Consider the following 225,198-nt stretch of genomic DNA (forward strand, 5'->3'; position numbering starts at 1 on the left):
GCCCCGTCACCGACCTCGGCTACGCAACCGACTGGCCCTCCCACGGCGTTGCAGCGGTCAACGGCGACAGCGGAGGACCGGTGTTCGTCGGTGCCAACAACTGGACCACCGATGAGGCACGCGGCACGATCACCGCACTCGACAGAACAGTCGCCTGCCCCTCGGAGCTGAACCCTGACACCGTCCTCGACGGGCACCAGCGGAAACCATGGTGCCTGGCCGGCGTGTACTACGTGCCCATCTACCAGACCCTGCACGACCTGAAGTGGACACTCAACACCGCAGGGTGACCAAGACCGGACACTGGGCCGACACACTCAACAGGGCGTCGGCCCACCGGCTTTGCCCAGCACTCACCCTGATGTCAGGCTCGGGCTCGACCGTCACCGTAAATCGTGGAGCATCACCGTGGACCCACGACAGCTGAAACGAAGGACCGGCGCCATGTGGCTAACCGGCGCCATAGCCATCCTCGTTACCGTCGCAGCAGCATGGCAGTTCGGGGAGCGGCACAACAGGAATCACCGCGACGATGCGGCGGTGCTCGGTAATGTGCTGGCGAGCCGGGACGGCCGCACCCTCACCACAACTGCCAGATGGACGCCGTGTCAAGCACCGCGCCCTCAACTTCAGGCGCATGAAACCCCTGGTGCGATAACGCTCGTTCTCAGGGAGGGCACCGCCGACCTCCGGCACCAGTGCGACAGCAAGGACCAACAGGTCACAGCAACTATCGAATCGTCTTTGGGCTCACGGCGGCTGATCGACGGCGAAACCGGCACAACGATCGTCCCCGTAGACGGCGCGAAGCTGGCAACTCCCCACTACCTCCCGGCCGGTTACGAGGAAACCGAAGACCTCTACGACGAACCCCCAGGGGAACGTTGCCTCCCGGCACCCTTCGAGAGGGCAGCAAGCGCCTCGTGGTCACGGTTCTACCGCAAAGGCTCCGCACGTCCCTCACTCGCCATAGCGCAGACCATGAAGGAGACGCCGGATGATCCTCGCGGCGCTATAGCCGCTGTGGATGGACACCCCGTCCACCTGCAAGAACACCCCAAGTCCCGCTGCCTGACCTGGTCCAGCAACAAGAACACCTATGCCATAGCCGCTCAGAGCGCACAACTCACCACCGACGAACTGCTGCGAATCGCCAAGCGGCTCAGTCGATAACTATGGGCAGCATCGTTCCGCTGCAGCGGAGGCAAGGCGCTTCACGCATAGAAGGAGAGACACAGCCAGATGAAGCGGCGGAGAAGGGCACGGAGGATCGGGTACCTCCTGGTGCACGGCATTGGCAATCAGCACACGCAGGCCGGCACGCGCAAGTCCGTACTGAGGCATATGGGGCAGGGGATACTCAGCCCGATCATACGGGCCTACGGTGCGTCGGCCGTGGACTGGCGTGAGACGCCGGAGGACCGGACGTCAAGCGATGAGGCGGCCTATGGGCGTCCCGCACACGCGGTGGCCAGGATCCGTATTCCTGGCAAGCCGACGGGTGAGGTGCTGATGGTGGAAGCGGTCTGGTCCGACCAGTTCCGCCGACCTCGATGGTGGCTGCGCTGGCTGGTGTCCTTGGGCTACCTTGCCCGGTCTCTGCCGATGGTGTTGCTGCTGATCGGGCCCGACCGACGGGACCGCAGCATCCTTCTCGGCGACACCCACAACGGCCGTGGCTTCGGGGCATACTCACGCAACTCTGCGGGCTCCGGCTTCTTCCTGCCCTCGGAGTACCGACACATAGCCCGCGTCGGCTGGCGCCTACTCACACTCCTGGTCTGTTTGTTCGGTCTCAGGGCGCTGACCGCCGCACACCCGTGGGTCGCACTTGGCGCAGGCATCTGCATCCTTGCCCTGTTGTGCAGCCGACTCAATCTTGGCGACCACGTGATCACGGCTGCTGCGCGCGATCACGAGCGCGAGGAACTACTCGACTACCTCGAAGAGCGCCTTCGCTGGCTGGAGGCACGGTGCGACGACATTGTGATCGTTGCCCACTCCCAGGGCGGATATCTGACCCATCAGCTTCTATCCCGGGACGGCGGCCGTAACCAGGAGAAGGTCATCCGCTTCGTCGGTGTCGGATCCGGCCTCAAGCCGATCTGGCTTCTGCGGCAGACCAGGCATCCGGTCGTACGGCTGGTCGCTTGGCTGCTTCCAATCGCATCGGTCCTCATGGCCTGGGGTACCGCTCCGTTCGTGGATCCGGGACTGTCCGCGAGCGCCTTGGCACTGACGAGATCGGCCACGGCCGGAATGGCGTTGCTTACGCTGCCCCTCTCCGCCATCACACCCGAAAGCGTCTCCTCTGCCATGGCGTCCATGTCCGCCTCATGGCAGCAATTGCTGAGCAGCGCATTCCCGATGGGTGGTATGACGATGGTGCGTTGGGCGGCCGTCGCCGCCAGCGCAGGTGTCAGCATTCTGTGCGGGTTCCTCCTAAAGCGCTATGCCCGTCCGTACCATCGTGATCCCCTCGAGCTGTCTCGCCCCGTCCAGCGAAGCCAGCGGAGGCAGCCTCTGGTCTGGCAGGAGTTCAGCAGTCAGCACGACATGGTGGGACGTATGCTCCTGCCCACTCTTCCCAAGGGGGTTGAGCAGGAGGCCACTTGTGTTCTCGGTCATCCGCTGCGTGACCACACTCGGTATTTCGACCGGGAGGGAATGCTGACTCGGCGCCTTGCAGGATCGCTGCTGGGCGATCTGGAACAAACCACGTGCAGGCGTTTCGGTGCTGATGCATGGAACGCGCGTGTCGGCCGCTACGAGATCGCCCTGCGCAAACAGCACGACCGTCGTCGACTCTTCCATGCTCTGATCATGCTCTGGGTGACACTCTTCTTCCTCGTACCCAAAGTGGCCAGGGGATCCGACTGGTTCCAGGCCGCCATGGACCAGTGGAAGTACCTTGCCGTCGCCATGGTCACCCTCAGCTGTCTGTTCACCTGGCACAGCCGCAGGAACCACCAAGCGGTGGTCCGTGCGCTCGACGCCGAACTTCGGAGCATGCCAGAGGACAAACCCTTGGCCCGGATCCTTCCTCCCGCCCAGAGGATGACCCCGTTCGTGTGCTTGGTGTTCGCCGCGATGCTCTCGTTCTACGGAGCACTGGGGTTGTTCATCCTCGGACGGCATCATCCCACCTGGGCGGTTCCTGCCCCCGGGGCGATGCTGCTCGCGGCCATGGTCTTGGCTGTCCTGGCGGCAGCCGTTGCCTCCGGCTACAAGATCAAGCGTCGCTGGCTCGCTGCAACGACCGTCCTGGCCAGCGTGCCAGTCGTCACTGCGAACACACCGTCTGCCCCCGGCTTGCCGGCCTGGGCCACCACACCTGGCGTCTTCGTCCTTGCCACTGTGGTGACTGCTGTCGTCATAGCGATCGCCGCTCTGACACGATCTACGCCGATTCCCCTCCCAGCACAGAATTGAGGTTTCCCCCCTCCTGGGAGCCAACCCGGCGGACGCAGCAAAGTCGCCTTCAGCGGCGGGTTCTGGTCAACGCCCCGCATTGCCCGACCCGTGCCGTGCCATGGCCGGTACGGTCGATCAGTTCTAGCGTGCGAAACGGCCCGAAGGGGGAACCGTCCCATGTACGAAGAAGCAGTCATGGCCGTGAGCACAGGAGCTGCCAGCGGTGTCCTCTCCTATCTGCTCCAGGACCAGGCCGACGCTTTGCGCGCCCGGATCTCGGCCATTTTCCGTCGTGCCGGCAGCCCGCAGGAGGAGGCCACCGCCCTGCAGGTACTGGACGAGCAGGCGACAGCCCTGGCCCGCCACAAAATCACTCAGCGCACCGTCATCGACACCTGGACCGAGCTGCTCTCAGCCTTCCTCGACACTCACCCCAGCGCCCGATCCGACATCGAGGAGCTCAAGACGACGGCCCCGACAAAGACAGTCAACATCGGCTCCCAGCACAACCACGGCTCCGGGGCCTTTATCGGCAACGACCACTACGGCGACATCAACATCAACACCCGGGACGACCGGTGACCACCGACGACCCGGCGCCTACGGAGCAGCACACTGTCCAGAACAACTACGGTGGCGCCTTTGTCGGCCGTGACCAGTACGGCGACATCAACATCCATCATGAGATCGACCCGCAAACCAAGGCCACACTCGCGAAGCTGGGGAAGTCCGCGCCCGCTCTGTCGCAGATGCTCGAAGGTGCTCTGCGAGACGGTGTTATCTCGCCTGACACGGTCAGCCAGCTCTCCTTGGCCACCCGGAGCATCAACGAGGACGTTGCCGACCAGATCTCGCGCGCCTCCCACCGGATCAACGAGGACGTCGCCGGCCTTCTCACGCACGCAAGCCACAGCATCAACGAGCACGTCGCTGAGCAGCTGACCTACGCCGCTGACCGACTGTCCACAGTCTCCTCGAAGCTGGACTTTGACGCGCTTGACCTTCTCGTCAGACGCTTGGAGGAAGTTCTCGGCCATCACGACGGCAGCGATCTCAACGGGCTCGCCACCCGGCTGCAGAACAGCCTGAAAGATCTGAGTGCGGCGACACACCGGGTAGGCGATCTGCAGGGTGACAGCACTCAGACGGTCAGGCTCGAGCAGGTGACGAGGTCGCTCATGGACATCGCGAAGCGAGTCGAGGCAAGGGTGACCCCGCCCCCGCCGGTGATACTCCCTGACTGGGAGGGACGATTGCGATGGTTCGGCGCCGGCGTTCTACTCGGCATCCTTATATCTGTCTTGTACGCGGCCTACTCGTAGCCGTAGACGACGGGCTCCGTGCGTGCGCGATGCGTGAGCGGACGGTCCGGCACGAGGTGTCATGAGCGGGATGGGGTGCGCTGCCGCAGGGCCCTGATCAGGCAAAACAGCACCCTGCGGCAGCGCCGAGCACCACCCGGCAAGGATTCGATCCCACTCCTAAAGCGGGTGTCGGCAGTTCGAATCTGCCCGGGGGCACATGACGAAGGGCCAGTTCGGAGGCTTGATCCTCTCGTACTGGCCCTCTCGCGTGATCACGGCCGTGCCACATGCGTGCCACAAGGCCCGCTACGAGTCCGCATCACCCCGTTCCTTGCGAATCATCGAACCGAGCCGATCAGCGATCTCGCGGTCACGGCCGTTGACCATGTGCTGATAGATCAACGCGGCGCGCGGTGTGCTGTGCCCCATCCTGGTCATGAGCTCACGCAAGCTCGCGCCGGCGAGGGTGTTCCCTGTGTGCCGAAGATCGTGGAAATGCACGTCTGCCGTGATGCCCGCCTCTTTCCGCGCCCGGACGGCGACGCCTCGGCGGGAATATGCCGCCGCCCGTCGGCGTGCTCTACAACGGCAGCAGGACCATGACCGTCCGCTGGAGCTGTGGTTGGTCGTCGAGGAGGCCGCCCTGCGGCGGCCGGTCGGCGGGAATGAATTGATGGCGGCCCAGATCAAGTACCTGATCCATGCCGCCGCCCTGCCGAACGTCACCATCCAAGTCATGCCGACCGCCAAGGGCCCTCACGCGGCCATGGCCGGGACGTTCGCCCTGATGGAGTTCGGCACCAAGGCGCCCACCGTGGTCTACGTCGATTCGATCGCCGGAAACGTGTACTTGGAGAAGGAACGCGATGTCCGCAAGTTCATCCAGACCTTCGACCTCGTACGAGCCGCGGGGCCCGATCCGCAGGAGACCCCCGCCGTCCTGGAGAACATCGCAAGGGAGATGCACCAGACATGAACACCCACCACAGTCGGTCTGTCCATGTGGCCGGCCTGAGCGGCGTCCGCTGGCGCAAGAGCAGTTACAGCTCCGGAAACGGAGCGTGCGTCGAAGTCGCCGAAACCGGCGGCATCGTCGCCGTCCGGGACTCCAAAGATCCCGGCGGGCCTATTCTGCGGGTCCGCCCAGCCCAATGGGCCTGTTTCGTCAGCAGCGCGGCCGAGGAAGCAGCCGCTGGCAGTTGATCTGGGAACACGTTGCCAGTGAGGACAAAGCCGGTCCGAACGCAGCGCAGTGGCTCGGGCCGGCCGCAACCCACGTATCTGGCCCTCGTGGCTGAGCTTGACTCCGGGTCGGCCTTTGGCCCTTCCGCCCTCGTTCGGATGAACCCTGCTCGCCAGTGGTCTGCATGCGAAGACGCCGGGCACCTTGGGGTGAAGGGGACGACGAACCCCTTCAGGACAGCTAAGGGGAGGAAGCTGTGCATCCGTTTGGGAAGATCGGCAGAGCGGCCCTCGCGGTAGGCGGGGCCCTTGCGCTGACAACAGGACTGGCCACCAGCGCTCAAGCCGCCACAGGAACCTTCAGCTATGTCCGAGCAGACACCCACGGGGTTGTCAGGTTCGACAACCCGTCCGACGGGTTCTGCTTCGCCCTCAGCGGGCAGGCACTGAGCGTAACCAACAACACGAACTCCACGGCCCTCCTCTTCGCGGACGCGGGCTGCGACCCGAACGCCTTCATCGACGCCGCGCAACCAGGGCAGACGCGCGACTCTGGAGCTAATCTGCCGACGAGCGTGCGGTTCGGGGGCTAAGGCCGCGCCGGGGCAGCTCGCACGGTCTGCTGATATGACCTATTTCCTTCAGGGATAGCCCATTTGGCGATGGGCAGCCTGAACGACATGCTGATCCTTCGTAGAGCCGTAGCAGCTCTCTTCGCCGCAGGCATCGCCCTCGGAGTGCCCGCCACGGCAACCGCCGACGCCAGCGCCGCCCCGGCCCCAGCACGGGTGGTGGCCGCGCGGCACTGCTTCACCAAGGAGCAGGCCCCACTCGAGCTCGCCCGCCAGGCCGCGGCCGTCAAGCCCGGTCACAAGACCCACCTGATGGTGCCGGTCTGCCAGTCCACCGGCACCTCCCGCTGCGATGCTCCGAGCCACACCCTGATGTGCGGGCAGTTCTGTCAGGACTGTGACGGCATGGTCTGCTCGCAGCCGTGGTTCTCCGAGTTCCCGTGCGGAAGCTGCTAACCCAACACCAGAAAAGGGAAGAGGGGGGATCGTTGAGAGCGCAACGAGTACTGCGCCGCATCACCAGAACCGTCGTTGCCGTCACCGCACTCGCGATGGCCGCGCTGCCGACCGGGGCGCAGGCCGCATCCGGTACCTACACCTACGTCACACCGTCCGGGCAGAGCATCCAGGGCCAGGACCCGCCCAGCGACACCTGCATCCCGCTCACCGGGGGCGCGGTGCACTTCTCCAATGACACCACCGATACCGCCTTCCTCTACGGCAGCGCATCCTGCAGCGGACAATGGGGCGAGCTCGTCGGTACCGGCGCCACATGGGACGCACCCACGGGCGCCCAGGCGCTGGGCGTCCGGTTCGGCTCCGCCCCCGGCGCCGCTGCTCCGCCGCAGCAGGGAGCCCAGCCGCCGACGCAGGGGACCCAGCCACCGCCATCGCAGGGAACCCAGCCGCCGGTCGGCAACCAGCCACCACAGGCAAGCAAGAACCCCGTCGCCAGCAACGCCATGCACTCCGGCGCCGCCCGCGAAATCCGGCCCGGAGCCACCACCGCGACTGCCTACAAGTGGTGGACCTGGCCCGACCTGAAGGTCGGCGACTGCCACCAAACCGGCGGCTACCTGCGCCTCTACGCCGACGGCAAGCTCACCTTCAGCGCACGCACCTGGACCGACCACACCTTCAGCGGCGACATCTGGCACGCACGCTTCCAGCTGAAGAACTCCGGCGGCCAGACCCTGTTCACCACCGGCACCTTCGACAGCCCCACGATGTGGGCGAGCAAACAAGTCGACTGGACAGCCAACGGCACCTTCGAACCCAGCGTCTACGCCGCCACCGCGACAGTGACGCAATGGGCTTCATGCTGAGCTGGACCATACGATGCGGCCGCCCTCCAAGCATGCGGTAGAGGCCCAGCAAATGGCCCCTACTGGCACGCGAGAGAAGCTGCCATTCAGACGGCATGCAGTGCGTGAGCCTTGCGTGAGCGGACGGCTCAACACCCGCCATCACAAGCACGATCAAGAACCATGCCGGGTGCCGCTGACCTGCACGGACAGCAGCACCCGGCACGAACGAACACCCGCCGGCAAGGATTCGATCCCACTCCTGAAGCGCGTGTCGGCAGTTCGAATCCGCCCGGGGTACCTCGCGAAAGTGCTGGCCACAGCACATGCAGGCACTGCCCGCCCCACTTCCTTCGGGGCGGGCAGTGCCCATTGGCACACATGGCTCAGGCGGCCTGTGCCGCTTCCATGGCCTCGATCCGCGCCGGCTCCGGAGTGAACCCCCGTACTTCCGGCACCTTCGATCAGCGCCTGGAGGTCGTTCCCGATGTCCGCGACGCCCGGCTCCACACTGCGCCGAAGCTCAGGGGGGCAGGGGGCACCCCCTGGCCGTGAACCAAGCGGGGGGTGCATGACGAACATCGATGGAATGCCCATTCGAAACCGGACCGAGAGGCGTCCACCAAGGCGTACGTTCAGTGCATGGCGAACGAGCACCTGGGTGACCGCCTGTTCAGGCTTCGCAGGTTGGCTGACCTGACACAGGAGGGGCTGGCGGAGCGGTCGGGCGTATCGGCTGATGTGGTACGGAAGTTGGAGCAGAAGCGGAAGCACTCCGCTCGGCTGCCGACGCTCCATGCGTTGGCCAAAGGGTTGGGCGTGGAGGTCACCACATTGCTGGGGGACCCGCCTGGGGTGCCCTCGACCGGGGAGGCCGACCCGCCCGCCTTGGTCGCCGTGCGCCGGGCCATCATGCCGCCGCTGTTCGCACCACCGCCGGAGCCATCGGGGGTGGAAAAGCTGTCCCTGCCCTTGCTGCGTTCCGAGATCTCAGAGGCATGGACCCTCTATCACGCTGCTGAATTCGGCCGTGTCATGGAGGCGCTGCCCGGCATCATCGCTGACGCGCGTCTGTCGGCCGCTGTCGGCACGGGAGATCAACGCGCCGCCGGCCAGGGCGCCTTGGCCAAGGCTCTGCAACTGGGCGGGCATCTGGCCATCCGGCTGGGCAAGACCGACCTCGCACTCTCCGCGCTGGAGCGGGCTCTCGCGGCGGCCGAGGCAGCGGGCGATCCTCTGCTCCCCGCGATGGTCTGCAACTCCGCGGCATGGGCCTATCAGCGACAAAACCGCCTCGACGACGCCGCACATCTCGCTGTCCATGCCGCCGACGGCATCGAACGGGACCATGTACACAACGCGGAGGGCGTACGCGTCTGGGGCGGGCTGCTGATGTCGGCCGCTACCAGCTCGGCCCGTTCCGGCGACTACGACATGGCCAACGAGATGATGCGCACCGCCGAGCGGGCCGCCGGCCGTCTGGCCACGATGCCCCCGCCTGCCAACGGCAAGCTGGTGAGCATCTTCAGCAAGTCCTCCGTGCGCATTGAGCGAGTCCGCCTGGCCGTGCAGCACGCTCGCCCTGAGGAAGCGCTCCAACTTGCCCGTGGGATGCGGTTGAGCGCCGACACCCCGCCGTCGTGGCGAACGTGGCTCCTGCTGGACGTCGCCCGCGCCTACACCGACGTCGGTGACGCCGAGGGCGCCGTGCTGACCCTGGAGAAACTGCACCGTCTGGCGCCCGCCTGGATACGCCATCACACCCTGGCCGTCGCCATCGTCAGCGACCTGTGGGCCGGGCCCGCTCGGCCCCCCGGTCTCCGCAAGCTGGCCGAGTTTCTGGGCGTTGCCAACTAGCGCTGAAAACTGGGACGTTGCGTCCCTGGGGCCGCAGAGCCAGTGACGGCAGTCTTCCGGCATGGCAGACGGCAACCGGTGGACGGCACCGGAAACACCACTCATGACCCTGCGCGTCAGCAGGGACGGGGGACGGACCTTTGAGCCCGCGCGAGCGGTGTATGTGAGCGACCCGGTAAGTGTCCCGGTGAACCCGGGCGCATTCCCTCCATGCGAGTGCCCGCGCTGTGCGCCGTCGAGGAAGAGGGAGCAGGAGAGGTTCGCCCGGTCCCTGTCCGGCCAGTAACCGCTCGCTTCGGCCGTCGTCCCACCCATTCCCGGGTCGGCGGCCGGAGTGGGCTACGTCCGAGCATCATCCGGCAGAGGAGGCAAGGCATGACAAACGTCGGCGAACGACCGCCAGTTGCTCGGCCGGCCGGACCTCAACCCGGACGCCCCCGGCCCCTCCCCTGGAATGACACGCACCCGCCCACCCGGGCGCGCAAGACTGACCAGATGTCCTCCTACATCCCACACGAGCTGTTCGCCTCCACCGCCCCCTACTACGCCCGTTACCGGCCCGGTTACGAACCGGCCCTCTACGACTTACTGGCTGCCCGCTTCTCCCTCGACGGCACCCAGCGCCTCCTGGACCTCGGCACCGGCACCGGCGTGCTGGCCCTGCCGCTGGCCAAGCTCGTCGGCCACGTCACTGCCGTCGATCCAGAACCCGGCATGCTCGACCAGGCTCGTAGGCTCGCCGCCGAGCAGGGCATAACCAACATCGACTGGCGACTCGGTGACTCAACCACCCTGTCCCGCATGGGTTTGGAGCCGGTGCTGCTGACCGTTATGGGCTCAGCCTTCCACTGGATGGACCGCGACCAGACCCTGCGCGACCTCGGCCAGCTCATCACACCCGAGGGGGCCGTCATCATCGCCTCCGGAGGCGCCCCCGATGACCTGGAGCCCGCACCCTGGCTGGACCTGATCGCCGAAGTCCGCACCCGCTACCTCGGCCCCGAACGCCGGGCTGGGTCGGGCACCTACACCCACCCCAAGGAACACCACCAAGAAGTACTGGCCCGCTCCCCATTCGCGAACGTCGAGACCATCCGCTGGGACCGCACTCTCACCCGCACCCTGGACGAGGTCATCGGCCTGCAGTTCTCCTACAGCTACTCCAGCCCCGCCCAACTCGGCGCCCACAAAGACGCCTTCGAACGCGACCTACGGCAGGCACTCACCGAGTTCAACCCCACCGGCACCTTTGACGAAGTCGTCCGCACCGAAGCCATCATCGCCACCCGCCCCTGACGGCTTTTCGACCGGAATGGCCGGATCCCCCCGTTCCACGCTGGCCCCACCAATAGCAAGCTGCCCCACGTCCATCCAGTAATCCCAGTGGGGGGAGCTCCTGTGAGGACCAGAACCAAGAAACGGGGGGCGGCGGCCTTACCGGCCGCAGTCATCGTCGCTGTCCTGCCGTTGGTCGTTGCCGCGCCATCGGCTGGTGCGGCGGCACACGACCGGAGCGGTGCGGTGAAGAAGGCACCGTCTGCCAGCCATCAGGCCATGGACCCGCGCCTGATCGCAATCCAGAAGAAGCAGCAAGTACTCGACAAGATCGCCGGAGACATCACCGAAGGTCTCTCCGAGCACGACCGCGCCAAGGTCCCCGGCTTCACCGAGATCGAACTCGACCTGAACCACAACCACCTGCGCCTCCATTGGAAGGGCACGCCCCCGCAGCGGGTACGGCGCATCCTCGCCCACCTGCCCAATGGGGTGACGGCCGAGGTCCGGCCGGCCCGCTACTCCAAGGCTGATCTCCACAAGGCCCGCAACAAACTGCTTCGTGCCGGGAGGCCGATCGCCCTGCGTCCCTCGTCCACAACGGACCCGATCCGGATCACCAGCCTCGCGGGCGCCAATGACGGAAGCGGCCTGGAGATCACCTACGACGAAGACCGGGGCGCAGGCTACCGGGACCGGAAGGACCCGCTGGCACGCGACGAACGCAACACCCGGTCCAGCAAGGTCAAGGCGCTCACCGACCGGCTGACAGGCATCAACACTACCGCGACTTATAAGCCGTTGAGTGACGATGCCATATCCAGCGGTGGCAGCGCTCAGCCTCACCTGACGAACGGAGCAGCCGCAAGTGGGGCGATGCGGAAGCATGACGCACCCCCGTGGTACGGCGGTGCTGCCCTGAGGAACCCCTCCGGTGGCATCTGCTCCAGCGGCTTCGCCGTCACGGACAGCCACGGCAACAACATGCTCACGACCGCCAAGCATTGCGACGGCAAGGACGGCTACTGGCACACCTGGGAGGGCGGTGACGACGTCGGTGTGAGCGACCACCTGCAGAGCAACGCCCTCGTGGACACCGTGGGCATAGCCCTGCACGACCCGGCCGACGGGTACCTGTACGACGGGGAGGCGAACAGGACCGACGGCTACGCCAAGCCCGTCACCGGATACGGGCACAACAACGTCGGGGACTACGTGTGTACCGACGGCGCCAACGGCGGCGTGCACTGCAACGTCGTCCTGAGCAAGGTGGACGTCGGCGTCACCGGGGCGGACGGCGGATACCGCCCCGTCACCGACCTCGGCTACGCAACCGACTGGCCCTCCCACGGCGTTGCAGCGGTCAACGGCGACAGCGGAGGACCGGTGTTCGTCGGCGCCAACAACTGGACCACCGATGAGGCACGCGGCACGATCACCGCACTCGACAAGACAGTCACCTGCCCGTCAGAGCTCAATGCGGACACCGTCCTCGACGGGCACCAGAGAAAGCCCTGGTGCCTGGCCGGCGTGTATTACGTCCCCATCTATGAGACCCTGCACGACCTGAAGTGGACACTCAACACCGCCGGGTGACCCAGCCGATGTGGTGGGCCGACGTCATCAGCGTGGTGCCGGCCCGCCCTCTTCCGCCCAACCCCAGTCGATATCAGGATGGGGCCGCCTTCGTCGTCAACGTGGAGCATGTCCATGGACCCGCGACAGCTGAAGCGATGGATACGCGCCCTGTGGCTCACCGGCGCCGCAGCGGTCCTGGCCACCGCCGCAGCAGCCTGGTGGCTCGGGGATCAGCACACGCGAAACCACCGTGACAATGGGCCTGTATTCGGCGACGTATTGGTGAGCGGGGACGGCCGCACCATCACTACCACCGCCATGTGGACACCATGCCATGCCCAGCGTCCCCAGCTTCGGGCACACGAATCCCCGGAGATGGTCACGCTGGTGATCAGGGAAAGTACCGCCAATCTTCAGCAACAGTGCGACAGCGCAGACCAACAGATCACGACCACTATCGCGTCACCTTTGGGCTCACGGCCCTTGATAGACGCAAGCACCGGCAGAACCATCACACCCTTCGATGGCTCGGAGCTCGCAACACCCCGCTATCTTCCAGTGGGTTACGAGCCGAGCGAAGAAATCTATGACGAACCTCCGGATGAGCGCTGTCTTCCGTCACCGTTCGAAAGAGCAGAGAGCGCCTCCTGGTCACGGTTTTACCGCAAAGGCTTCGGACATCCCTCGCTGGCCGTAGCGCAGATCGCGAAGGAAACACCGGATGATCCTCGCGGCGCCATTGCCTCCGTGGATGGGCATACCGCGCACCTGCAAGAGCACTCCGCTTCCCGCTGCTTGACCTGGTCCAGCGACACGTACACCTATGTCGTGGCCACTCGGAGCGCACAACTCACCACCGATGAACTACTGCGAATCGCCAAGCGGCTCAGCCGATAGCTGCAGGCAGCATCGTTCCGCTGCGCGGAGGCGGGGTGCCTCACGCGCAAAAGGAGAGATACACGGCATCAGCAATCACGTAGGCGATGGGAGATGATCAGGCGCACCCCTGCCGCAGGTGGCGGGAGGCGGCGAGACAGGAGGACAACCATGTCGCCTCTTCGCGGTTGATGATCAGGCCGGCGACAGTGATCATCCCGTCGATCGGGCCGTCGAGCCGAATCGAGTGGTCACCGACAAGGAACATCTCCCAGTCGGCGTCGCTGTGCCAGAGCCGGGCGGTCTTCTCACCCCGGCGCTGGGCGAACACGAGTTCCTCTCCACACTCATTCACGAAGTATCCGGCGTAATCCTTGTCGGTGATCTCACCGCCGCACAGGCGGGCCAGGAGCGGTTCGATCGCCGTCGGCGCGTCAGTCATGCGACAGGCTCCTCGTCCGGGTCAGCGTCCTGTCGTGCCGATGACAGGGCCAGCATGCGGGAGGCTGAGCTCAGCAGGGTCTCGTAAGTGATCACTTCTATGCGTGTCTGGTGCGCGTTGTAGGTGCGCAGCGTCTCCGCGATCTCCTGGGAGGTCACGCCCCCGGTCACGTACTGCGGGTGTCCGATCACGACCGTCGCCGAGGCTCGGCGAGTGTCGACTCCATGGTCAGTCAGGATGTCCGGACGGTTCTCGTCCATGGCCCGGAGGTAGTTCTGCGCCTGGGAGACCGCGCGGTGCGCCGCAGCACCCAGCATGAGGTGGCCGGAGCGCCGTATGACCAGGTCTTTGATGTTGGCGCGCTTGAGCTCCACCACGTGCAGAGAGCCGTCACCGCGCAGGAGCGGGATGTCGAGGATGGCTTCCGGGGTGTACTGCCGACGTGCCAATTCGGCCACGTAAGCCCCGCCGAAGATCCATTCCTGGTTCTTCAGGCAGGCGTGGAGGGCGCTCTCGGGACTGTCCGGGTCCTCCACCACGGTACGCAGGGCCGCCAGGCCGGCCTGTCTGGCCCTCAGTTCGAGCAACTGTGCCAGCACGCCTGCATCGACATCGGCCAGGACGTCGTTCATCATCCGTGCGGCTTCAGCGGAGGCGGGCCGAGGCAGGTTGCGGAGAACTATCTCCATGTGCCCGTACTGTTGAAGTCGCCTCAGCTCCCGGGTTGAAAGCCGAACCCCGCCATCGCCATCCCCAATGCTCAGGTACTCGGCGGACCGGGCAATGCCGCGGAAGAGGTCACGAGCGTCTGCTGCGGTCGCGTCGGGTCGCTCGCTGCACAGAACCTCCAGGGCAGCGACCGCCATGTCAGCACCCATGGCAGTCATCCTCCGCATGTGTTCCTCGCTGCGCTGCCGGGCTTCGTCGTCGTAGTAGTTCTCCAGGATTTCAAGGAACAGGTCGCCTCCGGCATAGGCGGCGAAGCGCTGAAAGCGCTGAGCGAACGCGAAGTCCCCGTGGAGGATCGCCTCTTGGGCCACATCCTCCAAGGCATCCACCAGGGGCCTGCCCTTGCCGTACGTCCCACCGGGACCGCCCATGATGTGCAACACCTTGTCGACGCGCTCGCGGACGCGCTCATCCGCGGTGAGTTCGCGTGCCGTCCGTACCATCTGCCAGAGTGTGAAGCCGGATCGAAATGTCGTCACGTGGGCACTCTAGGGCCGGGCACTGACAACGACGCTTGGCGGGAGTTTCGGCTGGTCCCTGGCGACGGGGACCAGCGGATGGTGCCACATTCTTGCGCCGTCGCGGACGTTGCCGCGGCCTTTGGCACACTGACGTGCGCCGTCGATCTGGACCTCTTCGAGGGCACAGGGGTCCAAGCAGAATTGCCGCAATCACACCTTCGCCAACCGGTCGATCGCTGTGGATGTGTGCCGGTCGGCGTGTCGGTGACGCCCGGCGCGTAGGTCCACTTGTCGCTCGTACACAACCAGTTGGCGTAGAAAGACGTCGTGCAGGTGATACTTGAGGTCACACCGGCCACGCTGTTCCGAGTGTGAGCGCATCACTCGAGGTGGCCGTGCCACCGGGGCCGTCGGAGTGCACACGAAGTCACTGAACGCTCAGGCGCACGTTCTCGCTTGGCTCGATAACCTTCCTTTCAGGCTGGCCAGTTGCACCCATGTCCAGAGTGGCATCGTTGACAGCGCGGAACTGCACATGGAGTTCTGGTCGTAGGTACGCGAACTCTGCCGGCAGGCCCACCGGGCTTGGTGGAAACCCTGGCGCCAGCCTGGACGGCCGGCCGAAGAATCGCCGGGAACGTTCCAGTCGGTAGTGCTCCCCGAAAGCCGGCCCCTGGCCGAGCAACAAGACCGCAGCAGCGGGGCCGCCGCACACCCGCGGAAGGCGAGCGCCCGCCAAGACGACCACCCCCCGCCCTCACCACCGAATCAGAACGAGCTCGATGGCAAACCCCGGCCCCATGGCGGCGATGAGGCCGGGGGCGCCTGTGGGGGCGGGGGAGTTCATGGTGGTGGACAGTACGTGCAGGACGGAGGCGGAGGAGAGGTTGCCCTTGTCGGCCAGGGACTTTCGGGTCTGTGCCAGGGCGTGCGGGGGAAGGGAACACGCCTGCTCGAAGGCGGACATGACCTTTGGGCCGCCGCCGTGGACGATCCAGGTGGCGATCTCGCCGGGCGTGAGCGCGTGTCGGCCGAGCAGGTCGTAGACGGCTTTGGGGAGGTGTTCCGCGGTGAGCGCGGGCACCTCGGGCGCCAGGAGGATCCGCAGGCCGTGGGAGCCGATGTCCCAGCCGAGGACCTCTTCGGTGTCGGGTACCAAGTAGCTGTGGGAGTCGAGCAGTTCGGGGCCGCTGGCGTCATGGGACCGCTCGGCGCCGACGGCCACCACGGCCGCCGCGCCGTCCCCGAAGAGGCTTCCGGCGACGATGTTCGCCATCGAGGTGTCCTGCAACTGATAGGCGAGCGAGCACAGTTCGACCGACAGCAGCACCGCGGTGTGGTCTGGGTGGCCCAGCAGGTACTCGCGCAGCCGGGCCAGCCCGGCCGCGCCGCCGGCGCAGCCATTGCCGAAGAGCGGGATCCGCCGTACATCGGGCCGCAGGCCGACCCGGTGCGCCAGCCGGGCCTCGATCGACGGTACGGCCAGGCCGGTGACCGTGGTACTGATCACCGCGTCGATGTCCTCGGGGCGCGCCCCGGCCTGCGCCAGCGCCTCGGTGAGGGTTTGTTCACCGAGCTCCAGGGCGGTGTCCAGCCAGGCCCGGTTGGCGTCGGTGAAGTCGGTGAGCGCGCGCAGTTCCTCCAGGGGACGGGCGAAGTGACGTGCGTCCACCCCCGCGTTCGACTGGATCTTGCGGAGCATCACCGCGCCGGTCGCGGACCGCCCCAGCGTCGTGCCCGCCAGGAAGTTCATGATCTCTTCCTGGGCGAACCGATGGGGCGGGACGGCGGTCGCGATGGCCGTCACCCGTGGCCCGGGTGTGCCGGGTCCCCAGCCTCCTTGCCCCGGCGTCGCCTGCGGCGCCGTCGTCCGGTTTGTTGACACCGGCCTGTTGCCCCTTCCGAGTTGTGCTGTCTGATGTGGTGTGCGGTGCGGCGGTTCGGGGAGTGGTTATCCGGGGGTGAGCAGCAGGACCGCGTTCTGTCCGCCGAAGCCGAAGGAACAGCTGATGGCCGCCTTTCCGGCCGCCGGACGGGGCCGCCCGGTGACGATGTCCAGCTTGTGATCACCGTCCTGGCCGCCGAAGTTGGCGACCGGCGGGACGGCGCCATGGCGCAGGGCGAGGACCGTGTACGCCGCCTGGATCGCCCCGGCCGCCCCCAGCGCATGACCGATGACGCCCTTGGACGCGGTGACCGGCGGAACCTCGTCGCCGAAGACCCGTACCAGAGCCGCCGCCTCCGCCGCGTCGCCCAGCGGAGTGGAGGTGCCATGCGCATTGACCTGCCCGATGTCCCCGGGCCGGCAATCCGCGTCCGCCAGGGCGGCCGCGATGGCCCGGGCGGCGCCCTCGCCCCGCGGGTGCGGGGCCACGGGGTGGTGGGCATCGGAGCCGGCGCCGTAGCCGCGCAGCATGGCCAGCACCGGAGCCCGGCGGGCGCGGGCGTCTTCCGCCCGTTCCAGGACGAGGACGGCGGCGCCCTCGCCGAGGACCAGCCCATCGCGTCGGGCGTCGAACGGCCTGCTGGCCAGGGCGGGTTGGTCGCGGCGCCGGGACAGCGCCCGCATCCTGGTGAAGCAGGTGACCGCCATCCGGGACCGGCCCGATTCGCTGCCGCCCGCCAGCACAAGGTCACAGGTGCCGGACCGCAGCAGATCACGTGCCACACCGAGCGCGGTCGCGCCCGAGGCGCAGGCGCTGGCGGTGGTGAAGTTGGGTCCCTGCGCACCGAGGTCGATGGCGACCTCGCCGGCGGCCATGCTGGGCACACTCCGTGGCAGCGCCAGCGGCGAGACCCGCTCCGGCCGGCCCGCGCCGAGATGCCCGAACTCGGTGACATAGCTGCTCAGGCAGTTGGATCCGACGCCGAGGACGACCCCGGCCCGCTCGCCCAGCGGGCCGCCGGTGGCCAGGCCGGCGTCGGCGACGGCCCGCCGGGCGGCGACGACGGCGAACTGGATGAACGGGTCCACCCGCCGGGCCAGCGGCCCGCCGAGTTCGGCGGCGGCGTCGAAGCCGTTCACCCGGCAGCAGAAATCGACCGGCAGCCCGGCGAGTTCGGGATCAGGAGCGGCGAGCGAGCGTGCCTCGCACAGGGCCGTCCAGTTGTCCTCGGGCGTGTGCCCGGCCGGAGTGACCAGGCCCAGCCCGGTGATGGCGACCTCAGCGGGCATCGGCGAAGGCAAGGGCCGCGTCGGCGAGGGTGGCGGACGGGGCGAGGTCCAGCGCCTCCTCGGGCAGCACGATCCCAAACCTCTCCTCGGCCGCCACCACCAGCTCCATCAGGGCCAGCGAGTCCATGCCGAGACTCTCGAAGGTGGCCGACGGAGTGAGGCTTCCGGGGGCCGCCTCGGCCGGCAGGCGCTCGGTGAGCAGGGCCAGGAGCGGCTCGGGCAACGCGTCCGGTTCCGTCTGGGGCATACGAGTGTCTCCTGGGTGTCTCGGTATGTGGGGGGTGGGTGGGTGAGTGGCTGGGTCCGGGGGTGAGTGCGGCGTCCACGGGCGTTGGCAAGCGCGGTGTCCACGGGCGTTGGTGGGCGCGGTGTCCACGGGCGTTGGTGGGCGCGGCGTCCAGGGGTGTTGGTGGGCGCGGCGTCCAGGGCCGTTCACGCGGTCGCCAGGGTCCCGGCCTTCATCCGCTCGAACAGCTCCCGGGCCCTGGCCGCCCGGGAGGTGAGCCGTTCAAGGTGGGCACCCAGCCGTTCCTGGGCCCGTTGGCCGGCCGGCCCCAGCCCGGACGCCGACAGCACCTTCAGCGTGCGCAGCAGCGGAGCCACTACATGCTCCAGGTGGACATCCAGGTTGTAGATGCCGGAGGCGGCGATGCGCGCGGCCCGGGCCCGGAAGCCGGGGATCGCGGCGCCGGGCATCGCAAAGCCGTCCAGCACATCCGCCAGGGCGGTCAGCGCCGCGTCGGGGAAAAGGGCGAGCGCATCGTCGAACAGCCCCCGGTAGAAGAGCATATGGAGGTTCTCGTCCGCGGCGATCCGCGCCATCAGCCGCTCGCCGGCCGGGTCCCCGCAGGCGGCCCCTACGTTGCGGTGCGCCTGCCGGGTGGCCAGCTCCTGGACGGTGACATAGGCCAGCGTGTGCAGGGGAGTCGGCAGACCCGTGTGGTAGCCGGTGGCGACATGTCCCATCCGCAGCTCTTCCAGCGCCACGGGGTCCACGGCCCGACGGGCGTGGACATAGGCCCGCAGGGCGGAGGCGTGGCGGTCCTCCTCGGCGGTCCACCGGTGCACCCAGGTGCCCCAGGCCCCGTCCCGGCCGAACCGGGTGGCGATCTCGAAGTGGTAGCTGGGCAGGTTGTCCTCGGTCAGCAGGTTGACGACCAGGGCGTCCTGGACGGCGCGGGGCAGCCGCGACTGGTCCGGGGTCCAGGCCGTGCCCTCCAGCGGACCGTCGAAGTCCTGGCCCGCGCTCCATGGCACGTACTGGTGGGGGAGCCAGTCCCGGGCGGCGGCCAGATGCCGTTCCAGCAGCCGGGCCACCGATGGCTCCAGCTCTCGCAGAACACGCTCCGCTTCGGCGGCGGCCTCAGCCATGCACCCGTTCCCCCCATCACCTGTTCGCGGCATATCGGTGCGACGTTCTGCAAACGCGGGCCAGGGGAGGCCGGGAACGGTATTTCACTCGTTTCAGCGCGTGATGCGTATCAAACTCCTGGCCGGGTCGCCCAGTTGAAGGACATCGACACCCCGGCGCCGGTCACGGGTCCGGCCCGGCCGGGAGCGTCCGAGCCGGAGGAACGATCCGGTGGCGTCAATTCATGGACCCCGACATGCGGCGTTCGCGGGATGGTGCCCGCTGGGCCGCGCGCCTGCCGGTAGTTCTTGTCGGGTGATCACCTCAGCCGCTTGCGGACCCCGGGCAGCCCGCCGCCCCAAGTCTCATGCCCCCGACCCAAATCTCACGCCCCCCGGCTCAGACCTCACGCCCCCCGCCCCAGCTCTCGCGCCCGCCGACCGGAAACTTATGGCCGATGACCGCTACTGACGATTCCCGGGCCGTCAGGGACGAGCGCGGTGGCATGGGCGGTACGACGACGCCTCAAGGCGTGCTGTTCTCCATGTGCCTGGCGGTGGCCCTGGTCACCGCCTCCATGGCCGCCCTCAACCTGGCCCTGCCCGATCTGGCCGCCGGCCTGTCCGCCTCCGTCACCTCGCTCACCTGGATCGTTGACGCCTACGTACTGGCGCTGGCCGGACTCGTCCTTCCGCTGGGTGCCCTCGGTGACCGCATCGGCCGCCGAGCCGTTCTGCTCGCCGGTACGGTCGTGTTCGGGGCCGCGTCCCTGGCGGCCTCGTATGCGTCCGGCACCACCGCTCTGATCGCCTGGCGGGCGGTGATCGGGGTCGGCGCGGCCATGATCATGCCGGGCACGCTGTCCACCATCACGGCCGTACTCCCAACCGCGCAGCGGGCCAAGGGCGTTGCCCTCTGGGCCGCCTGCTCGGCGGCCGGCGTCATTCTGGGGATGCTGGTCACAGGTGTGCTGCTGCGGTGGTTCAGCTGGCGGTCGGTCTTTGTGGCCGGCGCGGTGGGTGCGCTGGGTGCCGCGCTGGCGGCCGTCCTCCTGGCCCCCGAGACCAGGGACCTCCACCGGCGCCGGTTCGACGCCCGGGGCGCGGTGTGTGCCGCACTCGCGCCCGGGGCGCTGGTGTACGCGCTGATCGAGGGCAATGAGGACGGCTGGGCGCGGCCACGGGTCCTGGCGGCGCTGGCCGCCACGGTGCTGGCCGCCGTCGCCTACGCGGTCCTCGGGCTGCGCACCGAGCAACCGCTCCTCGATCCGCGGCTCTTCCGGCGCCAGGGCTTTCGCGCCGGAGCGGTGACCATTGTTGTGCAGTTCATGGCGGTGTTCGGCTTCTACTTCGTCGGGCTGCAGTATCTGCAACTCATCCTGGGTTACAGCGCGTTGAAGTCGGCACTGGCCCTGGTGCCGGTGGCCCTGGTCATCGTCCTGGTCTCGGAGGCGACTCCCCGGCTGGCCGTCCGCCTCGGCGAGCGCGCGGTGATGATCTGCGGGCTGCTGCTGCTCGGTTGCGGGCTGGCCGTCCTGGCCCTGCTCGACGCCGGTTCCGGCTATCCGCCCTTCCTCGGCGGCCTGGTCCTGGCCGGATTGGGGATCGGCATGACGGGCGTGGTCGGCACCTCGGCGATCACCAACTCCCTCACCCACGACCAGCAAGGTGTCGCCTCGGCGATGAACGACGTCACCCGCGAGGTGGGCGCGGCCATCGGCATCGCCCTGATGGGCTCGGTGTTCGGCAGTCGCTACCGCCTCGCGCTGCCCGACGTCTCCCGGCTCCCGCCGGCCGCCGCCGATGCGGTACGGCACTCACCGGTCGGCGGCCTCTATGTCGCCGACCGCCTGGGGCCCGGGGGCGCGGCCCTCGCCGCGGCGGTCAAGGACGCGTTTATGAACGGTATGTCCGCGGCACTGGGCACGGTCGCGGTCGTCATCGCCCTCGCGGTCTGCTGCCTCGTACGCGTCAGGAGTCCATGGCGGCCACGCGTTGCGAGGAAGCGGAAGCAGGTCCGGCCGGCGGAGTCCGCGCCATCCGAATGAGGCGCACCACGAGGCGTACCCATGGGCCGCGCTCCGCCGTTTGCCCAGTGCTTCTTGCCTCTTGCCCTTTGCCGCACCTGAGGCACGCCGGACATCCCCGGCAGCACATCGGAAAGCAGGAAGGAAGAACCCACCGTGGCCCATCCCAGCACCGTCGGCCTGCCCCTCGGGCTGACTCTTCTCATGGCGGCCATCACCGCCGAGCGGCTGTTTGAACTCGTGGTGGCCAGGCGGCACGCACGCTGGGCCGCCGCCCGTGGCGGCGTGGAGTACGGGCGCGGCCATTACCCGGTGATGGTCGCGCTCCACATCGGGCTCATCGTCGGCACCCTCGCCGAAGTCGCCCTCGGACACCGCGCGTTCGTACCCATGGTGGGCTGGCCCGCCCTGGCCGGGGTGGTGCTGGCCAATGCCGCCCGCTGGTGGTGCATCCGCTCGCTCGGCCCCCAGTGGAACACCCGCGTCATCATCGTTCCCGGCCTGCCCCTGGTGAGCAGTGGCCCCTACCGCTGGGTGCGCCACCCCAACTATGTCGTGGTGATCGCGGAAGGGCTGGCGCTGCCGCTGGTTTACGGTGCCTGGCTGACAGCGCTCCTCTTCACCCTCGCCAACGCGGCCCTGCTCATGGTGCGCACCCGGGTGGAGAACAAGGCGCTGGAACTGGTCGCTTGAGGAGGACGTCGGGTGGTCCCTCTCCCGCCGGGGACACTCACCCCGCCAGCCCCTCAAGCACCTCCACTCCTGGCAGTCGGCTCAACTCACGTCCGGGGACGATCAGTTTGCCCCGGCGTGCCCCGCTGCCGATCAGGACATGCGGCAGATCGGCCACCGCGCGGTCGATCAGCAGGGGCCAGCCGGCCGGGAGGCCGATGGGGGTGATGCCGCCGTATTCCATGCCGGTCTCGGCGACGGCGGTGGCCATGGGGGCAAAGGACGCCTTCCGGGCGCCCAGATGTTTGCGGACCGTGGCGTTGACATCGATGCGCATATCGGCACGGGCCAGGCAGGCGGCCAGGGTGACCGCGCCGCCCCGCTTGGCGGCGATGACCACACAGTTCGCGGACGCTTCCAGCGGAACACCATAGGTCTCGGCGAAGACGGCGGTGTCGGCGTGGGCGGGGTCGCTGTCGGCGTAGAGGACGGAATCCGCCGCGTCCCAGCCCTTGAGTGCCCCGGCCACCGGGGCGGGCAGGCGGTCGAGCACCGCCAGGGCGGGGTGGACGTCGGTGAAGTGGCCGAAGGGGGGCCGCACTTGATCGCTCATGGGAGCGAGGGTAGCCGTGGGCGGCCCATGGGGCAGGGCGCCGCCATTGGTCCGGACTTGACCGGACTGGTGGCGGATGTCACCGCCCCTGTGATCGGCCCACGTTGACGGTGTGTGCACTCGTCCCCTTAGGCTGACGGCCGTCCTCCAGTTCGACCCACGCCTCCCGGGGGCCTGTTGATGATGCCGACCACGGAGGCCGTGCTCACGGGACTGCTCGTGGGCGCGGTCTTCGCCGCCGCGATCAGCGTGCCGCTGCGCTCGCGTAACCGGCGGCAGCTGGACCATATGCGCTCCCAGCGGGACGCCGCCGTCGCCGAGCGGGAGAAGGCGACGGCCCGTCAGCGGGCGCTGGAAGAGGAAGTGGAGCGGGTCGCGGCAGCGCTGCGGGCCCAGCAGGATCGTTCCGACGCCGCCGAGGCCGCGTTCCTGGTCATGGCGGACCGTATCCAGGTGATGGCGCTCGCCCAGCAGCAGGGCCTGGACGTGCTGGAACAGAGCGTGGAGGACCCGGTGCTGATGACCGGGCTGATGCGCGCCGACCATGCCGCCGCCCAGCTCGCCCGACAGGCCCAGACCATGAAGGTGATCTGCGGCGCCTGGCCGGGACGGCAGTGGCCGCAGGCGGTGTCGCTGCTGGATGTGGTGCGCGGGGCGCAGTCCCGGATCCTGGAGTACCAGCGCGTCCAGGTGCGGGGCTCCCGGGAGGCGATGGTGGAGCCGCGGGCGGTGGAGGCGCTGATCCATGCCGTCGCCGAACTGCTGGACAACGCCACCCGTTACTCGCCGCCCACGGTCACCGTGCTGGTGGCCATCCGGCCGGTGCACAGCGGCGCGGTCATCGAGATCGACGACGGCGGCCTGGGCATGACCGAGGGCGCGCTGGCCGAGGCCGAGCAGCGGCTGGGTGGTGACGAGGCCGCCGAGGGACGGGGCCTGGGCGCCAACCCCCAGCTGGGCCTGGCCGCGGTGGGCCGGCTGGCCCGGCGGTACGGGTTCTCGGTGAAGCTGGACTCGCCCTCGGCCTATGGCGGGGTACGGGCGGTGGTGCTGGTGCCGTCCGCGCTGCTGTCCACGGCCGCGTACGCCCCCGCCACCCCGGCCCCGCCGCGCGCCCCCGAACTGCCGGTACGCAAACCCGCGCAGCGGCAGGACCCGGAGCGCCGGGATTCGCAGCGCAGGGATCCGGAGCGCCAGGGTCTGGAGCGCCGGGATCCGGAACGCCCGTCCGGGCGCGAAGCGGCCGCCCCGCAAACGGCCGCCCCGGCAGAGGCCGCCCCCGCGGTCACCGCCGGCGGCCTGCCCAAGCGGCGCAGCCGCCGCGCCACCGCGACCCCGCCGCCGGCCGCGCCCGCGCCCGGCGCCGAGTCGCCCAACGCCCGCTCCGCGCAGCGCGCCGCGGCCTTTATGAGCAGCCTGCAGGCCGGTACCCGGGTGGGCCGGGCCGAGGCCACGGGGGCACCGGCGGCCCGGGAGGTCCGGCCGACCACGGACCGGGGCCGCGACCACAGTGAAGGGGAAACACCTTGAGTACGCACGGCAATCTGGAGTGGCTGCTGGCGGACGTCCTGCGGGTACCCGCGGTACGGCACGCGCTGGTGGTGTCCCGGGACGGACTCCGGCTGGCCTGCTCACCGGACCTGGCCATCGATGACGCCGACCGGCTGGCGGCGATCTGCTCCGGTCTGTTCTCCCTGGGCCATGAGGTCGCGGCCCAGCTCGCGGACGGGCCCAGCGTCACCCGGCAGGTGATGGTGGAGTACGACGGCGGCTTCCTGTTCCTGGTGGCCGCCGGACCCGGCGCCGCGCTGGCCGTCTCCAGCACCGCCGAGGTGGACGCCGGGCTGGTGGCCCGGGAGATGCAGCACCTGGTGGTGCGGATCGGCGAGCACCTGAGCAGCCCGCCGCGCGCCGTCACCCCGTGACCGGCTCCTCGGGGGCGGGCCCGGTACGCCCGTATGTGATCACCGGCGGCCGGGCCGCGCCCACCCGGGACAGCCTGGCGCTGGAGACCCTGGTGGTGGCCGAGGGCGGCGCCGAGGACGAGATCTCGCTCTCCCCGGAGTGCGGTGAAATCCTGGCGCTGTGCGGGCAGTTGCTCTCGGTGGCCGAGGTGGCCGCGCATCTGAGCCAGCCGGTCGCGGTGATCAAGGTGCTGCTGGGCGACCTGATCGACGCCGGTCTGGTCACCGCCCGTCCCCCCGTCACCGCGGAAGCCGCCCAGCACGACCCGGCCCTGCTGAAAGAGGTACTCGATGGCCTCCGCCAACTCTGAACACCATGGCGGCCGTTATCTGCCGTCCACCGTGCGCACCTCGGTGAAGATAGTGATCGCCGGGCCGCTGGGCGTGGGCAAGACCACGCTGATCGGTTCGCTCAGCGAGATCCCGCCACTGCGCACCGAGGAGACCATGACCCAGGCCGGCCAGGGCGTGGACGAGGTGCTGCCCGGCAAGGCCACCACCACGGTGGCCATGGACTTCGGCCGGATCACCCTCAACAGCCGCCGGGTGCTGTATCTGTTCGGGACCCCGGGGCAGCCCCGGTTCTTCCCGCTGTGGCGCCATCTGACCCATGGCGCGCTGGGAGCGCTGGCCCTGGTGGACACCCGCCGGCTGGAGGCCGGTTTCGATGTCCTGGGGCATCTGGAGGACCTGGGGGTGCCGTTCGCGGTGGCCGCCAACGCCTTTCCGGACGCGCCCCTTTATCCCCCCGAGGAGCTGCGGGAGGCGCTGGACCTGCTGCCGGACACCCCGGTGGTGGTCTGTGACGCCCGGGACCGGTCCTCCAGCGCCCAGGCTCTGGTGACCCTGGTGGACCACCTCTACACCGCCGCCGCACCGCACTCCGCATCACTCACCGCCCCGCTCCCCCAGGAGACCTCCGCGTGACCGACACCGCCTCCGGCTGCCCTGCCCACGCCGGGTCCCGTCCGGCCGCCGCCGCGCTGTACGGACAGGTGCTGACCGGCGACACCCGGGAGCTGTACGAGCAACTGCGCGCCGAGCACGGCCCGGTGGCGCCGGTGGAACTGGAACCGGGCGTACCGGCCTGGCTGGTGCTCGGCTACCGCGAGCTGCTGGAGGTCACCCGCAACGAGGAGTGCTTCTCCCATGACTCGCGCCGCTGGCGGGCGCTGAACGAGGGCCTGGTGCGCCCCGATTCACCGCTGCTGCCGATGATGGGCTACCGGCCGACCCTGCTGTTCGCCGACGGCGCCGCGCACCGGCGGCTGTCCCGGGCGGTGGGCGATGGCTTCGCCCGGCTCGACCAGCACCAACTGCGCCGCAGTGTGGCACAGTTGGCGGACATGCTGCTGGACGCGGTGGCCGGCACCGGGCGGGCGGAGCTGGTGCAGGACTACGCCATGCGGCTGCCGCTGTGGGTCGCCTCCCGGATGGTGGGCCTCTCCGACCAGCTCGCGCCGCGGCTGATCGCCGCCGTCAACGGCCTGGTGGACAGCGGCGATCAGGCCCGCGCCGCCAACCAGACGCTGCAACAAATCCTCACCGAGCTGGTACGGCAGAAGACGGCCACCCCGGGCGAGGACCTCACCTCCTGGCTGCTGGCCCATCCCGCCGGGCTGTCGGCCGAGGAGGTGCTGCACCATCTGGTGGTGATCATTGTGGCGGGCAATGGTCCGGCCGCCAACTGGATCACCAATACGGTGCGGTTGCTGCTGACCGACACCCGGTTCCGCTCCCATGTCACCGGCGGGCGGCTGACCGTGGACGCGGCGCTGGACGAGGTGCTGTGGCGGGACCCGCCCACCCAGAACTTCCCCGGCCGCTACGCCACCCGCGATGTCCGCCTGGGCAATCAGGACATCCGGGCGGGCGACGCCCTGATCCTGGGCCTGGCCGCCGCCAACCGCGATCCCGCGGTCCAGCCGCCGGACGGTCGGATCGTCCCCGGCAACCGCTCCCACCTGGCCTTCAGTGCGGGGCCGCACACCTGCCCGGCCCGGGACCCGGCCCGGCTGATCGCCCACACCGCGGTGGACACCCTGATCCACCGCCTGCCCGGACTCCGCCTGGCCGTCCCCCCGGAAGACCTCACCTACCGCCCGTCCCCCTGGGCCCGAGCCCTCACCGCCCTCCCGGTCCACTTCACCCCGACCCGGACGGGGGGCGCGCCGTAGGGGGCGCCCCGTCAGGGGGCGCCCCCGTAGGGGCGCGGGGAACTGCGCGAGCAACCACCCACAACCCGCACCCGAGCGGCAACGGTCCTCGGCAGACGCCGTTTCGTCGCCGGGCACGATGCGCCCCCTCAGGGGCGCGGGGCGTTGCTCGATATGCGGCTCCGCCGCGTGGGCGCGACCGGCCCAGACGAACCCGCACCCGAACGGCAACCGGAGAACGACGCTCCCACCCCAACCCATTGGAGGGCCACCCCATGGACACCCCCGAAACCCCCGCACCCCCACCCGTCCCCCTGGACGTCACCGCAACCGACCTGCACGGAGAGATCCGACGACTGCGCGCCCAAGGTGCCATCGTCCGGGTCGCCCTCCCCGGCGACCTCCCCGCCTGGGTGGTCACCCGGCACTCACTGCTCCAGGACCTGCTCGCCGACGAGCGCATCGCCAAGGACCCCCGCCACTGGTCAGCACTGACCGAACGCACCGTGCCCGACGGCTGGCCGCTGATCGACTTCGTCCGTAACCCGGGTATGACCACCGCCGACGGCGAGGACCACCGCCGCCTGCGCACCCTGGTCACCCAGTCCTTCACCCCCCGCCGGGTGGCCGCCATGCGCCCCCGCGTGGAAGCCGACGTCCACACCCTCCTGGACGAACTGGACGGACTCGGCACCCCACGGTCCCGACCAGTCGATCTGCGCCGCCACTTCGCCTACCCCCTGGCCATGCGCTCCATCGGCGGCCTGCTGGGCGTCCCCGCCGAGCGCTACGACACCTTCCGTACCCTCTCCGCCAGCCTGGTCAGCAGCACCACCGGCCCCGAGGAGGTGCTGGCCACCCGCCGCGCCATGCAGACCCTCCTCGGCGAGCTGGTGAACGCCAAGCGCGAGCGGCCCGGCGAGGACATCATCAGCGATCTGATAGCGGCCGGGGACCGCCTCTCCCCGGCCGAACTCATCGGCACCCTGGTGCTGATGCTGGTCGCCGGGCATGGCACCACCATGAACCTGATCACCAACGCGGTACGCGCCCTGCTGACCCACCCCGACCAACTGGCCGCGGTCCGGGCCGGATCGGTGCCCTGGACCGCCGTGGTGGAGGAGACCCTGCGCTGGGACTCCCCCGTGGCCCATTTCCCGCTGCGCTATGCCACCGAGGACATTCCGCTGGCCGGTACGGTGATCCGCCGGGGCGAGGCGATTCTCGCCTCGTACGCCGCCGCGGGCCGGGACCCGGACCAACACGGTCCGGGCGCCGATGAGTTCGACGCCAACCGGGCCCCCACCCGGCACCTCGCCTTCGGGCATGGCCCGCACTACTGCCTGGGCGCCGCCATGGCCCGCCAGGAGGCGGAGGTGGCCCTGCCCGCACTCTTCCAGCGTTTCCCGGGGCTGGAGTTGGCCGTGACGCCGGAGGAACTGGTGCCACTGCCCTCCTTCATCAGCAACAGCGTCCTGGAACTCCCCGTGCGCCTGGGCCAGGGGGCACCGGCCGCCCCTTGAGGATCCGGCGAACCCTGAACCCCCGTCAGCCGACTAAAGTTGTCACCGCTGGTCAGTGAGCGTCAGCGAGCCAGCAGCAAGCGGTTCCGGGACGGCAGGGTCTCGGGGGGAGGGCAGGAATCCGCCATGACTCGTCGCTCCGGTGGACTGATAGGCATCTGGGCGGAGGCCCAGCGGCAGCAGCAGCGCCAGCAGGAGCTGCGCGAGCGGGAGCGCGTCCGGCAGGAGCGGGAGTTCCAGCGGCAGCAGCGGGCCCTGGACCGGGAGCAGAAGGCGGCCTACCGGCAGGCACGCGAGGCCGAGGCGCGGCGGCGTACCGAGGAGATCGAGCAGCGGGTCGCCGCGCTCCAGGGACTGCTGCGCACCGGCTGCCGGGCCGAGCCGTTCAGCAGCCGGCGGCTGGGCCGTCCGGAGGTGGTGGAGCCCTTCGAGCCGGGTCACCTGGGGCTGCCGGTGCCGATGCCGGACCGGGGCAGATATGGCTTCGGCAGCCGCTCGCAGTACGAGCTCGACCTGCGCACCGCCCAGGAGGCCGAGGACCGCCGGCTGCGTCAACTCGACGCCTACCGGCGGCAGTACGAGCAGTGGGCGGCCGCCCGGCTCCAGGAGATCCGGCAGCACAACGCGGGCATGGCGGAGCTCACCGCCGCCCTGCGCGAGGGCGATCCGGACGCGGTGGTGGAGTACTTCTCGGCGGCGCTGTACGCCTCCGCCGCCTGGCCGGAGGAGTTCCCGCACCAGGTGAGCGCGGCCTATGACCCGGGGGCCAGGCAGCTGGTCATGGACTGGGAGCTGCCGGGGGCCGAGGTGGTGCCCGAGGTGAAGTCGGTGCGCTATCTGCCGTCCCTGGACGAGGAGAAGGAGACGGCCCGGCCGGTCACCCAGCGGCGGGCGCTGTACCGGGAGGTGCTGGCGCAGTGCATGCTGCTGGCGCTGCGGGAGCTGTTCGCGGCCGATGAGTTCGGGGCGCTGGAGTCGGTGGCGCTCAATGGGTTCACCGATGACCGGGACCCGGCCACCGGGCAGCGGGCCCGGCTGTTCCTGGCGACGGTCACGGCGGACCGCACCACCTTCGGGCGGCTGCACCTGGAGCAGGTGAGCGCACCGGAGTGCCTGGTGGACGGGCTGGGCGGCACCCTGTCGGCCCGTCCCGACCAGCGATCCGTGGTGCGGCCGGGGCGGACGCCGGACGAGGTCGGCCGCGGCGTGGTCTCGCACGGCGGCGCGGCGGACGACGACGATCCGGATCTCTTCACCATGGACCCGGTGGCCTTTGAGGCGCTGGTGGCCGAGTTGTTCCGGGCGCGCGGCATGCGGGCGGTGATGACCAGCCGGTCCAATGACGGCGGGGTGGACGTAGAGGCGCTGGACCCGGACCCGATCAGCGGCGGCCGGATCATTGTGCAGGTCAAGCGGTATCGCAAAACGGTGCCCCCGACGGCGGTCCGGGATCTGTTCGGAACGGTGCAGGGGGCCGGGGCCAATAAGGGCGTACTGGTGACGACCTCGGGGTTCGGGCCGGGTTCCTATGCCTTCGCCAATGGCAAGCCGCTGACCCTGGTCTCCGGCGAGGAGCTGCTGGGGCTGCTGAGGCAGCACGGGCTGCGCGGACGCCTGGGGCCGGGGCCGGCCGCCGCCCGTACCGCGGCCCCCGAGCCGGGGCACCCCGAGCACCCCGGGTACAACGTGCTGGGCATGAGCTGGTCCGGCGGCGTGGCCCTGGATGTATGCGCCCTGGTGTGTGCCGGGTCACGGGTGCTGAGCGACGACCACTTCGTCTTCTATAACAATCCGGGCACTCCGGATGGGACGGTACGGGCCCAGGAACCGTCCGCCGGGGACCGGGCCGCGCTGCGGGTGGCCTTTGACGCCCTGCCCGCGGCCGCCGACCGCCTGGTGCTGGCCGCCGCGATCGACCCCGAGGTCAACCCGGAGGCGGACCTGTCCCGGTTCACCGAGGCCCGGATCCGGCTGTCCGACGCCTCGGGGGCCGAGCTGGGGCAGTTGGAGGTTTCCGACGGCCGGCCGGGCGAGACCGCGCTGGTGCTGGGCTCCTTCCGGCGCCGGGCCAATGGCGACTGGGACTTTGTGGTGGGCGGCAAGGGCTACCCCGGCGGCCTGGAAGCACTGGTGCGGGAGTATGGCATCGAGGTGGCGTAGACACCCGTGGGTGACCGGGTTGTCCACAGCCCCCGGCTTGTCCACATCGCCCAATCGCCCCCGCCCGGTCCTCGTACACTGCCCAGATGGCCGACCCCACGAACGACCCCACCAGCAACAGCGAGGCCCTGGGCGTCCTGAAGCGCGTCTTCGGTTATGACGCCTTCCGCGGCGAGCAGGCGGCGATCATCGAGCATGTGGTCGCGGGCGGCGACGCCCTGGTCCTGATGCCCACCGGCGGCGGCAAGTCGCTGTGCTACCAGATCCCGGCGCTGGTCAGACCCGGGGTCGGGGTGGTGGTCTCACCCCTGATCGCGCTGATGCAGGACCAGGTGGACGCGCTGCGCGCGCTGGGTGTGCGGGCCGGCTTCCTCAACTCCACCCAGGATCTGGACGAGCGCCGGATGGTGGAGGCCGAGTTCCTGGCCGGCGAGCTGGACCTGCTCTATCTGGCCCCGGAGCGGCTGCGGCTGGAGTCCACCATGTCCCTGCTGGACCGGGGCAAGGTCTCGGTCTTCGCCATCGACGAGGCGCACTGTGTGGCCCAGTGGGGCCACGACTTCCGGCCGGACTATCTGGCGCTGTCCGCGCTGCACGAGCGCTGGCCGGACGTGCCGCGGATCGCGCTGACCGCCACCGCCACCGAGGCCACCCGCCGGGAGATCGCCCACCGGCTGCGGCTGGACGGGGCCCGGCACTTTGTGGCCGGCTTCGACCGGCCCAATATCCAGTACCGGATCGTGCCCAAGAACGATCCCCGCAAGCAGCTGCTGGAGCTGATCAACGGCGAGCACCGGGGCGAGGCGGGCGTGGTCTACTGCCTGTCCCGCAAGAGCGTGGAGGACACCGCCGCCTTCCTGGCGGGCCATGGCATCGAGGCCCTGCCGTACCACGCGGGCCTGGACGCCGCGGTGCGCGCCGCCAACCAGTCGCGCTTTCTGCGCGAGGACGGGGTGGTGATGGTGGCCACCATCGCCTTCGGCATGGGCATCGACAAGCCGGACGTCCGCTTTGTGGCCCACCTGGACCTGCCCAAGTCGGTGGAGGGCTACTACCAGGAGACCGGCCGCGCGGGCCGGGACGGCCTGCCGTCCACCGCCTGGCTGGCCTACGGTCTGCAAGACGTGGTCCAGCAGCGGAAGCTGATCGACGGCTCGGAGGGCGACGAGGCCCACCGCCGCCGGCTGGCCACCCACCTGGAGGCCATGCTGGCGCTGTGCGAGACGGTGGAGTGCCGCCGCCGGCGGCTGCTGGAGTATTTCGGCCAGCGCGCGGAGGGCCCCTGCGGCAACTGCGACACCTGTCTGACCCCGCCCGTCACCTGGGACGGCACCATCGCCGCGCAGAAGTTCCTCTCCGCGGTCTTCCGGCTGGCCCGGGAGCGGCGCCAGAAGTTCGGCGCGGGCCAGATCATCGACATCCTGCTGGGCAAGAAGACCGCCAAGGTCATCCAGCACGACCATGACGCACTCTCCGTCTTCGGCATCGGCACCGAGCTGAGCGCCGCCGAATGGCGCGGTGTGGTAAGGCAGTTGCTGGCCGAGGGCCTGCTGGCGGTGGAGGGCGAGTACGGCACCCTGGTGCTCACCGACGCCAGCGCCGAGGTGCTGGGCCAACGGCGCCAGGTGCTGCTGCGCCGGGAGCCGGAGAAGCCCAAGTCCAAGAGGAGCGGCGGCACCGCCAAGGCCAAGGGCGCCACCGCCGTGGCCGAGCTGCCCGAGGCAGCGGTGCCGGTCTTCGAGGAGCTGCGCGCCTGGCGCGCGGCCGCCGCCAGGGAACAGGGCGTGCCCGCCTATGTGATCTTCCATGACGCCACCCTGCGGGAGATCGCCACCGCCCGGCCCGACTCCCTCCAGGAACTGGGCACCATCGGCGGCGTCGGCGAGAACAAGCTGGCCAAGTACGGTCAGCCCATCCTGGATCTGCTCAACTCACTGCCGTTGGAGGCTGCTTGACGCTCGGTCAGCGCGGGGCCGAGCGGGGTTCCGCGCCGGCCTGACGGCATGGGTACGGGAAGTTCGGGCACGCTGACCCAGTCCTGGCGGTGCCCGGTGAGATGGGCATAGGCCACCACATTGCCCAGATAGGCGTTGATCTCCTGGGAGAAGCCCCCGCCACAGGTGATCAGCCGCAACTCCGGCCGTCCGGAGGCCCCGTAGACCTTGCGGGAGGGGAAGTCCTTGCGGTCGTAGACCTCTATGGCGTCAATGGTGAACAGGGCGGTACGGCCGTCCGCCCGCTGTATCTCCACCGCGTGCCCGCGTTTGAGGGCGCCCAGGTTGTAGAAGACGGCGGGGCCGCCTGCGGTGTCCACATGCCCGGCCATCACGGCGGTGCCCATCTCGCCCGGGGCGGTGCCGTCCTGGTACCAGCCGGCCAGGTTGTTGTCGTCCTCCGGCGGGGTGGCCAGCGAGCCGTCCGGCATCAGTCCCAGCCCCTTCACCGGGGCGTCCACCCTTATCTCGGGTATGCGGATCCGGGTGGGCACCGACCGGGGCAGTGCGGGGACGCGCGGCTGGGGGCGGCGCGGCCCCATGGTTGGCCGGGCCGGAAAGGCCTCGGCCTTGGAGGGCTGCGGGGGCGGGCCGGGCGTCCTGGCGCCGTCGTCGATCAGCCAGGTCCCGGTGAACAGCGCGGCCGCGAGCAGCGTGGCCGTCAGGGTGCGGCGGGTGAGGGGCGTTGACGGCATCGGGTCCTCTCCACGGGCGTACTGGGCTGCACGCCGCGAGCCGGCCCGGTGCCCGGCCCACCCGTCCAGGGAAGGGCCGGGCGGGCCGGGGAACCGGGGCATGCGACCAGCCGGCGACTTCGGCGCCGGTCAGAGCCGCCCGCTGCCCATCCGGCGGCGCAGGACGAAGGTGCCGCCGACCGCCGCGGTGGCCAGCACCGCCGCTCCCGCCACGATCTCCGCGGTGCCGGAGTCGTCGCTGGTACCACCCACACCGGTCTTCATCCCGCCCTTGGGCGGCATGGCCTTGCCGGGACCGGCCGGCATCTCCTTGGCGGGCGAACCGGACGGCGCCGGCGAGGAGCCGTTGTTGACCATCAGGTCGCCGGTGGCCTCCTTGCCGTTCTTGCACCGCACCCCGATGCCATAGGTGCCGTTCTTGGCGGTGTCGGGCACCTTGAACTGGCCGGTCACCAGCTCCTCATGGGTGCTCGCCTTGAGGTCGAAGGAGGCGGGCCCGCCGACGGCGCTGGCATCACCGTTGCCCATGCCCTTCTTGCCGCAGGCGAGGGTACTCACCGTGACCGTCGCACCGGGCTGGACACCGGACGGTGAGATCTCCAGCTTGTCGAAGTCCCCGGCGAACGCGGGGCCACCGGCGAGCCCAAAGGCAGCTATGGCCAGGCCGGCCCCGGTCAGCACTCGTGCAGTACGCATGCTCGTTCCTCCGCTGCGCGGACGCGGCACACCGATGTACCGCAGCAGGTGGGGGTTCCGCGCACCTTAGAGCCAAGCCGCGTTTGCCCCGCCCCGCACTCCGCGCGAGGACGAACGGGTGAGCGCCCGGCTACCGGGCGAGATCGTCCGGGCAGCCGGTGCCGCGCGGCAGCTTGTACGGGGCGCCGATGCGGTAGGTGCCCGGATGCGGCGCGTGCAGCACCGTCCAGTCGTCCTCCGGCTGGTCGTCCGCCGGCTCCTGCACCTGCTTGGTCAGACAGCCGTTGACATTGACCGGCGGCTCACCGCCCGGCCCGGTCTTCGGCGGCGCCACCGGCTTGCCGGAGTCGTCCAGCAGGCCCAGCCAGGGCGAGTAGGGCAGCCGGATCAGCACCTGGCCCGCCGACGGCACGCTGATGGTCAGCTCGTCCGCGTCCGCGCGCAGCACCGTGGCCGGCGGCGCGGCCAGCGGGGTGGGGTCCTTGACCTCGTACAGCCGCCAGTTGGCGTCCGACCAGATCTCCCGCAGATAGGGCTGGCCCTGATCGACCAGCTTGGCCTCCTTGACCGCCGCGTGGTCCGGCTCGCCCTTGGGCAGCACCACATAGTGCACCGCCCAGCGGTGCAGCCAGATGTGATAGCTGTCCGGGGTGAGCTCGCTGTCCTGGTAGAAGACCGGGTTCCGCTTGAGGTCGGCCTGCCGGTTCCAGCCGCGCGCCAGATTGACGTACGGGGCCAGCGCGGACGCCTCCCGGTGGCTGCGCGCCGGGACCACCTCAACCCGGCCCCGGCCGGCGTCCACCCGCTGCAACTGGTGGACCAGCGGCGCCAGTTGCCGGGCCCAGGAAGCGGTGGGCGTGGTGTGCAGGATGTCGGCGACCGAGTTGGTGGTCTGCCATATGGTCACCGTCAGCGTGGCCAGCATCGCCGCGGTCCACCCGCGGCCCGCCTTCAGCAGCTGGTCCCTGGCCGGAACCTTCATCTCCAGCAGGGCGGCCAGCAGCACCACACCTCCGAAGACCATGCCGAGCCGGGCGATGTTCGTCCCGATCTGCGAGGGGATCAGCCAGACCAGCAGCACCCCCAGCACATAGAGCGCGGAGACCATCCGCACCGTGCGCCAGGACTTGGGGGTGAACACCATCCCGAAGATCCCGCTGAGCAGCGGCAGGATGGTGGAGAGAAACTCCATCGGCTGCTGCCCGGAGAAGGGGAACAGCCAGGCCGACAGGCCCACCACCGCCACCGGCGTCAGCCCCAGGGCATAGGCGGCCATCCGCCGCCTGTTCAGCCATAGCGCGGCCGCCACAATGCCCACATACAGGCCCGCCACCGGGCTGGAGGCGGTGGCCAGCGCGGCCATCAGCGCGGCCAGCGCCGCCCGGGGCCAGCGATAGCGGCCACCGGCCCGCCAGCGGGCCGGCCAGGCGAAGATCACGGCCAGCGCCGCCAGGCCGAACATGGACCCCAGCCCAAAGGTCACCCGGCCCGAGGTGGCATTGCAGGTCAGCGCGAAGGCCCCGTACAGCGCGGGCCACAGCGGACGCTTGACCGCCCGGCTGCGCACCAGCAGCAGCGCGATCAGCCCGGCGGAGACGGTGCCCGCCACCATCATGGTGGTGCGCACCCCCAGCACGGCCATCAGATACGGCGAGATGGCGCTGTAGGACACCGGGTGCATCCCGCCGTACCAGGCGAGGTTGTAGGCCGAGGCCGGGTGCTGGAGCGCGAACTCCGCCCAGGCGTCCTGGGCGGCCAGATCGCCGCCGCTGTTGGCGAAGCAGAAGAACCACAGCACATGCAGCACCGCGGCCACCAGCAAGGTGAACGGCACCGGCTGCCGGAGCGTCCGGCTCAGCCAGGGCCGCCATTCGCCCCGCCCCGGCAGACTGCCGGCTCTGGCGGCCCGGGCCCATGAAGGGACTCGTCGGCCGCCGGACGTGCCCGGCTGCTCCTCCGGTTTCCCGGTCCGTGTCGGCCCCACGGTGGTCACTGCTGCTCTCCCCGTCTTCCCCCGAGGTCTCCCCCATCTTCACGCATCGGTGCGCAAAACTCTCGCGACGCTAGCACGAGCCTGCGATAAGGCTCCGGACGTCATACGGCTCCCGGCCCGTGCCGGGCACGGGCCGGGAGCCGTATCGCTCAGCCCAGCCGGGTCAGCTTGGCGCCGAAACCGGGCTCGGTCGCCGCCTTCTGCAGCGCGACGGGGACCTTCACCGCGTCCTCACCGGTGCCGATCTCCAGCTCGCCGACGACCGTACCGGCCTTGGCCGAGTGCGGCAGCGCCTTGCCCTTGATCGCGTGCAGGCTAAACCTGGCCTTCATGCCGCCCCAGCCGACCGCCTTGACCTCCTTGGTGGCCACCACCGGGACCTTGCCGCCGAGCTGGTCGTCGAGGTAGCCGACGACCTGGCCCTGCTTGACGACGGTGGCCTGCTCCAAGGCGTTCTGGACGGCAGTCATCTGCGGGTAGCTGACGTCCTTGACCTTCTTCAGGCTGTTGAGGGCGTCCGGGTCCAGACCCTTGAAGTGCTGGGCCATGGTGGCACCGACGATCAGCACCTCCTGGTCACCGAACCGCTTACGGGCCACCCACATCAGGGTGCCGCCTGCCGCGGACGAGGAGCCGGTCTTGATGCCCAGCACGCCCGTGTGCTTCAGCAGCAGGTCGGAGATGCTGTTCTCCAGCCTGATGTCACCGATCTGAGCGTTGGGCTTGGTGGTGATGGTGCGGATGACCGGGTTCTTGATCAGGGGCTCGGCCAGCCGTACCTGGTCGGCGGCGGTGCTGACGGTGGTCTTGTTCAGACCGCTGGGGTCGGTGTAGTTGGTGTTCTTCATCCCCAGTTCCTTGGCGGCGGCGTTCATCTTCTGGGCGAACGCGTCCTCGGACTGGGCGTCCCAACGGGCCAGCAGCCGGGCGATGTTGTTGCCGGAGGGGATCAGCAGCATCTGGAGCATGTCGTACTCCGAGTACTTCTGCCCCGCTTTGACGTGCACCGTGGACTCGCCCTCGGCCTTGCCCTCCTGCTCCGCCTTCGCGTCAACGGAAATCATCTCGCCCGGCTCGGGGGCATCCTGGCCGTTGGCCTTCTTCATCTTCAGCGGATGGTCCCGGAGGATCACATAGGCCGTCATTGCCTTGGCCATGCTGGCCGTGGGCGTCGGCGTCTGGTCGCCGAAGGTGCCGAGGCTGCCGACACCCACCACCTTGGCGGCGGACTGGCCCTCCTCCGGCCACTTCATCTGGAACTTCTCGCCGCCAAAGGTGAATTCAGCCGCCTTGTCCAGCTTCAGCCGCGCATCCGGCAGCGGGCGGAACGCCTGCACCACACAGAAGACGATCGCCAGCAGCGCCGCTATCGGCGTCCAGATCTTCACCCGGCGCACCACCGTGCGCACCGGAGTCTCCGGCGGCGGCGGGGTGTTGGTCAGCTGCGCCAGCAGGTCCAGGGGGGCCGGCCGCTCACCGTTCGGACCGGCCGCGGGCGGGGCGGCGGGGGCGGGCGGCGCGACCGACACCGGCACGGCCGGCTTGGCGGCGGACCCGGCGTCCGTCCCGCCGGCGGGCTTCGGCGCGGCCGGCTTGGCGAGCGAGGGCTTGGCCGGAGCTGCGGGCTTCGCCGGGGCGTCATCGGTCTTCAGCGGTACGAACTGGCTCTTGCGCTCCGGCTCCACCACCGGCGCCTTGATCAGCTCGGTGGGCTGGTCGGCGGAGGCGGTGCCCTTGCCGGCAGCCTGGCCGGCACCCTTGCCCGCCGCGTCCTTGGCGGCGTCCACCTCGGCCTTGCCGATCACCGCGGTCGGCTGGTCGGCACCGGCGGCAGCCGGCTTCTCCGCGGACGCCGCCCAGCGCGGCTTGCCCGCCTCCGGCTCGTCCGCACCCGGCTTGTCAGCCACGGACTTCGCCGTGCCGAAACCGGCCTTGCCGGAACCATTCGCCGCCACCGCGCCGAAGACGGCCGTCGGCCGGTCCGCCGCCTTGGGGGCGGCCGCGTTCCCGGAACTCCCGGCATCGGCGCCGTCCTTCGCCGCCGGCTTCACCGGCGCCGCGAACACCGCGGTCGGCTGGTCACCGGACCCGGCGGCACCATCGTCCGCGGCCCGCTGCGGCTTGGCCGCCGGGCGGTCACCGGACGCCGCACGGTCACCGGACTCCCCGGCACCGGAAGACGAACGCGCACCGGAGGACGAACCCTCATCCCCCGCCGGAGCCTCCTCCTCCGCGCTGGCGACCCACGCCGCCACCGCGGCCTTCAGCCGCGCATCCCCGCCGGCGGGCACCCCGGCCTTGCCGGACGGCGCGCCACCGGAACCCCGCTCATCCTTCGCGGAGTTTGCACCCGCATCGGCATCCGCAGCCGCGCCCGCGTCCTTGCCGGAGACATCAGCAGCGGCACCGGCGCCGGAGGCGTCACCCGCGCCATCGACATCATCCGCACCGCTTGCGCCGTCCGTGTCCGCACCGCGCGTGGCGACCGCAGTACGCGCCTCGCCTGCCGAACCGGCGGAACCGGCCGAACCGGCCTTCCCGGCCGCCGTCGTGCCCTGATCGTTACGCGGGCCGTCCACCCCGGTCTCCCGGAAGACCCCCAGCCTGGGGTCGCGCTCGCCGCCAGCCGCCTCCCCCGACGACTTACGCTGCTCCGACTTGTCGGGGGACTCGCCCGCCACCGATGCCTCCTCGATACCCGCGTCATACGACGGGACGGGGCGCATATCGCGCCCCGGCGTCCCGAACGTTCTCATCGTCTACCAGTGTCCTCTGCCGCCGGCTCACCCGCGCGCCCCCGTGCGTAAGAGGCTTTGCCTGGCTTCACCCATGTGCAAGACGATGCGACATACCTACCGGTTCCCACCCGAAGCCCCCACGCACCCTCGACAGACCAATGTGAGAGGGGTCACCCTGTCACTCATCCACGCGGGGAGGCATGGATGGGCAGGAGCCGCAGAACAATTCCGGAGGAGCTTCTGCTGCTCGCCCTGGACCCGGCCACGGGTACCACGGCGCAGCCGCAGTCGCTTGACCTCGGTCTTGCCGGAGCACAGCTAGTGGAGCTGGCGCTGGCCGGACGGATAGCCCCAGACGGGGATCGTATCGCCGTGGTGATGCCACGGCCGACAGGAGATCCGACCCTGGACACCGCACTGGAGTTGCTGCGCCGCCGCGGCAGCCCGGTACGGGCCGTGCACTGGATCGGCGGACCCCGGCTGGGGCTGCGCCAGACCTACCTGACACACCTGGAGCGCTGCGGCATGGTGCATGCCGTGGCGGGCCAGATGTGCGGGGTGCTGCCGACCACCCGGTACCAGGCGACGGACACGGCCATCAGCCGGGAGATCAGGGCCCGGCTGGACAGCGCGATCCGCACCGGAGTGCCACCGGACCCGCGGACCGCCGCTCTGGCCGCGCTGGCCCACGCGGTGGGACTCGGCAAGCACCTCTATCCCGGCAATGAGGGGCGGTCCTCACGGTCCCGGCTGCGGGATCTGATCCGGCATGACCCGATGGGCGGTCTGGTCGCCCACGCGGTACTGGATGTGCAGAACGGCGTGGCTGCCCAGCCCCGGCGGACCCCCGCCGTGGCCTCCGGCGCCCCCGGCCGCCGGACGGCGGGCGTCCGTGGCGCCGTGGCACCTGCCGAAACCGTTCCGCACCGCACCGGAGGTGTAATGGCCCGCGCCGGCGCCTCGTGAGCCGGTACGGCCCGAGGACGGCACCCGGGTCTCCGTAAGACGCAAGACCGGTAAAGGCGCGAGATCCGTAAGCCGCAGGATCCGCAGTAAGGCGCAGGACACGCGGGGCGGTGGTCCCGGACCGCCAGGGATGGCGGTACGGACCGCCGCCCCGTACGCGTGTGCGCACCCCGCTGGGGGAACGGGCCCGGTGTGACCATTTCCCAGCGCCGCCCCGGCCGGTGGTGGCAGGCTGCGGGAGCAGGAGAAGCAGCATGACGGAGCCGGAGGTGCGTCCCGTGGCGTCCAGTGTCAACCCCACCGTTAGGCGGCGCCGATTGGGGCAGGAGCTGCGCAAGCTCCGTGAGCTCAAAGGCATGACGGCCGAAGAGGTCGCGGAACGGCTACTGGTGTCCCAGTCGAAGATCAGCAGGCTGGAGAACGGCCGCCGCAGCATCAGCCAGCGCGATGTCCGCGATCTGTGCGGGGTATACGGAGTCGAGGATCATCGGATCGTGGATTCGCTGATGCAGATGGCGAAGGAGTCGCGCCAGCAAGGCTGGTGGCACGCCTTCGGCGACATTCCCTACAGCGTCTATATCGGCCTGGAGACCGACGCCTCCTCGCTGCGCATCTATGAAGCCTCCCTGGTGCCGGGGCTGTTGCAGACCCAGGGCTATGCCGGCGCGGTCACCGAGGGCTCCTGGCCGGAGGCCACCGCGGCGGAGGTGGAGCGGCGGGTTCAGGTGCGGATGCGCCGCCAGGAGCGGATCACCGACCCGGACAACCCGCTGCGGCTGTGGGCCGTGATCGACGAGTCGGCGCTGCGCCGGATCGTGGGAAACCGTTCCATCATGTGCGAACAGCTGGAGCACCTGGTGGAGTTCAGCCTGCGGCCGCACATCACGGTGCAGGTGCTGCCCTATGACGTGGGCGCGCATCCGGGGATGTACGGCAAGTTCTGCATCCTGGAGTTCCAGGATCCGCAGGACGCCAGCACGGTCTATCTGGAGGGGATCACCAGCGACCTCTACCTGGAGAAACCCAATGACGTCCAGGCGTACAGCGTGATGTACGAGCATCTGCGAATGCAGGCCCTCAACGCCGAGCACTCACGGCAGTTCATGCTCCGGATCGCCGACGAGTACCGCCGGTCCGATCCCAACGCCAGCGCCCGCTAGGCAAGTTGTCCCGACTGTCACGGTTGTCCCGGTCCGCTGATCGCGGAGGCGGAACGGTACACCTCATGCCCCGCCCGGGGAAGAGAGTGACCGGTCAAGCCATCCGGTCGGGTGAACGGCCGCTTCATGCCGCGATGTTGGCGCGTAACGTCAATCGCACTTCGGGAAACCGGCGTTGTGAATCTGACAGACAGCACTACAGGCATCGGAGCGATCATGGCCATTCAGCAGGGCAACACCTCCTGGCGGAAGTCCTCTTACTCCCTCGCGCACGGCGACTGCGTGGAGGTGGCCTCCCCCCTTCCGCGGGCCATCGCCGTCCGCGACTCCAAGGCCCCGCAGGGGAACGCCCTTGCCTTCTCCCCCGCGGCCTGGACTTCCTTCGTGACCACCGTGGCGGGCGAGGACCGCACCCGCTGACCATCCCCTGACGACTGGCACCACGGGAACCACCCCTTTGGTTTTGCCGGACGATTCCCTACCGAGCCGCCCCCCACCGCAAGCCCCCTCGCCCCGGGCGAGGGGGCTTGCGCTTCGGGAACCCTCGGACGACAGGGTTCAGCCTCTCGGATAGCGCGCCAGCCAGGCCGCCGAGGTGTCCAAGGGGCCATGCAGATACGGCCCCTGGGACAGCTCCATCGCGAAGTCGTCGGCCAGCTCCAGAATGGTGGCCCGTCCCTCCAGCTCCGCCAGCCAGCCCGCCGGCAGCGCCGTCTCCCCGTGCAGCGCGCCCAGCAGATTGCCGCAGAGCGAACCGGTGGAGTCGGAGTCCCCGCCGTGGTTGACCGCCAGCAGCAGCCCATGCCGGACGTCTTCGGCCACCAGCGCGCAGTAGACGGCCATCGCCAGGGCCTCCTCGGCCACCCAGCCCTGGCCCAGCGACTCCACCCGTTCCGGGGTGGGCAGGCCCTGCCGTACGGTGGCCAGCGCCTGGCGCAGCGCCTCGGTGGTCTCCTCGTGCCCGGCCCGGGTGGCCAGCAGGGCCATCGCCTCACGCACCGCGGACTGCGGGTCCTGGCCGTGCACCAGATGGTGCACCACGGCGGCGAAGGCCCCGGCCGACAGGGCGCCGGTGGGGTGGCCATGGGTCAGCACCGCGCATTCCACGGCGAGTTGGAAGACCTGCTCGGTGTCCCAGCCGGCCAGCAGGCCGAAGGGGGCGGAGCGCATCACCGCCCCACAGCCCTTGGAGTGCGGGTTCTTGGGCTCCCGGAGGGTGCCCATCCGCTCGTCCGCCAGCCCGGACAGACATGCCTGGCCGGGTGCCCGCTGGGAGTACAGCCACTCCTCACGGGCCAGCCAGCCGCTGTCCGGCTCCCGCTCGTCCGGGCCCCAGTCCCGCTGGGTGGCGGCCCAGCGCAGATAGGCCCGGTGCACCTCGGCCACCGGATGCCCGGCAGCGGACGGATCCCGGCCCTCCGGCCCCCGGCACACCTGGGCCCGTATCAGTCCCTCGGCGGTGAACAGGGTGAGCTGGGTGTCATCGGTGACCGCGCCACGCCGGCCATAGGCGCGTACATAGTCGTGTACGCCCTCCGGTCCGTGCTGGGAGCGGATCGCGGACAGGGACTCGAACTCGATGCCCGCGCCCAGCGCGTCACCGATCGCCCCGCCGAGCAGACAGCCGCGCACCCGGGCGCGGAATTCCTGTTGTTCGGCGCGGCCCCGGAGATGGGACCCCGTACCGGCGGTGGTGGTCACGTTCCAGCCTCCCGGCTTCCGACTTCATTCGGCTATCGGTCGGCTCAGCACTGTAATCGACCGCACTTGAGCGGTAATCAGTTCTTGGCCGGGCGCACCGTGTTCATGATCTCATCGATCTTCGCCTCGGGGAGGGCGTTGGGCACCCCCTGGTCGGCATAGAGCACCCAGCCATGGAAGGTGCCGTCGGGCAGCTTCTGCGCGATGGTCTTCACAATGGCGGTGGGCGGTACGCACTGGCTGGCCCGGTGGGTGACGGTGACCTTGGCGGTGGCGGTGTAGCCGTCGATGCCATTGTGCTTCCAGGGAGTTGCCTGGCTGACCTCGATCTTGGGCTTGGTGGCGCCGAGACCGCCGTAGGCCATGACGCCCCAGTTGCCCGCCCAGTTACGGGCGTTGCTCTGCAGGGTGCCGTCCCGGCCGCCGCCGGTGAGCCCCACGGTGGCCAGCTGGCCCTTGCCCGCCTCGCCGAAGGCCTGCGGGTTGGGCGAGGAAGAGCAGCCGCCCTCGCGGTAGTTGGCGGTACCGCGCATGGCGACCACGGGCTTGCCGTTCTCGGTGTACGAGATCATCGTGTCGGCCGGAAAGACCTGCCACTTCTCGGCCTTGCCGGGCACGGCGTAGCCGAACCCGTGGTCGGCGTTGCTCTGCGGCTGCCAGCCGGCGGGTATCGCGACGCGCGGCTTCTCCTGGGTGTTGTCCTGCGACTGCTTGTCCTGCTGCTTGTCCTGTCGCGGCTGGGCGCCGGCCGAGGCGCTGCTCTTGGCGTCGGCCTTCTTGTCGTCCCCGCCGCCCTTGAGCGCGTAGGCCACTCCGCCGCCGATCACGGCCAGCGCCACGACGCCGCCGACGGCGGCCAGCCAGGTCCGGCTCTTGGGCCGCGCCGACCCGCCGCCGTCCCCGCCGGACGGCATCCCGGGCGCGGGCGCCATCCCGGGCCCGGGCGGCGGTACGGCCCCCTGCGGCATCCCGGGCCCCGGCGGCGGTACGGCCGCCCCCTGCGGCATCCCGCCCACCATGGTCGGAGCCGCCGCCATACCGGCAGCACCCTGCGGCCCGGGCGGGGGCGGCGGCACCGGTGCACCGGCGGGCGCACCCGGCGCCCCCGGCGGCGGCACCGGCGCACCCGGACCGCCGACGGATCCCGCAGCCGGCACGGACGGCGCGAATACGGTCGGCTGGGAGTGACCCGAGCCGTCCGGCCCCCACGTCGGCGGGGGCCCGAAACCGCCCTGCGGCTGCTGGTTCGGCTGCTGGGGCTGCGAGGGGTTCTGCGGCGAAGACATGCGGGACACCTTATGCAGTGTCTGTCGCTGTCCCATCGGCGGTCCGCGACAGCTCCGCAACAGAGCCCGCCCCTCCAGGGGCGCGGGGAACTGCGCGAGCAACCCACGACGGCCCGCACCCGCCCACCAAGCGGGGGGCTCCCTGGGGGCGACAGCCCCCGGAGAAACGGTGAAAGGGCGGGTCCGGGGCCCCCTCCGCTACAGCCACCCCCACCGGGCGGCACCCGACGACGAAACGGCGTCTACCGTTGCCGCTCAGCCGCAGACCGTGCGTGGCTGGTCGCGCAGTTCCCCGCGCCCCTAGAAGCCGCACCCGGCGAAGACAGGGCGGCTGCCGACGACCGTTGCCGCTCGGCCGCAGACCGTGCGTGGCTGGTCGCGCCCGCGCGGCGGAGCCGCAAATCGGATAGCGCCCCGCGCCCCTGAGGGGGCGCCCCTCCACCGCCCCTACGGGGCCTCGACAACCGGCAGCAACTTCGGCAACCGCCCATCCGAGGCGAGCGCCGCCTCAAGACGCTCAGCCGGCACCGGACCGTACCCCGTGGTCCGGGGACGCGCCGGACGGCCCGCCGCCTCCGCGATGGCCTCCAGGTCCCGGATGGACCGATAGGAGCCATAGGAGGAGCCCGCCATCCGCGAGATGGTCTCCTCCATCAGGGTCCCGCCCAGATCGTTGGCCCCGGAGCGCAGCATCTCCGCCGCCCCCTCCGCACCCAACTTCACCCAGCTTGTCTGGATATTGGTGATATGCGGATGCAGCAACAGCCGGGCCATCGCCGTCACCGCCCGGTTGTCCCGCATGGTCGGCCCGGGCCGGGCGATCCCCGCCAGATAGACCGGGGCATTGGTGTGCACAAACGGCAAGGTGACGAACTCCGTGAAACCGCCCGTCTCCCGCTGGATCTCCGCCAGCGTCCGCAAATGCCCCAGCCAGTGCCGGGGCTGGTCCACATGCCCGTACATCATCGTGGACGAGGACCGGATCCCCAGCCGGTGCGCGGTCTTGATGACCTCCACCCAAGTGGCGGCCGGCAGCTTCCCCTTGGTCAGCACCCACCGCACCTCGTCGTCCAGGATCTCCGCCGCCGTGCCCGGAATGGAGTCAAGCCCCGCCTCCTTGGCGGCGGCCAGCCACTCCTCCAGGGAAAGCCCGGTCCTGGTGGCCCCATTGACCACCTCCATCGGCGAGAAGGCGTGCACATGCATCCCCGGCACCCGCTCCTTCACCGCCCGCGCGATATCGAAGTAGGCCGTACCCGGCAGATCCGGATGAATGCCACCCTGCATACACACCTCCACCGCGCCCACCTCCCAGGCCTGTTGAGCCCGGTCGGCGACCTGCGACAAGGACAGGGTGTACGCATCCGCATCGGTGCGCCGCTGGGCGAACGCACAGAAACGGCAGCCGGTGTAGCAGACATTGGTGAAGTTGATGTTCCGGGTGACGATATAGGTGACGTCCTCCCCCACCACCGCCCGCCGCAGCTCATCCGCGATCCCGCACAGCGCGTCCAGCGCCGGACCGTCCGCGTGCAGCAGCGCCAGCGCCTGCGCGTCCGTCAGCCTGGTGGGGTCATCCGCCGCCTGCGACAGGGCACTTCGCACATCGCCGTCGATCCGCTCCGGCGCCATCCCCGGCGCCGCCGCCTCCCGCAGGGCCTCCCAGTCCCCGTAGACCTCGTCGAAGTCCGCGCGCCGGTCGGCCGTGCGGCCCTCGCTGTCAATGGTGCGGTGCAGCTCGGTACGGCCCGAGGCGGTGAACACCTCCTCCGGCTCCTGCCAGGGCAGCCCCCGTACCTCGGCGTCCTCCCGGGCCAGCCCGGTGGCCGGATCGGCCAGCGCCGTGACATGCGGCAGCAGCCTCGGGTCCAGCCAGGGCTCACCACGCCGGACGAACTCCGGGTAGACCGCCAGCCGTTCACGCAGTACGAACCCGGCCGCCGCCGAGTGCTCGGCCAGCTTCTCGATCTGCGGCCAGGGCCGCTCGGGGTTGACATGGTCCGGGGTGACCGGTGAGACCCCGCCCCAGTCGTCGATCCCGGCGCCGATCAGCCGCCCGTACTCCCCGTCCACCAGGTTGGGCGGCGCCTGGATACAGGCCGAGGGACCCAGGATGTGCCGGGCCACCGCCACCGTGGCCACCAGCTCGTCCAGCTCCGCGTCCGGCATCCCGCGCATCGCGGTATCCGGCTTGGCACGGAAGTTCTGCATGATGACTTCCTGGATGCCGTGGTACGCCCGGGACACCCGGCGCAGCGCGAACAGCGACTCGGCGCGCTCCTCCGCCGTCTCCCCGATGCCGATCAACAGCCCGCTGGTGAACGGCACCGAGCTGCGCCCGGCATCCTCCAGCACCCGCAGCCGGACGGCCGGTTCCTTGTCGGGCGAGCCGTAGTGCGGGCCGCCCGGCTCGCTCCACAGCCGCTCGGCGGTGGTCTCCAGCATCATCCCCATCGACGGGGCCACCGGCTTCAGCCGCTGGAAGTCCGTCCAGGACATCGCCCCCGGGTTGAGGTGGGGCAGCAGCCCGGTCTCCTCCAGGATGCGGATGGCCATCGCCCTCACATAGGCGATGGTGTCGTCATAACCGGCCGCCTCCAGCCACTCCCGTGCCTCGGGCCACCGGTCCTCCGGCCGGTCCCCGAGCGTGATCAGGGCTTCCTTGCAGCCCAGTTCGGCCCCGCGCCGGGCAATGGCCAGCACCTCGTCGGGGGACATAAACATCCCGTGCCCGGCCCGGCGCAGCTTGCCGGGCACGGTGGCGAAGGTGCAGTAGTGACACTTGTCGCGGCAGAGCCGGGTGAGCGGGATAAAGACGCTGCGCGAGTAGGTGATGACCCCGGGCCGCCCGGCCGCCTCCAGCCCCGCGTCCCGCACCCGGGCCGCCGAGGCGCAGAGGTCCGTCAGATCGTCACCGCGCGCCTGGAGCAGGACGGCCGCCTCGGCGACGTCCAACGCGACGCCGTCCCGGGCCCGTTTGAGGGCCCGGCGCATGGCGTTCGCAGTGGGTGCGGTCGCTTCGGGTCGTTGCGAGCTCCAAGTCATTCCCCGAGCATACGAGCGAGTAGCTTCCGCTCAGGAGGCGCGCCCCCGTGGCCACCCTCACAGATTCAGCGGCCCCCTCACCGGGCTCAATGCCTCACAGGAATTCCGCGTGGGCGTCCAGCGCCCGCAGCACCTCGTCCTCCGGCCCGGTCGGCAGCCCGACCACGACCTCCTCGATGCCCAGCTCCGCGAAGTGCGCCAGCTTCCCCGCCGAGGGGTGCACCGCATACGGCACCACCTCCGGCTCACCGGGCCGCCCCGCCGCCGCCCAGACCTCCCGCAGCCGGGGCAGCTGCTCGGTCAGCCCGCTGCCGCCGATCGGCAGCCAGCCATCCGCGTACTCGGCGATCTGCGCAAACAGCCCGGGCCCGGCCGAACCGCCGATCAGGGTGCGCGGGCCGGTGAGCGGCTCAACACCCTTGCGCTCCCTGGGCCGCTGCACCGGCTTGGGGTGTGCCCAGCTCGCCGCCACCGACCCGAACTCCCCGGTATACGCCGTGGGTTCGTCATTCCAGAGCGCCCGCATCAACGCCATCCGGTCCCGTACCAGGCGCCGTCTGACGGGCCAGTCCACCCCATGGTCGGCGGCCTCCTCCACATTCCACCCATAGCCGATGCCAAAGGTGAACCGTCCACCGCTCAGCAAGTCCAGCGAGGCCACCTGCTTGGCGAGCACGATCGGATCGTGCTGGGCCACCAGCGCCACCCCCGTCCCCAGGGTGATCCGGTGGGTGACCGCCGCCGCCTGGGCCAGGGCCACAAAGGGGTCCAGCGCCCGCCCGTACTCCCGGGGCAGCGGCTCGCCCATCGGCGCCGGGGTGTCCCGGCTGACCGGAATATGCGTGTGCTGCGGCAGATAGAGCCCGGCATAGCCGCGCTGTTCGAGTTCGCGCGCCAGCCGTACCGGGGAGATGGTCTCGTCGGTGAGGAAGGTCGTGGTGGCGATGCGCATATGCGAGGGCACCTCCGTGGTCGCGGGTGACCCACGGTAAGCCCTGTCGCGCGGCCGTGGGCAGGATGTGGAACGGCCGACACACAACTGTCAACCTCCGTACCGTTCCGCTGCCCGCCACCCGGGCGTACAACGGTCCCGACGCCGAGACCTTCGACGCGGTAGGAGGGCGCCATGAACCGGCGCGATGTCCTGAAACTGACGGCCGCCGGCGGGGCGGCCGGTGCACTGACCCTGGCCCCGGTGACCTTCGCCAGTGCGGAAGGAACCGCTTCGGAACTCACCAGGGCGGTCACCGGCCACCTGCCCGTGGGCGCCCCCGACTACGTCTATCTCCCGGTCGAAGTCCCGCCCGGAATCCAGGAGATCGCCGTCTCCTACACCTATGACAGACCCCAAGTGCCCACCGGGACCCAGGGCAACGCCTGTGACATCGGCATCTTCGACGAGCGCGGCACCGAACTGGGCGGCGCGGGGTTCCGCGGCTGGTCGGGCGGCGCCCGCTCGGAGTTCGCCATCAGCGCGGAACGGGCCACGCCAGGCTATCTGCCCGGCCCGGTACGGCCCGGACGCTGGCATATCGTCCTGGGCCCGTACACCGTCGCCCCCCAGGGCCTGGCCTACCGGATCACCATCACCCTCCGCCCCGGCCCCACCGGCCACACCCCGCGCCCCGTCTATCCCCCGCAGCGGGCCCGCGGCCGGGGACGGGCCTGGTACCGGGGCGACAGTCATCTGCACAGCGTCTACTCCGACGGCCTGCGCACCCCCGCCGAGATCGCCGCGGCCGCCCGCGCCGCCGGACTCGACTGGATCGTCACCACCGAGCACAACACCACCTCCTCCCACGCCGCCTGGCAGGGCCTGTGGGGCTCCCCTCCCGGCGACCCCCATCGCGAACTGCTGATCCTCACCGGCGAAGAGATCACCACCCGCAATGGCCATGTCCTCGCCCTGGCCACCGACCCCGGCGTCTTCATCGACTGGCGCTACCGCGCCCACGAGCACTCCTTCGACCGCTTCGCCCGAGCCATCCACCGCGCCGGCGGCCTGGTGGTCCCCGCCCACCCGCATGCCACCTGCGTCGGCTGCAACTGGAAGTTCGGCTTCCAGGGCGCCGACGCCGTGGAGGTCTGGAACGGCCCCTTCACCCCCGATGACGAAATCGCCATCTCCGACTGGGACAACACCTTGGTCAGCGGCGACCGTTGGCTGCCCGCCATGGGCAATAGCGACGCCCACCGCGAACCCCAGGTGGTCGGCCTCCCCCAGACCGTCGTCCTGGCCGAGGACCTCTCCCGCCCCGCCCTGCTCAACGCCCTCCGCACGGGCCGCAGTTACCTGGCCGAGTCCTCCGCCGTCTCCCTCTCCTTCCAGCTGACCGACGGCCATGGCGCCCACGCCGACATCGGCGGCCGGCTGCCCTCCGCTCCCGGTACCCCGGTGACGGCCCGCCTCAAGGTGACCGGGGCCACCGGCTGCACCGCCTCCTTCATCACCGACCAGGGCACCCTGTTCACCGCCCCGGTCCCATCCGACGGCAAGCTGGAATGGCACACCACACCCGCCAACGCGGCCTATGTACGGGCCGAGGTACGGCACCCCGCCACGATCCCCGGACTCCCGGGCCCCATGGCCGCCATGACCAACCCCATTTTCCTGGGACGGAGTTGAGACATTTGGCGCCCCACCCTCACACCACCTGATACCGGGTGATCATCCCATTCATCATGTGCCGGTCCACATGGCAGTGGAAGAGCCAGATCCCCGGATCGTCCGCCCGCATATCGGCCGTCACCACCGTCGCCGGAAGCACGCTCACCACATCTGCCCGATGCCCGCGTACGGCAACGGTATTGCCGTGCCAGTGCGGGCTGTGCACGTCCCGCTCGCCCAGGGTGAGCGAATACCAGCGGGTCAGCTCTCCCTTGCGGATGGTCAGCGCGGGATGCGTATCGGTTGTCCCCTCCGGCCCGTTGGCGAACATATAGCCATTCACGCTCGGCTTGCGAAGCGCGGACCAGAACGCCTCCGAGGACGCATCCAGATCCTCGTCCCCAAAGCGCTCGATATTGCGCTCCCGATAAGAGCTCAGCCCTTCGTCGAACTCATTGAAAAGCGCGAACACTTCACGGTCCACACCGGCCGGAGAACCATCGGCACGCGCCTGCCCCCGACGGCTGATCACAATCGGGCCCACCATTCCGGCGTGCATCCCGGGTACGCCCATGTCCATGCTGTGGTCGTGGTACAGCCACCCCACCGAGGAGGGGTCGTCCGGCCCCGGCCCGGCCCGTTCGGGCACCGGCCAGGTGTAGACATAGGTCTCACCGGGCTCCACCGGCCGGTCCAGCCGGTCGTTCCCCCAGGAACCGTTGTTGCCCGGCGCTCCCTCGTTCTCCTTGGTGTAGAAGACGCCGTGCGGATGGATCGACGCCGGGAAGGGGGTGTTGTTCCGGAACACCACCTGGATGGTGTCACCCACCTCGGCCCGGATGACCGGCCCCAGCAACCCCATGTACTCCTCATGCTTGGGGCGGCAGACCAGCTTGCGGAACGTCTTGTCGGTGTACTGCCGGTAGATGGCCTTCTCAAAGACCGACCCCAGCAGATTGCCCCCCTGACTGACCAGCCTCTCCTCCATCGCCGTAAAGGGCTTACCGGTGACCAGGTTGCGGCACTGACGGGCATAATCCCAGGTCACGGTATCCGCGGCGATGTAATAGACCCGGGTGACCGGCCGGTGGCCCGGCTTCGGCCCCGGACTCGGACCGGCCTCCCCCCGGAAGGCGACGGGCGACGCGGCAGCGACCGCACCGACACCGAGGGCGGCCGCCCAGCCTATGACGCGGCGGCGAGGATGGACACTCTTGGCTATCACGCACTCACCGTAAGTCGCCCCTCGCTCACCCCGCACGCCCGATTACGCCACTCTCGCCACTCCCACTCCATCGCCTTCTCCATCGCCCTCTCCCCGGCAGTCCCGGCACAACCCGGGCCGTGCCGCCCGGAAGGCCCGCTCACACCCATCACACGTCTGGAACGGCAAGGGCGCCTTGACCGGCTCCCGCTCGGTACTGGGCGGCTCCCCCCTCACCCCCGCGGGTAGCGCCGGAGGCAGCCAGTTGACCAGCCGGTACGCCAACAGTCGCGCGGGCCAGGGGATCGGCTCCAGCGGAAGATCACCGGTCAGCGTACGGACGATCTGCCTGGGCCCCACCTCCCGGTCCAGCCACTCCCGCACCCGGGGCGCCAGCCGCCGCACATCCTTCTCCGACAGCACCAGCCGGGGATCCCGCCGCCGCAGCCCCGCCAGCAGCTCCGCCGCCTCCTCATCCACCGGCGGCAGCGGCTCCTGCTCCACGGACCGCTCCCGCCGAACCGCGGCCCGCCGCTTCACCAGGTCAACCGGCTTAGCGGGCACGGACCCCGGCCGCTCGTACCACCGCGTCAAGGTCACCACCCGCCCGGTCTCCGTCCGCACCCGCTTCCGCTCCAGATACCCGGCCCTCTCCAACTCCCGCAGCCCCCGCGCGATCGAGACCTCCCCCTCCCGGAACCGCCGCGCCAGATCCTTGATCCCGATCAGCGCCCCATCGGGCAGCGACTGCACATACACGGCGATGCCGATCGCGACCAGCGACAACTCCGCATGCTGCGCCAGATGGTTGCCGACCACGGTGAAGTTCTCACTGTGCCGGTGCCGGATGTGCACAACTCCGGCTGGTGAACCGCCGGTGCGGGCGCGCGCATGCGCGCTAAACTGCTCAGCAGTCATGGGGAAGGTCCTGACTTCCTTGATGATCAGGCCCTCGATCGGGATCGCAGTCCCTTTCGGGGGCCGTCGTCATATCTAGGGATGGATCGCTGCCGCGACCGTACCGCGCGGCCCGCCACGCTTGCCACGTCCTGTCACCTGATGGGGTGACGCGAACCGGTTGGGTGGGTATTGGTTTCTTTCCCCAGTCCTTAACGGGACGTCGGGCCCGCCCAGTTCGCTGCCCACCGCGTCGCCGGGAGCTCGATGCGGACAGAAGGGCACCCAATGCCCACGGCTTTCCAGAGGTACGTCAACCTCCCACGCGTCACCAGCACTTCAGAGGCTGACGTCTGGACCGGGCCGGGATACCGCGACGCTTGAGCGACGCTGCACTCTCCAGTCAGAGAGCAAGCGGTAGTTCGGCCAGCATGACCGCGTACAACGGAGAGTCGGGGAACGGCTGCCGCTCGCCGACCTTCCGGTACCCCCACGCTTCGTACAGCGCCTGCACTTTGGGGTGCTCGACATCCACCAGGAGCGCGGCCAGATCATCCCGCCGGACAGCCAGAAGCGCCCGGTGCAGCCGCTCCGAGTGCCCGCGCTTCCGCCACTTCGGCCGCACCATCAGCTCGGACACATGGAAGGTCCGCGCCTTCTCCGGTGCCGGGTTCAGATGCTCCCGCCACCATTCGCGACCCGGCTTGGCGGAGGCTCCATACGCGTATCCGATCGGCTCCGAGCCGTCATAGCCGATCACGCAGGAGAATCCGGGATGACTGGACCAGTGGTCCACAAACCATGGGAAGCGCTGGACGAACGGGTCGTCGGCCCGGTCGGCGTAGGCATCGGCGTGCACATCCAGAAGCGTCTGCCGGATCTCGGCTGCGTCGTCGTGAGTGAAGTTCCGGACGTCAATGCTGGTCAAGGTCGGCTCCAATGGCTGCGGAAGCGGTAGCCCCACTCTCCCGCCAGAGCGGTGTCGGGGGACAGAGTGATGAGATCACGGTAGAAGTCGCCGATGAGCGACCGCAGTCGGCCTGGAATCGGATATCCGGCCATCAGGTCGAAGACGCCCGAGGCTGTCCCGCACGCCTGGTCCACTTCGCCCTGGTGCAGTTGGGCGAGTGCAAGCCGCGCAGTGGCCAGCGCGCGATTTCGGTGAAATTTACGGGGGATGGAGGCCAGCGCCCGGTGTGAGGCGGCTTCGGCTTCCGCGGAATCCCCCAGTCGGTCCCGGACGATGGCCGTGATGGCCGTCAGCTCCGACAGACCATAGAAGGCCACCCACGATGGCCGGGGCACCTCACGCCCCGCTTTGGACAGGGCTTCTTCGGCGTACCCGATGGACCGCAGGGCGGCTTGGCGGTTGCCCAGCGTGGCGTGGCCGAGCGCCGTACGGGCGTGTGCGAGCGAGGCATACAGCGGATCACGGCGAGTGATGCCGATCGCCTGGGCCGCATATGCCGCATCCACAGCCTTGGTGTGTTCTTGACGCTGATGGGTCAGCATCGCATACGAGTTCCACACACGCAGCTGAGCCACCATGTCCCTTGCCATACCCGCCAGTTGCAGGGCGCGCTCCAAGTGCCGTTCGGCGCGGTCGGACTGACGCGCGTCAATGGCGGACCAGGCAGCAGTGGCGGTGTAGTCGGCGGCTACGGAGAACAGGCGCTGACGGACGCGCTGGGTGGCCGCCTTTTGCTGCAGACTGACGGCATGGCGGGCGCCTGAGAGAGCCGCGCTTTCCAGCGCTTCATGACCGCCCCGGCAGGCATCCAGGGCCATCAGGCCGTCGAGGCCCTTGCGCAGCTCAATGACGTCTGAGACGCCGACCCGGTTGGGGCGCGTGGACGGCACGGGGGTGACGGCCGCGGCTGCCGTCCCGGCGGTTGCTGAGAGAAATTCGCGACGGAGCACAGGACTCTCCGGGGTGCTGGTGGGGCAGCGCCTTCCTGAGGGAGGTACGAACCCCAGCTCTTCGGCGGTACATCCGAACAGTGCCTCCAACGCCCGGCGTTGCCGAGCGTGGGGCCAGCGGGACTGCCCGTTCAGCCACTGCCGTACGGTCCGGTCCGAGATAGTGCCTGGAGTCCCGGAGGCGACAAGCAGCACATTGACCTTGTCAGCAAGCTCGTTCTGTGTGAACCCCGCCTCGCGCATACGTGCTTGAAGGCGGACATTGGGCTTTCGGGGTGTGGTCCCTTCCACAACGCTCACGGTATCGAGGGAGCAGGCGAACCACACAGTCGCGGGCGTCGCCGGTTACGAAATTTCCGGTGCGGTGCGACCAGAGTCCTCGGAACTCTTCCTCCCAATCCGTTGCGGCCGCCGTTGTACTGGCAACGACATGCCGTAGTGCCCAAGCGGCACATGGCCCCTTGATCCGCTGCGACGCAGAGGCAACCAAATGATCAGGACCGCTCGGCCGGCAGACACAGGCGCCCCCTCCTACTCCGAGTCGCTTCCCTGCAGACCCGAGTCGGCCGGCCACGCTCGTCTTCTGGTGACTACGGCGTGCCTTGCCTGGGGTATGCCGGATCTGGTCGAGCCAGGGGCACTGGTGATCTCGGAACTGGTCGGGAACGCGGTTGAACACACCGGGTCCCAACGGATCGACATCATGGTGGCCCGTCCGGACCCGCAGCGCCTTCGTGTCGCCGTGGGTGACAACTCCCGTACCGAGCCCAAGCGCAGAGCGGCGACCCTCAGCGACGAGAACGGCCGTGGTCTCACCGTCGTCGCCGCCCTCGCCACGCATTGGGGTAGCGACCCGCTGCCATGTGGCAAGCGGGTATGGGCCGATCTGCTCGCAGACACCACTCGTGACCACCCCAGCAACGAACACCGTCGATCAAGCGACGGAGAACAGGACGCACTCATGAACCAGACCATGAGGCCGTGGGGCCTGTCCCGCATGGAACCCTATGGATCGCTGACCGTCCTTCCCGGACGGGCAGTTGCTCTCGATCCCGCGACGCAGACAGCCGTCTACCAGGATCCGCAGGGCAACCGGGTGGAGATGGGCAAACACGGCACGGGCACCGGCAAGGAAACCAAGACCCGTACCAGCCAGGGTGATGGAAGCGGCCCGTCAAACGCGGACGAGGGTCACGACCAGGAATCGGACCAGGACTGATATGGCCGTTCAGGGTGCCGTCGTCGTCCTCACCGAACTGGACGACCTGACGGCTGACCACGTCATCGCGGAGCTGCACGGCCGTGGTATCCCGGTCGTGCGGTTCGACCCCGGGCAGCCGGATGAGGTGACATTCACAGCTGCTGCGGGCGACGGCCGTCCCTGGCACGGCCCACTGGCGACGCGGACCCGCTTCATGGACCTCCAAGACGTCCGGTCCGTCTACTACCGGCGCCCGACCCGATACACCGCGCCCGAGGGCCTGAATGCGCAGGAGCGCGAGTTCGCCGCGGCCCAGGTCCGCCACGGCATGGGCGGCATCCTGGCTGCCCTGCCAAACTGCCTGTATGTCAACCACCCGCACCTCAACTGGGGTGCGGAGTACAAGCCGCGCCAGATCACCGAGGCACTGCGAGCAGGGTTCAGGGTCCCGCCCACCCTGATCACCAACGAACCCACGGCCGCTCGTATGTTCGCCGAGAAGCACGAGGCGGTGGTCTACAAGCCGCTACGCTCCACCGAGTACCGCGAGAACGGGGAGTTGCGCACGATCTGGGTTCGTCCGGTGAAAGCCGATGAGATCGACTACGGCATCGCGGCCTGCCCTCACCTGTTCCAACAGGTTGTCCGGAAGGTCGCCGACATCCGGGTCGCCGCCGTAGGCGACCGGCTCTTTGCCACCCGCATCACCATCGATGGTGACCATCTCGACTGGCGCCTGGACTACGACCGCCTCACTTGCGCCCCGATCTCTGTCCCCGGCACAGTCCGGCTGGGCATCCGCGCCTACTTGGCCGCATTCGGCCTGGCCTTTGGCGCCTTCGACTTCGCGCTCGACGGTGAGGGCAATTGGCACTTCTACGAGTGCAACCCCAACGGCCAGTGGGCGTTCGTCGATCACCACACAACACGTGCCATCACATATGCCTTGGCCGACCTGCTGGAGAAGGGACTTTCCGCATGACCGAACGCGTCCCCGTCATCGTCAACGAAGAGCACGCCGCAGCACTGCGCAGGGAATTGGCCGATGGAATAGAAAACAACGGAGACCTGCGGTCCACGGTCTGGCGGGCGGCTGTCGAAACGGTGCCCCGGCACGAGTTCGTACGCGAGTACTTCCGCCGCGTCGAAACACCACAGGGCACCCAGTGGACGCCGGTCGTCCCCGGCCCCGGTGACGCCGACGCATGGCTGCGCGAGGTGTACACCGACCAGACACTGGTGACTCAGCTCAATGGCCACGTACGCCCCCGTGACGTTGCCGGTCCCATCCACGGCGATCCGACCTCATCGTCCACCCTCCCGAGTCTGCTTGTGCGTATGCTCCAGGACCTGGATCCGCACAACGAGGACCGTGTGCTGCTGGTCGGAGCAGGCTCCGGCTACTCGACATGCCTGATGTGCGAGCGGCTGAGCAGCAAACAGGTCACGGCGATCGAGGCGGACCAAGGTGCTGCCGACCGTGCCCGCAAGGCGATCAAAGCCGCCGGGTACACGCCCGCCGTCATCACCGGAGACGGTCTGCTTGGGCATCCTGACAACGGCCCCTATGACAAGCTGGTCGCCTTCTGCTCGGTCCGCTCGATCCCGCCCGCCTGGCTGTCCCAAGTCCGGCCGGGCGGCACCATCGTGACAACGGTATCGGGCTGGCTCTACGGTTCTGGACTCGTCCGCCTCGTTGTTGGTGAGGACGGAACAGCGGAGGGCCGGTTCCTGCCCGGCACGGTCTCCTTTATGATCGCCCGCTCCCATGCGGCACCAGCCCTCAGTGGCGTTTCCCAGATCCTCGGCCAAGACGCCGACGAACGGCCGGCACGATACGGCCCGGCGGTGCTCAGCGACTGGACTCCCCAGTTCGTCACTCAACTGGCGGTTCCCGGCGCCCAATACGTCGGCATGAGCCTGGAAGGCGGCCCCATGCTGGATCACCTTGTCGATGCGCCCGGCGAATCCTTTGCAACGCTTGTCCCCGCGACCGACTGCGGCCACCCGACGGACCGGTTCACAGTTCGTCAGGGCGGCCGTCTGCGTCTATGGGACATGGCCGAAGATGCCCTCGATACTTGGAAGGCCGTCGGTGCACCGCCTCAGACGGAATTCGGCCTGCACATCACCTCCGACCAGCAGCGGGTCTGGCTCGGCAGCCCCGATGGCCCGAGTTGGCGCCTCCCGGTTTCCTGACCAGCCATCTCCGCTGTCGGGGCAGGATGGACCGGTAGCGCGACCGTACCGCGCGGCCCGCCGCGCTTGCCACATCCTGTCACCTGTTGGGTGACGCAAGCCGGTTGGGTGGGTATCGGTTTCTTTCCCCAGTCCTTAACGGGGCGTCGGGCGCGGCCAGTTCGCGGACCGCCGCGTCGCGTAAAGCTCGATACGAACACCGAGAAGGGCGCCCCCATGCACCAGCCCGGCACCCCGAGCTTCCGTGCCGTGATCGCCAACTGCCATGCGTCCGCCGTCCACTTGGAGATGCGAGACGCCTACGCGATCGCCGCCGAGGCGGCAGACTTCGCCGCCTGGAAGTCCGGCGACACCGGCAGCCGGTACGGCCCCTCCGGACGTCGGCGCCCCTGGCTGCACACCGTCCGCGAAGCCGTCGCCCGTGGCGTGACCATCCGCCGCGCCCGCATCGTCTCCGAGCCTGTATCCGACTACATCCGCTTCGAGTACGAGGGAACGGAGTTGAACATCGCGGCGGGGAATCCGTGCGCTGGCTGCCACGCCGTCTGGCCTCCGACATCGCCCTGCCCGGCAACGACTTCTGGCTCTTCGACGAACAAGTGGTGCGCTTCAACCACTTCACGGGCGAGGGCACTTCAGCCGGTCCGGAGATCCGGAGCGACCCGAAAACGGTGGAGCTCTGCACAGCCGCCTTCGAAGCGGTATGGCAACGTGCCATTCCACACGAGCACTTCTATCCGAGGTATGGAGACTCCCGTCGCTCCAAGTAGTGCCGAACCCTCAGCCGTTGAGTGTGATGCATGGGCAGAGAACTCAGCTCCGCCTCCGCCACGAATCGCAGTTCCATGGACTCGTCCGAAACCGCGAGCGTCCCTCCCACGATCCGCGCGGTGAAACAGACATTGAACTGCCGACGCACCTCTCCATCGTCGTACGCGATGATGTGCCGGGGATCCGTGTACGTACCGACCAGCCCCGTGATCTCCACGTCCAGCCCGGTCTCCTCCTTGACCTCCCGCACGGCGGCCTCCGGCAGGGACTCGCCCATCTCCATCGCCCCGCCCGGAAGAGCCCACAATCCGTTGTCCTGACGCCGCTGAAGCAAGATGCGCCCCTCATCGTCAACAACCACCGCAGAAGCGGCTACGACAAGGCTGTTGGGCTCCGGCGCCTCAGGGTCGTCATAGAACTCGGTGCGTGCCACGGCTGGGCCCTTCCACGGGATGCGCCGCCTCCCAGACGGCGAAAAGTTGCCCTGTGTGAGGCTGCGCATCGGCACTCCATCAACCGGCGGGCGGATTCATCTGCCACCGGCGGCAACGACTCAGACGAGGCCGACTCCGGCTTGAGCCTTGATCGTGTTCACGGCCTCCTCCGTAAGCCAACGCAGCGGAACGACAGTCCACTTGTCGCCCTTGCGCATGACCACGGCGTTACCGTCCCTGGTGCGCCCGACGTGCACGAACCCATGGTCACGCCGCAGGTCCTTCGCCAGGTTCTCGCCGTGGATCACGGGCACTACTTCCCTTCGCGGTCCTCGTCGTCGGCCATGCTGCTGTAGACATCCCCATTCTGAGAGACGCGGGTATCCGGATCAGTCGCCTGGTCCTGATTGGCGTACGGGTCCCAGTCGTCTTCGCTCTTCTTACCCATTTGCTGCTCCTCCCTGCCGAACGCTGAGGTGACGGGGGAAGTCGCCCCTGGGCCACGACGCTAGGTCCGCAGGGAGCGCAAGCTCCATGACTTTGCGCCTGATTGCACGCCCATCACCCCAGGGCGCTCAGAGCTGCTGAGATCAACGCACGGGCCCTGGGCCCATACACAGCCATCTCCGCCAGTTCCGCATACCGCCTGGCGTATTCAGCTACCTCACGCGGCTGGGTGATGGTCAGATACCCGGAGACCAGCTCAACGTTGACTGGGGCGTTGTCGTAGATCCAAAACCCTTCCACAGGCATGCACAAGCGATCCGGCCGCATGGGAACGACGCCGAAGCTCACATTGGGGAGGGAGCCCACATCGCGGAGCCTGTCAAGCTGGCCGGCCATGACTTCCCGTCCTCCCATGCCTGTCCGTAGAACCGACTCCTCTACAAGGAAGGCGAATGTGCGACCCTGTTCGTACAGAATATGCTGCCGCTCCATGCGGACCTGTACGGCCTCTTCCACATCATCGACAGGGACTCTCCGGCGCTGGACCGCCCGGAGGACTTGGCTGGTGTAGGCCCGCGTTTGGATCAGCCCCGGGACGAGCCAAGACGAATACGAGCGGAAGCGACGAGTGCGCTCGAACAGCGGCAATACCGCTTCCTGGGCGCGGCGTAGGCCCGTCCTTTCCATCCGGCGCCACTCAATGAACATGCCTTCCACGGCACGCAGCGATTCGACAAGGTCGTCCACCTGGTCTTCGGCACCGGTGGCCGCACACCAAGCCCTGATGTCATCGGCTGAGGGTGAAGTTTTCGCATTCTCGATGCGGGATGATTTGGAAGGGTGCCAGCCGCAGGCACGGGCGAGCTGTTGCCCGGTGAGCCCAGCATCGCGGCGGATTTCGCCGAGACGGTCAGCGAGAATCTGCCGGGCGGCCTGGGCGCTGGACGATGCGGAAACGGCCATAGTCTACGGGCTAGTTCAGCTTGCACTCTCCGGTCAAGATGCACGGCTGACCGCTGCGCCTTGGTGAGAGGTTCACGGACCGGGCACTTCACCGTTGTTGCCCTCAGGGCGGGGAACGTACTGGAGCATAACCGTGCACAGTCTGACTGATCACCTTGTGATCGGGCAGGGTGCAACCACGCTACCGTCAGGGCATGCACTCGCCGCGAGAACAAGTTCCCGCTGCCCTCGACGGCCCAGGAGTTCAGATCTCCGACCCCCGTGATCTTCTTCTGGGCTACCTGGACTGGTATCGCCAGGCTCTGATGCGGAAGATCGAGGGACTCTCGGACGAGCAACTTCGCACTCCAGTCGCACCGCTGGCCTGGTCGCCGCTGGGCCTGGTCCAACACCTCGGATGGGTCGAGCGACGATGGATGCGCTGGGGATTCGCCGCCGAGGACGTCCTCGCTTACCCACCAGGCGGCGACGAGGCCGAATGGAGCATGCCTGCCCAGCAGCCGACGGCCGACGTCATGGCCTTCTACCACGACGAGGCGGGCCGATCGCAGGCCCTCGCGGTCGGAGCCCCTCTGACCGCGTTGGCCCGCACCGGAGGCCGCTTCCAGACGCCGGAACAAGCGCCAGCCCTTGGAAGGATTCTCTTTCACCTACTCCAGGAGTATGCGCGGCACCTTGGTCAGCTCGACATCGCCCGGGAACTCATCGACGGTAAGACCGGCGAGTGACAAACACAGCCCGTCAGAGGCCAGTTGGCCCAGAGGGCCGGAAACGTACACCCACTCCACCCCCTCACCGCCGCACCGCATACGCCCCCGGCGTCTGTCCGAACGCCCCCCGGAAGGCGTCGATGAAGGCGCTGCTGGATGCCCAGCCACAGCGATGGGCTACCGCCGTGACCGGCGTTCCCTCGGCCAGTAGCCGCAAGGCGTGGTGCAGGCGGAGCTGGGTGCGCCATTGGGGGAAGCTCATGCCGAGTTCGGCGCGGCAGAGCCGGGTGAGGGTGCGGTCGCTGACGCCGATATGTGCGCCGAGTTGGGCCAGGGTGCGCCCGTCGGCCGGGTTTGCGTGGAGGGCGGCGCACACGGCCGCCAGTCGTGGGTCCCGCGGAGCAGGAATGTGCAGGGGCTGGACGGCGGATTCCTGGAGTTGGTCCAGCAGCACCGCGCGCAGCCGGTCCCGCTCGGGAGTGGGATCGGCCGGTGGCCGGGTGTAGGCGAGGATCAGCTCGCGCAGCAGGGGGCCGACGCCGAGGACGGCGGGGCGGTCCAGCCGCAAGGGGTTGGCCTCCACCGGCAGCCCGATCAGATGCAACTCCGCGGCGCCATAGGCCCAGTGCTGATGGACGCACCCGACCGGGATCCAGATGGCCCGGTTGGCCGGGGCCACCCAAATGCCGCCGTCGGTGGTCACCGAGACCACCCCGCGGCCCGGGTAGGCGATCTGGTGCTCGTCATGCCGGTGGGCATCGATGCCCGTACCGGGCGAAAGCGGACGCCGACCGGTGATCGCCCGGGGCTCATGGCGGACCGGCGTCAAGGGCTGCGCTGGCATGGGAGGTTACTTCATGAAGTTGGGGAGGTCGGGCAACTCGTCATCGTCCGGCTCGTGGCCGGGACGCCGGCCGGTGAGCCCCATCAGGTAGGGGCAGGGGAGATAGGGTGTCTCTCCGGCGGGGAATATCAACCTTGGGCCGATGAAGCCGCTTTGGATGCGTGGCGGCGCTTCCTTGTCGCTCTCCATGCGGTCAGCGTACGCCGGGCCGGCGGCTCAGCCGTCCTCGCCCGTCAGGGCCTCGCCCCGGAAGAATCCCGGACTGCGCCGGCGCATGACTTCCATCAGGACCGCGCCCAGCGACAACAGCCCCACACCGATCACAAATACAGACCCGATCCCGAAGACCGAACTGCCCGTTCCATAGCCGGGGTTCCACATGTCGTAGAGGGTCTTGCCGAAGACGGCGGCCAGCAGCAGCCCGCCCAGCGCCGGCAGCACCCCCTTGAAGAGGGCATCGCGTACCGAGCACCGCAGCCGGTGCCGGAAGAAGCGTACACAGGCGAAGGCGGTGATCGAGTAGTAGAAGCAAATCATCAGGCCCAGCGCATAGATGGTGTCGATGAGGACGTTCTCGCTCAGAAAGCTCATCACCGTGTAGAAGACGCCGGTGGCCACCCCGGCCGCCACCGTCGCCCGGCCCGGTGAGCGGAATCGGGGGTGGATAAGGGCGAAGGACGGCGGCAGTGCCCGGTAGGCGCTCATCGCCAGTACGGTCCGGGCCACCGGCAGGAAGGTGGTCTGGAGGCTGGCCGCAGCGGAGGCCAGGACGGCGATGAACAGCAGGGTGCCCAGCGCCCGCCCAAGGACGGGGTCCGCCAGTGCGGCGAAGACATTGCCGGCGGTGTCCGGGTTGCCCAGCCCCATGCCCCGGGTGCCGACGCCCGCGTACCTCTGCGCGGCCACGGCCGTCAGCAGATACGAGCCGATCAGCACCACCATGGCCAGCAACGCCGCCCGTCCGGGCGTCCGTTCGCTGCCCGCCGTCTCCTCATTGACGGTGAGGCAGGCGTCCCAGCCCCAGAACATAAAGATGGAGAGGGAGAGTCCGGCGGTGAAGGAGGCGAAGGAGGGGACGGCGAAGGGATTGAGCCAGTTCCAGGAGAAGTGCGGGGACGATGCGCCGGATTTGCCGAGGGCCATGGTCACAAAGAGGGCCAGGACGAGGAGTTGCAGGGCGACCAGCGCGTACTGCACACCCTTGGTGGCGGTCATTCCGCGGTAACTGACGGCCGTGGCAAGCGCGATAAAGGCCAGGCAGGTCAGTACATGGACGGTCCGGTCATGGCCCAGTGCCGCGATGGAGTCACTGTTGAAGAGGTGGCCCAGGAGCAGGTAGCAGAAGGAGGTGGCCACTCCGGCCAGATTGGACAGCACAATGATGGTCGCGATCACCAGCCCCCAGCCGCACATCCAGCCGATGCGGGGGCCAAAGGCCCGTACGCTCCAGGTGAAGGAGGTGCCACAGTCCGGCAGTTCCCGGTTCAACTCACGGTAGGCGAAGGCGACCAGCAGCATCGGCAGGAATCCGGCCAGGAACACGGCGGGCATCTGCACCCCTACCTGGCCGGCGGTCGGGCCCAGGGTGGAGGTCAGGCAGTAGACCGGGGCCACGGTGGAGATCCCGATGACCGCGCTGCCCAGCAGGCCGACGGAGTTGTCGCGCAGGCCCTTGCCCGCGACGCCCGTTGCCCCTGCCACCGTGTCCCCGGCCCCTGGCCGCGTTGCCGCCTCAACCATGCACGGAACGCTAGGTGCTGCTGTTTTCGCAAGCGGGGGTTGGCGTTCCGAGGCGCCTCCCTTGAAGTTGTCGGCTCAGCGGGGAGTTGACCTTGGCTTGTTAGGCGAAGGTTGGGTTACGGCAGGTAGCGGGAAGAGAAGGGCCCGGTTGGGCACGGCTACGAGAACCGCAGCGGCGCCCCTTTTGCCCCGGTTCAAAAATTTCCCGCACTGATCGCGGATCGTGATCTCTGCATCCATGAAGTGCGTCTTGGTCCGCCATCCGCCCGGCGGTTGACTGTGATCACCGAAGAACGGAACGAGCAGGACGGAGAAGACCATGAACAGCACCGAGCCCAAGGCCGTGGTCAAGCGCTACTTCGAGGCACTGGCCGCCGGTGAGCAGGATGTGGTCCATGACTCCTGGGCCGAGGACGGCAGCGTCTGGTACCCGGGGAAGCTGCCGATCTCCGGCACCTGGCAGGGCCGGGACCAGGTGATCAACGGCTTTCTGGCCACCGCCTGGGCCCACCTGGACCCGGAGAAGGAGGTCCGCATCAAGCTCACCAACCTCTTCGGCGAGGGCGAGCAGGTCTTCGCCGAGTGGGACTCCCACGCCACCGGCAAGGCCACCGGGCGGCTCTACGACCAGAAGAACAGCGCGGTGTTCACCGTCCGGGACGGCAAGATCGTCGGGATGCGGGAGTACGCGGACACTCAGAACTGGGCCTGGGCGCTGATCGGCGACTGACCGTCGTCCCGGGCAGGCACCGTCTCGGTGTCCCGTCCCGAACGCAGCACCATCCCCGGCACCTTCCCGGTCAGCACATCGTGGCGCACCGTCTCCACCCCGTTGACCCGCACGCTGACCACGCCCACCGCCCGGGAGTCCAGCCGGGCGGCGGCGCCCGGGAGGTCGTGCACCAGGGTGGCCGGGGCGGCGTCGATCCGGCGCGGGTCGAAAAGCACCAGGTCGGCCCACCAGCCCTTGGCGATCCTGCCGCGCTCCCGCAGACCGAACAGCCTCGCCGGTTCATCGGTGAGCATCCGTACCGCCTCTTCCAGCGGGACCAGTCGCCGCCCGCGCAGACAGTCGCCCAGGAAGCGGGTGGGGTAGGGGGCGCCGCACATCCGGTCCAGATGGGCGCCGGCGTCGGAGCCGCCCAGCAGGACGTCCGGGTGCTGCCAGGTGCGGCGGCGCAGTTCCCAGCTGGCGGGGTCGTTGTCGGTGGGCATCGGCCAGAGTACGGTGCGCAGTTCATCGGCGGCGCAGATCTCCACCAGGCAGGCGAAGGGGTCCAGTCCGCGCTCGGCGGCGATGTCGGCGACCACCCGGCCGGTCAGGCCCTCGTTCTCCTTGGCGTAGGTGTCACCGATGACATAGCGCCCGAAGTCGGCCAGTCGGCGGAAGACGCCCGCCGATTCGCTGTGCGCGGCGGTCAACAGCTGTCGCTGCAGCTGTGGTTGGCGCAGGCGGTCGATGCGCTCGGGGATGGGCAGGGCGAGGGTCTCGCCCCAGCCGGGGATGAGGTTGAGGGCGCAGAAGCTGCCCAGGGACATATTCATGGGGGTGAGGATGGGCATGGTCAGCGCCACCACCCGGCCACCGGCGGCACGGGCGCGCGCACTGGTGGCGAGCTGGTGCGGCACCGCCTCCGGCCGGGCGGCGTCGATGGTCAGGACGTTCCAGTTGAGCGGCCGCCCGGCGGCCGTGGACATGGCGGTGAGCAGGGCGGTTTCCTCGTCGGTGAAGCGGTCCAGACAGCCGGGGACGATGGCTTCCAGCTGGGTGCCCGGGTGCCGGCCCACCGCCTCGCACAGGGCCAGCAGTTCGCCGGGGTCGGCGTGCCGCGAGGCCACCGGGTTGCCGTCACCGTCGGTGTGGGTGGTGGAGCGGGTGGTGGACAGGCCCCAGGCGCCGGCCTCCAGCGCCTCGTGCAACGAGTGGACCATGCGCCGCAGTTGCTCCCTGTCCGGGGTGCCGCCGATGGCGGCCGGCCCCATGGCATGGCGGCGCAGGGCGCAATGCCCGGCCATAAAGCCCGCGTTGACGGCGGTCCGGCCGTCCAGTGCGGCCAGATAGTCGCCGAAGGAGGACCAGTCCCAGGGCGCGCCCTGTTCCAGTGCGGCCAGTGACATGCCCTCCACCTTGCTCATCATCCGCCGGGTGTAGTCGGCGTCGGCGGGCCGCAAGGGGGCCAGTGAGAAGCCGCAGTTGCCGCCGAGGACGGTGGTGACGCCATGCGTCATGGAAGGGGTCGCATAGGGATCCCAGAAGAGCTGGGCGTCGTAGTGGGTGTGCGGATCGACAAAGCCCGGGACGAGGACCAGGCCATGGGCGTCCTCCTCGCTGCGGGCCCGTTCGCCGATCCGTCCGGGGGCCTTGACGGTGCCGGTGTCGATCACGGCTATGCGGCCGTCGCGGATGCCGATGTCGGCGGTGTACGCGGGCGATCCGGTGCCGTCTACGACGGTGGCGCGGCGGATGAGGTGGTCGAGCATGGAGTGTCGTCCGTCCTCTCGTCGGGCGCCCCGTCAGGGGCGCGGGGAACTGCGCGACCAGCCCGATACGGCCCGCAGCCGAGAACTGACCGCGCCGCGGCGCCGATTGCAATCTTTTGCGTGCGGACCGTCCGTGGCCGTTCGCGCAGTTCCCCGCGCCCCTGATGGGGCTGATGCAGCACCTCATGCGCGGACCGTGCTTGGCGGAGCGCGCAGTTCCCCGCGCCCCCTACGGGGCGCCCCGCATCCGCGAAGTCCGATGCACCGGATCCGTATCCAGCTCCGGGATCACCCGCTCCCCGATCAGCCGGATAGTGGTCATCGTGTCCTCGTACGGGATGCCCACCGGCAGCCCGAACACCAGTTGATCCGCCCCCGCCTGCTCCCACCGCTTGCACTGGGCCAGCACCTCGTCCGGGTCGCCGCAGACCAGCAGTTCCTCGGCCACCAGCAGATCGATGATCTCCTCGGTGTACTCGGGCAGCAGCTCCGGCCAGCGGGGTATCCCCTCCGGGCGCGGGAAGGTGTCGTGGTAGCGGAAGAGCAGTGACTGCAGATAGTGCAACTGGCCATTGGCGGCGACCTGGCGGGCCTTGCGGGAGGTCTCCGCGCAGATGGCCGTGGTCGTCACCATCACATTGTCGTTGACAAAGGCCCCCACCGGCTCGGCGTCCCTGATCGCCGTCTTATAGGAGTCCACCACCCACTCCATGTCGGAGACCTTCTGCACGCTGAAGCCCAGCACCCCCAGCCCCTTGCGGGCGGCCATGGCGTACGAGGAGGGCGAACCGGCCGCGTACCACATGGCGGGGTGCCCGGGACCGTACGGCTTGGGCAGCACCTTGCGGGCGGGCAGTGACCAGTGCTTGCCGGTGAAGCCCGGGTACTCATCCGACAGCCACATCCGGGGGAACTCGGCGATGGTCTCCTCCCAGATCTCCCTCGTGTGGCCCATGTCGGTGATGCCGGGCAGGAAGGCGAGGATCTCATGGCTGCCCGCGCCCCGCCCGGTGCCGAACTCAAAGCGCCCGCCGGTCAGATGGTCGAGCATGGCCGCCTTCTCGGCCACCTTGGCCGGGTGGTTGAGCTGGGGCAGCGGGTTGAAGATGCCCGAGCCCAGGTGGATGCGCTCGGTGGCGTGGGCGAGATAGCCGAGGAAGACATCGTTCGCCGAGAGGTGGGAGTACTCGTCCAGGAAGTGGTGTTCGGTGGCCCAGGCGTATTTGAAGCCGGACTTGTCGGCCTGGATCACATACCGGGCCTCCTCCATCAGCGCATGGTGCTCGGCCTGGGGGTCGGCCGCCGAGCGGCCGGCCGGCACATAGCCCTGCACAAAGATCCCGAACTCCATGGCGGCTCACCAACTTTCTGACGCATAGTCAGGTGCAGTGGACTGTGACACCGCCGTCCAGCGCCGTCAAGAAGTCCGCCCGGTCAAGAAGTCCGCCCGCGACAAGAAACCTCAACGTGCCGCCGCCGGCGCCCACCGCCCGTCCGCCGAAAGCCCCAGCAGTTCAATGGCGTTGCCCCGGACAATCCGCTCCACCGTGGCCGGGTCCAGGTGCGCCATCTGCCGCTGGGCCACCTCCCGCGAGCGCGGCCAGGTGGAGTCGGAGTGCGGATAGTCCGTCTCGTACAGCACATTGGCGGCGCCGATGGCGTCCAGATTGCGCAGCCCGAAGGCATCGTCGAAGAAGCAGCCGTAAACGTGCCCGGCGAACAGCTCGGACGGCGGGCGCCGCACCTTGTCCGCCACCCCGCCCCAGCCCCGGTTCTCCGCCCAGACGGTGTCCGCCCGTTCCAGGAGGTAGGGGATCCACCCGATCTGCCCTTCGGCGTACATCACCCGCAGCCCGGGGAAGCGGTCGAAGGCTCCCGACATCAGCCAGTCGGCCAGCGAGAAGCAGCAGTTGGCGAAGGTGATCGCGGAGCCGACCGCGGGGGGCGCGTCCTCGGAGGTGGAGGGCATCCGGGAGGAGGAGCCGATATGCATGGCCAGCACGGTGCCGGTCTCGGCACAGGCGCACAGGAAGGGGTCCCAGTGGTCGGTGTGGATCGAGGGGAGCCCCAGATGCGGCGGGATCTCGGAGAAGCAGACCGCCGGAACTCCTCGTTCCGCATTGCGTCTTACTTCCCGGGCCGCCAGTTCCGGGTCCCATAGCGGGACAATGGTCAGCGGGATCAGGCGGCCATGGGCGGTGCCGCACCACTCCTCGACCATCCAGTCGTTGTAGGCGCGTACACAGAGCAGGGCCAGTTCGCGGTCGGCGGCTTCGGTAAAGATTTGTCCGCAGAAGCGGGGAAATGTCGGGAAGCAGAGCGCGGATTCCACATGGTTGAGATCCATATCGGCCAGCCGGTCCGCGACCCGGTAGGAGCCCGGCCGCATCTGCTCATAGGTGATTCCCTCCAGCCGGACCTCCTCCCTGGAGAAACCGACGGCGGTATCCAGCCGAGTGAGCGGACGGTGCAAATCCTCATAGATCCACCAATCCGCCTGGGGACCCTCGCCGCCCGGGGCGCCCATCTCCGGTGTGAACCGGCCGCCGGTGAAGGTCATTTGCTTCACCGGCGCCCGCACCACCCGGGGCCCGGCATCGCGGAATCGTGCCGGTAAGCGGTTCCGCCAGACGTCGGGGGGCTCGACCGTGTGGTCGTCCACCGAGATTATCTTGGGGAAGCTACGCATGACGGACACCGTAGCGCTGAACTGACGGAGCGTCAGCAAGGGTGCTGGACGACCCCGTGCAGGCCCTGTGGAGAGGGCCGGACCGGTGCTGACGCACAGGCCCATAACAAGGCAGACTGACCGATGCCACCGAGCAGGAGAGCAGGGGGTCGTCACCATGGCGGGAGACACAGGGCAGCGGCTGCGGTTCACCGTGCTCGGGCCCGTCCGCGCCTGGCGCGGCGATGAACCGCTGAACACCGGCTCCCCCCAGCAGCGCGCCCTGCTGGCCGCCCTGCTGCTGCGCGGCGGACGCACCGCCACCGCACCGGAACTGGTGGACGCCCTCTGGGGCGAGGAACCGCCGCATGCCGCCCTGGCCGCCCTGCGCACCTATGCCTCCCGGCTCCGCAAGGCACTGGGCCCGGACGCGGACGCCCTGGTCAGCGAGGCGGGCGGCTATGCGATCCGGGTGGGCGTGGACTGCCTGGACACCGACATGGTGGAACGGCTGGCCGCCGAGGCGGACAAGGCCCGCGCCGCCGGCCAGCGCCACCAGGCCCGCGACCTGATGAACCAGGCCCTGGCCATCTGGGACGGCGAACCGCTGGCCGGGGTCACCGGCCCATTCGCCGACACCCAGCGCGCCCGGCTGGAGGAGTGGCGGCTGACCCTGCTGGAGACCCGCCTCGACCTGGACCTGGAGGTCGGCAGCCATGCCGAGGCGGTCTCCGAACTGACCGCCCTGACCGCCGCCCACCCGCTGCGCGAGCGGCTGCGCGAACTGCTGATGCTGGCCCTCTATCGGGGCGGCCGGCAGGCCGAGGCGCTGGCCGTCTACACCGACACCCGGCGGCTGCTCGCCGACGAACTCGGCGTGGACCCCTGCCCCGAGCTCTCCGAGCTCCAGCAGCGGATCCTGCGCGGGGACGCCGACCTCAACGCGCACCCCGCCGGGGAGCGCCCGTCCGCCGGACCGTCCTTCGTCCGGCCCGCCCAGCTGCCGGCCACCGTCTCCGACTTCACCGGGCGCAGCGCCTTTGTGGACGAGCTCAGCCACCAACTGGCCACCGCCGAGGGCCGGATCATGGCCGTCTCCGCGGTGGCCGGCATCGGCGGCGTCGGCAAGACCACCCTCGCGGTACATGTCGCCCACGCCGCCCGCGAGCACTTCCCGGACGGCCAGCTGTATGTGGACCTCCAGGGCACCGGCCCGGTGGTCGCCGAGCCGGAGGCGGTGCTGGGCGCCTTTCTGCGCGCCCTGGGCGTCGCCGACTCGGCCATCCCCGAGGGCCTGGAGGAACGCGCCGCGCTCTACCGCTCCACCCTGGACGGCCGCCGGGTGCTCACCCTGCTGGACAACGCCCGCGACGCCGCCCAGGTACGTCCGCTGCTGCCCGGCAACGAGGGCTGTGCCGCCCTGGTCACCAGCCGCACCAGGATGGTGGACCTGGCCGGGGCGCACCTGGTGGACCTGGATGTGATGAGCCCCGACGAGGCGCTGGCCTTCTTCACCCGCATCGTGGGCGACGAGCGGGTGGGCGCGGAGCGGGACGCCGCGATGGATGTGGTGGCCGCCTGCGGCTTCCTGCCGCTGGCCATCCGCATCGCCGCCTCCCGGCTGGCCGCCCGCCGCACCTGGACCGTCTCGGTGCTGGCCCGCAAACTCGGCGACGAGCGGCGCCGCCTGGACGAACTCCGGGCCGGCGACCTCGCGGTCAAGGCCTCCTTCGAGCTCGGCTACGGCCAGCTGGAACCGGCCCAGGCCCGCGCCTTCCGGCTGCTCGGCCTGCCCGACGGGCCGGACATATCGCTGGCCGCGGCGGCGGCGGTGCTCGACCTGGACCTGGAGGACACCGAGGAACTCCTGGAGTCCCTGGTGGACACCTCCCTCCTGGAATCCGCCGCCCCCGGCCGCTACCGCTACCACGACCTGCTGCGGCTGTACGCCCGCGCTTGCGCGGAGCGGGATGAGCGGTCGGTGGAGCGGGAGGCTGCGATGTCGCGGCTGCTGGACTTCTACCTGGCCACGGCGGCCGGTGTCTACGTCCTGGAACGCCCTGGCGAGCAGCTCCTCAAACACCTGACCCCGACCTCCCACCCCGGCCTGGCCTTCACCGACCGCGCCAAGGCGGCGGACTGGCTTTACGCGGAGGCGGGGTGCCTGCTGACCTGTGCGGCCCAGCACGCCCTGGGCCCGGCCGACGCGGTGCGGCGCGCCGTTGACCTCCTGTTCGCGGCCAAAGATCTCACCGAGTCGGGCGCGTACTCGCGGCTGTACGCCCAAGCCGCCGCGCCTTTGCTGGCAGCCACCCAAACTCTGGGCGACATACGGGCCGAGGGCCGGGCGCGGACCGTCCTGGCCCATGTGCACAACCTGTCGGGCCGCTTCGCCCAGGCCAATGAAGAGGCCGTGCGGGCTGTAGAACTCGGCCGGCGATGCGACGACGCCATTCCCTGCTGCTACGCCATGAACATCCGTGGCATCGTGGCCGGTTACCAGAGCCTCGGCGAAGACGCCGAAACCTACTTCGAACTCGCGCTGGCCGCCTTCCGGGCCGATGGCAACCGCCCCGGCGAGGCGAGCGCACTCAGCAACCTCTCGCGCATACACCGCGACACCGGCCGTACCCATTCCGCGGTTGATCTCGCGGAACAGAGCATCGCCACATACCGTGCGACCAACGCCGCTTGGCGACTGGCCAACGCACTGTACGCCTATGGCATTGCGCTGGCCGGCGCCGAGCGGCCGCAGGAAGCACTCCGGCAGCTCAGCGAGGCACTACAGATTTTCCGCGACAACCGTCAGCAGATGTGGGAGGGTTGGACGCTCTTCAGGATGGCCGAGGTGCACCAGACCACCGGTCATCACGCGCTGGGTGCGGCACATGCCGAGCAGGCACTGGCGCGGTTGCGCGGTATCGCGGGTGAGTGGCGCCGAGGCAATATCCTTACTGTGCTCGGCCACTGTCTCCACGCGCTGGGGCAGATCGGACGCGCCCGCGCCTGCTGGACAGAGGCACTGACCGCCTTCGAGCAACTGGCCCGGGAGAAGGAAGCGGCAGAGGTCCGCGAACTGCTGGCGATGGCTGCCGTCTAGCCCGGCACGGCCATGCAGCTCCCTTAACGAGGTCGTTCATCGAACGTTTATCGGCACCCGCCATTCTGTAGTACATCGATCCGTCGCGTCGGGGGGCAGGCGGGTCGCGGTGAGGCCTCACCTTAGGGTAAGCAGCCCTGATACAACCCGTCCGGCGGTCCTCGGGGGAGTCGCCGGGCGGGTTGCGTAATCCCCGCCGTACCGATCGGCTCGCATAAGCACGGAGTTGAAAACCATGAGCGACGAGAACAAGCTCAAGCCGAATCTGCCCAAGCCCAATGACGACCACATGGGCGGCACCACCGGCCTCGCGGCCACGCCGCTCCAACCGACGGCCGAAACCAACGCGCCGGCCGTCGTGCAGGACGACCACATGGGTTCCGAGCCCGTCTGACCGGGCCGACACTGACGCCGGACGGGGGAACTCCCTCTGTCAGGCCAGAACGGAGAAGTCCCGGGGGGCACGGGGGAACGGGGGCGTCTCCAACAGCAACACGGTGGGGCCGACATCGGCGACACGGAGGGGGAGCCGTCGATGCCGGCCCCACAGTCATGCGATGCGGATGGAACCGACCAACTGCCGTACGCCTCACCTGTTTTAACGCACCCGCTTACACCCCCGAGCATGAGGAGTGGACATGATCCGCATCACCACCGGCGCCCAGAGGACCGTGGCAGCACTGGCGATTGCCGTAAGCGTCGGCGTCCTGGGAACGGTCTCGGCATTCGCCGACGACCACATGACAGGACAGACGCTCTCCAACCAGGTAGAGCCGCAGGACGACCATCTCTCGGGCACCGTTGACGGGTTCGCCATTGACCTGCTCGGCAACCGGCTCTGAACCAAGCCGCTTGACACGACTCCCCGGCGAACCGGCCGGGGAGTCACGGGATGGCCGGCCGTCAGGCCCCGGGCTCTCGCTTCATCGCCCCCAACCGCGCACTCACCAGCTCCGCCTCCGCCCGGCAAACCTGCGCGCGATCTCTCTGTCCCATCATGGTCAGCGCATCGCTCAAGGCCACCAGGACATCCCGGTGCCGGAATGGTTCATTCAGCTCTCGCGAAATCGATAGCGCGCGTTCCGCATGACTAACCGCATCCGATGGGCGCCGGGAACCGATATACGCCAGGGCAAGCCGCCAGTGCGTCCACCCTTCCCAACGGCGTTGCCGGAAGGCGCGAAAGATCTCCAGCGCTTCGCTCAAGTCCCTTATGGACTCCTCGAAGCGCTCGGACCCGGTCAGTACCAGACCTCGTGTGTACAGAGCATTGGCCCGCCGCCAGGCCGCCGTGCCACTCTTGAGGTAGAGGGCCACAGCCTGGTCCACCAGATCCAGCGCGAGGTCATGGCGGCCGGATTCCGTGGCCGCACGCGCCAGATTGCTCAAGGCGCTTGCCTCACCGGGTAAATTGCCGTCCGCCCGAAAGGCGCCCAGCGCGGAGCGACAGCACTCTTCGGCCTTGGCCCAGTCCTTTTCACACGTCGCGATGATCCCGCGCACATTCGGCGCGTTGGAATTCACCACGGGATCGGCCGTCATCTTGCCAAGCTGTATGGCATGGTGCGCATACTCATCCGCACGGCCGGTATCGCCGAACAGACTCCAGGTGTAGGCCAGTTGAGTGCGCAGTCGGCCCTCTGCCCAGACGTCATGGGCTGCCTGGGCCACCGCGAGCGCCACCTCGCCCACCTCGCTGTAGAGCTGATGACTCTTCCCGGACTCGGAGAGGTCCTTCGCCACATAGAAGAGGTCAACCGCCTTCCGCAACCGAGCCCCCACCGCCTGCTGCCGGACGCAGGCCAGCAGACAGGCCGCCTCGGTGAACAGCCAGTCCACCGCGGACCGGTTGTCGGCGAAGGAAAGACCCCGCACCGATGTCGGCTCCAGATGCTTCACCAGCGTGTCCCCGGGCCGTTCGGCCGCGTAAACGCCTGCCGCCGTGGCCAGATAGAAGTCCAGCAACCGGGACAACGCATCCTCCCGCCCCCGGATGTCCTCCTCCCCTTCCGCCCGCGCCCGCGCATACAGCCGCACCAGGTCGTGGAAGCGGTAACGGCCGGGAGCGGCCGACTCCAGGAGGGAGATGTCCACCAGAGACTCCAGCAGATCCTCGGCCGCGTCCACGGGCAGATCCAGCAGCGCGGCCGCCGCCGGCAGTGAGATGTCGGGCCCCTCGGGCAGGCCCAGCAGCCGGAAGGCCCGGGACTGGGCGGGCTCCAGATGGGCGTGGCTCAGGTCGAAGGACGCCTCAACGGCCAGGCTTCCGGCGTGCAGTTCGGCCAGGCGGCGGCGCTCGTCCGCCAGCCGGTGCGCCAGGAAGGCAATGCTCCAGGCGGGCCGGGAGACCAGCCGGGAGGCGGCGATGCGCAGGGCCAGCGGAAGGTAGCCGCAGGCGGCGGCGACCTCCAGCGCGGCCGCCGGCTCCGCCCCGGCCCGCCGCTCGCCGACGATGCCGGTGAACAGTTGCAGCGCCTCCGCGGGACTCATCACCGCCAGATCCACCAGCTGGGCGTTCTCCAGGTCGATCAGCCTTGTCCGGCTGGTGATCAGAGCCGCGCAACCGCGCGTACCGGGCAGCAGCGGACGGACCTGGGCGGCATCCCGCGCATTGTCCAGCAGCACCAGCACCCGGCGCTCGGAGAGCAACGAACGGTAGAGCGCGGACCGTTCCTCGGTACTCTCCGGAATCATGGAATCCGCCACACCCAGGGCGCGCAGAAACGAGCCCAGTACCGCGTGCGGTGACAGATCACCCGGCCCCGCCCCCCGCAGATCGACATACAACTGCCCATCGGGGAACCGCTCCCGGGCCTCCTGTGCGGACTGGACGGCCAGCGTGGTCTTGCCGACTCCACCGGTGCCGGAAATGGCGGAAACCATGGTGCCGCCGTCGTCCGCACCGGCCAGCCCGGCGCGCAGCAACGCCAGTGCCGCCTCGCGTCCGGTGAAATGCGCGGCGGCCGCGGGAAGTTGGGCCGGACGCACCCAGGACCGGTCGGCGGCAGCCTCGGAATCTCCCATTCCGGCCAGTTCGGAATCCGCCTGGAGAATACGCTGGTGCATCTCGGTCAATTGGGGGCCGGGATCCACTCCCAGTTCCTCGGCGAACAGCCGCCGTGCGTCGGCGAACGCCGCCAGCGCCTCCGCCTGCCGGCCGCTTCGGTAGAGGGCGAGCATCAGCAGCACCCGGAACCGCTCACGCAGCGGATGGGCGGCGATCAACACGGTGAGTTCGGCGATGGCTTCGATATGGCGCCCCAAAGCCAGGTCAAGGTCGAGCCGGGTCTCCAGCAGACTCAGCCGTTGTTCCGCCAGCCGCACCCGCTGGGCCTCGGCGAACGGTCCGGGAACGCCCGCCAGGGGCTCGCCGTACCACAAGGACAGCGCCTCGCCGATCAGTTGACGGGCACGGGCCCGGTCGCCCGCGTGGCACAGCCGCTCTGCCTGTGCCGCCAGGCCCTCGGCCCGGTCCAGGTCGAGCCGGTCAGCGCCGTCCTCCGCCGGCCGTATCGCATAGCCGCCGCACTCGCTGAGCAGCAGCAGCTCACTGCCCAGCGCCTTGCGCAGCCGGGAGGCATAAGTGCGCAGGGCGGCCAGCGCAGCCCGGGGCGGGCGGGTGCCCCAGAGATCGTCGGTCAACTCGGCCGTGGTGGCGACGCGTCCGCCGCGCAGCAGCAGGGCGGCCAGCAGGGCGCGCTGCTGGGGCGAGCCCAGGGAAATCCGCTCATCGCCCCGCCAGGCACGCACCGGGCCGAGCACGGTGAATCTCAGGGCTTCCATCGCGGATTCGTCCTTCGGGGCCGGTCCGGACGCGGTGGACCGGTAATTGACCGGTAAAGCACCGGAGGACGGTAAAGCACCGGGGGAAGCGAGGGCCTTCGCATGCAGGGTCCTGGCCCGTTCCCACAGCACCGCCCGGCCCCGGGAATCCCGCACCAGATCGGCCACCAGCCGGCGCAGCAAATGCAGCGGAACCGTCTTCGCCCCGGACCGGTAGTCGCTCCAGCTGGTCTTGCTCATCTGATACCGCTCGGCCAGCTCTCTGACCGTGAAGTCACGGGTCAGTTCACATAACAACGAGGCCAGTTCATTGGCCTCGGCGGTCTGCCCTTTCGCCCTGCCCTGAGGACGCCCTGGCCTGCCCACCCTCGACTCCCCCACCTCATTGCCGCGGACAACGGTTTATTGTCCGCCACTTCCTCCGTTGTCACCTGCGATTTGGCAATTCCGCGTTGCCGGACAACCACCCGGGGTCACAGGGTGGACAGGCCACCGCAGGCACACCATCCGGAAAGGAGGGCGTCGAACCGGACTTCTGAACCGACCTTGCATGTCACCTTGGAACACCGGCCGGAGCGACTCAAAGCACTTCCCCTGCCCGCTCCGGCCGGCCCGGCAGCCAACATGACCGTGGAGTCCCCTTGACCGGCAAGCCGATCCGCCTGATCGAGTCCGAAGAAGCCGTCCACCGGCTGTCCGTGGTGGACTCCCCCGCCTGGTATCCCGGGCTGACCTCGACCAGCGTGGTGATCCTCCAGCCCGGTGAGGAGCTGGACGAGCACTCGCTCGCCTCCGAGGAGGAACTGCTCTATGTGATCAGCGGCGAGCTGACCGTGGAGTCCGCCGCCGGCCGGCACACCGCCCGCGCCCACCAGGGGCTGCTGGTACCGACGAACACCCGCCACCGGGCCCGCAACAACGGCCCCGCGCCCTCGCTGGTCATCCTCCACCAACTGACCGGCGCCGCCCCTTGAGCGGCACGGGGCACTCATACACTGCGGCTCCGCCGCGTGGCCGGCGGCCCGCTGCCATCCGCGGCCGGAGACACGCCCCCGCCCGGCGGCGCTACTCCGCGGCCACCTCCCGCAGTACCCCCTTGCGCACCTTCCCCGCCGCGTTCCGCGGCAGCGCGGCCACAAACCGGATCTCCCTCGGCACCTTGTAGTTGGCCATCTCCCGCCGCGACCAGGCGATCAGCTGCTCCTCGGTCAGGCCGGCCCCCTCGGCGGAGCGGACCACAAAGGCCCGGCCCACCTCGCCCAGCCGGGCGTCCGGCACCCCCACCACCGCTGCCTCGGCGACGCCGGGGTGGCCGCACAACAGGCGCTCTATTTCGGCCGGATAGGCGTTGAAGCCCCCCACCACCAGCATGTCCTTGATGCGGTCGGTGACCGTGAGGTTGCCGTGAACGTCCAGCACCCCGACATCACCGGTGTGCAACCACCCCTCGTCGTCCAGGACTTCGGCCGTGGCGGCCGGGTCTTCGAAGTAGCCGGACATCACCTGGTAGCCGCGTACCAGGATCTCCCCGGGCTCGCCCGGCGGCAGCCAGCGGCCGTCCGCGTCCACCACCGTCACCTCGGTGTCCTCAAGGGCCCGCCCCGAGGTGGTGGCCGCCACCTCCGGTGGGTCGTCCCGGCGGCACATGGTGATCACCCCCGTGGCCTCGCTCATCCCATAGGCGGTCAGCACCTCGGGGACGCCGAGTTCGCCCCGCAGCCGGTCGATCAGGGTGCGCGGCACCGCGGCGGCACCGGTCACCACCAGCCGGAGGGAGGACAGGTCATGGCCGGGCCGGGCGGGATGGTCCAGCAGCGACTGGAAGAGCGTGGGCGGGCCGGGAAGCACCGAGATCCGCTCCGCCGTGATGTGCGCCAGCACCGTGGCCGCGTCGAAGACCGGCTGGGGCACCATGGTGGCGCCGCGCATCAGACAGGCCAGAATCCCGGCCTTGTAACCGAAGGTGTGGAAGAACGGGTTGACGATCAGATAGCGGTCTCCTTCCCGCAGTCCGGCCAGCTCGCTCCAGGCCCCGAAGGCCCTGAGCGTCTGGGCATGGCTGACCACGGCGCCCTTGGGCTCTCCGGTGGTACCGGAGGTGAAGAGGATGTCGGAGGGATCGGACGGCCTGATGCTCCCGGCCCGTTCCCGGACGGCGGCGGGCGGTATCCCGGCCCCGTCCGCCAGGAACTCCTTCCAGGTACGGAAGCCCTCGGGCGCGGCCTCCTCGCCGAGCACCACCACCCGGCGCAGCCGGGGCAGCAGCCGCAGGTCCTCCCCCGCGGCCCGGCGGAGCGCGGCCACATAGGAGGTGCCCAGAAAGGTGCCGGTGACGAACAGCGTCCTGGCCCCGGTGCGGGCCAGCACCTGGACCGCCTCCGCCCCCTTGAAGCGGGTGTTCAGCGGGACCAGCACCGCTCCGGCGGTGACGGCGCCCAGCGCGGCCGTGATCCAGTCCAGGGTATTCGGGGCCCAGACGGCCACCCGGTCGCCGGGGCGTACACCATCGGCCAGGCAGGCCGCGGCGGCATCTGCCACCCGGGCGCCCAGCCCGGCGAAGGACAGCCTGGTGCGCCCCTCCACCACGGCCTCGCGCTCCGCATGGCGCTCGGCGGACGCCCGTACCAGCTGGGATATCGAACCGAATTCCAGGTCCGCACGCATCGCCCGGCCTCCCTCCGGCCAGCCGGCCGCAGCCATAGCTGACGCTTCGTCAGGTTAGCGATAGCCTTCAGCGCTGTCAGCACCGTCGGCCACGTCAGCCCGGAGGTGACCATGGCCGCAGCGCTCAAGGACGCCACGGCGATCGTCGGCATCGGACAGACCCCCTTCGCCCGGCAACTGCCGGATTCCGAGAAGACCTTGGCGTGCCGCGCGGTACTCGCGGCACTGGATGACGCGGGCATCGCCCCGTCCGAGGTGGACGCCCTCGCCTCGTACACCATGGAGGAGACCGATGAGGTCGAGCTCGCCAAGGCGATCGGGGCGGGCGATATCACCCACTTCTCCCGGGTGGGCTTCGGCGGCGGCGGCTCCTGCGCCACCCTCGCCCACCTCGCCATGGCGATTACCACCGGTCAGGCACGGGTGGGCGTCGCCTGGCGGTCACGCAAACGCGGCTCGGGCCCCCGGCCCTGGCGTGGCAGCGTTCAGCTGCCCACCCCGGCGCAGTGGACCCGCCCCTATGGACTGCTGCGGCCGGTGGATGAGATCGCCATGCTGGCCCGCCGCTATCTGCACCGGTACGGCGGCACCCGGGAGCACCTGTGCAATGTCGCCCTGGCCTGCCGCCGGCACGCCAACCGTAATCCGGCGGCGGTGATGTACCACCGGCCGCTGACCCGGGAGGCGTATCTGGCGGCGCGCTGGATCAGTGAACCGCTCTGCCTCTATGACAACTGCCTGGAGACCGACGGGGCGTTGGCCTGTGTGCTGGTCTCCGCGGAACGCGCCCGGGACTGCCGGCACACCCCCGTCCACCTCCACTCCGCCGCCCAGGCGCTGCCCGCCCAGCACCATGGCATGGTCAACTACTGGAACGACGACCCGCTCACCGGCCCCTCCTGGACCGCCGCCCGACAGCTGTGGAAAACCGCGGACTTCGGCCCGGCGGACGTCGATGTGGCCCAGATCTATGACGCCTTCACCCCGCTGATCCCGCTCTCCCTGGAGGGCTATGGCTTCTGCGCCCGGGGTGAGGGAGCCGCCTTCACCGAGGACCGCGCCCTGGAACTGGGCGGCCGGCTGCCGGTCAACACCAGCGGCGGCGGGCTGAGCGAGGCCTACGTCCATGGCTTCAACCTGATCAACGAGGGCGTCCGGCAGCTGCGCGGCACCTCCACCGCACAGGTGCCGGGAGCCCGGACCTGTCTGGTGACGGCGGGCGAGGGAGTCCCCACCTCCGCCGTGCTGCTGAGGAGTTGATGTCTCATGCCGTCCATCATGAGGGGCACCACTGACAATGGGCTGCTGCCACCGGTCACCGACCAGGACGGCGCCCCGTTCTGGGACTACGCGGCCCGTGGCGAGCTGCGCATACAGACCTGCGCCGGCTGCCGGACCCCGCGCTTCCCGCCGCGTCCCTGCTGCCCGTACTGCCAGAGCTTCGCCCACCGCTGGCAGAAGGTGTCCGGCCGTGGGCACATCTGGTCGTTTGTGATCGCACACCCTCCGCTGCTCGAGGGATACGCCCAACTGGCGCCCTACAACGTGGCCTTGATCGAGCTCCTTGACGCCCCCGGGATCCGGCTGGTGGGCAATGTGCTGGCCGCGCCGGACGCCCCGCCCGGCTCCCTGGACCCGGCCCGGCTGGCCATCGGTGCGGCGGTCCGGGTGACCTTCACCCGGGTCTCCGCCCGACTCGCCCTGCCGCAGTGGCTGCTGGGGACCTCATGAGCGTACGGACCACCGTTACCGGCGCCGTGGCCCTGGTGACCCTCGACCGGCCGGAGCGCCACAACGCCATCGACCTGGCCACCGCCGCCGAACTCGGCGCCCTCTGGCGCCGGTTGCGCCAGGACGACTCGGTACGGGTGATTGTCCTGACCGGCGCGGGCGAGCAGGCATTCTGCACCGGAATTGACCGCTCCGCCGAGGTGCCCCAGCCCTCCGGGCCCTGTGCGCTGGACGATCCGCTGCTGACCGTGGGGCCCAAAGCCGCCGACCTGTGGAAGCCGGTGATCGCGGCGGTCAATGGGATGGCCTGCGGCGGGGCCTTCTATCTGCTGGGCGAGGCCGAGTTCGTCATCGCGGCGGAGAACGCCGTCTTCTTCGACCCGCACACCTCCTATGGCATGGTCAGCGCCTATGAGGCCATGGAACTGGTCCAGCTGCTGCCCTGGGGCGAGGCCGCCCGCACCGCCCTGCTGGGCACGGCGGAACGTATCTCCGCCCAACGCGCCTACCAGCTGGGCCTGGTGACCGAGCTGGCCGCCACCCCCGCCGGGGCGCGCCAGGCAGCGCTGCGCACCGCCGCCGACCTGGCCCGCCACCCGCCCGGCGCGGTCCAGGGCACCGTACGGGCGCTCTGGGCGGCCCGGGAGACGGCCAGGGCGCACGCCAGGGCGCTGGCCCCGCAGTTGATCCGGCTGGGCAGCGCGCCGCCCGAAGAGCAGGCGGCGCTGTTCGCCGCCCGCCGCCGGGAGCACCGGCTGCGGTGAGGGTCAGCGGCGGCTCTGTCCGGTGCCCTTGGCCGCGTCCAGGGCGTAGACACAGCGGTCCTTGCTGCAGGCATAGACCACGCCGCCGGTGACCACCGGCGAGCCGGTGATCTCCCCGCCGGTGGCCAGCTTCCAGCGCAGCTGACCGCCCATGGCGTCGAGGGTGTAGAGGCAGTGGTCGGCGGAGCCGAAGTGCACCCGGCCGTCGGCGACCACCGGGGAGCCCACCACATCGCCGCCCGCGGCGAACCGCCAGCGGGGCGTACCGCTGACCGCGTCCAGGGTGTAGAGCGCCCCGCCACTGCCCAGATGCACCAACTGCCCGTTGACCAGCACCGGTTCGGTGGACTGGCGTCCCTCGGTGGCGATCCGCCAGCGCTCCCGCCCGGAGGCGGTGTCCAGCGCGTACACCGTGCCCAGATAGTCGGCGGCATAGACGCCACCGCCGGACACCGCCGCGCCGGGGGCGTACGCGGGCGGGCAGAGGAAGACGGCGGGCGCCTCGAACCGCCAGCGCACATCGCCCCGGGCGGCGTCGATGGCCAGCACCCTGGTCCCGGCGGTCACATAGACCACACCGTCGGGGGCGGCCAGCAGCCGCACCGGCACCCCACCGCAGGCCGCGGTGTCGCCCACCGGGTAGGACCAGCGCTCGGCACCGGTGCGGGCCTCCAGGGCGCGCAGCCGGGCGTCGGCCCAGACATAGACGGTGTCCTCGTGCACCACCGGACCGCAGTCGGGGGTCTCGAAGTCGGTCTGCAGACCGCCGCGTTCCCACAGCAGCTCGCCGGTGGCCGCCTCCCAGGCCTGGGCGCCGCCGCCACGGGTGCCGGTGACCACGGTGCCCCGGTCGGCCTTGAGCGAGTACACCCAGCCGTCGGTGGCCAGCCGCCAGCGTTCCCCGCCGTCGGCGGCGTCCAGCGCATAGAGCGTGGGGCCGTCGGAGGCGTGTATCCGGCCGTCCGCCACCGCCATCGCCCAGGCCACATCGCGGGTCTTGAACTGCCGTCGTCCGCTGGCCACATCGAGGGCGTGCACCTCGAAGGAGGTGACATACAGCAGCTCACCGGAGACGGTGGGGGTGCCCCAGACATCATTGGACATCCGGAACCGCCAGGGCCGCCAACGGCCCGGATCGGCCGTGAGGTTGGCCGGTTCGGCGGGCGGCGCGGTGGTGCCGCCGGCGGGCGGCCGTACCCAGCCGGTGCCCGGCGGCGCCTGCGGCTCACGGGTATCGGCGACCCGGGGGCCGGGGCCGATGGCGACCCGGGAGCCGGGCAGCCGTACCGGACCGTCCTCGGTGAGGGAGGGGGCGCCCGCGTGCCGCCCCTGGGCGGGGGCGACGACCTGGGGGCTGCTCAGCCCGCCGCGCGGGTCGGCCACCGCGCCGCGCCCGGTGCGGGCGGCGGCGCCCTGGCCCCAGCCGGTGCCCGGCCGCGGCGGCGGCGAGGCGGGTACCGGCTCGGCGGCCGGGGGCCGGGCGGGCGGCGGCACGGTGGCGCGGCCGGTGCCACGGGAGGCGGCGGCCGCCGGACGGTGCCCGGCCCGGCGCTGTTCGATCATGGAGACGGCGTTGTCCGGCAGCCAGGCGGAGGCGGTGCCGCTGTCGTCGCCGGAGGAGAACAGGTGCGGCGCCAGCTGGGACTGGAGGTCGGCCGGGGTGGGCCGGTGCTCGGCCGCCATCTGCATACAGGAGTCGATCAGCGGCCGCAGCTCGTCGGGCAGACCGCTGAGGTCCGGCCCCTCGCGCAGCAGCATAAAGACCGTCTCCACCGGGTTGACGCCGTGGTAGGGCGCATGGCCGGTGGCCGCGAAGACCAGGGTGGAGCCCAGCGAGAAGACATCGCTGGCGCCGGTGACGCTGCGGGAGTCGCGGGCCTGCTCGGGGGACATATAGGCGGGGGTGCCCACGGCGACATTGGTCATGGTCAGCCGGGTGTTGGACACCCCGGAGGCGATACCGAAGTCGATCACCCGCGGGCCGTCCTCCACCACCAGCACATTGGAGGGCTTCAGATCGCGGTGCACCAGGCCGGCGCCATGGATGGACTGCAACGCCTCCGCCACTCCGGCGGCCAGCCAGCGCACCGCCTGGGCGGGCAGCGGGCCGCACTCGTTGACGATCTCCTCCAGCGAGGGGGCGGGCACATAGGCGGTGGCCAGCCAGGGCACGGCCGCCCGGGGATCGGCGTCCACCACGGCGGCGGTGTAGAAGCCGCTGACCGCGCGGGCCGCTTCCACCTCACGGGTGAACCGCACTCGGAACAACTGGTCCTCGGCCAGCTCCGTGCGCACCGTCTTGATCGCCACCCGCCGGCCGGACGCCGAGCGGGCGAGATAGACCAGCCCCATGCCGCCGGCGCCGAGCCGGCCGAGCACCTCAAAGGGGCCGATCCGTCTCGGGTCGTGCTGCGTAAGCTGCTCCAACTGGCCTGCCACCTCCCCGTGGGGGCTTGAAGGGTTCCAGCCCCGTGCAGCGTCCCTCCACGAATTGTCCCGGGATACGCTCCCCCGATTCTCCCTGGCGGAGGCCGTGGTTGCGAACTCGGGTCACGCTTGGCGTGTCCCCGCCACAAACGGAAGCCGGGCCACCGCTAACCGGTCTGGTCGCCGCCGTCGCGCGGCCGGGCCCGGGAGGGGTCGATGATGGCGAAGTCCGCCCCCTGGTCGTCCGTCAGCACCGCGAAGCGGCCGTGCGGGGTGTCCTCGGGCTGGCGCCGTACCCGGCCGTGCAGCTGGAGCGCGGTGTAGGCGGCGGCGTCACAGTCGTCCACCACGAAATACAGCAGATAGTGCGCGGGCATCTCGGCGGGGAACCGCTCGTCCATCACCGCCCGGCCGCCGATGGCGTGGTCATGGGTGGCGGGTTCGCCGGCCGGCGTCCAGGCCGCGTAGTCCATGCCCGCGGTCCGGCTGAGGTCCATGCTCCGGAAGCCGAAGACCTGTGAGTAGAAGGCGTCCACCGCGCCGGGTTCCCGGGTGTAGACCTCGGTCCAGCCGAAGGAGCCCACCTCGCCGCGCTTGCCGAAGCCCCGGTGGCTGCCGGCCTGCCAGACGCCGAACACGGCGCCGGACGGGTCCGCGGCCAGCAGCATGGTGCCGTACTCGCCGAGCGCCGTCGGGGCGGTGATCACCTGCCCGCCCGCCGCCCGGATCCGCCCGGCGGTGGCCACCGCGTCGGGGGAGGCGAAGTAGACGCACCAGGCGGTGGGCATCCTGCCGTCCGGCTTCGGGGACAGCGCGGCCACCTCGGCCCCCTGATGGAAGGCGTGGGTGTACTGCCCGAAGCGGTCGTCACCCTCCTGGAAGGTCCAGCCGAAGAGTTCACCGTAGAAGCGCTTGCCCGCATTCAGATCGGGCAGTGTGACGTCCGCCCAGCACGGTCCGGCCCCCTGATTTCCGCCCGTGGCAGCGCTCATGGCGACCGCCTCCTTCCGACGCCCTCAGCAGCCACGGTATAGGCGGTCGGGCGATCCCGCCCGGGCTGCGGACAACCGGGGTACGGGGGGTGCGGCGGGCCCTGGGCCACGGCCCGCCGGTGCGACGATTCACCGGTACGGGCCAATGTCCGCACACTCCCTTTTCGACTCCCCGAAACCCCTCTGAGCTGCACTAACACCCCTTTTCCCACCCCCGCCCCCATTTGCATGCGGCCGAATCGCGCTCCGATCACCCCTCGGTAAGCTGACGGCATGACAGGACAAGTACGCACCGTCGACGGCCGGGTGGCCGGCCGGCGAGGTCAGGCGACGCGGCAGAAGCTGCTCGACTGCCTCGGCGAAATGCTCAGCTCGTCGCCGTACCGCGACGTCAAGGTCATCGATGTGGCCCGTAAGGCCGGCACCTCGCCCGCCACCTTCTACCAGTACTTCCCGGACGTCGAGGGCGCGGTCCTGGAGATCGCCGAGGAGATGGCCAAGGAAGGCGCCGGGCTCACCGAGCTGGTGGCCGGGCGGAGTTGGGTCGGCAAGGCCGGCTGGCAGGCGGCCGAGGAACTGGTGGACGGCTTCCTCGACTTCTGGCGGCGCAATGACGCCATCCTGCGCGTGGTGGACCTGGGAGCCGCCGAGGGCGACAAGCGGTTCTACAAGATCCGCATGAAGATCCTCAACGCGGTCACCAACTCCCTTACCGATTCGGTCAAGGAGCTCCAGGCCAAGCGCAAGGTGGACCAGGACGTCAATCCCGCCGCGGTGGCGGGCTCGCTGGTCGCCATGCTGGCGGCGGTCGCCTCGCACCAGAAGGGCTTCCAGAGCTGGGGCGTCAAGCAGGCCGAACTCAAGCCCAATCTGGCCCTGCTGGTGCATCTGGGCATCACCGGCAAGAAGCCGACCAGGTAACGGTGCGGCGCGCGTCCTGTCATCGCAAGGGCGGGCCACCGGGCCCGCCACAGCGCGCACCCTTAGCTGAACTCTCCAGCCGGAACAGCCGGATCTCCCGTTCCACCCGCGCCTGGTAACGGGCGTACGGCGGCCAGAAGGCCACCACCCGTCGCCATACCGCCTCCCGTTCCGCACCGCGCAACAGGCGTGCGGTCACCGGGACTTGTCTGCCCCGCCTGCTGATCTCCGCCCTTGGCCGAGCCAGCAGATTGGCCGTCCAGGCCGGATGCGCGGGGCGGCCGAAGTTGCTGCCGATCACGATCCATCCGCACTCGGCGCCATCCGCGTCCCGCTCCGGCAGACAGGCCAGCGGCGTCCTCCTGGGCAGCCCGCTCCTTGCTCCGGTGCTGGTGAGGACCAGACTCGGCAGCAGCCGGGCGCTGAGCATCGCCCGGCCACCGGTCAGCCGGTGCACCGCGGAGTCCAGAGCCGGAACGAAATACGGCCCCACCCGGGCGAACGCCCTGCTGGACGAGACTCGTTGGACGATGCGTTCGACGACGCCCCTCACAACACCACCGCCTCCTGGTACCGGCCCGCCTCGAACAGCCCCACGGCCTCGGCCGCCCGGGCCCGCAGCCGGTGCACCGGACCGAACAGCAAGGCATCGGAGGCCGCCCGCTTGAAGTACAACTGCACGTCGTGTTCCCAGGTCACCCCGAGGCCGCCGTGCAACTGCACGGCCTCCCCGGCGACCAGGGACTGGGCGTGCAGCGCCTGGGCCAGTGCCAGCGCCGCGGCCGGTGAGGGGTGAACGGCCCCGGACTCCGGGGTGACCGCCCAGGCCGCGTAGTACGCCGCCGAACGCGCGGCCCGCACCGCCACATAGAGCTCGGCCAGCCGGTGCTTGACCGCCTGGAAGGAACCTATGGGACGGCCGAACTGCTCGCGGACCTTCACATGTTCCAGGGTCAGCTCCAGGGCCCGGCCGGCGGCGCCGGTGGCCTCGGCGGCCAGCACGGCGGCGAAGGAGCCGCCCAGCCGGGCCAAGTCGGGGCGGGGGTCGGCCGGTTGGCGGCCGAGCGGCTCGGCCGGTGTGTCCCGGAACTCCAGCCTGGCCTGGGGCCGGGTCTCATCCAGGGCGGTCAGCCGGATGCGCCGGACGCTGGGGTGTGCTGCTGCGACGAAGAGGGCGGGGTGCCCGTGGACATAGCCCCCGGTGTGCGCCGCCACCAGCAACAGGTCGGCGCCATGGCCGTCCAGCACCTGGGCGGCGTCCCCGAACAACCGCCAGCCACTGGCGGTTTGCCGGGCTTGCACCCCGCCTGTACGGCCACCACCGGACCAGTCGTCGGACCAGTCACCGGCGGGTCGGGAGGCGGCGGGACGGGCTGTTTCGGGCCCGTCGGCGGACCGGGCCGCGCCGGGTCGGGCAGCGTCGGGGCCGATCGCGTCGGCGGGCCGGGCCGCGCCGGGTCGGGCAGCATCGGGCCCGATCGCATCGGCGGGGCGGGCCGCGCCGGGGCCGTCACCGGGGGGCCGAGTGGCGTCATTCGCACCGGTGAGCGCGAGGGCCGTGGGCAGGGGAGCCCGGGGTACCACGAGGGTGGCGGTCAGCCGGCCGGAGGCAAGCGCCGGAAGCAGTTCGGCGCGCTGCCCGGACGTGCCAAGTGCGGCGATCAGCGGGGCGGCCAGCGCCGAGGTGGCCAGCAGGGGCGAGGGCAGCAGGAACCGTCCGGTCTCCTCGGCGGCCAGGGCGAGTTCGGCCCAGCCGCAACCCACTCCCCCATAGCGTTTGGGCACCGCCAGTCCTGGCAGTCCCAGCCCCGCAAGCTCCCGCCAAAGCTCAAGGTCCCATCCGGCGGGGGTGGCGACCGCCGCCCGCACCTCGCCGGAGCCACAGCGCTTGAGCAGCAATTCACGCAGCGTACGGCGTATCTCCCGCTGCTCCGCGCTCAGTTCGACGTCCATAGGGCGACCTCCATCGCTCCCGAGGAGCCGGATACTAGGCAGCCGGGCCATAACTTCCCAGCCTTGAACTGATGTACCGTCAGTTTTTATGAGCCCGGGCACCCGAAAGGTCGCCATACTCGGCGCGGCCCTGTCCGACTGCGGCCGGCTGGACACCGCATCGCCCTACGCCCTGCACGCCCAGGCGGCCCGGCGCGCACTCGCCGACTGCGGCCTGGACCGGTCATTGATCGACGGCTTCGCCTCCGCCGGGCTGGGCACCCTGGCCCCGGCCGAGGTGGCCGGATATCTGGGGCTGCGCCCCGCCTGGGTGGACTCCACCTCGGTCGGCGGCGCCACCTGGGAGGTGATGGCGGCACACGCCGCCGACGCCATCGCCGCCGGCCACGCCGAGGCCGTACTGCTGGTCTATGGCTCCACGGCCCGCGCCGACCTGCGCGCCGGGCGCCGTACCGCCAATCTCTCCTTCGGCGCCCATGGCCCCTTGCAGTTCGAAGTCCCCTACGGGCACACACTGATCGCCAAATACGCCATGGCCGCCCGGCGCCATATGCACCAATACGGCACCACCATCGAACAATTGGCGAACATTGCCGTACAGGCCCGGTCCAACGCCGCGCACAATCCCTATGCGCTGCACCGCTCCCCGATCACCATCGATGATGTCCTGGCCGGTCCACCGGTGGCCGAACCCTTCACCAGACTGCACTGCTGCATCCGCTCCGACGGCGGCTGCGCGGTGCTGCTCGCGGCCGAGGAGTACGCGGCGGACGCGGCCAGGCCACCGGTCTGGGTACTGGGCACCGGCACCGCAGTGTCCCATGCCGCACTCTCGGAGTGGCCCGACTTCACCGTCTCCCCGGCGGCCGTCTCCGGCACGCTCGCCTTCCGCCGCGCGGGCCTCACCCCCGAGGACATCCAAGTCGCCCAGATCTATGACGCGTTCACCTATATGACCCTGGTGACCCTGGAAGACCTCGGCTTCTGCCCCAAGGGCGAGGGCGGACCCTTCACGGCGGACGACCGGCTGACCATCGGCGGAGCCCTGCCCGTCAACACCGACGGAGGCGGCCTCTCCGCCTGCCACCCCGGTATGCGCGGGCTGTTCCTCCTGGTGGAGGCGGTACGCCAGCTACGCGGCGAGGCGGAGCCGGCCCGCCAGGTCCGCCTCCCCGACGGCAGCCCACCCCGGCTGGCGCTCGCCTCCGGCACGGGCGGCTGGTTCTGCTCCTCCGGCACGGTCATCCTGGGCCGGGACTGAGAGCCCGGGCGCGGCCCGGGATACCTTCGCGCGCCTCGGACCCCGGCCCGGCGGCGGCACCCCCCCGGCCTCCCGGAGCCCTCCCGGCCGCCTTGGTTGGATGGCCCGCATGACCACCACGCCTCAGCCGGACGAGCAGACCCAGCACACCTTCCGCCGACTTCTGCGCACCCTGCGGGTCTGGGACACCGAGCTGCCCGCCTTCGACCCCGGCACCGCCCCGCCCACCCCGCTGCCGCTGTTCCAGCAGTGGCTCACCGAGGCGGCCGCGGCAGGCAGCCCGGAACCGCACACCATGGCCCTGGCCACCGCCGACGCCGAGGGGCGCCCTTCCGTGCGGACGGTGATGCTGCACGACGCCGACCAGCGCGGCTGGCACTTCGCCACCCACCGCACCAGCCGCAAGGGCCGGGAACTCCAGGCGCGCCCCCAGGCCGCCCTGGGCTTCTACTGGCCCGCGGTGGGCCGCCAGGTCCGGGTGGAGGGCCGGGTGACCCAGGCCGGCCCCGCCGAGAGCCGGGCCGACCTGGCCAAACGCTCGACCGGCGCCCTGGCCGCCGCCCTGGTCGGCCACCAGAGCGAGGAGCTCTCGTCCCTGGCGGAACTGGAGCGCGCCTCGAGGGACGCCTGGGAACGGGCCGCCCGGGAACCCCAGACCCCGGTGGACAGCTGGCAGCTGTACACCCTGGACGCCGAGGAGGTGGAGTTCTTCCAGGGTGACGCCGGACGCCGGCACATCCGCCTGCGCTACCGGCGCTCCCAGGACGGCGCCTGGACCACCGGGCTGCTCTGGCCCTGATCCCCGGGCGCCGGATCCGTAGCCAGCCGGGCGTGCAGGTGCGCGTCCCACATCCGGCCGTCGCTGCCCGGCATCTCCCCGCGCATGGTGCCCTCCGCCAGGTACCCGCAGCGACCGGCCACCCGGCAGGACGCCTGGTTGGGCAGCACATGGCTCAGCTCGATCCGGTGCAGCCCCAGCGCCGGACCGAACCCCCACCGGGTGACCGCCTCCACGGCACCGGAGGCCCGGCCCCGTCCCCGGTACTCCGGCAACACCCAGTAGGAGATCCGGGCACTGCGGTTGATCCAGCCGAAGTTGGCCAGCCGGACATCACCGACCACGACCTCCCGCCCCGCCTCGGTGACCACCACCGCGAAGGAGGCGACCCGGCCCTCCCGCCACCCCGCCATGCTCCGCAGCAGGTAGTCCCGGGCCCCCTCCTCGGTGGGCGGCGGAATGGTCACCGCGTTCCAGCGCCGGAAGTCCGGGTCGGATATGCCCCGGAGCACCACCGCCAGGTCCGCCTCCTCCCAGGGGCGCAGCCGGAGATCGCCGTGTGCCGGCCGAAGCGGTCCGTCCCATGCCGTGGGTTGTGTCATAACCCCATTCAACAGGGCGCCGGCCACATCAACAGGACGGCATCCACAGGGCATCCACACGGCATTCCGCCGCGGCATCAACCCCGCACCACCGCGCCATCAACGCGGCCGGAAGCACGGCACGATGGGCATCCCGGCCGCGTCCCCCGGGCCGTCGCTCCCAGGGACCGGCGCGAGCGGGGCGGGGCGGCCGTCCGGGCCTCCGGAGGCGTCCGGCAGTGCCCGGAACACCACCTCCAGCGGCATCCCCATGCGCAGGGCGTCCGGCTCGCAGTCCACCAACTCGGTGGCCAGCCGCGGCCCCTCGGCCAGATCCGCCATGGCGGCCACATAGGGCAGCCGGCCCCGGAACGGCGGCAGATCGTTCATATGCACCACGGACCAGGTGTAGAGCACCGCATGGCCACTCGCCTCCTCCCAGATGACATCCTCGCTCCAGCAGTGCGGGCAGAACTCCCGCGGATAGTGGTGCGCCCTGCCGCAACCAGCCGCCCGGCAGCGCCGGATCAGCAGCCGGCCCCCGGCGGCCGCCTCCCAATAGGGCCGGGTGAACTCGTCGATCTCCGGCACATCGAACCGTCCGGTGGACGGGGAGAGCCCCAAGGCGCGCCTCCCTTCTCCCACTTCGCCGCCGCGCGGCTTATCCGCTTCTCCTTGCTTTCTCCGGTACGACGCGTTCCTGACGATGAGTCAGCTCAGTACGCTGACTGTACGTCAGCTCATCGGTCCTCGAGCAGGAGTGGGCGAGAACGATGCTTGGATCGACTCATGGCACCCTCACCACCACCTCCCGACCGGCCCGTGTGGTGGCCTGCGGCGAACGACCGGGCCTCACCGTGCACGGTGACGCCGCCACCACCGCCGACCTGGACGCCGGCGGCCGCCCCCTGACCTCCGCCGTCCCCGACCTCGACCGGTTCTTCCGCCCCCGAACCCTGGCCGTGATCGGCGCCTGTGACACCGAGGGCCGCCCCGGCACCGGCATCACCCGCCAACTCATCGGCTGGGCCGCCCGCGTCGGCGCCCGCGTCCACCCCGTCACCCCCTCTCGTGACTCCGTCTTCGGCCTGCCCTGCCTCCCTTCCGTCCATGACCTCCCCCCGGGCATCGACGTGGCCGCCCTGCTCATCGCCGACCCCCTGCCGGTGATCGAGGAACTCGGCGCGCGCAAGGCCCGGTTCGCTGTGATCTTCGCCTCCGGCTTCGCCGAGACCGGCCCCCAGGGTGCCCAGGCCCAGGAGCGGCTGGCCGCCGCCGCCCGGCGCACCGGGGTCCGTCTGCTCGGCCCCAACACCAACCTCAACGCCTTCGAGACCTTCCGCGAAGACCTCGACGGACCGGCCATCGCACTGATCACCCAGTCAGGCCACCAGGGCCGCCCGCTGTTCGCCCTCCAGGAGCTGGGCATCCGGCTGTCCCACTGGGCGCCCACCGGCAATGAGGCGGACCTGGAGTGCGCCGACTTCCTCTCCTACTTCGCCACCCGCCCCGAAGTCGGCGCCATCGCCGCCTATTTGGAGGGCCTCAAGGACGGACGAGCCTTTCTGCTCGCCGCCGACCGCGCCGCCCGCCACCGAGTACCGGTGGTGGCGGTCAAGGTCGGCCGCACCCAGGCCGGCTCCCGCACCGCCGCCACCCACACCGGCAAACTCACCGGTGCCGACGCGGTGGTGGACGCGGCCATGCGCCAGTTCGGCGTGATCCGGGTGACCGGGCTGGACGAGCTTCAGGACACCGCCACCCTGCTCGCCCGTGCCCGGCCACCGCTGGCCACCGGCGTGGCCGCGTATTCGATCTCCGGGGGCTCCGGGGCCCACTTCGCGGACCTGGCCACGGCGGCCGGTCTCCAACTGCCCACCCTCTGCCCCGAGAAGCAGCGGGAGCTGCACCAGTGGATCCCGGAACACCTCGGCGTCGCCAACCCGGTGGACAACGGCGGACATCCAGTGGGCGACTGGCGCGGCCGCCGGATCATCGACGCCCTGCTCGCCGATCCCGCCGTCGGCGTGCTGGTCTGCCCCATCAGCGGCCCGTTCCCCCCACTGAGCGACAAGCTGGCCCAGGACCTGGTGGACGCGGCGGAGCAGACCGACAAACCGGTGTGTGTGGTGTGGGGCTCGCCGGTCGGCACCGAGGACGCCTACCGCCGCACCCTGCTGGGCTCCTCGCGTGTGATCACCTTCCGCAGCGTCGGCAACTGTGTGACCGCCCTGCGTGCTTACTTCCGCCACCACCGCTTTGTCGCCGACTACCGCTCGCCCTTCGAGAACGCCCCCCGCACTCCCTCCCCCGCGGCCGGCAAGGCACGCGCACTGCTGCGCCCGGGTGAGCAGCTCAGCGAGCACTCGGCCAAGCAACTGCTGCGCGCCTATGGCATACGCGTGCCAAGAGAACAGCTGGTGACCAGCGCGGCCGCGGCCGTACGGGCGGCCGGGCAGGTGGGCTACCCGGTGGTCATGAAGGCCTCCGCGCCACAACTGGCCCACAAGACGGAACTCGGGCTGGTGCGCATCGGACTGACCTCGGCCAGCCAGGTGCGTGACACCTACCGCGACCTCACCGAGATCGCTCGCGCCCAGGGCATCCCGCTGGATGGAGTGCTGGTCTGCCAACTCATCGAGCGAGGAGTCGAGATGACCGTGGGCCTCTCCCAGGACAGCCTGTTCGGGCCCACCGTGACCGTCGGCCTGGGCGGGGTGTTCGTCGAGGTGCTGCGGGACACCACCGTATGCGTCCCGCCGTTCGGCGAGCGCCAGGTCAGGGACGCCCTGGGCGAGTTGCGCGGGAAGGCGCTGCTGGACGGGGCGCGGGGGGCTCCCCCGGCCGATGTGGACGCCCTGGTCGAGACGGTGCTGCGCATCCAGCGGATGGCTCTGGATCTGGATGACGCGCTGGCCGAACTGGACGTCAACCCCCTGGTCCTGCTGGAGCGCGGGCAGGGCGCGGTGGCTCTGGACGCCCTGGCCTACTGCCGCTGAACCACCCCGCCGGGGCGGCGGCGCACCATCCGCAACTGCTCGCCGGGGCAGCGCACCGCCCGCAGCCGCCCGCCACGGCGGAGGTCCGCCGTTCCGGATCCCCCGCCAGGGCGGAGGCCCGCCGTTCCCGATCGCCAGCCATGCCCGTACCGCCCGGCCGGCCAAGGCCCGGGCCCATGACCCATGGAGCTCCGTCATGACCCTCTCCCCCCAGAACACATCCCCCGGTTACGGTGACTCCGCCGAACCCGGTGGAGCCGATGGGACATTGATAGAGCACACCACTGACAACGGGGTCTCCTGGATCACGCTCAACCGTCCCCAAACGATCAACGCCATCACCCCTGACCAGCGTGAATGGCTGATCTCAAAATTTTTTCTGGCCTCTTCGGACCCGGCTGTCCGAGCCCTGGTGATCACCGGTTCCGGCAAGGGCTTCTGCTCGGGAGCCGACCTCCGTGCGGCGGCCGGGCCGACGGCCGCCGAGCGGATTCCGGGCGATGTGGCCCGTACCCTCCGCCAAGGCGCCCAGCGGCTGATCGGTGCCGTACTGGACTGCGAGAAGCCGGTGATCGCCGCGGTCAACGGGATCGCCGCCGGCCTGGGTGCACACCTGGCACTGGCCTGCGACCTGGTGCTGGCCTCGGAACGGGCCACATTCCTGGAGGTGTTCGTACGGCGCGCACTGGTCCCCGACGCGGGCGGCGCCTATCTGCTGACCCGCCTGGTGGGTCCGCAACGGGCCAAGGAGCTGATGTTCTTCGGCGATCCGCTGACCGCCCCCGAGGCACACCATCTTGGCCTGGTGAACCGGGTTGTCCCGGAAGCGGAGTTGACGGCAACGGCGGAGCGATGGGCCGGACGACTGGCCGCCGGCCCCACCCGGGCGCTGGCGCTGACCAAGCAACTGGTGAATTCCGCCGGGGAGTCGGACCGGGCCGCCGCCTTCGCCGCCGAGGCCTCCGCTCAGGAGATCAATATGAACACCGCCGACGCGGCCGAAGGCATCGCCGCCTTCCTGGAACACCGCGCTCCGCGCTACCGGGGCCGATGATGCGACCCCTATTGAACCCGGAGATCTCCCGGACCGCCTTCCCCACCCTTTGCCCGTCGGCTTCAATGGAGGAGTGATGGGACACGCGGGCATGGCCACCGCCGCCCTGCGCCACCTGCGCGCTCAGGGGCCCTTGCCAAGCCCCCCGGAGGCGCCGCCTCGGATGCTGCGGGCGGTGCGCGCCGGTGAGCCGTTGCCGCCGCCACCGGAGGAATTCCGGCATGCGCTGGGCCACTTCGCCAGCGGCGTGACGGTGATCACCGCACCGGGCGGTGACGACGGCGAGCCGCCGGCCGGCTTCGCCTGTCAGTCCTTCGCCTCACTGTCTCTGGAACCGCCGCTGGTGGTCTTTATGGTGGGCCGGACGTCCACCACCTGGCCACGCATCGCCCGCGCCGGGGTGTTCTGCGTCAATATCCTGAGCGCTCAACAGGCTGAAATATGCCGCAACTTCGCGGTCAGCGGCTCCCGGGTGCGCGACAAGTTCTCCGGGGTGCCCTATGAACCGTCTCCGCTGACCGGCTCACCCCGCATTGGCGGTGTAGCCGCATGGGTCGATTGCACCATCCATGCGGTTCACACCGGCGGTGACCACCTGATCGTGGTGGGCGGCGTGCTGGCGCTGGGGACGGACGAGACCGCCGCCGAAGCCGGGCCACTGCTGTTCCACCGGGGCGCCTTCGGCACCTTCGAGGGCTGAGGGATGCCGCCCAAAGGGCTCACTCGTTCTCGGGGTTGGCCTTGGTGCCGACCCTGGCCTTGCCAGCGCTCCTGCCCTTGACGAGCTTCTTCAGTTCATAACGCTTTCCGGAGCCAGGCTTGCCGACACCGTAGAAGATCCGGGGTTCCTTGGCGGTGCCGGCCACGCTCCAGTTGCGGTTGAAACCGCACTTGGCTATCTCCAGGTGCACTCCCTGGACCTGGCCGTTGTCCTTCATGGGCGACCAAGTGCCGGAGCCATTGCAGTCCTTGGCCTTGTCCTGGCCCGTTCCGTCCCACAGGTAGTTGTCGAGCCCATTGGCCACCGCGGTGCCGTTGTCGCTGAGTTCGACCCGGCCGCCGCGCCCGTCGTCCCAGACGCCGGCCAGATCCGACTTATGCAGTTTCGGCGGCTTGTACACGTCCACCAGACCGGTGCCGTACAGCACCGCGCCCAGCGCACCGATGGCGACCCAGGCGATGGCGCCGTCCCGGGTCACTCTCCGGGCCATGCTGCCGGCCCGTCCGGTCCTGGCCCGGCGGTCGGCAAGGCGGGCCACGAAGGCCGCCGGCAGCAGCCCCACGGTCAGCGACGCCCACCAGACGAGGTAGGCCAGCGGGTGGGCGAGTGAGAGGCTGCCGAGCGCCGCCACCGCGCCGAAGGTGACCACTCCGGCCGCCGACACCGCAGCCACGGCGCCCAACGTCCATGGCCAGCGCGCGGGGCGTCCCGCGCGCCGTGCCGCACGGCGCGCGAGAGCCAGGGCGGGCATCACGGCGGCGGCGGTGACGAAACCGCTGAGCAGTACGGTCAGCAGCAGCGCGGCCAGCGATACGGCGGCGAGCAGGAGGATGCCGTGCGGCAGCCCGTCGTGCTCCCGGGAGAGCAGCACCAGCAGGCCGGTGGTCGCCGCGATGACGACCTCGGCGCTCAGCGTGGCCATCGAGGCGCAGAACGCGGCGCCGAAACCATCCGGCCCGGTCTCCTGCCGGGACGGGGTGCCGGTCTCCCCTGCCTGGTCGCCGGCCGGCTTGGCAGCCGGCTCCGCGTCCGCGTCTGGTCCCGCGGCCGCGGCCTTCGCCGTCGTCGCCTCGTCCGGTATCGCGTCCGGCTCGGCTTGCTGTGTCATATCGGCCCCTCTCTCCCTGAAAGATTCCCCCAGAGGCCGAGAGGTTGCGTGGCGAAGGGTTTCGAGACCCCGCTCACCCCACTGAATCCGCCGGCAGGGAGGTCCGGGCGCACCACCGCGTCATCACCGCGGCCCCTCGGAGGCCCCATTGTTACCGATTGATCCCTGATGGGCGTAGGCGGTGAGCGGAGCCGAACGGCTCCACAGCCGGGCCCGCCTCAGAAAGCGAGCACACAGCGGGCCACCCGGCCGCGCCGTAGGTCCTCCGCCGCTCGCGGGAAGTCCTCCAGGGGGTGGACGGCCGTCACCAGCTCATCCAGCAGCAGCCGCCCCTCCTGGTACAGCCGTGCGTAGAGGGCGGCGTCGTGCTGCGGACGGGAGGAGCCATAGCGGCACCCCAGCACCGCTTTGTCCAGATAGAGGGCGGAAATCGGAAGGGATACCTCCGCCCCATGGGGCGGGACACCGAGCAGCACCGCCTGACCGTGCCGGTCCAGCAGTTCCACGGCCTGCCGGACGAGCCGGGCCTCGCCCACGCACTCAAAGGCGTGATCCACACCGCTGGGCGCGATCTGCCGCACCGCCTGCGCCACTTCGGTTGTAGCGGCATCGATGAAGTGGGTGGCGCCGAACCGCCGGGCCGTCTCCTCCTTCGCCGCCCTGGCATCCACCGCGATCACCGGAGACGCTCCGGCGAGCCTGGCCCCCTGCAGCACATTGAGTCCGACACCACCGGCGCCGATCACCAGCACGGATTCGCCCTGACCGACCCGGGCCCGGTTGAGGACGGCCCCCACCCCGGTCAGGACGCCGCAGCCGATGAGGGACGCCGAGGTCAGCGGCACCTCGGCGGGTATCCGGACCGCCTGTACGGCCTTGACGACCGTGCGCTCCGCGAAGGCCGAGGTGGCCGCGAACTGGAACAACGGCTCTCCCTGCCGGGAGAAGGGCTGCCCGGGCCGGCCAATGGAGCGCCGGCACATGGTGGGCCGCCCCCGGTCACAGTCGGCACAGGCGCCACAGGCGGCCAGGGTGGAGAGCACCACATGATCACCGGGCACCAGACCGGCGACACCCGCACCGACTTCGGTGACCAGCCCCGCGCCCTCATGCCCCAGGACGACCGGAGCAGGGTGAGGAATGGTGCGGTCGATGACGGAGAGGTCGCTGTGACAGAGGCCGGCCGCCGCCAGGGAGACCTGGACCTCGTCCGGCCCGGGCGCACGGACCTGGAGATCGTCCACGACCAGGGGCCGCTCACCGTCGAAGATCACGCCTCTCATGACCACTTCTTCCTCTGGTATCCGGTTGGCATCCGGCACTCCGGTATCCAGCCGTCCGGCGTCCGGCGGTGCGCCTTCCGGCGGCCCGGTATCCGGCCGTCCGGCATCCGGCCCGGCTTGCGCTCCGCCCTCAGGACGGCCAGACCACCGACTGGAGTTCGCTGTAGGCATGCAGCCCGAAGGAGCCACCGTCGCGCCCGACTCCGCTCCCCTTGCAGCCGCCGAACGGCGTTTCCGGGTGCCGCTGGAGGGTGTTGATGCCGACATTGCCGCTGTGCAGGCGGCCGGCGAGGGCCCAGGCCCGCGCGGTGTCGGAGCTGAAGATGTAGTCGTAGAGGCCATAGGAGGTGCCGTTGGCGATGTGGACCGCCTGGTCCTCGTCCTCGAAGGGCAGTGCCACCACCACCGGCCCGAAGATCTCCTCACGGGCCACGGCCATCTCGGGAGTGACCTCGGTGATCAGGGTGGGCGCCACATAGAAGCCGGGTTCCAGCGGCGGGCGGACACCGCCTGTGACGATCCGGGCTCCCTGCACCCGGGCACCCTCGATATAGGCCTCCACCCGTTTCCGCTGGTCAGCAGAGATCAACGGCCCTATGTCGGTGGAGTTTTCCACAGGGCTTCCCATTGTCAGTGACTCAGCGTAGTCTTTGAGACCGGTGACGACCCTTTCGTACAACGGCCGTTGGACGAGCACCCGGGTCGGTGCCGTACAGATCTGCCCGCTGTGGAAGGACCAGACCGACCCGACCGCCTTGATCGCCGACCTGAGCACCTTCTCGTCGGCATCGCCCAGGACGATGGCCGCGCCCTTGCCGCCCAGCTCCAACAGGGTGCGTTTCATCGACCGTCCGGCGGTCTGAGCGATCTTCCTTCCCACTGAGGTGGATCCGGTGAAACTCACCATATCGACGCCGCTTTGGGACACCAGCAGTTCGCCCGCCCCTGTCCCGGAGCCGGTGACGACGTTGAACACACCGTCCGGGCAGCCGGCTTCCCGGAACAGCGGGCCCAACTCCAGGCAGCAGAGCGGGTCCTGGGGCGCCGGTTTGGCGACGACGGTATTGCCCATGGCCAGCGCGGGTGCGACCTTGCCCGCCAGATTCGCCAGCGGAAAGTTGTAGGAGGTGATGCAGGCGACGACGCCCACCGGGCGCCGGACCGCGGCGGCGCCGATCAGGCCGCCGGGGGCAAGGGGACTGGCCCGTACGGGCCATGGCGGAAGCGGCAGGACATCGGGCTCCAGCGCGCCGCGCGCAGCGCGCCGGAACCGGTCTACGGCCGAGGGGAGTTGCACGGCGGAGGCGACGCGCAGGGTGGCGCCGGTCTCGGCCTGGATCAACGGAACCAGTTCCGCCGCATGTTGGACAAGGAGATCGGCCACCCGGTCCAGTACGGCGGCACGCTGTCGTGGACCGGTGAGCGACCAGCCGCCCTGCGCGGCCCGCGCGGCGGTCACGGCTTCGGCGACCTCGGCTTCGGTCGCCTCCGGGGCCTCCCCGACGACTTGCTCGGTCGCCGGATTGACAACTGCATAGTGCCCTTTGTCAGGCGTGCGCCACGCCCCGTCGATCCAGTGTCCATAGGCCCTCACGGCCGGACCTCCTTCGGCAGGCCGAGGACGCGCTCGGCGATCAGGGTGCGCTGGATCTCGTCCGATCCGCCGTAGATGGTGTCGGCTCTGGAGAGGAGGAACTGACGCTGCCAGGCGTCGAGTTGGTACGGGCGGTCGGCACTCCAGCCGTCCGGTCCGACTGCGGCGGCGGCTCCACGCACCAGCATCGCCAGTTGGCCGAGCCGCTTGTGCCAGCCGGCCCACAGCAGCTTGGCGGCGCTCGGCGCCCCGGGGTCATCGGCCGCCCCAAGGGTGCACAGGGCGTTCCAGCGCACGGTCTGCAACTCCGCCCAGTGCCGTATGAGCCGGTCACGCACCACCGGCTCCGCTGCGGCACCGCTGTCCACCGCCGCTTTGATCACCTGGCCCAGCTCCGCCGCGAAGCCGATCTGCTGGGCGAGAGTGGACACGCCGCGTTCCCGGGCGAGGAGGCCCACGGCGACCCGCCAGCCGTTGCCCTCCCCGCCCACCAGGTGCTCCGCTCGGGCCGTCGCGCCGTCGAAGAGCACCTCATTGAACTCGGCGTCCCCGTGCAGTTGGCGGATGGGCCGGACCTCGATCCGGCCGGGCTGGTCCATGGGCACCAGCAGCAGCGACAGGCCCTGGTGGCGGCGCGATCCCCTGGTGGTACGGGCCAGCACAAAACACCAGTCCGCCTGGTGGGCGAGCGAGGTCCAGATCTTGTGGCCCTCGATCCGGTAGCTGCGACCGCCGTCGTCCGGGGTGGCGGCGGTGCGTACGGCGGCCAGATCGGACCCGGCGCCGGGTTCGCTGTACCCCTGGCACCAGATCTCCTCGCCCCGTGCGATGGCGGGGAGGAAGCGGGCACACTGCGCGTCGTCGCCATCGGCGAGCAGGGTGGGGGCCAGCAGCCGCTCACCGATATGCCCCAGCCGGGCCGGTGCGCCGGCCCGGGCGTACTCCTCGGCCCAGACGACCTGCTGGCTGAGGCTCGCCGACCGGTTGCCATAGCTGCCACGGCTCCGGTCCCAGGCGAGGCCGATCCAGCCGCCCTCCCCCAGCAGCCGCTCCCAGCGACGGCCGGCCGGCGGAGCCGGGCCGCCGGTCAAGTGCCCGGCCAGCCAGGACCGGGCCGCCGTGCGGAACTCCTGGTCTTCCGGGCCGAACGCGAAGTCCACGCCCGCTCCTTCCGCCGGTGCCGCCCGCCCGCGGCGGCTGTGTCAGAGGTTGGGACGTGCCTTGGCCGCGGCGGCCTCGGCCATGGCGTCCACCAGGGCGAGCATGGGCATGGGGTCGGTGCCCACCGTGCCGGGGAGAAGATCGGCTATCCGCTGGGGCGTCCAGGCGCCATCCGCGTAGGCGGCGCGCAGTTCACGGGGCTGCGCCCAGACCGCGATCTTGGGTCCGGCCACCGTGTAGACCTGACCGGTGATGGCCTGTTCCCGGGCCCGCTCGCTGAGCAGGTAGACCACCAGGGGGGCCACATCCTCGGGCTCGCCCATCTCGGCCAGTTTCATGGGCACTTCGGCGGACATCCGGGTACGGGCCACCGGCGCCACGCAGTTGGCGGTGACCCCGTACTTCCGCAGGCCCAGGGCCGCGCTGCGCACCAAGGAGATCACCCCGCCCTTGGCGGCGGCGTAGTTGGCCTGGGAGACACTGCCCTGATGGTTGCCGCTGGTGAACCCGATGAAGGTCCCGCCGCGTTGGCGGCGCATCACGGCGGAGGCGGCGCGCAGCACGGTGAAGGTGCCCTTGAGGTGGGTGGCGATGACCGGGTCCCATTCCTGCTCGGTCATGTTGAAGATCATCCGCTCCCGGAGAATGCCGGCCGCGCACACGGCTCCGTCCAGCCGGCCGTAGCGGTCCACGGCGGTGTCCACGACCCGTTGGCCGCCGGACATGGTGGACACATCATCGGCCACCGCGATCGCCTCACCACCGGCGGTTTCGATCTCCTTGGCGACGGCGGCCGCCACCTCGCTGGTGGGTTCTGCACCGGAGACCGAGACGCCGTAGTCGTTGACGACGACCTTGGCGCCCTCGGCGGCGCAGGCCAGCGCTACCGCCCGGCCGATGCCACGCCCCGCACCGGTGACGGCGACCACCTTGCCTGCCAAGAAGTTCCCCACGGTGGACACCCCTTCCCGCGCTTCTGACGGCCCGTTAGATTTTTGGGCAGCTCGGGCCGGAGCACAAGCCCCGCGGTAGCGGAAGGGAAGGCAACGATGTCACTGCCGGACGAGTTCCATGAGATCGCCAAACGGGTCAGCAACTGGGGGCGTTGGGGCGCGGCCGATGAGACCGGCACCCTCAATCTGATCACCGGTGCCGTTGTCCGCTCCGCCGCCGCCTGTGTGACCAGCGGGAGAAGGGTCCCCCTGGCGCTGCCGCTGCGCCTGGACGGGGTGCAGACCGGGCTGATCCCCGGCAGGGTCAATCCCCTGCACACCATGGTCGCGGTGAACCTGGAGATGTTCGGCCCCGGCACGGTGGCCACCAGTGACGACATGGTGGTCATGGGCCTGCAGGCGGCCACCCACTGGGACGGGCTCGGCCATGTCTCCCACGCCGGCAGGATCTACAACGGCCGTCCGGCTTCGTCGGTCACCGCGCATGGCAGGGCCGCGTTCAGCGGGCTGGAGAAGGCCGGGCCGGTCGTCTCCCGGGGAGTACTGCTCGACGTGGCCCGGGCCCGGGGTGTGGAACGCCTCCCCGGCGGCCATGCCGTCACCCCGGAGGACCTCTCCGCGGCGGAGGAGCTGGCCGGCCTGACCATAGCGGCCGGGGACATCGTGCTGGTCCGCACGGGACAGATCCAGCGGTATCTGGCAGGCGACAAGGACGGCTACGCCCACCCCTCGCCCGGGCTCTCCATCCGCACACCCGAGTGGTTCCACGCACGGGATGTCGCGGCCGTGGCCAATGACACCCTGACCTTCGAAATCATCCCGCCGGAGATCGAGGGGCTGTGGCTGGGGGTGCACGCACTGCATCTGGTCGAGATGGGGATGCTCCAGGGCCAGAACTGGAACCTGGAGCAGCTCTCCAGGGTGTGCGCGGAGGAGCGGCGCTATTCATTCCTGCTGGCGGCCACTCCCGAACCGTTTGTGGGCGCGGTGGGCGCACCAGTGGCACCAGTGGCCGTCTTCTGAAACTCGGCTCACATCTGACAACCGGCCGTTATGCGCCAATTCTCAGAGATCGGGCGGGCGGCGGCGTACAGATGCACACCCCGAGCACGGCACCGTGCGCCGCCGCCCAGCTCCGGCGCTTGAGCCCTGTTGTGCGCCGGTTCCGCGACCCGCACTCGCCAAGGCAGCCCGGTTCACATGGGCCTCTCGACGTCCCCTCGCAACGAATCGCTTCATCCAAGGGTGATCAGGTGGCCACTTCACGTCAACACCTGGTCTGGACTTTGCCGCCTACGCCCCATTTGTGACGGCGTGTTGTGGCTCAAAAGCACCACTCCACCGCGTCAACGGCGATGAACCCCGGTCGATCTCACACCAGATGCGCTTACCGGTGCCCTCCGGCTGCCAGCCCCAGCGGTCGGCGAGACCCTCCACCAGTTCGAGGCCGCGTCCTCCGGTGTCCTCACCGCGCGCACAACGCTGCCGGGGCGGCCGGGAGCTGTGGTCGGTCACCTCGACACGGACGGTGCCGGGCCGGGAGCCGGTGACCGCACCGGGCGCACCACCAGCCCCGGGAAACAACATCCGTAGCACGCCGGGACATCCGGTGTGCACCACGGCATTGGTCACCAGCTCCGAGACCAGCAGGATCAGCGCGTCCACCAGCGGCTCGTCAGCGCCTATCCCCGAGCCGGCCAGCCTCGACCGGGCCCACCTGCGAGCCCGGCCGACCTCGGCGGGGTCGGCCCGCACCTCCATCTGCATCTGAAGCACCTGCAACGCTCACACCATCCGAACCGGCGGATACAACGTCTCGCGCCCTAGCGGAGTCACCGAGGGTGATCTCCCTCCACGACACCATGGTTGACGCTGAGTTACCCCAACAAACGCTGTCGGCATATTCCCGCGCAAAGGAATGAGTCTGCCGGAGACCATGCGACGCACATTGCACGGGTTCGGTTCGGAGACATTCACCTGCCCCGCCCCGAAACGCACCAATGGAGCGTACCCGAGCGTTGATCCCGCTCCGCGCCCTGGCGAGTTACGCGCAGAACACAACTCGATATCAACGCAGTGTGTTCTCTCCTTCCGGCTCAACCGCGCATTTCCCTGCGGGTGGTTACTGTCGGTTTGCGGGTCGCTCAGGGTTTCGCCCGAGCGGATTTACGATCGTCTGAGGCGGGACGGAGCGGCGATCGGCGAGGAGCTCCTCGGCCAGTGCGGTCTCGGCCCGGGCCGCCGTCTGCCACTGCGCGGCTCTGAGCCAGGCCCGTTTGAGATGGAGATGGACATCGGCCTCCCAGGTGAAGCCCAGGCCGCCATGCACTTGCAGACAGTCACGGGCATTGCGTACGGCGGCCTCGTCGGCGAGGAGTTTGGCGGCCGCGACATCCGGCGGCAGCGCGGTGAGTGATGCGGCATATACCGCGGCCCGGGCGAGTTCGGTGCGCACCAGCATCTGGGCGCAAAGATGCTGCACCGCCTGGAAGGCGCCGATCGGCCGGCCGAATTGGGTACGGACTTTCGCGTGATCGACCGCCATCTCCAGGGTGCGCCCGGCGCTGCCGAGTTGCTGGGCAGCGGTCAGTACGGTGGCCTCCAGCAGCAGCCGGGAGGCGGCGGCTTCGGGGATGGGCCGGGTGGTGTCGGGGGGTGGGAGCCTCGGCAGCAGATGCAGGGGGGTGGTCGGGTCGATGGAGTCGGTGGAGTCGGTGGAGTCGGGCAAGGCGCCGAGTAGCCCACTGAGTTGGGCGGCCGGGAGCAGCCGGGGGCGGGGACCGTCGAGCAGGAGCAGGGCATCGGCGGTGGCAAGGTGTTCGGCGGGCCCCGGGCGGTCCACCGCGGTCACCACACAGGTGCCCTCGGCCGCGCCGGGTACCAGTCCGGCCGCCAGGTGGGTGGCGGTCAACGGGCCGGGCAGCAGGGCCCGTCCGGCCTCTTCGAAGAGCAGGACGGCCTCCGGCAGGGCCAGTGCGGCGCCGCCGTCCCGCTCCGGCAGCCGGAGGGAGAACAGTCCGGCGTCGCCCAACTTCCGCCATAGCGCCCGGTCGAAGTCCTCGCCGACGGCCTCGACCGACTGCCGCAGACGCTCGCGGGGGAAGAGCGCGGTGAACAGCCGGCGGGTTTCCGAGCGGAGCAGCCGTTGGTCCTCGGTGAGCCGGAAGTCCATGGTCACCTCCAACGTCCGCTGGGCAGGCCGAGGATGCGCTCGGCGATGATGTTCTGCTGGATCTGAGAGGTACCCGCGGCGATGGTGTAGGCCAGCGCGGAGAGCCGGTCGGCCGTCCAGTTCCGCCGGGCGTCCAGCGCCAGGGGGCCCAGCACCTCGGCGGCGGCCTCGTAGAGTTCCTGGCGGGCGTGGGAGTAACGGAGTTTGAAGACAGAGCCGCCCACGCCGGGTACCGCGCTTTCCCCGGAGCGCCAGGAGTGTTCGGCCTCGCTCACATTGGCCTGGACCAGTCGCCAGAGGGCGGTGAACTCGGCGTGGAGCCGTCCCAGTCGGCGGCGCAGCACGGCGTCCTCCCAGGCTCCATTGGCCTGGGCGGCGCGGGCCAGCCGGCCCAGGGTACGGCGGCAGGCGACCACTTCACCGGCGAAGGCGGTGCCGCGTTCGAAGGACAGGGTGACCATGGAGACCCGCCAGCCGTCGTTCTCGGCGCCCACCCGGCAGGAGACCGGGATCCGCACCTCGTCCAGGAAGACCTCGGCGAATTCGGTGGAGCCTGCCAGGGTGCGCAGCGGCCGTACCGTCACCCCGGGCGCGTTCATGGGCATGGCCAGCCAGCTGAGTCCCCGGTGCCGGGGGGCCGAGGGGTCGGTGCGGACCAGCAGTTCGCACCAGTCGGCGATCTGGGCGTGGGAGGTCCAGATCTTGCTGCCGGTGACCAGGTAGCTGTCCCCGTCGCGGACTGCGCGGGTGCGCAGGGCGGCGAGGTCGGAGCCGGCTTCCGGTTCCGAGAAGCCCTGGCACCACACCTCCTCGCCGCGCAGGATCGGCGGCAGCCAGCGGGCGCGCTGGGCGGCGGTGCCCTCGGCGGCGATGGTGGGCCCGGCGTGCAGCAGTCCCACAAAGCCCGCGCCCACATAGGGGGCGCCGGCCTGTTCGGCCTCTTCCAGGAGGATCAAGTGGCGCAGTGGGCCCGCCCCTTGGCCGCCCGCCTCGCAGGGCCAGTGCAGTCCGGCGTATCCGGCCTCGTACAGGGCCCGTTGCCAGGCGCAGTCGTGGGCACGGCGGGCAGGCCAGTCATCGGCGGCGGGGGCGGGGGGCAGGGTGGGCAGGGTCCGGTGGAGCCAGGAGCGCAGCCGGTGGCGGAAGTCCGCTTCCTCGGGGGTGTCGTCGAGGTTCATGAGGCGGCCGGGCGGGCGGAGTCGAAGTCGAGGCCGAGCATCCGGATGGCGTTGCCGCGCAGCAGTTTGTGGACGGTTTCCTCGTCCAGGCCCTGGACGTGTTCCAGGGCGACGGCCTTGGTATGCGGGAAGGTCGAGTCCACATGGGGGTAGTCGGTCTCGAAGGTGGCGTTGTCCCGGCCCACGGTGTCCAGTGCGGCGATGCCGTGTTTGTCGCGGAAGAAGCAGCAGTAGACCTGCCGGTAGTAGTAGCGGGAGGGCGGTTCGGGGATCAGGTCGCGCACCCCGCCCCAGGCCCGGTGTTCGCGCCAGACGTCGTCGGCCCGTTCCAGGGCGTAGGGGATCCAGCCCATCTGGCCTTCGCTGTAGGCCAGTTTCAGCCGCGGGAAGCGGACCAGGACGCCGCTGAAGAGGAAGTCGGCCAGGGAGGCCATGGCGTTGTTGAACGACAGGGTCGCCTGGACCGCGGGGGGTGCGTCGGGGGAGGCGGCGGGCATCTGGGAGGAGGAGCCGATATGCATGGCGATCACGGTCCGGGTCTCCTGGCAGGCCGCGAAGAAGGGATCCCAGTAGCCGGAGTGGATGCTGGGCAGGCCGAGGTGGGTGGGGATCTCGCTGAAGGTGACGGCCCTGACCCCGCGGGCCGCGTTGCGGTGGATCTCCCGGACGGCCAGGTTCACGTCCCAGAGCGGGATCAGGCACAGCGGGATCAGCCGGCCGCCGCTGTCACCGCACCACTCCTCCACCATCCAGTCGTTGTAGGCGCGGACGCAGGCCAGGGCGACCTCCTTGTCCTGGGCCTCGGCGAAGGTCTGGCCGCAGAAGCGGGGGAAGGTGGGGAAGCACAGGGACGCCTCCACATGGTTGAGGTCCATGTCCTTGAGCCGTTCTCCCGGGTCCCAGCAGCCGGGACGCATCTCGGCGCGGGTGATCCCCTCCAGGGTCATCCGGTCGCGGTCGAAGCCGACGGCGGCGATATTGCGCTTGTAGGGGAAGGCCAGGTCCTCGTAGATCCACCAGTCGGCCGGGGGGCCATCGGGGTCCATGGTGAAGCGGTATTTCCCACCGGTGTACTCCAGGGCACCGATGCCGGTGGTCAGCGGCCGTGGGCCCCGGTCGCGGTAGGCGGCCGGGAGCCAGGTGTCGAAGAGGTGGGCGGGCTCGATCACATGGTCGTCCACGCTGATGATGAGGGGCAGTTCCACGGGAGCCCTCCTTGCGAAGGATCCGAGTCTGACGATCCGTCAGGTTTGAGTCCGAAGCTAGCCGCCGCCCCCTGGACCGGCAAGCGGCCACCGCCCTAGGCTCGGAACTCCGGCTGATACAGCGTCAGTTAGTCAGGGGGTGGGACATGCTCCCGGTGCCCGGCACGCTATGGGAACTCCTCGACCGCCGCGCCGAACGCACCCCCGGCGCACCCGCCCTGATCCAGGCGGCGGACGACCGCGTCCTCACCTTCGCCGAACTGCGCCAACGGGCCCTGGACACCGCCGGGCGCCTCAGCGGGCTGGGAGTGCGGTCCGGCAGCCGGGTGCTGTGGCAACTGCCCACCCGGATCGAGACCGTGGTCCTCTCCCTCGCCCTCTCCCGGCTGGACGCGCTGCAGAGCCCGCTGATCCCGCACGGCCGGGACCAGGAGGCGGGCCACGCACTGCGCACCACCGGTGCGGGGTTCTTCGTGGTCCCGGGCGTCTGGCGCGGCTTCGACCACACGGCCATGGCCCGCGGGCTGGCGGACACTCTCCCACGCCCCCCAAGGGTGATCACCCCCGGTGATCTCGAGGGCACTCCCGCGAAGGTACCCCCGGAACCGGCGAATGGATCGGCCGTCCGCTGGGTCTACTGGACCTCGGGAACCACCGCCGACCCCAAGGGCGTACTGCACACCGACCGTTCACTGCTCGCCGCGGGCGCCGCCCTGGCCGAGGCGCTGCGGCCGGAACGGGCGGACGTGGGCTCCATCGCCTTCCCCTACGCGCATGTGGGCGGGGTGCAATACCTGGTGATGCTGCTGCTGTGCGGCTTTCCGGCCCTGCTGATCGAGCACTTCGCCCTGCCGGGAGCGCTGGATGCCTACCGCCGCCACCGGGTCACCATCGCGGGCGGCTCCACCGCCTTCTACGCCATGTTCCTCGCCGAGCAGCGCAAGGCCCTGGACCGTCCGCTGCTGCCCGCGCTGCGGATGCTGGCCGGCGGCGGGGCGCCCCGGCCGCCCGCGCTCCACCGGGAAGTGACCGGAGAACTGGGCTGCTCACTGCTGCACGGCTATGGGATGACAGAGGCCCCGCTGATCACCATGGGCACCCCCGGGGACCCGCCGGAGCGGCTGGCAGCCACCGAGGGACGGCCCTTCGGCGGCATGGAGATCCGGGTGACCGCCGCCGACGGCACCCCGCTGCCCGCCGGGGCCGAAGGCGAGATCAGGGTGCGCGGCCCGGCCCTCTGCCGAGGCTATGCCGACCCGGGCCACCGGGGCCGGGCCTTCGACCGGGACGGCTTTCTGCCCACCGGCGATCTCGGCCGGCTGACCCCGGACGGATATCTGGTGCTCACCGGACGGCTCAAGGACATCATCATCCGCAAGGGAGAGACCATTTCCGCTTCCGAGACGGAGCGGCTGCTGCGGGCCCACCCGGCCGTGGAGGACGTCGCGGTGATCGGGCTGCCCGACCGGGACCGCGGTGAGCGGGTCTGTGCCGTACTCCAACTCCGCCCGGACGTGCAACGGTTGACGCTGGCGGAAGTGTCGGGATATCTGCGCGGTAAGGGGCTGGCGGTGTACAAGCTGCCCGAACAGGTGGAGATCGTGGCCGAGTTGCCTCGTGGCCATACCCTGCGCAAGGTGCTCAAGGACGAGCTGCGGGCGCGTTTCTCCGGCGGGGCCGGGGGTCAGCCGGTGCGGTAGCTGGTGGTGGCCTGCTCGAAGAAGGCGTCCACCGAGCGCTGTCCGGTGGCCGGGCCGATCGCCTGGAGCACATGGTAGCGGCCGTCCAGGATCACCGCGGAGTTGCGCACATAGAGCTGGTGGCCGGCGCCGTCGGTCCAGTTGAAGGTGCCCTGGGCTCCCGGGTTGCGGCCGACATCCACCCGGCGCAGATCGGAGGCGCCGGACCAGGCCGAGGCGCGGAAGGGGTCCAGCTCCGGCTCCTTCTCCTCCTGGTAGGCCAGCGGATCATCACCGAACTCGGCCGCCTTGTCCCGGCCGGGAACCACCAGCAGGCGGAAGTCGCCCTGGACAAAGGCCACCTGGCCGCGAGCGGTGTCCTCCTGGCGCTGCCAGTCCTTGCTCACCGCCACCGTGAACCCCTTGGGGTCATGGCGCAGGGCAAAGCCCTTGGCCGGCTCTCCGGCGGTGGAGGCAGCGGAGGAGCCGGGGCCCTCGCTGCCCTCCGGGGCGGGGCTGTTGGGGCCCGCGCTCAGTGCCTGGGTGGCGGCGGTGTGGTCCCCGGTGCCCTGGCCCGCGCTCTCCGTGGCCCGTGGCATAAAGAGCAGCGCATAGAGCACGGCGGCCACCAGCAGCATCAGTATCAGCCCCAGCAGCAGCCGCCCCAGCCGGTGCGGGCTTGCCTCGGCGCGCACCCGCTGCTCCTGGAGATAGGCGCTGGACCGTTCCCCGCCCGGCTCCCGCTCCCCGGCTCTCTTGTGCCGCCCATGGACGGCCGGGCCTGCGGCGGTACGTCCGCGCCGCCGCATCAGCTCCCCCCGCCGCCGCACGGTGGGCAACCGCCCGCCCCCCGTAGCGGCCTCGACGCCCAGAGCGGTGGAGGGCACGGTGACGGTCCGGCTGCCGATATCCGGCTCGGGAGCCGACCGGATCAATGACCGCAGCCAGCCGCGGAGTTCCTCGAAGTCGGGCCGCTCCGCGGGGTCCTTGCGCATCAGCGACTCGACCACCGGGCGCAGCGCACCGCACTCCTCGGCATAGGCGGGGGGCTCCTCGCACACCAGCCGGACCAGGTCGGCGGTGTTCTCCTCCGGGTACGGGGCGTGGCCCTGGACCACCCGGAACAGCAGGGCGCCCAGCGCCCAGAGGTCGGCAGCGGGGCCGACCGGCGGGGCGAGCTGCCAGTTCTCCGTCAGCGGCCAGGCCTGTTCGGGAGCCCAGCGTTCGGTGACCGGGCCCACCACCAGCATCCTTGCCTGGCGGGCGCGTTCGGCGGCGAGTGCGCCGCCGGGGCCGGGGGTACGCGCCCAGCTGCCGTCGGTCCGCCCGGCGGGTGCCGGGGCCTCGGTCCTGGTGCCATTGAGGCCCGAGGTGCTGCGGCCGGAGGTGCTACGGCCCGAGGTGCTGTCCTTGAGCAGCGCGTCGGCGTTCCAGCGGGCGCTCTGCGGGGAGGGTGCGCCGGGGGCGGGCGCGGTGCCGCTGGCCGCGCTGCCGCCACCCCAGGTGGCGGAGCCGGTCGGCGGGGCGGGCAGGGTGCCACGTGCGGCACCGGCCTTGGCGCCCGCCCGGTAGGCGGCAATGGCCCCTGGCTTGGGCCGCCCCCCGGCCGGAGCGCCACCGCCCGCCTGGGCGGGCACCCGGGCCCCGCCGGAGGGCCCGGACGGACCCGAAGGGGCCTCGTCGGTCACCGGGGGCACCGGTGTCACCGGGGGCACCGGGTCATAGCCGCACAGGGCCTCCTCCGCCGCTCCGGCTGCCAGCCCGGTGAGGATGGCCCGGCCGTCCTCGCAGATCAGCACGGTACGGGTGGTGATGTTGCGATGCGTCCAGCCCTGGGCATGCAGGGCACGCAGCGCGGTGAGGATGTCGGCGGCCACCTCGGCGGCCCGGTGCGGGGAGAGGGCGCGCTCGGCGAGCACCGCGGCCAGCGGACGGGCACAGACCAGCTCGCTGACGATCCACAGGCTGCCCGCCTCGGCGAAGACATGGAAGACCTGGTCCAGCCGGGGATGGTCGGGGATCCGGGCGGCCGCGGTGGCGGCAGCCAGCGCCCGGCGCACCGCGGGGTCGCCGGGCCCCGCCACGGTGCGCTCTGGGTGGGCGGCCTCCGCTCGGGTGCCCTGCTCGCCCGGACCGTCCACCAGCTCGGCCTCGACCACCTCAGGCAGCGGGATCTGGCGGACCAGCACCTCCTGCCCGCTGTAGGTGTCGAAGGCCCGGGTCTCCACCAGTTCGAAGGCATCGGACGGCGGCCGGGGCAGGCGGTAGCGGTCGGCCAGCACCCGGCCCGCGTAATCGTCCACGACGCCTCCCCAAGCGCGCGTTACCCGTGTCGCCAGAGCCCGAACGGCCGTACCGACAGCGCGAGTTGCCCTGGAGCACGGCTGCGCGCTGTCCGCACTCCCTCACGATACGTGCCGAAGAGCCCCTTTCGGGGCCGTACGGCGCAGCTCGTCCGGCCGGACTGCCACTGCCCGCCGGCAACCGGCCGGACAGCCGACCCAGTGGTCACAGGGCCCTCAACTGACCCGGCACCTAGGGCTGGTTGCCCACTGCTGCATACCCATCCGGAACCGGCCCGACGCCCCACCGCACCACCTGGGCGGCCGCGGAGTGCCCATGAACCGCGCCCTTGCCGCTGTTCTTGCCGTCGTCCCCCTGAACCAGCAGGGCGATCACGGTACCGATCACCGCCAGCACCACCAGGGTGACCACCAGGATCAGCACCCGCCGCTGGGCGGGCACCCGCATCCGTACCAGGGTGGAGGTATAGCCGCCGGTCAGCGGCTCCTGGATGTCCCGGGCGGTGACCGAGGAGCCGGACGGGATCTCGTCCCGCAGCGGCCGGAAGGCGCTGCCCACCGGGGTCTTGGCCGACTTGGCCATCTGCTGCGCCGGAGGCCGCCTGGGCGCCTTCTTCTCCGACAGACCGCTGGACGGACCGCCGGACCGGCCGCCGGAAGAGTCAGTGGCCGGGCCGCCGGCGGAGCGGGCGGACGGCCCGGGCAGGGCGCGCTTCTCGGCGGCGGCCGGCAGTTCAAGGGCCTGGGTGACGTCCAGGTCCGCGGCCTGCGGCCGCTTCTTCGCCAGCCGCTCGTCCGGGGTGTTGATGGCCTCGGTCAGCAGGGCCCGGGCGCCCGCCTCGTCCAGCCGCTTGGCCGGGTCCTTGGCAAGCAGCCCGTACATGACACCTTCAAGGGGACCCGCGTTCTTCGGCGGACCCAGCGGTTCGGTCATCACCGCGGTCAGCGTGGCGATGGCCGAGCCCTTGTCATAGGGCGGCGCACCCTCCACGGCCGCGTACAGCAGGCCGCCCAGCGACCACAGGTCGGCGGGCGGGCCGGGTTTCTGACCACGTGCCCGTTCCGGCGATATATAGGAGGGCGCGCCGACCAGCATGCCGGTGGAGGTGACCGAGGGGTCGCCCTCGACCTGGGCGATGCCGAAGTCGGTGAGCACCACCCGGCCGTCGTCCGCGATCAGCACATTGGACGGCTTCACATCACGGTGCAGGATGCCCTGTTGGTGGGCGGCGCGCAGCACATCGAGCACGGCCAGGCCGACTTCGGCGGCGCGGCGCCACTTCAGCGGGCCGTCCTCGCGGATGACATCGGCGAGCGAGCGGCCCTCGATCAGCTCCATCACGATCCACGGCCGGTCGTCCTCGTGCACCACGTCATAGACGGTGACGGCGCCCTTGCTGCGGATCCGGGCAATGGCCTTGGCCTCGCGCAGGGTGCGGGTGATCAGGCGGCGCTTCTCGTCCTCGTCGATGTTCGACGGGAAGCGAAGTTCCTTGACGGCGACCACTCGGCCCAGCGTCTCGTCATTGGCGCGCCAGACCGTGCCCATGCCGCCCCGGCCGAGAACGTCACCGAGGCGGTACCGCCCGGCGAGGAGGCGCCCGGTCGTGCCCTGCGTCTGCTCCGCGTCCGACATGCGTCCCCTCTGGCATCCAGCTCTGCGACCAACCGACCCCGGCAGAGCGACCATTGTCTCTCATCCGCGGACCAGTGGAAGTCCAGGGTCCGAGTGACCATGGGTGATGAACGCGCGCTGCACCGGGTTTTCCGGATGGCGGAGAGTATGGCGGAGTGTCATGGCCGCGCTGCCGGCTACCCCTTTACATGACCTCGTTTCCGATAAGTCGGTTCCCGGCGGTTTCCCGCTGTCACAGGATGCTCATGGGCCGTCAGACGACAGACGTCAAAGCGGCTGCACATCCGGGGCGCCCAGCCGGGCCGCGTCCGCCGTCAGATCGTCCGGCTGCAACTGCGACTCGCGCTCCGCCTCCACCCTCTTCTCATAGCGCTCCACCTCCTTGTCCACCTGGGCGGCGTCCCAGGCCAGCACCGGCGCCATCAGCTCGGCCGCCTCCCGGGCGCAGCGGGTGCCCCGGTCGAAGGTCTCGATGGAGATACGGGTGCGACGGGTGAGGACATCGTCCAGATGCCGGGCGCCCTCGTGCGAGGCGGCATAGACCACCTCGGCCCGCAGATAGTCGTCGGCGCCGGTGAGCGGCTCGCCCAGCGAGGGGTCACCGGTGACATACGCCAGCACCTCGTCCACCATCGAGCCGTACCGGCCCAGCAGGTGCTCCACCCGCGCCACATGCAGCCCGGTGCGCCGGGCGATCTGCGCCCGGCCGTTCCACAGCGCCTTGTAGCCCTCGGCGCCCACCAACGGGATGTCCTCGGTGACGCACTCCGCCACGCGTTGCGACAGACCATGCACCGCCTCATCCACCGCATCCTTGGCCATCACCCGGTAGGTGGTGTACTTGCCGCCGGCCACCACCACCAGCCCGGGCACCGGATGGGCCACCGTGTGCTCCCGGGAGAGCTTGCTGGTGGCGTCCGATTCCCCGGCCAGCAGCGGGCGCAGCCCGGCATAGACGCCCTGGACGTCGTCCCTGGTCAGCGGGATGGCCAGCACCGAGTTGACGTGTTCCAGCAGATAGTCGATATCGGCGCTGGAGGCGGCCGGATGGGCCTTGTCCAGGTCCCAGTCGGTGTCGGTGGTGCCGATGATCCAGTGCCGGCCCCAGGGGATGACGAACAGCACGCTCTTCTCGGTGCGCAGGATCAGGCCGGTGGTGGAGTGGATGCGGTCCTTGGGCACCACCAGGTGAATGCCCTTGGAGGCGCGGACATGGAACTGGCCGCGCTCGGCGATCAGCTGCTGGGTGTCGTCCGTCCACACCCCGGTGGCATTGACCACCTGCCGGGCCCGGACCTCGAACCGGCCGCCCTGCTCCAGGTCGTGCACCTTCGCCCCCACCACCCGCTCGCCCTCGCGCAGAAAGCCCACCACCCGGGCCCGGTTGGCGACATCCGCGCCATAGGCGGCGGCGGTGCGGGCCAGGGTGGTGACATAGCGGGCGTCGTCCATCTGGGCGTCGTAGTACTGCAACGCGCCCACCAGCGCGTCCTTGCGCAGACAGGGCGCCACCCGCAGCGCCCGGCGGCGGCTGAGATGACGGTGTACGGGCAGACCGCGGCCATGCCCGGAGGACAGGGACATCGCGTCATAGAGCGCCACCCCGGCGCCCGCGTAGAGCCGCTCCCAGCCGCGGTGCTCCAGCGGATAGAGGAAGGGCACCGGCTTGACCAGGTGCGGGGCCAGCCGCTGGAGCAGCAGTCCGCGCTCCTTGAGCGCCTCGCGGACCAGGGCGAAGTCCAGCATCTCCAGATAGCGCAGCCCGCCGTGGATGAGCTTGCTGGAGCGGCTTGAGGTGCCCGCGGCCCAGTCCCGCGCCTCCACCAGACCGGTGGTCAGCCCCCGGGTGGCCGCGTCCAGCGCGGTGCCGGCGCCGACCACCCCGCCGCCCACCACCAGGATGTCCAGCTCCCGTTCGGCCATCCGGGCGAGCGCCGCGCTCCGTTCGGCCGGACCGAGTGTCGCCGTCCTCACCACTGCCTCCCGTTACTGAAGTCGCGCGGTGTCCCTGCCGTCTCACCGCACTCGGACGCGTACCCGCTCTTCCACCGATGCTGCCCCAGAACCGCCGCTTCGGCCGGTCCGCAAACGGCCAAGGACACCGCCGGGCCGGAACGGCCAAGGAGACCGCCGGGCCGGAAGGGCCAAGGAGTCCAGCCCAAAGGGAATGAGTCAATCCCGAAGATCTGTCATATATCCGCTTAACCTGATCCTCGTCCGAGGCACGCTCCGGGAAGGACCGCATCACGTCATGCCCGCAGACCTCGCCGTCATCGGGCTCGGCCAGCTCGGCCTGCCGCTGGTGCAGGCCGCCACCGCCGCGTCCATCACCACCGTCGGCTACGACCCCGACCCGCACACCATCGCCGAACTGCGCGCCGGACGGCTGCCCGCGGAAGGCGGCTGCGGCGGGCTGACCGCCGCCGACCTGCGCCGGATGCTCTCCTCCGGCTTCCGCGCCACCACCGAGGACGCCGAACTCGGCCGGGTCCGCACCGCCGTCATCTGCGCGCCCGTCCGGCTCGGCGAGAACCGGGCACTGGACCTGGGCGCCATCGGGGCGGCCGCCCGCACCCTGGCCGCCCGGCTGCGCCCGCACACCACCGTGCTGCTGGAGTCCCCGGTCTACCCCGGCGCGACGGAGGAGTACCTGCGCCCCCTGCTCGAAGAAGGCTCCGGCCTGATCGCCGGACGCGACTTCCACCTGGCCTACTCCCCCAGCCGGCACGACCCCGGCAACCGGCGCTACCACCTGCGCAACACCCCCCGGGTGATCGGCGGCCTCACCCCCGCCTGCACCGAGGCCGCCGCCGCCTTCTACGGGCGCTTCTGCGAGAAGGTGGTACGTGCCCGGGGTCCCCGCGAGGCCGAGGCGGTCAAGGTCTGGGAGACCAACTACCGGCACGTCAATATCGCGCTGGCCAATGAGATGGCGGTCTTCTGCCATGACATCGGCGTGGATCTGTGGGACGTGGTGCGCTGCGCGGAGACCAAGCCCTTCGGCTTCCAGGCCTTCCGCCCCGGCCCCGGAGTCGGCGGCCACGGAGTGCCGGTGGACCCCAACTACCTTGCCTACAAGGGCCGTACGCTGGGCTACCCGCTGCGGATGGTGGAACTGGCCCAGGAGGTCAACGGGCGGATGCCCCGCTATGTGGTGCAGCGCTGCGCCGCCTTGCTCAATGAACACGGCAAATCGGCGCGCGGGGCGCGGGTGTTGCTGCTCGGCGTCGGCTACAAGGCGGACATCGCCGACCAGGAGGGCTCACCCGCCCGGGAGGTGGCCTCCCGGCTGCTGGAGCTGGGCGCACAGCTCAGCTATCACGACCCCCATGTGACCCAGTGGCGGGTGCTGGGCCGGCCGGTGCCCCGGGCGGACAGCGTCTACGAGGCCGCGGCCGCCGCCGACCTGACGGTGCTGCTCCAGCACCACCGCACGTACGACCTGCAAGGGCTCGCGGTCAAGGCCCAGTTGATGCTGGACACCAGGGGCGCGAGCCCCGCGGGTACGGCGCACCGGCTCTGAGGCCCCGGGCGTTACAGCCGCCCGCTCATCGGCAGCCGCGGCTGGGCGTCCAGCAGGGTGCGCAGCGAGGCGAAGTCCTCCACACAACGGCCGGTGCCCACCGCCACACAGTCCAGCGGATCGTCGGCGATCAGCACCGGGATGTCCAGCTCCTGGCTCAGCCGGACGTCCAGGCCGCGCAGCAGGGCGCCGCCGCCGGTGAGGACGATGCCGCGGTCCATGATGTCGCCGGAGAGCTCCGGCGGGGTCTCGTCCAGGGTCTGCCGGACGGCCATCACTATGGCGTCCACCGGCTCGGCGAGCGCGTGCCGGATCTCGTCGGCGGTCAGCTCCAGCGTCTTGGGCAGACCGCTGACCTGGTCGCGGCCGCGGATGGTGTAGCGCTCGGCGGGCGCCAGGCCCTGGGTGCGCTCCGGGTCGGCGGCGGCGTCCGGGCCGGCCGTCCAGCTGACGGTGGGCGAGGCGGAGCCAATGCTCAACTTGATGTCCTCGGCGGTGCGTTCACCGATGGCCAGCGCGTACTTCTTCTTCACATAGGAGATCACGGCCGCGTCCATGGCGTCGCCCGCGGTGCGCACCGAGCGGGCGGTGACGATGCCGCCCAGCGAGATCACCGCGACCTCGGTGGTGCCGCCGCCGATGTCCACCACCATGCAGCCGGTGGGCTCGCTGACCGGCAGCCCGGCGCCGATCGCCGCCGCCATCGGCTCCTCCACCAGGTGCACCGCCCGGGCACCGGCCTGGGAGGCGGCCTCGATGACCGCCCGGCGCTCCACCCCGGTGATGCCGGAGGGCACACAGATCACCACGCGCGGCCGGGTCAGCCAGCGGCTGCCGGTGACCTTCTTGATGAAGTGCCGCAGCATCCGCTCGGCTATCTCGAAGTCGGCTATGACGCCGTCCCGCAGCGGGCGGACGGCCACGATATTGGACGGGGTGCGGCCGATGGTCTCCTTGGCCTCGGACCCCACCGAAAGGACACTGCCGTCATCGGCGTTGACGGCCACCACCGAGGGCTCATTGAGCACCACTCCCTTACCGCGCACATACACCAGCGTGTTGGCGGTGCCGAGGTCGATGCCCATGTCCCTGCCGCTGAACGACTTACTTTGCGCCATAAGTCGCCAGTATTCCCTATCGCCGAACCTTTATACGGAGTTGATGGATGCCCCGGACATGCGAAGGGCCCGGCCATACGGCCGGGCCCTTCACTGACGGCGGGTCAGCGCTTGTCGTGGGCGGACGGCGCGACCGTCACCTCGACCCGCTGGAACTCCTTGAGCTCGCTGTAGCCGGTGGTGGCCATGGCCCGGCGCAGGGCGCCGAAGAAGTTCATGGAACCGTCCGGGGTGTGCGAGGGGCCGAGCAGGATCTCCTCGGTGGAGCCCACCACGCCCAGGTTCATCCGCTTGCCGCGCGGCACATCCTCGTGGACGGCCTCCATGCCCCAGTGGTGGCCGCGGCCGGGGGCGTCGGTGGCGCGGGCCAGCGGGGAGCCCATCATCACGGCGTCGGCACCGCAGGCGATGGCCTTGGGCAGGTCGCCGGACCAGCCCACGCCGCCGTCGGCGATGACATGGACATAGCGGCCGCCGGACTCGTCCATGTAGTCCCGGCGGGCGGCGGCCACATCGGCCACCGCGGTGGCCATCGGCACCTGGATGCCCAGGACATTGCGGGTGGTGTGGGCGGCGCCGCCGCCGAAGCCCACCAGCACACCGGCGGCGCCGGTGCGCATCAGGTGCAGGGCGGCGGTGTAGGTGGCACAGCCGCCGACGATCACCGGAACGTCCAGCTCATAGATGAACTGCTTGAGGTTGAGCGGCTCGGCGGCGCCGGAGACATGCTCGGCGGAGACGGTGGTGCCGCGGATGACGAAGATGTCCACGCCCGCGTCCACCACGGCCTTGGAGAACTGCGCGGTGCGCTGCGGGGAGAGCGCGGCGGCGGTCACCACACCGGAGTCGCGCACCTCCTTGATGCGCTGGCCGATCAGCTCCTCCTTGATGGGGGCGGAGTAGATCTCCTGCAGGCGCTTGGTGGCGGTGCGCTCATCCAGCTCGGCGATCTCGGCCAGCAGCGGCTCGGGGTCCTCGTAGCGGGTCCACAGGCCCTCGAGGTTGAGCACGCCCAGGCCGCCCAGCTCACCGATGCGGATGGCGGTCTCCGGGGAGACCACGGAGTCCATGGGGGCCGCCAGGAACGGCAGCTCGAAGCGGTAGGCGTCGATCTGCCAGGCGATCGAGACCTCCTTGGGGTCGCGGGTACGGCGACTCGGGACGACGGCGATGTCGTCGAACGCGTATGCCCGGCGGCCGCGCTTTCCGCGCCCGATCTCGATCTCAGTCACGTTGTGGCCCTTCTTTTCACGTCTGCCGTTCCAGTATCCCCGACGCGGCGAAGCCCGCGGCCGGTCGGTCGCGGGCTTCGGCTGAACGACTGGTTACTACCGCCGGGAGTAGTTGGGCGCCTCGACCGTCATCTGGATGTCATGCGGGTGGCTCTCCTTGAGCCCCGCGGTGGTGATCCGGACAAAGCGGCCCTTGTCCTTGAGCTCCTGGATGTTGGCGGATCCCACATAGCCCATGGAGGCCCGCAGACCGCCGATGAGCTGGTGGGCGACCGAGGCCAGCGGGCCGCGGTAGGGCACCTGGCCCTCGATGCCCTCGGGGACCAGCTTGTCCTCGGAGAGGACGTTGTCCTGGAAGTAGCGGTCCTTGGAGAAGGAACGGGCCTGGCCGCGCGACTGCATGGCACCCAGCGAGCCCATGCCCCGGTAGGACTTGAACTGCTTGCCGTTGATGAAGACCATCTCGCCCGGCGACTCCTCGCAGCCGGCCAGCAGCGAGCCCAGCATCACGGTGTCCGCGCCGGCCGCGATGGCCTTGGCGATGTCACCGGAGTACTGCAGGCCGCCGTCGCCGATCAGCGGGACGCCCGCCGCGTGGCAGGCCTGTGCGGCCTCGTAGATGGCGGTGACCTGGGGGACGCCGATGCCGGCGACCACCCGGGTGGTGCAGATCGAGCCCGGGCCCACGCCCACCTTGACGCCGTCCACACCGGAGTCGATCAGCGCCTGGGCGCCGTCCCGGGTGGCGACATTGCCGCCGACCACATCCACATTGATGTTGGACTTCACCTTGGCGATCATGTCCAGGATGCCCCGGCTGTGGCCATGGGCGCTGTCCACCACCAGGAAGTCCGCCCCGGCCTCGACCAGCGCCTGGGCCCGGTCGTACGCCTCGTCGCCGACGCCCACCGCGGCACCGACGATCAGCCGGCCGTCGGCATCCTTGGCGGCGTTGGGGTACTGCTCGGCCTTGACGAAGTCCTTGACCGTGATCAGGCCCTTGAGCACGCCGGAGTCGTCCACCAGCGGCAGCTTCTCGATCTTGTGGCGGCGCAGCAGCTCCATGGCGTCCTCGCCGGAGATGCCGACCTTGCCGGTGACCAGCGGCATCGGGGTCATCACCGCGCGCACCGCACGGGTGCGGTCGGTCTCGAAGGCCATATCGCGGTTGGTGACGATGCCCAGCAGCTTGCCCGCCTCATCGGTGACCGGCACCCCGCTGATCCGGAAGCGGGCGCACAGCGCGTCCGCCTCGGCCAGGGTGGCGTCCGGACGGACCGTGATCGGGTCCGAGACCATGCCGGACTCCGAGCGCTTGACCAGATCGACCTGGTTGGCCTGGTCCTCGATGGAGAGGTTGCGGTGCAGCACACCGGCGCCGCCCTGGCGGGCCATGGCGATGGCCATCCGGGCCTCGGTGACCTTGTCCATCGCCGCGGAGAGCAGCGGAATGTTCACCCGGACGTTGCGGGAGACCCGGGAGGAGGTGTCCACCGCGTTCGGCAGGACCTCCGAGGCGCCCGGCAGCAGCAGGACGTCGTCATATGTCAGACCGAGCATCGCGAACTTCTCGGGCATTCCGTCGATGTTGTCAGTCATGACACCTTCCCAGACGCGGTATTGCGGGCCGGAGGACACCCCGGGGATCCCCCTTGCCTCAGCGAGGACTCCCATGCTAACGGGCGTCCACAGGTGGCCCATTCCACGAGCGCTGAGGCCCGCATCACTTGGAGTTTTCTACCAATGGCGCCGCACGGGCCTCACTGCTCGGCGAGCGCCCGCAACCTGCTCAGCGCCCGGTGCTGGGCGACCCGCACCGCACCCGGCGACATCCCCAGCATCTGCCCCGTCTCCTCGGCGGTCAGCCCCACCGCCACCCTCAGCAGCACCAGCTCGCGCTGGTTCTCCGGCAGGCTGGCCAGCAGCTTCTTGGCCCACTCGGCATCGCTGCTGAGCAGCGCCCGCTCCTCCGGACCCAGGGAGTCATCCGGCTGCTCGGGCATCTCGTCGGAGGGCACGGCGGTGCTCCCCGGGTGGCGCATGGCGGCGCGCTGCAGATCGGCCACCTTGTGCGCGGCGATGGCCACCACAAAGGCCTCGAAGGGCCGCCCGGTGTCCCGGTAGCGCGGCAGCGCGCACAGCACCGCCAGGCAGACCTCCTGGGCGAGGTCGTCCACGAAGTGCCGGGCGTCCCCCGGCAGTCGCGACAGCCGGGTGCGGCAGTAGCGCAGCGCCAGCGGGTGCACCAGGGCGAGCAGATCATGGGTGGCCTGGCGGTCGCCCTCCACGGCGCGGGTGACGAGGGTGCCGATCTCCCCGGGGCCGGCGGCCACCGGGGGACTCGCCTCGTCGTTCTCGCGCATCGGTCCATGGTGCCTTGGCGCCGGAGCGTCCGCGGCATCGCGTCCGTGGTTGTGCACCGTCACGTCTTGAGCGGGTGCGCCGGCGTTCATCTCCCGCGCCCTCCCATCACGCCCGACCGAGCCGTCCCCGAGGAACTCCATAGCTCAAGGATGCGGCAGCGCGCGGGAAACGTGCAGCGGGCCGGGGAGCGACGGCGCATCGCCCCGCCCGCCCCAGGGCGAGCGGGGTGCGTCAATCCCCCACAGCACCGCACGTCACGGCGCCTAGCGGACCAGGCCCCAGCGGAAGCCGAGCGCCACGGCGTGGGCCCGGTCGGAAGCTCCGAGCTTTTTGAACAGCCGCCGGGCGTGCGTCTTGACGGTGTCCTCGGAGAGGAACAGCTCACGGCCGATCTCGGCGTTGGAGCGGCCGTGGCTCATGCCCTCCAGCACCTGGATCTCCCGCGCGGTGAGGGTGGGCGCGGCGCCCATCTCGGCCGAGCGCAGCCGGCGGGGCGCCAGCCGCCAGGTCGGGTCGGCCAGCGCCTGGGTGACGGTGGCCCGCAGCTCGGCGCGCGAGGCGTCCTTGTGCAGATAGCCGCGGGCTCCGGCGGCGACGGCCAGGGCCACCCCGTCGAGGTCCTCGGCCACGGTGAGCATGATGATGCGGGCGCCGGGATCCGCGGAGAGCAGCCGCCGGACGGTCTCCACTCCGCCCAGGCCGGGCATGCGTACGTCCATGAGAATGAGATCCGAGCGATCGGCGCCCCAGCGGCGGAGGACTTCCTCGCCGTTGGCCGCCGTCGTCACGCGCTCGACGCCGGGCACTGTCGCCACCGCACGACGGAGCGCCTCTCGGGCAAGCGGGGAGTCGTCGCAGACGAGGACGGAAGTCATGGCCGTCCTCCGCAGCTGATGCGCGTCACCTTGAGCCTCCAGGCTGGTACTGATCGTCACCTGCGCGATTGGCGAGCGCGGACCGCCTCGGACATCCGCCGGCCGCTGCGATCACCAACCGCCTCCGCCCTCTCAACGACGGTCACCCGAAAGAGTTACGGGCTTGGTCGGCCATGTTCGGCACTCTACGTGAGGGCACGGACACGGAGCAGGGCGCACCGGGGGCGCTCGCCACGCCGTTCGAGTCATGCACCGTTTGCCTGCTTGGACCCGTTTTTCTTCGCATTTCCCGGAGACTGCCGCTAGATTCGCAAATGAGTCATATTTTCTGCTCATACGGAAACAGATCGCGGCAACAGATCAACTGACGGTTCGCATCAACGAGTTCGTATCGAGGGGACAAGTCATGGCAGATTTCTCCCGCCTTCCCGGCCCCAACGCCGACCTGTGGGACTGGCAGCTGCTCGCGGCCTGCCGGGGTGTGGACAGCTCGCTGTTCTTCCACCCCGAGGGCGAGCGCGGCGCGGCGCGCAGCGCACGCGAGACCTCGGCGAAGGAAGTGTGCATGCGGTGCCCGGTACGCGCGGAGTGCGCGGCTCATGCCCTGGCGGTCCGCGAACCGTACGGAGTGTGGGGCGGACTCACCGAGGACGAGCGCGAGGAGCTGATGGGGCGCGCCCGCCACCGGCCCATCTCGGCGGCCGGAGCGGCCGGGACCATGAGCGCCTGACCTCGCCGCACCTGCCTGAATAAACGTTTCTTCGAGACCCGGCCGCCCCGCCCGGCCCGGCGCTCAGCGCCCGGCCGCCGCCGCGAGCCGGTCCAGCATGGCCCCGACCGCCGGGACCCGGGCCAGGTCCGGCAGCGTCAGGGCCACGATCTCGCGCTGCACCAGCGGCTCCACCGCCACCGTCCGGATCCCCTTGGGACGTACCGACTCCAGCGCCAGCTCCGGCATCACGGCCACCCCCAGACCGGCTCCCACCAGCCCGAAGACCGCCGGATAGTCATCGGTGGCGAAGTCGATGCGCGGGGTGAAGCCGGCGCTCTCGCACACCTCCACCAGATGCCGCCGGCAGCGCGGGCAGCCGGCGATCCAGGGCTCCGCGGCCAGCTCCGCTATGCCGACCCGGTCCGCGCCGGCCAGCGGGTGCTCCTCGGGCACCACCCCGATCAGCCGGTCGGTGAGCAGCGGCCGGACCACCAGATCCGCCCACTCGGCACCGGCCGGGTCGGCCCCGCGCACCTCGGGGTAGCGGAAGGCCAGGGCAATCTCGCAGTCGCCGGAGCGCAGCATCTCCACCGAGCGCGGCGGCTCGGCCTCCACCAGGGAGACCCGGGTGCCGGGATGCCCGGCCCGCATCGCCGCCAGCGCCCCGGGCACCAGGGTGGAGCTGCCGCTGGGGAAGGACACCAGCCGCACCCGGCCCGCCCGCAGCCCGGCGATGGCGGCGATCTCCTCCTCGGCGGCGGTCAGCCCGGCCAGGATCCCGGCGGCGTGCCGCACCAGGGCCTCGCCGGCCTCGGTCAGCCGCATCTCCCGGCCGGTGCGGATCAGCAGCGGGGTGCCGGTGGACTGCTCCAGGGCCTTCATCTGCTGGCTGACCGCGGGCTGGGTGCAGCCCAGCTCCCGGGCGGCGGCGGAGAACGAACCGCTGGCGGCCACCGCGCGCAGCACCCTGAGATGACGAGCCTCGATCATGAAACCAAGCATAAGCGCTGCTTGGGGCCGATGGACGATAATCGCTGGACCCTTTGAGTTACGCCCGCCTACGCTTCGGTTATGCGCATCCTCTCCGTGAACATCGGCTCGGCCACCACGGTGGACGACCGCCCCGGCCACCCCGGTGAGTTCACCGGCGGCCTGGCCACCGGCATCGACAAGCGCCCCGTCCAGGGGCCGGTGGCGGTGGCCGCCCCCGGCCCCAAGGGCATCGCGGGCAGCGGGCTGGCGGGGGACGAGGTGATTCTGCGGCACCACCACGGCGGGGACGACCAGGCGGTCTATGCCTTTGCCCGGGAGGATCTGGACTTCTGGGAGCGGGAGTTGGGGCGCGCCCTGCCGCCGGGCTCCTTCGGCGAGAACCTCACCACCACCGGCATCGATGTCAACGGCGGCCGGATCGGGGAACGTTGGCGGATAGGCGAGCGGCTGCTGCTGGAGGTCACCTCGCCGCGCATCCCCTGCCGGACCTTCGGCGACTGGCTGCGGGAGTCGGGCTGGATCAAGCGGTTCACCCAAGCCGCCGCGCCCGGGGCGTACTTGCGGGTGATCGAGCCGGGAGAGGTCCGTGCGGGTGATCCGGTGACGGTGGTGCACCGGCCCGCCCATGAGGTCAGCATCGCCTTCGCCTTCCGGGCCCAGACCACCGAGCGGGCGCTGCTGCCCCGGGTTCTGGCGGCCGGGGACGGGCTCCATCCCGAGCTGCGGAGCAAGGCGCTGGCCCATCAGGCGGGTCAGGGTTCCATAGAAGGCTGAAACCTCCGCGACCACGGCGGCCTCCCGGGCACTAACGTTCCGGCATGACCACTGCACTGATCACGGGCGCGACGGCCGGCATCGGCGCGGCCTTCGCACGACGGCTGGCCGCCGACGGGCATGACCTGGTTCTGGTCGCCCGGGACGAGAAGCGGCTGCATGAGCACGCCACCGAACTCCACGACCGGCACCGGGTGGAGGCCGAGGTACTGCGGGCGGACCTCTCCCGGGAGGAGGGGATCGCCGCGGTGGAGGCCAGGCTCTCGGACCGCAAACGCCCGGTGGACCTGCTGGTCAACAATGCCGGCTTCGGCAACAAGGGCCGTTTCCTGGAGGTTTCGGTCGCCGATGAGCTGACCATGCTGCGGGTGCACTGCGAGGCGGTGCTCCGGCTGACCATGGCGGCGGCCGGCGGAATGCGGGAGCGGCGGCGCGGCGGAGTGGTCAATGTGGCCTCGGTGGCGGCCTTTGTGCCGCGCGGGACGTACGGGGCCAGCAAGGCGTGGGTGGTGCAGTTCACCCAGGGTGCCGCGCGGGATCTGGCGGGCAGCGGGGTGCGGCTGATGGCGCTGTGCCCGGGCTTTGTCCGCACCGAGTTCCACCAGCGGGCGGGGATGGGGACGGAGAACATCCCCGGCTGGATGTGGCTGGACGCCGACCGGCTGGTGGACGCCGCGCTCAAGGACCTGGCCCGCGGCAAGTCGCTGTCCATTCCGGACCCCCGCTACAAGGCGCTGACCGGTCTGTCCAAGCTGGTGCCGCGTGGGGCGCTGGGCCGGGTGTCCTCCACCACCGGCCGCAAGTACGGCCCCAGCTGAGGCAGTTGGCACCCACGGCCGAGGCCCGGCCCCCAACGGGGGCCGGGCCTCGGGCGGTTGACGAACGCGCGTCAGTGGGCGTGGCCGTGACCGTGGCCGGCCTCGGCGGGCTCCTCTTCCTTCTTCTCGACGACCAGGGTCTCGGTCGTGAGCAGCAGGGAGGCGATGGAGGCGGCGTTCTCCAGGGCGGAGCGGGTGACCTTGACCGGGTCGATGACGCCGGCCTTCACCAGGTCGCCGTACTCACCGGTGGCGGCGTTGAAGCCCTGGCCCTTGTCCAGCTCGGCGACCTTGGAGGTGATGACATAGCCCTCCAGGCCGGCGTTCTCGGCGATCCAGCGCAGCGGCTCCACGGCGGCGCGGCGGACCACGGCGACACCGGTGGCCTCGTCGCCCTCCTTGCCCAGGTTGTCACCGAGCACCTTGACTGCGTGGACCAGCGCGGAGCCACCACCGGAGACGATGCCCTCCTCGACCGCGGCGCGGGTCGCGGAGATGGCGTCCTCCAGGCGGTGCTTGCGCTCCTTGAGCTCGACCTCGGTGGCCGCGCCGACGCGGATGACGCAGACGCCGCCGGCCAGCTTGGCCAGGCGCTCCTGGAGCTTCTCGCGGTCCCAGTCGGAGTCGGTGGTCTCGATCTCGGCCTTGATCTGGGCGACCCGGCCGGTGACGTCCTCGGACTTGCCGCCGCCGTCCACGATGGTGGTGTCGTCCTTGGTGACGGTGACGCGGCGGGCGGTGCCCAGCACCTCCAGGCCGGCCTGGTCGAGCTTGAGGCCGACCTCCTCGGCGATGACGGTGGCGCCGGTGAGGGCGGCCATGTCGCCCAGCATCGCCTTGCGGCGGTCACCGAAGCCCGGGGCCTTGACGGCCACCGCGTTGAAGGTGCCGCGGATCTTGTTGACCACCAGGGTGGAGAGCGCCTCGCCCTCGACATCCTCGGCGATGATCAGCAGCGGCTTGGAGCCACCGGCCTGGATGATCTTCTCCAGCAGCGGCAGCAGCTCGGTGATGGAGGAGATCTTGCCCTGGTGGATCAGGATGTAGGGGTCGTCCAGGACGGCCTCCATACGCTCCTGGTCGGTGACCATGTACGGCGAGAGGTAACCCTTGTCGAAGGCCATGCCCTCGGTGAAGTCCAGCTCCAGACCGAAGGTGTTGGACTCCTCGACGGTGATCACACCGTCCTTGCCGACCTTGTCCATCGCCTCGGCGATCAGCTCGCCGACCTGCTGGTCCTGCGCGGAGAGCGCGGCCACGGCGGCGATGTCGGACTTGTCGTCGATCGGACGGGCGGTGGCCAGCAGCTCCTCGGAGACGGCCTTGACCGCGGCGTCGATGCCCTTCTTCAGGGCGGCCGGGGAGGCACCGGCGGCGACATTGCGCAGACCCTCGCGGACCAGCGCCTGGGCCAGCACGGTGGCGGTGGTGGTGCCGTCACCCGCGATGTCGTTGGTCTTGGTCGCCACCTCCTTGACGAGCTGGGCGCCCAGGTTCTCGTACGCGTCCTCGAGCTCGACCTCGCGTGCGATGGTGACGCCGTCGTTGGTGATGGTGGGAGCGCCGAACTTCTTGTCGATGACGACATTGCGGCCCTTGGGGCCGATCGTCACCTTCACGGTGTCGGCAAGCTTGTTGACGCCGCGCTCAAGGGCGCGACGGGCGTCCTCGTCGAACTTCAGGATCTTGGCCATGGGGATAGGTGTCCTTCGCCGTGTCTTAAACGAACTGCGCCCCGGGCGCCCGGCTGTTTGTTACGCGGGTACCTGGGGCGCAGAACAGCTTCGAAGTATCGAAAGCCTTGGGTGAATTACTTCTCGATGATCGCGAGCACGTCGCGAGCCGAGAGAACGAGGTACTCCTCGTTCTGGTACTTCACCTCGGTGCCGCCGTACTTGCTGTAGAGAACGACGTCGCCGACCTTGACGTCGAGCGGGAGGCGCTCACCGTTCTCGAAGCGGCCCGGGCCGACGGCCAGGACAGCGCCCTCCTGGGGCTTCTCCTTGGCGGTGTCCGGAATGACCAGGCCGGAGGCCGTGGTCTGCTCGGCGTCCAGCGGCTGGACCACGATGCGGTCCTCGAGCGGCTTGATGGCAACCTTGGAGCTGGTGGTCGTCACGATCCGACCTCCCCCTTCGGAGATCTCACGGGGTTAACTGTCTGAGGGTGGCGACCAGGTGGATCCGTCGTCGCGGGTGCCGGACCTGCCCGTCGCTGCGTTTGGCACTCCCCGGTGGAGAGTGCCAACGGAAGCGAGACTATGACGCGCTTAGCACTCGGTCAAGCGGAGTGCCAATTCCCAGCGAGCCGTCCGGATCCGGCGCGCGCCCCTCGGACGCCGCGCGCCCCTCAGACGTAGTCCTCCAGCCTGGCCACCGTGTAGCCCTGCCGCTGGATGCTGCGCAGCATGTTGCTGACCATGGTGGTCATCGAGGCGCCCTTGAGCTCATGGGGGCCGCGGAAGTGGGCCAGCACAATGTCCCCCGGGTGCAGCCCGTCGCCGGTGGCGTAGCGCATGTCGTTGATCTGCATGGTGGCCTGCCAGAGCACCACGGCCTTGATCCCGCAGCCGCCGGCCACCGCCAGGGTGGCCTGGTTGTAGTTGCCGTACGGCGGGCGGAACAGCACCGGCCGCTTGCCCAGCCGCTTGGCCAGCCGGTCCTGCTGACCGCAGATCTCGCGCTGCTGGTCCTCCGCACTGAGAGTGCGCAGATTGGGGTGGCTGATGGTGTGGTTGTCGATGCCGTTGCCGAGCGCCCGCAGCTGCTGGAAGTAGCCATAGCCGCGCCCGGCGCGGGCTATCTGGTCGGTGAGGAACATGGTGAAGGGCAGCCTGAGGTCCTTGGTCATCTGGATGAACCGCGGATCCTTCTCCGCCCCGTCGTCGAAGGTGACAAAGACGATCTTGTCCTTGGTCGGCACCCGCCGGACGATCTGCGGGGTGGGGCCGGTGAAGTGGTCGGTCAGCCGGGTCGCGGGCGGCTTGGGCGGCGGGGCCAGCGGCTTGTCCAGCCCCCAGCGGCGGTAGGAGTCATCGGGCGGCGCACTGTGGGCCGGTGCGGCGGTATGGGTGACGGGGGCGCCGCTCGCCGCCTTGGACGGGCCGGAGGAGCCGCCGGAGCAGCCGGCCAGCAGCCCCGCGAACAGCAGCGCGGCGGCCCCGGCCGCACCGGCCCGGACGGCGCGGCCGCGCGGGCCACGGGATATTCGCGAGCGGCGGGATATACGGGCGGTGGGCGACGGCGCGGAGGCTGCAGACACGATCACACCACTGATTCTTGTCCAGTCGTTCGAGAAGCGCTCGGCATGGGACACCCCTCCGGGGTCCGGCCCCCGCCGCCCGCTCGGCGAGAATGAGCCCGTGCCCGCACCGAACGACGATCCCCGCACCGCCTTCGCCGCCCTGCTCACCGAGGAGGGCCAGGCCCTGCTGGCCGGGCTGCGCGACTACGACCCGGCCCGGGAACTGGCCACCGCCACCCGGCTGCGCCGGGAGCACGCCCCGGAGCTGGTGTCGGCGGCACTGGGGCAGGCGCGGCTGCGGCAGCGCGCGGTGGCCAAGTTCGGCGCCGAGGACGCCGGCCGGATGTTCTTCACCCCCAACGGCGTGGAACAGGCCACCCGCGCCTCGGTGGCCGCCCACCGCGCCCGGCGCTTCGCCGCGCTGGGGGTACGCCGGCTGGCCGACCTCTGCTGTGGCATCGGCGGTGACGCCATCGCGCTGGCCCGCGCCGGGGTCTCTGTGCTCGCCGTCGATCGCGACCCGCTGACCTGCGAGGTGGCCAGGGCCAATGCGGCCGCGCTGGGCCTGGCCGGGCTGATCGAGGTGCGCTGCGCCGATGTGACGGAGGTGGACACCGCCGGGTACGACGCCGTCTTCGTGGACCCCGCCCGCCGCGGCGGCCGCGGCCGCATTTTCGACCCGGAGGCGTACTCGCCGCCGCTGTCCTGGGCCGTGGAGGCCGCCCGTACCGCCCCGTACGCCGCCCTGAAGATCGCCCCCGGGGTGCCCCACGAGGCCATCCCCGAGGACGCGGAGGCGGAGTGGATCTCCGACGCCGGGGACGTCAAGGAGGCCGTTCTGTGGTTCGGCACCGAGCCGGGCGCCCGGCGGGCGACCCTGCTGCCCGGCGGTGCCTCGCTCACCGGCGAGGGCCTGCCGGATCCGGCGGTGCGCCCGGTGGGCCGCTACCTCTACGAGCCGGACGGCGCGGTGATCCGCGCCCATCTGGTCGCCGAGGCGGCCCGGGAGCTGGACGGCGGTCTGATCGACGAGACCATCGCCTACTTCACCGCCGACGCCCCGCGCCCGACGCCCTTTGCCACCGGCTATGAGATCACCGATGTGCTGCCCTTCAACCTCAAGCGGCTGAAGGCGATTCTGCGCGAGCGCGCGGTGGGCGTGGCCGTCATCAAGAAGCGGGGCTCGGCCGTGGAACCGGAGGAACTACGCAAAAAGCTGCGGCTGGACGGGCCCAACTCCTGTGTGATCGTGCTCACTCGGGTGGCGGGAGCGCCCGCGATGCTGCTGGGGCGGCCCGTCGGCGAGTGAGGCCCACCCTCACCCCAGCTCGGTGAGCTCCTCCGCATAGACCGTGGCCAGCGGCTGCGGGCCCACATACTGCTGGCAGTTGCACCGTCCCGGCTCGAAACGGACCGGCTTGCGGTCGGCGTCCCAGGCGACCGGAACCTCAACCGTCTCATGGCACTTGCCCTGTTTGTCGTGCTTCGCCAGGTGGTGCCCACAACCGCACACCGCGGCGGGCGGTTTGCCCGCCGCCTCCAGCTCGGCACGCTCCCTGCGCTGGGCCTCCATCAGCTCCAGCTTGCGCTTGTGCCGCACCCTCAGCGCGGACTTGGCGTTGTCGCGGAGCGACGCGGCGACGGCCCCAATGGGACCGATGGCAATGAACACCCACCACCACTGCACGCCGGCTCCCCCTCTCCTGTCATAGCTGGGCAACAGGATAAGGGCCGCCCGACGGGCGTCGAAGGGGCCGGAGACGGCGAACCGGGGTCGTCCGGATCAACCGGTCCGGCGCGCGTAGTAGTGCACCATGACCGCCCCGAGCAGCGGCCCCCACAGCAGCAGCGGCGAGTAGAGCACGATGATCAGCCCGTACCCCCAGTCGCTGACGTCCATGTCCGCGTGCAGGGAGGACCAGACGAAGAGCACACCGTAGACCGTCACCGCCAGCGCCCCCAGCGCGGCGGGCACCACCGCGGCCGCCACCGGCACCCGCCTGCCGCGCAGCAACGGCAGCCAGCGCGGCCAGACTTCGCCCCACGGCTGCACCAGGCCCAGGCTGAGGAAGGCCAGTGCCTCGGCGAACAGGCTCAGCCCCACCAGCGCCACCGTCCCCCACCCCGGCACATGCATCTGCCTCAGCTCGGAGCGGCCCAGCCCCACCGGGATCCCCACCGCGATGGCCACCCGCCACAGCCCCGAGGGCACCGCGGTCAGCGCCGCGACGTGCGCCGCCCGGCTCGCCCAGCGGGGCACGCCGGGAACGGTACGGAAGGCGGATCTCACGGACATGGCAACTCCCTGGCAGCGAGCGCCCGTTCTCCCTTGGACCGGGCGGCACTTCAGCCTCGCCCGGCCACCGCCCGCACACCATCGGCCGATCGGCAGACCGTGCCGCCGCCCCGTCCGCCGATCGGCAGAGCCGGCCGCCGGAGCCGGGCCGTCAGCCGGTGAACGCCGCCCGGTGGTCCCTGGCCCACTCGGCGAAGCCGGTGGCCGGGCGGCCCAGTACCCGGGGCAGGTCGTCGCTGAACACCTCGGCGCGGCCGTCCCGTACCGCCTCGACCCCCGCCATCACCTGGTCCACAAAGGCGGGGTCCGGCCGGTAGGCCAGCATCTGTTGGCGCAGCCGCTCCAGGGGTATGTCCGCCAGGGTGACGGGACGGCCCAACTCGGCGCTCAGCACGGCCGCCTGCTCCCCGGCGCTGATCAGTTCCGGTCCGGTGAGGGTGTACGCCCGCCCCTGGTGCCGATCGGAAGTGAGCGCCAGCACCGCCACCTCGGCGACATCCCTGGGGTCCACCACGCCCAGCCGGCCGGAGCCGAAGCGGTTGGGCGCCGGCTCGCCGGCCCGGATCGCCGGGGCCCACTCCAGGGCGTTGGAGGCGAAGGCGGACGGCCGCAGAAAGGTCCAGCCCAACCCGCTTTCCCGGGCGGCCCGTTCACCCGCCTCATGCCAGGGCGGCGGCTCCGCCCCCGCCATGCCGATCGAGGACAGCTTGACCACCCGGCGCACCCCGGCCGCCCGGGCCGCGCCGATCAGCGCCCGGTCATGGTCCGGGATCTCCGGTCCGGCGCCGGACAGCGCGAACACCGCCGTGGCGCCGTGCACCGCCCGCTCCAGCGAGGCGGTGTCCCCGAAGTCGCCCGCGACCACCTCCACTTCGTCCGGCAGGCGGGCGGCGGCCGGATTGCGGGTCATGGCCCGCACCGGCTCCCCACGCGCGATGAGCTGACGTACCACTTGGCTGCCGATGGTGCCGGTGGCACCGGTGATCAGGATCATGCGTTCACCGTGCCGGACGGCCGCCGGCGGCCACTAGGAAGTTCCGGCACAGTTGCGGCCCGGAAGGGGGCGGGTGGCGGGGCGGCGGGTTAGCGTGCCGGGGTGAGTACGAGCGTGCAAGCACCGGCCAGGGTGCCGGTTCCGGTGCCGCTGCGGCCCTGGGTCGCCGGAGCGGAGATCCTCTCCTACCCGGCCGCCGGCCACCGTCCGATCGTCCATCTGCCCGACGGTGCCGCCGCCTTGACCTACTGCAAGGGCCGCCTGGTGGTCACCGGACCGCGCACCCGGGCCGGTTATGTGCCCGCCAAGGAGGTGCGGCAGGCGGTACGCATCCGCCTCCGCCCCGGCCATGCGCTGCCCGTGCTGGGCGTGCCGCTGAGCGCGCTCACCGACCAGGCCATCGGGCTGGACGAGCTGTGGGGGCCGTCCGGTCACCGGCTGGCCGAGGAGCTGCGGGGGCTGGGCCCCGGCCCGGAGCCGGTGCTGCGCCGGCTGCGGGGTGCGCTGCTGGACCGGGCCGACGGGCAGCGGACCGGGGAGCTGGACAACGCCGCGCTGGTGTACGCGGCCGCGCGCCGGCTGGGCACGGCCCGGCCGCATGCGCTGCCCGAGATCGCCCGCGAACTGGGCGTCAGTGAACGGCACCTGCGCACCCTGTTCACCCGGGGTACGGGCCTGAACCCCCGGCTCTACGGGCGCATCGCCCGGGTCCGGCGGGCCCTGGCCACGGTCACCGGCGCCGACGGGGCCCGGGCGGCCGGCGAGGCCGGGTATTACGACCAGTCCCATATGGGGGCGGAGTTCCGGGCGTTGATGGGGGTCTCCCCCAGCGCCTACCGGGCCGGACGGCTGCCGGAGCCCCGGCCCTGCGGGACGCCTCCCAACGCCTAGGGCGCGATGGGCAGTTGGCGCTTGTGGGCGGTGAGGTGGTACCGGGCGGCGATTTTCTCGAACGCTTCGGGGGCCACCGGCTTGCCCTCCAGGAAGTCGTCGATGTCGTCGTAGGTGACGCCGAGCGCGTCCTCGTCGGCCTTGCCCGGGGACAGGGTTTCCAGGTCGGCCGTGGGGGTCTTCCACACCAGCTCGGCGGGGGCGCCCAGGGCCTCCGCCAGGGCGCGCACCCGGCGCTTGGTCAGGCCGGTGAGCGGAACGAGGTCGGCGGCGCCGTCACCGAACTTGGTGAAGAAGCCGGAGACCGCCTCGGCGGCGTGGTCGGTGCCCACCACCAGGCCGTTGTGCGCGCCGGCCACCGCATACTGGGCGATCATGCGCTGCCGCGCCTTGATATTGCCGTGGACAAAGTCCTGGTGACCGGCGTCACGGAAACCCACCCCGGCAGCCAGCGTGGCCTGGAGCGCGGCGTCGCTCGCGGGCTTGATGTCCACGGTCAGTACCTGGTCGGGGCGGATGAAGGAGAGCGCGAGCTGGGCGTCACGCTCATCGGCCTGGACCCCGTAGGGCAGCCGCATCGCATAGAACCGCGCCGGGTGCCCGGCCGCCCTGGCCCGCTCCACCGCGAGCTGGCACAGCCGGCCGGTGGTGGTGGAGTCCACGCCGCCGCTGATGCCGAGCACCAGGGAGGACAGACCGGTGGCGGTCAGCCGCTCGGTGAGGAAGGCCACCCGGCGTTCGATCTCCCGCTCCGCCTGGAAGACCTCGGCGACCTGGAGGTCCCGGGCGATCTCCTGTTGCAGGGCTATGGACGCCGGCTCGCTCACGTCTGCTCCTTGATTCCGTCTGATTCCGTCTCGCGGTGCGCTTCCGTCTCACGGTGCGGTCCCGTCTTACGTTGCGCTGTCGCGGCCCACCCTACCCAGCGGGTGTCCGGGGGCTCAGGGACGCCAGCAGGGCCGCCAGCTCGACGGGCCGGGAGAGCATGGGCCAGTGCCCGGTGGGCAGGTGGTGCACCTCCATCCCGGCCAGCGGCGCGAACAGCGGATGCCCGCTGTCCGCCCACTGGCGCACCTGCTCCGGTGTGGAGGTGCAGCTGATCAGCGAACGCGGCACCGGCGGCAGCCCCTTGGGCAGCTCCAGGCTGCCGGTGGCCGCCGCGAAGGGTTCCGGGGTGGCCAACCGGCGCAGCCGGGCGAGGTGTTCGCCGGTGAGCCCGGCCAGCTCACCGTCGTCGGGCCGGTCGAAGGGCGGCGGGGGCAGCATCCGGCCCTCGCCCCGCTCGGCCACCTGCCGGCGCCATTCCTCCTGGGCCTCCCGGGGGTTGGCGTCCAGCACCGACACCCCGGCGGGCAGCGGGGCGCTGTCCAGATACACCAGCCGCGCGATCCGGCCGGGCAGCCGCTCGGCGGCACCGGTGACCGGCACGGTCGCCCCGCTGTGTGCCACCAGCAGCACCTCGCGCAGATCATGGTCCTCGATCAGCCGCACCAGGTCGGTGATGTGTGTCTCCACCCCGACCCCGGGCGCCGCCTCCCCGGCCCGCTCACCGACTCCGGTCAGCGTCACCGGGTACACCGTGTGCCCGGCGGCCCGCAGCTCACGGGCCACTTCCTCCCAGACCCAGGCGCCCAGCCAGAACCCGGGAACCAGCACCATCGCCGTCATCGCCGCACCCCTCTCGGTCTTATCGCCCGCATGCTAGGGACCATGGCGGACACCGGGTGTCCTCAATCCCTTCCGATCCCCCGTGCGCCCCTCCCCACAAGAGTGAGGACAGGTGCACCGCCCGCCCGGCGGGGCAGCCTGAGTGTGCTCAACCCACCTCAAACGCCTTTCAGGAGAGCCGAGTTGAACACCTTCCGACGGGTCGCGACCACCCTCGCCGCTGCCGCCCTGCTGGCCCTCGGCAGTCTGGCCCTGGCCACCCCCTCCCAGGCGAACGACAATGACCGGCACCCCGGCCGCTGTGAATGCGCCCACGGGGTCTCGGATGACACGCTGGACACCGCGGCCGGCCTGGTGCAAACCCTGCAGACGATTCTGTAGGGCCCGGTCGGCCTCCCGCCCGAGGTGACCGGCCGGACCACGTCCTACCCCGCATCGAGATCACCCGCGCCGGTCACCGAGGAGGCCACTGGGGCCAACCGGCATCCGCCGCCGGACGGACCTCGGCGAACAGCTCCTGCTCCGGGAACCCGCAAAGTGCGGGTGCCGCACGGCAGAGCGGAGGGTTAGTCTCCACCGCATGTCTCGGTGGGAATGGGCGGAAATAGTCATTGACGGGAGCGCACCCGAGGGGGTGCGGGTGAGGCGGTCTCCGGAGGGATACGGCACCAAGGACACGGCCTACCGGGCGCTTCAGCGATATCTGCTGGACCGGAAGCTCGAGGGTTCGCCCTCGCACACCGCCGCCTGGGACCTGGTGGCGGAGACCGTAAGCCCGCTTCCGGACCCGGTCGCGGTGCCGGGGGCGGTCTGGCTGCTCCGCCGGGCCGGGGCGGCGAAGCGGATGACGGTGGAGGTCCCGGACGGGACGGGAGTACCGCGCCCCGTGACCGTGCGGCTGGGCGCGCCCGCCGCCGTGCGGGGCGGCAAGGGGCCGTCGTCGGGGACCTGGGTGGCGGTGCTGGGTGTGCTGTTCCTGGTCCTGGGAGCGCTGATGATTTACTTCAGCACCGCCGGGGACAAGGATGTGCTGGTGTGGCAGGGGCATGTGGTGGCCCCCAACGACCGCTGTCTGGGGGCCGAGAACCGGCGGTGCGGCGATGTGGCCCATTCGGAACGGCGCTACCAGCCGGCCAGCGTCAACGGCCTGGTCGGCGGCAGCGTGTTCACGGTGATGGGCGCGGGCTGCCTCTGGCTGGCCCGGCGGCAGGGCTGACGCACTAACGCCGGTCGTCCCGAATGCGGTAACCGCCCTTGACCACCGCGCTGTCCGGGGCCGGGGCCATGCACTTGGTCAGCGGGGGCTCGTCTTTCCCGGTCGCCCCGGACAGGCCGATCCGGCTGGGGCCGGAGTGCTTTCCGGCGACATAGAAGCTGACGCCCATCCGGATCGGCTTCCCGCCCTGCCAGTGCAGGAACTTCTTCCAGAAGGGCCCGGCATCGGTGAGCGTTCCGGTGACGGTGGCGACGGGCCCGCCCACTCTTACGCAATCCACCTTGAAATCCCCCCAGTTGAACCAGGCGGGACCCTTCGGCCCGGTATAGCGGTGGCTGATGCGGAACGTCCCCCGGGAGCTCGCGGGGTTGAAGGGCTGGTCGCGGTCGAAGAGAGCCTGGGCGTTGACGGTGACCTGGATGTCGTTTCCGGCTTCCGGCCAGGCCATCCGGGCCCATCCCTTGATGCCGGCGGCCACCGGCTTGGCCACCGGCTTGGCCGCCGGTGCGGCCGTGGCAGCGGGGGTGCCGCCGACAAGCAGGGTCGCGGCGAGAAGCGCCAACAGGCCACCGCTACGTACTGAGTTGCCCCGCATGATGATTCTCCGCTCTGTTCCATGCCATGCCATTGGGATCGCCTCTGATCCTGGTCAATGGCAGGCATCGGACCATCCCTCCCGGGGAGGAAGACCCTCCGCCCGGCGGCGGAATCAGACCGGGGCGGCACCGTTGAGCGCCTGCCGCAGCGCACCGGGCGTATCCCCGTACCAGCGCTGCACCGCCCGCCGCAGGGCCCGCGCATTGGCATAACCGGTGCGCGTGGCAATGGAGTCGATGCTGAGGTCGGTGGTGCGCAGGAGTTGGGTGATCTGCTCGCGGCGTACGGACTCCACCTGTTCGCTCCAGGTGGTGCCGTGCTCGTCCAGGCGCCGTTGCAGGGTACGGGTGCTGACGGCCAGCCGCTGGGCCACCGAGGCAAGGGTCACCGCGTCATCGGCGTACGCGGCCCGCAGGGCGACCTGGAAGGTGTCCAGCCAGCTGTGCAGGGGGATGGAGGCGGCCAGCGACTGTTCGGCGTGCCGCCTCAGCACCGTTGACAGGCCCGGTTGCGCATAGGGCGTCGCCGCGCGCAGATCGGAGGCGAGGAAGGTGATGGAACTGACCGGCGCCTCGAAGTCGATGGCCCGGGTGCCGTAGAGCTCGACCAGGCTGCCATGGCGCCTGGGCGCCTTCGCCGCCAGGGCCACCCTGGTCGGCACCAGCTGCCGCCGGGCCGCCTCGCCGAGCCGCCGCTGATAGAGGCCGAGTGCGAAGGAGCGGATGGCGGAGGCGGCGTCATAGGTGAGGTCCGCCAGGTTCACATGGCTGATGGTGATCTGCTCGCCGTCCTCCACGATCTCGATCGCCTCGGTACCGGCGTCCGCGATGGTGGCCAGATAGGTGGAGGAGTCCCGGGCCCCGTCCAGAAGGGTGGGACCGGAGGTCAGCAGATAGTCCCAGAGCCCCAGGGATCCCAGCTGGGAGCGCCGCACCAGCAGGGGTGCGACCTCGGTCCAGGACGCCTTGACGACCATTAACTCCCAGACATGGATGGCCGAGGCGGAGGGAGTGCGATAGAGGTCGTCATTGAGGTACTCGGGCGCCAGCCCCAGGAGGTGCGCGTATTTGGCCCGGGGGATCCCGAGTTCGGCCGCACCGTCCACGACGAGGCGTGCGACGGCGGAGGATGTTGTCCCTTTGTCGGTACTCCCGGCCACGATCGCCCAGCATAGGGCAGTGCGATGCGCCAGCCTGTTGCCGCTTCCTGGCGTAGGTTGTCCTCTCCCCGGCGCGGAGGGTCCCCTCTGGCGCGCACGGTCCCCTTGCTGGCATCCCAGGGCACTCGGCCGGTGACGCTCGGTCCCCTAGCGTGGGGGTACCGCGCGGCGCCGGTGGTGTCTCACCAGGTTCCAGGCCGCTCAGCCGGCGCCGCGCATGTTCGCTCCGCTGAGGTTGGGGGTTGGGGTGCGCAGGGGTACGGGGGTCCCCTGCACCAACTCGGCTCCGGACGCGGCTTGTTGGCGGTACGGCCCCCTCAGGCGGCTCGCCGATGCGTTTCCGGGCGCCCCCTCAGGGGCGCGGGCAGCTCCTCACTCGCCTCCGGGCGCCCACCAGGGGCGCGGGGAACTGCGCGACCAGCCACGGACGGCGTGTACACGAGATACGACCGGAGGAGCCACGGTCCAATGGGCGGCCGTCAGGCCCGGCCCACCAAGGCGACCAGGGCGGCCCACGCGGCGACGGGAACGGTCAGCTGGGGGCCGGGTATTCGTTTGCTGTCCCGTATGTGGACACCCTGGGTACAGCTACGCACCTCCACGCATTCTCCGCCCGACGTACCGCTGTAACTGGACTTACGCCACCCGATCGCGACGTCAACGCAATTGCCGCCCCCAGTGCCGCTGCAGCTGGGCTTTGCCCACGCAAGGACTGCCGCACCGCTACGGGCACCTGAGCCGCCAGCACAGTTGCTTGCCCTTCGGGCCGATTCCGCTCTCACAGCTCCTCCACAAGCTTGCGGATGAATCGCACGGACTCCTCAGGGCTGAGAGCACGCTGAGCGATCACGACGTACCTTTGCGCTGCAATCGCCACCTTCTCCGGGTCCGCGTACAGGACGCCCGACTGTTGCCCCTCTTCGTAAGCGATGCGGTCATGGTCAGGCATCTCCAGCACGATCAAAGGCCCGTCCAGTCCCGGATGTGCCCCGCCGGCAGGCAACACCTGTAGCGTCACATTGCGCCGCTCGGCAACCGCGAGCAAGTGCTCCAACTGACGCCTGTGCAGACCCTTGTCGCCGAATGGGTACCTGAGTACGGTCTCCAGGATGACGAAGTTGAACACCTTCGTCTGCTTGTCCAGCATGGCCTGGCGCTCAAGCCTTGCGGCAGTGCGTTCCTCGATGGTCTCGTCATCCAGGGGCGGCCAGCGGGCCTTGAACAGTAGCCGCACCGTCTCTTCCGTTTGAAGCAAGCCCGGAATCAGCAGCGGCTGGTACGCGCTGATCGCGATGGCATCCGCCTCATGACGCATATAGTCCTGCGCATACGAGACGAACCGCTCCGGCTTCAAATAATCTTGTGCGGCCAGCAACATGCCGTGCGCCTCGCACATCTGGTCCGCGACCTGAAGCAACCGAAGCGTGGGGCGCCGTCGCCCCAACTCCATGGACTTCACGTACTCGTAGTCGTACCCCGCCTCCTTCGCGAGCTGGTCCCGCGTGACCCCCGCCCGCTCACGCCACAGCTTGATCTGGTGACCGCAGTACCGCCAGGCAATCGGCGGCTCCGCTTCTCCCACGGGGAACCCCCTCACTACGGGCTACCGATGTACCCGCATACTCCGTACCCCTTCGGCTACTACGCAGCGTAGCGAGGTGACCACCAAGCTCGCCCCGTGAACAGCAAAACGCCACCCCTCAGCTCATACGTCGTAGACACCCGCACCAACCGCGTCGGTCAAGTCATGGACCACATGGAGTCCTTGGTGCAGCTCCGCCCGCCCGGCGGCGGGCTGGAGTGGGACTGTCCGCCGGAGGCGACCCGCCCCATCACCTTCCGGGCCGTCCTGAAGGACCCGGAAGCCAAGGAGCGGCTGAGGCAACAACTGACTCAGCCCTCACCCTCATCCGGCTGAGCCCACCTCGGCACCGTGCGCCGCCGTGCCCGCATCACCCGCGCGGGCGACGGCGGCGGGTACCCCGACTCCTTCGGCTCCCGCGGCTGCGGATCCGGCAACCGGCCGCCCAGCAATGGCGGGTTGGGGCTCTCCTCATACATGGGGGCGTGCACTTCCTGCGTGTTCTCCCTCATGTTCCTCATGTTCCGATACTGCCCCGGAACTGCCACAACCAAGTGGCAACAACTGTCACTCCAGCCCCATGGCACGCTAAGAATGCGTATGGGTTCGGCCCATGCACTGGTGGGACAACGGGGGAGAGTGAACGGGGAACATGGGCGATGACCGGCTCAGGGCCAGCCATAAGGAACTGACCGATCTGGCCTCCGACCTCCGCTCGATGGGGCGTTACCTCAGGCAGAAAGCCAACCATCTCAATGAGTTGGTCGAATCCGTGGACAGCGGCTGGCAGAGCGCGGCGGCGAGCTCCTACAAACAGCTCCAGGCCGATGTCAACAAGGACATCGACCGCATCCGGGAAATGCTCTACATCATCGAGCAGGGCGTCGAAATGAGTCGCGACGGCTTCACGGGCCAGGATCTCGAGATCATGCGGAGCTTCCGCCGGCTCCAGTCATCGGCGGACGGCGAACGGCAACTCCTCGCCCGAGCCGACGCGGAAGCGAATGCGGATGCGGACACCGCCCAATCCACCGCGCCCGCAAGCAAGTTGGACATGTACTAATCGGGGGAAAACATGGCGGACGACGGCGCCATATCCGTGAAGTTCAGCAAACTCCACGAGATAACCACAGAGCTGGAGGACCTGCTCAAGGACCTCAACCAGAAGCTGGAAGACCTCTACGGCCGCACCGAGAAGGTCGTCCTCGGCTGGGAGGGCGAGGCCCGCGACACCTTTGTCGAGGCACTCGACACCTGGGACAAAGCCATGCAGGACATGGAGGGCGCCCAGCGCTGGCTGCACAGCATGGTCGTCACCGGCCACGGCAATTACGCCGCCGCCCACCGCGCGGTGATGAACGGCTGGAGCGGTGGCCGATGACCACCCCGCCCTCGGCCCCTCCCGCCAACGGCAATATCGACGTCAAGCCCGAGAACCTCTATGGCGTCTCCACGCAGATAGCCATGGAACAGGGCATGCTCGACAAGGCGGCCACCCAGTTCCTCAAGGACCTCAACGGCCAGGCCAATGTCGGCGGCGCGGGCAGCGCCGTCGAGGCGGTGAACACGGCCTACCGGGATGTCGGCGAAAAGGTCATGCAGGTCTGGGCAAAGGCCGTGGAGGGCGTGGGCGGCGCGGCCGTCGGCTTCACCGTCACGGCCAATCAGTACGCCACCGCGGACGCGGCCTCGAACCCGCAGCACCAAGGGCCCGCCCCGACCCGGCCGTTGCCGCATGTCATCTGGAGCGCGCCGTCCTATGGCAAGGTGCCCAACCTCAAATGGAACGGCGTTGTCGATGACGGCGCGGACGGCCTTCTCGATGACATCCTCAATGGCGTGGACAAGGCCCTGGAAGCGATCCTGCGGCCGATCGTCCATCACGCACTCCGCTGGGGCAAGGCCGCCGATATCCTGCCGCTCCCCGACTATCAGGCGATCCAGAAAATCTCGGACGCCTGGCAGAATCCGGTAACGGCACTGGGCCAGACCGATGGCACCCTCACCGGTCAGCTGGGCACCATCACCAACCAGAGCAATGCCGAGTGGTACGGCGCCATGCGCTCCTTCTGCAGCGCGGTCTGGGGCACCGCCCCCTGGGGCAAGTCACGCGAGGGCTACCAGTGGGCCCACGACACCAACCAGGCCACCAGCAACCATCCGGCGCTCGCGGTGGTGATCGACACCTGTGACACGGTGAGCAGCGTGCTGCACGACTTCGCCGAGGCCGCATATGAAATGCGCAAGGAAGTCCACCGGATCTATGTGAAAGCCGTTGAAGAGGCCATCGGCAAGCTCAAGTTCGACGCGAATATCCTGGACGATCTGAAGACCCTGGCCAAGGGCGCGCTCAAGACGGCGAAGCAGCTGGGGATGGGAATCACGCTCCACCTGGACGAGGGCGCCATCAACGCGGCGGTCTCCACCTATGAGGGCAAGCTCCATGCACTGGTGCCCCGACTGGAGGCGCACAAGGCCCCGTTGGACGAGGCATTCAGATGCATGCCGAAGTTCGAGGCCGAGGAGGCACGGGCCGAGGGGTTCGGCGCCCGTGCGCTCGTCCAGTTCAAGCATGAGCGCAAGTTCACGCACCCCGGGGACACGGCCAAGGGCATCTACCGGATCGACCTGGCGAGCGATGAGAACCTCGACGGCGGGCACACCCTCGACAAGCATGTGGGCAAAACCGATGAGCAACTGGCGCAGCGGCTGCGCGATCAGGGCGATCCCCCGACCCAGACCTGGCCGTACGGGAAGCCGAAGATCGGCGCCTCCTCGGCGTTCGACGACATGGAAGCGGCCCAGCGGCTCACCCAGTACAACATCGACCAGAATTCCAGCGGGATCAAGGCGTGGCTGGACGGCCCACCGCCGCCGCAGGCCGGGGACAAAAAGGATTTCGCCGCCGATGCGCCCAACAATGAATACAGTGGCCGCACCGTCACCAAGCAGCCGAACGCGGTGAACAACTCCGGCTACAAGACGGACGGAGTGAATGCCCAGGCGATACCGACCAAGGGAATCAAGACCGTTCTCAAATACGACCCCAACCTGGACCCCCCGTTTGTCGTCCTCACTTCCATGCCCGAACTGAACGGAAAGGAGTAGCGTGCCCGCCTCCCCTTCCCCTGTCCCCTCCCCCGGCCGTGACCAGTGGTGCACGGCCGTGACCCGCCTCTTCGACGAGATCACCCCCTTTGTGCGTACCGGGCCGAGGAATCACCAGGACTGGCGCAAGGACGCCCTGGCCGTTTTCGCCCGTGAAGTGGACGACCCGCGCGGCTGGCTCAGCCTTGATATGCAGGACGCCCGTGACCAATACCCCGACGCCGGCGGGCCGTTCCCCTTCCGTCCGCTGACCGTCGATTTCCTCTCCGAACACCTCCACCCAGTGGAGTCGGAAGCCGCCGCGGAGCTTCTGGTGGTCATGCTCGATGACTGGTTCTCGGTGCGCGGCGTATGGAACTTCGAAGAGCGCAAGGAGCAACTGCTGGCTGACGCCCATACCGTTATCGCCCGCTATGGACCCGCCGTCCGCTGCTACACCTCTTCCCCGGCCGCCCGTACCACCAGCCGCCCCCACTTCCTCGATCCACGGAGCGAGAATTCCGGCTACAACTTCACCGGGCTCATCGGAGACGTGGGCCTGATTGCCGTAACCGATGACGAAGTCGGCGTCATCTGGGCGTTCAACTACCGCTGAGAGAAGTTCTTCCATGCTGACCCGATCCGCCACCTACCCCGACCGGGAAACCGCCCAGTGGTGCACCCAGCAAGTGGTCACCCGCAATGAGCAGGCCATCCACCGCTGGCTCGCCCAGGGCACCCGGCAGCGGCTGGCCATCGAGGCGTCCTGGCCCTCCCGGGAGGAACCGGTGGGGCGGGTGCTGCTCCAGAGCATGATGCTCGCCGGGCGCGAACCGGTGGACGTCCGTGCCGCCCGGGTGATCCTCCGGCGCGACCCGTCCCGACCGCACGGCTTCGCCGTGGCCGCCACCTTCCCGATCTATCTCTGAGGGCCCGCCCATGTCCCTGAAGCCGCTGGAACACGACCGCAAATACGGCGAGTTGGACCAGGTCCTCCGGGCCTACCTCGGGCAGGCCGCCGATGACACGGACGACACTCGTAGCGCCGCCCTGGACGCCTATCTGCGCCACACCTGGCACACCCGCCCCTGGGCCATCGCCATCGCCGAGCAGCAGCTCCGCGAGTACGCGGAGAACCCTCCGGGCCGACTCCGGCTCCGCCTGGGCGAGTTCTACCCCGTCCCCGATGTCGGGCTCCCCGACGAAGAGATCCAGGACTGGCTCCGCCGCCTGGCCGACCACCTGCGCCGGAGCCTGGAGAACGGCGACGTACCGCCCCCCGCCACCCCGCGGACCCACTGGGAGTGGCAGGCCCGTTTTCCCGAACTCGCCCAGTTCCTGGGCGGTTGGTTCTCCCAGGACATGCCGGATGAATTCCCCGACCACGACGCGGCCATGACGGATTACGCCCGGACCACCGACCCATCCCTGGTCGCCCGCCTCATCGGCGAACTGCACGAACTCCTCGCGCTCTCCCTGGAGGAGAGCGACTACGCCCTCGCCCTCGCCGAACTGGGCATGGAAGTGGACCCACCGGCCCCCTACGCCCCCAGCGCCTGGCTCGCCCTGCTCGCGGAGCGGCTGGAAGGCTGAGGGCTGCCGGGGCCCAGGGGCCGGGGCCCGGAACCCACAATCAGAAGGCCGCGTTTGCCAAGTGGAGACCGACGCGGAGCGTGACGGTCATGGAGACCGTGAACTACCTCTGGTGCCCCTCGGACCGGCATTCCTCCGGCAGCGGCGGAGGATGCGCGGCGGCCATCGTTGAACGGTCTGCCGGTGCGCTGAGCGCGTTGGACGCGCTAGGCGCGTTCGGCGCGTAGCAGCCGCCGGTAGCCCAGGACCTGCGCCAGGCCATGGGCGCCGGCGGCGAGCAGTATCGCGGCGATGCCGAGCGGGACGGGGGAAGCCGTTCCGGTGAGCGGGGTGGTGAGGAGCGCCAGGGCGAGGACGATGAGGGCAAGGGCATAGGCCAGCCAGGTCAACGCGCGGGCCGGGGCGCGCCATTGGGGAACGGACGCGGGGTCGGGGTCCAGAGTGGCCCAGGCGGTGGCCAGGTGACGCAGATAGCGCTCCCTGCGGAGGGTGAACCAGGTGGGGACGGCGCAGGCGGCCAGCAGGGCGGCGCCGAAGGCCAGATGGGGCCAGCCGGTGGCGTAGGCGAAGCTCACCCATGCCAGGACGTAACCGGAGGTCAGCATTGCGGACAGGGCCAGGCGGCGTGGCGAGAGCGCGCTGTGGGTGAGCGTCCGCAGGGCCCGGGCCCGGTCGGCGAGCAGCGCGGAGCGGTCCGGCCAGCTGCGCAGACCGGGTGGCGGGGGCGGTGGGGGCAGGATGGCGGAGGTCACGGAGGGGAACATTAGTCAGGTGGCTATCTCAACGGCTGAACGGTAACCGACGGTTTGCGGCAATGGAGCTCTGGGGCACCCCGCCCTCGTATGAGGATGTGCCGCCCGACCGCCACCCCGCGGACCCACGGGGAGTGGCAGGCCCGTTTTCCCGAACTCGCCCAGTTCCTGGGCGGCTGGTTCTCCCAGGACATGCCAGACGAATTCCCCGACCACGACGCGGCCATGACGGATTACGCCCGGACCACCGACCCATCCCTGGTCGCCCGCCTCACCGGCGAAAGTGGGCCGGGGGGCGGCGCGGGGTTCACGATCCGAAGCTCGCGCCGGCGAAGTAGAGGCCGACGCAGAGCGTAGCCGTCATGGAGACCGTAAACTGCGTCTGGTGCCCCTGGGACCAGCGCTCCTCCGGCGGGTCCCCGTAGAGCACCCGGCGGTGGGCACGCTCGCGATACTCCCGCCCTCGGCCCACACACCCCAGGGCGGCGCCCGCGATCAGGGACGCGTACATCGGGAGGATCTGGGCCAGCGGCATGCCCTTGTGCAGCACGGACAGCCCGGCCATGGCACCCATCGCCAGCGGACAGAGGCCCATCCGGAGCTTCTCCTGGCGCTCCGGCATCATCGGCACCATGACGGCCAGGAAGGCCACGGTCACGATGGCGCAGACGGTCCACCAGAGGGACAGCGGGAGCAGCGGAGGTTGCATGGCGTTCATCGTAGATCGCCACCGGGACGGCATTCAGTGTCGGGTTTCCTTTGCGCCGGCGCCCCTTCTGAGCAAGGAAATCCGGCACCGAACGTCAGCGGGGCGGGCGGGGAGCGGCTGCGGCGAGTTCAGGGTGAGCCTGGTATTGAGTGCCGCTGCTCGTGGAGATCGCTGAAGTGCGTTCAGTCGAGGGAGACGAGAGGGATGACCATGCCGCCGTACACCAAGGGACTGCACCGGGTCGGGACGCACACCTACGCCTATCTTCAGCCGGACGGCTCCTGGGGGCTGTCCAACAGCGGGCTGGTGGTGGATGAGGGCGAAGGGCTGCTGGTGGACACGCTGTTCACCCTGGCGCTGACCGAGGAGCTGCGCAGCGCCATCGCGGCGCGGCTGCCGGGGGTGGAGATCACCACGGTGGTCAACACCCATGACGACGGTGACCACACCTTCGGCAACCAGCTCTTCGCGGACCGGACGATCATCGGCAGTGCAGCCATGGCCGCGCATCTTGCCGCCTCGCCCTCGGCCGACTACTTCCGCGCGCTTATCGAGCGGGCGGTGGGGGGTGAGGCGCCGGGTGCGCTGGAAACGTTCGTACGGGAGCGCATGGGCTCCTTTGATCTGTCGGGGATCGAGATGACGCCGCCCAACTCGACCTTCGCCGGGCGGAGGGAGGTGGGGGTCGGGCGGCAGCGGGTTCACCTGATACAGGTGGGGCCCGCGCATACCGAAGGTGACGTACTCGTGGAAGTTCCGGCGGACGGTGTGCTGTTCACCGGGGACATCCTTTTCGCGGGCAGTCATCCGGTGATTCACAGCGGCCCGGTGGGCCGGTGGATCGAGGCGTGTGAGCTGATCGAGGGGATGGCAGTGGAGACCGTGGTGCCGGGGCATGGGCCGGTCACGGGGAAGCCGGCGGTGCGCCGGTTGCGGGGGTATCTGGAGCGGGTGGCCGAGCATGCGGAGCGCGGGCTGCGAGCCGGGTTGAGCGTCAGCGAGGCCGCGGGGCGGTTTCCGCTGGAGGAGTACGCGGACTGGACCGATCCGGAGCGGATTGTGCTCAATATTGGCGCGGTGTACCGGGAACTGGGGGCGGAGGATGGGGACTTCGCCGAGTTGTTTGTGCAGACCGCGGAGTTCTGGGCGGGGCGGCGGTGATGCCGCCGGTACCGCCGCGTACCTCGCTTGCACCACGCGAGGTGGCGCGGGAGGCCACGATCGGGGACGGGACGTGGGAGGTGCCGGCCTCGCACCACAGCAGGCATCAGCTGCTCGAACTCATTTGTCTCGCGGGGGTGTTCCGGATTCCGGCGGGCATGCTGAACAGCTGCCGGGCGCCGTTGGACGGGCCGCGATAGCAGGCTCCAAGAGCCTGCCTTTACCTGGCTGGGGTAGGTTGACCTGCCTTGTTCCCGTACGGAGGAGAGAGAAGACGTGCGCAAGGCAGCACAGATCACGGGGGCGGCGGTCATCGCCGCTGTGCTGATGACGGGTTGCAGCAAGAGCAGTGACGGCGGCGACAAGAAGGCGGACGGCTCGGCGTCGGCCAGCGCGCAGCCGGCCCAGCAGCAGCCGAGCAGCCAGGCCCCGGCTCAGGACAAGAGCACCGATTTCAATATCGCTGACCTCAAGGGCGCTTGGGCCAAGGGCAAGCTGCTGGACAACAGCCTGGTCATCGTGTCCATTTCGGGCAATTACGCCGCGGTGAGCGCCGGGAAGGAGGCCTGTTCCGGCAAGCTGGCGGAGACCAGGCCGATCACCATGGACCTCAAGTGCCAGCCCGCCGGCGGTGAGTACAGCAAGGGCACCATCAAGCGCTACGACGGTAAGTCGATCACCGTCGCCTGGGCTTCCGGCAAGGAGGACGTCCTGGAGAAGAAGGTGTCGGACGGCAAGCCGGTCAACGGGCTGCCGGTGCACTGAGCGCGCTGGGCGCGCTGGCGCGCGTTTGGCGCGTTGGGTGCGTAGCAGCCGCCGGTGGCCCGGGACCTGCGTCAGTCCATGGGCGCCGGCGGCGAGCGGCGGCGCGGCCGCGGGGCGGGGGCGGGTGCGGGCCGTATGTGGCTGGTCGCGCAGTTCCCCGCGCCCCTGACGGGGCGGGGTGCCGACGGCTCAGGTCGCCGTGGGGCGGGAAGCCTGGCTTTCGCGGCGTAGGCGGCGTCGGTGGTGGAGGGGCTTGCCGGCGCTGTGGGTGGCGGCGAGGAGGAAGGCGGGGGTGCCGCCCAGGTCTGTTGGCGAGCCGGTGGCCAGGGCCGCGGCCAGGGCGCAGAAGGCGGCCGAGCCGGCCGCCCAGGCCAGGGTGTGGAGGGGGCAGGACCAGCGCCGTACCGAGGCCGGGTCGTGGTCCAAGTCCTGCCAGAGGGTGAGGAGTTGGCGCAGCTGTCGGTCGCGGCGGTGGGTGAGGGCGGCGCTGCCGGCGGCGCCGGTCAGGAAGAGGACGCCGAGGAAGAGCCAGGGGACGTAGGACCGCCAGCCCTGTTGGTCCAGGTAGTGCCGGGTTCCGGTGGCGCACAGGTACCAGGCCAGGGTGAGCCAGCAGGCCAGGAAGGCGACCATCAGCAGCTCACGGAGGGACAGCGCGACGCGGGTGCCCTCGCGGAGGGCGCGGGCGCGGTCGGCGAGCAGCGCCTGGCGGTCGGGCCAGGCGCGGATCTCCGGGGGCGGTGGGGGTGGCGGCAGGGGCAGGCGCTTTATGGGGCTCATGGAGCTTATGGGGCTACGGGCTTATGGGGCTACGGGCTTATGGGGTCAGGAGTAGAGGTTGTCCTTGCTCAGCTCGTGGAAGTGGTCGTGGTCGTGGCCATGGCCATGCGCGTGGTCATGGTCGTGGTCGTGGCCGGGGACGTGGGGGTCGGTGACCGGGAGGGAGGAGTCCGCGGAGAGGTCCCAGGAGGAGGCGGCGCGGCCGCGGGCGACCATTTCGGCGCCCAGGGCGGCGACCATGGCGCCGTTGTCGGTGCACAGCTTGGGACGCGGGACGCGCAGCGTTATGCCCGCGTCCTCACAGCGGCGTTCGGCCATGGCGCGCAGCCGGGTGTTGGCGGCCACTCCGCCGCCGATCATCAGGTGCTCCACTCCATGGTCCTTGCAGGCGCGGACGGCCTTGCGGGTGAGGACGTCCACCACGGCCTCCTGGAAGGAGGCGGCCACATCGGCGACGGGGACGTTCTCCCCGGCGGCCCGCTTGGCCTCGATCCAGCGGGCGACGGCGGTCTTCAGGCCGGAGAAGGAGAAGTCGTAGACGGGGTCGCGGGGGCCGGTCAGGCCGCGCGGGAAGCGGATGGCGTCCGGGTCGCCCTCGCGGGCGTAGCGGTCGATCACCGGGCCGCCGGGGAAGCCCAGATTGAGCACTCGGGCGATCTTGTCGAAGGCCTCGCCCGCGGCGTCGTCGATGGTGGAGCCGAGGGGGCGGACGTCGGAGGTGATGTCCGGGGCGAGGAGCAGGGAGGAGTGGCCGCCGGAGACCAGGAGGGCCATGGTGGGCTCGGGGAGGGCGCCGTGCTCCAGCTGGTCCACGCAGATGTGCGAGGCCAGGTGGTTGACGCCGTAGAGCGGCTTGCCCAGCGCGTAGGCGTACGCCTTGGCGGCCGAGACGCCGACCAGCAGGGCGCCGGCCAGGCCGGGGCCCGCGGTGACCGCGATGCCGTCCAGGTCGGAGGCGGCGACGCCGGCCTCCTTCAGGGCGCGCTGGATGGTGGGGACCATCGCCTCCAGATGGGCACGGGAGGCGACCTCGGGGACCACTCCGCCGAAGCGGGCGTGCTCATCGACACTGGAGGCGACCGCGTCGGCAAGCAGGGTGTGGCCGCGGACGATGCCGACGCCGGTCTCGTCGCAGGAGGTCTCGATGCCGAGGACGAGCGGTTCGTCAGCCTTGCGAGTCATGGGGCATTCCTTGCTGGTTGTCCGGGTGGACGAGGGTCAGACGCATTACCAGCGCATCGACGTTGCCGGGCTGGTAGTAGCCGCGGCGGATGCCGACGGGCTCGAAACCGAAGCGCTCGTAGAGGCGTTGGGCGCGGGTGTTGTCCACGCGCACTTCCAGGAGCACCTCGCGGCACTCGAAGTCGGTTGCCGCGGTGAGGAGTTCGCCCAGCAGCCGGGAGCCCAGGCCGGTGCTCCAGTGCTCGAAGGCGACGGCGATGGTCTGGACATCGCCGGTGCCGTCCACCGCGGCCAGGCCGGCGTAGCCGACCACCCGGTCGGTGTCGTCCACGGCCACCAGATAGCGGCGGTTGGCCCCGGCGCCCCGGGCGTGGGCGAGTTCGGACCAGAACAGGCCCTTGGACCAGGCGTCGTCGGGGAACAGCGCGCGTTCCAGATCCAGTACCGGCGCGATGTCCCACCAGCGCATCTCCCGGATGCGCACCTTCTCGGCGGTCGCGTCCACGGTGCTCACTTGGGGGTGACCACCTTGTAGTTGGCCGGTACCTGGGCGTCCGGGCGGCGCAGATACAGCGGCCGGCCGGGCAGGAACTCGCCGCCGCCGCGCAGCTTCTCCACGGCCAGCGCGGCCAGGGCGGCGGCCGACTGGTGCTGGGGGAGGTCGGCGCGTACGTCCGAGAAGGCGTCGGCGTAGAGCACCGCGCCCGCGCCCACCGCGGTCAGCCCGGCCAGCGGCTCGGTGAGGTCGCCGGGGCGGTCCACGGCGGGCTCGGTGATCCGGGTGCGGGGGTCGGCGTACCTGGCCCAGTACACCTCCTTGCGGCGGGCGTCGGTGGCCACCACGAACTCGCCGGTCAGGCCCGCCTGGCCGGCGGCATAGGCAATGCCGTCCAGGCTGCACAGGCTGTGCACGGGGATGGAGAGGGCGGCGCCGAAGGTGGCGGCGGTGACGATGCCGACCCGCAGGCCGGTGTACGGGCCGGGGCCCACGCCGGTGACGATGCCGGTCAGGTCCTTCAGTGTGCGGCCGGCCTCGGCGAGCACCCGGTCCACGGCGGGCAGCAGCAGCTCGCCGTGCCGGCGTGCGTCCACCTGGTGTGACTCGGCGAGCACGGACTCTCCGTCGTGCAGGGCGACGGTGACGGCAGGGGTTGCGGTATCAAGAGCGAGCAGCAGCACAGTGACAAGCCTACGGCGCGCGATGGGGCGGACGGTGCGCGCGTCCGCTGCTCCCGGGGGCCCTCCGGGGGCGCGATGGGAGCGCGTCGCGGGGGGTGCCGTGGGTGCTACGGTCAGCCGGGGGCCGGATGCCGTGCGGCTGGGCTGCCTGGGTTGGCTGGATCGGTTGGTCGGCTGGGTCGGCTGGGTCGGCTGCCGGCCGTATCGGCCCTATACAGGCGGTATACCGGCCCGTACACAGGACGAAAGGGTGCGCAGGGTGGCACGCAACAGCTCGGGTGTGGTTGTGGCCGGGCTCACCGCCGGTGCGCTGGCGGTGGTCGGATTCCTCGCCTACCAGGCATCGGCGGCCAACGACAAGCCGGTCCGGCCGGCCCACGCCTCCTCCTCGCCCTCGGCCCAGCCCTCGGGCAAGGGCAAGGACGACAAGGCCAAGGGCCCGGAGACGGACAAGGCGGCGCCGCCGGCCGGGTCGGGGACCGGGAAGCGGGTCGTCTATGCGCTGGGCCAGAAGCGGGTGTGGCTGGTGGGAGCGGACGAGAAGACGGCGCGCTCCTTCGCCGTGGCGCCCAGCTCGGTCAGCCCGGCGCCCGGCACGTACTCGGTGACCTCGCGCAGCCCCACCGGCACCGGCTCGGACGGGGTACCGATCGAGCATGTGGTGCGGTTCGGGCGGGACGCCACGGGGGTGGTCTTCGGCTTCAGCGCGGCGGTGGACGGGTCCTCGCCGGATCCGAGTTCGCCGAAGAAGACGGGGGCCATCCGGGAGACTCCGGCGGATGGGCGGGCGATGTGGGAGTTCGCCACGCGGGATACGAAGATCGTGGTGGTTCGCTGATCGCCCTGGGGGGCGCTGGGCTGCTCAGGCGGCGCGGTGCGCGGTGCTTCGGCGTTCGGCGCTTCCGCGCTCCGGTGCGGGGTCGTCCTCGGCGGGCTCGGGCGGCTGCGGCGCCGGCGGCTTGGAGACCGCGTCCGCGGCGGCGCAGGACGCGAGGAGGTCGCGCATCGAGGGGGTCCGCTCCTCGGAGCGGTCCGGCACGGCGGCAGGCTCGGGTGCCGACATGGGTGCCTCCTGAGGCAGATGGGCAAGGTTAGGTAGACCTAACCGTGTCTCTGCCTTCCATGTGACCACGGCCGGGCGGGCGCGCGCAACATCTTGCCGACAGCTTGTCGGTTAGTGTCCGAGGGCCGCCAGGTCGGTGTCCGCCCAGCGGGCGCCATAGCCGGTGAGGGTGACGGTACGGACGTCATCGGCGTCCTCGTCCTGGGGCGCCGCGTCGCCCACCGACCGGGAGATGAACACTCGCAGGCGGTCCTCGGAGAGCTCCTCGACCTTGCCGTCGCCCCACTCCACGACGATGACCGACTCGGGCAGCGAGACGTCCAGGTCCAGGTCCTCCATCTCGTCCAGGCCGCCGGAGAGGCGGTAGGCGTCCACATGGACCAGGGCCGGGCCGCCGGAGAGGGAGGGGTGCACCCGGGCGATCACAAAGGTCGGCGAGGTCACCGCGCCGCGTACGCCCAGACCCTCGCCGAGGCCACGGGTCAGCGTGGTCTTGCCCGCGCCCAGCTCGCCGGAGAGGAGGACCAGGTCGCCGGGGCGCAGCAGGGCGGCCAGGCGGCGGCCCAGTTCGCGCATCTCCTCGGCGGTCTTGATGGTCAGTGCGGTGGGGGTACCGGGGGTTTGAAGCGGGGCGTTCATACCGATCGATGGTACGGGGCGGGGTGTCTGCGGGTGCGGGGTGTTTTGGGCGGGCGGGGTTCCGGCCCGCATCTGCCTATGTCCCTGGCCGTTCGGCCGCGGGCCGTGGCTGGTCGGCCGCAGGCCGTGGCTGGTTGCTCGCGCAGTTCCCCGCGCCCCTGAGGGTTCCGGTTGTGGGCAGTCGTTCCGCAGGGCGATGGGGGCGCCCCCCGGCAGGGGGCTGGGGGAGGGTCGGCACAACCGGCCACCGGGCCGCACTCGGTGATGAAACGGCGTCTGCCGACGACCCTCGCCGTTCGGCCGCAGGCCGTGCGTGGCTGCTCGCGCAGTTCCCCGCGCCCCTGAGAGGGCGCACCCGACGAAGCAAGGGCGTCTGCCCAGGGCCCTGGCCGGGCGGCCGCAGGCCGTGCGTGGCTGCTCGCGCAGTTCCCCGCGCCCCTGAGAGGGCGCACCCGACGAAGCAAGGGCGTCTGCCGAGGACCCTCGCCGTTCGGCCGCGGGCCGTGCGTGGCTGGTCGCGCAGTTCCCCGCGCCCCTGAGGAGGCGCACCCGACGAAGCAAGGGCGTCTGCCCAGGGCCCTGGCCGGGCGGCCGCGGGCCGTGGGGGTTGCTCGCGCAGTTCCCCGCGCCCCTGGCGGGGCGCCGCCCTACGGGGCGTCGGCGGTGTGGGGGTGGGGGTTGGTCAGGGCACCGGCCGCGGTCAGGAGGGAGCGGAGGCGGTCCTCGATCAGGGTGGGGGTTTCCAGGAGGAGGAGATGACCCGCACCGGGGATCAGGACCAGCTCCGCGTCCGGCAGCGCGGCGGCGATGACCTCGCTGTGGGCAGCGGGGATGACCAGGTCCTTGTCGCCCGCGGCCACCAGCACCGGCACGCCCGCGAACGCGCCCAGCGCCGCGCTCTTGTCGTGGCCGGCCAGTGCCGGGTAGAACTCGGCGACCACATCCACCGGGGTGGACTCCAGCAGCCGTTCGCCGAACCGGGCCACCGCCGGGTCGATGTCCCGGGAGCCGAAGGAGTAGCGGCGGTAGATCCCGGCCAGCAGCTCCGCCCCGGCCCGGCGGCCCTTCTCCACCAGCTCCGGCTGGGCGGTCATCAGCTTGAACGCGCCGGGCAGCACCCGCCGTACCACGCTCATCCCCACCGTCGGCAGACCGAAGGTCAGCTCGCCCAGCCGGCCGGAGGAGGTGGCCAGGAAGGCCGCCCCCAGCACCCGGTCGCTGATCAGCTCCGGGTACTGGGCGGCCAGCGCCATCTGTGTCATACCGCCCATGGAGTGCCCCACCAGCACCAGCGGCCCCCGGGGCGCGGCGGCCTCGATGACCGTTCTGAGGTCGCGGCCCAGCAGGTCGATGGAGGGCTCGCTCGCGCTGCGCCCGGAGCGGCCATGGCTGCGCTGGTCCCAGAAGACCATGCGGACCGCGCCGCGCAGGGCCGCGCGCTGGAAGTGCCAGGCGTCCTGGTTGAGACAGTAACCATGGCTGAAAACCACGGTGACCGGTGGTGCGGGGCGGCGGCCGAAGAGCCGCGCCCGGCGCTCCGGACCGGCCTGGTCCACCTCGTCGATCTCGTAGTAGAGCTCGGTGCCGTCCTCGGCCCGGACCTTGCCCGGGGTGCCGCGCAGCGTCCCGTAGGGGCCGGCCGAGTCCAGCGCCAGCCGCGCCTTGCGGCGCATCCCACGGCCCACGGTCAGCCGTTCGGCCACCACACCGGCCGCCGCTCCCGCGGCGACCACGCCCACCGCGGCGCCGGCCAGCGCCGCACCGCGCAGCCAGCCGCTCGCCCCGCCGCCCGTCACCCTGCCCGCACTGTCACCCTCGCTCATCGCCGGCCCCCCGTATCGGTGTACTGGTGCTCGTCGTCCAGGTGCTCGTCCTCACCAACGTAGACGCGGGGCACCCGGTCGGAGATGCGTGTGACCACTTCGTAAGCGATGGTTCCGGTCGCTCTGGCCCAGTCCTCGGCAGTGGGCTCGCCCCGGTCGCCGGGGCCGAAGAGCACCGCCTCGTCGCCGGGCTCGGCGCTGTCGCCGCCCAGGTCCACCACGAACTGGTCCATGGCCACCCGGCCGGCCACGGTGCGCCACTTGCCGCCGATCAGCACCGGGCCGGCACCCGATCCGGAGCGCGGGATTCCGTCGGCGTAGCCGACCGGGACCAGGGCCAGGGTGGTCTCCCCCGGGGTGACATAGCGGTGCCCGTAGGAGACGCCGTGCCCGCCCGGCACCCGCTTGACCGAGGCCAGGGTGGCGGACAGCGTCATCACCGGCCGCAGGCCGAGGTCGGCGGGGCTGCCCAGCACCGGGTCCGGCGAGATGCCGTACATGGCGATACCGGTACGCACCAGGTCGAAGTGGGACTCGGGGAGGGTGAGGGTGGCCGGGGAGTTCGCGATATGCCGCACCTCCGGACGAATGCCCTGCCGCTCCGCGTACGACACCGCGTCCCGGAAGACGGCCAGCTGGGCCTGGATGGAGGGGTGCCCCGGCTCATCGGCGCAGGCGAAGTGCGACCAGATGCCGGTGACGCGGACGGTGCCCGCGTCCTCGGCGGCGCGGGCGGCGGCTATCAGCCGCTCCCAGTCGCCCGGGGCGCAGCCGTTGCGGCCCAGGCCGGTGTCTATCTTCAGCTGGATCCTGGCGGTACGGCCGGCCGCGCGGGCCGCCGCGGAGACCTCCTCAAGCGCCCAGAGCCCGCTGACCGAGCAGTCGATGTCCGCCTCCACGGCCTCCCGCCAGGGGCCGCCCGGCGTCCACAGCCAGCACATCAGCCGCCCGCGGTCGCCCGCGGCACGCAGCGCCAGCGCCTCCTGCGGAAGAGCCGTACCCACCCAGCCGGCCCCGGCCTGCCGGGCCGCCCGGGCACAGCGGATCGCGCCATGGCCATAGCCATTGGCCTTGACCACGGCCATCAGCTGCGACCGGGGCGCACGCGCCCGAAGGGCACGCACATTGGCGCGCAGGGCGGCCAGGTCGATCTGGGCACGGACACGCATCGCTGTCTCACTCATCCCCGCCAGTGTCTCAGGCCACTGCCGTGAGGGGTGCGGGCCGGGGCCCGGTGGGGACACTGATTCGTATGAGAACCGGCTTCAGCGTGGAGACCGTCCGGGCCGCCGAGCGCCAGCTCATGGCCGAACTTCCCGAGGGCGCCCTGATGCGGCGCGCGGCGGCGGGCCTGGCCGCGGCCTCGGCCGAGCTGCTCGGCCGGGTGTCCGGGGCGCGGGTGGCGCTGCTGGTGGGCAGCGGGGACAACGGGGGCGACGCGCTCTACGCGGGCGCCCGGCTGGCCCGGCGCGGTGCCGGGGTGACCGCCGTCCTGCTCTCCCCCGGCCGCGCCCATCCCGGCGGCCTGCGGGCGCTGCGCGCCGCCGGGGGGCGCGTACAGGACGCCGCCGACGGCGTACGCGCCGTCTCCCGCGCCGATCTGGTGCTGGACGGCATCGTCGGCATCGGCGGCCGGGGCGGCCTGCGGGAGACGGCGCTGCCGCTGGTGGAGGCGGCGGCCGGGGCGCTGGTGGTGGCCGTGGACCTGCCCAGCGGGGTGGACGCCGATACCGGCGAGGTGCGGGGAGCGGCGGTACGGGCCGATGCGACGATCACCTTCGGCACCTACAAGCCGGGCCTGCTGATCGATCCGGCGCGGGAGTACGCGGGGGCGCTGCGCCTGGTGGACATCGGCCTCCGCCTCCCCGGCGAGCCCGATGTGGAGGCCCTCCAGCACGCGGACGCGGCCCGGCTGCTGCCGAGGCCCACGGGCGAGAGCGACAAATACCGGCGGGGCGTGGTCGGCGTGGTCGCCGGTTCCGCGCGCTACCCGGGTGCCGCCGTGCTGGCGGTCGCGGGCGCGCTGCGGGGCGGGGCCGGGGCGGTCCGCTATGTCGGCCCGGCCGCCGACGCGGTGATCGCCCGCTTCCCCGAGACCCTGGTCTCGGCCGGACCGCCCGCCAAGGCGGGCCGGGTCCAGTCCTGGGTGGTCGGCCCCGGCCTGGGCGACGGTTCCGAGGCGCGGCAGGCTCTGGAGGACGTCCTGGCCTCCGACGTCCCGGTGCTGGTGGACGCGGACGGCCTGCGCCTGCTCTCCCCCGAGGCGGTGCGGCGCCGGAGTGCGGAGACCATCCTCACCCCGCACGCGGGCGAGGCCGCCGCGCTGCTGGGCCTGTCCCGCGAGGAGGTCGAGGCCGCCCGCCTCGCCGCGGTCCGTTCCCTGACCGAGCGGTACGGCGCCACCACCCTGCTGAAGGGCTCCACCACCCTGATCGCCTCCCCGCACCACCACCCGGTACGGGTCAACCCCACCGGCACCCCCTGGCTGGCCACCGCCGGCAGCGGCGACGTCCTCTCCGGCCTGACCGGCTCCTTGCTGGCCGCCGGACTGCCGGGCCGGGACGCGGCGGCGGTGGGCGCCTATCTGCACGGACTGGCGGCACGGCGGCTGGGGGCGGGGCCGATCACCTCGATGGGGGTGGCGGAGGGGCTGGAGGGGGTTTGGCGGGATGTTGCGAGGGGGTGAGCGCCGCTCCAATCGGGCGGGCCCGTTCCCGGACTCCGGCCGGGCCGAGGGAAGTCGGTTCAGGGCCTCACATTGATGGTCGCCGGTTTGACCGTCACCTCGCATCGGGGTTGCAGCGCTTCCGCGTTGAGCACCGGACCGGAGTGGTGGATGCGTACGGTGGTGAGCGCCCCGTGGTCTATCAGCGGGGCCAAGTCCAAAGGCTCGCCGAGGGACTTGTGGGTGCTGATGAAGAGCTCCTCCACGGCCGGGAAGACCTCGGGCAGCCGGGCCAGCCCATCAAGGCCCACCGGGCGGATCAACGACAGCTTGGTCACCCCCGGCACGGGCCGCGCCCCGGCCCATGACGTCGGCGCCTCGTCCCGGATCCCCAGGCCCCGGAGGCGGGGCAGGGTGTGCAGGGCGAGGTGCCGGGTCTGGAAGTCCGTCCTGTCGTAGGCCAGCGTCTCCAGGTCCGGCAGGTCGTGCGTGCGGGCACGCAGCAGGTCTGCCGCCCGTTCTCCGAGGCCGAGGCGCCGGAGACCGGGCGGCAGTACCAGCCGCCCGGGCGCCGACCAGTGGCCGGCCGACCAGCCCAGAAAGAGGTTCCTGAGCTCCGCCATGTCGGATACCGCCGCCAGGTCGCACGGGCAGTGCTCAAGCTCCAGGTGGAGCAGGCGCAAACGGTCCATGGGCATCTTGCCCAGCCCGCGGACCTGGTCCGCCAGTTGCACCCGTACGCCGCGCAGCGGCCGAAACTCGCGGAGGATGCCGAGATCCACGATCCCGGCGCAGGCGAAACTCGCATCCTGGAGGACGGGGGTGAACAGTTCGTCCAGGACATCGGCGCTCGGCGGCGTAAAGCACTCCACCAGAGGCCGCCCGCCGAGCCGGGCAAGCGCCTTCATATGTTCCCGCGACTTCACGGCGAACCGCAGCCCGGAGTCCGCTTCCTCGTAGGCGAGCTCGGCTATCACCTCGTCCGCATAGCGCTGTGTGTCGAACTTGTCCCAGGACCAGGACAGTTGGCTGCGGATATTGAGATAGTCATGCGTGGCATACCGCGCCAGCAAGGGAATCGCCTGGTCACCGCCCACCGTCGTGGCCGCCACCACCACCGCGTGCGCCACCTCGTCCGGCAGTCCTTCCGGCCCCGGCAGCAGGTCCAGCACCACTCGCCCGGCCGCGGCCAGCTCCTTGGCCGAGTCCACATCGCGGGGCGGAATCAACTCACGGGCAGCGCCCTCGACTTGGGCCCGTACCTCCGGGTCCACCTCCGTCGCATGCTCCAGGCAGGCGGCGGCCACCAGGTGCAGTCGGTGGCGCCGCCTCGGCTCGCGCTCCGCGCGGGCCAGCAGCAGGCGGAACAGCTCCGCCCGGGCACGGGGCACCGCGTGCCCCACCGCCATCCGCAGCACGTCCTCCCACTGGTCGTCGTGGGCATGCTCGACCAGGACGTCGAAGTCCCAGTCGTCCACGGCGGCCTTGGCGCCCAGGTAGTCCTGGAAGGTGCGGTGGATGAAGTCCAGGGTCTCGCTGGTGGGGCGGCGCAGCAGGCCGCTGCGCAGGACCAGGTGGTCCAGGAGCCGCGCCGGGTCCGCGTCCGCCACGGAGGGCATGGCCGGGAGCGCGCGGCCCACGATTTCCACCGCCTTGTGCCACTCGATCTCCGAACGGCCGTTGCGGATCAGCCAGTAGGCGATCTTCTGGAGCAGGGCCAGCTGGTGGGCGTGGTCGAGTTCCGGGAGGAGGGGAATGTCGCGTTCGCGGTCGCGGCGGACCAGGAGGAGTTCCAGGGCGGCGCGGTAGAGCTCCATGCGGCCACGGGGCAGGTAGCCTCGGCGGGCCCGGTTGAGGGCGCAGATCATGGCGCACATCAGGGGGTTGGTGGCCAGCCTGCCCAGGTCCGGCTTGGCAACCACGGCGGTCCGGAGGGATTCCCGGAAGGCGCGCAGGCGGTCGAGTTCGTCCGGGAGGGCGTGGCGCTCCGCCGTGGTGTGCCAGCGGTCGATGAACGCGGCCACATCGGCCCGGCTCATCGGCAGCAGCTCCAGCTCGGTGAAGCCGAGGTCCGCCAGCCAGCCCTCGCGCACGGCGGAGGGGCGGGTGGTGACCACATAGCGGGCGGACGGGTAGGCGGCCAGCAGGTCCTTGAGCCAGGTGAGGGTGCGGCGGCGGTCGGCCTCGGGGACCTCGTCCACGCCGTCGATGAGGAGGAGCAGGGTGCCTTCGGCGAGGCGGCGGGTCACCCAGCCGCAGGCGCCGGGCTGCCCGGCCAGGGGGCGGGCGGCGGCGGCCAGGAAGTCCTCGGGCCGGGGCAGTTCGCTGCCCTCGCGGACCAGGGCGCGTAAGGAGAGGGTCAGGGGGAGGCACCCCGTCAACTGACTGAGGGCTGGGGGGAGTTCGTCGCGTGCGGTGATGGTGGCCAGCCATTGCAGCAAGGTCGTCTTGCCGGAGCCGGCCGCGCCGCGCAGCAGCACCCGCTTCTGTCCGGCCAGGGCCGCCTCGGCGCGCTGCGGGGCGGAGACGGCCGGGGCGCCGAAGTCGTCGGTGCGCCGGCCGCCCGTGAGCTCCAGGCTCAGATAGGCCGTGTCCAGGGGCCAGGTTTCCCCGTCGCCGTCCGACAAGGTCAGCCCGACGATGGTCAGTTCGGCGGCCTTGCGGACCAGGTATTCGCGGAGGGCGTGTTCGAACTTGTCCGTCTCGGACTCCGGTCGGTGAGCGACGATGCGCAAGCGGGAACGGTGGCCTGCTGCCCAGCATTCCCCCACGAACACGCGGTGCCGGAGCATCGTTTTCCCCGGCAGCACCGAGAGCCTGCTGTGCCGCCAGCCGGCCGGATCCGAACACACGACACCGACCAGATAGCCGCTGACGAACACCGCGGCGCCGGACATCCCCGCCCAGGGCGAGCCGGCCACCGCCTGCGGTGCGGCATGGTCACTGTCCAGGACGTAGCGCCCGCCCATCAGCTGGCTGCCGGTCTTCAGGGTGCCCACGAACTGCTCGGTGTCCAGCTCCCCCTGTAGCGACCGCTGCACGTCCGGAAAGCCGATCGCCTGGGCGCCGGACCAGGCGCCGAGAGACAGCTCGGCCCACTCCACGGGCTCGAAAGCGGCCGCCACCCCCTCCGGCACCAGCGACCGCTCCGCGACCAGCAACGCCGCGTCGCACTCCTCGTCGTCCCGCAGCCAAGCCACCCGGCACCCAACCGGTCCGACTCCGCCGGGCACCACGGCCCGTACCGTCTCCGCGCCCGACACCACATGCCCGGCCGTCAACACCAGCGCCGGCGCCAGCAGATATCCGCTGCCCTGCCGGGGGCCGAGCACCGCCACGATGCGCTCCCTCACCGGATGATGCACGGCTCCCCCTCCGTCCCGTCCGCCGCCGCCTACGGTACGAGCGCCAACGCCTCCACTTCCAGCAGCAGTTCGGGGCGGAACAACGCCGCCACCTGGACCGCGCTGCTGGCCGGCGGACGGGCCACGTCGATGAACTCGTCGCGGGCGGCGCGGATCGCGGGGAGGTGGGCGACATCGGTGACGAAGTAGGTCAGCTTGATGACGTCCCCGAAGCCGGCCCCGGCGGCGGCCAGGCAGCGGCGCAGGTTCTCGAAGACCTGGCGCGCCTGGACCGCCGCATCGCCGGGGCCGACCAGGGTGCCGTGCTCATCGAAGGCCACCTGGCCGGAGACGGCCACCAGCCGGCCGGTGCCATGGACGACCTGGCTGTAGCCGTTGCCGGGGGCGACGCCCTCGGGGGCATGGATATGGGTGAGTTGGGTCATGGCGGCATCCTGGCCGCCAAACGCGGGCCGCGCCGTCACCGGGATCACACTCCGGGGGACGGAGTCAGTCCACGCAGGGAATCCCGCCCTCCTTGACCGTGTCCCCCGCGAACTGGCTGTCGTCCACCTTCTCGGACGGGCTGGACGAGGGCGAGTTGGACGGGGACGGGCCGCCGGACGGCGCCTTGGGCCCGGCGTAGTTGGCGCCCAGGGTGACCTGGACATGCCCGGCCGGGATGTCGGCGTTGGGGGCCGGTGCCACGGTCGCGCCCAGGCGGGCGGCGATCTGCTTGGCGGCCTCCTGGGCGCCCTTGCCATAGACGACGGTGGTCTGCGACTGCGGCTCGGCATTGGCGGTGCTGCCCGCCGAATAACCCAGTGCCGTAAGAGCCTTGAGCTCCTCGGAGGCGACGGGCTCGGTCCTGCCGGTGCCATTGCGGACGTCCACGGTGCCCGGCGCCGCCTTCTGCGGGGCCTTGGACTTGCCTCCGGACTTGCCATCGCTCGCGCTCGCCGACGGCGCGGCGCCGCCGTAGAACACCTGCTTCACCAGGCCACGGACCTTCTCCACATTGACGAGTTGGACGTCCTCGTTGTTGCGGGTGGCCGAGCCTTCGGTGGGCAGGGTGCGGAACTCCACCTTGCCGCCGGTGAGGTTGGTGGCCTGCTGGGAGAAGTCGATGACATTCAGGCTGCTGTCGATGACCAGGTCCTTCTTCACCACCCCGAAGAGCTTCTGAAGCTTGTCCAGGCTGTCGAAGACGCCCTCGGTCTTCAGCTTGTGGGTGACCGAGGAGATAAAGGCCTGCTGGCGGTGGGTACGGGAGAGGTCCTCCTGGGGCAGACCGTGCCGCTGGCGGACAAAGGCCAGTGCCTGGCGGGCGTTGAGCGTCTGCCGGCCGGCGTGGAAGTCGGCGCCGGAGTTCTTCTCCTTCACCGCGTGCTTCAGGCAGACATCGATCCCGCCGAGCGCCTGGGCGATGTCGTAGAAGCCCTTCAGATTGACCTCGGCGAAGTGGTCGATGGGCACGTCCAGGAAGTTCTGGACGGTGGCCAGAGTGGCCTCCCGGCCCGCCTCCCGGCTGTCCGCCTCCAGCTCGGCACCCTTCTCGCCCTTGGCGGAAAGCCTCTCCCGGCGCCCTTCGTAGGCGTTGCCGTACGCCTCCTTGATCTTGTACGGGTGGGCCTGGGGCGAGCCATCGCCGTTGTAGGTCTGGACATAGTCGTCGCGCGGAATGGAGAAGGCCTGCACCTTGCCGCCGTCGGCGGGTATGTGCAGCAGGATCAGGGTGTTGGTGTTGTAGAACCCATTGCTGCTCGATCCGGCGTGCAGTTCGTCCTTGATGAATTCGTCGGGCAGGTCGTTGCCGTTCATGTCCTTGCGTGAATCAAGGCCGATCAGCAGCAGGTTGACAGAGTCGTCCAGGTGCTTGGGGGCGCGCTTGCGCACCGCGTCCAGGGCGTCGGAGGTGTTCAGGCCGCCGTTGATCCAGTGGTAGGTCGCCCAGGCCGCACCGCTGGTGGCCAGGACGGCGAAGGAGACCACTCCGGCCGCGGCCCGTCCGGCGATCAGCGCGCGGGGGGTGCGGGTACGGGCCGTGGCCCGGCCGCGCCGGCCCTGAGTACGGCCGCCCTGCTCGCGCTCTTTGTTACGCACCTCTACGCACCCTTCTCGCTCACTCGCTCACGCCGGCGTCTTTGCCCGCGCCCGCGCCTTTGTTCGCGCCCTTGTTCGCGCCCTGCCGGGAGCGGTACCAGCGCAGGGCCAGTACGGCCAGCAGCGCGGCCTCGGCCGCGGCCATCGCCGGGAAGGCATCGATGGCCCAGTGCACGGCGCCGGTGGTCAGTCCCTTGCCCTGGCCGTGCGAGCCGGTCCTGCCCACCGCCTGTTCGCTGATCACCGTGATCAGCGCGATCAGCGGCGGCGGGGCATACGCCACCCACCAGGCGCCGGAGCGGGAGCAGACGGCCGCGGCCAGCGCCCCGCCCAGGGCAGCCGTGACCGCGAAGATCAGGCCCAGTGCGGAGCCGGTCAGCTCGTCCAGGACGGCGCCGGCCACCGGCAGGGCGAGGGCGATCAGCAGCGGCGCCCGGCGGCCGCGCTCCCGGGACCTGGCCCTGCGGTTCCCCTTGCCCGTAGCCGCCCGGCCGCGCGGGCCCGGGGTGCGGTGCGACACGGCGGAGCGGGGTGGGGATATTCCGGGTTGCATAGTTGCGCAATGTAGCAAGTGTTGCTGTGGCACCCCAGCCCCGGCCCTGGTCATTTATCCCAGGCTGAGGCCCGGAGCGCCAGGGGTTGCGGGCGGTAATCCTCTTCCCCCGGCGCGGGCGCCCTCAGCCCTCCGCTACCACCACCGCGGACGCCACCCCCGCGTCATGGCTCAGCGACACATGCCAGGAACGCACCCCCAGCTCCTCGGCCCGGGCCGCCACCGTGCCGGAGACCTCCAGGGTGGGACGGCCGTTGGGGCCGGTGAGGACCTCCGCGTCCGTCCACAGCAGGCCCGGCGGCGCGCCCAGCGCCTTGGCCAGGGCCTCCTTGGCGGCGAACCGGGCGGCCAGCGAGGCGATGCCCCGCCGCTCGCCGCTGGGCAGATACAACTCCCGTTCCAGGAAGAGGCGCTGGGCCATTCCTGGAGTGCGCTGCAGGGCCGCGTCAAAGCGGTCGATCTCGGCCACGTCAATGCCCACGCCGACGATCATTCGACGGTCACCGACTTCGCCAGATTGCGCGGCTGGTCCACCTCATTGCCCCGGGCGGTGGCCAGCTCGCAGGCGAACACCTGGAGGGGCACGGTGGCCACCAGGGGCTGGAGCAGCACCGGGGTGGCCGGGATCTCGATCAGATGGTCGGCGTAGGGCCGTACCGCCTGATCGCCCCGCTCGGCGATCACAATGGTGCGGGCGCCGCGGGCCCGGATCTCCTGGATATTGGAGACGATCTTGTCGTGCAGCACCGAGCGGCCGCGCGGCGAGGGCACCACCACGACCACCGGCAGGTCCTTCTCGATCAACGCGATGGGCCCGTGCTTGAGCTCACCCGCCGCGAAGCCCTCGGCGTGCATATAGGCGAGTTCCTTGAGCTTGAGAGCGCCTTCCAGGGCCACCGGGTAGCCGACATGCCGGCCCAGGAAGAGGACGGTGTTCTTGCCGGCCAGCGAGCGGGCCAGCTCGCGCACCGGCTCCATGGTCTCCAGCACCTCCTCCACCTGGGTGGCGATCTCGGAGAGCTCGCGGATCACACTGCCGACCTCGTCACCCCACTTGGTGCCGCGTACCTGGCCCAGATAGAGGGCCACCAGATAGCAGGCCACCAGCTGGGTCAGAAACGCCTTGGTGGAGGCCACCGCCACCTCGGGCCCGGCATGGGTGTAGAGGACCGCGTCCGACTCGCGGGGGATGGTGGAGCCATTGGTGTTGCAGATGGCCAGCACCTTGGCGCCCTGCTCACGGGCGTGCCGCAGCGCCATCAGGGTGTCCATGGTCTCCCCGGACTGGGAGATGGCGATCACCAGGGTGCGCTGGTCCAGGATGGGGTCCCGGTAGCGGAACTCGCTGGCCAGCTCCGTCTCACAGGGGATCCGGGTCCAGTGCTCGATGGCGTACTTGGCGATCAGCCCGGCGTGGAAGGCGGTGCCACAGGCCACGATCACCACCTTGTCCACCTCGCGCAGCACCGAGTCGGGGATCCGTACCTCGTCCAGGGTGAGCGAGCCGGCCGCGTCGATCCGGCCCAGCAGGGTGTCGGCCACTGCCTTGGGCTGCTCGGCGATCTCCTTGAGCATGAAGTAGTCATAGCCGCCCTTCTCGGCGGCCGAGGCGTCCCAGTCCACGTGGTACGCCCGTACCTCGGCGGGCGCGCCCTCGAAGTCGGTGACCGTCACGCCCTCCCGGCGCAGTTCCACCACCTGGTCCTGGCCCAGTTCCACGGCCTCGCGGGTGTGGGCGATAAAGGCGGCCACATCCGAGGCGAGGAAGGACTCCCCGGCGCCGATGCCGACCACCAGCGGGGAGTTGCGGCGGGCGCCCACCACCACGTCCGGGTCGTCGGCGTGCACCGCGACCAGGGTGAAGGCGCCTTCCAGCCGGCGGCACACCTGGCGCATGGCCTCGGCCAGGTCGCCGCAGGAGGAGAAGGACTCCGACAGCAGATGGGAGACCACCTCGGTGTCCGTCTCGGAGCCCAGGGCGTGGCCGCGCTCGGCCAGCTCGGCGCGGAGCGCGGCGAAGTTCTCGATGATGCCGTTGTGCACCACGGCGACCCGGCCCGCGTTGTCCAGGTGCGGATGGGCGTTGGCATCGGTGGGGCCGCCATGGGTGGCCCAGCGGGTGTGGCCGATGCCGGTGGAGCCGGACGGCAGCGGCCGGTCGGCCAGCTCCTTTTCCAGGTTGGCCAGCTTGCCGACCTTTTTGGCGGCGGCCAGCCCGCCGTCGGCGAGCACCGCCACCCCGGCCGAGTCATAGCCGCGGTACTCCAGCCGCCGCAGCCCCGCCAACACGACGTCGAGGGCGGACCGCCCTCCCACATAGCCCACGATTCCGCACATGGAGTGCAGCGTACGGCCCGGCCGGGGGTCCGGGGGTGTCCCCCGGAAAGTGCCTCAGTGGCCGCGCTCGATTCGGTCGATGGCCTCCTGGACCAGCTCCAGATACTCCACTTCCTCGCAGCGCGGCTTGCTGCCCAGGTGGTACTGGTCCAGGCAGTCGCCCAGGTCCTGGCCCAGGTCCTCGTCCGGCAGCTCGTCGGAGAGCTCGCTGCGGACGCGGTCGGCGAACAGCTCGTCCTCCGCGGGGGCGGGGACGGCGGGGGCCGCGGCGTGCGGGCGGCGGGGCGGACGGGCTGCCCCGCGGGCGCGTCTGAGCAGGAGGCGGAGTACGAACACAGGGTCCCTCGCAGGGTGCGGGCCGGGCCGGGGGTGGGACCGTATTCCTGACTCGCCGGTAGGTACAGGGCGAGAGGGAAACTTCACTCCCGCGCGCCTCCCCGGGGACGCTCCGGGCAAACGGGGTGGGGGGTGGTGAATCGCCTGGAGTGCGGTGAATCACTTGGAGCGCGGTGAATCGCTTGGAGCGCTGTGAATCATCCGGAGCCCGGTGAATCACTCGGACCGTGGTGAATCACCTGGAGCGCTGTGAATCACCCTGGAACCCCCGAACCCCACACCCCGCAGTGACCGCGCCCGGTCACCCGCGCACAATGGGGCCCGTGCCCACCACCGCAGACCCCTCGCAGCAGCGCCGCCGCGCGGGCGACTCCTCCCCCTTCGTCGATCTCACCCGCACGGAGTGGAGCGCCCTGCGCGAGAACACCCCGCTGCCGCTGACCGCCGAGGAGGTGGAGCGGCTGCGGGGCCTCGGCGATGTCATCGACCTGGACGAGGTACGGGACGTCTATCTGCCGCTGTCCCGGCTGCTCAACCTCTATGTAGGGGCCACGGGGCAGCTGCGCGGGGCGCTCAACACCTTTCTCGGGGAGAAGGGGGCGCAGCGGGGCACGCCCTTTGTCATAGGCGTGGCGGGCAGCGTGGCGGTCGGCAAGTCCACCACGGCCCGCCTGCTGCGGGAGCTGCTGGCCCGCTGGCCGGAGCATCCCCGGGTGGAGCTGGTGACCACCGACGGCTTTCTGCTGCCCAACGCGGAACTGCAGCGGCGTGGGCTGATGTCCCGGAAGGGGTTCCCGGAGTCCTATGACCGGCGGGCGCTGACCCGGTTTGTGGCGGATGTGAAGGCGGGCAAGGCGGAGGTGTCCGCGCCGGTCTACTCCCACCTGATCTACGACATCGTGCCGGGTGAGCGGCTGACCGTGCACCGGCCGGACATCCTGATCATCGAGGGCCTGAACGTGCTGCAGCCGGCGCTGCCGGGGGAGGACGGGCGGACCCGGGTGGGGCTGGCCGACTTCTTCGACTTCAGCATCTATGTGGACGCCCGTACCGATGACATCGAGCGGTGGTACTACGACCGCTTCAAGAAGCTGCGGGAGACGGCGTTTCAGGATCCCGAGTCCTACTTCCGGCGTTATACGCAGGTGTCGGAGGAGGAGGCGCTGGATTTTGCCCGGCGCAATTGGCGGACTATCAACGAGCCGAATTTGCTGGAGAATGTGGCGCCTACGCGGGGGCGGTCCAATCTGATCCTGCGGAAGGGGCCGGACCACAAGGTCCAGCGATTGTCCTTGCGGAAGCTTTAGCCGGCCCATGCAGGTTGGGCCCCCAACTGGGCTCCGGGTAAGCCCGGTTGCACTCCGGGTGCGGGCCGCCTTGGGCTGGTCGCGCAGTTCCCCGCGCCCCCTGACGGGGCGCACCGCGCCACGTAGGGCACCCAACTGGGTTCCGGGTGCGCCCGGTTGCACTCCGGGTGCGGGCCGCCTTTGGCTAGGCGCGCAGTTCCCCGCGCCCCTTGGCGGGGCGCACCCGGCAGCGGGGGTGGGGCTAGGGCCTTTCGTTTGGATCATCGTGCTGACCAAAGGAAGATGCCCGCGATGTGAAGTCCGGCCATGTAGATGGTGGCGGTCTTCTCGTAGCGGGTCGCGATCCCTCGCCACTGCTTCAGGCGGTTGATGCACCGTTCGACGGTGTTGCGCAGCCTGTAGGTCTCGCGGTCGAAGGCCGGTGGCCTGCCGCCCCGGCTGCCGCGTCGAAGCCGGTGGCCCCGCTGGTCCGCCGGGACCGGGATGACCGCTCGGATGCCGCGCTTGCGCAGGTGGTCGCGGATCGCGCGGGACGAGTAGGCCCTGTCCGCCAGGACCATGTCCGGCCTGGTGCGCGGACGACCACGTCGTCGGGGAACGCGCAGGCGGGCCATGACGGCGGTGAAGGCAGGTGCATCACCAGCCTGGCCGGCGGTGAGGACGAAGGCGAGGGGCCGGCAGCGGGCATCGGCCGCGAGGTGGATCTTGGTGGTCAGTCCGCCCCGGGACCGACCGATGGCGTGGTCGGCCGGTTCGCCGGCCGGGGCCCCTTTTTGCGGGCTCCGGCCGCGTGCTGGTGAGCACGCACGATCGTGGAGTCCACCGACACGGCCCAGGCCAGGTCCTCATCGGCATCGGCCTGGGCCATCAGCGTGGTGAAAACCCGCTGCCAGGTGCCGTCGAGGGCCCACATCCGCAGCCGGTTGTAGACACCTCTCCAGTTGCCGTACTTCTCCGGCAGGTGGACCCACTGCGTCCCGGTCTGGAACTTGAAGGAGATCGCGTCGATCATTTCCCGGTGATCCCGCCAGCGACCACCACGCTGCGGTGTCCGGTCCGGGAGCAACGGCTCAATCCGCGCCCACTGCGCATCTGTTAACGGCACACCCGGACCAACGACCGACTGATCCAAACGAAACTGCCTAGCCCAGGGCGGACTTGACCGTGTCGGCGAGGCGCTGGGCGACGGCACGGGCCTGCTCGATGTCGGCCGCCTCCACCATCACCCGCACCAGCGGCTCCGTACCCGAGGACCGGAGCAACACCCGCCCGGTGGAACCGAGTTCACGCTCCGCCTCGTTGACGGCGGCCGCCAGCTCCGTGGAGGTGCCCACCCGCGACTTGTCCACGTCCCGGACGTTGATGAGGACCTGCGGCAGGCGCTCCATGACTCCGGCCAGTTCCCGCAGGGAACGGCCGGTCGCGGCGACCCGGGCCGCCAGCAGCAGACCCGTCAGTGTGCCGTCACCCGTCGTCGCGTGGTCCAGGACGATCACATGGCCGGACTGCTCGCCGCCCAGGGCGAAGCCATTGGCCTTCATCTCCTCCAGGACATAGCGGTCGCCGACCGCCGTCTGGACCAGCTCCACGCCCTCGCGCTCCATGGCCAGCTTGAAGCCCAGGTTGGACATCACGGTGGCGACCACGGTGTTCTTGCGCAGGGTGCCCGCCTCGCGCATGGCCAGGGCCAGGACGGCCAGGATCTGGTCGCCGTCCACCTCGGCGCCGGTGGCGTCCACCGCCAGGCAGCGGTCGGCGTCCCCGTCGTGCGCCACGCCCAGGTCCGCGCCGTGCTCCACCACGGCCCGGCGCAGCTTCTCCAGGTGGGTGGAGCCGCACTCATGGTTGATGTTGAGGCCGTCGGGGTCGGTGCCGATGGTGACCACCTCGGCGCCGGCCCTGGAGAACGCCTCCGGGGAGACCCGGGAGGCGGCACCGTGGGCGCCGTCGATGACCACCTTGAGGCCGTCCAGGCGGTTGGGCAGGACACCGATCAGGTGGGCGACATAGTTGTCGAAGCCCTGGTCGTAGTCGCGGACCCGGCCGACCCCGGCCCCGGTGGGCCGGTCCCAGGGCTCGCCGGTGGCGTGCGCCCGGTAGGTCTGCTCGATGCGGTCCTCCAGCTCGTCGGCGAGCTTGTGGCCGCCCCGGGCGAAGAACTTGATGCCGTTGTCGGGCATCGGGTTGTGGCTGGCGGAGAGCATCACGCCCAGGTCGGCGCCGAGCGCGCCGGTGAGGTAGGCGACGGCCGGGGTGGGCAGCACGCCGACCCGCAGTACGTCCACGCCCGCGCTGGCCAGTCCGGCCACCACGGCGGCCTCCAGGAACTCTCCGGACGCCCGCGGGTCACGGCCCACCACGGCCACCGGCCGATGGCCCTCGAAGGTCCCCGCCTCGCCGAGCACATGTGCGGCCGCGACCGACAGGCCGAGCGCCAGCTCGGCCGTCAGATCGGCGTTGGCGACGCCGCGCACACCGTCCGTACCGAAGAGTCGTCCCACTGGTGTCCTCCGAAAAACGCGGGAGTGCGGGGCCCGGCAGAGCCCCCGTACTAAAAGGTGTCGGGTACTGGTCCGGGGCGTTGCCTGAAGGTATCCGCCCCGGGCCGCCGATAGCCGAACGCCCCGGTGGCACGGATCGTGCCGCCGGGGCGTTCGGGCAGAAGCAGCGAGCCGCCGGATTAGCGCTTGCTGTACTGCGGAGCCTTGCGGGCCTTCTTCAGACCGGCCTTCTTGCGCTCGACCGCACGGGCGTCACGCGTCAGGAAGCCGGCCTTCTTCAGCGGGCCGCGGTTGTTCTCGACGTCGGCCTCGTTGAGGGCACGGGCCACACCCAGGCGCAGGGCGCCGGCCTGGCCGGAGACGCCGCCACCGGAGATGCGGGCGATGACGTCGTAGCGGTTGTCGAGCTCGAGCACCTTGAAGGGCTCGTTGACTTCCTGCTGGTGCACCTTGTTGGGGAAGTAGTCCTCAAGGGTGCGACCGTTGATCTTCCACTGGCCGGTGCCCGGAACGATCCGGACGCGGGCGATGGCGTTCTTGCGACGGCCCAGGCCGGCGGCCGGCTGCGGGTCGCCGAAGCGCGAGGCGAGCGACTCGGAGGTGTAGTCGCCCTCCGGCGCGTCCGACTCGAACGTCGTCACGGCGTCGTAGGTCTCCTCGACCTCGACGGGGGTCTCGGCGGTGGTCTCAGCCACGATTCTCCTCAGACTTTCTGGTTATGCGGTGGCTGGGACTCAGCCCTGCTTGACCTGGGTGATCTCGAACGGAACGGGCTGCTGGGCGGCGTGCGGGTGCTGGTCGCCCGAGTAGACCTTCAGCTTCGAGAGCATCTGACGGCCGAGGGAGTTCTTGGGCAGCATGCCCTTGACGGCCTTCTCGACGGCCTTCTCCGGGTTCTTGTCCAGCAGCTCGTCGTAGCGGACGGAGCGCAGACCACCCGGGAAACCGGAGTGGCGGTAGGCCATCTTCTGCTCGCGCTTGTTACCGGACAGGTGCACCTTGTCGGCGTTGATGATGACGACGAAGTCACCCATGTCCATGTGCGGCGCGTAAACCGGCTTGTGCTTGCCGCGCAGCAGGGAGGCAGCCGTAGAGGCCAGACGGCCCAGGACGACGTCCTGAGCGTCGATGATGTGCCACTGGCGCGTGACATCGCCGGGCTTGGGGCTGTACGTACGCACGGTCGTAGCCTTCGCTTCTTCAGTGAGTGTGGGTCCTGACACGGTCCGACGGGATCGATCACGCAGGCCTGGCCGCACGGCGGGGACGCAACCCGCGTGCCGACCGCCGGTGACGAACCTGGCGGACAAGCGTAAGGGCCCCTCGCGTGAGAACGACCAAGCCAATACGCATAACGAACTCGAAGGGTACCGTCCGGGCGCCTGCGGGGTCAAAACCTGGCCGGGCACCCTATCGCTTACGCGTCACCCGTGGTTCGTCCCACACCGGCTCTGGGACCTCCCGGACGGTCCCATTCTCCCCGAACACCAGGAACCGGTCGAAGGAACGGGCGAACCAGCGGTCATGGGTGACCGCCAGCACCGTGCCCTGGTACGCCTCCAGCCCCTCCTGAAGCGCCTCCGCGCTCTCCAGGTCGAGGTTGTCGGTGGGCTCGTCCAGCAGCAGGGCGGTGCTGCCGGACAGTTCCAGCAGCAGGATCTGGAACCGGGCCTGCTGCCCGCCGGACAGCCGGTCGAAGGGCTGGTCGCCCTGTTTCTCCAGCTCATAGCGGCGCAGCGCGGACATGGCGGCGCCGCGGTCCTTGGCGTGCTCGGTCCACAGGATGTCGGTGAGGGTGCGGCCCAGCAGCTCCGGGTGGGCGTGGGTCTGGGCGAAGTGGCCCGGGACCACCCGGGCGCCCAGCTTCCAGCTGCCGGTGTGGGCCACCTCCTGACCGGCCAGCAGCCGCAGGAAGTGGGACTTGCCGGAGCCATTGGAGCCCAGTACGGCCACCCGCTCGCCGTAGAAGACCTCCAGGTCGAAGGGTTTCATCAGGCCGGTCAGCTCCAGACCGGCGCAGGTGACGGCGCGTACGCCGGTACGGCCGCCACGCAGCCGCATGGTGATCTCCTGCTCCCGCGGCGGCTCGGGCGGCGGGCCCGCCTCCTCGAACTTGCGCAGCCGGGTCTGGGCGGCGGAGTAGCGGGAGGCCAGCTCATGGCTGACGGTGGCCGCCTGGCGCAGGCTGACCACCAGCTTCTTCAGCTGGGCGTGCTGCTCGTCCCAGCGGCGGCGCAGCTCCTCGAAGCGGGCGAAGCGCTCCTTGCGGGCCTGGTGGTAGGTGGCGAAGCCGCCGCCGTGCACCCAGACGTCACTGCCCGCCGGGCCCGGCTCCACGCTGATGATCTTCTCCGCGGCGCGGGCCAGCAGCTCCCGGTCATGGCTGACGAACAGCACGGTCTTACGGGTCTCGCGCAGCCGCTCCTCCAGCCAGCGCTTGCCGGGGACGTCCAGATAGTTGTCCGGCTCGTCCAGCAGCAGCACCTCGTCCGGACCGCGCAGCAGCGCCTCCAGCACCAGCCGCTTCTGCTCGCCGCCGGAGAGGGTGCGCACCTGGCGCCACTGGGCCTTGTCATAGGGGACGCCCAGAGCGGCCGTGGTGCAGATGTCCCAGACGGTCTCGGCCTCATAGCCGCCCGCCTCACCCCAGTCGGCCAGTGCCTGGGCGTACGCCATCTGCGAGGCCTCGTCATCCACGGTCATGATCGCCTCTTCGGCGGCGTCCACCGCGGCCGCCGCCTGGCGGATGGCCGGACGGGCCACCGAGACCAGCAGGTCACGGACGGTGCGCTCATCCCGTACCGAGCCCACGAACTGGGGCATCACGCCCAGGCCACCGGTGCTGGTGACGCTGCCGCCGTGCGGCTGGAGCTCACCGGCGATCAGGCGCAGCAGGGTGGTCTTGCCCGCCCCGTTGGCGCCGACCAGGGCGACCGCGCTGCCCTCGCCGACCCGGAAGGAGACATCGCCCAGCAGCGGCCGCCCGTCGGGGAGGCAGTACTCCAGATGTGCCGCTTCCAGATGTCCCATGCGGGCATTCTGGGCGACTGCCGGGGTACCGGCCAAGCGGATTACGATGCGGCCCATGAGCTTTGGGCAGGGGGGGCCGGACGGGGCCCATGGGCAGTTCGGGCCACCGCCGCAGACGCCGCCGGCTCCGCCGCCCGCGCAGATGCCGGTGCAGACGCCGGCGCAGTTCCCGCCGCCGTCGCAGACGCAGACGCCGGACTGGGCGGCGCTCGCGGAGGACACCGCGGCGCGCGACCGGCGGCGCAAGTGGCTGCTGCTGGGCGGCGGAGTGCTGGCCGCCGGGGCGGTGGCGGCGATCGTGGCGGTCGCGGTGGCCAGGACGGACCATGGCGGAGGCACCAAGGCGAGCGGGGACCATCCCCCGGCCTCCGCCACCGCCTCCGCCTCCGCCTCGCCGGAGCCCACCTTCGCGCCGGTGGCGCCGCCCTCTCCGGTGGACCCCCGGGACCTGATATCCAGCGCGGACAAGGACAAGGCGCCGCTGTCCGCCGCGACCTTCTTCCCCGACCCCAAGACCAGCGTCGAGGGCCGGACCTACCAGCGGGCCGCCACCGACGACACCGCCGACTGCGCCTCGGTCACTCAGGGCGGACTGGGCCCGGTGCTCTCCGCCAACGGCTGCCGCAAGCTGCTGCGGGCCACCTATGTACGGGACGGGGTGGCGGTGACGGTCGGGGTGGCCGTCTTCGACACCAAGGCGGCGGCGGACAAGGCGAAGGCGCAGGCCACGGGGAATGTGCTGTCGCTGCCCGGCCCGTCCTTCTGCCGGGGGCCGGCGTGCCGGCTGACCACCAATGCGGAGGGGCGCTACGCGTACTTCACGGTGGCCGGCTACACGGATGGCAAGCCGGTCACCGCCGATGACACCGCCGCGCTGACCTCCGGCCGGGATATGAGCACTTACGCCTTCGCCCGCATCATGGCGCGGGGCCGCGCGGCGGCAGCGGTGGCCCCGCGGGGGGCGTAGCGCTCGCGCTTTCCCCGCGCCCCTATCGCCTCGGGAGCCGACCACCGGGGTGCGCCCGGCGACGAAACGGCGTCTGCCGAGGACCGTTGCCGGTCGGCCGCGGGCCGTGGGCGGTTGCTCGCGCAGTTCCCCGCGCCCCTGAAGCGCCCTCCGGGCGCCCCGTCAGGGGCGGCTGCGATATGCGGCTCCGCCGCGTGGGCGCGACCAGCCACCGCCAACCCGCAGCCGATCAGCGCACCGGCGTCCCCCGGACCCCCGCATCGCGATAGCCGTAGCCGTCATCCTCGTCATCGTCATCGGGTGACGGATCCCACGACGGCCCCAACGACGCCTCCGGCGCACCCGGCGTATCCGGCGCACCCGGCACACCAGGCGCACCGGATTCCACCCACACCGGCCCCGCCCGCCGAATCCGCTCCACCTGGGCCGCGACCAAGGGCAACGGCACCCGCACCACCCCCGGCTCCCGGATCTCCCCCAAGCTCGTGGCGAAGAACATCGCCAAGCTCTGCCCGGACCGCACCACGGTGACCACGCTCGGCGCCTGCTCCACCGCGTTGTCCAGCCGGTATGCCACCGCCTCGTCCCCCAGCCGGGGCGCCGGCAGCACCTCCACCCTGCGGAACTCCTGGTTCTCGCCCTCACCGGTACGCATCCGGAACCCCCCGGCGCAGGCGGCCGCCGAGTCCCGCAGCCGCCGGAACGTATCGCCCGCCTGGGCCGCGTCCCGGTACGCCGAGACCCGGATCGTGCCCAGCAGCCCCTCGAAGTCCTCGGCCTCCTCGGACTTGGTGAAGGTATCGGTCAGCGAGGCCACCGGCCGCGGCTCCGGCGCGGAGCCCAGCGCGGTCACCAGCGGCCGGCATGGCACATCCTCGGTACTCGGCCTGCCCCGCCCCGCGGAGCCCGGCTCCGCCTTCTCCACCACATAGCCGGGAACCTCGTTCTCGCCCAGCTCCACCTGGGCCAGCCAGCGCACCGCGGCCGGCTCCCCGGCCTCGGCCGCGCCCCGCTTCTCCTCGGTCTCCCGCTTGACCGCACTCGCGGCCGGCTTCCCGGCCTTGTGCTCATCGCTGTGCCGCGGGCCGCCACAACCGGCCGCCAGCACCGTCACCACCAGCGCGGAGCCCACCAGGGCCATGTTCAGCTTCACGGTTCCGAGCCTGGCAGGGCCCGCCGAACCGGCTCCCGTCGCCACACCGTCCGCTCCCCCTGACGCCACCTCCGGACGGCGCAGCTCACCGCCGCGGCCCGGGGCGCACCCCAGCCCGCGCGCCCGGTGAGTTTGCGGCGTGTCGCAGGCCACAATGTAGGCTTTCGGAGCAACCAAAACCCCTGTCGCCGGTCTTAACCGGACGACAGGCCGGCCGGACCGGAACCACCGCCCCGGGCGCCCCGACCACCGGGGCCCAACCCGACACCACCCAGGCCAGGGGGAGGACGGACGCGACGCCTCGGCAGCGCCGCGCACACACCGCGATGAAGATCTCTTTCCTGCTGCAGAACGCCTATGGCATCGGCGGAACCATCCGCTCCACCTTCAATGTCGCCAGCGCCCTGGCCGCCCGGCACCAGGTGGAGATCGTCTCCATCCTCCGCACCGGCAAAGTCCCCCGGCTCCCGCTGCACCCGGCCGTCCGGCTGGTCAACCTGATCGACAACCGCCCGGAAGACGGCGCGGACCGCGACAACCCGCTGCTTCAGCAGGACAGCGCCTATATCCCGCCCAAGGAGGCCAAGGGCGCCCACTTCAGCGCCCTCACCGACCAGCGGGTCGCCGAGCACCTGGAGCAGACCGAAGCCGATGTGGTGGTCGCCACCCGCCCCGGCCTGGTGATGTACCTGGCCGGCTTCGGCCAGGACCGCTATCTGCGCATCGGCCAGGAACACCGGATCTACGGCACCCATGAGCCGCACATCCGCGCCGCCCAGGACCGCGCCATCCCGCACCTGGACGCGCACACCACCGTCTCCGAGGCCGACGCCCGTACCCACCGCGAGCAGTTCCCGGACGCCAAGACGAAGATCGTCTGCATCCCCAACGGCTGCCCGCCCTCCGAGGTCGAACCCGCCGACCCGGCCACCAAGCTGGTCGTCGCGGCCGGCCGCCTGATCCCCGTCAAGCGCTATGACCTGCTGGTCTCCGCCTGGGCCCAGGTGCACGCCGCCCACCCCGACTGGAAGCTGCGCATCTACGGCCGCGGCCCCGAGGGCCCCAAGCTGCGCGCCCAGATCGACCGCCTGGGCCTCACCGAGACCATCACCATGATGGGCGCCCACTCCCCCATCGAGACCGAGTGGGCCAAGGGCTCCATCGCCGCCGTGACCTCCCGCGAGGAGTCCTTCGGCATGACCATCGTGGAGGCCATGAACTGCGGCGTCCCGGTGGTCGCCACCGACTGCCCGCACGGCCCCGGCGAGATCATCTCCGACGGCCGGGACGGACTGCTGGTGCCGGTCGGCGATGTGGACGGCATCGCCAAGGGCCTGCTCCGGCTGATCGAGGACGACGAGCTGCGCCGCACCATGGGCGCCGCCGCCCTGGTCTCCGCCCAGCGCTACTCCCCCGAGCGGATCGCCGACGCCTATGAGGAGCTGATCGGCAGCCTCGGCGTGGACACCACCCATGGCGCGGAGGCCGCCGCCGCCCAGCAGGTCCCGATGAGCAAGATGCTGCGCCGTACCGTGGGCAAGCTGGTCCGGCCGCTGCGCCGGCCGGTGGCCAAGCCCGCCAAGCAGCCGGTCGCCGCGGCGCTGAAGGAGATCGTCCGCAAGCCGCTGCGCGCCACGGCCTCCTGCCGGATCGACGCCCACGGCAACATCGTGGTCTCCGTCCAGCCCAAGGGACTCAGCGGGGACGACCTCAGCCTCACCGTCACCCGCCGCAAGGAGGGCACCTCGCACGCGGTCCCGCTGCGCGCCCCCGCCGCGCCCGGCGAGCCGTACACCGCGGTGCTGGACCGCGCCGAGCTGCGGCTGGGCGAGGGCCGCTGGGACTTCCATGTGGTACGCGGCGACGACAAGGCACGCCGCCGGGTGATCTCCCATCTCGCCGAGGGCAAGGGCCTGTTGGACCTCCAGCCACTGGCCGGCGCGCCCTTCACCTGGTGGGTGCCCTATCCGACCGTCGATGGCTATCTGGCCCTGCGCGCCTGGCAACGCCCGGCACACGCCGAGGCATTGACGATCCGTCAGGACGAGACCGGCTTCACCGTCGAAGGGGTGCTCTACGGGGCCGAGTTCGGCGAGGAGACCAAGCCCTTTGCGCTGGGCACGCCGCGGGCCGACGGCGCCGCCGATATCTCGGCGGAGGTAGAGCCGCTGGACGCGACCCGCTTCCGCTTCACCCTGCCCTACAAGGACCTGAAGACCGCGCGGAGTTCCGCCGAGGAGGAGACGGTCTGGGACCTGGCGGTACGGATCGCGGGCGATGCGGAGCCGGTGCGGTTGGGGCGGATCGTCGGGGACATCGTCGATCGCAACAAGACCGACCTGTACCCGACGGTGGCGGGTGTCCGCCCGTACCTGACCGTCAACAGCGACCTGGCAGTCAGCGTCCGCGACTGACCCTGATGCGCCCGAAGGGCGCTCTCAGGGGCGCGGGGAACTGCGCGAACGGCCACAGCGCACCCGCACCCGGCGAACTGGGCCGTTCCCGAAGGCGCTTGAGCCTCGAGTGCGGGCCGCCTTGGGTTGCTCGCGCAGTTCCCCGCGCCCCTGGAAGGGGCACCCGGCACCTAGCAGCAACCCCTGCCCGGCAAGCTGCGCTTGTTGCGGGCCGCCAGGTTCCGAGCCGCCAGCTCGGAATCCGCCGGATACCCGACCTCCTCCAAGGTCAGCCCATGCGGCCGCACCACATGCACCGCGGAGTCCCGTACGCCCGCGGCCAGCACCTGCCCGGGCCACTCCACCGGCCGGTGCCCGTCGCCCACGAACAGCAGCGCACCGACCAGCGACCGCACCATGTTGTGACAGAAGGCATCCGCCCGCACGGTGGCCGTGATGACGCCGTCCTCGTCCCGCTCCCAACTCAGCGTCTGCAGCGTACGAATGGTGGTGGCGCCTTCACGCCGCTTGCAGTACGCCGCGAAGTCATGCTCGCCCAGCAGCGCCTGCGAGGCCGCGTTCATCTTGGCCACGTCCAACGGCCAGTCGTGCCACAGCACATGACCGCGCAACAGCGGATCCACCCCGCCCGGGTGGTCCACCACCCGGTACGCATACCGTCGCCAGATCGCCGAGAAGCGGGCGTTGAACCCGGCCGGCGCCTCCGCCGCCCGCCACACCCGCACATCGTGCGGCAGCCGCCCGGCCAGCCGGCGCAGCAGCTTGTCCTGGTGCTCGGCCCACACCTCGGCCGGCAGGTCCACATGCGCCACCTGCCCACGGGCGTGCACCCCCGCGTCCGTACGGCCGGCCACCGTCAGCTCATACGTCTGACGCGACCGCGTCACCGTACGGATCGCATCCTCCAGCTCGCCCTGGACCGTGCGCTGTCCCTCGCGCTGCTTGGCCCAGCCGGAGAAATCCCTGCCGTCGTACGACAGATCCAGGCGCACCCGCACAAAACCGGGCTCGACCTCGTCACTCACCAGAGTTCCTTCCAGAAATGCGGGACGGGCCCGCCCCCGGAAAGGGGCGGGCCCGTCCTGACACACAGAGTGCGTCAGGCGTCCTTCGACTCCTCGGCCGGAGCCTCGGCAGCGGCCTCGGACTCCTTGACCGCACGCTTGGTGGCGGCCTCGGCCTCGGCAACGGTCGCCTTCTTGGCGATCTCGCCCTCGACCAGCTCGATCACGGCCATGGGAGCGTTGTCGCCACGGCGGTTACCGATCTTGGTGATACGGGTGTAGCCACCCGGACGCTCGGCGTAGCGCGGAGCGATCTCGGTGAAGAGGGTGTGGACGATGCCCTTGTCGGTGATCGTCTGCAGCACCAGGCGACGGTTGTGGATGTCGCCCTTCTTCGCCTTGGTGATCAGGCGCTCCGCGACCGGGCGCAGCCGGCGCGCCTTGGCCTCGGTGGTGGTGATGCGGCCGTGCTCGAAGAGCGACTTGGCGAGGTTCGCCAGCAGCAGCTTCTCGTGCGCGGCGCTGCCGCCGAAGCGGGCTCCCTTGGTGGGACGCGGCATGGTGTTTCTCCTATATCTCTGCCCCGGCCGTATCAGGTACCGGAGTCAGTTTCCGGCCAGGCGGTCGCCTGGCCGAAGGGGCGCGGGGAACTGCGCGATCAAGCACAGCGCACCCGCACCCAAGAACCGTCGGTCGGTCCCGAGCTCTTAGTACTGCTCGGTCTCGACGAACCCGGCGTCCGCGTCGTCGTCCGCGCCAAACGCGTCCGCCGCAGCAGTCGGGTCGAATCCGGGCGGGCTGTCCTTCAGGGCCAGGCCCATACCGGCCAGCTTCGCCTTGACCTCGTCGATCGACTTCGCACCGAAGTTGCGGATGTCGAGCAGGTCCGCCTCGGAGCGGGCGACAAGCTCGCCCACCGAGTGGATGCCCTCGCGCTTGAGGCAGTTGTAGGAGCGGACGGTCAGCTCCAGCTCCTCGATCGGCAGCGCCAGGTCCGCGGCCAGGGCGGCGTCCGTCGGGGACGGGCCCATGTCGATGCCCTCGGCGTCGATGTTGAGCTCGCGGGCCAGACCGAACAGCTCGACCAGGGTCTTGCCGGCGGACGCCATGGCGTCCCGCGGGCGCATGGCCTGCTTGGTCTCGACATCGACGATCAGCTTGTCGAAGTCGGTGCGCTGCTCGACACGGGTGGCCTCGACCTTGTAGGTCACCTTCAGAACCGGCGAGTAGATGGAGTCAACCGGAATGCGGCCGATCTCCTGGCCCACCTGCTTGTTCTGGACGGCGGAGACATAGCCGCGACCGCGCTCGACGGTCAGCTCCATCTCCAGCTTGCCCTTGGCGTTCAGGGTGGCCAGCACCAGGTCCGGGTTGTGCACCTCGACACCGGCCGGCGGGGCGATGTCCGCGGCGGTGACCAGGCCCGGGCCCTGCTTGCGCAGGTACATCACGACCGGCTCGTCGTGCTCCGAGGAGACGACCAGCTGCTTGATGTTGAGGATGAGGTCGGTGACGTCCTCCTTGACGCCCGGCACGGTGGTGAACTCGTGCAGGACACCGTCGATGCGGATGGACGTGACCGCCGCACCCGGAATCGAGGAGAGGAGCGTACGGCGGAGGGAGTTGCCGAGGGTGTAACCGAAGCCCGGCTCCAGCGGCTCGATGACGAACCGCGAGCGGAACTCGTCCACGACCTCTTCGGTCAGGGACGGACGCTGAGCGATCAGCATGGTGTGGATCCTTCAGTCATGGGCGCCCGCTATTTGACGCCCTCTTGAGCAAGGGTACGGGCGGCACGTCCCCTAAGGGGGGCCGTACCGCCCGCACACCTCAAAACCTTCAGCGTCAGACGCGGCGACGCTTGGGCGGACGGCAGCCGTTGTGCGGGGTGGGGGTGACGTCCTGGATCGAGCCGACCTCGAGGCCGGTGGCCTGGAGGGAGCGGATCGCGGTCTCACGGCCGGAGCCGGGACCCTTGACGAAGACGTCAACCTTGCGCATGCCGTGCTCCTGCGCGCGGCGGGCGGCCGACTCGGCGGCCATCTGCGCGGCGAAGGGGGTGGACTTGCGCGAACCCTTGAAGCCGACGTGGCCGGCCGAGGCCCAGGAGATCACGTTGCCGGTCGGGTCCGTGATGGACACGATCGTGTTGTTGAACGTGCTCTTGATGTGCGCGTGGCCGTGAGCGACGTTCTTCTTTTCCTTGCGGCGCACCTTCTTGGCAGCGCCCTGACGTCCCTTGGGGGGCATCTTCTAACTCCTACGGGAGGTGGTCGGTCCTACAGCGAAGACCGCTGACGAGCGTCCGCTGTGGACTACTTCTTGCCCGGCTTCTTCTTGCCGGCGATGGCGCGACGCGGGCCCTTGCGGGTGCGGGCGTTGGTGCTGGTGCGCTGACCGTGGACGGGCAGACCGCGGCGGTGGCGGAGGCCCTGGTAGCAGCCGATCTCCACCTTGCGGCGGATGTCGGCCTGGATCTCGCGACGGAGGTCACCCTCGGTCTTGATGTTGGCGTCCACGTACTCGCGGATCTTGACCAGGTCCTCTTCGGTCAGGTCACGAACGCGGGTGTTCGGGTTGACGCCGGTCTCGGCGAGAGTCTGCTTCGACAGGGTGCGCCCGATGCCGAAGACGTAGGTGAGGGCGACCTCAACGCGCTTTTCGCGCGGGAGGTCAACGCCTGCGAGGCGTGCCATTGAGTGGCTCCTGGGGGTTCGGAGGTCTTCCGCAGCACCGTTCCCGTAGTGCGAGTACGAGCCGGGTCCCCGGCCTCCGCCGGGGGTGTCGTCCGCCGCGTGGCCGCGACGGTCGGGTGTCTGCGTATGTACGTATTGCTATGCGTCGCGCGAAGAAACTGCGGAGTGCAGGTTCTGCGTCAGCCCTGGCGCTGCTTGTGGCGCAGGTTGTCGCAGATGACCATGACCCGGCCGTGGCGGCGGATCACCTTGCACTTGTCGCAGATCTTCTTGACGCTCGGCTTGACCTTCATGGGATGTGAGGTTCTCCGGGTCGGTGCCACCACCCTGCGGGAGCCGGGTGACGGCGGGGCAAGATCTACTTGTAGCGTGGAAGTTCTCTCCCGGACGGGTCCGGAAGACTCTCCCCTGGATCGCTCCGGGGAGTTTGGCAGGTCATGCCCGCCCATCGACGACCCTTCCGGCCGCAGGAGAGGGTACGAGACCCCCTCAAGCTCACTTATAGCGGTAGACGATCCGTCCGCGCGTCAGGTCATAGGGAGAGAGCTCCACCACGACCCGGTCGTCGGGAAGGATACGGATGTAGTGCATCCGCATCTTGCCGCTGATGTGCGCGAGGACCTTGTGACCGTTCTGGAGCTCCACCTTGAACATCGCGTTCGGCAGAGACTCGATCACGGTGCCCTCAATCTCGATGGCACCTTGCTTCTTGGCCACGCTTCGCCTTTCGAATCGGCTACCTTGATCGACTCAGGTGTTCGTACGCCCGCGTGTGAACGCGGACATGCGGATACACGAGAGCCGACGCATCAGTCTACGTCAGGGCAACCGGAAAGACTAATCCAGGGTCCCTTGCCCAGCCGTATAGATCGTTAAGCGAGCGGATCCGGCGCCGCCGTGATTCCCAGCTCGGCCAGCTTCGCCTTGCCGCCGTCCACGGCGGTGAGCACCAGCGGCCCGTCCTCGGTCAGGGCCACCGAGTGCTCCCAGTGCGAGGACCAGGTCAGATCGTCGGTGAGGACCGTCCACTCGTCCTCCAGGACATGCGTCTTCGCCGTCCCCAGCGACACCATCGGCTCGATCGCGATGCAGAAGCCCGGCACCAGCTTGGGGCCCTTGCCGCGCTTGCGGGAGACATAGTTCAGCAGGTGCGGGTCCATGTGCATCTGGGAGCCGATGCCATGGCCGCCGTAGTCCTCGATGATCCCGTACTTGCCGGTGGCGGGACGGGGCTGGCGGCGGATGTAGCCCTCGATGGCCTTGGAGATGTCGATCAGCCGGTTGCCGTTCCGCACCGCGGCGATCCCGGCCCACATGGACTCCTCGGTCACCCGGGAGAGCTCTATCAGCTCCGGGGCGTGGCCGGAGCCCACAAAGGCGGTGAAGGCGGCGTCGCCATGCCAGCCGTCCACGATGGCGCCCGCGTCGATGGAGATGATGTCGCCGTCCTTGAGCACCACCTCGGCGCTCGGGATGCCATGCACCACCACCTCGTTCACCGAGGTGCAGATGGTGGCGGGGAAGCCGCCATAGCCCAGGAAGTTGGACTTGGCACCGTGCTCGGCCAGCACCTTGCGGGCCACCTCGTCCAGGTCCTTGGTGGTCGCCCCCGGCACGGCCGCCTCCCGGGTGGCCGCGTGGATGGCAGCGACCACCAGGCCCGCCTCGCGCATCTTCGCGATCTGCTCGCGGGTCTTGATCTCCAGCATGGCGGGTGACGCCTTTCTGAGCCGAGGGGGTGAGTTCTTCTCCCAGCACCATAAGGCCGCGACGCCCAACCGGGCATCGCGGCCTTATGCGCAGTCTTGACCTGCCTCGACCCTGCTAGCGGGACGGCAGCGCCTCCATCGCACGCTGGGTGACCTCGGCGACCTTGCCCAGCGCGGAGATCGTCACCACCAGGCCCTGGGCCTTGTAGTAGTCGATGATCGGCTCGGTCTCGCTGTGGTAGACCTCCAGCCGCTTGCGCACCGTGTCCTCACGGTCGTCATCGCGCTGGTACAGCTCGCCGCCGCAGGCGTCGCAGACGCCCTCGGCCTGCGGCTGGTTGTACGTCACATGGAAGACATGGCTGCTGTCATTGCGGCAGATCCGGCGGCCGGCGATCCGCTTGACCACCTCGTCCTCGGGGACCTCCAGGTCCAGCACCGCGTCCAGCCGCAGACCGTCCTGCTTGAGGATGGCGTCCAGCGCCTCGGCCTGGGCCAGGTTGCGCGGGAAGCCGTCGAGCAGGAAGCCCTGCTCGGCGTCGGGCTGGTGCATCCGGTCCTTGGCCATCCCGATGGTGACCTCGTCCGGCACCAGACGGCCGGCCCGCATGTACTCCTGCGCCTGGACGCCCAGCGGCGTGCCCTGGCTGATGTTGGCCCGGAACAGGTCGCCCGTGGAGATATGCGGGATCGAGAGGTTCTTGGCGAGGTACGCGGCCTGCGTACCCTTGCCGGCGCCGGGCGGGCCGACGAGGACGATTCGCATCAGCGGAGGAACCCTTCGTAGTTGCGCTGCTGAAGCTGGCTCTCGATCTGCTTCACAGTCTCCAGACCGACACCCACGATGATCAGGATGCTGGTTCCCCCGAACGGGAAGTTCTGGTTTGCGTTCAGTGTGACCAGGGCCACCGTGGGCACCAGGGCGATCACGCCCAGGTACAGAGAGCCCGGCCACGTGATCCGGTTCAGCACGTAGCTCAGATACTCCGCGGTGGGGCGGCCGGCCCGGATGCCCGGGATGAACCCACCATACTTCTTCATGTTGTCGGCAACTTCTTCGGGGTTGAAGGAGATGGCGACATAGAAGAACGCGAAGAAAACGATCAGCAGGAAGTACGTGGCCATGTAGATCGGGTGGTCACCCTTGACCAGATTGGCCTGGATCCACCGCGCCCAGCCCGCGTGCGACCCGGTGAACTGCACCAGCAGCGCCGGGATGTAGAGCAGCGAGGAGGCGAAGATGACCGGGATCACACCGGCCTGGTTCACCTTGAGCGGGATGTAGGTGGAGGTACCGCCGTAGGAACGGCGGCCGATCATGCGCTTCGCATACTGCACCGGGATCCGGCGCTGGGCCTGCTCGACAAAGACCACCAGCGCGACCATGGCCAGGCCGCAGAGGATCACCAGGCTGAACTCCAGCCAGCCGCCGATCAGCTTGCCCTGCAGCTTGATGGCCCACAGGGCGCTGGGGAAGCCGGCCGCGATCGAGGTGAACATCAGGATCGACATGCCGTTGCCGATGCCGCGGTCGGTGATCAGCTCACCGAGCCACATGATCAGACAGGTGCCGGCGGTCATGGTGATGACCATGGTCACTGTGGTGAAGATCGACTGGTTGGGCACAATCTGGTTGCCCACCGAGCAATTGCCGAAGAGAGCACCGCTGCGGGCCACGGCCACCAGGCCGGTGCCCTGGAGCACGGCGAGCGCGACGGTCAGATAGCGCGTGTACTGCGTGATCTTGCCCTGCCCGGACTGGCCCTCCTTCTTGAGGGCTTCCAGACGCGGGATGACCACGGTGAGCAGCTGCAGGATGATGCTCGCCGTGATGTACGGCATGACCCCCAGCGCGAAGATCGTGATCTGCAGCAGTGCGCCACCGCTGAACATGTTCACGAGCCCGAACAGACCCTGGCCCCCCTTGGCCTGGTCGTAACAGGTCTGCACTTTCTGGTAGTCGACGCCCGGTACGGGCAGATGCGCACCGAGCCGGTACAGCACCAGAATGCCCAGCGTGAACAGCAGCTTCTTGCGCAGGTCGGGCGTCTTGAACGCCCGGGCGAACGCGGTGAGCACGGTGCCTCCTGCGCCTCCCACGCACCCGCGTGAGAGGTAACGGTCTTGAGGATCGACGAGGATCGACGAATACGTATCAGTCAAAAGCCACGGGCGATAGGGCACGCGGCCCGGAGGGCGATGACCCCCCTGGGACAGCAACAGTCCACGCCACCTTACCGGCGACCACGCCCGGCTTGGAACGACCAACCGGGGATGCCCCTGTTGGGACATCCCCGGTTGTCAGATCAACGAGTTCAGATGAGCTCGGTGACGGTGCCGCCGGCGGCGGCAATCTTCTCCTTGGCGGAGCCGGAGACGGCGTCCACCGTCACCTGAACCGCCACGGAGATCTCGCCCTGGCCCAGGACCTTGACGAGCTCGTTCTTGCGAACGGCACCCTTGGCGACCAGGTCGGCCACCGTGACCTCGCCACCCTGCGGGTAGAGCGCGGCCAGCTTGTCCAGGTTCACCACCTGGAACTGCTTGTGGGCGGGGTTCTTGAAGCCCTTGAGCTTCGGGAGGCGCATGTGGAGGGGCATCTGCCCACCCTCGAAGCGCTCCGGAACCTGGTAACGGGCCTTGGTGCCCTTGGTACCACGACCGGCCGTCTTACCCTTCGACGCCTCACCACGACCGACACGGGTCTTGGCGGTCTTGGCGCCCGGGGCGGGACGGAGGTTGTGGACCTTCAGCGGGTTGGACTCCGCCATGTCAGTCGACCTCCTCGACCGTGACGAGGTGGCGGACGGTGTGCACCATGCCGCGGATCTCGGGACGGTCCTCCTTGACAACCACGTCGTTGATCTTCTTCAGACCAAGCGAGCGCAGGGTGTCGCGGTGGTTCTGCTTGCTGCCGATGTAGGACTTGGTCTGCGTGACCTTCAGGCGAGCCATTACGCACCCACCCCTGCACGCGCCCGCAGCAGAGCGGCGGGAGCCACGTCCTCCAGCGGCAGACCACGACGGGCGGCGATCTCCTCGGGACGCTGCAGTCCCTTGAGGGCCTCCACCGTGGCGTGCACGATGTTGATCGGGTTCGAAGAACCGAGCGACTTCGACAGAATGTCGTGGACGCCGGCGCACTCGAGCACCGCACGCACCGGGCCACCGGCGATAACACCGGTACCGGGGGTGGCGGGCTTGAGCAGGACGACACCGGCCGCCTTCTCGCCCTGGATCGGGTGCGGGATGGTGCCCTGGATCCGGGGGACCTTGAAGAAGTTCTTCTTGGCCTCTTCCACGCCCTTGGCGATGGCAGCCGGAACTTCCTTGGCCTTGCCGTAACCGACACCCACGGTGCCGTCACCGTCGCCCACCACGACCAGCGCGGTGAAGCTGAAACGACGACCACCCTTGACAACCTTGGCGACGCGGTTGATCGCGACTACGCGCTCAACATACGCGGTCTTCTCGGCGGCAGCGCCACCGTCGCGACCCTTCCGGTCCCGCCGCTCGCCGCCACCGGCACCGCTTCCGCGGCGCTGGGGTCCAGCCATTGGAATTACCTCTCTCTGTTACGTCCGCTAGCTCCGGAACCGGGGCTTAGAACTTCAGCCCGGCTTCGCGGGCGGCGTCCGCCAGAGCGGCAATGCGCCCGGCGTACTGGTTGCCACCGCGGTCGAACACGACGGCCTCGACACCGGCGGCCTTGGCACGCTCGGCGACCAGGGCGCCCACCTTCTTGGCCTGGGCGCTCTTGTCGCCCTCGCCACCACGGATCGACGCGTCCAGGTGGGACGCCGACGCCAGGGTGTGACCCTTGATGTCGTCGATCACCTGAGCGGTGATGCCGCGGTTGGACCGCGTCACGACCAGGCGCGGACGCTCGGCCGTACCGGAAATCCGCTTACGGATGCGGATGTGGCGACGCTTCGCGGCGGCACGCTTGTAAGCGTCGCCCTTCGCGATCTTCACACCGTATGCCATGGCTTACTTACCAGCCTTTCCGACCTTGCGGCGGATGACTTCGCCCTCGTACTTGACGCCCTTGGCCTTGTACGGGTCGGGCTTCCGCAGCTTGCGGATGTTCGCGGCGACCTCGCCGACCTTCTGCTTGTCGATGCCCTCGACAGTCAGCTTGGTCGGGGACTCCACCTTGAAGGTGATGCCCTCGGGGGCCTCGACCAGGATCGGGTGGCTGTAGCCCAGGGAGAACTCCAGGTTGGAGCCCTTGGCCTGGACGCGGTAACCAACACCGCTGATCTCGAGCTTCTTGCTGTAGCCCTGGGTCACGCCGGTGATCATGTTCGCCACCAGCGTGCGGGACAGGCCGTGCAGGGCCTTGTTCTGACGCTCGTCGTTCGGACGGGTGACGTTCAGAACGCCGTCCTCGCCCTTAGCGATCTCGATGGGAGCCGACAGGCTCAGGGAGAGGGCGCCCTTGGGGCCCTTCACCTGCACCGAGCGGCCATCGATGGTGACGTCCACGCCAGCGGGAACCTGGATGGGCAGCTTGCCAATACGCGACATTAGCTATTCCTCCGTTCCCGATTACCAGACGTAGGCGAGGACTTCCCCACCCACGCCCTTCTTGCTGGCCTGCTTGTCGGTGAGGAGACCGTGGGAGGTGGAGATGATCGCCACGCCCAGGCCGCCGAGCACCTTCGGCAGGTTGGTGGACTTCGCGTAGACCCGCAGGCCCGGCTTCGAGATGCGCTTGATGCCGGCGATCGAGCGCTCGCGGTTCGGGCCGAACTTCAGCTCGAGAACGAGGTTCTTGCCAACCTCGGCGTCCTCGACCTTCCAGCCGGTGATGTAACCCTCCTGCTGGAGGATCTCCGCGATGTGCGACTTGATCTTGCTGTGCGGCATCGACACGGAGTCGTGGTATGCCGAGTTCGCGTTTCGCAGACGGGTCAGCATGTCTGCGATCGGGTCGGTCATGGTCATGTTTGGCCTTCGGCCTCTCTCGCCGGGGTTTCCTATCTGCGCCATCCCTCTCCCCGAACAGGGTCGGAGCGGGTGCGGCGCGGGGACCTACGGCGTAGTAAGACGGTATGGCGGCGGGAGCCAACCCCCCAACTCTAAGGGAGCCTGGGGGACAGCCCCCGCCATCCAGGTTGCTTACCGAGAGCCCTGGTCAACCCAACTGGGTTGTTACCAGGAGCTCTTGGTCACGCCCGGCAGCTCGCCACGGTGAGCCATCTCACGAAGGCACACGCGGCAGAGGCCGAACTTGCGGTAAACCGAGTGCGGACGGCCGCAGCGGTTGCACCGGGTGTAGGTGCGAACCGAGAACTTCGGCTTGCGGGCGGCCTTAGCGATCAGCGACTTCTTCGCCACGTCAGTTCTCCTTGAAGGGGAAGCCGAGGTGACGAAGCAGGGCGCGGCCCTCGTCGTCGTTCTTCGCCGTGGTCACCACGGTGATGTCCATGCCCCGGACCCGGTCGATCTTGTCCTGGTCGATCTCGTGGAACATGACCTGCTCCGTGAGACCGAAGGTGTAGTTGCCCCGACCGTCGAACTGCTTGGGGGACAGACCGCGGAAGTCACGGATGCGCGGCAGCGCCAGCGACAGGGTGCGGTCCAGGAACTCCCACATGCGGTCGCCACGGAGGGTGACGTGGGCACCGATCGGCTGGCCCTCACGCAGCTTGAACTGCGCGATGGACTTACGGGCCTTGGTGACGGCGGGCTTCTGACCGGTGATCGTGGTGAGGTCGCGGATGGCGCCCTCGATCAGCTTGGAGTCGCGGGCGGCGTCGCCCACACCCATGTTGACCACGATCTTGGTCAGGCCGGGCACCTGCATGACGTTCTCGTAGGAGAACTCCTCACGCAGCTTGCCGGCGATCTCCTCGCGGTACTTCGTCTTGAGACGCGGAGTGGTAGCCATCAGATGTCCTCACCCGTCCGCTTGGCAACGCGGATCTTGTTGCCGTTCTCGTCGAAGCGGTAACCGATGCGAGTGACGACCTTCTTGCCGTCCTTCTCCACAACCAGCTGAACATTGCTGACGTGGATCGGGGCCTCGGTGGTCACAATGCCGCCGGTCTTGGAACCGCGGGCGGTCTGGCCGGCCTTGGTGTGCTTCTTGACCCGGTTGACACCCTCGACCAGAACACGGTCCTCACGGGGCATGGCCTGGATGACCTTGCCCTGCTTGCCCTTGTCCTTGCCGGTGATGACCTGTACCAGGTCGCCCTTCTTGATCTTCATGCTTACAGCACCTCCGGCGCGAGCGAGACGATCTTCATGAACTTCTTCTCGCGCAGCTCTCGGCCCACGGGGCCGAAGATGCGGGTGCCGCGGGGGTCGCCGTCGTTCTTCAGAATGACGGCAGCGTTCTCGTCGAAGCGGATGTACGAGCCGTCCGGACGGCGGCGCTCCTTGACGGTGCGAACGATGACCGCCTTGACGACGTCACCCTTCTTCACGTTGCCACCGGGGATCGCGTCCTTGACGGTGGCGACGATGACGTCACCGATGCCCGCGTAGCGGCGACCCGAGCCACCGAGAACACGGATGCAAAGGATCTCCTTGGCACCAGTGTTGTCGGCGACGCGAAGTCGCGACTCCTGCTGGATCACGTCTATCTCCTGATCGTCTGCCGGTTCCCGGCAGGGGCTCCGTATGAAGCCCCTGCCGAGCCTGGCGGAACTGTCCTATGGGCAGATGCCCTAGGAATTACTTGGCCTTCTCGAGGATCTCGACGACGCGCCAGCGCTTGGTCGCGGACAGCGGCCGGGTCTCCATCAGGAGGACGCGGTCGCCGACACCCGCGGCGTTCTGCTCGTCGTGCGCCTTGAGCTTGTTGGTACGGCGGATGACCTTGCCGTACAGCGCGTGCTTGACGCGGTCCTCGACGGCGACGACGACGGTCTTGTCCATCTTGTCGCTGACGACCAGACCCTCACGGGTCTTGCGGAAACCGCGCTCGGTCTTCTCAGTCACATTCTTCTCGCTCATCAGGCGCTCTCCACCGTCTCGATGCCGAGCTCGCGCTCCCGCATCAGGGTGTAGATCCGGGCGATGTCCTTGCGGACGGCCTTCAGCCGGCCGTGGTTCTCAAGCTGTCCGGTCGCCGCCTGGAAGCGGAGGTTGAACAGCTCTTCCTTGGCCTCACGCAGCTTGGCAACGAGGTCCTCGTTGTTCAGCTCACGCAGCTCGGTCGCCTTGGTACCGGCAGCCATCACGACTCACCTGCCTCGCGCCGAACAATGCGGCACTTCATCGGGAGCTTGTGAGCGGCGCGGGTCAGCGCCTCACGAGCAACCTTTTCGTTCGGGAAGGACAGCTCGAACATCACCCGGCCGGGCTTGACGTTCGCGACCCACCACTCCGGAGAACCCTTACCGGAACCCATGCGGGTCTCGGCCGGCTTCTTCGTCAGCGGACGGTCCGGGTAGATGTTGATCCACACCTTGCCGCCACGCTTGATGTGACGGGTCATGGCGATACGAGCGGACTCGATCTGCCGGTTCGTCACATAGGCCGGGGTCAGGGCCTGGATACCGTACTCACCGAAGGCGAGCTCGGTACCACCCTTGGCCATGCCGTTCCGCTTGGGGTGGTGCTGCTTGCGGTGCTTGACCCTGCGAGGGATCAGCATGTCGGTCAGGCCTCCGTTCCGGTGGTCTCAGCCGGAGCAGCGGTCGCCTCGGCCTTGGGGGCCTCGGCAGCCTGCTGCGGCTTGCGGCCGCGGCCACCGCGCTCGCCACCACGGCCACCACGGGCCGGGCGCTCACCGGCGCCACGCGACGGGCGGTTGCCCGCACGAGCGGCGGCGTTCTCGGCGCGGACCTCGGCGATGTTCTTGACGTCGCCCTTGTAGATCCAGACCTTCACGCCGATACGGCCGAAGGTGGTCTTGGCCTCGAAGAAGCCATAGTCGACGTTCGCGCGGAGGGTGTGCAGGGGCACACGGCCCTCGCGGTAGAACTCCGAGCGGGACATCTCGGCGCCGCCGAGACGGCCACCACACTGGATCTTGATGCCCTTGGCGCCGGCCTTCATCGTCGACTGCATGCTCTTGCGCATGGCGCGACGGAAGGAGACGCGGGAGGACAGCTGCTCGGCGACGGCCTGGGCCACCAGCTGAGCGTCCACCTCGGGGTTCTTGACCTCGAGGATGTTCAGCTGGACCTGCTTGCCGGTCAGCTTCTCCAGCTCGCCACGGATGCGGTCGGCCTCGGCGCCACGGCGGCCGATGACGATGCCCGGGCGGGCGGTGTGGATGTCAACGCGGACGCGGTCGCGGGTGCGCTCGATCTCCACCTTGGAGATACCGGCGCGCTCCATGCCCTTCGTCATCATGCGACGAATGGCAACGTCTTCCTTGACGTAGTCCTTGTACAGCTTGTCGGCGTACCAGCGCGACTTGAAGTCGGTGGTGACCCCGAGCCGGAACCCGTGCGGGTTTACCTTCTGGCCCATTACCGGGTTCCTTCCTTGCTGCTGACGACCACGGTGATGTGGCTGGTCCGCTTGCGGATCCGGTAGGCACGGCCCTGGGCACGCGGACGGAACCGCTTCAGGGTCGGGCCCTCGTCTACGTACGCCTCGCTGATGAACAGCGTGGAGGCGTCCGTGTGGTCGTAGTTGTGCGCGGCGTTGGCGATGGCGCTGTCCAGCACCTTGCCGACCGGCACGCTCGCGGCCTGCGGGGCGAAACGCAGGACCGCCTGAGCCTCCGTGGCGTCCATGCCACGGATGAGGTCCACCACGCGGCGGGCCTTCATGGGCGTGACGCGGATGTACCGCGCCTGGGCCCTGGCTTCCATGGTTGTCCCTTCGGTGTCAGTCATAGTCGTTCGCACCCCGCTTAGCGGCGCTTCGACTTCCGGTCGTCCTTGACGTGGCCGCGGAAGGTGCGGGTCGGCGAGAACTCGCCGAGCTTGTGGCCGACCATGGACTCGGTGACGAACACCGGGACATGGGTCTTGCCGTTGTGCACCGCGAGCGTGTGGCCGAGCATGGCCGGCACGATCATGGAGCGACGGGACCAGGTCTTGATGACGTTCTTGGTACCGGCTTCGTTCTGAGCATCCACCTTCTTGATGAGGTGGCTGTCGACGAAGGGTCCCTTCTTGAGACTACGCGGCATCTAAACCCGCTCCTAGCGCTTCTTGTTCGTCTTGCGGCGGCGGACGATGTACTTGTTGCTCGCCTTCTTGGGAGAACGAGTACGACCTTCCTTCTGGCCCCAGGGCGAAACCGGGTGGCGACCACCGGAGGTCTTGCCCTCACCACCACCGTGCGGGTGGTCAACGGGGTTCATGGCGACACCGCGGACGGTCGGGCGGACGCCCTTCCAGCGCATGCGGCCGGCCTTGCCCCAGTTGATGTTCGACTGCTCGGCGTTGCCGACCTCGCCGACGGTGGCGCGGCAGCGCACGTCGACCAGGCGGATCTCACCGGACGGCATACGCAGGTGGGCCATCTGGCCCTCCTTCGCCAGCAGCTGCACGGAGGCACCCGCGGAACGGGCGAACTTCGCACCGCCGCCGGGCCGCAGCTCGATGGCGTGGATGGTCGTACCCACCGGGATGTTGCGCAGCGCCAGGTTGTTGCCCGGCTTGATGTCGGCCGCGGGGCCGTTCTCGATCCGGTCGCCCTGCTTCAGGCCACGCGGAGCGAGGATGTAGCGCTTCTCGCCGTCCACGTAGTGGAGCAGCGCGATGCGCGCGGTGCGGTTGGGGTCGTACTCGATGTGAGCGACCTTGGCCGGCACGCCGTCCTTGTCGTGACGACGGAAGTCGATCACGCGGTAGGCGCGCTTGTGGCCACCACCCTGGTGGCGAACGGTCACACGACCGGCGTTGTTACGGCCGCCCTTGCTGTGCAGCGGGCGGACCAGCGACTTCTCCGGCGTGGACCGCGTGATCTCGACAAAGTCGGCGACGCTGGAGCCACGACGGCCCGGGGTCGTCGGCTTGTACTTGCGGATACCCATTTCTCAGTCCTCGTCCGATTCCGGACGACTCGGACTCCGTTAGGAGACCGGGCCGCCGAAGATGTCGATACGGTCGCCCTCGGCGAGGGTCACGATGGCGCGCTTGGTGTTGGCGCGCTTGCCGAAACCGGTGCGGGTGCGCTTGCGCTTGCCCTGGCGGTTGATCGTGTTGACCCCGGTGACCTTGACCGAGAAGACCGCCTCGACGGCCTGCTTGATCTGGGTCTTGTTGGCGCGCGGGTCGACGATGAACGTGTACTTGTTCTCGTCCAGCAGCGCGTAGCTCTTCTCCGAGACAACCGGCTTGACCAGCAGGTCGCGCGGGTCCGAGAAGGTCTTGCTGGTGACGACGGCCTCAGTCATCAGGCCTCGCTCCCTTCGGTCTCAATGGCCTTGGGGCCGGACACGAAGGACTCGAAGGCGGCCTTGGTGAAGACCACGTCGTCCGAGACGAGCACGTCGTACGTGTTCAGCTGGCCCGGCTCCAGGATGTGCACCTGGGGCAGGTTGCGGGCGGACAGCCACGCGGCCTCGTCGGCCCGGTCGGCGACCAGGAGCACGTTCTTGCGCTCCGAGATCTTGCCGAACAGGGTCTTGGCGGCCTTGGTGGAGATCTCGCCCTCGACCACGCCGGTGACGACGTGGATACGGGAGTGACGCGCCCGGTCCGAGAGGGCACCGCGCAGGGCGGCGGCCTTCATCTTCTTCGGGGTGCGCTGCGAGTAGTCACGCGGCACGGGACCGTGCACAACGCCACCACCGGCGAACTGCGGCGCGCGGGTCGAACCCTGACGGGCGCGACCGGTGCCCTTCTGGCGGTAAGGCTTCTTGCCACCGCCACGGACCTCGCCGCGGGTCTTGGTCTTGTGCGTGCCCTGGCGGGCAGCGGCCAGCTGCGCGACGACGACCTGGTGGATCAGCGGAACGCTGACCTTGGCGTCGAAGATCTCCGCGGGGAGCTCGACGGTCCCGGCCTTGTCGCCTGCCGGCGAAAGGATGTCAATGGTGCTCATCGGTTACCTCAGGCCCCCTTGGCCGCGGTACGGACCAGGACGAGGCCGCCGTTCGGACCAGGAACCGCGCCCTTGATCAGGAGCAGGCCCTTCTCCGCGTCAACGGCGTGGACGGTCAGGTTCTGGGTGGTGACCCGCTCGTTGCCCATGCGGCCCGCCATGCGGAGGCCCTTGAACACACGGCCCGGGGTGGCACAGCCACCGATGGAACCGGGGGAGCGGTGCTTGCGCTGGGTGCCGTGTCCGGCGCCGAGGCCACGGAAGTTGTGGCGCTTCATGACACCGGCGAAGCCCTTGCCCTTGCTCTTGCCGGTGACGTCAACCTTGACGCCGGCCTCGAACACGTCCGCGGTGATCTCCTGGCCGAGGGTGTACTCGGCGGCGTCGGAGGTGCGGATCTCCACCAGGTGGCGGCGGGGGGTCACGTCGGCCTTGGCGAAGTGGCCCTTGAGGGGCTTGTTCACCTTGCGCGGGTCGATCTCGCCGAAGGCGATCTGGACCGACTCATAGCCGTCGGCGTCGTTGGTGCGGACCTGCGTGACAACGCAGGGGCCGGCCTTGACAACGGTGACCGGGACAACACGGTTGTTCTCGTCCCAGACCTGCGTCATGCCGAGCTTCTCGCCCAGGACGCCCTTGATCTGCTTAGCCATCTCGCGCGTCACCTCAGAGCTTGATCTCGATGTCGACGCCGGCCGGCAGGTCGAGACGCATCAGCGAGTCAACCGTCTTCGGCGTGGGGTCGAGGATGTCGATGAGGCGCTTGTGCGTGCGCATCTCGAAGTGCTCGCGCGAGTCCTTGTACTTGTGCGGCGACTTGATGACGCAGTACACGTTCTTCTCAGTGGGCAGCGGCACCGGGCCCGCGACCGACGCACCAGTGCGGGTCACCGTCTCGACGATCTTCTTCGCCGAGGAGTCGATGACCTCGTGGTCGTAGGCCTTGAGCCGGATGCGGATCTTCTGTCCCGCCATGGCTACTTCGTAGTCCTGTCTCTCGTAACGCTCTGGGACTCGGTGCGCTGCGCGTCCAGCACGCCGTCCCTCCCCGCTCACTCCGACCCACGCGGTCGGGCGTGTCGCGCCCCTTCCAGCAAATCTCCCCAAAGGAAGATCCCTGCTCAAGGGGTTCGTGGGGGAAGGACACCCACCGAGTGCCTGGCCGGTACCCCGCTGACACTTCCCGGAAGATTCCCGTACTTCCGCCCCTCATCAGGGGCGACGAGTACTGCGGGACTCGCTTCCAGTCCTCCCGGCGGGAGGCGCGCAGCATCGGCACTCAACCGAGCAACCTGAACAGTGTGCCATACGGGCCCGAAGGGGCGCCAATCGGAGCCGAAGAACCTACACCGCCTGTCCAAGTTGTCAAACCGCCGACCCGGCATAGCGGACACTAGGGTCGTTTCCGGGTGCCCCTCGACCGCCACCGCCAGGTAAGGCTTTGTCGCATCTTGGGCAACCCGAGCGCATTTCCGCCCGTCCCTTCACACGCTGGGGGGACGTATGGTTGCGCGCTGCACAACGGACGGAGTCAGGTAGTTGGACATCACACCGCCCCGGGTCCTCGCGGGAAATCCGCGCCCGGTCTCCCGACGCACGGTCCTCGCCGGCATCGCCGCCACCTCCCTGGTGACCGCGGTGGCCGGCTGCAGCGGCGACAAGAAGAAGGCGGCGCTCTCCCCGGTACGCGCCCTGGACCCGGCCAACACCGCCTCCTACGCCAAGGCGGGCAGCCCGCTGCTGCTCCAGGTGATGGCGCACCCCGATGACGACCTGTTCTTTATGAACCCCGACGCCTCGCACATCGTGCAGGCCGGGGTGCCGGTGGTGTCGGTCTATGTGACGGCCGGCGAGGCGGTCGGGCAGAACTGGATCAAGGGCATGCCCAAGCCGCCCAAGCACGACAAGGCCGCCTACTCCTCGTCCCGCCACCAGGGCCTGCGCCAGGCCTATGCCGAGATGATCGGCAAGGACAGGTTCGCCTCCTGGAACAAGTCCGTGCTGGACCTGCCCGGCGGGGTCAAGGCGGAGACCAATGAGCTGGTCAACGGCGACAAGCGGGTCCGGCTGATCTTCCTCAATCTGGCCATGCTCTCGGCGCACAAGACCCGGATGCCCGATCTGTGGGAGAAGCCCGGCGCCCAGATGCAGAGCCTGATCGCCACCGGCTCCCCCTGCACCGAGGTCAGCCACTACCGGCACAGCACCCTGGTGGACGTCCTCGCCGGGATCATGGACCGCTACAAGCCGACCGTGGTGCACACCATGGACCCGGACCCCGACTTCCAGGTGCATGACGCCACCCACCCCAAGGACAACGACTACGGGGCCTGCTCGGACCACCGCGACCACACCCCGACCGCGCTCTTCACCTGGAAGGCGCTCTCCCAGTGGGTGCACGACGCCACCGAGCGGGACGGCCATCCGCCGCGCTTTGTCACCACCGCCTTCCGCGGCTACTACAACCAGCGCTGGCCGCACAATCTCCCGGCGGAGATCGTGGAGGACAAGCACAAGCTGGTCGAGGCCTACGGCGGCGACCCCCACTGGAGCTGCGGCAACACCGCCGGCTGCGGTGACTACGGGCAGGGCGGCAACCGCCCGATGAAGAACCGCAAGGGCTGGATCCGCTCCACCCACTACCGCTACCCGGGCGCCACCCCGGTCGCCGCCCTGGGCAAGTCCGGCCGGCTGGAGCTCTTCGGGGTACTGGGCCTGCACGCGGTGCGCTGGCAGGAGACCGCGCCGGGCAGCGGCCGCTTCGGCGAGCCGCAGAATCTGGGCGGCGGCCCCTTCGCCCCTGCGCTGGCCACGGTCCAGGACTCCACCGGCCGTCGCCTGGTCTTCGCCCTGCGCTTCTCCGCGCTCAAGGGCGAGGGACGGGCCGACACCCGGGAGCTGGTGTACCTGGAGGAGAAGTCCCCGGGCAGCGGCACCTTCGGCAGCTGGAAGAGCCTGGGCAACCCCGAGCACAAGCCCGACCGGGGCCGCCGGGTGGGCATCCCGGCCGTGGTGGCCACCCCCGACGGCAAGGTGCACCTCTTCGTCCGCAACGCCGGCAAGGGCGTCTCCAGCCGGGTACGGGCGGCCGACGGCAAGTGGGGCAAGTGGCAGAGCCTGCACGGCCAGGAGCTCCAGGAGGGCCTGACCGCCGTCCTGGACAAGGACAACCTGGTGCATGTCTTCGGCATCGGCCGGGACACGGTGCACCACTGGACCCAGGAGGCGGCCGACAAGCCGGTGAAGCTCGCCAAGCTCAAGGGGCTCCCCCAGCCGGGCGGCGACCCCATCGGCGCCGGGCTGGACCCGGACGGCGCGCTCTGCGTGGTCTACCGCCGGCCGGCCGCCAAGGAGCCGGTCGGCTACCGCCTCAAGGGCGGGGACGCGACGGAGCAGCTGGACGGCTCCGCGCTGGGCTGCCTCGCCGGTTATGGCACGGTGGCCGCGCTGGGCGTGCCGGCCCGGGGCGGCAAGGACCAGCTGCTGCTGCTCTCCCGCAGCCTGGACGGTCACGCTCAGCTGATGCCCTCCGACGGCGACAGCCCCACGGTGGCCTCGGGCCAGCCGATCCCGGTCGGCACGGCGGCCCTGACCGCGGACGCGGACCACCGCCCCTGCGTACTCGCCTTCGCCCCGGACGCGTCCCCCTGGCTCTGGCGCCCGTAGGGCACCCCCGGTTGCCGTCCGGCTGCGGGCCGGGCCGCGTTGTGGGCAGTCGTTCCGCAGGGCGATGGGGGTGCCCCCGCGCCGTACAGGCGTGGGGGAGGGTGGGCACAACGCCCACCGGGCCGCACCCGGCAACGAAACCCCGTCCTGCCGACGACCCTCGCCGCCCGGCCGCAGGCCGTAGAGGCTGGTCGCGCAGTTCCCCGCGCCCCTGAGGGGCGCACCCGGCAACGAAACTGCATCTGCCGACAACCCTTGCCGTCCGACCGCAGGCCGTGCCTGGTTGCTCGCGCAGTTCCCCGCGCCCCTAGCGGGGCACCCCCGCGCCCCTGACAGGGCGCACCCCGCACGCACGAAAGGGCGGGCCCAGGGTGTGAAACCCCGGGCCCGCCCTTAACGCAGGCGTGGTGCCCTAGATCAGCAATTACTTGGTGATCTTGGTGACCTGGCCGGCGCCAACGGTACGGCCGCCCTCACGGATGGTGAAGCGCAGACCCTCCTCCATGGCGACAGGCTGGATCAGGGAGACGGACATCTCGGCGTTGTCGCCGGGCATGACCATCTCCGTGCCCTCCTTGAGGGTCACAACACCGGTCACGTCAGTCGTACGGAAGTAGAACTGCGGACGGTAGTTGTTGAAGAACGGGGTGTGACGGCCACCCTCGTCCTTGGAGAGGATGTACGCCGTGGCCTCGAACTCGGTGTGCGGGGTAACCGAACCCGGCTTGATGATGCACTGGCCGCGCTCGACGTCCTCGCGCTTGATGCCACGGAGCAGCAGACCGACGTTCTCACCGGCCTGGCCCTCGTCGAGCAGCTTGCGGAACATCTCGATACCGGTGACGGTGGTCGAGGTCTTCTCGGTCTTGATGCCGATGATGTCCACCGGCTCGTTGACCTTGAGGACACCGCGCTCGATACGACCGGTGACGACGGTGCCACGACCGGTGATCGTGAAGACGTCCTCGATCGGCATCAGGAACGGCTTGTCAACGTCACGCTCGGGCTGCGGGATGTTCTCGTCAACCGCGTCCATCAGAGCCTCGACCGACTTGGCCCACTCCGGGTCACCCTCGAGCGCCTTCAGCGCCGAGACCTTGACGACCGGGGCGTCGTCGCCCGGGAACTCGTACTCGTTGAGCAGCTCACGAACCTCGAGCTCGACGAGCTCCAGGATCTCCTCGTCGTCCACCATGTCGGCCTTGTTCAGGGCGACAACGATGTACGGAACGCCGGACTGGCGGGCCAGGAGCACGTGCTCCTTGGTCTGCGGCATCGGACCGTCGGTCGCGGCGACCACGAGGATCGCGCCGTCCATCTGGGCGGCACCGGTGATCATGTTCTTGATGTAGTCCGCGTGACCCGGGCAGTCGACGTGCGCGTAGTGACGCGACTCGGTCTGGTACTCGACGTGCGCGATGGAGATGGTGATACCGCGCTGCCGCTCCTCCGGCGCCTTGTCGATCTGGTCGAACGGCGTGAAGGGGTTCAGCTCCGGGTGCTTGTCGTGCAGCACCTTGGTGATCGCCGCGGTAAGGGTCGTCTTACCGTGGTCGACGTGACCGATGGTGCCGATGTTGACGTGCGGCTTAGTCCGCTCGAACTTCGCCTTCGCCACTGGGGTCCTCCTGGGAGTGGTTCTGTACGCCTTACTTCATCGGCGCCAGGTGATCTTCTGGGGTGCCGTCCGCCGGGGCAACCACCAAAATATGGCGGTATGCCCCGACAGCCGGTGTCAAGCCTAAAGCGTCGGTCCCGTCATCGGAGACGGGAGTCGAATTACTCGCCCTTGGCCTTCGCGATGATCTCCTCGGCGACGTTCCGCGGAACCTCGGCGTAGGAGTCGAACTGCATCGAGTAGCTTGCGCGACCCGAGGTCTTGCTGCGGAGGTCTCCGACGTAGCCGAACATCTCCGACAGCGGCACCAGGCCCTTGACGACCTTGGCGCCGGACCGGTCCTCCATGGCCTGGATCTGGCCACGGCGGGAGTTGATGTCGCCGATCACGTCGCCCATGTAGTCCTCGGGGGTGGTGACCTCGACGGCCATCATCGGCTCCAGCAGAGCCGGCGACGCCTTGCGGGCACCCTCCTTGAACGCCATGGAACCGGCGATCTTGAAGGCGAGCTCGGAGGAGTCCACGTCGTGGAAGGCACCGTCGAGCAGCGTCACCTTGACGCCGGTCAGCGGGTAGCCGGCCAGCACGCCGAACTCCATGGCCTCCTGGCAGCCCGCGTCCACGGACGGGATGTACTCCCGCGGGATACGGCCACCGGTGACCTTGTTCTCGAACTCGTAACCGTCGCCCTCGAGGGGCTCGATCGCGATCTGCACCTTGGCGAACTGGCCGGAACCACCAGTCTGCTTCTTGTGCGTGTAGTCGACCCGCTCGACCGCCTTGCGGATGGTCTCGCGGTACGCGACCTGCGGCTTGCCGACGTTGGCCTCGACCCGGAACTCACGCTTCATACGGTCGACCAGCACCTCGAGGTGCAGCTCGCCCATACCCGCGATGATGGTCTGGCCGGTCTCCTCGTCCGTGTGGACCTGGAAGGACGGGTCCTCCTCGGCCAGGCGCTGGATGGCGACACCCAGCTTCTCCTGGTCGCCCTTGGACTTGGGCTCGATGGCGACCTGGATGACCGGAGCGGGGAACTCCATCGACTCCAGGATGACCTGGTTGGCCGCGTCACACAGCGTCTCACCGGTGGTGGTCTGCTTCAGGCCCATGACGGCGACGATGTCACCGGCGCCCACCGACTCGATCTCCTCACGCTTGTTGGCGTGCATACGGTAGATCTTGCCGATGCGCTCCTTCTTGCCCTTGACCGAGTTCTGCACCTGAGAACCCGACTCCAGGCGGCCGGAGTACACGCGGACGAAGGTGAGCTTGCCGAGGTGCGGGTCGCTCATGATCTTGAACGCCAGCGCCGACAGCGGCTCCTCGTCGGAGGGCTTGCGCTTGACGACCTCGTCCGGGTTGTTGACGGCGTGGCCCTCGATGGCCTCGACGTCCAGCGGCGAGGGCAGGTAGCGCACAACCGCGTCGAGCAGGGGCTGAACACCCTTGTTCTTGAACGCGGTGCCACAGAACACCGGGGTCACCGTGGTGCCCTCGGTGCTACGGCCCGACTCGATGGTGATGCGGCGGATCGCGGCGTAGAGCTGCTCCTCGGTGGGCTCCTGGCCCTCCAGGAAGAGCTCCATGATCTCTTCGTCGTTCTCGGCGACGGCCTCGACCAGCTTGCCGCGCCACTCCTCGGCAGCCTCGGTGTGGGTGGCCGGGATGTCGACAACGTCGTACATCTCGCCCTTGGCGGCCTCGGCGGACCAGACCAGAGCCTTCATCCGGACGAGGTCAACCACGCCCTGGAAGTTGGCCTCGGCACCGATCGGCAGCTGCATGACCAGCGGCTGAGCACCCAGACGGTCAACGATCATGTCGACACAGCGGTGGAACTCGGCGCCGGTGCGGTCCAGCTTGTTGACGAAGCAGATGCGCGGCACGCCGTAACGGTCGGCCTGACGCCACACCGTCTCGGACTGCGGCTCGACACCGGCCACACCGTCGAACACCGTCACGGCACCGTCGAGCACGCGCAGCGAACGCTCCACCTCGACGGTGAAGTCGACGTGGCCCGGGGTGTCGATGATGTTGATCGTGTGATCGACGTTCTCGAGCGGCCAGTGGCAGGTCGTCGCGGCAGACGTGATGGTGATGCCGCGCTCCTGCTCCTGCTCCATCCAGTCCATCGTGGCAGCGCCGTCGTGGACCTCACCGATCTTGTAAGAGACACCGGTGTAGAACAGGATCCGCTCGGTGGTGGTCGTCTTGCCCGCGTCGATGTGGGCCATGATCCCGATGTTGCGGACCTTGGCCAGGTCAAGCGAAGTGGTGGCCATATGGCTCAGTCTTCTCTCGGTTCTCGATGGGGGTAGCGACTACCAGCGGTAGTGCGCGAAGGCCTTGTTGGACTCGGCCATCTTGTGCGTGTCCTCACGCTTCTTGACCGAGGCGCCGAGACCGTTCGAAGCGTCCAGCAGCTCGTTCATGAGGCGCTCGGTCATGGTCTTCTCGCGACGGGCGCGGGAGTAGCCGACCAGCCAGCGCAGCGCCAGGGTGGAGGCGCGGCCCGGGCGGACCTCGACCGGCACCTGGTAGGTGGCGCCACCGACGCGGCGGGACTTGACCTCAAGGGCGGGCTTGACGTTCTCAAGCGCGCGCTTCAGCGTGATGACCGGGTCGTTGCCGGTCTTCTCGCGCAGACCCTCCATGGCGCCGTACACAATGCGCTCGGCGGTGGAGCGCTTGCCGTGCAGCAGGATCTTGTTGATCAGCGAGGTGACAAGAGGAGAACCGTAGACCGGGTCGATGATGACCGGGCGCTTCGGGGCGGGGCCCTTACGAGGCATTCTTACTTCTCCTTCTTGGCGCCGTAGCGGCTGCGAGCCTGCTTGCGGTTCTTGACGCCCTGGGTGTCGAGCGAGCCACGGATGATCTTGTAGCGAACGCCCGGCAGGTCCTTCACACGACCGCCACGCACGAGCACGATGGAGTGCTCCTGCAGGTTGTGGCCCTCACCCGGAATGTAAGCGGTGACCTCGATGCCGGAGGTCAGACGCACACGCGCGACCTTGCGGAGCGCCGAGTTCGGCTTCTTCGGGGTGGTCGTGAACACGCGGGTGCAGACGCCGCGGCGCTGGGGCGAACCCTCGAGTGCGGGCGTCTTGTTCTTCTCGACCTTGTCCTGCCGGCCCTTCCGGACCAGCTGCTGGATCGTAGGCACCGTTTCTCCGGTTTCTGTGTGCCGATCACGATAAAACTAACCTGGAACCGCACGCCGACCCACGCGGTCGGGTGTGTCGAAACCCGCAGACCCCCGCCGAAGGGCGATTGGGTGCGGATTTCGGTGTCTCCGAGCGATTGCGTACCCCTCGGATCCGGGTCTCCCGCACGGTCTGAAGGCACGCACAAGAGCCCGGGGACACCCCAGGCACAAGGTCAGAGCGTACCTAGCGCATGGGCTGCGGTCAAAACAAATGCACACGCGGAGGACACCCTGATGTGCGGCGTATGTCCCAGATCAGGGTCGCATGACGGGGGCGTTGTGGCACCCCGTGGCGGGCGTCAGCGCCGCATTGAGCGGAGTCACCCGCACGGGGCGGCCATCCGGAGCACTCATGAGCCCGCGTCGCCGCGGTACGGGATGAGATGGCTTGCCGGCCATGGCGCATGCTGATGATCTGTGGGGTGAACGCCGAGAGAGCGGAGTGACGCCATGTGGGGGTGGCGGCGTGCCAGGGGCCAGTGGTCGGCGGAGGCCGGAGAGGTCCTGCGCGAGACGATCGAACGGGCTGTGGAGAACCATCGGCTGCTGGACCATGCGTACGCGCGTCTCGCGGACGCGCTGGAGCAGGTGAAGAGCCTGCTGGGCCAAGGGGACGGGCTACCGGCCGACACGGTGCGGGCGCGGCTGGCGACGGTCCAGCCGACCCTGGACCACTGGCCCGCGGCCCGGGCATCGTTCGACCGGGCGGTGGCCGCCTGGCGCGACCCGGAGGGGGTCGCCCCGGAAGCGGTCCGGGAGGCGATAGAGACTTTCGCCATTCGCGCCGAGGGCGCGGCCTCGCTGATGGACTCGGTCAGCGGTGCGGCGGAGAACCTCCTCGGCCTCCGCGACAAGCTCCTGGAGATACGGGCCAGGCTGGCCCCCGTACGCGAGCGCGCCCACGCGGCCCTGACCGCCGCGCGCACCGAACTCGTCGGCTTGCCGCTGGCGGCCCAACTGGAGGCCGTCGAGGAGCAGTTGCACGCCCTGGACGCCGGCCGGGTCGAGGTCGAGCCCAACCACAGATTGACCGATGCGTACCGGAACCTGGAGCTACGACTGGCGGAGCTGCGGGGCGCGCCGTAGGGGCGAGGGCAACACAGGGTGTGTTATCGGCCACTTCGGCCCTCTCGGGCTGCCCCCGCCCCGCAAGGGGCGCGGGGAACTGCGCGACCAGCCACGGACGGACCGCGCCCGGCACTCAATGCCTATGGCTTCAGCGAGCCCATGCTCACGGCACGGACGAAGAACGCCCACGGTTCCGGGCCGAACGCGAGGGCGGTGCGGTGCGGGTTCTTGGAGTCCCGGACGGGGACAACACCGGGTATGTTGTCGGCGGCTTCAAGACAGTCCGGCTGCCCAGCCCCATTGCCGGATCCGCTATGAGTGCTCTTCCGCCATACGGCAAGACCCAGGTCAGGCTCGATCTTCACCTGCATACTCCTCTGCCACCGATTCGATGAGGGCCACGGAGGCTTCCGGCGACAGTGCGGCGGCCCTCACAAGATCGTATGCCAGTCGGCAACGAGCGACCTGGGCCGGATCATCCAGCAGGCTGCCGCTCATCACGCCTTCCGAATAGGCAAGGGGCGGGGCATCCTCGAAGCTCATCAGCTTGAGCATGGCGTCCAATGCCGAAGCGCCCGCCGCATAGGGCAGCACCTGCAACACCAGACGCCGCCTGCGCATCAACTCAGTCAGGTGCAAGAGCTGTTCCCGCATCACGGCCCGCCCGCCTACTGGCCGCCGAATCACACCCTCGTCGAGGACCGACCACAACATGGGCCGAGTTGGGTCATCCAGGATGCACTGACGCGCCAAGCGCGCAGCCACCCAGGACTCGATCTCCTCATCCATGGCGAATCGGCACCCGGCCACGAAGACGGCCCGCGCGTAGTCCGGCGTCTGGAGCAACCCCGGCACGACCGTTGGCGAGTAGCTCTGGATGGCGACTGCCATGCCTTCCAGCGAGGACACCTCGGCGAACCAGTCGGCGTCCGGCGAACTATTGATCAGCTCCTCGCAGACGCGGGCAAAGAACCCACCTGTCCCCAGCTCGATATCAATCCGCTTCGCGAGTTCCAGTTGCGGCCGCCGCACCCCCGCCTCGATCTGCCCGATGTACGCCCCTGAACAGAACACCCGCTCCCCCAGCGCCCGCTGGGTGAACCCCGCCTCCTCCCGGCGCCGCTTCAGCTCCGCCCCGAAGAACCCCCAGCCGATCCGGCTCCGCGCCACACCGCCAGCGTTGGCCATAACGTAACTCCCCATCCGGCAAGGGCCGTTGCCGTACGTGGCCCCCTCCCGAGCGTAGCCGGGAACCCCCACCCTGGGTGCCCATGCGAACCCGAAAGACCACCGCACCCATGCCCTACCCCACCGGCACCTATGTCGTGGACACCCGCACCGCCACTCTCGGCCAGGTCATGGCGACGGAGCCGCACACCGTCCATATCCGCCCACCCCGCGGCGGTCTCGAATGGGAGGCACCCCCACACGCCCTGCGCCCGGCAACCACCGAGGAGCGCGCGGCGGCCGGACTGCGTACGGAGGCCCGGCCATGAGGACTTGGACCTCGCCCTACAGCGGCCGTACCTTCACCATCCACCCCGAGGGCAGGTTCGCGGAACCGCCCGCGACGGACCACCCCACCATCGCGTTCCACACCCACCACCGCCCCCTCGACCAGGGCGAGAATGCCTCAACTCCCCTCACCGAGCAGGAGTTCTGCCGACCCGCCGTCGAGCTGGTCCTCGGCCTGCGACTCCGCGACTGCCATCGGCAACTCGCCGTCAAGCGCTATGGCGTACGCCCGCTCTGGCTGACCGAGCCCGCCGGCGACTCCTGGGCCTGCGCACTCTTCCGCGACGACGGCCTGCCCACCCTCACCTGGCAGGGCGGCCCCCGCCGCCTCTGGGACGAGGCGGAGGCCGCCTACCGCTGGTGGACCCGGCAGGGCGAACCCCCCTGCCACCGCTTCGGACTGACCATCACCCCGCGCGGCCGCCACATCTGGTTCCACAAGCCCGGCAACATCCTTCTCACCATCCCCCTGACGCCATTGCCGCCCGGCCGCTAACCTCCTCCCCCATGCCGCATTTCCTGATCGCCGGTGGCGGCATCGGCGGGCCGGGGCCGTCCATATCGACGGGCTGCGGCTGATGGACGGACTGTCCGGCGCCGGCCCGGCCGCACTGCCGCTGGGCGGACGGCCGGGTGGTGCTCATCGGTGACGCCGCCCACCCCATACAGCCCTACGCGGCCCAGGGCGCCTGCCAGGCGCTGGAGGACGCGGTGGAACCGGGCACGCTGCTGGGGCAGGGCGCCGACCCCGCCATGGCCTTCGCCCGGTTCACCGCGGTACGCCGCGAGCGGGTGCGGCGGGTACAGCAGGCGGCACGGTGGATGGTCGAGACGCTGTGCCTCCCGGCGGGCGAGGCGGCCGTGGTCCGGCAGACGCTGCTGTGCCGGCTGGGCACGGAGGAGCTGTACGACGCGCTGGACTGGCTGCATGGATACCGGTGCCGGTGAACCGGCCCTGCACACCGGATGGATTGCGCGGCACAGTCGCGCGGACGTCGCGCCGGAACCGTCCACACCCTCCACGCCGCGAGGGGGCATCGCCGCACCCCTCCCCGCCTCCCCACGGACCCTGCACGACCGCCCTCACACCCCCTCTCCTGTGGTAACTCCACCGCCACTCCAGGTACTTCCACGCTCCGGTGACTGCCGGCGAATGACGGCAATACGGTCGAACCCGGGTGGGCCGCTCCAGTGAAGTGGCCCCTGACATCTTGGAGTTGCAGCCATGCGACGCTTCGCCACCGCCCTTGGAGCCCTTGCCGCCGCCGGGACGCTCGCCTTGGCCCTCCCGGGCTCCGCCTACGCCGCCACCGGAAACCTCGTCATCAACGGCGTCGGGCACCAGAACCCCAGCGGGTGCTACTCAACCGGCACTCTGGCCACGCTGATCGTCAACCAGACCGACGCGACGGTCTACGTCTTCTCCGACCTGAACTGCTCCGGGGATGTGCAGCAGATCATCCAGCCCGGTATCAGCACCCTGGCCTTCGGCTCCAGCGTCCTCGTCAAGTGAGTCACCCGGGCCGGCCGGCCCGGCGGAATGCCACCGGCCGGCCCGCACCCCGAGGCCCGTCCGACAGGGGCCGTCTACAGACCGAACGCCGCAGGGCGGCCACCCCGTGAAGGGTGACCGCCCTGCGTTCGTGCGTTGCAGCGATTACTGGTTGTACGGACCGTAGTCGTAGTCCTCCAGCGGAACCGCCTGGCCCGAACCCGTCCCGAAGGGCGAGTAGTCGATGTCGTCGTAGCCGACGGCCGAGTACATCGCGGCCTTGGCCTCCTCGGTGGGCTCCACCCGGATGTTGCGGTAACGGGACAGACCCGTACCGGCCGGGATGAGCTTACCGATGATGACGTTCTCCTTGAGGCCGATGAGGCTGTCGGACTTGGCGTTGATCGCCGCGTCCGTCAGCACTCGGGTCGTCTCCTGGAAGGAGGCGGCCGACAGCCAGGACTCCGTCGCCAGCGAGGCCTTGGTGATACCCATCAGCTGCGGACGGCCGGAGGCCGGGTGGCCGCCCTCCGTCACAACCCGACGGTTCTCGGACTCGAAGCGCGAGCGCTCCACCAGCTCACCGGGCAGCAGCTCGGCGTCGCCGGACTCGATGATCGTCACCCGGCGGAGCATCTGCCGGATGATGATCTCGATGTGCTTGTCGTGGATCGACACACCCTGCGAGTTGTAGACCTTCTGGACCTCGCCGACCAGGTGGACCTGGACGGCACGCTGGCCCAGGATGCGCAGCACATCGTGCGGGTTGGTGGCACCCACGGTGAGCTTCTGGCCCACCTCGACGTGGTCGCCCTCGTTGACCAGCAGACGGGCTCGCTTGGAGATCGCGTAGGAGGTCTCGTCGGAGCCGTCGTCCGGGGTGACGACGATCTTCTTGGTCTTCTCGGTCTCCTCGATCCGCACGCGGCCGGCGGCCTCGGAGATCGGGGCGACACCCTTCGGGGTACGGGCCTCGAAGAGCTCGACGACACGGGGCAGACCCTGGGTGATGTCGTCACCGGCCACACCACCGGTGTGGAAGGTACGCATCGTCAGCTGGGTACCGGGCTCACCGATGGACTGGGCGGCGATGATGCCGACCGCCTCACCGATGTCCACCAGCTTGCCGGTCGCCAGCGAGCGGCCGTAGCAGAAGGCACAGGTGCCGACCGCGGACTCACAGGTGAGGACCGAGCGGGTCTTGACCGTCTCCACGCCGTGCGCGACCAGCTGGTCGATGAGCACATCGCCGAGGTCTACATTGGCCGGCGCGATGACCTTGCCGTCCACGACCACGTCCTCCGCCAGCATGCGGGCGTAGACGCTGGTCTCGACGTCCTCGGCCTTGCGCAGGACGCCGTTCTCGTCCTTGGAGGCGATCGTCAGCTTCAGACCGCGGTCGGTGCCACAGTCCTCCTCGCGGATGATCACGTCCTGGGAGACGTCCACCAGACGACGGGTCAGGTAACCCGAGTCGGCGGTACGCAGGGCGGTGTCCGCCAGACCCTTACGGGCACCGTGGGTGGAGATGAAGTACTCCAGCACGGAGAGGCCCTCGCGGAAGGACGCCTTGATCGGACGCGGAATCGTCTCGTTCTTGGCGTTCGACACCAGACCACGCATACCGGCGATCTGCCGCATCTGCATCATGTTTCCTCGGGCACCCGAGTCAACCATCATGAAGATGGGGTTGGTCTTGGGGAAGTTCGCGTTCATCGCCTCGGCGACCTCGTTGGTCGCCTTGGTCCAGAGCGCGATCAGCTCCTGCGAACGCTCGTCCTTGGTGATCAGACCGCGCTCGTACTGCTTCTGGACCTTCTCGTCCTGCGCCTCGTAGCCCGCGACGATCGCCTTCTTGGCCTCGGGGACCACGACGTCGGAGATGGCCACGGTGACACCGGAACGGGTCGCCCAGTAGAAGCCGGCCGCCTTCAGGTTGTCGAGCGTCGCCGCCACGATGACCTTGGGGTAGCGCTCGGCCAGGTCGTTGACGATCTCGGAGAGCTGCTTCTTGCCCACCGAGTAGTCCACGAAGGGGTAGTCCTCGGGCAGCAGCTCATTGAAGAGCGCACGGCCCAGGGTGGTGCGCAGGCGGAAGCTGTCGCCCTGCTGCCACTCCGGCTCGCCCTCCTCGGCGACCGGGGGAACCCAGCCGCGCGGGGGAACGGTGCCGATCGGGAAGCGGATGTCGATCTTCGCCTGGAGCGACAGCTCCCGGGCGTCGAACGCCATGATCGCCTCGGCGACCGAACCGAAGGCCCGGCCCTCGCCGCGGACCTCGCGCTCCTCCTCATCGGTGGTGAGGAAGAACAGGCCCAGCACCATGTCCTGGGTCGGCATGGTGACCGGACGGCCGTCGGCCGGCTTGAGGATGTTGTTCGAGGACAGCATCAGGATGCGGGCCTCGGCCTGCGCCTCCGCGGAGAGCGGCAGGTGGACGGCCATCTGGTCACCGTCGAAGTCCGCGTTGAACGCGGTGCAGACCAGCGGGTGGATCTGGATGGCCTTGCCCTCGACCAGCTGCGGCTCGAAGGCCTGGATGCCGAGGCGGTGCAGCGTGGGCGCACGGTTCAGCAGCACCGGGTGCTCGGCGATGACCTCTTCGAGGACGTCGTACACCACGGTGCGGCCGCGCTCGACCATGCGCTTGGCCGACTTGATGTTCTGCGCGTGGTTCAGGTCCACCAGGCGCTTCATCACAAAGGGCTTGAAGAGCTCCAGCGCCATGGCCTTGGGCAGACCACACTGGTGCAGCTTCAGCTGCGGGCCGACGACGATCACGGAACGGGCCGAGTAGTCGACGCGCTTACCGAGCAGGTTCTGCCGGAAGCGGCCCTGCTTGCCCTTGAGCATGTCGGACAGCGACTTCAGCGGACGGTTGCCGGGGCCCGTCACCGGGCGGCCACGACGGCCGTTGTCGAAGAGCGCGTCCACGGCCTCCTGAAGCATGCGCTTCTCGTTGTTCACGATGATCTCGGGGGCACCGAGGTCAAGGAGTCGCTTGAGGCGGTTGTTGCGGTTGATGACGCGGCGGTACAGGTCGTTCAGGTCGGAGGTCGCAAAGCGGCCACCGTCCAGCTGCACCATCGGACGCAGGTCCGGCGGGATCACCGGGATGCAGTCCAGCACCATGCCGCTGGGGCTGTTGCGGGTCTGCAGGAAGGCGGAGACGACCTTGAGGCGCTTGAGCGCACGGGTCTTCTTCTGGCCCTTGCCGGTCCGGATGATCTCGCGGAGGCGCTCGGCCTCCTCCTCCAGGTCGAAGGACTCCAGGCGCTTCTGCAGCGCCGCGGCGCCCATCGCACCCGAGAAGTAGGTGCCGAAGCGGTCGCGCAGCTCGCGGTAGAGCAGCTCGTCGCCCTCGAGGTCCTGGACCTTGAGGTTCTTGAAGCGGTTCCAGACCTCGTCCAGGCGGTCGATCTCGCGCTGCGCACGGTCACGCAGCTGCTTCATCTCCCGCTCGGCACCCTCGCGCACCTTGCGGCGCACATCGGCCTTGGCGCCCTCGGCCTCCAGCTCGGCCAGGTCGGACTCGAGCTTCTTGGCGCGGGCCTCCAGGTCGGCGTCGCGGCGCTGCTCGATCTGCTGGCGCTCGACGGAGACATGGGCCTCCAGCGAGGGCAGATCGCGGGTGCGGCGCTCCTCGTCAACGTACGTGATCATGTACGCCGCGAAGTAGATGACCTTCTCCAGGTCCTTCGGGGCCAGGTCCAGCAGGTAGCCCAGGCGGGACGGAACGCCCTTGAAGTACCAGATGTGGGTGACGGGGGCGGCCAGCTCGATGTGGCCCATCCGCTCACGGCGCACCTTGGCGCGGGTGACCTCGACGCCACAGCGCTCACAGATGATGCCCTTGAAGCGGACACGCTTGTACTTGCCGCAGTAGCACTCCCAGTCCCGGGTGGGGCCGAAGATCTTCTCGCAGAAGAGCCCGTCCTTTTCCGGCTTCAGGGTGCGGTAGTTGATGGTCTCCGGCTTCTTGACCTCGCCGTGGGACCAGGTTCGGATGTCGTCCGCGGTCGCCAGGCCGATCCGCAGCTCGTCGAAGAAGTTGACGTCGAGCACTTTGTCGTCAATCCCTCTTTCAGGGTTCGTGCCCTCCCGCGGTCAAGCGGGATATGGGCTCTACATCAGTGGTCTGGGGGTCCGAGGACGGTGGGGGGCTTCCGGGGGAAGCCCCCCACCAGACCCGTCAGACCTCTTCGACGCTGCTCGGCTCGCGCCGGGACAGGTCGATACCGAGCTCCTCCGCCGCGCGGAAGACGTCCTCGTCGGTGTCGCGCATCTCGATGGACATGCCGTCCGAGGACAGCACCTCCACGTTGAGGCACAGAGACTGCATCTCCTTGATGAGCACCTTGAAGGACTCGGGGATGCCGGGCTCGGGGATGTTCTCGCCCTTGACGATCGCCTCGTAGACCTTCACTCGGCCGGTGACGTCGTCGGACTTGATGGTCAGCAGCTCCTGGAGGGCGTACGCGGCGCCATAAGCCTCCAGCGCCCACACCTCCATCTCACCGAAGCGCTGGCCACCGAACTGAGCCTTACCACCCAGCGGCTGCTGGGTGATCATGGAGTACGGGCCGGTCGAACGGGCGTGCAGCTTGTCGTCGACCAGGTGGTGCAGCTTGAGGATGTACATGTACCCGACCGAGATCGGGTCCGGGAACGGCTCGCCGGAGCGGCCGTCGAACATCCGGGCCTTGCCGGACGGAAGCACCATGCGCTCGCCGTCGCGGTTGGGGATGGTGGACTCGAACAGACCGGCGATCTCGTCCTCGCGGGCACCGTCGAAGACCGGGGTGGCGACATTGGTGCGCGGAGCCACGTCGTCGGCGCCGATGCGCTGCAGACGCTTCATCCACTCCTCGTCGCCCTCGACCTTCCAGCCCTGGCTGGCCAGCCAGCCGAGGTGGATCTCCAGGACCTGTCCCGGGTTCATTCGGGACGGGACACCCAGCGGGTTGAGGATGATGTCAACCGGGGTGCCGTCCTCCAGGAAGGGCATGTCCTCGACCGGAAGGATCTTGGAGATAACACCCTTGTTGCCGTGGCGGCCGGCGAGCTTGTCACCGTCGGTGATCTTGCGCTTCTGGGCCACATAGACGCGGACCAGCTGGTTGACGCCCGGCGGGAGCTCGTCGCCCTCTTCGCGGTCGAAGACGCGGACGCCGATGACCTTGCCGATCTCACCGTGCGGGACCTTCAGCGAGGTGTCACGGACCTCACGGGCCTTCTCACCGAAGATCGCGCGGAGCAGGCGCTCCTCCGGGGTCAGCTCGGTCTCACCCTTCGGGGTGACCTTGCCGACCAGGATGTCGCCGGCCACGACCTCGGCACCGATGCGGATGATGCCGCGCTCGTCGAGGTCGGCCAGGACCTCCTCGGAGACATTGGGGATGTCCCGGGTGATCTCCTCGGGGCCCAGCTTGGTGTCCCGGGCGTCCACCTCGTGCTCCTCGATGTGGATCGAGGAGAGGACGTCGTCCTGGACGAGGCGCTGCGACAGGATGATCGCGTCCTCGTAGTTGTGGCCCTCCCACGGCATGAACGCCACCAGCAGGTTCTTGCCGAGCGCCATCTCACCGTTGTCGGTGGACGGGCCGTCGGCCAGCACCTGGCCGGCCACCACGCGGGCGCCCTCGTCCACAACCACCTTCTGGTTGAAGGAGGTGCCCTGGTTGGAGCGGGAGAACTTGGCGACCCGGTAGGTGTTGTAGGTGCCGTCGTCGTTGGCCACCGTGACGTAGTCGGCGGAGACCTCCTGGACGACACCGTCCTTCTCGGCCTTGATGACGTCACCGGCGTCCACCGCGCAGCGGTACTCCATGCCGGTGCCGACCAGCGGCGCCTCCGCCTTGATCAGCGGAACGGCCTGGCGCATCATGTTCGATCCCATGAGCGCGCGGTTGGCGTCGTCGTGCTCAAGGAACGGGATCATGGCGGTCGCGACCGACACCATCTGGCGCGGCGAGACGTCCATGTAGTCGACCTCGTCGGGGGCGACGTAGTCGATCTCACCGCCGCGGCGGCGGACCAGCACGCGGCTCTCGGCATACCGCAGGTCATCGGTCAGCGGCGCGTTGGCCTGCGCGATGACAAAGCGGTCTTCCTCGTCGGCGGTCAGGTAGTTGACCTCGTCGGTGACCTGGCCGTCGATGACCTTGCGGTACGGGGTCTCCACAAAGCCGAAGGCGTTGACCCGGCCATAGGAGGCGAGCGAGCCGATCAGACCGATGTTCGGGCCTTCCGGCGTCTCGATCGGGCACATACGGCCGTAGTGCGAGGGGTGGACGTCACGGACCTCGAAGCCGGCCCGCTCACGGGACAGACCGCCCGGACCCAGCGCCGACAGACGGCGCTTGTGGGTCAGACCCGACAGCGGGTTGGTCTGGTCCATGAACTGGGACAGCTGGCTGGTGCCGAAGAACTCCTTGATGGAGGCGACGACCGGCCGGATGTTGATCAGGGTCTGCGGCGTGATCGCCTCGACGTCCTGGGTGGTCATCCGCTCGCGGACGACGCGCTCCATACGGGCCAGGCCGGTACGGACCTGGTTCTGGATGAGCTCGCCGACGTTGCGCAGACGACGGTTGCCGAAGTGGTCGATGTCGTCGGTCTCGACGACGATGGTCTGGCCGTTCTCGCCGACCGTCTCGGTCTCACCGGCGTGCAGCTTCACCAGGTACTTGATCGTCGCGATGATGTCGTCGATCGTGAGCACACCGGCGTCGAGCGGGGCGTCCGCGCCCAGCTTCTTGTTGACCTTGTAGCGGCCGACCTTGGCCAGGTCGTAGCGCTTGGGGTTGAAGTAGAGGTTCTCCAGCAGCGTCTGCGCGGCCTCACGGGTCGGCGGCTCGCCCGGACGCAGCTTGCGGTAGATGTCCAGCAGCGCGTCGTCCTGGCCCTGGGTGTGGTCCTTCTCCAGGGTGGCGCGCATGGACTCGTACTCGCCGAACTCCTCGAGGATCTGCTCGGTGGTCCAGCCGAGCGCCTTGAGCAGGACGGTGACGGACTGCTTGCGCTTGCGGTCGATACGGACACCGACCATGTCGCGCTTATCGACCTCCATCTCCAGCCAGGCACCCCGGGACGGGATGATCTTGGCGGTGAAGATGTCCTTGTCGGACGTCTTGTCGATGGAGGAGTCGAAGTAGACACCGGGGGAACGGACCAGCTGCGACACCACGACACGCTCGGTGCCGTTGATGCAGAAGGTGCCCTTGGGCGTCATGAGCGGGAAGTCGCCCATGAAGACCGTCTGGGACTTGATCTCACCGGTCTCGTTGTTGGTGAACTCGGCCGTGACGAAGAGCGGGGCCGCGTACGTGAAGTCGCGCTCCTTGCACTCGTCGATGGAGTTCTTCGGGGGCTCGAAACGGTGATCGCGGAAAGTCAGCGACATCGACCCGGAGAAGTCCTCGATCGGAGAGATCTCCTCGAAGATCTCTTCCAGACCGGACTTCGTGGGGACGTCCTCACCACGGTCCAGCGCAGCCTCGACGCGAGCCTTCCAGGCCGCATTGCCGAGCAGCCAGTCGAAGCTCTCGGTCTGCAGCGCAAGGAGGTTCGGAACCTCGAGGGGCTCCTTGATCTTCGCAAAAGAGATGCGCAGCGGGGCAGTGCTGGCGCCGTTGTTCGTATTGGCGGTCGAGGCGTTGCGCGAGGCGGCCAAGAGGGGGTCCTTCCGAGGGCTCGGACTCACTACGCGCGTACCGGCCCCACCCCGTGCATACGGCTGGAAAATCCCAGGTCAGCGGGTTTCCATCAGCATTGCTCGGCGGTGGGCATGCCCCTGGTGACGGGCAGGGAGCAGCTAACAGGCAGCGCAAAGGGTCAGTGTAGCCACTTGGCCCACTGATGTCCAGAGCGGATGTCCCGAGACCGGTGCGATACCAATCTCTCCCTCCGGGATCCTGTTGTCCTCGCCGTCCAACGCGCCCGTGCCGTAGCGGTGTCCACCGGGCCGGGCCCGGCGTGCGTCCCGCGCCGACAAGCGCAAGACGATACTTCCCTCCTCGCCGTCGATCCATGCCTCGGACGGTGGATCGAGCGACTCTGCGGGAGTCACCGCGTCCTGAGAATTGCGCGCTGCGTGCCGTTCGTCAAGGCCCTCAGGTCCCCGGACGACCTTGAGCTGCGTCGTCGCGGGGCCTGGCGACCCGCCGCCGGAGCGGCCGTGACGCCCGCTGCGGACCCCCGCGACAGGACAACGATGATCACCATACTCGCCCCCGCCGACAGTCCCGCGCAGCCGGTCCGGGAACGCCCGAGGGCGACCACCCGCATGGGTGATCGCCCTTGGCTTGGTTTCCCCTTGCGGGGAAGGAGTCTGACGACTCGCAGAGGTCTTACTTGACCTCGACGGAGGCGCCGGCGCCCTTGAGGGCCTCGGCGGCCTTGTCAGCGGCCTCCTTGTTGACCTTCTCCAGGACCGGCTTCGGGGTGCCGTCCACCAGGTCCTTGGCCTCCTTCAGGCCGAGGGAGGTCAGCTCACGCACGACCTTGATGACCTGGATCTTCTTGTCGCCGGCGCCGGTGAGGATGACGTCGAACTCGTCCTTCTCCTCGACGGCCTCGGCGGCACCGCCGGCGGCAGCGCCACCGGCCATGACGACCGGCGCGGCAGCGGCGGCGGTGACGTCGAACTTCTCCTCGAAGGCCTTCACGAACTCGGAGAGCTCGATGAGGGTCATGCCTTCGAACTGCTCGAGCAGCTCGTCCTGGGTGAGCTTCGCCATGATTGGCGTCCTTCCACTAAGTCGGCTGGTGCCGGGATGTACATGTCGGCGGGCTGTACTGGCCCGCGTGATCACCGCCTGGAACGGCAGCGATCAATGTGCGAGCCGAATTACTCGGCACCGCCCTGCTCGGCGAGCTTGGCGCGCAGCGCGTCCGCGGTGCGGACGAGCTTCGTCGGCAGCGCCTGGAAGAGCGAGGCAGCCTGGGACTGCTTGCCCTTCATGGCACCGGCCAGCTTGCTGAGCAGAACCTCGCGGGACTCGAGGTCCGCAAGCTTCTTGATCTCGTCGGCGGACAGCGCCTTGCCGTCAAGGACACCGCCCTTGATGACGAGAGCGGGGTTCTCCTTGGCGAAGTCACGAAGACCCTTCGCCGCCTCGACCGGGTCACCGGTCACAAAGGCGACGGCCGTCGAGCCACTCAGGTGCTCGTCCAGCGCGACGATCCCAGCCTCATTGGCCGCGATCTTGGTCAGCGTGTTCTTCACCACACGGTACTGAGCGTTGTCACCGAGCGAACGGCGCAGCGTCTTGAGCTGCGCAACGGTAAGACCGGTGTACGCGGTCACGACTGCGGCGTTGGAGTTGCGGAACTCGTCCGCGATCTCCGCCACAGCCGAGACCTTCTCGGTCTTCGCCATGAGCCTCGGCCTCCTTCCGGGTGATGAGGACCGCGCAGAAGGGGCTGGGCAAAACAAACGCCCCGGCGCAGGCGCACGGGGCGTGACTCGACCAGGCCGTCATGGCCCGGGAGCTTGTCCTCGATTCACCTGCGCAGGCCGTCCGCAGCTAGCGGATCCTTCGGCTTCCGCACGCATGAACGCACACGGAAACAACCAGCGGTCTTTGGCTTCCCGGATACGGTACGTGAACGGCCCGCGGTCAGGCAAATCGGGGTGGTCAGCTCATGCCGGGCAGGGTGGCGGCGTCCACCGTGTCCGAGGCGTCGGGGGCGCCGGCCGAGACCTTGGTGCCGTAGTCCGAGTAGTAGACCGTGGACTCGGTGGTGCCGGAGCCGCCGTTGGCCTTCTCCACCTTCTTCACCAGCAGGTTGTCGTCGGAAACCCAGACGTCCACCTGCTCGGTGGTGGCACCCGACTGCTGCAGCTGGCGCTTGAGCTGGTCCAGCTGGTCCTTGCCGAGCGAGGACTGCTTTTCGGCCATCCTGGAGACGTCGATGGTCCCGGAGTAGTGGGTGGCCTTGACGTTGCGCACCGTCTCCGTGCCCACCTGCCGGACGTCCCCGGAGCCGATGAGCATCTGCACCGAGCGGGTGGGGTTGTTGTTCTGCATCTGATCCTTGAGGTACGCGCCCGAGGGGCCCAGCTTCTTGGCCATCCAGTCGTAGTCGTACTTGATCCAGTGCTTGCCGCCCAGCTGGGCGGCCATCTGCGGGGAGGCCTCGCCTATGTTCACGTAGTAGGCGTCCTTGAGATAGCGGGCGTGCATCCCGCCGGGGCCCTTCATCAGGGCGCCCATGGCGCCCTGGCCGCCGCTGATGGTGACATCGCCCTGTACGCCGTCGGCCCAGTCCAGGGCGCCGTTCATGTTCATGGTGCCGGTGGCGGCCATGGTGGTGGTGCCCTCGACCTTGGCCGAGTGGGCGCCGTCGGTGGCGGTGGCCGCCTTGCGCAGCGCGCTGATCGCCTGGGCGACCGGTGACTTCCCCTGGTCGGCCGGGGAGGCGCTGCTGGCCCCCTTGTCCGACTTATCGCTCTTGTCCCCTCCGCAGGCGGTCACCGAGGTCAGGGCGAACGCCGCCGCGGCGAGCGCACAGACGCTTCGAAGGCTCTTCCCCGTCATTTCCCAGCCCCCTGGAAAGCTCGTAGCCCGAAAATCCCTTCGGACTCAGGCTAGGAACGTAGCGCATCCGCCGGGCCGCAACGAGACCGGGCCCCGCACCATGACGGTGCGGGGCCCGGTCAGAGGCACTCTCGGCGAGGCGTCGGTCAGACGGTCTCGTCCTCAACCAGCAGGTTGCGGGTGCGGTTGGGGTCCACCTGGATGCCGGGGCCCATGGTGGTGGTGAAGGTCGCCTTCTTGACGTAGCGGCCCTTGGCGGCGGACGGCTTCAGACGGAGGATCTCCTCCAGCGCCGCGGCGTAGTTCTCCACCAGCTTGGTGTCGTCGAACGAGACCTTGCCGATGATGAAGTGCAGGTTCGAGTGCTTGTCGACGCGGAACTCGATCTTGCCGCCCTTGATGTCGGTCACGGCCTTGGCCGTGTCCGGGGTGACGGTGCCGGTCTTCGGGTTCGGCATCAGACCACGGGGACCGAGCACCCGGCCCAGGCGGCCGACCTTGCCCATCAGGTCCGGGGTGGCGACAACGGCGTCGAAGTCCAGACGGCCCTTGGCGACCTCGTCGATCAGCTCGTCGGCACCGACGATGTCGGCGCCGGCGGCACGCGCAGCCTCGGCACGGTCACCGGTCGCGAAGACCAGGACCCGGGCGGTCTTACCGGTGCCGTGCGGAAGGTTCACGGTGCCGCGGACCATCTGGTCGGCCTTGCGCGGGTCAACGCCCAGACGCAGGGCAACCTCGACGGTGCCGTCGAACTTGGTGCTGGAGGTCTCCTTCGCCAGACGGACGGCCTCGAGCGGGGCGTACAGACGCTCCCGGTCGATCTTCGCGTCCGCGTTGCGAAGAGTCTTGCTGCGCTTCACTGAAACTCCTCAGTGTCTATGGAGTCGTGGTACGGGCCAGCGCTGGCCCTTCCACGGGTGGTGCCTAAGGCGGCGGAGGGTCAGCCCTCGACCGTGATGCCCATGGAACGGGCGGTGCCAGCGATGATCTTGGACGCGGCGTCCAGGTCGTTGGCGTTCAGGTCGGGCATCTTGGTGGTGGCGATCTCGCGGACCTGCGCCTCGGTGATCTTGGCGACCTTGGTCTTGTGCGGCTCGCCGGAGCCCTTCTCCACGCCCGCGGCCTTCAGGATCAGCTTGGCGGCCGGCGGAGTCTTGGTGACAAAGGTGAAGGAACGGTCCTCGTAGACCGTGATCTCCACCGGCACGACCATGCCACGCTGCGACTCGGTCGCGGCGTTGTAGGCCTTGCAGAACTCCATGATGTTGACGCCGTGCTGACCCAGCGCGGGGCCGACCGGCGGAGCCGGGTTGGCGGCACCGGCCTGGATCTGGAGCTTGATAAGCCCCGTGACCTTCTTCTTCTTGGGAGGCATTGCTCTCTCCGGGTCCTAGTGAGAGTTTTCTGCCTGCGACACACTGCTCACAGGCATACCGCACCACGATAGCGGGTACCGTGGCCGGACCAAAAACCGGGAGGCCAGACCCCGATGGGTCTGGCCTCCCGGACGACTGGCGTCAGTTCTTCTGGATCTGGTCGAAGCTCAGCTCGACCGGGGTCTCCCGGCCGAAGATCTCGACCAGGCCCTTGACCTTCTTGGAGTCGGCGTTGATCTCGTTGATCGTCGCCTGCAGGGTCGCAAACGGACCATCGGTGACCGTGACCGAGTCGCCCACCTCGAAGTCCAGCACCTGGACCTCGACCTTGCGGCTGGGCGCCGGGCGGCCCTCGGCCTCGGCGGCCTCCTTGGCGGCCTTGGCCTCGGCCTCCGGGGCCAGCATCTTGACGATCTCGTCCAGGGTCAGCGGGTAGGGGTCGTAGGCGTTGCCCACGAAGCCGGTGACACCCGGGGTGTTGCGGACCACGCCCCAGGACTCGTTCGTCAGGTCCATGCGCACCAGGACATAGCCCGGGAGCTTGTTCTGGCGGACGGTGCGGCGGTCGCCGTTCTTGATCTGGACGACCTCTTCCTGCGGCACCTCGGCCTGGAAGATGTAGTCCTCGACGTTCAGCGAGACGGCGCGCTGCTCCAGGTTGGTCTTCACACGGTTCTCGTAACCGGCGTAGGTGTGGATGACGTACCACTCGCCGGGCAGCCCGCGCAGCTCCTCGCGGAGCTGGGCCACCGGGTCGATGGTCTCCGCCTCGGCGGCCTCGGCCTCGGCGGGCTCGTCGGCGGGCTCGGCGGCAGCGGCCTCGGCGTCCCCGGAGTCGCCCTCGATGTGCAGCGCGGCCTCCTCGGCCGGCTCGCCGGCGGCGGCTTCCTCGGCGTCCAGCTCATCGGCGCCTTCGGCGTTCTCGACGATCTGGGTCTCGGTGTCCTCGCCGATCTCCTCCGAGGGAGCCGGAGCGTCCACGCCGGCCTCCGCTGCCTCGACGGGCTCGGCGGCGTCGTTCAGGTTCGGGTCAGACACGTGGCTGCTTCTTCCTGGCTTCAATGTGGGTGGAACGTGCGAAGAGACGGCTCTCTCCGGGGAATCCCCGAACAGAGGCCGCCTTGCGCGCGGATTCAGCGTCAGCCGAAGACGTACTTGACGGCCTGGTTGAACCCATAGTCAATCACGGTCACCAGACCGATGACGATGACAACGAAGACGATCACCACAGTGGTGTACGTCGAAAGCTGGCTGCGAGTGGGCCAGACCACCTTGCGGAGCTCCGCCACAACCTGGCGGTAGAACAGCGCGAGACGGCCCAGCGGGCCCTTCTTGCCGCGCTTGCCGCCACGGCGGCCCTTCTTGACGGCCACCTCGTCCTCGGGACGACCGCTCTCAGGCGTCGCGGTGGAGCCAAGGGCTTCCGTCACTACGTCCTCACCTGAATCCGGGTCGTGGCCGTGCCGCGCCCGGTGGAGCCGCACGGCGGTGCATCAGTACGTACGCACGCACGCACCCTGGTGATGATGCGTGTAGCAGGGCCGAAGGGACTTGAACCCCCAACCGCTGGTTTTGGAGACCAGTGCTCTACCAATTGAGCTACGACCCTTTGTGGTTCCCCCAACGTACCGCATCCGCCCGGACGCACGGTGTGCTTGGAGCGGAGCCGCCTGGAAGGGGCCAACGACGCATGAGTGTACGTGGTTCGCGCCCCGCCGTCGAACAGCTTGCGCCGGGGCCGTCCACGGAACGAACTCGGATGCCCTCCCGCGCCCCTGTCTGGGACCATTTCCGTATGACCGATGCCACTCCTCCGTTCCCCGCCGTCCAGCCCCCCACCGAGCGCCGGGTCTCCGCCCGCATCGGGTCGATCTCCGAGTCGGCAACCCTCGCCGTGGACGCCAAGGCCAAGGCCCTCAAGGCCGCCGGGCGCCCGGTCATCGGCTTCGGCGCCGGTGAGCCGGACTTCCCCACGCCCGACTACATCGTCGAGGCCGCGGTGGCGGCCTGCCGCGACCCCAAGTACCACCGCTACACCCCGGCCGGCGGCCTGCCCGAGCTCAAGGCCGCGATCGCCGCCAAGACGGCACGCGACTCCGGCTACCAGGTGGACGCCTCCCAGGTGCTGGTCACCAATGGCGGCAAGCAGGCCATCTACGAGGCCTTCGCCGCCATCCTGGACCCGGGTGACGAGGTCATCGTCCCGGCCCCGTACTGGACCACCTACCCCGAGTCCATCCGCCTGGCCGGCGGCATCCCGGTGGAGGTGGTGGCCGACGAGACCACCGGCTACCGGGTCTCGGTGGAGCAGCTGGAGGCCGCCCGTACCGCGCACACCAAGGTGCTGCTGTTCGTCTCGCCGTCCAACCCCACCGGCGCCGTCTACAGCCGCGAGCAGATCGAGGAGATCGGCCGCTGGGCCGCCGAGCACGGGCTGTGGGTGCTCACCGACGAGATCTATGAGCACCTGGTCTACGGGGACGCCGAGTTCCACTCGCTGCCGGTGGTGGTGCCGGAGCTGCGGGACAAGTGCATCGTGGTCAACGGAGTGGCCAAGACCTATGCCATGACCGGCTGGCGGGTGGGCTGGGTCATCGGCCCGCAGGATGTGGTGAAGGCGGCGACCAACCTCCAGTCGCACGCCACCTCCAATGTGAGCAACGTCGCCCAGGCCGCCGCGCTGGCCGCCGTCTCCGGCGACCTGGCGGCCGTGGAGGAGATGAAGACCGCCTTCGACCGCCGCCGCCGCACCATGGTGCGCATGCTGAGCGAGATCGACGGCGTGATCTGCCCGGAGCCGGAGGGCGCCTTCTACGCCTACCCCTCGGTCAAGGGCCTGCTCGGCAAGGACATCCGGGGCAAGCGCCCGGCCACCTCGGTGGAGCTGGCCGCGCTGATCCTGGAGGAGGCCGAGGTCGCGGTGGTCCCGGGCGAGGCCTTCGGCACCCCGGGCTATCTGCGGCTGTCCTACGCGCTGGGCGACGAGGACCTGGTCGAGGGCGTCTCCCGGATCCAGAAGCTGCTGGCCGAGGCGCAGGACTGACGCATTCGCTCCCACATGCGTGCGGCCCCCGGCTTCCTCCCGGGGGCCGCACGCATGTTCAGGCAAGCGCTGAGTCGGATAACCCGGCTGCCTTTCGCCGGATCCATACGGCAGGATCGGGCAGTGACTCCTCCCCCTGGTCACAGGGGGCTTCTCACTCGGCCGCAGCAACGGCCTCATGACGGACAAGCCCTGCCCGGCGCCTCACGGCACAGAGCGGAGCCTAGCGGTAACGGAGAGTCCATGCAGATGGTTCGCGATATCCGGAAGCTGCCGAAGGCGCACTTGCACCTGCACTTCACCGGATCCATGCGCCCGGCGACCCTGCTGGAACTGGCCGACAAGTACGGCGTCCACCTCCCCGAGGCCCTGAGCGGCGGAGAACCGCCCAGACTGCGGGCCACCGACGAACGCGGCTGGTTCCGCTTCCAGCGGCTCTATGACATCGCCCGCTCCTGCCTGCGCTCCCCGGAGGACATCCAGCGACTGGTCCACGAGGCCGCCGAGGAGGATGTCCGGGACGGCTCCGGCTGGCTGGAGATCCAGGTGGACCCCACCTCCTACGCGCCCCGGCTGGGCGGGCTGATCCCCACCATGGAGGTCATCCTGGACGCGGTGGAACGCGCCTCCCGCGACACCGGTCTGGGGATAAGGGTCCTGGTGGCCGCGAACCGGATGAGGCACCCGCTGGACGCCCGCACCCTGGCCCGGCTGGCGGTGCGCTACCGGGACCGCGGGGTGGTGGGCTTCGGGCTCTCCAATGACGAGCGGCGCGGGCTGGCCCGGGACTTCGACCGGGCCTTCCAGATCGCCCGCGACGGCGGCCTGCTGGCCGCCCCGCACGGCGGCGAGCTCTCCGGGCCGGGCAGCGTCCGCGACTGCCTGGACGATCTGCACGCCGGCCGTATCGGGCACGGGGTACGGGCCGCCGAGGACCCCCGGCTGCTGCGCAAGCTCGCCGAGCGGCAGGTCGCCTGTGAGGTCTGCCCGTCCTCCAATGTGGCGCTGGGCGTCTATGAGAAGCCCGCGGACGTCCCGCTGCGCACCCTCTACGAGGCCGGGGTGCCTATAGCGCTGGGCGCCGACGACCCGCTGCTGTTCGGCTCCCGGCTGGCGGCCCAGTACGAGCTGGCCCGCGAGCACCACGCCTTCACCGACCAGGAGCTGGCGGAACTGGCCCGTCAGTCGGTACGCGCCTCACAGGCACCCGAGGACGTACGGACCCGCCTGCTCGCGGGCGTGGACCGCTGGCTGGCTACAGGCTGACCCCGACCGTCACCGGCTCATTGACCAGGGTCACCCCGAAGGCGTCCCGGACGCCGTCCCTGACCTCGCGGGCCAGTGCCAGCAGCTCCTCGGTGCTGGCGCCGCCGCGGTTGGTCAGGGCGAGGGTGTGCTTGCCGGAGATCCTGGCCCGGCCGCTGCCGTAGCCCTTGGTGAAACCGGCCTTGTCGATCAGCCAGGCGGCCGAGGTCTTCACCAGGCCGTCCCCGGCCGGGTAGGCGGGCGGGACCACCTCGGGGCCGAGCCGCTCGGCGGCCCGGGCCAGGAAAGCCGCGTACTCGGCCTCGGTGAGCACCGGGTTGGTGAAGAAGGACCCGGCCGACCAGGAGTCATGGTCCTCCGGGTCCAGCACCATGCCCTTGCCGGAGCGCAGCTTGAGCACCGTCTCCCGGACGGTGGCCAGGGGCGCGCGCTCGCCCGTACCGACACCCAGCGCCCGGGCCACCTCGGGGTACCGGAGGGGGCCGGACAGCCCGCCCGCGTCCTGAAGCCGGAACCGGACCCGCAGCACCACATAGCGGCTGGGGTCCTGCTTGAACCGGCTGTGCCGGTAGGAGAACCCGCACTCGGCGCCGGCGATGGTCACCGTCTCGCCATGGCGCCGGTCGTAGGCGACGACCTCGCTGATCGTCGCCGAGACGTCCTGCCCGTAGGCGCCCACGTTCTGGATGGGGGTGGCTCCCGCCGAGCCGGGGATCCCGGCCAGGCACTCGATCCCGGCCAGCCCCGCCTCCACCGTCCGGGCCACCGCCTCGGACCAGTTCTCCCCGGCGGCCAGCTCCAGCTCGGTGCCGTCCAGCCGGAAGCCGGTGGTGGCGATGCGCAGGGCGGTCCCGGCGAAGCCCTCGTCCGAGATCACCAGGTTGCTGCCGCCGCCGATGATCAGCAGCGGCGTTCCGGCGGCGTCCGCCTCCCTTACGGCCTCGATCACCTCGTCATCGGTGACGGCCGTCACCAGCCGGGCGGCCGGCCCGCCGAGCCGGAAGGTGGTCAGGGGGGCGAGGGGAGCGTCATGGAGTACCTGCACGGAGCACAAGGGTACGGGGCCGCACGGGGACCCCCTACGGGACGCGGGCACCCGCCCCCCGTCAGGGGCGCACCGGGCGCGCCCGTCAGGGGCGCGGGGCGGCCACATCGTGCGGCTCCGCCGCCGCAAGGGCACACAGAACCGCGCCGGGTGCCCATGAGGGGCGCGGGGAACTGCGCGACCAGCCACCCACAACCCGCACCCGAGAACGAACCCCCGCATCTCCATCCACCTCAGGCCGTCGTGAGCTGATCGCGCAGTTCCCCGCGCCCCTGAGGGGGCACCCGGCGAGCAGCAGTACCCCCGGCCCCCCGCCGAGGGATGACCATCGCAGCCACAGCCGCACCCCCCACCGCCAGCGCCCCCAACCACAACGGCAAGGTCACCGCGTGAGCGAAATCCGCGTACCCGCCCCGCGAGGAGAACACCGACCCCAGCACGGCGATACCCAAAGCCCCGCCGACCTCCCGCATCGCACTGTTCGCCCCGGAAGCGATGCCCTGCTCGGCCTCCGGCACGCTGGCCATCACCAGCTGGGAGGCGGGCGCGAAGTACATGGCCATCCCCACCCCGCCGGCGATCAGCGCGGGAAGCTGAGCCGCGTAGGAGACCCCCGGCGAGATCACCAGCGCGAACAGCGCCAGCCCGGTGGCCTGCAGCACCAGCCCGGTGATGGCCACCACCCGGCCGCCCACCCGGTCGGAGAGATAACCCGCCAGCGGCGCCACGATCACCGGCATCCCGGTCCACGGCAGCATCCGCAGCCCCGCCTCGGTCGGCGAGTAGCCGCCCACCTGCTGCATAAACTGGCTGAGCAGGAAGATCGAGCCGAACATGCCCAGGAACATCAGCAGCCCGGCCGCATTGATCCCGCTGAAGGCCCGCCCGCGGAACATCCGCATCGGCAGCATCGGCCGTTCCTTGCGAATCCCATGGCGCACAAACGCGCCGAGCAGCACCGCACCCGCCACCAGCCCGGTGAGCACCCGGCCGCTGGTCCAGCCGTGGGTGCCGACATTCACCACGGCGAAGACGATGCCGAACAGCCCCCCGCTGACCAGGACCGTGCCGGAGAGGTCCAGCCGGTTGCCCGGCCCGTACGACTCCTCCAGCCGGAAGCGGGCCAGCGGCAGCAGAAGCAGGCCGAGGGGCACATTCAGCCAGAAGATCCAGTGCCAGGAGATGTGCTCGGTGAGGCTGCCGCCGATCAGCGGTCCGCCGGCCACCGCCAGTCCGTCCACCGCGCCCTTGATCCCAAAGGCCATGCCGCGCCGTTCGGGCGGGGTGGCGACGGACAGCAGGGTCATGCTGAGCGGCATCATCACCGCCGCCCCGACGCCCTGTACGGCGCGTGCCACGATCAGCGCATCCAGCCCGGTGGACAGGGCGGCGGCGGCCGAAGCCGCGGTGAAGAGCGCTATGCCGGCCAGGAAGAGCCGGCGGCGCCCGAAGCGGTCGCCCAGCGCGGCACCGGTCATCAGCAGTACGGCGAAGGTGAGCGTATAGGCGCTCACCGTCCACTCCAGGTCCTCCAGCGTGCCGCCCAGGTCCTGGCGGATGGACGGCAGCGCGGTGGTCACCACCAGGTTGTCCAAGGCGGCCATAAAGCCGGCCAGCCCGGTGATCAGCAGCGCCCAGAGCGAGCGTCGCATGGTCCCCTCCCTATCTATTTAGCAGTCACTAACTTCATGGGACCGAAAAAAGACCCGCCCCACGGACGGGCCTCTTCCACACTCAGAAGCAGGTGGGAAGCCCCGCCCACACCCGGTGCTCGGCCGGGAAGCCCAGCGCCATCTGCGCATTGATCAGCATCCCGTGCGCCATAAACCGGGCCGAGACGGCAGGGTCCCCGCCCAGCGCCAGGTGCACCTGGTCGTACAGCCGCTCCCACCCGGCCCGGATCGGCCTGCCGAACTCCAGGTCCCCGTCGGCCTCGGCGGCGGCCACCGCCACCGACATCTGGATCAGCATCAGCAGGATGTTCCGGTTCCGGACGATCAGTTGCTCGTACGCCTCTCCCATGGCCTGCTTGCGGCCCTCCGGAGGCACGCCCTCCGCGGCCTCCTCGATCGCTCGCAGGACCTCCTCCTGGCACCGCTCCACGGCCGCCAGGAAGATCGCCCGCTTGCCGGGGAAAAGGCGGAAGAGATACGGCTGGGAGACGCCCACCCGGCGGGCGATGGCCTCGGTGGAGGTGCCGGCGTACCCGCGCCGGGCGAACTCCTCGATCGCGGCACGGATCACACTCTCGCGCCGTTCCCCGGCACTCATCCTGACCATGGAAGTAAGTTATTACTCACTCAATTCACCCGTCAAGAGAAAAGGGCGTCCGGACCCCCGGACGCCCTCCGTACCCGTACTGCCCCTCAGGCCAGCCGGACCACGGCCCGCGACATCCCCAGCACCTTCTGCCCCGCACAGGTCGCCACCAGATCGACCCGCACGGTACGCGCCTGGTCGTCCAGCTTGGCCGCCACCTTGGCGCTGACCTCGATCACCGCGCCCTGGTCGTCATCGGGCACCACCACCGGCTTGGTGAAGCGCACCCCGTACTCCACCACCGCGGCCGGATCGCCCGCCCAGTCCGTCACCACCCGGATCGCCTCGGCCATGGTGAACATGCCATGCGCGATCACATCCGGCAGCCCGACCTGCTTGGCGAACCGCTCGTTCCAGTGGATCGGGTTGAAATCACCCGAGGCGCCCGCGTAGCGCACCAGGGTCTCCCGGGTCACCGGGAAGGAGCGGGCCGGCAGCTCGGTGCCGGTCTCGACCTCGTCGTAGGAAACCTGTGCGGCCATCACGCCTCCTCGGCGGCGCGCGCCACCAGCTTCATATGCGTGGTCACGACGTGCTCGCCATGCTGGTCGTGCACCTCGCCCCGGATCGTCAGAACGTCATTGCCCGCCAGGGACTTGATCACCTCGATGGTGGAGGTGGCGGACAGCCGGTCCCCGGCCCGCACCGGGCGGGTGTAGGCGAACTGCTGGTCGCCGTGGACCACCCGGCTGAAGTCCAGGCCCAGCTGCGGGTCGGTCACGACCTGCCCCGCGGCCCGGTAGGTGATGGCGAACACAAAAGTCGGCGGGGCGATCACATCGGGGTGGCCCAGCGCCCGGGCGGCCTCGGGGTCGGTATACGCCGGATTCGTGTCGCCGATGGCCTCGGCGAATTCACGGATCTTCTCCCGGCCGACCTCATAGGGCTCGGTGGCCGGATACGTCCGTCCTACGAAGGACTGGTCGAGCGCCATCGGCTCGGTACCTCCTGGTCGGGGATACGCCATGAGGCCGCCCCCAGGAATTGGGGACGGCCTCATGAACGAGACTGTGCGTTATCGCGTTTCGCGGTGCGCGGTGTGCGCGTTGCAACGCGGGCAGTGCTTCTTCATCTCAAGGCGGTCCGGGTCATTACGCCGGTTCTTCTTGGTGATGTAGTTCCGCTCCTTGCACTCCACGCAGGCCAGCGTGATCTTCGGGCGGACGTCGGTGGCAGCCACGTGAGTGCTCCTTGACGGATGGACGGATTCAACGCAGAAAAGAGTAGCCGATCGGAGGACCGACCCCACAATCGGCTACTGTGTGTAGCGGCGACCGGACTTGAACCGGTGACACAGCGATTATGAGCCGCTTGCTCTACCGACTGAGCTACGCCGCTGTGATGCAGGAGTAATTCCCCGCCCGAAGGCGGGGAACCCTCTCACACCAGAGCCCCAAAACGGAATCGAACCGTTGACCTTCTCCTTACCATGGAGACGCTCTGCCGACTGAGCTATTGGGGCGAGCGAGGAAGACATTACACGGTCCGCGGCCGAAGGTGAAATCCGTATGGCCGCACCCCCTCGGCACCCCGTCCCGCCCGCCCCGCGCACCACGCCGGTACGACTATTGCGCGCTCCTCACCGGCCTGCTCGAACCCGCTCTCCGCTCGCCCTAGGCTCGGACCACGCTGCGTGAATGCCTGCCCCGGCCCGTAGGGCGAGTCCTAGGGAGCGCGATGCCCGACAATCAGCCGCAGCCCGCCAGAAACCCCGACGGCGACGCCATGTCCGCGCCCGGCGGCGGGCCCGGCGAGAACCCCCTGGTGCTGTGCGGCGCCCACCTCGCCGACGGCCGCACCGTGGACGTCCGGCTCAGCGGCGGGCGCATCGAGGCGGTCGGCACGGCCGGCAGCCTCGCCCCCGGCGTCCGCTGCGACCTCAGCGGCTATCTGCTGCTGCCCGCCCCCGCCGAACCGCACGCCCACTGCGACACCGCGCTCACCGCCGACACCGGCGGCCCCATCCCCTACGGGACCGAGGAGGTGCTGCGCCGCACCACCGAGTCCGCCCTGCTCCAACTCGGCCACGGCGCCACCGCCCTGCGCTCCCATGTCCGCATCGGCGATGTGGCCGGGCTGCGCTCGCTGGAGGCGGTGCTCCAGGCCCGCCGGGCGCTGCGCGACCTCACCGACCTCACCGCGGTGGCGGTGCCCCGGCTGC

At 69.8% G+C, this 225,198-nt stretch carries 217 protein-coding genes, 3 tRNA genes and 6 pseudogenes (2 of these 226 cut by a window edge); 80 read left to right on the plus strand and 146 right to left on the minus strand.

The genetic code is table 11. The features are described 5' to 3' along the window. The 5 genes from CV755_RS20160 to CV755_RS20175 form a co-directional block, all read left to right on the plus strand. Window positions 1-290: the 3' end of a S1 family peptidase gene (locus CV755_RS20160; protein WP_109281588.1), read on the plus strand. 1,183 nt of this gene lie to the left of the window's left edge; only the last 290 of its 1,473 coding nucleotides appear in the window; its start codon lies beyond the left edge, outside the window; its stop codon occupies window positions 288-290. 118 nt (window positions 291-408) lie between these two features. Further along, window positions 409-1,173, plus strand: a complete 765-nt coding sequence (locus CV755_RS34295) for a hypothetical protein (RefSeq protein ID WP_153068716.1) — start codon at window positions 409-411, stop codon at window positions 1,171-1,173. 222 nt (window positions 1,174-1,395) lie between these two features. Then, entirely contained in the window at window positions 1,396-3,432 is a 2,037-nt protein-coding gene (locus CV755_RS20165; RefSeq protein WP_153068717.1) for a lipase family protein, read from the plus strand. Between the two features lie 183 nt (window positions 3,433-3,615). Further along, window positions 3,616-3,996, plus strand: coding sequence for a hypothetical protein (locus tag CV755_RS20170; protein ID WP_153068718.1), 381 nt, complete (start codon window positions 3,616-3,618; stop codon window positions 3,994-3,996). Next, window positions 3,993-4,736, plus strand: coding sequence for a hypothetical protein (locus tag CV755_RS20175; protein ID WP_109281591.1), 744 nt, complete (start codon window positions 3,993-3,995; stop codon window positions 4,734-4,736). Before CV755_RS20170 ends, CV755_RS20175 begins: the two co-directional genes overlap by 4 nt. A gap of 288 nt (window positions 4,737-5,024) precedes the next feature. Here CV755_RS20175 and CV755_RS20180 read toward each other — a convergent pair. Next, window positions 5,025-5,255: pseudogene (locus CV755_RS20180) on the minus strand (tyrosine-type recombinase/integrase); the annotation flags it as partial. On the opposite strand from CV755_RS20180, the gene CV755_RS20185 reads away from it, so the two are divergent. The 8 genes from CV755_RS20185 (at window position 5,230) to CV755_RS34300 (ending at window position 13,383) form a co-directional block, all read left to right on the plus strand. Continuing rightward, window positions 5,230-5,694, plus strand: a complete 465-nt coding sequence (locus CV755_RS20185; protein WP_162605216.1) for a DUF5753 domain-containing protein — start codon at window positions 5,230-5,232, stop codon at window positions 5,692-5,694. The pseudogene CV755_RS20180 and the gene CV755_RS20185 sit on opposite strands and share 26 nt — an antisense overlap. Then, window positions 5,691-5,921: a DUF397 domain-containing protein gene (locus CV755_RS20190; RefSeq protein ID WP_109281593.1), complete on the plus strand. Its 231-nt coding sequence runs from the start codon at window positions 5,691-5,693 to the stop codon at window positions 5,919-5,921. The genes CV755_RS20185 and CV755_RS20190 overlap by 4 nt, the downstream gene beginning before the upstream one ends. A gap of 659 nt (window positions 5,922-6,580) precedes the next feature. Continuing rightward, window positions 6,581-6,928 carry a hypothetical protein gene (locus tag CV755_RS20200; RefSeq protein WP_153068719.1) on the plus strand — a complete coding sequence of 116 codons (348 nt, stop codon included), beginning with the start codon at window positions 6,581-6,583 and terminating at the stop codon, window positions 6,926-6,928. A gap of 32 nt (window positions 6,929-6,960) precedes the next feature. Next, window positions 6,961-7,797, plus strand: coding sequence for a DUF6294 family protein (locus tag CV755_RS20205; RefSeq protein WP_153068720.1), 837 nt, complete (start codon window positions 6,961-6,963; stop codon window positions 7,795-7,797). 621 nt (window positions 7,798-8,418) lie between these two features. Next, window positions 8,419-9,633, plus strand: a complete 1,215-nt coding sequence (locus CV755_RS20210; RefSeq protein WP_109281597.1) for a helix-turn-helix domain-containing protein — start codon at window positions 8,419-8,421, stop codon at window positions 9,631-9,633. A gap of 495 nt (window positions 9,634-10,128) precedes the next feature. Next, window positions 10,129-10,929 carry a class I SAM-dependent methyltransferase gene (locus CV755_RS20220; protein ID WP_109281599.1) on the plus strand — a complete coding sequence of 267 codons (801 nt, stop codon included), beginning with the start codon at window positions 10,129-10,131 and terminating at the stop codon, window positions 10,927-10,929. 102 nt (window positions 10,930-11,031) lie between these two features. Further along, the gene (locus CV755_RS20225; protein WP_109281600.1) at window positions 11,032-12,504 is read left to right on the plus strand and encodes a S1 family peptidase; all 1,473 of its coding nucleotides are present in this window, start codon (window positions 11,032-11,034) and stop codon (window positions 12,502-12,504) included. Window positions 12,505-12,618: 114 nt separating this feature from the next. Beyond that, window positions 12,619-13,383: a hypothetical protein gene (locus CV755_RS34300; RefSeq protein ID WP_153068721.1), complete on the plus strand. Its 765-nt coding sequence runs from the start codon at window positions 12,619-12,621 to the stop codon at window positions 13,381-13,383. A 97-nt stretch (window positions 13,384-13,480) separates the two neighbouring features. On the opposite strand, the gene CV755_RS20230 is transcribed toward CV755_RS34300, so the two are convergent. The 6 genes from CV755_RS20230 to CV755_RS20255 all read right to left on the minus strand — a co-directional run bounded on the left by CV755_RS20230 (window position 13,481) and on the right by CV755_RS20255 (window position 19,540). Further along, window positions 13,481-13,804, minus strand: coding sequence for a hypothetical protein (locus CV755_RS20230; RefSeq protein ID WP_109281601.1), 324 nt, complete (start codon window positions 13,802-13,804; stop codon window positions 13,481-13,483). Next, a complete protein-coding gene (locus CV755_RS20235; RefSeq protein ID WP_109281602.1) occupies window positions 13,801-15,012 on the minus strand; it encodes a Shedu anti-phage system protein SduA domain-containing protein in 1,212 nt (403 codons plus the stop codon). Before CV755_RS20235 ends, CV755_RS20230 begins: the two co-directional genes overlap by 4 nt. A 739-nt stretch (window positions 15,013-15,751) precedes the next feature. Continuing rightward, window positions 15,752-16,801, minus strand: coding sequence for a type III polyketide synthase (locus tag CV755_RS20240; protein ID WP_277751836.1), 1,050 nt, complete (start codon window positions 16,799-16,801; stop codon window positions 15,752-15,754). A 144-nt stretch (window positions 16,802-16,945) separates the two neighbouring features. Continuing rightward, window positions 16,946-18,169, minus strand: a complete 1,224-nt coding sequence (locus CV755_RS20245) for a beta-ketoacyl-[acyl-carrier-protein] synthase family protein (RefSeq protein WP_109281604.1) — start codon at window positions 18,167-18,169, stop codon at window positions 16,946-16,948. Further along, a complete protein-coding gene (locus tag CV755_RS20250; protein WP_109281605.1) occupies window positions 18,159-18,416 on the minus strand; it encodes an acyl carrier protein in 258 nt (85 codons plus the stop codon). Before CV755_RS20250 ends, CV755_RS20245 begins: the two co-directional genes overlap by 11 nt. A gap of 185 nt (window positions 18,417-18,601) precedes the next feature. Beyond that, window positions 18,602-19,540, minus strand: coding sequence for an acyl-ACP desaturase (locus tag CV755_RS20255; protein WP_109281606.1), 939 nt, complete (start codon window positions 19,538-19,540; stop codon window positions 18,602-18,604). Between the two features lie 437 nt (window positions 19,541-19,977). On the opposite strand from CV755_RS20255, the gene CV755_RS20260 reads away from it, so the two are divergent. Continuing rightward, the gene (locus tag CV755_RS20260) at window positions 19,978-21,567 is read left to right on the plus strand and encodes an MFS transporter (protein WP_241561306.1); all 1,590 of its coding nucleotides are present in this window, start codon (window positions 19,978-19,980) and stop codon (window positions 21,565-21,567) included. 183 nt (window positions 21,568-21,750) lie between these two features. Next, window positions 21,751-22,239: an isoprenylcysteine carboxyl methyltransferase family protein gene (locus tag CV755_RS20265; protein ID WP_109281994.1), complete on the plus strand. Its 489-nt coding sequence runs from the start codon at window positions 21,751-21,753 to the stop codon at window positions 22,237-22,239. Between the two features lie 37 nt (window positions 22,240-22,276). Here CV755_RS20265 and CV755_RS20270 read toward each other — a convergent pair whose 3' ends face one another. Beyond that, window positions 22,277-22,831, minus strand: a complete 555-nt coding sequence (locus tag CV755_RS20270; protein ID WP_109281608.1) for a YbaK/EbsC family protein — start codon at window positions 22,829-22,831, stop codon at window positions 22,277-22,279. Between the two features lie 180 nt (window positions 22,832-23,011). Between CV755_RS20270 and CV755_RS20275 the strand changes: the two genes are divergently transcribed. The 8 genes from CV755_RS20275 (at window position 23,012) to recQ (ending at window position 32,589) form a co-directional block, all read left to right on the plus strand. Further along, entirely contained in the window at window positions 23,012-24,361 is a 1,350-nt protein-coding gene (locus tag CV755_RS20275; protein WP_109281609.1) for an ATP-binding protein, read from the plus strand. Then, window positions 24,358-24,756 (plus strand): roadblock/LC7 domain-containing protein, encoded by a 399-nt coding sequence (locus CV755_RS20280; RefSeq protein WP_109281610.1) that lies wholly within the window; start codon window positions 24,358-24,360, stop codon window positions 24,754-24,756. Before CV755_RS20275 ends, CV755_RS20280 begins: the two co-directional genes overlap by 4 nt. Then, window positions 24,753-25,106, plus strand: coding sequence for a DUF742 domain-containing protein (locus tag CV755_RS20285; protein WP_109281611.1), 354 nt, complete (start codon window positions 24,753-24,755; stop codon window positions 25,104-25,106). The genes CV755_RS20280 and CV755_RS20285 overlap by 4 nt, the downstream gene beginning before the upstream one ends. Continuing rightward, complete coding sequence (locus CV755_RS20290; RefSeq protein ID WP_109281612.1) at window positions 25,087-25,722, plus strand: GTP-binding protein; 636 nt, start codon at window positions 25,087-25,089, stop codon at window positions 25,720-25,722. Before CV755_RS20285 ends, CV755_RS20290 begins: the two co-directional genes overlap by 20 nt. Beyond that, complete coding sequence (locus CV755_RS20295) at window positions 25,719-26,972, plus strand: cytochrome P450 (RefSeq protein ID WP_164503303.1); 1,254 nt, start codon at window positions 25,719-25,721, stop codon at window positions 26,970-26,972. Before CV755_RS20290 ends, CV755_RS20295 begins: the two co-directional genes overlap by 4 nt. Before the next feature lie 254 nt (window positions 26,973-27,226). Then, window positions 27,227-28,474: a cytochrome P450 family protein gene (locus tag CV755_RS20300; protein WP_109281613.1), complete on the plus strand. Its 1,248-nt coding sequence runs from the start codon at window positions 27,227-27,229 to the stop codon at window positions 28,472-28,474. A 126-nt stretch (window positions 28,475-28,600) separates the two neighbouring features. Then, window positions 28,601-30,634: a restriction endonuclease gene (locus CV755_RS20305; RefSeq protein WP_193553434.1), complete on the plus strand. Its 2,034-nt coding sequence runs from the start codon at window positions 28,601-28,603 to the stop codon at window positions 30,632-30,634. Between the two features lie 86 nt (window positions 30,635-30,720). Continuing rightward, window positions 30,721-32,589 (plus strand): DNA helicase RecQ, encoded by a 1,869-nt coding sequence (gene recQ, locus CV755_RS20310; protein ID WP_109281614.1) that lies wholly within the window; start codon window positions 30,721-30,723, stop codon window positions 32,587-32,589. On the opposite strand, the gene CV755_RS20315 is transcribed toward recQ, so the two are convergent. The 4 genes from CV755_RS20315 to CV755_RS20330 form a co-directional block, all read right to left on the minus strand. Next, a complete protein-coding gene (locus CV755_RS20315; protein ID WP_109281615.1) occupies window positions 32,541-33,323 on the minus strand; it encodes a class F sortase in 783 nt (260 codons plus the stop codon). The genes recQ and CV755_RS20315 overlap by 49 nt on opposite strands. A 129-nt stretch (window positions 33,324-33,452) precedes the next feature. Further along, a complete protein-coding gene (locus CV755_RS20320; protein WP_109281616.1) occupies window positions 33,453-34,019 on the minus strand; it encodes a hypothetical protein in 567 nt (188 codons plus the stop codon). Window positions 34,020-34,149: 130 nt separating this feature from the next. Continuing rightward, a complete protein-coding gene (locus CV755_RS20325) occupies window positions 34,150-36,012 on the minus strand; it encodes a hypothetical protein (protein WP_109281617.1) in 1,863 nt (620 codons plus the stop codon). A 149-nt stretch (window positions 36,013-36,161) separates the two neighbouring features. Continuing rightward, window positions 36,162-38,768 (minus strand): D-alanyl-D-alanine carboxypeptidase family protein, encoded by a 2,607-nt coding sequence (locus CV755_RS20330; protein ID WP_241561307.1) that lies wholly within the window; start codon window positions 38,766-38,768, stop codon window positions 36,162-36,164. A gap of 186 nt (window positions 38,769-38,954) precedes the next feature. Between CV755_RS20330 and CV755_RS20335 the strand changes: the two genes are divergently transcribed. The 3 genes from CV755_RS20335 (at window position 38,955) to CV755_RS20345 (ending at window position 41,296) form a co-directional block, all read left to right on the plus strand. After that, window positions 38,955-39,716 (plus strand): GOLPH3/VPS74 family protein, encoded by a 762-nt coding sequence (locus tag CV755_RS20335; protein WP_109281618.1) that lies wholly within the window; start codon window positions 38,955-38,957, stop codon window positions 39,714-39,716. Between the two features lie 278 nt (window positions 39,717-39,994). Next, complete coding sequence (locus CV755_RS20340) at window positions 39,995-40,876, plus strand: helix-turn-helix domain-containing protein (RefSeq protein WP_109281997.1); 882 nt, start codon at window positions 39,995-39,997, stop codon at window positions 40,874-40,876. A 216-nt stretch (window positions 40,877-41,092) separates the two neighbouring features. Continuing rightward, window positions 41,093-41,296: a DUF397 domain-containing protein gene (locus CV755_RS20345; protein ID WP_109281619.1), complete on the plus strand. Its 204-nt coding sequence runs from the start codon at window positions 41,093-41,095 to the stop codon at window positions 41,294-41,296. Between the two features lie 138 nt (window positions 41,297-41,434). Here CV755_RS20345 and CV755_RS20350 read toward each other — a convergent pair whose 3' ends face one another. The 4 genes from CV755_RS20350 to CV755_RS20370 all read right to left on the minus strand — a co-directional run bounded on the left by CV755_RS20350 (window position 41,435) and on the right by CV755_RS20370 (window position 47,860). Then, a complete protein-coding gene (locus CV755_RS20350; protein ID WP_109281620.1) occupies window positions 41,435-42,577 on the minus strand; it encodes an ADP-ribosylglycohydrolase family protein in 1,143 nt (380 codons plus the stop codon). 77 nt (window positions 42,578-42,654) lie between these two features. Beyond that, entirely contained in the window at window positions 42,655-43,614 is a 960-nt protein-coding gene (locus tag CV755_RS20355) for a DUF8017 domain-containing protein (RefSeq protein WP_277751837.1), read from the minus strand. Between the two features lie 696 nt (window positions 43,615-44,310). Beyond that, on the minus strand, window positions 44,311-46,908 hold the full coding sequence (locus tag CV755_RS20365) for a bifunctional FO biosynthesis protein CofGH (protein ID WP_109281622.1): 2,598 nt from the start codon (window positions 46,906-46,908) through the stop codon (window positions 44,311-44,313). Window positions 46,909-47,002: 94 nt separating this feature from the next. Beyond that, window positions 47,003-47,860 carry a TIGR03619 family F420-dependent LLM class oxidoreductase gene (locus CV755_RS20370; protein WP_109281623.1) on the minus strand — a complete coding sequence of 286 codons (858 nt, stop codon included), beginning with the start codon at window positions 47,858-47,860 and terminating at the stop codon, window positions 47,003-47,005. A 174-nt stretch (window positions 47,861-48,034) separates the two neighbouring features. Here CV755_RS20370 and CV755_RS20375 point away from each other — a divergent pair, with 174 nt between their 5' ends. After that, the gene (locus CV755_RS20375) at window positions 48,035-49,534 is read left to right on the plus strand and encodes a CehA/McbA family metallohydrolase (protein WP_109281624.1); all 1,500 of its coding nucleotides are present in this window, start codon (window positions 48,035-48,037) and stop codon (window positions 49,532-49,534) included. A 19-nt stretch (window positions 49,535-49,553) separates the two neighbouring features. Here the strand turns inward: CV755_RS20375 and CV755_RS20380 are convergent, their stop codons facing one another. From CV755_RS20380 to CV755_RS20395, 4 genes are all read right to left on the minus strand, one after another. Next, entirely contained in the window at window positions 49,554-50,741 is a 1,188-nt protein-coding gene (locus CV755_RS20380) for a multicopper oxidase domain-containing protein (protein ID WP_109281625.1), read from the minus strand. Between the two features lie 42 nt (window positions 50,742-50,783). Next, window positions 50,784-51,638 (minus strand): helix-turn-helix domain-containing protein, encoded by an 855-nt coding sequence (locus CV755_RS20385; RefSeq protein WP_153068723.1) that lies wholly within the window; start codon window positions 51,636-51,638, stop codon window positions 50,784-50,786. A 382-nt stretch (window positions 51,639-52,020) separates the two neighbouring features. Next, a complete protein-coding gene (locus CV755_RS20390) occupies window positions 52,021-52,545 on the minus strand; it encodes a GNAT family N-acetyltransferase (RefSeq protein ID WP_422070574.1) in 525 nt (174 codons plus the stop codon). Then, a complete protein-coding gene (locus CV755_RS20395) occupies window positions 52,542-53,537 on the minus strand; it encodes an NsdA family TPR-like regulatory protein (protein ID WP_109281628.1) in 996 nt (331 codons plus the stop codon). The genes CV755_RS20390 and CV755_RS20395 overlap by 4 nt, the downstream gene beginning before the upstream one ends. 613 nt (window positions 53,538-54,150) lie before the next feature. Here CV755_RS20395 and tgmA point away from each other — a divergent pair. From tgmA to CV755_RS36250, 4 genes and pseudogenes are all read left to right on the plus strand, one after another. Continuing rightward, complete coding sequence (gene tgmA / locus CV755_RS20400) at window positions 54,151-54,756, plus strand: putative ATP-grasp-modified RiPP (RefSeq protein WP_193553435.1); 606 nt, start codon at window positions 54,151-54,153, stop codon at window positions 54,754-54,756. 1 nt (window position 54,757) lies between these two features. After that, window positions 54,758-55,720: an ATP-grasp ribosomal peptide maturase gene (gene tgmB, locus CV755_RS20405; protein ID WP_109281630.1), complete on the plus strand. Its 963-nt coding sequence runs from the start codon at window positions 54,758-54,760 to the stop codon at window positions 55,718-55,720. Next, entirely contained in the window at window positions 55,717-56,937 is a 1,221-nt protein-coding gene (gene tgmC, locus CV755_RS20410) for an ATP-grasp peptide maturase system methyltransferase (protein ID WP_109281631.1), read from the plus strand. Before tgmB ends, tgmC begins: the two co-directional genes overlap by 4 nt. 216 nt (window positions 56,938-57,153) lie before the next feature. Next, window positions 57,154-57,707 (plus strand): annotated as a pseudogene (locus tag CV755_RS36250) (DUF6879 family protein). On the opposite strand, the gene CV755_RS20420 reads toward CV755_RS36250, so the two are convergent. The 4 genes from CV755_RS20420 to CV755_RS20430 form a co-directional block, all read right to left on the minus strand. After that, window positions 57,671-58,141, minus strand: a complete 471-nt coding sequence (locus tag CV755_RS20420) for an NUDIX domain-containing protein (RefSeq protein WP_109281632.1) — start codon at window positions 58,139-58,141, stop codon at window positions 57,671-57,673. The pseudogene CV755_RS36250 and the gene CV755_RS20420 overlap by 37 nt on opposite strands. Window positions 58,142-58,261: 120 nt before the next feature. Next, the gene (locus CV755_RS20425; protein WP_109281999.1) at window positions 58,262-58,450 is read right to left on the minus strand and encodes a hypothetical protein; all 189 of its coding nucleotides are present in this window, start codon (window positions 58,448-58,450) and stop codon (window positions 58,262-58,264) included. A 5-nt stretch (window positions 58,451-58,455) separates the two neighbouring features. After that, window positions 58,456-58,590 carry a hypothetical protein gene (locus CV755_RS36745; protein ID WP_277751838.1) on the minus strand — a complete coding sequence of 45 codons (135 nt, stop codon included), beginning with the start codon at window positions 58,588-58,590 and terminating at the stop codon, window positions 58,456-58,458. Between the two features lie 113 nt (window positions 58,591-58,703). Beyond that, window positions 58,704-59,552: a helix-turn-helix domain-containing protein gene (locus CV755_RS20430; RefSeq protein WP_109281633.1), complete on the minus strand. Its 849-nt coding sequence runs from the start codon at window positions 59,550-59,552 to the stop codon at window positions 58,704-58,706. 194 nt (window positions 59,553-59,746) lie between these two features. Here CV755_RS20430 and CV755_RS20435 point away from each other — a divergent pair, with 194 nt between their 5' ends. After that, a complete protein-coding gene (locus CV755_RS20435) occupies window positions 59,747-60,280 on the plus strand; it encodes a DinB family protein (protein WP_109281634.1) in 534 nt (177 codons plus the stop codon). 64 nt (window positions 60,281-60,344) lie between these two features. Here CV755_RS20435 and CV755_RS20440 read toward each other — a convergent pair whose 3' ends face one another. From CV755_RS20440 to CV755_RS20450, 3 genes are read right to left on the minus strand one after another with little or no spacing between them, the layout of a single operon-like run. Then, window positions 60,345-61,106: an AraC family transcriptional regulator gene (locus tag CV755_RS20440; RefSeq protein WP_206608438.1), complete on the minus strand. Its 762-nt coding sequence runs from the start codon at window positions 61,104-61,106 to the stop codon at window positions 60,345-60,347. Window positions 61,107-61,112: 6 nt separating this feature from the next. Next, window positions 61,113-61,295: a hypothetical protein gene (locus CV755_RS20445; protein WP_109281636.1), complete on the minus strand. Its 183-nt coding sequence runs from the start codon at window positions 61,293-61,295 to the stop codon at window positions 61,113-61,115. Window positions 61,296-61,322: 27 nt separating this feature from the next. After that, on the minus strand, window positions 61,323-62,846 hold the full coding sequence (locus tag CV755_RS20450) for an APC family permease (RefSeq protein WP_109281637.1): 1,524 nt from the start codon (window positions 62,844-62,846) through the stop codon (window positions 61,323-61,325). Window positions 62,847-63,165: 319 nt separating this feature from the next. On the opposite strand from CV755_RS20450, the gene CV755_RS20455 reads away from it, so the two are divergent. Continuing rightward, window positions 63,166-63,576 carry a nuclear transport factor 2 family protein gene (locus tag CV755_RS20455; RefSeq protein ID WP_109281638.1) on the plus strand — a complete coding sequence of 137 codons (411 nt, stop codon included), beginning with the start codon at window positions 63,166-63,168 and terminating at the stop codon, window positions 63,574-63,576. Here the strand turns inward: CV755_RS20455 and CV755_RS20460 are convergent. From CV755_RS20460 to CV755_RS20470, 3 genes are all read right to left on the minus strand, one after another. Beyond that, window positions 63,543-65,327 carry an N-acyl-D-amino-acid deacylase family protein gene (locus tag CV755_RS20460; RefSeq protein WP_109281639.1) on the minus strand — a complete coding sequence of 595 codons (1,785 nt, stop codon included), beginning with the start codon at window positions 65,325-65,327 and terminating at the stop codon, window positions 63,543-63,545. The genes CV755_RS20455 and CV755_RS20460 overlap by 34 nt on opposite strands. 229 nt (window positions 65,328-65,556) lie before the next feature. Continuing rightward, window positions 65,557-66,678: an LLM class flavin-dependent oxidoreductase gene (locus CV755_RS20465; protein WP_109281640.1), complete on the minus strand. Its 1,122-nt coding sequence runs from the start codon at window positions 66,676-66,678 to the stop codon at window positions 65,557-65,559. A 111-nt stretch (window positions 66,679-66,789) separates the two neighbouring features. Then, window positions 66,790-68,016: an amidohydrolase family protein gene (locus tag CV755_RS20470; protein ID WP_109281641.1), complete on the minus strand. Its 1,227-nt coding sequence runs from the start codon at window positions 68,014-68,016 to the stop codon at window positions 66,790-66,792. A 157-nt stretch (window positions 68,017-68,173) separates the two neighbouring features. On the opposite strand from CV755_RS20470, the gene afsR reads away from it, so the two are divergent. The 3 genes from afsR to CV755_RS20480 all read left to right on the plus strand — a co-directional run bounded on the left by afsR (window position 68,174) and on the right by CV755_RS20480 (window position 71,937). Next, window positions 68,174-71,095 (plus strand): SARP-family global regulator AfsR, encoded by a 2,922-nt coding sequence (gene afsR / locus CV755_RS20475; RefSeq protein WP_109281642.1) that lies wholly within the window; start codon window positions 68,174-68,176, stop codon window positions 71,093-71,095. 235 nt (window positions 71,096-71,330) lie between these two features. Continuing rightward, window positions 71,331-71,489: a hypothetical protein gene (locus CV755_RS34725; protein ID WP_161968723.1), complete on the plus strand. Its 159-nt coding sequence runs from the start codon at window positions 71,331-71,333 to the stop codon at window positions 71,487-71,489. Window positions 71,490-71,733: 244 nt separating this feature from the next. Further along, entirely contained in the window at window positions 71,734-71,937 is a 204-nt protein-coding gene (locus CV755_RS20480) for a hypothetical protein (protein ID WP_109281643.1), read from the plus strand. Between the two features lie 61 nt (window positions 71,938-71,998). Here CV755_RS20480 and CV755_RS20485 read toward each other — a convergent pair whose 3' ends face one another. Continuing rightward, window positions 71,999-74,878, minus strand: coding sequence for an AfsR/SARP family transcriptional regulator (locus CV755_RS20485; protein WP_109282000.1), 2,880 nt, complete (start codon window positions 74,876-74,878; stop codon window positions 71,999-72,001). A 641-nt stretch (window positions 74,879-75,519) separates the two neighbouring features. Here CV755_RS20485 and CV755_RS20490 point away from each other — a divergent pair. Continuing rightward, window positions 75,520-75,852, plus strand: coding sequence for a cupin domain-containing protein (locus CV755_RS20490; protein ID WP_109281644.1), 333 nt, complete (start codon window positions 75,520-75,522; stop codon window positions 75,850-75,852). Between the two features lie 91 nt (window positions 75,853-75,943). Here CV755_RS20490 and CV755_RS20495 read toward each other — a convergent pair whose 3' ends face one another. Then, window positions 75,944-77,542: a FadD3 family acyl-CoA ligase gene (locus CV755_RS20495; protein WP_109281645.1), complete on the minus strand. Its 1,599-nt coding sequence runs from the start codon at window positions 77,540-77,542 to the stop codon at window positions 75,944-75,946. 111 nt (window positions 77,543-77,653) lie between these two features. On the opposite strand from CV755_RS20495, the gene CV755_RS20500 reads away from it, so the two are divergent. From CV755_RS20500 to CV755_RS20510, 3 genes are read left to right on the plus strand one after another with little or no spacing between them, the layout of a single operon-like run. Beyond that, window positions 77,654-78,802, plus strand: a complete 1,149-nt coding sequence (locus CV755_RS20500) for a lipid-transfer protein (protein ID WP_109281646.1) — start codon at window positions 77,654-77,656, stop codon at window positions 78,800-78,802. Window positions 78,803-78,820: 18 nt separating this feature from the next. Continuing rightward, complete coding sequence (locus CV755_RS20505) at window positions 78,821-79,273, plus strand: Zn-ribbon domain-containing OB-fold protein (RefSeq protein ID WP_241561309.1); 453 nt, start codon at window positions 78,821-78,823, stop codon at window positions 79,271-79,273. After that, on the plus strand, window positions 79,270-80,037 hold the full coding sequence (locus CV755_RS20510; protein WP_109281648.1) for an enoyl-CoA hydratase/isomerase family protein: 768 nt from the start codon (window positions 79,270-79,272) through the stop codon (window positions 80,035-80,037). The genes CV755_RS20505 and CV755_RS20510 overlap by 4 nt, the downstream gene beginning before the upstream one ends. A gap of 3 nt (window positions 80,038-80,040) precedes the next feature. Here the strand turns inward: CV755_RS20510 and afsK are convergent, their stop codons facing one another. Then, on the minus strand, window positions 80,041-82,464 hold the full coding sequence (gene afsK / locus CV755_RS20515) for a protein serine/threonine kinase AfsK (protein ID WP_241561310.1): 2,424 nt from the start codon (window positions 82,462-82,464) through the stop codon (window positions 80,041-80,043). 167 nt (window positions 82,465-82,631) lie between these two features. After that, window positions 82,632-83,456, minus strand: a complete 825-nt coding sequence (kbpA, locus tag CV755_RS20520; RefSeq protein WP_109281650.1) for an AfsK-binding protein KbpA — start codon at window positions 83,454-83,456, stop codon at window positions 82,632-82,634. Window positions 83,457-83,729: 273 nt separating this feature from the next. Between kbpA and CV755_RS20525 the strand changes: the two genes are divergently transcribed. Continuing rightward, window positions 83,730-84,377, plus strand: coding sequence for a TetR family transcriptional regulator (locus tag CV755_RS20525; RefSeq protein WP_109281651.1), 648 nt, complete (start codon window positions 83,730-83,732; stop codon window positions 84,375-84,377). Between the two features lie 19 nt (window positions 84,378-84,396). Here the strand turns inward: CV755_RS20525 and CV755_RS20530 are convergent, their stop codons facing one another. Both CV755_RS20530 and CV755_RS20535 read right to left on the minus strand, forming a co-directional pair. Then, window positions 84,397-84,930, minus strand: a complete 534-nt coding sequence (locus CV755_RS20530; protein ID WP_109281652.1) for a nitroreductase family deazaflavin-dependent oxidoreductase — start codon at window positions 84,928-84,930, stop codon at window positions 84,397-84,399. Further along, window positions 84,927-86,330 (minus strand): acyl-CoA dehydrogenase family protein, encoded by a 1,404-nt coding sequence (locus tag CV755_RS20535; protein WP_109281653.1) that lies wholly within the window; start codon window positions 86,328-86,330, stop codon window positions 84,927-84,929. The genes CV755_RS20530 and CV755_RS20535 overlap by 4 nt, the downstream gene beginning before the upstream one ends. An 88-nt stretch (window positions 86,331-86,418) precedes the next feature. Here CV755_RS20535 and CV755_RS20540 point away from each other — a divergent pair, with 88 nt between their 5' ends. Then, the gene (locus CV755_RS20540; RefSeq protein WP_109281654.1) at window positions 86,419-87,591 is read left to right on the plus strand and encodes a thiolase C-terminal domain-containing protein; all 1,173 of its coding nucleotides are present in this window, start codon (window positions 86,419-86,421) and stop codon (window positions 87,589-87,591) included. Window positions 87,592-87,700: 109 nt separating this feature from the next. Beyond that, complete coding sequence (locus CV755_RS20545) at window positions 87,701-88,390, plus strand: pyridoxine/pyridoxamine 5'-phosphate oxidase (protein WP_109281655.1); 690 nt, start codon at window positions 87,701-87,703, stop codon at window positions 88,388-88,390. Here the strand turns inward: CV755_RS20545 and CV755_RS20550 are convergent. Then, a complete protein-coding gene (locus tag CV755_RS20550) occupies window positions 88,339-88,971 on the minus strand; it encodes a GNAT family N-acetyltransferase (protein WP_109281656.1) in 633 nt (210 codons plus the stop codon). The two genes, CV755_RS20545 and CV755_RS20550, sit on opposite strands and share 52 nt — an antisense overlap. Before the next feature lie 99 nt (window positions 88,972-89,070). Further along, window positions 89,071-89,574, minus strand: coding sequence for a Zn-ribbon domain-containing OB-fold protein (locus CV755_RS20555; RefSeq protein WP_109281657.1), 504 nt, complete (start codon window positions 89,572-89,574; stop codon window positions 89,071-89,073). Between the two features lie 149 nt (window positions 89,575-89,723). Here CV755_RS20555 and CV755_RS20560 point away from each other — a divergent pair, with 149 nt between their 5' ends. The 3 genes from CV755_RS20560 to CV755_RS20570 all read left to right on the plus strand — a co-directional run bounded on the left by CV755_RS20560 (window position 89,724) and on the right by CV755_RS20570 (window position 93,703). Further along, window positions 89,724-91,949: an acetate--CoA ligase family protein gene (locus CV755_RS20560; protein WP_109281658.1), complete on the plus strand. Its 2,226-nt coding sequence runs from the start codon at window positions 89,724-89,726 to the stop codon at window positions 91,947-91,949. Window positions 91,950-92,145: 196 nt separating this feature from the next. Further along, entirely contained in the window at window positions 92,146-93,003 is an 858-nt protein-coding gene (locus tag CV755_RS20565) for an enoyl-CoA hydratase/isomerase family protein (protein ID WP_109281659.1), read from the plus strand. Between the two features lie 76 nt (window positions 93,004-93,079). After that, complete coding sequence (locus tag CV755_RS20570) at window positions 93,080-93,703, plus strand: flavin reductase family protein (protein ID WP_241561311.1); 624 nt, start codon at window positions 93,080-93,082, stop codon at window positions 93,701-93,703. Window positions 93,704-93,722: 19 nt separating this feature from the next. On the opposite strand, the gene CV755_RS20575 is transcribed toward CV755_RS20570, so the two are convergent. The 5 genes from CV755_RS20575 to CV755_RS20595 all read right to left on the minus strand — a co-directional run bounded on the left by CV755_RS20575 (window position 93,723) and on the right by CV755_RS20595 (window position 99,823). Then, window positions 93,723-94,832 carry a hypothetical protein gene (locus CV755_RS20575; protein ID WP_109281660.1) on the minus strand — a complete coding sequence of 370 codons (1,110 nt, stop codon included), beginning with the start codon at window positions 94,830-94,832 and terminating at the stop codon, window positions 93,723-93,725. A 218-nt stretch (window positions 94,833-95,050) separates the two neighbouring features. Beyond that, window positions 95,051-96,115 (minus strand): Zn-dependent alcohol dehydrogenase, encoded by a 1,065-nt coding sequence (locus CV755_RS20580; RefSeq protein WP_109281661.1) that lies wholly within the window; start codon window positions 96,113-96,115, stop codon window positions 95,051-95,053. Window positions 96,116-96,245: 130 nt separating this feature from the next. Beyond that, on the minus strand, window positions 96,246-97,709 hold the full coding sequence (locus CV755_RS20585; protein ID WP_164503304.1) for an aldehyde dehydrogenase family protein: 1,464 nt from the start codon (window positions 97,707-97,709) through the stop codon (window positions 96,246-96,248). After that, entirely contained in the window at window positions 97,706-98,869 is a 1,164-nt protein-coding gene (locus tag CV755_RS20590) for an acyl-CoA dehydrogenase family protein (RefSeq protein WP_109281662.1), read from the minus strand. The genes CV755_RS20585 and CV755_RS20590 overlap by 4 nt, the downstream gene beginning before the upstream one ends. Window positions 98,870-98,911: 42 nt before the next feature. Then, entirely contained in the window at window positions 98,912-99,823 is a 912-nt protein-coding gene (locus tag CV755_RS20595) for an SDR family NAD(P)-dependent oxidoreductase (RefSeq protein WP_109282003.1), read from the minus strand. Window positions 99,824-99,919: 96 nt separating this feature from the next. Here CV755_RS20595 and CV755_RS20600 point away from each other — a divergent pair, with 96 nt between their 5' ends. Next, entirely contained in the window at window positions 99,920-100,846 is a 927-nt protein-coding gene (locus tag CV755_RS20600; RefSeq protein WP_109281663.1) for a cyclase family protein, read from the plus strand. Window positions 100,847-101,116: 270 nt separating this feature from the next. On the opposite strand, the gene CV755_RS20605 is transcribed toward CV755_RS20600, so the two are convergent. The 4 genes from CV755_RS20605 to CV755_RS20620 all read right to left on the minus strand — a co-directional run bounded on the left by CV755_RS20605 (window position 101,117) and on the right by CV755_RS20620 (window position 105,378). Further along, window positions 101,117-101,605 carry an ATP-binding protein gene (locus CV755_RS20605; protein ID WP_193553436.1) on the minus strand — a complete coding sequence of 163 codons (489 nt, stop codon included), beginning with the start codon at window positions 101,603-101,605 and terminating at the stop codon, window positions 101,117-101,119. A gap of 340 nt (window positions 101,606-101,945) precedes the next feature. Further along, window positions 101,946-102,995: an acyl-CoA dehydrogenase family protein gene (locus tag CV755_RS20610; protein WP_109281664.1), complete on the minus strand. Its 1,050-nt coding sequence runs from the start codon at window positions 102,993-102,995 to the stop codon at window positions 101,946-101,948. 2 nt (window positions 102,996-102,997) lie between these two features. After that, window positions 102,998-104,173, minus strand: coding sequence for an acyl-CoA dehydrogenase family protein (locus CV755_RS20615; protein ID WP_109281665.1), 1,176 nt, complete (start codon window positions 104,171-104,173; stop codon window positions 102,998-103,000). Then, window positions 104,170-105,378, minus strand: coding sequence for an amidohydrolase family protein (locus CV755_RS20620; protein ID WP_109281666.1), 1,209 nt, complete (start codon window positions 105,376-105,378; stop codon window positions 104,170-104,172). The genes CV755_RS20615 and CV755_RS20620 overlap by 4 nt, the downstream gene beginning before the upstream one ends. Before the next feature lie 146 nt (window positions 105,379-105,524). On the opposite strand from CV755_RS20620, the gene CV755_RS20625 reads away from it, so the two are divergent. Continuing rightward, complete coding sequence (locus CV755_RS20625) at window positions 105,525-107,078, plus strand: class I adenylate-forming enzyme family protein (RefSeq protein ID WP_109281667.1); 1,554 nt, start codon at window positions 105,525-105,527, stop codon at window positions 107,076-107,078. Here the strand turns inward: CV755_RS20625 and CV755_RS20630 are convergent. From CV755_RS20630 to CV755_RS20640, 3 genes and pseudogenes are all read right to left on the minus strand, one after another. Continuing rightward, a complete protein-coding gene (locus CV755_RS20630; protein ID WP_109281668.1) occupies window positions 107,063-109,360 on the minus strand; it encodes a protein kinase in 2,298 nt (765 codons plus the stop codon). The two genes, CV755_RS20625 and CV755_RS20630, sit on opposite strands and share 16 nt — an antisense overlap. An 807-nt stretch (window positions 109,361-110,167) precedes the next feature. After that, window positions 110,168-110,996, minus strand: a pseudogene (locus CV755_RS37215) (serine/threonine-protein kinase); the annotation flags it as partial. Window positions 110,997-111,263: 267 nt separating this feature from the next. After that, the gene (locus CV755_RS20640) at window positions 111,264-112,970 is read right to left on the minus strand and encodes a glycerol-3-phosphate dehydrogenase/oxidase (protein ID WP_109281669.1); all 1,707 of its coding nucleotides are present in this window, start codon (window positions 112,968-112,970) and stop codon (window positions 111,264-111,266) included. A gap of 277 nt (window positions 112,971-113,247) precedes the next feature. Between CV755_RS20640 and CV755_RS20645 the strand changes: the two genes are divergently transcribed. Continuing rightward, window positions 113,248-114,519, plus strand: coding sequence for a nucleotide sugar dehydrogenase (locus CV755_RS20645; protein ID WP_109281670.1), 1,272 nt, complete (start codon window positions 113,248-113,250; stop codon window positions 114,517-114,519). An 11-nt stretch (window positions 114,520-114,530) separates the two neighbouring features. Here the strand turns inward: CV755_RS20645 and CV755_RS20650 are convergent, their stop codons facing one another. From CV755_RS20650 to CV755_RS20670, 5 genes are all read right to left on the minus strand, one after another. Then, window positions 114,531-115,637 (minus strand): rod shape-determining protein, encoded by a 1,107-nt coding sequence (locus tag CV755_RS20650; RefSeq protein WP_109281671.1) that lies wholly within the window; start codon window positions 115,635-115,637, stop codon window positions 114,531-114,533. 104 nt (window positions 115,638-115,741) lie between these two features. Then, entirely contained in the window at window positions 115,742-116,869 is a 1,128-nt protein-coding gene (locus CV755_RS20655; protein ID WP_109281672.1) for a GuaB3 family IMP dehydrogenase-related protein, read from the minus strand. A 96-nt stretch (window positions 116,870-116,965) separates the two neighbouring features. Continuing rightward, window positions 116,966-118,468, minus strand: coding sequence for an IMP dehydrogenase (gene guaB, locus CV755_RS20660; RefSeq protein ID WP_109281673.1), 1,503 nt, complete (start codon window positions 118,466-118,468; stop codon window positions 116,966-116,968). A gap of 161 nt (window positions 118,469-118,629) precedes the next feature. After that, window positions 118,630-119,232 carry a sigma-70 family RNA polymerase sigma factor gene (locus tag CV755_RS20665; protein WP_206608439.1) on the minus strand — a complete coding sequence of 201 codons (603 nt, stop codon included), beginning with the start codon at window positions 119,230-119,232 and terminating at the stop codon, window positions 118,630-118,632. A gap of 264 nt (window positions 119,233-119,496) precedes the next feature. Then, the gene (locus tag CV755_RS20670; protein WP_003948568.1) at window positions 119,497-120,108 is read right to left on the minus strand and encodes a response regulator transcription factor; all 612 of its coding nucleotides are present in this window, start codon (window positions 120,106-120,108) and stop codon (window positions 119,497-119,499) included. 406 nt (window positions 120,109-120,514) lie between these two features. On the opposite strand from CV755_RS20670, the gene CV755_RS20675 reads away from it, so the two are divergent. Continuing rightward, window positions 120,515-120,838: a WhiB family transcriptional regulator gene (locus tag CV755_RS20675; RefSeq protein WP_109281674.1), complete on the plus strand. Its 324-nt coding sequence runs from the start codon at window positions 120,515-120,517 to the stop codon at window positions 120,836-120,838. Window positions 120,839-120,901: 63 nt separating this feature from the next. On the opposite strand, the gene CV755_RS20680 is transcribed toward CV755_RS20675, so the two are convergent. Beyond that, window positions 120,902-121,810, minus strand: a complete 909-nt coding sequence (locus CV755_RS20680) for a LysR family transcriptional regulator (RefSeq protein ID WP_109282006.1) — start codon at window positions 121,808-121,810, stop codon at window positions 120,902-120,904. An 81-nt stretch (window positions 121,811-121,891) separates the two neighbouring features. Here CV755_RS20680 and CV755_RS20685 point away from each other — a divergent pair, with 81 nt between their 5' ends. Together CV755_RS20685 and CV755_RS20690 are read left to right on the plus strand one after the other, a co-directional pair. Beyond that, the gene (locus CV755_RS20685; RefSeq protein ID WP_109281675.1) at window positions 121,892-122,587 is read left to right on the plus strand and encodes an MOSC domain-containing protein; all 696 of its coding nucleotides are present in this window, start codon (window positions 121,892-121,894) and stop codon (window positions 122,585-122,587) included. A gap of 44 nt (window positions 122,588-122,631) precedes the next feature. Continuing rightward, window positions 122,632-123,405 (plus strand): SDR family NAD(P)-dependent oxidoreductase, encoded by a 774-nt coding sequence (locus CV755_RS20690; RefSeq protein WP_109281676.1) that lies wholly within the window; start codon window positions 122,632-122,634, stop codon window positions 123,403-123,405. Between the two features lie 71 nt (window positions 123,406-123,476). Here the strand turns inward: CV755_RS20690 and groL are convergent, their stop codons facing one another. The 3 genes from groL to CV755_RS20705 form a co-directional block, all read right to left on the minus strand. Continuing rightward, entirely contained in the window at window positions 123,477-125,099 is a 1,623-nt protein-coding gene (groL, locus tag CV755_RS20695; protein WP_109281677.1) for a chaperonin GroEL, read from the minus strand. A 116-nt stretch (window positions 125,100-125,215) separates the two neighbouring features. Next, complete coding sequence (groES, locus tag CV755_RS20700; RefSeq protein WP_109281678.1) at window positions 125,216-125,524, minus strand: co-chaperone GroES; 309 nt, start codon at window positions 125,522-125,524, stop codon at window positions 125,216-125,218. Window positions 125,525-125,754: 230 nt separating this feature from the next. After that, window positions 125,755-126,672, minus strand: coding sequence for a polysaccharide deacetylase family protein (locus CV755_RS20705; RefSeq protein ID WP_241561312.1), 918 nt, complete (start codon window positions 126,670-126,672; stop codon window positions 125,755-125,757). A 94-nt stretch (window positions 126,673-126,766) separates the two neighbouring features. Here CV755_RS20705 and CV755_RS20710 point away from each other — a divergent pair, with 94 nt between their 5' ends. Further along, on the plus strand, window positions 126,767-127,957 hold the full coding sequence (locus CV755_RS20710) for a class I SAM-dependent methyltransferase (RefSeq protein WP_109281679.1): 1,191 nt from the start codon (window positions 126,767-126,769) through the stop codon (window positions 127,955-127,957). 9 nt (window positions 127,958-127,966) lie between these two features. Here the strand turns inward: CV755_RS20710 and CV755_RS20715 are convergent, their stop codons facing one another. The 3 genes from CV755_RS20715 to CV755_RS20725 form a co-directional block, all read right to left on the minus strand. Beyond that, window positions 127,967-128,335, minus strand: coding sequence for a hypothetical protein (locus CV755_RS20715; RefSeq protein WP_241561313.1), 369 nt, complete (start codon window positions 128,333-128,335; stop codon window positions 127,967-127,969). Between the two features lie 96 nt (window positions 128,336-128,431). Continuing rightward, a complete protein-coding gene (locus CV755_RS20720; RefSeq protein WP_206608440.1) occupies window positions 128,432-128,944 on the minus strand; it encodes a hypothetical protein in 513 nt (170 codons plus the stop codon). A 151-nt stretch (window positions 128,945-129,095) separates the two neighbouring features. Beyond that, window positions 129,096-129,938, minus strand: coding sequence for an SDR family oxidoreductase (locus CV755_RS20725; protein ID WP_109281681.1), 843 nt, complete (start codon window positions 129,936-129,938; stop codon window positions 129,096-129,098). 102 nt (window positions 129,939-130,040) lie between these two features. Here CV755_RS20725 and CV755_RS20730 point away from each other — a divergent pair, with 102 nt between their 5' ends. After that, entirely contained in the window at window positions 130,041-130,829 is a 789-nt protein-coding gene (locus CV755_RS20730) for an AraC family transcriptional regulator (protein ID WP_109281682.1), read from the plus strand. Here the strand turns inward: CV755_RS20730 and nadE are convergent. Together nadE and CV755_RS20740 are read right to left on the minus strand one after the other, a co-directional pair. After that, the gene (gene nadE, locus CV755_RS20735) at window positions 130,826-131,656 is read right to left on the minus strand and encodes an ammonia-dependent NAD(+) synthetase (protein WP_109281683.1); all 831 of its coding nucleotides are present in this window, start codon (window positions 131,654-131,656) and stop codon (window positions 130,826-130,828) included. The two genes, CV755_RS20730 and nadE, sit on opposite strands and share 4 nt — an antisense overlap. A gap of 91 nt (window positions 131,657-131,747) precedes the next feature. Beyond that, a complete protein-coding gene (locus CV755_RS20740) occupies window positions 131,748-132,497 on the minus strand; it encodes an alpha/beta fold hydrolase (RefSeq protein ID WP_109281684.1) in 750 nt (249 codons plus the stop codon). Window positions 132,498-132,680: 183 nt separating this feature from the next. Between CV755_RS20740 and CV755_RS20745 the strand changes: the two genes are divergently transcribed. Then, window positions 132,681-132,878 (plus strand): hypothetical protein, encoded by a 198-nt coding sequence (locus tag CV755_RS20745; RefSeq protein WP_109281685.1) that lies wholly within the window; start codon window positions 132,681-132,683, stop codon window positions 132,876-132,878. 259 nt (window positions 132,879-133,137) lie between these two features. After that, window positions 133,138-133,713: a hypothetical protein gene (locus tag CV755_RS20750; protein ID WP_153068725.1), complete on the plus strand. Its 576-nt coding sequence runs from the start codon at window positions 133,138-133,140 to the stop codon at window positions 133,711-133,713. Between the two features lie 4 nt (window positions 133,714-133,717). Here CV755_RS20750 and CV755_RS20755 read toward each other — a convergent pair whose 3' ends face one another. The 4 genes from CV755_RS20755 to CV755_RS20770 form a co-directional block, all read right to left on the minus strand. After that, the gene (locus CV755_RS20755) at window positions 133,718-134,308 is read right to left on the minus strand and encodes a hypothetical protein (RefSeq protein WP_109281687.1); all 591 of its coding nucleotides are present in this window, start codon (window positions 134,306-134,308) and stop codon (window positions 133,718-133,720) included. A gap of 114 nt (window positions 134,309-134,422) precedes the next feature. After that, window positions 134,423-135,469, minus strand: a complete 1,047-nt coding sequence (locus tag CV755_RS20760; protein ID WP_109281688.1) for an AraC family transcriptional regulator — start codon at window positions 135,467-135,469, stop codon at window positions 134,423-134,425. 479 nt (window positions 135,470-135,948) lie between these two features. Beyond that, window positions 135,949-136,251 carry a DUF397 domain-containing protein gene (locus CV755_RS36960; RefSeq protein WP_109281689.1) on the minus strand — a complete coding sequence of 101 codons (303 nt, stop codon included), beginning with the start codon at window positions 136,249-136,251 and terminating at the stop codon, window positions 135,949-135,951. Then, a complete protein-coding gene (locus CV755_RS20770) occupies window positions 136,248-137,051 on the minus strand; it encodes a helix-turn-helix domain-containing protein (RefSeq protein ID WP_241561314.1) in 804 nt (267 codons plus the stop codon). Before CV755_RS20770 ends, CV755_RS36960 begins: the two co-directional genes overlap by 4 nt. A gap of 186 nt (window positions 137,052-137,237) precedes the next feature. Here CV755_RS20770 and CV755_RS36260 point away from each other — a divergent pair, with 186 nt between their 5' ends. From CV755_RS36260 to CV755_RS20805, 7 genes are all read left to right on the plus strand, one after another. After that, on the plus strand, window positions 137,238-137,387 hold the full coding sequence (locus tag CV755_RS36260; protein ID WP_241561315.1) for a hypothetical protein: 150 nt from the start codon (window positions 137,238-137,240) through the stop codon (window positions 137,385-137,387). Window positions 137,388-137,703: 316 nt separating this feature from the next. Beyond that, the gene (locus CV755_RS20780) at window positions 137,704-138,114 is read left to right on the plus strand and encodes a WXG100 family type VII secretion target (protein WP_109281691.1); all 411 of its coding nucleotides are present in this window, start codon (window positions 137,704-137,706) and stop codon (window positions 138,112-138,114) included. 12 nt (window positions 138,115-138,126) lie between these two features. Continuing rightward, on the plus strand, window positions 138,127-138,432 hold the full coding sequence (locus tag CV755_RS20785; protein WP_109281692.1) for a WXG100 family type VII secretion target: 306 nt from the start codon (window positions 138,127-138,129) through the stop codon (window positions 138,430-138,432). Further along, entirely contained in the window at window positions 138,429-140,159 is a 1,731-nt protein-coding gene (locus tag CV755_RS20790; RefSeq protein WP_109281693.1) for an RNase A-like domain-containing protein, read from the plus strand. The genes CV755_RS20785 and CV755_RS20790 overlap by 4 nt, the downstream gene beginning before the upstream one ends. Before the next feature lies 1 nt (window position 140,160). Next, complete coding sequence (locus tag CV755_RS20795; RefSeq protein ID WP_109281694.1) at window positions 140,161-140,754, plus strand: hypothetical protein; 594 nt, start codon at window positions 140,161-140,163, stop codon at window positions 140,752-140,754. Window positions 140,755-140,767: 13 nt separating this feature from the next. Beyond that, the gene (locus tag CV755_RS20800) at window positions 140,768-141,067 is read left to right on the plus strand and encodes an RNase A-like domain-containing protein (RefSeq protein ID WP_109281695.1); all 300 of its coding nucleotides are present in this window, start codon (window positions 140,768-140,770) and stop codon (window positions 141,065-141,067) included. 10 nt (window positions 141,068-141,077) lie between these two features. Then, complete coding sequence (locus tag CV755_RS20805; RefSeq protein ID WP_109281696.1) at window positions 141,078-141,731, plus strand: contact-dependent growth inhibition system immunity protein; 654 nt, start codon at window positions 141,078-141,080, stop codon at window positions 141,729-141,731. Between the two features lie 206 nt (window positions 141,732-141,937). On the opposite strand, the gene CV755_RS20810 is transcribed toward CV755_RS20805, so the two are convergent. After that, on the minus strand, window positions 141,938-142,483 hold the full coding sequence (locus CV755_RS20810) for a hypothetical protein (RefSeq protein ID WP_153068726.1): 546 nt from the start codon (window positions 142,481-142,483) through the stop codon (window positions 141,938-141,940). A 105-nt stretch (window positions 142,484-142,588) separates the two neighbouring features. On the opposite strand from CV755_RS20810, the pseudogene CV755_RS20815 reads away from it, so the two are divergent. Beyond that, a pseudogene (locus CV755_RS20815) lies at window positions 142,589-142,765 on the plus strand (contact-dependent growth inhibition system immunity protein); the annotation flags it as partial. A gap of 25 nt (window positions 142,766-142,790) precedes the next feature. Here CV755_RS20815 and CV755_RS20820 read toward each other — a convergent pair. Next, complete coding sequence (locus tag CV755_RS20820) at window positions 142,791-143,192, minus strand: hypothetical protein (protein WP_153068728.1); 402 nt, start codon at window positions 143,190-143,192, stop codon at window positions 142,791-142,793. 204 nt (window positions 143,193-143,396) lie between these two features. Between CV755_RS20820 and CV755_RS20825 the strand changes: the two genes are divergently transcribed. Continuing rightward, a complete protein-coding gene (locus CV755_RS20825; RefSeq protein WP_109281700.1) occupies window positions 143,397-144,353 on the plus strand; it encodes an MBL fold metallo-hydrolase in 957 nt (318 codons plus the stop codon). A gap of 276 nt (window positions 144,354-144,629) precedes the next feature. Next, window positions 144,630-145,118 carry a hypothetical protein gene (locus tag CV755_RS20830; RefSeq protein WP_109281701.1) on the plus strand — a complete coding sequence of 163 codons (489 nt, stop codon included), beginning with the start codon at window positions 144,630-144,632 and terminating at the stop codon, window positions 145,116-145,118. Between the two features lie 189 nt (window positions 145,119-145,307). On the opposite strand, the gene CV755_RS34965 is transcribed toward CV755_RS20830, so the two are convergent. The 4 genes from CV755_RS34965 to tsaB are packed head-to-tail and all read right to left on the minus strand — an operon-like array spanning window position 145,308 to window position 148,259. Further along, window positions 145,308-145,898, minus strand: a complete 591-nt coding sequence (locus CV755_RS34965) for a hypothetical protein (RefSeq protein WP_109281702.1) — start codon at window positions 145,896-145,898, stop codon at window positions 145,308-145,310. Window positions 145,899-145,943: 45 nt separating this feature from the next. Next, the gene (gene tsaD, locus CV755_RS20840) at window positions 145,944-147,080 is read right to left on the minus strand and encodes a tRNA (adenosine(37)-N6)-threonylcarbamoyltransferase complex transferase subunit TsaD (RefSeq protein WP_109281703.1); all 1,137 of its coding nucleotides are present in this window, start codon (window positions 147,078-147,080) and stop codon (window positions 145,944-145,946) included. Further along, a complete protein-coding gene (rimI, locus tag CV755_RS20845; RefSeq protein ID WP_109282010.1) occupies window positions 147,064-147,549 on the minus strand; it encodes a ribosomal protein S18-alanine N-acetyltransferase in 486 nt (161 codons plus the stop codon). The genes tsaD and rimI overlap by 17 nt, the downstream gene beginning before the upstream one ends. A 41-nt stretch (window positions 147,550-147,590) precedes the next feature. Further along, on the minus strand, window positions 147,591-148,259 hold the full coding sequence (gene tsaB / locus CV755_RS20850; RefSeq protein WP_109281704.1) for a tRNA (adenosine(37)-N6)-threonylcarbamoyltransferase complex dimerization subunit type 1 TsaB: 669 nt from the start codon (window positions 148,257-148,259) through the stop codon (window positions 147,591-147,593). 259 nt (window positions 148,260-148,518) lie between these two features. Between tsaB and CV755_RS20855 the strand changes: the two genes are divergently transcribed. After that, complete coding sequence (locus tag CV755_RS20855) at window positions 148,519-149,097, plus strand: hypothetical protein (RefSeq protein ID WP_109282011.1); 579 nt, start codon at window positions 148,519-148,521, stop codon at window positions 149,095-149,097. 24 nt (window positions 149,098-149,121) lie between these two features. Here the strand turns inward: CV755_RS20855 and CV755_RS20860 are convergent, their stop codons facing one another. The 4 genes from CV755_RS20860 to alr form a co-directional block, all read right to left on the minus strand. Then, window positions 149,122-149,322: a hypothetical protein gene (locus CV755_RS20860; RefSeq protein WP_109281705.1), complete on the minus strand. Its 201-nt coding sequence runs from the start codon at window positions 149,320-149,322 to the stop codon at window positions 149,122-149,124. A 111-nt stretch (window positions 149,323-149,433) separates the two neighbouring features. Continuing rightward, window positions 149,434-149,961, minus strand: a complete 528-nt coding sequence (gene tsaE, locus CV755_RS20865) for a tRNA (adenosine(37)-N6)-threonylcarbamoyltransferase complex ATPase subunit type 1 TsaE (protein WP_109281706.1) — start codon at window positions 149,959-149,961, stop codon at window positions 149,434-149,436. A gap of 647 nt (window positions 149,962-150,608) precedes the next feature. Then, a complete protein-coding gene (locus tag CV755_RS20870; protein WP_109281707.1) occupies window positions 150,609-151,784 on the minus strand; it encodes an alpha/beta fold hydrolase in 1,176 nt (391 codons plus the stop codon). Beyond that, complete coding sequence (gene alr, locus CV755_RS20875) at window positions 151,781-152,968, minus strand: alanine racemase (protein ID WP_109281708.1); 1,188 nt, start codon at window positions 152,966-152,968, stop codon at window positions 151,781-151,783. The genes CV755_RS20870 and alr overlap by 4 nt, the downstream gene beginning before the upstream one ends. A 68-nt stretch (window positions 152,969-153,036) precedes the next feature. Between alr and CV755_RS20880 the strand changes: the two genes are divergently transcribed. Next, window positions 153,037-154,470 (plus strand): NAD(P)H-hydrate dehydratase, encoded by a 1,434-nt coding sequence (locus CV755_RS20880; RefSeq protein WP_109281709.1) that lies wholly within the window; start codon window positions 153,037-153,039, stop codon window positions 154,468-154,470. Window positions 154,471-154,529: 59 nt separating this feature from the next. Here CV755_RS20880 and CV755_RS36750 read toward each other — a convergent pair whose 3' ends face one another. From CV755_RS36750 to CV755_RS34970, 7 genes are all read right to left on the minus strand, one after another. Next, the gene (locus tag CV755_RS36750) at window positions 154,530-157,814 is read right to left on the minus strand and encodes a serine protease (RefSeq protein WP_109281710.1); all 3,285 of its coding nucleotides are present in this window, start codon (window positions 157,812-157,814) and stop codon (window positions 154,530-154,532) included. Window positions 157,815-157,843: 29 nt separating this feature from the next. Next, window positions 157,844-158,239: a RidA family protein gene (locus CV755_RS20890; protein WP_109282012.1), complete on the minus strand. Its 396-nt coding sequence runs from the start codon at window positions 158,237-158,239 to the stop codon at window positions 157,844-157,846. Window positions 158,240-158,303: 64 nt separating this feature from the next. Further along, window positions 158,304-159,896, minus strand: coding sequence for an LCP family protein (locus tag CV755_RS20895; RefSeq protein WP_109281711.1), 1,593 nt, complete (start codon window positions 159,894-159,896; stop codon window positions 158,304-158,306). A 19-nt stretch (window positions 159,897-159,915) separates the two neighbouring features. Further along, on the minus strand, window positions 159,916-160,416 hold the full coding sequence (locus tag CV755_RS20900) for a DUF6542 domain-containing protein (protein ID WP_109281712.1): 501 nt from the start codon (window positions 160,414-160,416) through the stop codon (window positions 159,916-159,918). 157 nt (window positions 160,417-160,573) lie between these two features. Then, on the minus strand, window positions 160,574-160,942 hold the full coding sequence (locus tag CV755_RS20905; protein ID WP_109281713.1) for a holo-ACP synthase: 369 nt from the start codon (window positions 160,940-160,942) through the stop codon (window positions 160,574-160,576). Next, window positions 160,939-162,786, minus strand: a complete 1,848-nt coding sequence (gene glmS / locus CV755_RS20910; RefSeq protein WP_109281714.1) for a glutamine--fructose-6-phosphate transaminase (isomerizing) — start codon at window positions 162,784-162,786, stop codon at window positions 160,939-160,941. The genes CV755_RS20905 and glmS overlap by 4 nt, the downstream gene beginning before the upstream one ends. A gap of 54 nt (window positions 162,787-162,840) precedes the next feature. Then, a complete protein-coding gene (locus tag CV755_RS34970) occupies window positions 162,841-163,122 on the minus strand; it encodes a hypothetical protein (RefSeq protein ID WP_109281715.1) in 282 nt (93 codons plus the stop codon). 323 nt (window positions 163,123-163,445) lie between these two features. Here CV755_RS34970 and coaA point away from each other — a divergent pair, with 323 nt between their 5' ends. Further along, complete coding sequence (coaA, locus tag CV755_RS20920; protein ID WP_364853606.1) at window positions 163,446-164,429, plus strand: type I pantothenate kinase; 984 nt, start codon at window positions 163,446-163,448, stop codon at window positions 164,427-164,429. A gap of 260 nt (window positions 164,430-164,689) precedes the next feature. Here the strand turns inward: coaA and CV755_RS20925 are convergent. The 5 genes and pseudogenes from CV755_RS20925 to CV755_RS20945 form a co-directional block, all read right to left on the minus strand. Then, window positions 164,690-165,534, minus strand: a pseudogene (locus tag CV755_RS20925) (IS5 family transposase). A gap of 37 nt (window positions 165,535-165,571) precedes the next feature. Then, window positions 165,572-166,930, minus strand: coding sequence for a phosphoglucosamine mutase (glmM, locus tag CV755_RS20930; protein WP_109281717.1), 1,359 nt, complete (start codon window positions 166,928-166,930; stop codon window positions 165,572-165,574). Between the two features lie 179 nt (window positions 166,931-167,109). Further along, window positions 167,110-167,625: a 30S ribosomal protein S9 gene (gene rpsI, locus CV755_RS20935; protein WP_109281718.1), complete on the minus strand. Its 516-nt coding sequence runs from the start codon at window positions 167,623-167,625 to the stop codon at window positions 167,110-167,112. A gap of 39 nt (window positions 167,626-167,664) precedes the next feature. After that, window positions 167,665-168,111 (minus strand): 50S ribosomal protein L13, encoded by a 447-nt coding sequence (gene rplM, locus CV755_RS20940; protein ID WP_109281719.1) that lies wholly within the window; start codon window positions 168,109-168,111, stop codon window positions 167,665-167,667. Between the two features lie 229 nt (window positions 168,112-168,340). Continuing rightward, window positions 168,341-169,960, minus strand: coding sequence for an ABC-F family ATP-binding cassette domain-containing protein (locus tag CV755_RS20945; RefSeq protein WP_109282013.1), 1,620 nt, complete (start codon window positions 169,958-169,960; stop codon window positions 168,341-168,343). Between the two features lie 55 nt (window positions 169,961-170,015). Between CV755_RS20945 and CV755_RS20950 the strand changes: the two genes are divergently transcribed. Continuing rightward, complete coding sequence (locus CV755_RS20950; RefSeq protein ID WP_338323673.1) at window positions 170,016-170,927, plus strand: hypothetical protein; 912 nt, start codon at window positions 170,016-170,018, stop codon at window positions 170,925-170,927. A gap of 229 nt (window positions 170,928-171,156) precedes the next feature. Here CV755_RS20950 and CV755_RS20955 read toward each other — a convergent pair whose 3' ends face one another. Continuing rightward, on the minus strand, window positions 171,157-172,080 hold the full coding sequence (locus CV755_RS20955; RefSeq protein ID WP_109281721.1) for a hypothetical protein: 924 nt from the start codon (window positions 172,078-172,080) through the stop codon (window positions 171,157-171,159). Window positions 172,081-172,406: 326 nt separating this feature from the next. Here CV755_RS20955 and CV755_RS20960 point away from each other — a divergent pair, with 326 nt between their 5' ends. Then, window positions 172,407-174,494: a glycosyltransferase family 4 protein gene (locus CV755_RS20960; RefSeq protein ID WP_109281722.1), complete on the plus strand. Its 2,088-nt coding sequence runs from the start codon at window positions 172,407-172,409 to the stop codon at window positions 174,492-174,494. A gap of 170 nt (window positions 174,495-174,664) precedes the next feature. On the opposite strand, the gene truA is transcribed toward CV755_RS20960, so the two are convergent. The 31 genes from truA to rpsJ form a co-directional block, all read right to left on the minus strand. Next, window positions 174,665-175,519 carry a tRNA pseudouridine(38-40) synthase TruA gene (gene truA / locus CV755_RS20965; RefSeq protein WP_109281723.1) on the minus strand — a complete coding sequence of 285 codons (855 nt, stop codon included), beginning with the start codon at window positions 175,517-175,519 and terminating at the stop codon, window positions 174,665-174,667. A 74-nt stretch (window positions 175,520-175,593) separates the two neighbouring features. Further along, on the minus strand, window positions 175,594-176,058 hold the full coding sequence (gene rplQ / locus CV755_RS20970; protein ID WP_109281724.1) for a 50S ribosomal protein L17: 465 nt from the start codon (window positions 176,056-176,058) through the stop codon (window positions 175,594-175,596). A 147-nt stretch (window positions 176,059-176,205) separates the two neighbouring features. Continuing rightward, the gene (locus CV755_RS20975; RefSeq protein ID WP_004946635.1) at window positions 176,206-177,228 is read right to left on the minus strand and encodes a DNA-directed RNA polymerase subunit alpha; all 1,023 of its coding nucleotides are present in this window, start codon (window positions 177,226-177,228) and stop codon (window positions 176,206-176,208) included. A 115-nt stretch (window positions 177,229-177,343) separates the two neighbouring features. Beyond that, a complete protein-coding gene (gene rpsK, locus CV755_RS20980; RefSeq protein ID WP_003948617.1) occupies window positions 177,344-177,748 on the minus strand; it encodes a 30S ribosomal protein S11 in 405 nt (134 codons plus the stop codon). Window positions 177,749-177,813: 65 nt separating this feature from the next. Continuing rightward, window positions 177,814-178,194 carry a 30S ribosomal protein S13 gene (gene rpsM / locus CV755_RS20985; protein WP_109281725.1) on the minus strand — a complete coding sequence of 127 codons (381 nt, stop codon included), beginning with the start codon at window positions 178,192-178,194 and terminating at the stop codon, window positions 177,814-177,816. A 179-nt stretch (window positions 178,195-178,373) separates the two neighbouring features. Then, window positions 178,374-178,487 (minus strand): 50S ribosomal protein L36, encoded by a 114-nt coding sequence (rpmJ, locus tag CV755_RS20990; protein ID WP_003956441.1) that lies wholly within the window; start codon window positions 178,485-178,487, stop codon window positions 178,374-178,376. 202 nt (window positions 178,488-178,689) lie between these two features. Beyond that, complete coding sequence (gene infA, locus CV755_RS20995; protein WP_003956442.1) at window positions 178,690-178,911, minus strand: translation initiation factor IF-1; 222 nt, start codon at window positions 178,909-178,911, stop codon at window positions 178,690-178,692. Between the two features lie 155 nt (window positions 178,912-179,066). Further along, window positions 179,067-179,903 carry a type I methionyl aminopeptidase gene (gene map, locus CV755_RS21000; protein WP_109281726.1) on the minus strand — a complete coding sequence of 279 codons (837 nt, stop codon included), beginning with the start codon at window positions 179,901-179,903 and terminating at the stop codon, window positions 179,067-179,069. 115 nt (window positions 179,904-180,018) lie between these two features. Next, window positions 180,019-180,669 (minus strand): adenylate kinase, encoded by a 651-nt coding sequence (locus CV755_RS21005; protein ID WP_109281727.1) that lies wholly within the window; start codon window positions 180,667-180,669, stop codon window positions 180,019-180,021. Beyond that, window positions 180,669-181,982, minus strand: a complete 1,314-nt coding sequence (gene secY, locus CV755_RS21010) for a preprotein translocase subunit SecY (RefSeq protein ID WP_109281728.1) — start codon at window positions 181,980-181,982, stop codon at window positions 180,669-180,671. The genes CV755_RS21005 and secY overlap by 1 nt, the downstream gene beginning before the upstream one ends. A 236-nt stretch (window positions 181,983-182,218) precedes the next feature. Next, on the minus strand, window positions 182,219-182,674 hold the full coding sequence (gene rplO, locus CV755_RS21015; protein WP_109281729.1) for a 50S ribosomal protein L15: 456 nt from the start codon (window positions 182,672-182,674) through the stop codon (window positions 182,219-182,221). A gap of 1 nt (window position 182,675) precedes the next feature. Next, window positions 182,676-182,858 (minus strand): 50S ribosomal protein L30, encoded by a 183-nt coding sequence (gene rpmD / locus CV755_RS21020; protein ID WP_004946653.1) that lies wholly within the window; start codon window positions 182,856-182,858, stop codon window positions 182,676-182,678. After that, window positions 182,858-183,460: a 30S ribosomal protein S5 gene (rpsE, locus tag CV755_RS21025; RefSeq protein ID WP_109281730.1), complete on the minus strand. Its 603-nt coding sequence runs from the start codon at window positions 183,458-183,460 to the stop codon at window positions 182,858-182,860. The genes rpmD and rpsE overlap by 1 nt, the downstream gene beginning before the upstream one ends. A 46-nt stretch (window positions 183,461-183,506) precedes the next feature. Continuing rightward, a complete protein-coding gene (gene rplR / locus CV755_RS21030; protein ID WP_109281731.1) occupies window positions 183,507-183,890 on the minus strand; it encodes a 50S ribosomal protein L18 in 384 nt (127 codons plus the stop codon). 3 nt (window positions 183,891-183,893) lie between these two features. Then, window positions 183,894-184,433, minus strand: coding sequence for a 50S ribosomal protein L6 (gene rplF, locus CV755_RS21035; protein ID WP_109281732.1), 540 nt, complete (start codon window positions 184,431-184,433; stop codon window positions 183,894-183,896). A gap of 21 nt (window positions 184,434-184,454) precedes the next feature. Next, on the minus strand, window positions 184,455-184,853 hold the full coding sequence (gene rpsH, locus CV755_RS21040) for a 30S ribosomal protein S8 (RefSeq protein ID WP_109281733.1): 399 nt from the start codon (window positions 184,851-184,853) through the stop codon (window positions 184,455-184,457). Window positions 184,854-185,060: 207 nt separating this feature from the next. Next, window positions 185,061-185,246, minus strand: coding sequence for a type Z 30S ribosomal protein S14 (locus CV755_RS21050; protein ID WP_109281734.1), 186 nt, complete (start codon window positions 185,244-185,246; stop codon window positions 185,061-185,063). 1 nt (window position 185,247) lies between these two features. Further along, window positions 185,248-185,802, minus strand: coding sequence for a 50S ribosomal protein L5 (gene rplE, locus CV755_RS21055; protein WP_400106062.1), 555 nt, complete (start codon window positions 185,800-185,802; stop codon window positions 185,248-185,250). Continuing rightward, complete coding sequence (rplX, locus tag CV755_RS21060; protein WP_109281736.1) at window positions 185,799-186,122, minus strand: 50S ribosomal protein L24; 324 nt, start codon at window positions 186,120-186,122, stop codon at window positions 185,799-185,801. The genes rplE and rplX overlap by 4 nt, the downstream gene beginning before the upstream one ends. Window positions 186,123-186,124: 2 nt before the next feature. Beyond that, window positions 186,125-186,493 carry a 50S ribosomal protein L14 gene (gene rplN, locus CV755_RS21065; RefSeq protein WP_087927567.1) on the minus strand — a complete coding sequence of 123 codons (369 nt, stop codon included), beginning with the start codon at window positions 186,491-186,493 and terminating at the stop codon, window positions 186,125-186,127. A 97-nt stretch (window positions 186,494-186,590) separates the two neighbouring features. Next, the gene (rpsQ, locus tag CV755_RS21070; protein ID WP_109281737.1) at window positions 186,591-186,872 is read right to left on the minus strand and encodes a 30S ribosomal protein S17; all 282 of its coding nucleotides are present in this window, start codon (window positions 186,870-186,872) and stop codon (window positions 186,591-186,593) included. Then, entirely contained in the window at window positions 186,872-187,096 is a 225-nt protein-coding gene (rpmC, locus tag CV755_RS21075; protein ID WP_004950453.1) for a 50S ribosomal protein L29, read from the minus strand. Before rpmC ends, rpsQ begins: the two co-directional genes overlap by 1 nt. Continuing rightward, complete coding sequence (rplP, locus tag CV755_RS21080) at window positions 187,096-187,515, minus strand: 50S ribosomal protein L16 (RefSeq protein WP_004950450.1); 420 nt, start codon at window positions 187,513-187,515, stop codon at window positions 187,096-187,098. Before rplP ends, rpmC begins: the two co-directional genes overlap by 1 nt. 5 nt (window positions 187,516-187,520) lie before the next feature. Continuing rightward, window positions 187,521-188,339, minus strand: coding sequence for a 30S ribosomal protein S3 (gene rpsC, locus CV755_RS21085; RefSeq protein ID WP_109281738.1), 819 nt, complete (start codon window positions 188,337-188,339; stop codon window positions 187,521-187,523). Continuing rightward, window positions 188,339-188,686, minus strand: coding sequence for a 50S ribosomal protein L22 (gene rplV / locus CV755_RS21090; protein ID WP_043264895.1), 348 nt, complete (start codon window positions 188,684-188,686; stop codon window positions 188,339-188,341). Before rplV ends, rpsC begins: the two co-directional genes overlap by 1 nt. 41 nt (window positions 188,687-188,727) lie before the next feature. After that, a complete protein-coding gene (gene rpsS / locus CV755_RS21095; protein WP_109281739.1) occupies window positions 188,728-189,009 on the minus strand; it encodes a 30S ribosomal protein S19 in 282 nt (93 codons plus the stop codon). A 12-nt stretch (window positions 189,010-189,021) separates the two neighbouring features. Next, complete coding sequence (gene rplB / locus CV755_RS21100) at window positions 189,022-189,858, minus strand: 50S ribosomal protein L2 (RefSeq protein WP_109281740.1); 837 nt, start codon at window positions 189,856-189,858, stop codon at window positions 189,022-189,024. A gap of 39 nt (window positions 189,859-189,897) precedes the next feature. Further along, window positions 189,898-190,221 carry a 50S ribosomal protein L23 gene (rplW, locus tag CV755_RS21105; protein WP_004950438.1) on the minus strand — a complete coding sequence of 108 codons (324 nt, stop codon included), beginning with the start codon at window positions 190,219-190,221 and terminating at the stop codon, window positions 189,898-189,900. Then, window positions 190,221-190,871 carry a 50S ribosomal protein L4 gene (gene rplD, locus CV755_RS21110; protein WP_109281741.1) on the minus strand — a complete coding sequence of 217 codons (651 nt, stop codon included), beginning with the start codon at window positions 190,869-190,871 and terminating at the stop codon, window positions 190,221-190,223. Before rplD ends, rplW begins: the two co-directional genes overlap by 1 nt. Before the next feature lie 8 nt (window positions 190,872-190,879). Continuing rightward, complete coding sequence (rplC, locus tag CV755_RS21115; protein ID WP_004950432.1) at window positions 190,880-191,524, minus strand: 50S ribosomal protein L3; 645 nt, start codon at window positions 191,522-191,524, stop codon at window positions 190,880-190,882. A 13-nt stretch (window positions 191,525-191,537) separates the two neighbouring features. Continuing rightward, window positions 191,538-191,846 carry a 30S ribosomal protein S10 gene (gene rpsJ / locus CV755_RS21120; protein WP_003948644.1) on the minus strand — a complete coding sequence of 103 codons (309 nt, stop codon included), beginning with the start codon at window positions 191,844-191,846 and terminating at the stop codon, window positions 191,538-191,540. Between the two features lie 564 nt (window positions 191,847-192,410). Here rpsJ and CV755_RS21125 point away from each other — a divergent pair. After that, window positions 192,411-194,537, plus strand: coding sequence for a PIG-L family deacetylase (locus CV755_RS21125; RefSeq protein WP_241561319.1), 2,127 nt, complete (start codon window positions 192,411-192,413; stop codon window positions 194,535-194,537). Window positions 194,538-194,961: 424 nt separating this feature from the next. Here CV755_RS21125 and tuf read toward each other — a convergent pair whose 3' ends face one another. The 4 genes from tuf to rpsL form a co-directional block, all read right to left on the minus strand. Further along, window positions 194,962-196,155 carry an elongation factor Tu gene (gene tuf / locus CV755_RS21130; protein WP_109281742.1) on the minus strand — a complete coding sequence of 398 codons (1,194 nt, stop codon included), beginning with the start codon at window positions 196,153-196,155 and terminating at the stop codon, window positions 194,962-194,964. Between the two features lie 161 nt (window positions 196,156-196,316). After that, window positions 196,317-198,440: an elongation factor G gene (gene fusA / locus CV755_RS21135; protein WP_109281743.1), complete on the minus strand. Its 2,124-nt coding sequence runs from the start codon at window positions 198,438-198,440 to the stop codon at window positions 196,317-196,319. Window positions 198,441-198,479: 39 nt separating this feature from the next. After that, a complete protein-coding gene (gene rpsG / locus CV755_RS21140) occupies window positions 198,480-198,950 on the minus strand; it encodes a 30S ribosomal protein S7 (RefSeq protein ID WP_004950419.1) in 471 nt (156 codons plus the stop codon). A gap of 2 nt (window positions 198,951-198,952) precedes the next feature. Next, window positions 198,953-199,324, minus strand: a complete 372-nt coding sequence (rpsL, locus tag CV755_RS21145; RefSeq protein ID WP_003948652.1) for a 30S ribosomal protein S12 — start codon at window positions 199,322-199,324, stop codon at window positions 198,953-198,955. Between the two features lie 492 nt (window positions 199,325-199,816). On the opposite strand from rpsL, the gene CV755_RS21150 reads away from it, so the two are divergent. Next, entirely contained in the window at window positions 199,817-200,452 is a 636-nt protein-coding gene (locus CV755_RS21150; RefSeq protein WP_109281744.1) for a hypothetical protein, read from the plus strand. Window positions 200,453-200,574: 122 nt separating this feature from the next. Here CV755_RS21150 and CV755_RS21155 read toward each other — a convergent pair whose 3' ends face one another. Continuing rightward, window positions 200,575-200,805: a DUF397 domain-containing protein gene (locus tag CV755_RS21155; RefSeq protein ID WP_109281745.1), complete on the minus strand. Its 231-nt coding sequence runs from the start codon at window positions 200,803-200,805 to the stop codon at window positions 200,575-200,577. After that, a complete protein-coding gene (locus CV755_RS21160; RefSeq protein WP_109282015.1) occupies window positions 200,783-201,622 on the minus strand; it encodes a helix-turn-helix domain-containing protein in 840 nt (279 codons plus the stop codon). Before CV755_RS21160 ends, CV755_RS21155 begins: the two co-directional genes overlap by 23 nt. Before the next feature lie 83 nt (window positions 201,623-201,705). On the opposite strand from CV755_RS21160, the gene CV755_RS21165 reads away from it, so the two are divergent. The 4 genes and pseudogenes from CV755_RS21165 (at window position 201,706) to CV755_RS21180 (ending at window position 203,462) form a co-directional block, all read left to right on the plus strand. Then, window positions 201,706-201,930: a hypothetical protein gene (locus tag CV755_RS21165; RefSeq protein WP_241561320.1), complete on the plus strand. Its 225-nt coding sequence runs from the start codon at window positions 201,706-201,708 to the stop codon at window positions 201,928-201,930. Further along, complete coding sequence (locus CV755_RS21170; RefSeq protein ID WP_109281746.1) at window positions 201,927-202,445, plus strand: methyltransferase domain-containing protein; 519 nt, start codon at window positions 201,927-201,929, stop codon at window positions 202,443-202,445. The genes CV755_RS21165 and CV755_RS21170 overlap by 4 nt, the downstream gene beginning before the upstream one ends. A 131-nt stretch (window positions 202,446-202,576) precedes the next feature. After that, a pseudogene (locus tag CV755_RS21175) lies at window positions 202,577-202,897 on the plus strand (FAD-dependent monooxygenase); the annotation flags it as partial. 277 nt (window positions 202,898-203,174) lie between these two features. Beyond that, window positions 203,175-203,462: a hypothetical protein gene (locus CV755_RS21180; RefSeq protein ID WP_109281748.1), complete on the plus strand. Its 288-nt coding sequence runs from the start codon at window positions 203,175-203,177 to the stop codon at window positions 203,460-203,462. A gap of 144 nt (window positions 203,463-203,606) precedes the next feature. Here the strand turns inward: CV755_RS21180 and CV755_RS21185 are convergent, their stop codons facing one another. The 10 genes from CV755_RS21185 to CV755_RS21235 all read right to left on the minus strand — a co-directional run bounded on the left by CV755_RS21185 (window position 203,607) and on the right by CV755_RS21235 (window position 216,973). After that, window positions 203,607-207,506, minus strand: a complete 3,900-nt coding sequence (locus CV755_RS21185; RefSeq protein ID WP_109281749.1) for a DNA-directed RNA polymerase subunit beta' — start codon at window positions 207,504-207,506, stop codon at window positions 203,607-203,609. Window positions 207,507-207,633: 127 nt separating this feature from the next. Next, entirely contained in the window at window positions 207,634-211,116 is a 3,483-nt protein-coding gene (gene rpoB / locus CV755_RS21190) for a DNA-directed RNA polymerase subunit beta (protein ID WP_109281750.1), read from the minus strand. A gap of 676 nt (window positions 211,117-211,792) precedes the next feature. Next, window positions 211,793-212,182 carry a 50S ribosomal protein L7/L12 gene (gene rplL / locus CV755_RS21200; RefSeq protein ID WP_109281751.1) on the minus strand — a complete coding sequence of 130 codons (390 nt, stop codon included), beginning with the start codon at window positions 212,180-212,182 and terminating at the stop codon, window positions 211,793-211,795. A 110-nt stretch (window positions 212,183-212,292) separates the two neighbouring features. Beyond that, on the minus strand, window positions 212,293-212,823 hold the full coding sequence (rplJ, locus tag CV755_RS21205) for a 50S ribosomal protein L10 (protein ID WP_109281752.1): 531 nt from the start codon (window positions 212,821-212,823) through the stop codon (window positions 212,293-212,295). Window positions 212,824-213,082: 259 nt separating this feature from the next. Then, the gene (locus CV755_RS21210) at window positions 213,083-213,985 is read right to left on the minus strand and encodes an SCO4651 family lipoprotein (protein WP_109281753.1); all 903 of its coding nucleotides are present in this window, start codon (window positions 213,983-213,985) and stop codon (window positions 213,083-213,085) included. A gap of 146 nt (window positions 213,986-214,131) precedes the next feature. Further along, window positions 214,132-214,848 (minus strand): 50S ribosomal protein L1, encoded by a 717-nt coding sequence (gene rplA / locus CV755_RS21215; RefSeq protein ID WP_109281754.1) that lies wholly within the window; start codon window positions 214,846-214,848, stop codon window positions 214,132-214,134. A gap of 80 nt (window positions 214,849-214,928) precedes the next feature. Beyond that, on the minus strand, window positions 214,929-215,363 hold the full coding sequence (gene rplK / locus CV755_RS21220) for a 50S ribosomal protein L11 (protein WP_016571043.1): 435 nt from the start codon (window positions 215,361-215,363) through the stop codon (window positions 214,929-214,931). A gap of 142 nt (window positions 215,364-215,505) precedes the next feature. Further along, window positions 215,506-216,402, minus strand: coding sequence for a transcription termination/antitermination protein NusG (gene nusG / locus CV755_RS21225; RefSeq protein WP_109281755.1), 897 nt, complete (start codon window positions 216,400-216,402; stop codon window positions 215,506-215,508). A 101-nt stretch (window positions 216,403-216,503) separates the two neighbouring features. Continuing rightward, on the minus strand, window positions 216,504-216,794 hold the full coding sequence (secE, locus tag CV755_RS21230; RefSeq protein WP_109281756.1) for a preprotein translocase subunit SecE: 291 nt from the start codon (window positions 216,792-216,794) through the stop codon (window positions 216,504-216,506). A gap of 106 nt (window positions 216,795-216,900) precedes the next feature. Further along, window positions 216,901-216,973, minus strand: a tRNA-Trp gene (locus CV755_RS21235). A 186-nt stretch (window positions 216,974-217,159) separates the two neighbouring features. Between CV755_RS21235 and CV755_RS21240 the strand changes: the two genes are divergently transcribed. Then, on the plus strand, window positions 217,160-218,407 hold the full coding sequence (locus tag CV755_RS21240) for a pyridoxal phosphate-dependent aminotransferase (protein ID WP_109282018.1): 1,248 nt from the start codon (window positions 217,160-217,162) through the stop codon (window positions 218,405-218,407). A 243-nt stretch (window positions 218,408-218,650) separates the two neighbouring features. Next, a complete protein-coding gene (locus tag CV755_RS21245; protein ID WP_109281757.1) occupies window positions 218,651-219,673 on the plus strand; it encodes an adenosine deaminase in 1,023 nt (340 codons plus the stop codon). Here the strand turns inward: CV755_RS21245 and CV755_RS21250 are convergent. From CV755_RS21250 to CV755_RS21285, 8 genes are all read right to left on the minus strand, one after another. Next, the gene (locus CV755_RS21250) at window positions 219,663-220,718 is read right to left on the minus strand and encodes a UDP-N-acetylmuramate dehydrogenase (protein ID WP_109281758.1); all 1,056 of its coding nucleotides are present in this window, start codon (window positions 220,716-220,718) and stop codon (window positions 219,663-219,665) included. The two genes, CV755_RS21245 and CV755_RS21250, sit on opposite strands and share 11 nt — an antisense overlap. Window positions 220,719-220,951: 233 nt before the next feature. Next, window positions 220,952-222,370, minus strand: a complete 1,419-nt coding sequence (locus tag CV755_RS21255; RefSeq protein WP_193553437.1) for an MFS transporter — start codon at window positions 222,368-222,370, stop codon at window positions 220,952-220,954. An 82-nt stretch (window positions 222,371-222,452) separates the two neighbouring features. Further along, a complete protein-coding gene (locus tag CV755_RS21260) occupies window positions 222,453-222,998 on the minus strand; it encodes a TetR/AcrR family transcriptional regulator (RefSeq protein ID WP_193553438.1) in 546 nt (181 codons plus the stop codon). 86 nt (window positions 222,999-223,084) lie between these two features. Beyond that, window positions 223,085-223,519 (minus strand): MaoC family dehydratase, encoded by a 435-nt coding sequence (locus tag CV755_RS21265; RefSeq protein ID WP_109281761.1) that lies wholly within the window; start codon window positions 223,517-223,519, stop codon window positions 223,085-223,087. After that, window positions 223,519-223,971 (minus strand): MaoC family dehydratase N-terminal domain-containing protein, encoded by a 453-nt coding sequence (locus CV755_RS21270; protein ID WP_109281762.1) that lies wholly within the window; start codon window positions 223,969-223,971, stop codon window positions 223,519-223,521. The genes CV755_RS21265 and CV755_RS21270 overlap by 1 nt, the downstream gene beginning before the upstream one ends. A gap of 81 nt (window positions 223,972-224,052) precedes the next feature. Continuing rightward, window positions 224,053-224,217 carry a 50S ribosomal protein L33 gene (gene rpmG / locus CV755_RS21275; RefSeq protein ID WP_004571794.1) on the minus strand — a complete coding sequence of 55 codons (165 nt, stop codon included), beginning with the start codon at window positions 224,215-224,217 and terminating at the stop codon, window positions 224,053-224,055. Window positions 224,218-224,302: 85 nt separating this feature from the next. After that, a tRNA-Met gene (locus CV755_RS21280) sits at window positions 224,303-224,375 on the minus strand. Between the two features lie 51 nt (window positions 224,376-224,426). Next, window positions 224,427-224,499: transfer RNA gene (locus tag CV755_RS21285), tRNA-Thr, on the minus strand. Window positions 224,500-224,714: 215 nt separating this feature from the next. On the opposite strand from CV755_RS21285, the gene CV755_RS21290 reads away from it, so the two are divergent. After that, window positions 224,715-225,198: the beginning of an amidohydrolase family protein gene (locus CV755_RS21290; RefSeq protein WP_109281763.1), read on the plus strand. 791 nt of this gene lie beyond the right edge of the window; only the first 484 of its 1,275 coding nucleotides appear in the window; it begins with the start codon at window positions 224,715-224,717; its stop codon lies off the right edge, out of view.

Source organism: Streptomyces orinoci (assembly GCF_003121295.1).
Taxonomy (GTDB): Bacteria; Actinomycetota; Actinomycetes; order Streptomycetales; family Streptomycetaceae; genus Streptomyces; species Streptomyces orinoci.

What these genes read in the sequence shown, in the direction of transcription:
- CV755_RS20185 (WP_162605216.1), top strand. Translation starts at nt 5,230, where the DNA reads ATGCCCGCCTCTTTCCGCGCCCGGACGGCGACGCCTCGGCGGGAATAT.
- CV755_RS20190 (WP_109281593.1), top strand. Translation starts at nt 5,691, where the DNA reads ATGAACACCCACCACAGTCGGTCTGTCCATGTGGCCGGCCTGAGCGGC.
- CV755_RS20200 (WP_153068719.1), top strand. Translation starts at nt 6,581, where the DNA reads ATGCTGATCCTTCGTAGAGCCGTAGCAGCTCTCTTCGCCGCAGGCATC.
- CV755_RS20210 (WP_109281597.1), top strand. Translation starts at nt 8,419, where the DNA reads ATGGCGAACGAGCACCTGGGTGACCGCCTGTTCAGGCTTCGCAGGTTG.
- CV755_RS20220 (WP_109281599.1), top strand. Translation starts at nt 10,129, where the DNA reads ATGTCCTCCTACATCCCACACGAGCTGTTCGCCTCCACCGCCCCCTAC.
- CV755_RS34300 (WP_153068721.1), top strand. Translation starts at nt 12,619, where the DNA reads ATGGACCCGCGACAGCTGAAGCGATGGATACGCGCCCTGTGGCTCACC.
- CV755_RS20230 (WP_109281601.1), bottom strand. Translation starts at nt 13,804, where the DNA reads ATGACTGACGCGCCGACGGCGATCGAACCGCTCCTGGCCCGCCTGTGC.
- CV755_RS20245 (WP_109281604.1), bottom strand. Translation starts at nt 18,169, where the DNA reads ATGCCCGCTGAGGTCGCCATCACCGGGCTGGGCCTGGTCACTCCGGCC.
- CV755_RS20250 (WP_109281605.1), bottom strand. Translation starts at nt 18,416, where the DNA reads ATGCCCCAGACGGAACCGGACGCGTTGCCCGAGCCGCTCCTGGCCCTG.
- CV755_RS20255 (WP_109281606.1), bottom strand. Translation starts at nt 19,540, where the DNA reads ATGGCTGAGGCCGCCGCCGAAGCGGAGCGTGTTCTGCGAGAGCTGGAG.
- CV755_RS20260 (WP_241561306.1), top strand. Translation starts at nt 19,978, where the DNA reads ATGACCGCTACTGACGATTCCCGGGCCGTCAGGGACGAGCGCGGTGGC.
- CV755_RS20265 (WP_109281994.1), top strand. Translation starts at nt 21,751, where the DNA reads ATGGCGGCCATCACCGCCGAGCGGCTGTTTGAACTCGTGGTGGCCAGG.
- CV755_RS20270 (WP_109281608.1), bottom strand. Translation starts at nt 22,831, where the DNA reads ATGAGCGATCAAGTGCGGCCCCCCTTCGGCCACTTCACCGACGTCCAC.
- CV755_RS20275 (WP_109281609.1), top strand. Translation starts at nt 23,012, where the DNA reads ATGATGCCGACCACGGAGGCCGTGCTCACGGGACTGCTCGTGGGCGCG.
- CV755_RS20290 (WP_109281612.1), top strand. Translation starts at nt 25,087, where the DNA reads ATGGCCTCCGCCAACTCTGAACACCATGGCGGCCGTTATCTGCCGTCC.
- CV755_RS20300 (WP_109281613.1), top strand. Translation starts at nt 27,227, where the DNA reads ATGGACACCCCCGAAACCCCCGCACCCCCACCCGTCCCCCTGGACGTC.
- CV755_RS20305 (WP_193553434.1), top strand. Translation starts at nt 28,601, where the DNA reads ATGACTCGTCGCTCCGGTGGACTGATAGGCATCTGGGCGGAGGCCCAG.
- recQ (WP_109281614.1), top strand. Translation starts at nt 30,721, where the DNA reads ATGGCCGACCCCACGAACGACCCCACCAGCAACAGCGAGGCCCTGGGC.
- CV755_RS20315 (WP_109281615.1), bottom strand. Translation starts at nt 33,323, where the DNA reads ATGCCGTCAACGCCCCTCACCCGCCGCACCCTGACGGCCACGCTGCTC.
- CV755_RS20320 (WP_109281616.1), bottom strand. Translation starts at nt 34,019, where the DNA reads ATGCGTACTGCACGAGTGCTGACCGGGGCCGGCCTGGCCATAGCTGCC.
- CV755_RS20330 (WP_241561307.1), bottom strand. Translation starts at nt 38,768, where the DNA reads ATGAGAACGTTCGGGACGCCGGGGCGCGATATGCGCCCCGTCCCGTCG.
- CV755_RS20335 (WP_109281618.1), top strand. Translation starts at nt 38,955, where the DNA reads ATGGGCAGGAGCCGCAGAACAATTCCGGAGGAGCTTCTGCTGCTCGCC.
- CV755_RS20345 (WP_109281619.1), top strand. Translation starts at nt 41,093, where the DNA reads ATGGCCATTCAGCAGGGCAACACCTCCTGGCGGAAGTCCTCTTACTCC.
- CV755_RS20355 (WP_277751837.1), bottom strand. Translation starts at nt 43,614, where the DNA reads ATGGCGGCGGCTCCGACCATGGTGGGCGGGATGCCGCAGGGGGCGGCC.
- CV755_RS20365 (WP_109281622.1), bottom strand. Translation starts at nt 46,908, where the DNA reads ATGACTTGGAGCTCGCAACGACCCGAAGCGACCGCACCCACTGCGAAC.
- CV755_RS20370 (WP_109281623.1), bottom strand. Translation starts at nt 47,860, where the DNA reads ATGCGCATCGCCACCACGACCTTCCTCACCGACGAGACCATCTCCCCG.
- CV755_RS20375 (WP_109281624.1), top strand. Translation starts at nt 48,035, where the DNA reads ATGAACCGGCGCGATGTCCTGAAACTGACGGCCGCCGGCGGGGCGGCC.
- CV755_RS20385 (WP_153068723.1), bottom strand. Translation starts at nt 51,638, where the DNA reads ATGACTGCTGAGCAGTTTAGCGCGCATGCGCGCGCCCGCACCGGCGGT.
- tgmA (WP_193553435.1), top strand. Translation starts at nt 54,151, where the DNA reads ATGCCGGATCTGGTCGAGCCAGGGGCACTGGTGATCTCGGAACTGGTC.
- tgmB (WP_109281630.1), top strand. Translation starts at nt 54,758, where the DNA reads ATGGCCGTTCAGGGTGCCGTCGTCGTCCTCACCGAACTGGACGACCTG.
- tgmC (WP_109281631.1), top strand. Translation starts at nt 55,717, where the DNA reads ATGACCGAACGCGTCCCCGTCATCGTCAACGAAGAGCACGCCGCAGCA.
- CV755_RS36745 (WP_277751838.1), bottom strand. Translation starts at nt 58,590, where the DNA reads ATGGGTAAGAAGAGCGAAGACGACTGGGACCCGTACGCCAATCAGGAC.
- CV755_RS20430 (WP_109281633.1), bottom strand. Translation starts at nt 59,552, where the DNA reads ATGGCCGTTTCCGCATCGTCCAGCGCCCAGGCCGCCCGGCAGATTCTC.
- CV755_RS20435 (WP_109281634.1), top strand. Translation starts at nt 59,747, where the DNA reads ATGCACTCGCCGCGAGAACAAGTTCCCGCTGCCCTCGACGGCCCAGGA.
- CV755_RS20440 (WP_206608438.1), bottom strand. Translation starts at nt 61,106, where the DNA reads ATGCCAGCGCAGCCCTTGACGCCGGTCCGCCATGAGCCCCGGGCGATC.
- CV755_RS20445 (WP_109281636.1), bottom strand. Translation starts at nt 61,295, where the DNA reads ATGGAGAGCGACAAGGAAGCGCCGCCACGCATCCAAAGCGGCTTCATC.
- CV755_RS20450 (WP_109281637.1), bottom strand. Translation starts at nt 62,846, where the DNA reads ATGGTTGAGGCGGCAACGCGGCCAGGGGCCGGGGACACGGTGGCAGGG.
- CV755_RS20455 (WP_109281638.1), top strand. Translation starts at nt 63,166, where the DNA reads ATGAACAGCACCGAGCCCAAGGCCGTGGTCAAGCGCTACTTCGAGGCA.
- CV755_RS20460 (WP_109281639.1), bottom strand. Translation starts at nt 65,327, where the DNA reads ATGCTCGACCACCTCATCCGCCGCGCCACCGTCGTAGACGGCACCGGA.
- CV755_RS20465 (WP_109281640.1), bottom strand. Translation starts at nt 66,678, where the DNA reads ATGGAGTTCGGGATCTTTGTGCAGGGCTATGTGCCGGCCGGCCGCTCG.
- CV755_RS20470 (WP_109281641.1), bottom strand. Translation starts at nt 68,016, where the DNA reads ATGCGTAGCTTCCCCAAGATAATCTCGGTGGACGACCACACGGTCGAG.
- afsR (WP_109281642.1), top strand. Translation starts at nt 68,174, where the DNA reads ATGGCGGGAGACACAGGGCAGCGGCTGCGGTTCACCGTGCTCGGGCCC.
- CV755_RS34725 (WP_161968723.1), top strand. Translation starts at nt 71,331, where the DNA reads ATGAGCGACGAGAACAAGCTCAAGCCGAATCTGCCCAAGCCCAATGAC.
- CV755_RS20480 (WP_109281643.1), top strand. Translation starts at nt 71,734, where the DNA reads ATGATCCGCATCACCACCGGCGCCCAGAGGACCGTGGCAGCACTGGCG.
- CV755_RS20485 (WP_109282000.1), bottom strand. Translation starts at nt 74,878, where the DNA reads ATGGAAGCCCTGAGATTCACCGTGCTCGGCCCGGTGCGTGCCTGGCGG.
- CV755_RS20495 (WP_109281645.1), bottom strand. Translation starts at nt 77,542, where the DNA reads ATGCGTGCGGACCTGGAATTCGGTTCGATATCCCAGCTGGTACGGGCG.
- CV755_RS20500 (WP_109281646.1), top strand. Translation starts at nt 77,654, where the DNA reads ATGGCCGCAGCGCTCAAGGACGCCACGGCGATCGTCGGCATCGGACAG.
- CV755_RS20505 (WP_241561309.1), top strand. Translation starts at nt 78,821, where the DNA reads ATGAGGGGCACCACTGACAATGGGCTGCTGCCACCGGTCACCGACCAG.
- CV755_RS20510 (WP_109281648.1), top strand. Translation starts at nt 79,270, where the DNA reads ATGAGCGTACGGACCACCGTTACCGGCGCCGTGGCCCTGGTGACCCTC.
- kbpA (WP_109281650.1), bottom strand. Translation starts at nt 83,456, where the DNA reads ATGAGCGCTGCCACGGGCGGAAATCAGGGGGCCGGACCGTGCTGGGCG.
- CV755_RS20525 (WP_109281651.1), top strand. Translation starts at nt 83,730, where the DNA reads ATGACAGGACAAGTACGCACCGTCGACGGCCGGGTGGCCGGCCGGCGA.
- CV755_RS20535 (WP_109281653.1), bottom strand. Translation starts at nt 86,330, where the DNA reads ATGGACGTCGAACTGAGCGCGGAGCAGCGGGAGATACGCCGTACGCTG.
- CV755_RS20540 (WP_109281654.1), top strand. Translation starts at nt 86,419, where the DNA reads ATGAGCCCGGGCACCCGAAAGGTCGCCATACTCGGCGCGGCCCTGTCC.
- CV755_RS20545 (WP_109281655.1), top strand. Translation starts at nt 87,701, where the DNA reads ATGACCACCACGCCTCAGCCGGACGAGCAGACCCAGCACACCTTCCGC.
- CV755_RS20550 (WP_109281656.1), bottom strand. Translation starts at nt 88,971, where the DNA reads ATGACACAACCCACGGCATGGGACGGACCGCTTCGGCCGGCACACGGC.
- CV755_RS20560 (WP_109281658.1), top strand. Translation starts at nt 89,724, where the DNA reads ATGCTTGGATCGACTCATGGCACCCTCACCACCACCTCCCGACCGGCC.
- CV755_RS20565 (WP_109281659.1), top strand. Translation starts at nt 92,146, where the DNA reads ATGACCCTCTCCCCCCAGAACACATCCCCCGGTTACGGTGACTCCGCC.
- CV755_RS20570 (WP_241561311.1), top strand. Translation starts at nt 93,080, where the DNA reads ATGGGACACGCGGGCATGGCCACCGCCGCCCTGCGCCACCTGCGCGCT.
- CV755_RS20575 (WP_109281660.1), bottom strand. Translation starts at nt 94,832, where the DNA reads ATGACACAGCAAGCCGAGCCGGACGCGATACCGGACGAGGCGACGACG.
- CV755_RS20580 (WP_109281661.1), bottom strand. Translation starts at nt 96,115, where the DNA reads ATGAGAGGCGTGATCTTCGACGGTGAGCGGCCCCTGGTCGTGGACGAT.
- CV755_RS20600 (WP_109281663.1), top strand. Translation starts at nt 99,920, where the DNA reads ATGTCACTGCCGGACGAGTTCCATGAGATCGCCAAACGGGTCAGCAAC.
- CV755_RS20610 (WP_109281664.1), bottom strand. Translation starts at nt 102,995, where the DNA reads ATGGACTTCCGGCTCACCGAGGACCAACGGCTGCTCCGCTCGGAAACC.
- CV755_RS20615 (WP_109281665.1), bottom strand. Translation starts at nt 104,173, where the DNA reads ATGAACCTCGACGACACCCCCGAGGAAGCGGACTTCCGCCACCGGCTG.
- CV755_RS20625 (WP_109281667.1), top strand. Translation starts at nt 105,525, where the DNA reads ATGCTCCCGGTGCCCGGCACGCTATGGGAACTCCTCGACCGCCGCGCC.
- CV755_RS20645 (WP_109281670.1), top strand. Translation starts at nt 113,248, where the DNA reads ATGCCCGCAGACCTCGCCGTCATCGGGCTCGGCCAGCTCGGCCTGCCG.
- CV755_RS20650 (WP_109281671.1), bottom strand. Translation starts at nt 115,637, where the DNA reads ATGGCGCAAAGTAAGTCGTTCAGCGGCAGGGACATGGGCATCGACCTC.
- guaB (WP_109281673.1), bottom strand. Translation starts at nt 118,468, where the DNA reads ATGACTGACAACATCGACGGAATGCCCGAGAAGTTCGCGATGCTCGGT.
- CV755_RS20665 (WP_206608439.1), bottom strand. Translation starts at nt 119,232, where the DNA reads ATGCGCGAGAACGACGAGGCGAGTCCCCCGGTGGCCGCCGGCCCCGGG.
- CV755_RS20670 (WP_003948568.1), bottom strand. Translation starts at nt 120,108, where the DNA reads ATGACTTCCGTCCTCGTCTGCGACGACTCCCCGCTTGCCCGAGAGGCG.
- CV755_RS20675 (WP_109281674.1), top strand. Translation starts at nt 120,515, where the DNA reads ATGGCAGATTTCTCCCGCCTTCCCGGCCCCAACGCCGACCTGTGGGAC.
- CV755_RS20680 (WP_109282006.1), bottom strand. Translation starts at nt 121,810, where the DNA reads ATGATCGAGGCTCGTCATCTCAGGGTGCTGCGCGCGGTGGCCGCCAGC.
- CV755_RS20685 (WP_109281675.1), top strand. Translation starts at nt 121,892, where the DNA reads ATGCGCATCCTCTCCGTGAACATCGGCTCGGCCACCACGGTGGACGAC.
- CV755_RS20690 (WP_109281676.1), top strand. Translation starts at nt 122,632, where the DNA reads ATGACCACTGCACTGATCACGGGCGCGACGGCCGGCATCGGCGCGGCC.
- groL (WP_109281677.1), bottom strand. Translation starts at nt 125,099, where the DNA reads ATGGCCAAGATCCTGAAGTTCGACGAGGACGCCCGTCGCGCCCTTGAG.
- CV755_RS20720 (WP_206608440.1), bottom strand. Translation starts at nt 128,944, where the DNA reads ATGTCCGTGAGATCCGCCTTCCGTACCGTTCCCGGCGTGCCCCGCTGG.
- CV755_RS20725 (WP_109281681.1), bottom strand. Translation starts at nt 129,938, where the DNA reads ATGATCCTGATCACCGGTGCCACCGGCACCATCGGCAGCCAAGTGGTA.
- CV755_RS20740 (WP_109281684.1), bottom strand. Translation starts at nt 132,497, where the DNA reads ATGACGGCGATGGTGCTGGTTCCCGGGTTCTGGCTGGGCGCCTGGGTC.
- CV755_RS20755 (WP_109281687.1), bottom strand. Translation starts at nt 134,308, where the DNA reads ATGCGGGGCAACTCAGTACGTAGCGGTGGCCTGTTGGCGCTTCTCGCC.
- CV755_RS20780 (WP_109281691.1), top strand. Translation starts at nt 137,704, where the DNA reads ATGGGCGATGACCGGCTCAGGGCCAGCCATAAGGAACTGACCGATCTG.
- CV755_RS20785 (WP_109281692.1), top strand. Translation starts at nt 138,127, where the DNA reads ATGGCGGACGACGGCGCCATATCCGTGAAGTTCAGCAAACTCCACGAG.
- CV755_RS20790 (WP_109281693.1), top strand. Translation starts at nt 138,429, where the DNA reads ATGACCACCCCGCCCTCGGCCCCTCCCGCCAACGGCAATATCGACGTC.
- CV755_RS20800 (WP_109281695.1), top strand. Translation starts at nt 140,768, where the DNA reads ATGCTGACCCGATCCGCCACCTACCCCGACCGGGAAACCGCCCAGTGG.
- CV755_RS20805 (WP_109281696.1), top strand. Translation starts at nt 141,078, where the DNA reads ATGTCCCTGAAGCCGCTGGAACACGACCGCAAATACGGCGAGTTGGAC.
- CV755_RS20820 (WP_153068728.1), bottom strand. Translation starts at nt 143,192, where the DNA reads ATGCAACCTCCGCTGCTCCCGCTGTCCCTCTGGTGGACCGTCTGCGCC.
- CV755_RS20825 (WP_109281700.1), top strand. Translation starts at nt 143,397, where the DNA reads ATGACCATGCCGCCGTACACCAAGGGACTGCACCGGGTCGGGACGCAC.
- CV755_RS34965 (WP_109281702.1), bottom strand. Translation starts at nt 145,898, where the DNA reads ATGAGCCCCATAAAGCGCCTGCCCCTGCCGCCACCCCCACCGCCCCCG.
- tsaD (WP_109281703.1), bottom strand. Translation starts at nt 147,080, where the DNA reads ATGACTCGCAAGGCTGACGAACCGCTCGTCCTCGGCATCGAGACCTCC.
- rimI (WP_109282010.1), bottom strand. Translation starts at nt 147,549, where the DNA reads ATGCGCTGGTGGGACATCGCGCCGGTACTGGATCTGGAACGCGCGCTG.
- CV755_RS20860 (WP_109281705.1), bottom strand. Translation starts at nt 149,322, where the DNA reads ATGTCGGCACCCGAGCCTGCCGCCGTGCCGGACCGCTCCGAGGAGCGG.
- tsaE (WP_109281706.1), bottom strand. Translation starts at nt 149,961, where the DNA reads ATGAACGCCCCGCTTCAAACCCCCGGTACCCCCACCGCACTGACCATC.
- CV755_RS20870 (WP_109281707.1), bottom strand. Translation starts at nt 151,784, where the DNA reads ATGAGCGAGGGTGACAGTGCGGGCAGGGTGACGGGCGGCGGGGCGAGC.
- alr (WP_109281708.1), bottom strand. Translation starts at nt 152,968, where the DNA reads ATGAGTGAGACAGCGATGCGTGTCCGTGCCCAGATCGACCTGGCCGCC.
- CV755_RS20880 (WP_109281709.1), top strand. Translation starts at nt 153,037, where the DNA reads ATGAGAACCGGCTTCAGCGTGGAGACCGTCCGGGCCGCCGAGCGCCAG.
- CV755_RS20890 (WP_109282012.1), bottom strand. Translation starts at nt 158,239, where the DNA reads ATGACCCAACTCACCCATATCCATGCCCCCGAGGGCGTCGCCCCCGGC.
- CV755_RS20905 (WP_109281713.1), bottom strand. Translation starts at nt 160,942, where the DNA reads ATGATCGTCGGCGTGGGCATTGACGTGGCCGAGATCGACCGCTTTGAC.
- glmS (WP_109281714.1), bottom strand. Translation starts at nt 162,786, where the DNA reads ATGTGCGGAATCGTGGGCTATGTGGGAGGGCGGTCCGCCCTCGACGTC.
- CV755_RS20945 (WP_109282013.1), bottom strand. Translation starts at nt 169,960, where the DNA reads ATGGGACATCTGGAAGCGGCACATCTGGAGTACTGCCTCCCCGACGGG.
- CV755_RS20950 (WP_338323673.1), top strand. Translation starts at nt 170,016, where the DNA reads ATGAGCTTTGGGCAGGGGGGGCCGGACGGGGCCCATGGGCAGTTCGGG.
- CV755_RS20960 (WP_109281722.1), top strand. Translation starts at nt 172,407, where the DNA reads ATGAAGATCTCTTTCCTGCTGCAGAACGCCTATGGCATCGGCGGAACC.
- rplQ (WP_109281724.1), bottom strand. Translation starts at nt 176,058, where the DNA reads ATGCCGCGTCCCACCAAGGGAGCCCGCTTCGGCGGCAGCGCCGCGCAC.
- CV755_RS20975 (WP_004946635.1), bottom strand. Translation starts at nt 177,228, where the DNA reads ATGCTGATCGCTCAGCGTCCGTCCCTGACCGAAGAGGTCGTGGACGAG.
- rpsK (WP_003948617.1), bottom strand. Translation starts at nt 177,748, where the DNA reads ATGCCCCCCAAGGGACGTCAGGGCGCTGCCAAGAAGGTGCGCCGCAAG.
- rpsM (WP_109281725.1), bottom strand. Translation starts at nt 178,194, where the DNA reads ATGGCACGCCTCGCAGGCGTTGACCTCCCGCGCGAAAAGCGCGTTGAG.
- rpmJ (WP_003956441.1), bottom strand. Translation starts at nt 178,487, where the DNA reads ATGAAGGTCAAGCCGAGCGTCAAGAAGATCTGCGACAAGTGCAAGGTG.
- map (WP_109281726.1), bottom strand. Translation starts at nt 179,903, where the DNA reads ATGCTGGAGATCAAGACCCGCGAGCAGATCGCGAAGATGCGCGAGGCG.
- CV755_RS21005 (WP_109281727.1), bottom strand. Translation starts at nt 180,669, where the DNA reads ATGCGAATCGTCCTCGTCGGCCCGCCCGGCGCCGGCAAGGGTACGCAG.
- rplO (WP_109281729.1), bottom strand. Translation starts at nt 182,674, where the DNA reads ATGGCGGAGTCCAACCCGCTGAAGGTCCACAACCTCCGTCCCGCCCCG.
- rpmD (WP_004946653.1), bottom strand. Translation starts at nt 182,858, where the DNA reads ATGGCTCGCCTGAAGGTCACGCAGACCAAGTCCTACATCGGCAGCAAG.
- rpsE (WP_109281730.1), bottom strand. Translation starts at nt 183,460, where the DNA reads ATGGCTGGACCCCAGCGCCGCGGAAGCGGTGCCGGTGGCGGCGAGCGG.
- rplR (WP_109281731.1), bottom strand. Translation starts at nt 183,890, where the DNA reads ATGGCATACGGTGTGAAGATCGCGAAGGGCGACGCTTACAAGCGTGCC.
- rplF (WP_109281732.1), bottom strand. Translation starts at nt 184,433, where the DNA reads ATGTCGCGTATTGGCAAGCTGCCCATCCAGGTTCCCGCTGGCGTGGAC.
- rpsH (WP_109281733.1), bottom strand. Translation starts at nt 184,853, where the DNA reads ATGACCATGACCGACCCGATCGCAGACATGCTGACCCGTCTGCGAAAC.
- rplX (WP_109281736.1), bottom strand. Translation starts at nt 186,122, where the DNA reads ATGAAGATCAAGAAGGGCGACCTGGTACAGGTCATCACCGGCAAGGAC.
- rpsQ (WP_109281737.1), bottom strand. Translation starts at nt 186,872, where the DNA reads ATGAGCGAGAAGAATGTGACTGAGAAGACCGAGCGCGGTTTCCGCAAG.
- rpmC (WP_004950453.1), bottom strand. Translation starts at nt 187,096, where the DNA reads ATGGCTGCCGGTACCAAGGCGACCGAGCTGCGTGAGCTGAACAACGAG.
- rplP (WP_004950450.1), bottom strand. Translation starts at nt 187,515, where the DNA reads ATGCTGATCCCTCGCAGGGTCAAGCACCGCAAGCAGCACCACCCCAAG.
- rpsC (WP_109281738.1), bottom strand. Translation starts at nt 188,339, where the DNA reads ATGGGCCAGAAGGTAAACCCGCACGGGTTCCGGCTCGGGGTCACCACC.
- rplV (WP_043264895.1), bottom strand. Translation starts at nt 188,686, where the DNA reads ATGGAAGCCAGGGCCCAGGCGCGGTACATCCGCGTCACGCCCATGAAG.
- rpsS (WP_109281739.1), bottom strand. Translation starts at nt 189,009, where the DNA reads ATGCCGCGTAGTCTCAAGAAGGGACCCTTCGTCGACAGCCACCTCATC.
- rplB (WP_109281740.1), bottom strand. Translation starts at nt 189,858, where the DNA reads ATGGGTATCCGCAAGTACAAGCCGACGACCCCGGGCCGTCGTGGCTCC.
- rplW (WP_004950438.1), bottom strand. Translation starts at nt 190,221, where the DNA reads ATGACTGAGGCCGTCGTCACCAGCAAGACCTTCTCGGACCCGCGCGAC.
- rplD (WP_109281741.1), bottom strand. Translation starts at nt 190,871, where the DNA reads ATGAGCACCATTGACATCCTTTCGCCGGCAGGCGACAAGGCCGGGACC.
- rplC (WP_004950432.1), bottom strand. Translation starts at nt 191,524, where the DNA reads ATGGCTAAGCAGATCAAGGGCGTCCTGGGCGAGAAGCTCGGCATGACG.
- rpsJ (WP_003948644.1), bottom strand. Translation starts at nt 191,846, where the DNA reads ATGGCGGGACAGAAGATCCGCATCCGGCTCAAGGCCTACGACCACGAG.
- fusA (WP_109281743.1), bottom strand. Translation starts at nt 198,440, where the DNA reads ATGGCCACCACTTCGCTTGACCTGGCCAAGGTCCGCAACATCGGGATC.
- rpsG (WP_004950419.1), bottom strand. Translation starts at nt 198,950, where the DNA reads ATGCCTCGTAAGGGCCCCGCCCCGAAGCGCCCGGTCATCATCGACCCG.
- CV755_RS21150 (WP_109281744.1), top strand. Translation starts at nt 199,817, where the DNA reads ATGTGGGGGTGGCGGCGTGCCAGGGGCCAGTGGTCGGCGGAGGCCGGA.
- CV755_RS21155 (WP_109281745.1), bottom strand. Translation starts at nt 200,805, where the DNA reads ATGCAGGTGAAGATCGAGCCTGACCTGGGTCTTGCCGTATGGCGGAAG.
- CV755_RS21160 (WP_109282015.1), bottom strand. Translation starts at nt 201,622, where the DNA reads ATGGCCAACGCTGGCGGTGTGGCGCGGAGCCGGATCGGCTGGGGGTTC.
- CV755_RS21165 (WP_241561320.1), top strand. Translation starts at nt 201,706, where the DNA reads ATGCGAACCCGAAAGACCACCGCACCCATGCCCTACCCCACCGGCACC.
- CV755_RS21170 (WP_109281746.1), top strand. Translation starts at nt 201,927, where the DNA reads ATGAGGACTTGGACCTCGCCCTACAGCGGCCGTACCTTCACCATCCAC.
- CV755_RS21180 (WP_109281748.1), top strand. Translation starts at nt 203,175, where the DNA reads ATGCGACGCTTCGCCACCGCCCTTGGAGCCCTTGCCGCCGCCGGGACG.
- rplL (WP_109281751.1), bottom strand. Translation starts at nt 212,182, where the DNA reads ATGGCGAAGCTCACCCAGGACGAGCTGCTCGAGCAGTTCGAAGGCATG.
- rplJ (WP_109281752.1), bottom strand. Translation starts at nt 212,823, where the DNA reads ATGGCGAAGACCGAGAAGGTCTCGGCTGTGGCGGAGATCGCGGACGAG.
- CV755_RS21210 (WP_109281753.1), bottom strand. Translation starts at nt 213,985, where the DNA reads ATGACGGGGAAGAGCCTTCGAAGCGTCTGTGCGCTCGCCGCGGCGGCG.
- rplK (WP_016571043.1), bottom strand. Translation starts at nt 215,363, where the DNA reads ATGCCTCCCAAGAAGAAGAAGGTCACGGGGCTTATCAAGCTCCAGATC.
- CV755_RS21240 (WP_109282018.1), top strand. Translation starts at nt 217,160, where the DNA reads ATGACCGATGCCACTCCTCCGTTCCCCGCCGTCCAGCCCCCCACCGAG.
- CV755_RS21245 (WP_109281757.1), top strand. Translation starts at nt 218,651, where the DNA reads ATGCAGATGGTTCGCGATATCCGGAAGCTGCCGAAGGCGCACTTGCAC.
- CV755_RS21255 (WP_193553437.1), bottom strand. Translation starts at nt 222,370, where the DNA reads ATGCGACGCTCGCTCTGGGCGCTGCTGATCACCGGGCTGGCCGGCTTT.
- CV755_RS21260 (WP_193553438.1), bottom strand. Translation starts at nt 222,998, where the DNA reads ATGGTCAGGATGAGTGCCGGGGAACGGCGCGAGAGTGTGATCCGTGCC.
- CV755_RS21265 (WP_109281761.1), bottom strand. Translation starts at nt 223,519, where the DNA reads ATGGCCGCACAGGTTTCCTACGACGAGGTCGAGACCGGCACCGAGCTG.
- CV755_RS21270 (WP_109281762.1), bottom strand. Translation starts at nt 223,971, where the DNA reads ATGGCGCTCGACCAGTCCTTCGTAGGACGGACGTATCCGGCCACCGAG.